Source organism: Micromonospora sp. LOL_021 (assembly GCF_048060215.1).
In the GTDB taxonomy this organism is placed as follows: domain Bacteria; phylum Actinomycetota; class Actinomycetes; order Mycobacteriales; family Micromonosporaceae; genus Micromonospora_E.
Genome location: NZ_JBHMIN010000001.1, coordinates 57,299 through 284,791, shown reverse-complemented (window position 1 = coordinate 284,791; position 227,493 = coordinate 57,299). Strand labels below are relative to the sequence as shown.

Below are 227,493 nucleotides of genomic sequence, written 5' to 3'. Positions count from 1 at the left end.
CGCCGGCCGGGTAGCGGACCGGGTCGGCGACGGCGACGAACTCCTCGCCAAGCGACGGGTCGCCGCAGACGAACCGGGCCCGCAGCAACGCCTGCGCCTCCCACACCTTTGCCCACCGGGCGTAGTACTGGGCGTACGCCGCGAGGCTGCGCACCAGCGGCCCCTGCCGGCCTTCGGGGCGCAGGTCGGCGTCCACCCCGAGCGGCGGGTCGGGAGCCGGCATGCCGAGCAGCCGGCGCAGCTCCTCGGCGACCGCCCGGGCGGCGGCGCTGGCCTCGTCGTCGGCGAGGCCGGGCGGCGGGTCGTAGACGAAGAGCACGTCGGCGTCGGAGGAGTAGCTCATCTCGTACCCGCCGAGGCGGCCCATGCCGATGATCGCGAACCGCAGACCGTCCGGTGGTGGCACGGTCTCGACCGCGACCCGCAGCGCGGCGGCGAGCGTGGCGTCGGCCACCGCGGACAGCCCGGCGCCGACGGCGGCCACGTCCAGCCGGCTCCGGGCCTCCCGCGCCGGGGCCAGCGCGCCGGCCCGGTTGAGTACGTCAGCGCAGGCCAGCCGGAGCAGTTCGCGCCGGCGCAGGGCCCGGACGGCGCGGACCGCCTGGACCGGGTCGGGCGGCTCGCCGCCACCGCTGCCGAGGTGGCGGGCGGCCGCGGCGTCGAAGCCGGCGCGCAGCACCGCCGCGTCGCGTGGGGTGAGCTCGGCGTCGGAGGCCAGCATCCGCAGCGCCTCGGGCTCGCGGGCCAACAGGTCGGCGGCGTACCGGGACAGCCCGAGGGTACGGGCGAGCCGGCCGGCGACCAGACCTTCGTCGCGTAGCAGTCGCAGATACCAGGGGGTGCTGCCGAGCTTGTCGGAGACCTGCCGGTAGCTCAGCAGCCCTCGGTCCGGCTGGGGGGCGTCGGCGAACTCCTGCAGCAGCACCGGCAACAGGGTGCGCTGGATGGCGGCGGTCCGGGAGACGCCGCCGGTGAGGGCCTCCAGGTGCCGCAGCGCCCCGGCCGGGTCGGCGAAGCCCAGCACCTCGAGCCGGCGCCGGGCGGCCTGCGGGGTCATCCGCAGCGACTCGGCCGGCACCCGGGCGACGGATTCGAGCAGCGGCCGGTAGAGCAGCTTGGCGTGCAGCCGGCGTACCTCGGTGGCGTGGCTGACCCAGTCGGCCCGGAACGCCTCGACGACGTCGGTGCCGGGGGTCGAGGCGTAGCCGAGGGCCTGGGCGAGCCAGCGCAGCGCCACCGGGTCGGCCGGCACGGTGTGGGTGCGGCGCAGCCCTTGCAGTTGCAGCCGGTGTTCGACGCCGCGCAGGAACCGGTAGCCGCGCAGCAACGCCTCGCCGTCGGCGCGGCCGACGTACCCGCCGGCGACCAGGGCCCGCAGGGTGGGCAGCGTGCCGGGGGCCCGCAGCGTCTCGTCGACCCGACCGTGCACCAGCTGCAGCAGCTGGACGGCGAACTCGATGTCGCGCAGCCCGCCGGGGCCGCGTTTGATCTCGCGTTCCAGCTCGCGGGGCGGGACGTTCTCGATGATCCGGCGCCGCATGGCGCGCACGTCCTCGACCGCCTCCGGACGCTCGGCGGCGTGCCAGACCAGCGGCGACAGCAGCCGGATCCACTCCTGCGCGAGGTCCCGGTCGCCGGCCGCCGGCCGGGCCTTGAGCAACGCCTGGAACTCCCAGGTCCGGGCCCACCGCTGGTAGTAGGCGAGGTGACTGGTGAGGGTACGGACCAGCGGCCCGCGGTTGCCTTCCGGGCGCAGTGCGGCGTCCACCGGCCAGGCCACCAGCCCGCAGATGTGGATCAACCGGGTGGCGACGGTGGTGGCGACCGTCAGGTCGGCGTCGTCGGCGGCGACGAAGATGACGTCCACGTCGGAGACGTAGTTCAACTCGTTGCCGCCGCACTTGCCCATCGCCACCACGGCCAGCCCTGGCGGACCGCTGCCGTCGGGCAGCTCGGCGACGGCGATGTCGTACGCGGCGCACAGGGTCGCGTCGGCCAGCGCGGACAACGCCGCCATGGTCTGTTCCAGACACCGTCCGCCGGTCAGGTCGGCCGCCGCGATCCGCAGCAGGGCGAGCCGGTACGCCCGGCGCAGCGCGGTGATCGCCGCCGCGCCGACCAGCGGGGTCGACGCGGCGTCGGCGGTGACATCGGCGTCGGTCGGGGCCTGGGCGGCGACGACGTCGAGGGCACCGTCGGCGGTGGGTGCCACCCCGTTCTCGGTGGCGAGCACCGACCACTGGTCCGGGTTGGCGACCAGGTGGTCGCCGAGGCTGGACGAGGCACCGAGGACGGCGATCAGCCGCCGGCGCAGCCCTGGGTCGGCGTGCAGGGCGTCGAGCACCGGCGACCCGCCGGCACCGTTTCCACCGCTACCGCCGTTGCCGGTGTCGCGCCGCTGCGCCTCGACGAGCCGGTGCAGCTGGCGCAGCGCCAGATCGGGGTCGGCGGCCCGGGACAGCGCGGTCAGCAGTTCGGCGGCCGGCGGGTCGACCGGCTGCTGCGCCTGCACCTGCCACAGCCCGAGCCCGTCGGGGCCGAGCAGGTCGGCGGCCCGGACGGTGTCCGTACCGCTGACGTCGAAGCCGTACCGGGCGAGCCGGCCGGTGGCACTGGTCGGTCTGGTCATCGGGGGCCTAACTGCCGAGCAGCGGAAGGGTCCGGGGGATGTCCGAGTCGGGCAGCTGGCCGAGGGCGAGCGCGGCGAACCGGACGGCGAACGGCTGCCAAACCTCCTCGATGTCGCCGAGCACCTCGACGCAGGCGTCGACGACCACGTCGGCGGGCAGACGCAGCTCGGTCAGGATCGTGGACCCGGCCGCCCAGGTGCTGACCATGTCCCGGTCGCACTCGATGTGGAACTGCAGCCCCCAGGCCCGGTCACCGAGGCGGAACGCCTGGTGGGGGTAGTGCGTGGAGGCGGCGAGCAGCACCGCGCCGTGCGGCAGCTCGGTGATCTCGTCGACGTGCCACTGCAGCACGTCTGGCGCGAGGGGTACATACCGGAACAGCGGGTCGGTAGCGGCGGCGTCCCGCTTGCCGACCAGCGCTGGCCCGATCTCCGGGCCGGCGGCGCTGCGTTCCACGGTGCCGGCGTGCGCGGTGGCGAGCAGGTGGGCGCCGAGCCCGATGCCGAGGGTCGGGATCCGCTGGCGGACGGCCTTGCGCAGCAGCCCTTCGACGGAGGGGAGCCAGCCGGCGGCCGGGTCCGGACCGACCGCGGACGGACGGCCACCGAGGACGATCACCGCCGGTCGGCCGGCGAGATCGGCCGGGACCGGGTCGTCGGCGTACGGGCGGCACACGTCGATCGGCAGGCCGGCCTCGGCGAGCCACTCCCCCAGCCGTCGCAGGTCGTCGGTCGGGTCGTTCTCGATCACCAGAGCGCTGCCCACGTGTCGAGGCTATCCAATCGGCCGCGGCGGTGACCGTAGGTGGTGCCTGCGTGCTCACAGTTGCGTACTCGTAAAATCTGCTCGCTCGGACCGGTAACCAAATCTGCTCGTACGGACCGGTAACCTCGCGTAGTCTCGCGCCGGTGACCGACCCGCGACCGGCCGACCTCCCACGCGGCGAGCCGCGTTCCTCAGCCGCGGAGCCGGTCCGACCTGGTGCTCTGCCGCTGCATCCGCCCGCGCTGCGACCCGGTGACGAGGTCCGGGTCGTGGCCCCGGGTGGGCCGGTGGCCGCGGAGCCGGTCGAGCGGGGGATGGCCGTGCTCGCCGGGTGGGGCCTGCACCCCCGGCTGGCGCGGCACGCGCTGGGCCGGCACGGTTACCTGGCCGGCACCGACTGGCAGCGGGCCGCCGATCTCGCCGAGGCGTTCGCCGATCCGGCGGTACGCGGCATCGTCTGCGCCCGGGGCGGCTACGGCACCCAGCGGGTGGTGGACCTGCTGGACATGGCGGCGGTACGCCGGGATCCGAAGGTGGTGTGCGGCTACTCGGACATCACCGCGCTGCACCTGGCGCTGTGGCGGGGTGCCCGGTTGGCGACGGTGCACGGGCCGGTGGCGGCCTGGGACGACGAGCGGACCCCGGCGGTGTCCGCCGGGTCGCTGCGCCGGGCGCTGATGGAGCCGGTGCCGACGGTGGTCACCCGGTCGCCGGACGAGGCCGGCGCGGCGGTGCTGGTGCCGGGTCGGGCCGACGGCATCCTGCTCGGCGGCAACCTGACCGTGCTCGCGGCGTCGGTGGGCACCGCCGACCTGCCGGACCTGACCGGGGCGATCCTGCTGATCGAGGAGATCGGCGAGCCGCCGTACCGGGTGGACCGGCTGCTCACCCAGCTGCGCCGGGCCGGTGCGCTGGATGGCCTGGCCGGGGTCGCGGTCGGCCAGTTCACCGACTGCGCCGACCGGCACGGGGTGGACGTCGCGCAGGTGCTCGCCGAGCGGCTGGGCGACCTCGGCGTGCCGGTGCTCGGTGGGCTGCCGCTCGGGCACGGGCAGACCCCACGCGCCGTCGGCCTGGGCGTGCCGGCCGCGTTGGACCCGGCGGCCGGCACCCTGACGGTGCGGCCGGCGGTGCGCTGACCCGACGCCCGGTCTCTCAGCCCGCTGACAGCTTCGGCATGGGTTGCGTTGAGGGCAGCCGGGCACCGTCGGTCAGGTCACCGCACCACACCGAGACGACATCCGGAGGTCGACTTGTCCAGATGGATCACGAGGAAGCGGGCGCTCGCGGGCCTGGCTGCGGCGGGCGTGCTCAGCGTCGGGATCGCGGCGCCGACCATCGCCTTCGCGCAGGAGAGCGCCGAGCCGGGCGCCAGTGCCAGCGCCGATGGATCGACCGGCGAGGAGCGTCGGGCGGCGAAGATGACCGAGCTGGCCGAGGCGCTGGCCGAGGAACTCGGCGTCTCCGCCGACGACGCCACCGCCGCCCTGGAAAAAATTCGTGAGGAGAGGGCCGGCGACCGGCCCGAACGCGGAGAACGGCCGGAGGGGACGGCCGACCGGCAGGCGGCGCTGCAGGAGCGGCTCGACGCGGCGGTCGCCGACGGAACGCTCACCCAGGCCGAGGCCGACGCGGTGCTCAAGGCGTACGAGGAAGGGGTGCTCGCCGGCTCCGGACGCGGCGGTGGTCCGGGCCGTAGCGGCCCGATGGGCCGTACGGACGAGGAGCCGGAGGCCGCCCAGTCGCCGGACGGCACCTGACCCGACCCCGCCGCCGAAAGGTCCTGGCGCCGGAACGCCCCTCGCAGGGTTGCTCCGGCGCCAGGACCGTCTTCGCGCCGGCCGGCGGCGGGCGGCCGATCTCGGGCGACACCGGCCCGTCGAGCAGGCTCAGGCGATGCAGGCGCAGACAATCAGGGCAGCGCCGAAGTGCGACGCGGCGCTGACCCGGGCTGCGGGGTGCGGCTCGTCGGAGCAGATCACCGCGCCGAGCCGGCCGGGGGTCAGCCAGTCGAGCACGGTGAAGGCCAACGCCATGATGCCGAGCCCGATCAGTCCGAACAGGACCGTCGAGGCGAGCCCTTTGGTGAACGACGGGTAGCTCGTCAGGATCGCGGTGAAGACGATGCCGGCGACGCCGAGCTGGTTGGCGGCGAGCAGCAGCGCCGCGTTGCCGTTGCGCTGCACCCAGATCAGCTCGCGCAACTTCCCAGGGGTGAGCCAGTCGACCACCACGAAGCCGGCCGCCATCAGAGCGACGCCGACCGCTCCGAAGACGATGCTCTGCCAAGCTCCGGTGAGCAGATCCTCCAGCACGCACGTTCCTCCCGATCGGGTCGCCGCGGGGGCGGCGAGTGTCGGGAGGGACGATAGCGTGGCGGCGCCAGCCCGCTCAGAGCGCGCCGAGGTAGCGGCGACGCTCGTACGGGGTGACCTCGCGGCGGTACTGCTCCCACTCGGAGCGCTTGTTGCGCAGGAAGAAGTCGAACACGTGCTCGCCGAGCACCTCGGCGATCAGCTCCGAGCTGGCCATCACCTCGATGGCCTCGGAGAGGTTCTCCGGCAGCGACTCGTACCCCATCGCCTTGCGCTCGGCGGCGGACAGCGCCGACACGTCGTCCTCGGAGCCGGGGGGCAGTTCATAGCCCTCCTCGATGCCCTTGAGACCGGCGCCGAGCAGCACCGCGAAGGCCAGGTACGGGTTGGTCGCCGAGTCCAGCGAACGGACCTCGACCCGGGCCGAGTTCGGCTTGCCGTACGCGGGGACCCGCACCAGCGCGGACCGGTTCAGGTGCCCCCAGCACACGTACGCCGGGGACTCGGTGATCCGGTCCGGCAGCGCCTGCGGGAACAGCCGCTTGTAGGAGTTGACCCACTGGTTGGTGACCGCGGTGTACTCGCGGGCGTGCACCAGCAGCCCGGCGATGAACGCCTTGGCGACCTTGGAGATCTTCATCGGGTCGCCGGCGTCGTGGAAGGCGTTGCGCTCGCCCTCGAACAGCGACAGGTGGGTGTGCATCCCGCTGCCCGGCTGGTCGGTGAAGGGCTTGGGCATGAAGGTCGCCGCGACGCCGTGCGACAGGGCGACCTCCTTCACCACGTGCCGGAAGGTCATGATGTTGTCGGCGGTGGTCAGCGCGTCGGCGTAGCGCAGGTCGATCTCCTGCTGACCGGGGGCCACCTCGTGGTGGCTGAACTCGACCGAGATGCCGATTCGCTCCAAAGCGAGCACGGCCTGGCGGCGGAAGTCACGGGCCACCGCGTGCGTGGTGTGGTCGAAATAGCCGCCGGAGTCGACCGGCACCGGGGTGGACCCGTCGGTCGGGCTGTTCTCCAGCAGGAAGAACTCGATCTCGGGATGGGTGTAGAAGGTGAAGCCCTTGTCGGCGGCCCTGGACAGTGCCCGGCGCAGCACGTGCCGGGGATCGGCCCAGGACGGCGTGCCGTCGGGCAGCAGGATGTCGCAGAACATCCGGGCGCTCTCGCCGCTGACGCCGCCCTCGAACGGGAACACCTGGAATGTGGTGGGATCCGGCATGGCGACCATGTCGGACTCGAAGACCCGGGCGAACCCTTCGATGGCGGAGCCATCGAAGCCAATGCCTTCTTCGAATGCTGCCTCAAGCTCAGCCGGCGCGACCGAGACGCTCTTGAGCGTGCCGAGCACGTCGGTGAACCACAACCGAACGAAACGGATGTCGCGCTCTTCCAGAGTACGGAGCACGAACTCCTGCTGACGGTCCACGTCTACCCCTCGTGACACTGGTCTGCCCGGACCGGTTCCATTCTCCGCGCTGCTGCCCTCCAGCGCAGGACCAGGTGCTGTCGGCTCCCACCTGAGCTGCCCAGTCTTTACCGACCTCGTTACACCGACGTTACGGGACCGCTCCGGTCGCGCACCTGGCGGGGTTAGCCGACAAACCACACCAATACGGTTCTTTATCACTAACCATTGCGAAGGGGATATTAGACCACGATCACCGGGGCACACCGGAGCATGTCCGCACAGTCACCTGACCGGTCCGCTTCGCGGGGCGTCGGCGACCGGCGGGTTGGTCGGGGTCGCGCTGGGGGAAGATAGCGACATGCCGACGCTGCGCATCGCCCTCGCCCAGGTCAACCCCACCGTTGGCGATCTACCGGGCAACGCCCGGCTGGCCCGCGACGTCACCCGTACGGCGGTGGCGGCCGGCGGGCAACTGGTCGTGTTCCCGGAGATGGTGCTCACCGGCTACCCGGTGGAGGACCTGGTGTTCCGGGAGTCGTTCGTCGCCGCCGCCCGGTCCGGGGTCCAACGACTCGCCGCCGACCTGGCCGCCGACGGGTTCGGCGAGGTACCTGTGCTGGTCGGCTACCTCGACGCCGACGGACCGGCGGCGATCAGCGCCGAAGCCGACCCGGGCCGGGGTCCGCGCAACGCCCTCGCCGTGCTGCACGACGGCACCATCGCGGCCACCTACTTCAAACACCACCTGCCCAACTACGGCGTCTTCGACGAGGACCGCTACTTCGTGCCGGGCACCGCGTTGACCGTCGTCCGCGTCGGCGGGGTCGACGTGGCGCTGACCATCTGCGAGGACCTGTGGCAGGCCGGCGGGCCGTTCACCGCCGCCCGCCGCGCCGGTGTCGGCCTGGTCGTCACGGTCAACGGGTCGCCGTACGAGCTGGACAAGGACGACGCCCGGCTGCCACTGGTGCGGCGGCGGGCCGCCGAGGCCGGCGCCACCGTGGCGTACGTCAACCTGGTCGGCGGCCAGGACGAACTGGTCTTCGACGGCGACTCGATGATCGTCGCCGCGGACGGCACGCTGCTGGCCCGCGCGCCGCAGTTCGTCGAACATCTGCTGCTGCACGACCTGACGCTGCCGGCCGCGGACGCCCCGGCGCAGGACCGCGCCGCGACCCCGGAGGCCGCCGACGCGACGGCCACCCCGGAGACCCCGGACGGCCCGGACCGGATGACCATCGACCGGGTGGTGGTCGGTGACCGGAAAATTGACCCGACGGGCGGGCCGGTCGACGGCGGGGTCGCCGAGCCGCTGCCGGCCGAGGCGGAGATCTGGTCGGCGCTGGTGCTCGGGCTGCGCGACTACGTCCGCAAGAACGGCTTTTCCTCGGTGGTGCTGGGACTGTCCGGCGGGATCGACTCGGCGGTGGTGGCCGCGATCGCGGTGGACGCGCTCGGCCCGGACCGGGTCGTCGGCGTCTCGCTGCCTAGTCAGTTCTCCTCCGAACACTCCCGGGCCGACGCCGCCGAACTGGCCAAACGGACCGGCCTGGACTACCGGATCGAGCCGATCCAGCCGATGGTGGACCCGTTCCTGGCCAACATCTCGCTCTCCGGGCTGGCCGTGGAGAACCTGCAGGCCCGGGTGCGCGGGGTGATCCTGATGGCGCTGTCCAACCAGGAGGGCCACCTGGTGCTGACCACCGGCAACAAGAGCGAACTGGCGGTCGGCTACTCCACCCTGTACGGCGACTCGGTCGGCGGCTTCAACCCGATCAAGGACGTCTGGAAGACGATGGTGTGGACGCTGGCCCGGTGGCGCAACGACGACGCCGTCCGGCGCGGCGACGAGCCGCCGATCCCGGAGAACTCGATCGCCAAACCGCCCAGCGCGGAGCTGCGTCCCGGTCAGCTCGACACCGACTCGCTGCCCGACTACGCGCTCCTCGACGGGGTGCTCACCGGCTACATCGACGGCGATGCCGGCCGCGACGACTTGGTCGCCGCCGGGCACGACCCGGCGCTGGTCGACCGGGTGCTGCGAATGGTGGACCTCGCCGAGTACAAGCGGCGACAGTCGGCGCCCGGCACCAAGATATCGATCAAGGCGTTCGGTCGTGATCGACGGCTACCGATCACCAACCGGTGGCGGGAGCCCGGCGACGGATGACACCCGCCGGGCGACCGGGTGAGGTGTGAATTCCTGCACTGAAGCCTCTCCGGGCCGGTGCCACCGGTGGCACCATCGGGACGTACCCCGGGGACCGCGACCGCGGCCACGAGGGTGAGAGGAGACGACGATGTCCCGATCCACGCCGGGCGCCGGGCCCAGCCAGGCAGCCACGTCCACCGGGCCGGCCGACCCCGCCACGCCGGCCGAGGCCGTCGCACTGTACGGCGGACCGGTCAGCCGCCGGGTCCGCACCCGTGACCTGATCGCCGCCAAGGAACGCGGCGAACGGTGGGCCATGCTCACCTCGTACGACCAGTACACCGCCGCGATCTTCGACCGGGCCGGCATACCGGTGCTGCTGGTCGGCGACTCCGCGGCGAACAACGTGTTCGGCCACGAGACCACCGTGCCGGTCACCGTCGACGAACTGCTGCCGCTGGTCCGGGCCGTGGTCCGGGCCACCCGGGGCGCGCTGGTCGTCGGCGATCTGCCGTTCGGCTCCTACGAGGAGGGGCCGACGCAGGCGCTGCGCACCGCCGTACGGTTCATGAAGGAAGGCGGCTGCGGCGCGGTCAAACTCGAGGGCGGCCGGCGGGTCGCCGACCAGATCGCCGCGCTGACCGGGGCCGGCATCCCGGTGATGGCGCACGTCGGCTTCACTCCGCAGCGGGAGCACACCATCGGCGGCTACCGGGTGCAGGGCCGTGGCGACGCCGCCGACGAGGTGATCGCCGACGCCCACGCGGTCGCCGAGGCCGGCGCGTTCGCCGTGGTGCTGGAGATGGTGCCGGGGGTGGTCGCCAAGCGGATCACGCACGACCTGCCGGTGCCGACGGTCGGCATCGGCGCCGGCCCGGAGACCGACGCGCAGGTGCTGGTCTGGCAGGACATGTCCGGCATGCGGTCCGGCCCGACCCCGCGGTTCGTGAAGACCTACGCCGACCTCGCCGGGGTGCTCGCCGACGCGACCCGCCGGTACGCCGACGACGTCCGTGCCGGCCGGTTCCCGACCGCCGAGCACACGTTCTGATCGACCGCCGTCACCGTCCGGTCCCGGCGGATCACGAGATCCGCCGGGACCGGGCGGAGCTCACAGATCGGTGACTCGCACCCCGGAATGCGCCTTGTACCGGCGGTTGATGGCGATCAGGTTGGCGGTGAACGCTTCGATCTGGTGCGCGTTGCGCAGCCGGCCGGCGTAGATTCCCCGCATGTCCGGGATCCGGGCGGCGAGCGCGGCGACGACCGCCGCCGCCTCCCGGTCCTCGGCGCAGATCAGGACGTCCAGGTCGATCCGCTCGATCTTCGGGTCGGCCAGCAACGGCGCGCTCAGGTGGTTGAAGGCGGCGCAGACCCGCGAGTCGGGCAGCAGCGCTGCGGCCTGCTGCGCGGCGCTGCCCTGCGCCACCGGCAACGGGTACGGGCCCTGCTTGTCGAAGCCGAGCGGGTTCACGCAGTCGACCACGATCTTGCCGGCGAGCGGGTCGCGCAGTGCGGTGACGGTCGCCTCATGACCGTCCCACGGCACCGCGATGATCACCAGGTCGGACCCGCCGGCCACCTCGTCGTTGCCGTCACCGCTGATCGCCCCGGCCGCGACCCCGGGCAACGCGGCGATCTCCTTGGCCGCGGCGGCGGCCCGGGTACCGTCGCGGGACCCGATGCGAACCGGCTGGCCGGCGCGGGCGAGCCGGTACGCCAGGCCCCGTCCCTGGTCGCCGGTGCCGCCGATGATGCCGACCGTCAGGCCGGAGACGTCGGGCAGTGTGCTGGCGTCATATCCCATCCGCTCATCCTCACCCACCGCACGGCCGCACGGGACCGCACCGTGACGTCGACCACCACCCGGTTCCGCACCGGCCACCACCTGCTCCGAGCTGCGGTCAGCCGCCGTCCGCGGCGGGGACCGGCCCGGGCTCGCCGGCCGGGTACCGGAAGATCACCCGCCGGCTGGCCGGGTCGGCGGTGACCAGCCGGACCCGGACCCGTTCGCCGACCGGTGGAGCGCCGGTGCAGCGGGCGATCACCGCCGGCTCGTCGAGGGCGACGGTGCCGCGCGGCGCCCGCTTCGCGGTGCCCGGGTCGGCGTCCAGCACCGCGACGTCGAACTCCGCACCGACCCGGTTCGCCAGCAGCACCGCCTCGGTCAAGTCGATCGCGGCGCGGGCCGCCGCGCTGGCGGTCCGGTCGGTGCCGGCCATCACCTCCGGCAGCCGGGGCAGCGCCTCGGCGACCGACGGGGGTACCTCCCGACCAGCGGTCACCGCCAGGCAGACCTCCGTGGCGTACCGGTCGGCCAGCCGCCGCAACGGCGCGGTGACGTGGGCGTACGGGGCACCGACCCCGCCGTGGCCGGATTCTGCCGGCGGCTGGCCGGCGAACGCGGTGTACCGGGCACCGCGCAGCAGCTCGGCGGCGTGGTCCAGGAACGCGGCGCCGCGCGGCTGTGCCGCGTCTACTCCGGCGGTGACCTCACCGACGGCCGCGCCCGGCGGCCACCAGACACCCAGGGCACCGGCCGCCGCCCGCAGCCGGGCCACCGCCGCCGGTTGCGGTGCCGGCATGGTACGCAGCAGACCGACGCCGGCCCGCAGCATGATGTCGGCGGCAGCCATTCCGGTGAGCAGCGAGATCTGGGCGTTGTGCTCCTCGATCGGCAGCGGTGGACGCAGCACCAGTCGCCAGCCGTGGCCGGCCGGTTCGACGTCCTGGTCGGGCAGCGGGAGCGCGACCGCGCCCCGCGCCGCCGCCCGCGCGCTCAGCAGCCCGCCGATGCGCGGCAGCCGGGCGATCGGCTCGGCGAGTTCGGCGAGCCGACCGGCGGTCAGTGCGGCGTGCACGGTCGGGTAGTCGAGCTGCGCCCGGCTGCGGACCCGGGCGCGTTCCAGCCGGGTGTCGACCAGTGCGCCGTCGGCGGCCAGGTCGAGTGTCCACACGACGGCCGGTCGCACGGCGTCGGGCAGCAGACTGGCAGCGTTCTCGCTGAGGCTGGGTGGGTGCAGCGGGATGGTTCCGTCGGGCAGGTAGATGGTCTGTCCACGGCGCCAGGTCTCGGCCTGCAGCGGGCCGCCGTCGGTGACGAACCGGGCGACGTCAGCGATCGCGTACCGGATCCGGAAGCCGCCGCCCGGCCGGTCGGTCAGGCACATCGCCTGGTCCAGGTCGCGTGACCCGGGCGGGTCGAGGGTGACGAACGGGATGTCGGTGAGGTCGGCCTCCGGCGGCGGTACGCGCGACGCCGCCTCGTCCGCCTCGCGTTGCGCCGCGGGCGGGAACGCGGTGGGCAGCTCCAGCTCGCGGCGCAACGCGCCGAAGTCGATCCGGGGCGCGGTCAGGCGGGGCAACGGCACGGACCATTCCTACCAGCCGGCCGCCACGTGACGCGTCGGTGGTACGGCGGCGGCCGGCCGGACACGGTGCGCGGATGCGGTGGCCGGTGTGCGCCCCCGGGTCAGCGGCCGGCCTTGCGGGCGGTCTGGGTCCCGGCCTTCTTGGTGGTCTTCTTCGCGGTCTTCCGGGTGGCCGCTGCCTTCTTGGCGGTACCCCGCTGGGCGGGGGTGGCGTTCTTCGGCGAGGTGGCTCGCTGCACCCGGCCCGCGGTGCGTTTCGTCGCGGCGGCGACCTTCTTCCCGGCCCGGCCGGTGGTGCCCTTGGCCGGCGTGGACCTGGTCGCGGTCGTCGTCGCCGTGGTTTTCGCGGCCGTGCTCTTGCCTGCGGTCGCGGTCTTCCTCGCCGGGCTGGTCTTGCGCGCGGTGGCCGTCGTCTTCTTGGCTGGACTGGTCTTGCGCGCGGTGGCTGTCGTCTTCTTGGCTGGAGTGGTCTTGCGCGCGGTGGCCGTCGTCCTGCGCGCCGCCGGGCTGGTCTTCTTTGCCGCTGCCTTCTTCGCCGTCGGGCTGGTCTTGCGTGCCGTCGGGCTGGTCTTCTTCGTAGCGGGCTTCTTTGCCGCCGTCGCGGACGCCTTCCGTGCGGACGTCTTCTTCGCTGCCGGGCTTGTCTTCTTCGCCGCCGTCTTCGTGGTGGCGGTGCTCGACGCCCGCCGGGTGGCGGGACGGGTCGCGGCTTTGGTGCCAGCAACCATGGCTTTCTCCTCCTTGCGGACTTTCAGTGGATTTGTCCCCTATGGAGACAGTGGAGTCTCCGGAATCCGACCCAGGTAGGCCGGACCGGCCTAGCCCTGCTCCCCGGTCCAGCGGGCGTCCTCGGTCTCCCACTCCTCGTTACGTTCCGACACCCGCTGCAGCGCCTGCTCAGCTTCGGCCTTCGAGGCGTAGGGACCGAGCCGGTACTTGGCGGCACACAGGTCCGCCCCGGACTCCACGCGCTGATGACGGAGGCACCAGAAGTACTCGCCATCAGGTCCGCTGTCGCTCATGAAAACACTGTGCACGGAAAAACGGCAAAGCGCCACCGTTTCGCCCAAAATGTCGCCGCTTTTCCATAATAGACGTGCGCCATTGCGGCCGGCTCCCATGCCGGCAATTGACGGCTCGATACGAAAAGCCGGCAACGCCCCGCGCCGAGTCGAGTCCATCCTGGGCGGAGCGGACCGGGTGCCGTCGCGGAAACCGAGCCAGGTCAACCGGTCGCGAACGCGGTCTCGATCAGCCGCCGCAGCCCGTGGCCGTCATCGACGGTCACGTCCGGCACCCCGTCGGGCTGGCCACGTTCCCGACCGGTGCGGGCCGAGACCATCAGCACCGCCGCACCAGCACCGGCCCGCCGGGCGCACGGGACGTCCCGGGCCGGGCTGTCCCCGACGAACCAGCAGTCCGCCACCGGTACGCCGAGTGCCCGCGCGGCGAGCCAGGCGACCTCAGGGTTGGGCTTACGCACCCCGGCCTCGTCGCTGTAGATCTGCACGGCGAACCGGTCGCCGAGATCCACCGAGTCGAGATAGTCGCGGTGCGCGGCACCGCACAACGTGTTGCTGACGATCGCCAGCGGCAGACCGACGTCGGCGGCGACGTCCAACGCGGTACGGATACCGGGGCGTACCGCCCAGTCCGCACGCCGGGTCCACGCGTAGCTCAACGCGGTCGCCTCGCGCAGTACCGCGTCGCGGGCCGGGGCCGGCCAGCCGGGTGCGATGAACTCCCGCCAGACCTGTTCGTGGCCGTACTCCCGGGGGCGGTCCTGCTCGCCGATCCGGTCCCGCCAGGCGGCGTACTCGCGTTGCCCGTCGATCAGCGACCGGGTGATCCGCTCGGCGGACAACGCGTCGCCGACGAGCGCGCAAAGCCGGTCGACCAGGTGGGTCGGCTGCGGTGACATGGACGGGGCGTCGACGATGACTCCGCCGAAATCGAGCAGCAGGGCGCGAGGGGTGGGCAGCATCCGACCATCATCCCCGGCGGGCGGGCTCGCCGGCGACTCCGGACCCGCCATGTTTACGCAAACATGGCGAGCGCTGCTAGTGTCAGCACGGCTTCCGGCGTACCCCCGGGCACCGGGCATCGCCAACACCGGGAGAGGAAGGTGTCGACGCCCGATGAGCTCGACTGCACCCGACCCGCCGGGGCGTCGCCGACGCCGGGTGTCGATGGCCGACGTGGCCCGGCTGGCCGGGGTCTCCACCCAGACCGTCTCCCGGGTGTCCACCGGGCACCCGGGAGTCGTCCCCAGCACCCGCGAACAGGTCGTCGCCGCGATGCAGCAGCTCGGTTACCGACCCAACAGCGCCGCCCGGGCACTCAAGTACGGCGAGTTCCGCACCATCGGCGTGATCACCTTCACCCTGTCCACCACCGGCAACAGCCACACCGTGGAGGCGATCGCCACCCACGCCGCAGCCGAGGGTTACGTGATCACGCTGATCCCGGTCGCCGCTCCCACCCAGGACCGGGTGCTCGGTGCCTTCACCCGGCTCGGCGAACTCGCGGTCGACGCGGTCATCGTGATCATGGAGGTGCACCTGCTCGACACCAGCACCGTGCTGCTGCCTCCCGACGTGCACCTCGTCGTGGTCGACTCGGATGCCGGTGACCGCTACCGGGTGGTCGACACCAACCAGGCCGACGGGGCCCGGCAGGCCGTCCGGCACCTGCTCGACCTCGGCCACCGTACGGTGTGGCACGTCGCCGGACCGCCGGAGTCGTACGCCGCAGAGCGGCGGGCGACCGCCTGGCGTACCACCTTGTCGCAGGCCGGCCGCCAGGTGCCGGCGCTGCGCCGCGGCGACTGGTCGGCCGGGGCTGGCTACCGGGCCGGCCTCGAACTGGCCGACGAACCGGACTGCACCGCGATCTTCGTCGCCAACGACCAGATGGCGCTCGGGGTGCTGCGGGCCATGCACGAACGCGGCCGGGTGGTGCCGGCGGACGTCAGCGTGGTGGGCTTCGACGACATCGCCGAGGCCGGCTCGTTCATCCCGCCGCTGACCACCGTCCACCAGGACTTCGCCGAGGTCGGCCGGCGCTGCGTGGAGGCGGTGCTGCACCAGGTCCGCACCAGCACCGCGCAGACCGGCACCACCCTGGTGCCGACCCGCCTGGTGGTCCGGGCCAGTACCGCCGCCCCGCCGACGGCACGCTGACCCAGCGGCGCCGACGGCACGCTGACCGGATCCCACGACCGGTCAGTGCGCCGTCGGCACCGCCCGTACCGAGACCCCCCGGGGCGGCAGCGTCTCGGCCGGCCCGACCAGCGGTACGCCCGCAACGTCGGCCAATGACACCGGCTCGTCGGTCCGGTTGATCAGGAACCAGTGCTCGCCCCGGACGGCCAACTCGACCCGGCCGCGCAGCCGCTGCGGCAGGTCGCTGCGCACCCCGGCGGCCGTCGCGAACCGCGCCAGCACACCGGCCAGATCGGACACCCCGAGCCGGGTGGAGACGTAGCCGGCGGAACCGGCACCGACCGTACGGCGGGTGACCGCCGGCCGACCGGCGTACTCGCCGGTGCGGTACGCCGCCAGCACCTCGACCTGCGGATCGGTCACCGTGACACGGTCGGTCCACAGCTGCCCGGTCGCGCCGGTGTCCAGCAGCACCTGTGCGCCGTCGGGCAGCGGGCCGAACTCCTCGATGCGCAGGCCGAGCAGATCCCGCAGCGCCCCCGGGTACCCGCCCAGCCAGATGTGGTCGTGCTCGTCAACGACGCCGGAGAAGTAGGTGGTCACCAGGTGACCACCGGCGGCGACGTAACCGTGCAGCCGGTCGGCGAGCGCCGCCGGCACCAGATGCAGGATCGGGGCGACCACCAGGCGATACCCGGCGAAATTGGCGGCGATCGGCAGCACGTCGGCCCGGATGCCGAGCGCGAGGAACGCCGAGTACCAGTCGAGCGCCTCCTGCTTGTAGCGCAGCCGCGACGTCGGATGGGAGTCCTGCTCGCAGGCCCACCACGACTCCCAGTCGAACAGGATCGCCGCCGGTGCCGGGGTGCGCCCGGTGCCGGCGACACCGGCCAGGTCGGACAGCGTCCGGCCGAGCTCGGCGACCGAGCGGAACAGGTCGCTGTCGGCCCCGGCGTGCGGCAGCATCGCCGAGTGGTACTTCTCCGCCCCGGCCGCCGACTGGCGCCACTGGAAGAAGCAGACCGCGTCGGCGCCGTGCGCCACATGGGTCAACGAGTCCCGGGCCAGTTCCCCGGCGCGTTTGGGCAGGTTGACCGGCTGCCAGTTGACGGCGCTGGTGGAGTGCTCCATCAGGAACCAGGGCCGTCCGCCGGCCAGGTTGCCGGTCAGGTTCGCCGAGAAGGACAGTTCGTCGAGGGCCTGCGGTCCCGGGTGCACGTAGTGGTCGTTGGCGACGAAGTCGACCTCACCCGCCCAGTCGGCGTAGTTCATCCCGGACGACTCCCCCATCACCATGAAGTTGGTGGTGACCGGCACGCCCGGGGTGACCGCCCGCAGCACATCGCGTTCGGCGCGCAGGTGCTCCCGCAACGCGTCGGAGGAGAACCGTTTGAAGTCCAGCTGCTGGGTCGGGTTCGGGTAGGAGGCGGCCTGCCGGGGCGGCAGGATCTGGGCGAAGTCGGTGTACCGCTGCGACCAGAACGCCGTACCCCAGGCGTGGTTGAGCGTGTCGATGTCGCCGTAGCGGTCCCGCAGCCAGGTCCGGAACGCGGCTGCGGCGTCATCGGAGAAGTCGTACACGTTGTGGCAGCCGAGTTCGTTGGAGACGTGCCAGGCGGCCAGCGCCGGGTGGTCACGGTAGCGCTCGGCGATCGTCCGGACCAGGCGCAGCGCGTACGCCCGGAAGATCGGCGAGGTGGGCCGCCAGTGCTGCCGGGCACCGGGCCAGACGGTGGCGCCGTGCCGGTCGACCGGCAGGATCTGCGGGTGGGCGGCGGTCAGCCACGGCGGCGGCGAAGCGGTCGCGGTGGCCAGGTCGACGGCGATGCCGTTGGCGTGCAGCAGGTCCATCACGTCGTCGAGCCAGGCGAAGTCGAACTCGTCCGGGCCGGGCTGCAGCCGTGCCCAGGAGAAGATGGCCAGCGAGACGATGTTCACCCCGGCGACGCGCATGGCCGCCACGTCGTCGTCCCAGACCGACCGGGGCCACTGTTCGGGGTTGTAGTCGGCACCGTAGCCGATCCGGGGGCCGCCGTTGCCCGGCCAGCGCAGCCAGCGGTAGTCGCCACCGAATGCCACGTCCGTCTCCTCGCTTCTGGGGGTGGGTGCGCGGGCCCGGCACCGGTCATCGCGGCGGTGCCGGGCCCGCGCCGGGTCAGCTGACGGTGAAGCCCTGGTCGGTGCCGTAGCTGACGCAGGTGTCCCGCCAGGCGGTCAGCGCCTCGGTCAGCGGGCTGTCCGACACGTACGCCTGCCCGACGGTGTCGTTGAACACGCTGTTGGCGTACACCTGGAACGGTAGGTAGGACCAGCCGTCGACGACGTTGCCGGCCGACTCGGCGAAGATCTCGTTGGCCCGCTGCCCGCCGAAGTAGCCGAACTCGGCGCCGAGGAACTCCGGTGACTGCAGCTGTGCGGTGGTAGCCGGGAAGGCACCGCCGTCGACCCGGATCTGCACCCCGTCGCCGGCGTTGGCGTACTCGATGAAGCCGTACGCCAGGGCCTTGTTCGCCGCGGCCGACGGGACCGCCAGCGAGCTGCCGCCGTTCTCGGCGCTGGCGGTGCCGCCGGCGTCCCACTGCGGCAGCGGGGCGACCCGCCACTTGCCGGCGCCGTCGGCGACGCCGGAGATCAGGTTGGCCGGCATCCAGGCTCCGGTGGCGAGGCTGGCGATGGTGCCGTCGGCCAGCCCCTGGTACCACTGGTCGCTCCACGAGCTGACCGGGGCGAGCAGGTCCTCGCTGATCAGCTGCTGCCAGGTGTCGGCGAACCGGGCCGAGCCGTCGTCGGTGAAATCGATGCTCACCTCGGTGCCGTCGACCTGGAACGGCTGACCGCCGGACTGCCAGATCAGGCTGGTGGTGAAGCCGGCGTCACCGACGTCGTTGGTGATGTACACCTGCGGGTCGGCCCGGTGCAGTTCGCGGGCGGCGTCGACGTACTCGTCCCAGGTGGCCGGCACGTCGATGCCGTGCTCGTCGAAGACCTCCTGGTTGTAGAACAGCGCCATCGGGCCGGAGTCCATCGGCAGGCCGTGGACGCCGCCGCCGGTGTTCACCGACGACCAGGGTCCGGGGGTGAAGGTGTCGGCCAGGTCGCCGGCGCCGTAGCCGGTGAGGTCGGTGACCGACCCGGCGAGGGCGAACTGTGGCAGCGCGTAATACTCGATCTGCGCGACGTCGGGCAGCCCGTCACCGGCGGCGATCGCGTTCTGCAGGGCGGTGTACTGGTCGTCTCCGGTGCCGGCGTTGACCAGTTCCACCGTCACGTTGGGGTAGGCGGCCTGAAATCCGGTGACGACCTCGGCGAGGGTCGGCTCCCAGGCCCAGACGGTCAACTCGCCGCCGGCCTCCAGGGCGGCCTGCACGTCGGCGGCGGAGATCTGCTCGTCACCGGCGGCGTCGGTCGGGTCGTCTCCGGAGCCACAGCCGGCCAGCGCCAGGGCGGTCGCCGCGGCGACCGCGACCGCCCGCGAAGTGGTGCCGTTCATCAGGGTGTCCCTTCGGTGATGGGTGGTCACTCCTTGACGCCGCCGGCGGCCAGCCCCGACTGCCAGTAGCGCTGCAGGAGCAGGAAGGCCGCCAGCAGCGGCAGGATGGTCAGCAGCGAACCGGTGATGACCAGGTGGAACACCGGCTGGCCGCCGGCGGTGGCGGCCTGGGCGTTCCAGGCGTCCAGGCCGAGGGTCAGCGGGTACCAGTCCGGGTCCTTCAGCATGATCAGCGGCAGAAAGTAGTTGTTCCAGGTGGCGACCATGCTGAACAGCAGCACCGTGACGATGCCGGGAGCCAGCAGCGGCAGGCAGATCTGGAACAGGGTGCGCAGCTCGCTCGCCCCGTCGCACCGCGCCGCCTCCAGCAGTTCGTCGGGGATCGCCTCGGCTGCGTAGACCCACATCAGGTAGAGCCCGAACGGCGTGATCAGCGACGGGATGATCACCGCCCACGGGGTGTTGGTCAGCCCGAGACGGCTGAACATCAGGAAGGTCGGCACGGCCAGTGCGGTGCCGGGTACGGCGACCGCGCCGATGACGATCGCGAAGACCGCCCGGCGGCCGACGAAGTCGAACTTGGCCAGGCCGTACCCGCCGAGGGTGGCGAGCAGGGTGGCGCCGCCGGCACCGGCGAGCACGTACAACAGCGTGTTGCCCAGCCAGCGCAGGAAGATCCCGTCGTCGTAGCGCAGCGTCTCGACGACGTTGTCCCACAGCGCGAAGTCGCCGGCGAACCACAGCCCGAACGACGAGAACAGGCCCGGTTGCGACTTGGTGGCGTTGACCAGCAGCCAGATCAGCGGGACGAGGCTGTAGACGAGGACGATCCCGGTCAGCGCGGTCAGGGTCAGGCTGCGGCCGGGTCGGCGTACCCGGGTGGGGCCGGGTCGGCGTACCCGGGTGAGGGCCGGCGTCAACGTCCCTCCCGGATGCCGCGCAGCTGGACGAGGTACGCGATCGCCATGGTCACCAGGCCCATCACGATGGCGACGGTGGCCGAGTAGTTGTACTGCTGCCCGGAGAACGACAGCGAGTACGCGTACAGGTTGGGGGTGAAGTAGGTGGTGATGGCGTTGGGTGCCAGGTGCTGCAGGATGCTCGGTTCGTTGAACAGCTGGAAGCTGCCGATGATGGAGAAGATGGTGGCGATGACCAGCGCCCCCCGGATGGCCGGCAGTTTGATGGCGCGGATGACCCGCAGCTGACCGGCACCGTCGACCTCGGCCGCCTCGTACAGCGACGTCGGCACCACACGCAGCGCCGAATAGAAGATGATCATGTTGTAGCCGACGAACTCCCAGGTGACGATGTTGCCGATGGACAGCAGCACCAGGTCGGGGTGCAGCGGGTCGGGCAGCGTCACGCCGAGCGCGTCGTTGATGTTGCCGACCAGCCCGAACCGGGTGCCGTACATGAAGCCCCACATCAGGGTGGCGACGACGGCCGGGACCGCGTACGGCAGGAAGATCGCGACCCGGAAGAAGCTCCTGCCGTACAGCCGGCCGCTGTCGATGGCCAGCGCCACCAGCAGCGCGAGGAACAGCATGATCGGCACCTGGACGGCGAGGAAGACGGCCACCCGGCCGAGCGCCGACCAGAACTGCGGGTCGGTCAGCGCCCGCTGGTAGTTGTCCAGCCCGACGAAGGAGTTGCCGCCGATCAGTTGCCGCCGGTAGAGGCTGAGGTGGATCGCGTAGCCGATCGGCGCGATGAAGACGAGCGCGAAGACCAGCATGAACGGCGCGACGAACTGCCAGCCGGCCAGCGAGCGCCGGCGCGGCAGCCGGCGGGGTCGCGCCTGCGGAGTGGTCATCACGCCCAACCTTCGGTAGCTGAAGAGCCGAGGAGTCAATGTTTGCGCGAACATCGCCTGCGACCAGGGAATGTTTGCGCAAACATCGGGTCCCGATGTTTGCACTGGCCCAGCCCCGCGTCAACCCCGGCCGGTCAACCCGTTCAGCTGGGCGCGGACCGGTTCGGCGTCGGGATGCCGCAGACTGTCCAGGATGCGCACCGCCGCGCCCCAGCACGCCTCGGCAGCCGCCAGATCCCCGGTGTCGGACCCGACCTCACCCAGGCTGCTCAGCACCAGCGCCTCCAGGTGCCGGTCACCGAGCCGACGGAACAGCTCCAGCGCCTCCTGGTAGCAGACGGCGGCCTCGTCCGGATCACCGAGATGCTGGTACGCGTACCCCAGGCTGTGCCAGGTGCTCGCCTGCCCGGGTCCGTCCCCGAGCTCGCGCAGCAGCTGCACCGCCCGACCGCACCAGTTGAGCGTCTCGGCGTACTCGCCGAGCTGGGCGTGCTGCCAGCCGACCACGTTGAGCGCCTTGCCCTCCCCCCGCCGGTCACCGGCCGCCGCGTAGAACTCGTACGCCGTCCGCCCGTGTGCCAACGCGTCGCGGTGGCGGCCCTGGCGCTCCCGCAGCAACGACAGGTTCAGGTGGGTGAGCCCCTGCCGGGCCAGGTCGCCTCGGCCCCGCTCCAGCTCCAAGGCGGCACCGAGGTGCCCCTCAGCCTCGACGTACCGGCTGGTCCGGGTGTACGCGCGGGCAAGGTGGCGATGCGCCACCGCCTCCGCGGCGACATCGCCGACCCGCCGGGCCAACTGCAAGGCGGACCGCTGCATGACGGTCAACGCCGACCAGTGCCCACGCCGGTCCAGATAGGTGTACGTCACCTGGGTCAGATGCAGCGCCTCGGCTCCCAGCCCGGCGGCGACGGCCGCGTCGAACACCGCCTCCAGCACGGTGTGCTCGGCGGCGAACCAGGTCAGCGCCGCCTGGCTGTCCGTCGGAAGTTCGGCGACGACACCCGGGCAGGCCGGACCGGGCACCGTCGGCGCCGGGCTCGGCTGCAGGGTCTGGTCGGCCTGGTACGCGCTGCGGACGTAGTGGTCGACCAGCCGGCGCAGGGCGGCGTCGAGCGCCGACCCGGACTCCAGCTCCCGGGCCTGTTCCGCAGCGTAGACCCGCAGCAGGTCGTGCAGTCCGTAACGCCCACCGGGGTGCGCGCTCAACAGATTCGCCCGGACCAGCTCGGCGAGCAGCGGCCGTACCCGCGCCACCGGCAGACCGGCGAGACTCGCGGCCGCCGGGGCCGACACGGTCGGACCGGGGTGAATGCCGAGCAGCCGGAACAGCTGCGCCGCCGACGGGCTCAGCGCCTGGTAGGACCAGGAGAAGACGGCGCGTACCCTGAGCTGCGGGTCATCCGGTGCCAGCGCGTCGAGGCGATGCCGGGCGACCTGCAGCTCGGTGGCGAGCGCCGCCAACGGCATCTGCGGTGCGATGACGGCACGCGCCGCGACCACCGCCAACGCCAACGGCAGGCCGGCGCACCGGGCGACGATCTCGTCCACGGCCCCCGGTTCGGCGGCGCACCGCCGCTGACCGACCCGCCGCCGCAGCAGTTCCGCCGCATCCGACGGGTGCAGCAGATCGAGGGTCAGCGGCTGGGCGCCGTGCGCGGCGACCAGGCCGGTGAGTTGGTTGCGGCTGGTCACCACGACCAGGCACTGCGGCGAGCTGGGCAGCAGCATCCGTACGTGACCGCTGTCGCGAGCGTTGTCCAGCACGATCAGCAGCCGACGACCGGACAACGTGGTGCGGTACAGCGCGGCCTGCGCGTCCAGGTCGGTCGGCACCTGGACCGGCGGTACGCCGAGCGCGTCGAGCAGCAACCGCAGCGCGGTGGCCGGCTCGGTCACCGAACCGTCCGGGTCGAAACCGCGCAGATTCAGGTAGAGCTGTCCGTCGGGGAACCGGTCGGCGACCTGGTGCGCCCACTGCACGACGAGGGTCGTCTTGCCGACCCCGGCGGTGCCGCTGACCGCCACGATCCGGACCGTACCGGCCGGGGTGGTCTGCGGTGCCGGGTCGGTGGCCGGCGCGAGCCGGGCGAGCTGCGTCAACTCGCTACGGCGACCGCTGAAGTGCCCGAGCGCCGGTGGCAACTGCCGGGGCACCGCCCGGACGACCGGGTCGACGGGCCCGACCGCCGGATCCGTCGGCACGGTGACGCGACGCTGCTCGTCGACCCGGTCCCGGGCGCTGGCCAGCACACCCCGCTCGACCGGACTGGCACCGAGCAACCCGACCAGCACGTCGAACCGGTCCGTCGGCGGCAGCGTCTTCCCGGTGAGGTACTCCGCCACCGCCGTGTGCGACCAGCCGGCGCGGGTGGCCAGCACCCGGTAGGACAGCACCCGCTGACCCTCGCGGCGGGCGTGCCGCCGCCGCAGCGCCCGCAACAACGCGGCGAGGTCGTCCACTGTCCGCGCCCCGGCGGCGTCGCGCACCAGCCGGTCGGGCGGCCGCGTGTCCACTCCGTGCACCATCGCGACTCTCACGACCTTCACCGGTCAGATGTCACCGTGGCGACCCGCCGTGCGGCGAACCGCTCCACAGCGGATGTTAGTCGATGTACGCCGATGTACGGAGATGAACGTGATCACTGTCCCGACTCCGGTCGACACCGCACCCTGGACACGTACCGATGCACACCAGACAGAGAGGATGCCGACCGATGTACTGGTCCACGCGGGTGCGCGGGTAGCGAAGACTCACTACGGTCAGGCGGCGGGTGACCGGACGGGGCCCCGGTCACCCGCGTGTTCGTTCCCGGCGTACCGCCCACCGCCGGGCCCGCCGGCCGGCAGGCTGGCCTGGTGAACGATGAGCCGACCGCCGGACGCCGGTCGTTGCGCTGGCGGACCTGGACGCTGCGCTGGCGGACCTGGGCGCTGCGCTGGCGGACCTGGGCGCCGCTGGCGGCGCTGACCGCCGTGGTGCTGGCCGGCGGCGTGCTGCGGCTCGCCGGTGCCGGCCCGGTCGCCGATGGGGTGTGGGCGGCCGCCACGGTCACGGCGCTGCTGCCGGCGCTGCGCTGGATGGGTCAGTCGCTGCGTCGTCGGCGGATCGGCGTCGACGTCATCGCCGTACTCGCCCTGGTCGGCGCGCTGCTGGCCGGCGAGTACCTGGCCGGCGCGGTGGTGGCGCTGATGCTGGCCAGCGGGCACACCCTGGAGACGTACGCGCAGCGACGGGCCGGCCGGGACCTGCAGGCACTCGTCGCGCACGCACCGCGTACCGCCCGGCGGCGGGCCGCCGACGGCACCGTCGCCACCGTCGACGTGGGTGAGGTCGTCGCCGGGGACCGGCTGGTCGTCGGCCCCGGCGACGTGGTGCCGGTCGACGGCGTCGTCGAGGAGCCGGCCACCCTCGACGAGTCGGTGGTGACCGGTGAGTCACGGCCGGTGGAGCGGGCCGCCGGGGAGCGCGTCGCCAGCGGGGTGGTCAACGCCGGGGCGGCGGTGGGGCTGCGTGCCGTCGAGACCGCGCAGGGCAGCACGTACGCCGGGATCGTCCGACTGGCCGCCGAGGCCGGTGCCGGCAAGGCACCGACGGTACGCCTGGCCGACCGGTACGCCGCCGCGTTCGTCCCGTTCACCCTGGGGCTCGCCGGAGCCGGCTGGATCGTCTCCGGCGAGTTCGTCCGCGCGGTCGCCGTACTGGTCGTCGCCACCCCCTGCCCATTGCTGCTGGCCACCCCGGTCGCCATCGTCGCCGGGCTGTCCCGCGCCGCCCGCCGCGGCGTGCTGGTCCGCGACGGCGGTGCGCTGGAGCAGCTCGGCCACGCCCGTACCCTGCTGGTCGACAGAACCGGGACGTTGACCACCGGTAGGCCGGAGACCGCCGACGTGGTCACCGGCGACGGAGCCGACCCGGCCGAACTGCTGCGGCTGGCCGCCTCGGTGGAGCAGCTCTCCCCGCACGTACTGGCTGGCGCGGTGGTCCGGGCCGCCGGCGACCGGGGCCTGCGGTTGACCGCCCCAGCCGAGGTCACCGAGGATCCCGGCCGAGGCGTCCGTGGCCGGGTCGACGGCCGTACGGTGCGGGTCGGCCAGCCGGACGGGCCGCTGCCGGACTGGGCGGTCCAGGTCCGGGACCGGGCCGAAGCTGACGGGCTGTCGGCGGTGTGGGTCGGCGTGGACGGCGTACCCGCCGGGGCGATCCTGCTGCGCGACCCGGTGCGGCCCGACGCCGCCGGCACGGTGCGGCGGCTGCGGCAGGCCGGGTTCACCCGGCTGGTCATGCTGACCGGCGACCGGCGGGAGGTGGCCGAGCGGGTCGCCGCGCAGGTCGGCGTGGACGACATCGTGGCGCGCTGCCCACCGCAGGAGAAGACCGCCCGGGTACGCGACGAGTCCGCCCGCGCGGTGACGGTGATGGTCGGCGACGGGGTGAACGACGCCCCGGCGCTGGCCGCAGCAGACGTGGGCGTGGCGGTCGGCGGCACCGGAACCAGCGCCGCGGCCGGGGTCGCCGACGCGGTACTCACCGGCGACCGGCTGGACCGGCTCGCCGACGCGGTCGACATCGCTCACCGGTCCCGGCGGATCGCGGTGCAGAGCGCCTCGGTCGGCATGGGCCTGGCGGTGGTGGCGATGGCGGTCGCCGCGTTCGGCCTGCTGCCGCCGGTGGCCGGCGCGTTCACCCAGGAGGGCATCGACGTCGCGGTGATCCTCAACGCGCTGCGCGCCCTGCATCCCGGCCGCCGCCGACCCGCCACGTCGTCACCCGGCACGCCGTGACCCAGGTCGGGCAGTGACCCTGGTTCAGGCCGCCAAAAGGTCCGACAACGCCGCCATGTGCGGCACCTGGCCACGGTGCTGCCGAGCCTGCAGCACCAGGTTGGCCACGACGAGCGACGGGTCGACCTGCGACACACTGATTCCGAGGTGCCGGCTGACCCAGGGGGCGACCTCGCTCCACCGGTAGAACAGCGCGCCGTCGCGGGCCGGATTGACCGGCGGCGGGAAACCGCCGGGGCCACGATCACCCGTGACGTACCGGCGGATCGATTCCCGGCTCTGCCCGACCCGCTGCGCGATGTCCGCCAGCGTCACCAGATCCTGGTCGATCAGCCGCAGCGCGGTGAGGCCGACCGACTCGACGGCCCGGACCGCTGTCGCGATCGCGTCCGCGATGGTGGCTGCTTCCCGGTCGAACTCCGCGACGGGGAGTCCGCCATCGACACCAAAGGCCGCGTCGTCACATCCAGCGGCGAACAGGGCATCGATCTCGTCGTCGGTCGGACTTCGATCGAGCACGAGGGTGAAGGTACGCATGGTCATCGTCGTACTCCACATCCGGGCCGACCGGCCCCGCCATACCGGCCCGCCTACGCGCTGCAGCCTATCTGAAGGCGGTGTACTTTTGCACCAGCGTCGGCGATCGATGGCGGGGCGGCGGTAGCCTCAGGGCGCGTGGACCAAGGCGAGATCATCGGGTTGCTGGGCAGGGTGTACGCCGCCGCGAACAGCCACGTCGACGACGCCGGGCAACACGTGCATCGCGTACCGTTGACGATCGCCGCCGTCGACGCCTTCGTCGCCGGGCTGGGTAGCGCGTCGCGCAGCTGGCGGGCGGTGCTGCCGGCGTGGGCGCTCGGCACCACCATGCCGGCGCATCCGGGTCCGACCGGCGACCGATGCTGCGACGTCTGCTTCCTGACCGCCGAGACGACCCTCGACACCACGCTCGCCTGGTGGCAGCGGTCCAGGTCCGGGTCACCGCTGCCCGGCGACGTCTGCGGCTACCTGCTGGCGCTGGAGTCGGCGACCCCGCCGCTGCCGGCACCGCAGCCGTACGACGGGTGGGTGCTGCACGAGATCCTCGACGCGATCCGGTCGCTGCCGCCGACCACTCGGGCCGGCGGGGCGGTGCAGGCGCTCCGGGCCGCCGGGCTGCTACCCGGAGCCGACAAGTGGACATACCGGTCGCTGTTGGCGGACCTCGCCTTCGTCGGCGTCCTGCAGACGGCGGACCATCCGGGGATGCTGACCGCGTTCACCACGGCCAGCGAGCGGGACCGGCGCCCGAGCACCCGGGTCGAAGTGGACGCGCCGCTGTCGTTCTGGCGGGCCGCCGACGGGGTGACCGAGTCGCTGGTGCGGCGACTGTTCGGGCACCTCCCCCGGCCAGCCGACCGGCCGCCGGCGCCGACCTCGGTGTCGGCGAAGCCGGTGTCAGCGCGGCGTGGCGCCCGGTCGGCGCCGCTGCCGGTGGCGCTGCGCGGCGAGGCCCGCGCCGGCGACCTGTACGCCGTACGCTGCCGCGAGGACGCCTGGGTGCTGGCCTACTGCCATCGGGTAGACGACCGGGGCGGGCGCCGCTACGGCCTGGTCGAGTTCCTCGACGGAGAGTTCACCGCCCAGCCGACCGCCGCCGAAGTGGACGGGACCGTCGACCGGCGGCTACGCGGCCGTGGGTCGGACCGCTGGCAGATGTGGGCGTCGCGGTTGGACGCCACCACCGGGGTACGCCGGATCGCCCGCGACATCGCTACGCCGGTCGACGGCCGGCCCGTGCCGGATCGGGTGTCCACCGGCGGAGCGAAGGATCTGGCACATCTGGCATCGTGGTGCTACCCGGCCATGCGAGCAGGAATGAGCCCTCCATGCGTGTTGCCCGTGCCGCCGCCGCAGCCTGTCTGATCCCCGCCGCGCTGACCCTCGCCGCCTGCGCCGACGCCGCAACCGAGGAGGAGCCGACCGCCGACGCGGCGCCGACCGTCGAAGCGGACCCGTCCGGTGCCGGATCCGACGCGCCGGATGACGGCGGTACGGCCGCCTGCGCCAGTACCGACCTGGCTGTCGACGTGATCTTCCAGCAGGCCGGGGTGGCGATGCTGGAACTGACCAACGACTCAGCGGCACCGTGTCAGCTCGACGGTTGGGTGACACTGGCCTTCGAGCGCGCCGACCGCAGCCCGGTCGACGTAGCGCAGCGACAGGTGGAGCAGCCGGGGCCGCCGGTCGCCACCGACCTGGACCCGGGTGAGTCCGCGTTCGCCGGCGTCAAGTGGGCCACCTGCGACCCGGCGTCGACCGACTGCGCGGTGGCGACCACGGTCCGGGTCGGCGCGCCCGGGGACAGCACGACGGTGGTCGCCCGGACCGTCGGTCTGGACGGCGAAGAGGCAGTCGGCGAACTGCCGGTCGCCGACGTGCAGATCGGCTCGATCCAACCGTCCGCCCAGGGCGTCGTGGCCTGGTAGACCGAGTTCAGGTCCCCGCTACCCGCCGACGCCTGCGCGAATCGAGTCGCGGGAGGCGGTCACCGTACGAGGAGATGGGCGCGGGCAGCGCGGAGTTCCGCCGGCTGTGGCAGCGCAACGACGTGCGGGGCAAGACCCATGAGGCGAAGTCGTTCCGGCACAGAGTGGTCGGTGAGTTGACGTTGACGTACCACGCGTTCGATGTGCGTGGAGCCCGTGGTCGGCAGCTGATTGTGTACCGCGCGGAGCCGAGCAGCCGCAGCGCGGAGGCGCTGCGGCTGCTCGGCAGCCTGGCCGTGAGCGACTGGCTGTCCTGACGAAAAATTTCTGTGCCAAATTTTCGACGGCAAGACCTCGTACTGACAAATGTCTGCTTTGGACTTGGGTCGGTCGACGATTGATGCCCAGCCGGGGCGGTGGGTAATGTGACCGTTCACATCGATGTTTGTCGTTTCGATGACACCCCACACGGTCAAGGAGACATCCGATGTCCAGATCAGGCATCCCCCATCCACCGCCTGCCGACGGCCGGGTACCCACCGGCAGGCGGCTGGCCCGCCGACGTCCGTTCACACTGCTCGCCGCGGCAGCAGCGGCCGCACTCGGGCTGGCCGCAGGCATCGTCGCGACCAGCCCGGCGGCGGTGGCCGCCGACAACCCGTACCAGCGGGGTCCGGACCCGACCGCCGCGAGCGTCGCCGCGCCCAACGGACCGTTCGCCACTGCGCAGGTCAGCGTCCCGCCCGGATTCGGCTTCAACGGCGGCATGATCTACTACCCGACCGACACCAGCCAGGGCACCTTCGGCGCGATCGCCATCTCCCCCGGCTACACCGCGCTGTTCTCCGTCGAACTCGCCTGGATGGGGCCACGGCTCGCCTCGCAGGGCTTCGTCGTGATCGGCATCGAGACCAACGACCGCAACGACTTCGACACCGCCCGGGGCACCCAGCTGCTGGCCGCGCTGGACTACCTCACCGGGCAAAGCTCGGTGCGCAGCCGGGTCGACCCGAACCGGCTCGCCGTCGCGGGTCACTCGATGGGCGGCGGCGGCGCGTTCAGCGCGGCGCTGCGGCGGCCGGCGCTGAAGGCCGCGGTCGGCTTCACGCCATTCTCACCGTCGCAGAACCTGACCAACATGCAGGTTCCGGCGTTGCTCTACTCGGGGCAGAACGACACGGTCACCACCCCGTCGTCGGTCAGCAACCTCTACAACGGGCTGCCGTCGACGACCGAAGGTGCGTACATCGAGGCCGCCGGGCTGGACCACAGCTTCCCGACCCGGCCGAACACGCTGCTGATGCGCACGATGATCCCCTGGGTCAAGATCTTCCTCGACAACGACCTGCGGTACACCCAGTTCCTCTGCCCACTGATGGACTCCTCCGGGGTGCTGCAGTACCGCAACACCTGCCCGCTCGTCCCGCCGGGCCTGCCGTCCCCGTCCCCCACCACCGCTCCGCCGACGACCGCACCACCCACCACCGCGCCACCGACGACGGCGCCACCGACCACCGCTCCCCCGACGACTGCACCGCCCACGACGGCCCCGCCGACGGGTGCCTGCACCGCCACCTACCAGACCATCGGGTCGTGGCCGGGTGGTTTCCAGGGTGAGGTGACCGTCCGGGCCGGCAACTCGGCGATCAACGGCTGGACCGTCGGGTGGAGCCTCGGCAGCGGCCAGAGCATCACCCAGATCTGGAACGGCACCCTGAGCACCAGCGGCTCCAGCGTCTCGGTACGCAACGTGTCGTACAACGGGTCACTGCCGGCCGCCGGCACCGCGACCTTCGGCTTCCTCGGCTCCGGATCGCCGTCGACGCCGTCGTCGTTGACCTGCACCAGTCCCTGATCCCACTGAACGGTCCGGGGCGACTGAACGGTCCGGGGCGACGACAACAACTGGGCGTCGTCGCCCCGGACCGGCGCTCACCGCTTCCGCCGGTAAAGTAGGCGCAGCCCGTCCCGCTGCACGAAGATCTCCCGTCGGTCGACGGCTCTGCCGTCGCGGTCGAGCACGTAGCCGGTGAGCCACAACCAATCGGCGTAGGTTCAGCGTTTGTCGACGGCGATGACCCGGAACCGGAAACCCGTTCACCGGCGAACTGGACGCTGGCGGCGGCCCCGATCGCCAGCACGTCACCCGGCTCAGGTGCCGGGGTCGATGTCGAGTTCACCGACGTACGGCAGCCGGGCCTGATCGCTCTGCCATTCCCGCAGCGCCTGCTTGAGCAGCGACAACTCGTCGACGAGTTGGGCGATGCTCTGATCGCGGCGGCGTAGCTCGGCAGCGACCTGGGCGACGTACGCCGCGACGTGCCGTGGGTCGAGGCCCCGCCAGCGGGTACGGAAGCGCACCCGGGCCACCTGCTCGGCGGTCAGCGGGACCGGCGCGGCGTCCCCCTCGTACGTCTCGCCGTTGACGCTGACCATCGGCGGCCGGTGCCGGCCGGATGACCTCGCGGATGCTCTGGTCACAGTGCTTCTCCCTCCGGTGGCGGCGGTCCGGGCCAGGTCGACCGCCCGCACCAGGGACACCATCTGACTTTCACCTTGAAGGCGAACAGTCCAGCTAGGAATCCCAGCAGGACCGCGCCGACCAACGCACCGACTTCCACGAGGACCTACCCCTCTTCGGTCGGGGCACCGGCCGGCCGCCTTGCCGCGACGCCGGCCGGCGCCCAGGTGGGTGGGGATGTGCGAGGCGACGAGGCGGTACGCGGCTTCGGGTCTGCCGGCCCGGCTCTCGCAGCCAGAGACAGATTGACATCTCTGTCGTACGGCTACAAGACTTCAGTGTAAGTTTTCTCCAGATGGCCGACTGGATGGAGTCAGGTCTTGAAAGTTGCGGGAATGAAGGGAAGACTGCCTATCGGCAGGTCCGAAGAGGATCCGGAGGAGGTCTACATGTCACGAGCAAGCGGACCCACGATCGCCCGATGGCAGCTCGGCAGGCAGCTCAAGGCCGCCCGCGAGGCGGCCGGCATCACCCAGATCGCCATCGCCGAGGTGCTCGCCTGCAGCGAGTCGAAGATCTACAAGATCGAGGCTGGTGACGTCGGCGTCGGCCGTGGCGACCTGATCGTCATGCTCGACCGCTACGGCGTCACCGACGAAGATCGCCGCACCACCATCTTCGACCTGCAGAAGCAGGGCAAGCAGCGCGGCTGGTGGTCCAAGTACGGCACCATCCCGATGAACTACAGCATGTACGTCGGCCTCGAAGGCGCCGCCCGCGAGGTGCGCAACTTCGAGCTGGCTATCGTCCCCGGCCTGCTCCAGACCGAGGAGTACGCCCGAGCCGTCGTCGAAGCTGCCTGGCCGGACAACCCTGGCGAGGTGGTGCGGCGCGTCGAGCTACGGATGGCCCGACAGGACCGCCTCGCCGAGGACCCGCCGCTGAAGTTCTGGGCCATCGTGGACGAGGCTGCGCTGCACCGACGTACGGGTGGCGACGCGGTGATGCGCCGCCAGCTCGACCACCTGACCGAGGTGAGCACCCGGCCGAACGTCATGCTGCAGGTGCTGCCGTTCAGCGAGGGACACCATCCCGGTACCACCGGATCGTTCTCGATCCTGGACTTCGACGAGGACGTGCACAGCCCTGTCGCGTACGTGATCAGCCCAGCTGGAGACGTGTATCTGGAACGTCCCGAGGACATGAATCGGGTTACGCTTACCTACACCCACCTGCAGACGGCGGCGCTCAGCCCAGGCAAGTCCCGGGACCTGATCGCCGCGATCGCCAAGGACTTGGCGTAGACCAGAAGGAGGGGCGCGATGGATTTCACCCGCGCCGTGTGGATCAAGAGCAGCCGCAGCGACTCGAACAGCCAGTGCGTCGAGGTCGCCCGCAACCTGCCGGGAGTCGTCGCCACCCGCGACAGCAAGGACCCGACCGGCCCGGCGCTGACCTTCGCCCCCTCCGCCTGGACCACCTTCACCACCGCGCTCAAGTCGTCCCAGCTCTCCGCGTAACCGCTCCTCCCCCACCCAAGGAGGCACCGCGAATGCGAGACACCGACCTGACCGACGCCACCTGGCGTACCAGCAGCTACTCCGGCGGCAACGGCAACTGCGTCGAAGTCACCGACAACCTGTCCGGCGTCGTCGCTGTACGCGACAGCAAGGACCGCACCGGCCCCGCGCTTGCGTTCCCACCGGCGGCGTGGGCGGCCTTCACCGCGTCAATCGGGGCAAAGACAAGCCAGAGGTAGCGGGTCCGTGACCGCGACACGAGTGCGGCGCGGTCACGCCCACTGCTTCGGCAGCATGGGGCCTCCATCGCTCCCGGGTGCATCTCATGAACGCTGAACTCGCCGCCGTCATCGGCCGCGCCCGGTTCCTGCTGCTCGACTTCGACGGACCCGTCTGCAAGGTCTTCGCCAACCATCCCGCGCCCCAGGTCGCCGCCACCCTGCGCCGACTGCTCGTCGACCAGGGCATCACCATCCCGCCCGACCTGCTCGACGAACCCGACCCGCTCGCCGTGCTGCGCTGGAGCGCCACCCTTGACCGGCCGGCCATCGTGCGCCGAGTCGACGACGCCCTGCGCTCTGCCGAGTTGGACGCCGTCGCCGTGGCCGAACCCACCCCGTACGCCCGGGAAGTCATCGTGACCGCCCACCGCGCCCAGCACGGCATCGCGATCGTCTCCAACAACAGCGCCGACGCCATCAACCGGTACCTGATCGCGCAACAGCTGGACGCCTACATCAAGCCCGTCATCGGCCGACCTCACGCCGGCCCAGCCGGAATGAAACCGAACCCGGCACCGGTGCTCGCCGCCATCTGCGAACTGCACGCCCACCCTGAGGACTGCGTGCTCATTGGCGACTCACCTACCGACATCGAGGCCGCCCAGGCGGTCGGCGTACCCACCATCGGCTACGCCAACAAAACCCGCAAATACCACAGACTCAGCGAATCAGACGCCATTATCGGCAGCATGGCCGAAGTCGTCACCGCCCTCACCGGTCGCCGGGTGCGAGGCGGTAGACCCGCGAGTCACGGAGACTAAAGCCGAGTCGTTCGTAGAGCCGGTTTGCGGCAGCACGAGACGGGCGGGACGTCAGGTCAACGGTCCGAGCGCCAGCCTCCCGAGCCAGCCTGACGGCCTCCTGGGTCAGCGCCGCCCCGACCCCGAGGCCGCGCGCCGACTCGTCGACCACCACATCCTCGATCCACGCCCGCCTACCGGTCGGGATCGGGAACATCACCAGGGTCAACGCGCCGACAATCTCGCCCTCGCGGCGAGCGATCAGCAAAGTGCTTGCGTCCGACGCCACCAGCTCGTTCAACGCCGTCAGATCGAGTGGCTTGGCGGAACGGGACAGCTGCGGGAGGAGCCGGCCGAACGCTTTCACGACCTCGTCGGTGGCGACTCGTACGGCCTCGATCTCGACGCTCATGCTCGCGACTCTATCGACCGGACACGCCACGCGAGGCGGTCCAGCGAGTTCGACAAGTCAGCCAGGGTCACCACACTCTGATGAGTACCGTCGGGTCCGGCAGCGGACTTGCCGGCCTACGTCGTCGTTGCCGACCGCGTCCGCATCGGGTAATTGCCTCGCCGCGTCGGCGGGACTTCCGGTGTAATCCCTGCCATGCGCATCGCCTCGGAAACCGTCGCTGACGGCATCCGCGAGCAGCTCTTCAGCGTCGGGGACATCCCCGGGGTGCTCTGGACGCCTGCCGAGGGCTCCGGTCCCCGTCCGTTGGTCTTGATCGGGCACGGCGGCGGCCAGCACAAGAAGGGATGGGAGGTTGTCTCCAGAGCCTTTCCCTACGTCATCTCCGGTGGCTTCGCGGTCGCCGCGATCGACGCGCCGGGTACCGGTGCCAGACCGGAGCACCCGGAGATCCGGCGGCTTGTCGCGCTCATCGAGGAACGGGAGGCCGCAGGCGAGCCCTTCGGCCCGGCGTGGCCCGCCCTGAACGAAACCGTGGCGGCGCAGCTCATACCCGACTGGCAGACCACCCTAGACGCGCTGCAGAACCTGGACTCCGTCGGCGACAGCCAGCCCGTCGGGTACTACGGTCTGTCCCAAGCCGGTGAGATGGGTATCCGCCTGGTCGCGGCCGAGCCTCGGATCACGGCAGCGGTCCTCGGCCTCGTTGGAAGCGAGTGGCTCACCGGCATCGCAGCGCGGATCACGATCCCGGTCGAGTTCCTGCTGCAGTGGGACGACGAAGGCAATCCACGGGACTCCGTCCTGAAGCTGTTCGACGCACTTGGCTCCGCAGAAAAGACGCTACACGCCAACCCCGGCAGCCACTTTCGAGTCCCGTCGTTCGAAATCGAGAGCTCGATCCGGTTCTTCGCCCGGCACCTGGATAGCCCTGGCACCGCAAGCAGTTCCTGACACCACCGAGCGATCACCGATCTGGCTCCGCGCGAGCCCTACGGTCTCCCCACCTGATTGCCACCCTCAAGGTATGCAGTCCCGTTGTCCGTCGCCGCTTCCACCGCGGCGGCGGCCCGCCGAGCCAGCAGCGGCGACAACCGCTGCTGCGCCTGCGGCAGTCGACTACCAGCAGCCGTCCGGGAGTAACCGCCAGGCCGAGTTCTTCGGCCAGCTCACGGACCGCCGCGTCGTACGGCGACTCGTCGGCCTCCACCACGCCACCTGGCAGCTCCCAGTAGTCCTTGTACGTCGGCTCGACGAGCAGGATCCGTCCGTCACGGTCCCGCAGCAGCACGGCCGAGCCCATCCGCTTGCGCGGCAACGTCGCGGTGTAATCGTCAGGCAGAGAGCTCACCACCGGAGGTTAACCGGCTGAATGTCCGGCTCGCGGCACCTTCCGCCGGTCAGGGCCCGTGGCGTCGGGCCGTCTGGACCGATCAGGAATCGAGAAGCACCGGCCGTCGCAGCACGGCTAGCGTGACCCTCGGTCACACCCGACAACGACAAGGAGCGACACGATGGGCAAGGCAGGCACGGACGGTTTCTCCGAGGGCGAGCGCGCCGCCATGAAAGAACGCGCTGCAGAGCTCAAGAGGGAGACGACCCGCAGTCGTGGTGGCAAGGCAGCCGCCGAGGAGCTCGACGTGCTGTCGAAGATTGCCCAGATGGAACCGTCGGACCGCCTACTGGCCGAACGCATACACGCCATCGTCACCACCAACGCCCCCGACCTGTCCCCAAAGCTCTGGTACGGCCAGCCGGCGTACGCGAGGAAGGGCAAGGTCGTGTGCTTCTTCCGTAGCGGACACGCGGACAAGGAGCCGTACTCCACCTTCGGCTTCACCGCTACGGCCAACCTCGCCGACGACAGCGGCCTGTGGCCGACGTCCTTCGCCGTCGCCCAGCTCAGCGAGCAGGCCGCAGAGACCATCGCCGCCCTCGTCAAGAAGGCCGTGAGCTGACCTGCGGGTACGGCTTCGACCGACAGGTGAGCGCCGATAGCGGGGTGAGGTTACGGTACGCTCGCTGCGCCGTGCATGACTGCTGCCCGAGGAGGTGAGACCGATCAACGCTGTGACAGGTCGGGACTCCCTCCCCCGCATGGTCTAGGGAGCGCCCGCACAGGCACTCCCGAAAGGCGCGTGCGCATGCACACCATCCAGGAAGAACACTTCGTTGTCGACGGCGTACCCGCTGTGCTCTGGACGGCAGCCAGCAGCGGCGCCGACCGCCCGCCGCTGATCGTCATCGGCCACGGCGGCGGCCAGCACAAGACCGCTCCCGGCGTCCTGCACCGGGCCCACCGTTTCGTGTCCAGCGGGTACGCGGCCGTCTGCGTGGACGTGCCGAACCACGGCGAGCGCCCGACCGACGAGCGCTACCAGGACATCGCCACCGAGATCCAGTCCGCTGTCAGCTCCGGAGGTGACCTGGCCGCGCCGCTCGCCGACTTCCACGCCCTGGTCGCCGAGCAGACCGTCCCGGAGTGGCAGGCCGTCCTCGACCATCTCGACGCCGGGCCGGTCGGCTACTGGGGGATCTCGCTGGGCTGCGGGCTCGGCGTACCGTTCGTCGCCGCCGAGCCGCGAGTGCGCGCGGCGGTCCTCGGCCTCGGCGGAGCAGCCGCCGCATCCACGCTGGACGCTGCGGCCAGCATCACCGTGCCGGTCGAGTTTCTGATCCAGTGGGAGGACGAACGGGTGCCCCGGGAGCAGAGCCTGGCCCTGTTCGACGCGTTCGGCTCGGCGGAGAAGACGCTGCACGCCAACCCGGGCCGGCACGCCGACCGGCTCCCGGAACACGAACTGGACAGCACAGTACGGTTCTTCACCCGGCACCTCCTGCCGCACTGACCAGCACTGATCGAAGCTGGCATCCGTCCGGATCGGCTCGGGCTCAGCAGACCCGGTTGCCGTCCTCGAGATAGCGGGTCCCGCCGTCGTCGGCTGCCTCGACGGCGGCGGTGGCCCGCCGGGCCAGCAGCGGTGACAACCGCTGCTGCGCCTGGGCCAGGGTCGACCACCCCCAGCTGCGTAACTCCTGCGGCGGCAGCCGGATCGCGTCGGTCCGCGCGGTGTCCAGGACCCCGCCGTCGTAGACAAACATGACCCCCTCGGTGCGACCGGTACGCGGCGGCACCCAGTCCACGACCAGCAACCGGCCCGGAGCAACGGTCAGGCCGAGTTCTTCCGTCAGCTCGCGGACCGCCGCTTCGTACGGCGACTCGTCGGCCTCCACCACCCCACCCGGCAGCTCCCAGTAATCCTTGTACGTAGGCTCGACGATCAGGATCCGTCCGACGTGGTCCCGGAAGAGCACCCCCGAACCCATCCGCTTGCGCGGCAACGTCGCGGTGTAGTCGTCCGCCGATGGAGTCACCAGGGCAGGCAGCCGCTCACGGCGGTTTCCAGTCATCCGCCGTCGCCTTCGGCTCGTTTCGGCACCGGCTGCGCGATCTCCGCCACCGCCGAGACGAGGTGTGCTGGCAACCAGGGGTACGGGTCCGACAGCGGCCGTCTGCTTTCGCGGCTGCGATGCCGCGTGTCGATCAGTTCCTCACCTGCGACGTAGTAGCGGCCCCGCCGTTCCCCGATCGCCCGAAGCAGCCCTGCCTCGACCAGTTGCGCGAAATCGCGGGACGCGGTGCGTTCCTCGATCCCGGCCAGTTTCACGTAGCCACCCCGGCGGAGCCGGTATCCGAGTACGGCCTCGTACAACAGGTCGGTGACCCGGTCGGGCAGTCGGTGCTCGACAGTGAGTTGGTCCAGTTCCTTCCAGACCGCCGATGCCTCATCGAGCCGTCGGGCAACGGTCTGTCCCTGCATATGATGGGCTCGCAGGTTGAAGGAGACCCAGAGCCGAGCGTCGTTCTCCGGGCTCCACGCCCCCCGACCCGTTGCGAGGAGGACGCGGTAGTAGTCGTCGGTGTTGCTGCCGAGCCACTCCTCGATGCTGGAAAACGCAGGCTCGACGATGGCCTCCCGCGACAGCACCAGCGTTTGCAGGGCACGCGCCATGCGACCGTTGCCCTCCCGGAACGGATGGATCATCACCAGGTTGAGGTGCGCCATGGCACCCCGGACCATCGGATCGACATCCGGCTCGTTCCGGAGCCGGTCGGCAAGCTCGCCCATCAGTCCTGGCACCAGGCCCGCGTCCGGCCCTTGGTACACCCGGCGCTCGGAACGCTCGTCGTAGACAAAGATTTGGCCGGTCCGATATTGTCCCGGGCTTTTTCCGAGATCGTGGGCGAGCATCATGTAGTGCATGCCGCGCAGGCCGGAGGCGTCGAACACGAAGTGCGGGTCGGACGCCATCTGCAGGACGTAGCCGAGCGCGTGCCGGTAGCCGCGGATCTCGGCGAAGGTGCGCTCGTCGGCGCTCAACGGCGTCTCGTCGTCGAGCGCGGCGGCGGCGTCGTCCTCCTCGACCACGTAGCCTTCGATGCTGTTGGAGCCCTGAATGGCACGGGCGAGCATGGTCCGACGCAGCCCGCCCTGCCACCGTCGAGGGGCACGGAGCGCAGCGGCCAACTCTCGGCGCATCTCGTGGATCTCGGCGAGCACGGCCGCGTCGTCGGCGCCCAACTCAAGCGTTTCGTAGATCAACCCATGTCCCAATGTCTTTAAGTTAAGGACATTCTACCACGGCGAACCCGCTGTCCCTATGTAAGAGACATCGGGACATTGCCGCTGGCATTGGCGACGGGACGATGCCCAGTCAGAGAGTCTGACCATGCGACACCGTCAAAGGGCGGACAGGCTGTGTGGTTGCCTGGCCAGACCTTTGTCACCTACCAGAGGCGTCCCGACGCTACCGCCGCTCGCCTGACCGACGCCGGTCGGCGTCTCGGATGGCGTGCCGGACAGCAAGGCGGATGACCCAGTAGAGGACCACGAACCCGACCGCGTAGACGACGAGGGCACCAACGGGGACGGCGAGGGAGCCGATCTGCAGGATGTCGGACACGGCACCGACGATAGGACCTTGGCGCGAACGTCGAGGCCTGCCCTGTTGACGCAGCCGCAGGTACGCTCGTGGCTCTGAACTGGGGTGGGACGGACGAGTCGACCTGTACGCCGGATTCTGTCCCGTACGCGCCGGTTGCCCGGTCGCGCAGCGGGGGCGGCCATCCATCTAGGCCTACCGTCGCCGGCAGGCTCCAGCGGCCTACCCGCAGACTCGGGCGGGCAGCCCTCGAACGCCTGCGCAGGTCGGCGTCTCGCGACACCGGCCCTCTTGGCCTTGCTCCGGGTGGGGTTTACCGAGCCATCCCGGTCACCCGGGATGCTGGTGGGCTCTTACCCCACCGTTTCACCCTTACCGGGCGTTTCACCGCCCGGCGGTCTGTTTTCTGTGGCACTGTCCCGCGGGTCGCCCCGGGTTGCCGTTAGCAACCACCCTGCCCTGTGGAGTCCGGACGTTCCTCGGCAACAGGGGACGTATCCCCCGCTGACGCGGCCGCCCGGTCGACTCGTCCGTCCGAGGATCAATCGTACGCAGCCCACGATCATTCCCGCCCGCAGGCCCGGCAGGCCACCACGACCAGCCCAGAACAGTGATCTAGAAGGATTATGGTCGATATACCGGCCAAATCCTTCTAGATCCACCGCATGACCTACGCCCGCAGCCAGGCAACAGCCAGGCGGCTCAGATCAGCAACTCCACCGGTGGCTGGCCGCGCTCGCCCGGCGGCAGGTGGCCGATGTCGTCGAAGCTCACCAGGGTCGGCGGAGCGTCGCTGCGCCACTGCACGATCGTCAAGCCGCAGTTGAACTGGTTCAGCCCGAGCCACCGCCAGTACGGCGCGTCCAGCGCATGCCGGACCGCCCAGCCGATCACGAAGTTGTGCGTCACCACCAGTTCGTGCCGGTCGACATCACCGACCTGCCCCCAGTGCTCCACGGCCGCCCGCAGTCGTGCCGCGCCCGAATCGCGCTCTGACTCCGGGACCGCGTCGAGGAAGTCGACGTACCGTTGTGGCACCGCCTGGTCGGCGCGCCCGGGAGCCGGCACCGGCGTCACGTCGGCGGCGAACCGACACTCGTGCACCGCGATCCCGGGCAGGAAAGCCGCGATCTCCTCGGCGGTCTGCGCGGCCCGCGCCGCCGGACCGTGGTGGACGGCGTCGAACGGCACAGCACGCAGACGCTGACCGAGCCGGCGCGCTTGGCGCCGGCCGAGCTCCGACAGGCCTGGGTCGGACCCGGTCTCGTCGCTGTCCTGCTCGCCGTGCCGGACCAGGTACAGCAGCGTCCGCGCCATCCGATCATCATCCCGGCCCCGTCGCCGTCAGTGGGCCCGGGCCGCAGGAGTTCGCGCACGAGTTGAAGGTCAGCGACCTTACAACGGACAGATAAGGTATCTGGCCTTCAACTCGAGCGCGGATCCGGCGGAGTGGCGGTCAGCGCGGGCAGGAGAAAGCAGGCTCGGCGGTCAGCGCGGGCAGGACGAGCAGACCCGGCGGTCAGCGCGCCGAGAGCGGGTCAGCGCAGGGCGCGGGCAAGCAGCAGGACGCCGATACCGACACCGAAAGCGACTATGCCGAAGCGCAGTACGGTCGGCGGCAGCTTGCGCACCACCCGCGCGCCGACGTAGCCGCCGACGATGGTGGCCGGGGCGACCGTCACCGCCGCGACCCAGTCGACCGGGCCGAAGATGGCGAACACGGCGACGGTGGTCACCCCGACCGCCGCCGACAGCAGGTTCTTCAGCGCGACGACGCCGTTGAGCGCCTCGTCGAGCACCAGGGCCAGGCCGGCGACCAGCATCACCCCGAGCGCGGCACCAAAATATCCGCCGTACGCGGCGCAGAAGAAGGTCATCGCCTGCAGTGACATCTGTTCGCGCCCGGCTGGCAGGTCGCGGGGTTCACCGACGAGGCGCCGCAGCTGGTTCTGGAAGCCGAGCACCGCCGCCGCGCTGATCACCAGGAACGGCACGATCAGCTCGAAGGCCCGGGGCGGGGTGATCAGCAGCAGGACGCAGCCGAGGACCGCCCCGGCGACGGCGGTCGGGACGAGGCGCCACAGTCCGCGGCGGCGCGGCAGGTCGTCGCGGCTGCCGACGGTGCTGGCCACGTAGCCGGGGCAGACCGCGATCGCGTTGGTGACGTTCGCCGACACCGGCGGCAGCCCGACGGCGATCAGCGCCGGGAAGGTGATCAGCGAGCCGCCGCCGGCCGCCGCGTTGACGGTGCCGGCCGCCAGCCCGGCCCCGACCAGCAACGCGAACGCGGGAAGATCCATCCTGCGAGGCTAACGGCGCACCGGCCGCCCGGGTCAGGCGGTGGCGATGCCGGCGAGGTCAGGGGGTGGCGATGCCGGCGAGGTGGGCGGTGTCGTTGACGGTACGCACCGCTACGCCGCCGTCCGGCCAGGTGTCGATCACCGAGATGCCGGTCGGGTCGAGGTAGAGCCGGTGCAGCAGCGCGTCCCCGGCACCGAGCGCGTCGCGCAGCATGATCTTCAGCGGGGAGACGTGCGAGACCACCACGACGGTCTTTCCCCGGTACGTGGTGAGCAGTTCCCGCACCACCCGGCGGACCCGGCCGGCGACCTGGGCGAACGACTCCCCGCCGGGCGGGGACAGCTCGGTGGAGGCGAGCCAGGCGGTCAACTCGGCCGGCCAGCGTTCCCGCACCTCGGCGAAGGTGCGGCCCTCCCATTCGCCGAAGTCGCACTCGATCAGGTCGGCCTCGGCGCGTACCGGCGGGTCGCCGACCTCGGCAGCGATCGCCCGCGCCGTGTCGACGCAGCGCGACAGCGGCGAGCAGACGATGACGTCGACCTTCGCCCGGATCACCGCGATCCGCGCAGCGGCGGCGGTGGCCTGCGCCGTGCCCTGCTCGGACAGCGGCACGTCGCCGCGCCCGGAGTAGCGGCTCTGCTTGTTCAGCCCGGTCTCGCCGTGCCGGACCAGGATGAGCCGGGTGGCGGTGGCGGTGGTCGGCGGCTCCCACGACGCGGCTGGGGCGTCGCCGACCCCGGCGACGGCGAACATCGACGGCTGGACCTCGGCGACCGGCACGGCAGGCGCACCAGGCACGGCAGGCACACCAGGAGTAGCCGAAGCGGCCGGTGCTGTCGTTGCCTTGGTGGCCTTGGCCGGTTTGCCGGCGGCCTGGTCCATCGCCTGGTTGGCCAGGGTGTCGGCGCGCTTGTTCTGCTCCCGGGGGATCCAGCTGAACCTGACCGAGTCGAACTCGCGGACCAGTGTGGCGGCCTGCGCGGCGAGCGGCCGCAGCCCCGGGTTCTTGATCTGCCACCGGCCGCACATCTGCTCGACGACCAGCTTCGAGTCCATCCGAACGTCGACTGCGGTGGCGCCGATCTCGGCGGCGACCCGCAGCCCGGCGATCAGCCCTTGGTATTCGGCGACGTTGTTGGTGGCGACGCCGAGCGCCTCGCCCCGCTCGGCGAGCACCGCGCCGGTGTCGGCGTCCAGCACCACCGCCCCGTACCCGGCGGGCCCGGGGTTGCCCCGGGCGCCCCCGTCTGCTTCGACGACGACCTTCATGGCGGCGCTCACAGGCCCGACTCGGCGGTCCGCACCATGATTCGGCGGCAGTCCTCGCAGCGGAGGACCTCGGCCGGGTCGGCCGCCTTGATCCGGCCCCGTTCGGTGGCGGACAGTTCGAGGCGGCAGCCGCCGCAGCGGCCGGCGCGCAGCAGCGCGGCGGCCAGCCCGCCGGAGTTCTCCCGGATCTTGTCGTAGAGGGCGACCAGGTCGGCCGGCAGGTCGCCAGCCAGCGGGGCGCGGGCGGAGGTCTTGAACTGTTCCTCGCTGGCGATCTCGGCGAGGGTGCGTTCCCGGGTCTGCTCGACCTCGGCACGCCGTTGCCGGGTGCTGTCGATCCGGCCAGTGACCTGGTCGAGCGCGGCCTGGGCGGTCTCCCGCTGTTCCATCAGCTCCAGCTCGGCGTCCTCCAGCTCGGTCTGCCGGCGGGTCAGTGACGCGAGTTCGTGCTGCAGCGCCTCCAACTCCCGGGCCGGGCCGGAGCCGGCGGTGAGCCGGGCCTGGTCCTTGTCCTTGCGGGCGCGGACCTGGTCGACGTCGCGTTCCAGCCGGGCGATGTCGCGGTCCAGGTCGTCGACGGCGACCTGGGCGCGGACCCGCTCGTCTTCCAACGCCGACAGTTCCCGCGCCAGGGCGTCCAGCTCAGCGTGCTCGGGCAGCGTCCGTCGCCGGTGGGCGAGTTGGGCGAGCGCGGTGTCGATCGCCTGCAGGTCGAGCAGGCGGCGCTGGGCTTGCGGGTCTGCCTTCACGGATGGGGCTCCTCATGGGTGGATGCGGCGCGCGCGGAACGGGTGGGGGTGGCGGGTGCGGAACGGGTGGGGGTGGCGCTGGTCGCCACGCGGGGGCGGCCGGCGGACGGCGTGTGCAGCGTCCACGGGTCGGTGTCGAGGTCGGAGACGGTGGCGTCGACCCCGAGTTCGCCGGTGAGGTACGCGGCGAGGTCGTCCAGCCAGGGGCGCTCGGTGGCCCAGTGGGCGGCGTCGAGCAGCGCCGGGCCGCCGCTGGCGAGCTGTTCGCTGACCGGGTGGTGGCGCAGGTCGGCGGTCAGGTAGGCGTCGACGCCGACGGCGGTCGCGGCGGCCAGGTAGGTGTCACCGGCACCGCCGCAGACCGCCACGGTGGTGACGATGCGTCCCGGGTCGCCGGCGGCCCGTACCCCCCAGGCGGTGGCCGGCAGCACCTCTGCGGCGTGCCGGGTGAGTGCGGCGAGGGTAAGCGGCTGGCGCAGCGTGCCGGCCCGGCCGGCACCCTGGCCGGCGACGGTGGCGGCCGGGCTGCCGGGTGCCGCCGGCACCAGTGGCCGCAGGTCGGTCAGGCCGAGCCGGTCGGCGAGCGCGTCGGAGACGCCGGGTCGGGCCACGTCGGCGTTGGTGTGCGCGGCGTACAGCGCGATGCCGGCCCGGATCAGGTCGTGGACGATCCGCCCCTGGTACGTGGTGGGGGCGACCGAGGAGACGCCGCGCAGCAGCAGCGGGTGGTGGGCGATGATCATGTCGGCGCCGGCGTCGACCGCCTCGGCGACGGTTTCCGGTACGCAGTCGACGACGCACCACACGTGCCGTACCGGGGCGTCCGGTTCGCCGAGGACCAGGCCGACGCGGTCCCACTGCTCGGCCCAGGCCAGCGGGTAGCGCCGCTCGACGGCGGCGGTCACGTCGGCGACCCGTACCGGTGATGCTGCAGTTGTGTCCACGGCGGCCCAGCTTACCCATCCACCCGCCGCACTCCGGACGTTCAGGCGCGGCGGCGTCCGTTCGGCCGTGGGGCGTCGCGCCCGACGGGCCCTGGGGCGTCCCGGTCAGCCGTGGGTGGTGCCGGCGGACAACTGCTCGTCGAGGGCCTCGAGGGTGAGTTGCCAGGGGATCCGGTCGATGATCTGGTCCCCCTCACCGGGCGGCCGCAACGGCAGCACGTCGTCACCGAGCAGCACCCGCACCCCCCAGCCACGCAGCCGGACGACGCTCTCCTGGAACGCCGGGTGCCCGGCGAGCGCGGTGTTGGTGAACGGCAGTGTGACGATCGGCAGGCCCTTGCCCTGTGCTTCGACGACCAGTCCGAGGGCGAGGGTGTCGGTGATCCCGGCGGCCCACTTGTTGATCGTGTTGGCGGTGGCGGGGGCGACGATCATCGCGTCGGCGGGGGGTAGCACGTCCGGGTCGCCGGGGTTCTTGTAGTCGACCCGCACCGGGTGGCCGGTCTGTGCGGCCAGCGCCGGCAGGTCGACGAACTTGCGTCCGTCCGGGGTGACCACCACGCAGACCGACCAGCCGCGTTGTCGGGCCAGCGTGACCAGCCTCCCGACGTGACGGGAGGCTGGGCTGCCGCAGGCGATCACGTAGAGAATCCGGGCACCGGCCGGGGTCACACCGTCACCTCTCCGTTGATGGGTACGTGGCTGTTGCGGGGGTGTCGGATCACACGCCGACCCCCATGTGTTCGGCGAGTTCGGCGACCGGCGCCGACGGCGTACCCCGGGTACGGCGCAGCACGTCGGACATGACGGCGTGGGCGACCGGTCGGCAGCGGATCTCCGCCGGAGCGAGCCGGTCGCCTTCCAGCAGCATCTCGGTGGCCTTTTCCAGCTCGCCGAACTGGGCGTAGCCGCGGGCGATGTCGAGCAGGTGGTGCGCCCGCCGTTCCGGCAGCAGGGCGCTGAAGCCCGGATCCTCCATGATCACCCGGTGGGTCTCGACCGCCGCCCGGCCCTCGCCGAGCTCCACGGCGGCCGCCGCCCGGTGCAGTTGCACATTGGTCGGGCCGAAGCAGGTCCAGTAGTGGTTACGGTTCTCGCCGAGCGCCCGGGCCGCGTCGGCGGCACCGTTGACCAGGTCCCGGACAGTGGCGCTGTCGCCGAGCCGGGCCGCGGCCATCGCGCCCTGCAGTAGCAGCAGGCCGTAGACGGACAGCTGCTCCGGGGTGCTGCTGCGGCTGTCCGCCGGGGCGAGTCGGTTGGCGATGTTCACGTTCACCTCAAGGGCCGCACGGGACCGGCCGAGGGCCAGTAGCGCGTTGCCGACCCGGCAGGTCGCCACCCCGGTCAGCAGCCGGTCGCCGGCCCGGTGCGACACCGCGATCGACCGGTCGGCGGCCAGCCAGGCGAGATCGTGCTCACCGAGCTTGCGCAGCGTGGCCGAGGCGATCTGGTAGAGCTGGCCGAGCAGACTTGCCGCCTGCTGCGCGTCGTCGTCGTCACCGGTGTAGTGGGCGTCGGCGGCCTGGGCGTCACGCAGCAGCCGGGGCAGTGCCCGGGCCAGCACCCCGTACTTGGCGTGCTGGAAGGTCAGCCAGGCGTGGTTGGTGGCCTTGTGCATCTCGGCGAGCTGCGGCGGGCTGTTCGTGGGTCGGAAGAACGTGCTGATCGAGTCGTAGCGTTCCAGTGCGGCCCGGATCTCCTCCACCTCCACCTGGTCAATGCAGGTGACGCTCTCCGGCCGCCGCTCCGGGTCCTTGCCGAGCAGCAGCTGCGCGTCGAGCTGCAGCACGTCGGCGATCTCGTGGATCACCGAGAACTTGTCCAGCCGGCGCACCCCCCGTTCGACCTTGTCCACCCAGCTCTTGGATTTGCCGAGCCGGTCGGCGAACACCTGCTGGGACATTTTGCGCCGGCCGCGCCAGTACGCGACCCGCCGACCGATGGGTAACTCCTCCACGCTCATGTTCCCCCTCGCGGTGCCGGGCACCACATAGCCGGTAAACGTGCTGGTCGATGCGGCATCCCCCCGGACACCGGGACCACTGACCGTGCTCATCGCACAGGCAGTGCGTTAGGTCCATCACAGATGGTCGTAGTTTTCGATGCAACTTGCAAAGGGTTGGCAGCCGAAAAGTTCCGGCGTGTCGCCGGGGCGCACCCGCCCCGGCGACGCCGGTTCCGGCTGCCCTGATCCGACCGACCGGACCCGGCGAGTGGTCCGGCCGGCACCCAGATGTCTTGGAGGAATCTCGATCATGCGGTGGACGGTCCAACCGCCTTTCGTCCGCCTGCGGCTACGCCGCGGCGCGCTGCGCTACGCCCGACACGGCTGGCCGGTGACGCCAGGGGCGTACCTGCACCAGGGGCGCTTCCGGTGCGACCGCCCCGGCTGTCCCACCACGGGCTGCCACCCGGCGTTGCAGCACTGGGAACGGGACGCCAGCGACCAGCGCGACCAGGTCGGCTCGTGGTGGCGCCAGCAGCCGCACACCGTCCTGCTCGCCACCGGACAGGCGTTCGACGTACTCGACGTACCAGCCCGGCTCGGCCTGCGGACGCTGTGCACGCTGCGGCTGCGCGGCGGGGCTGCGGCGCCCGGCCGGGGCCAGCTACGCGGGCCGGTCGCGGTCACCCCCACCGGACGGTGGATGTTCCTGGTACGCCCGGGTGACGCGCTGCGCCCGGAGCTGGCCGAATCGCTGGACGTCATCCGGCACGGGCCGGGTTCCTGGATTCCCGCCCCACCGACCGTGCTGCCGCAGGGGCCGGTCCGCTGGGCGGTCGATCCGGACGAGGTCGGCTGGCGGCTACCTGACTCGTACGCCGTACAGCGGATCATCGTCGACGCCCGGGAAACCGCCGCCGCGCCACCACGGCTGCCGCAGCCCCGCAGCGCGCCGGTCGGGCCGCTGCCGGGCGCCGTACCGCTCACCGTCCCGCTCGCTCCGGCGGCCGCGGTTTTCGTCCCCCGGCAGACGTCCACCCTGCGCCGGGCGTTGTGACCTTCCCAGCGGTCACCTGTGGGTGACTCCACCGGCCCGGGTGCTCACCCGGGTAGGCGGATCTTCCCGGCTGCCGCCGGCCCGGGACCGTCAGGTTCCGGGCCGGCGGCCGTCCTGTTTGCCGGTTGAGGCGCAAGCTGCGGAACCGGGCTGCGTGAGCGGCGGACGATTGGGTAATGCCCCGATGACCGTTCGGTACGCATCGTTCGGTACGGATTTGCGTTACCACGCCTCGCCACCACGGCACGGCCGTCGGGACGTTCGGAGGGAAGGCACGCCATGCTCAGCAGGGAGGATCAACGCCGGTTCGACCAGATCGCCCGCCATCTGCGGACGACCGATCCGGACTTCGTCGCCCGCCTGGGCGATCAGGCCGCCAACCGGCGGAACCGGGCGGCGATCATCGCCAGTGTGCTGCTCTGGGCGGTGGTGCCGCTGCTCGCCCTGTTCGGCGGCTGGATCGCCGCGTCGATCTGCACGGTGGCACTCACCGCCGCCGGTCTCCTCGCGCTGCGGGCCCGCCGCTGGTAGCCGAGTCAGTCGTCGGCCGGCGCGGGTTCGGCGAACCGTAGGTAGGCCCGGCCCAGCACGGTCGCCAGGCCTGGGCCGCCGATCGCCGGTGACGGCGCGCCGAGCTGGCGCAGCAGCAGGTCGGCGCGGGCCGGCAGGACCGGCTCGCGGTCCGGCAGCGGCACCGGAGCACGCCAGAATCCGGCGTCCGACGCGGCGACGGGTTCGGACCGGCCGGCCAGCGCGGGGCCGGCACCGACCGGGGACGTCACCGGCGGCGAACCGGAGTCGGCGGACGGTGGGGCAGCGTCGACGGACAGCGCCCCGCCGCCACCACGGGCGGACGCCCCGTCGTCACCGCCACGGGCGAGCCGCAGCTGACGCAGCAGAGTGGCCCGGTCCCGACCCCGCCAGTGCAGGATCTGGAACGGGTCGGTGTCGAACTCCTCGGCGAGCAGATAGCAGGTGGCGGCCAGATGCTTGCACGGCACCGCCGCGTCGGGACAGCTGCAACTCATCGCCAGCTCGTCAACCCCGGCCGGGAACAGGGGTGCCCCGGCGGCGGCGAACACCTGCTCCAGCTCCGGCGGCAGGTCGCCGGCGAGCAGCCGGGCGCTGTACAGCGCCTGGCCGGCCAGGGTGCCTTCGATCCGCCGCCACACCGCGTCGCCGTAGCGCCGCAGCCCGATCCGCGCCTGGTACGGCCGGGGCCGGGAACCCTGTACCTGGGCGGTCACCACGCCAGGCGCCACGGTCAGGGCGAGCACCTGCCCGGCCCGGGCGTAGGAGCGGCCCCGGGTCAGCCGGGTGCCCAACGCGAACGACTCCAGCACGTCGACGAAGCGGCGCGACCACCAGGAATGTCCGATCGCGCCCCGGGCACTGCGGGCGCGCAGACCACCGTCGACCCGCCGGGGCCGCCCGTAGTCTTCGAACCGGTTCATTCGACCACCGTCCCGGCCTCCAACGTGAACAGCTCCCGCAGCTGCGCGGTCGACAACTCGGTCAGCCACTGCTCACCGCTACCGACGACGGTCGCGGCGAGGCCACGCTTGTCCGCCACCATCGCCGCGATCTTCTCCTCCAACGTGCCGGCGCAGACGAACTTGCGGACCTGCACCGCCCGCCGCTGGCCGATCCGGAACGCCCGGTCGGTGGCCTGGTCCTCCACCGCCGGGTTCCACCACCGGTCCACATGCACCACATGGTTGGCGGCGGTCAAGGTCAGCCCGGTGCCGCCGGCCTTCAACGACAGGACGAACAGCGGCGGCCCGGGCCGCCCGTCGCCGTCGCCGTGGCCGGCCTGGAACCGGGCCACCAGGTCGTCGCGCTCGGCCTTGGCCAGACCGCCGTGCAGGAACAGCACCTCCCGACCGGTGTACGCCGACAGGTACCCGCGCAGCATCGCGCCGAACTCGGCGTACTGGGTGAACAGCAGCGCCTTCTCCCCCGCCGCCAACACCTCGTCGAGGATTCCGGTGAGCCGGGCCAGCTTGCCGGAGCGCCCGGCCAGGTGCGAACCGTCGCGCAGGAACTGCGCCGGATGGTTGCAGATCTGCTTGAGCTTGGTCATGGTGGCCAGCACCAGGCCGCGCCGCTCGACGCCGTCGCTGGACTCGATCCGACCCATCATGTCGTCGACCACGGCCTGGTAGAGCGACGCCTGTTCGGCGGTGAGGTGGCACAGCACCTCCATCTCCAGCTTCGCCGGCAGGTCGGAGATGATCGCGGTGTCGGTCTTGAGCCGGCGCAGCACGAACGGGCCGGTGATCCGGCGCAGCCGCCCGGCGGCCTCGGCGTCGCCGTGGCGTTCGACCGGTTCGGCGTACCGGCGGCGGAAACTGGCCGCGCCGCCGAGCAGGCCCGGATTCGCGAACTCCATGATCGACCACAGGTCGGCGAGACGGTTCTCCACCGGCGTACCGGTGATCGCGATCCGGTGCCGGGCGGGCAGTGACCGGACCGCGGTGGCCTGCCGGGTCGCCGCGTTCTTGATCGCCTGCGCCTCGTCGACCATGATCCGGTGCCAGCCGACCCCGGCTAGGTCGGCGGTGTCCCGGGCGGCCACCGCGTAGGTGGTGACCACCAGCCGGGCGCCGGCCACCGCAGCGGCGAATTCCGCGCCCCGTGGCCGGTCGGCGCCGTGGTGCACGTGCACCGCCAAATCGGGCACGAACCGGGCCGCTTCCCGCTGCCAGTTGCCGACCAGTGACATCGGACAGACCAGGAGGGTCGGTCCGGCGTCGGGTGCGTCGGCGGCGAGCAACGCCAGCAGCTGTACGGTCTTGCCGAGCCCCATGTCGTCGGCGAGCACCCCGCCGAGCCCCAGCGAGTCCAGGAACCGCAGCCAGGCCAGACCCCGCCGCTGGTACGGACGCAGCCGCCCCTGGAAGCCGGCCGGTTCGGCCACCGGGGCGAGCCGGCGCTCCACCTCACCGCTGAGCAGGTCACCGAGCGCCCCGGTGGCGTCGATGCCGAGCACCGGCAGCGGCAACGCGTCGTCGTCGGCGTCGAGGGCGACCCGCAGCAGGTCGGTAACGGTGAGCTCACCGCCGGAGCGCAGCAGCTTCAGTCCGGCGGCGAGCCGGGTCGGGTCGACCTCGACCCATTCGCCGCGCAGCCGCACCAGCGGGGTCTTGGTTCGGGCGAGGTCCCGCAGCTCCTGCTCGGTCAGCGGCTGGTCGCCGAGGGCGACCTCCCAGCGGTAGTCGACCAGGGCGGACGTGCCGAAGTCGCGGTTGCCGGCGACGGTGCCCGGGGCGGTACGGCTACTCGCCCGCAGCCGGGCACCGAGTCGGGCGGTGGGCCGCCGCCACCACGACGGCAGCAGGACACCGAACCCGGCGGCGTGCAGGGCCGGCGCGCCGTCGCGCAGGAACCGGTGGGCGGCGACGACGTCCAGGTCCACCCCGTCGGGGGTGGCGGTGCGCAGCGCGTCGTCGATCGCCGGCCACAGCCGGCTGGCCCGGCCGAGCTCGGCCAGCAGCGTCTCCTGCGGGTCGGCGGTGTGCCGGGTGAGCGGCTGGAGCTGCCGGCCGCCGCGCCAGATCGCAGCGGCGTCGACCAGCAGGCTCGGCTCGGCGGTGGCCTGCACCGCGAACTCCAACCGCCATCCGACGGTGCCATCACCGTCAGTGGCGTCACCGTCGGTGCCGTCATCGTCGGTGGCGGGATCGGGGTCGCGTTCGGGTTCGCGCAGCCGGAACAGGGCCCGCACCGGGCCGCCGGCCGCGTCCCGCTGCCAGTGCTCCAGCTCGGCGGCGAGCGTGTGAAGCGCAGCGACCGGGGCGGTGAAGTCCCGCCGGGGGCCGGTCAACGCGGTCAGCCAGGCGTCGCGGGCGGCCAACGGCCCGGACCGGGCCCGGCCCTCGGCCAGCCGTACGCCCTGCAGCGCGGCGCGGGCGGCGGCGTCGGTCAGCGCGTCCAGCGCCTCGGCGACAGGCCGGTGTCCGGTGCCGGGCGCCCCGGCGGCCAGCGCCGCCGCCGGGGTGGCCAACGCCAGCGACCGGGCCCACCGCTGGTCGGCACCGGTCAGCAGCGGCAGCCAGCAGGCGGTGGCCGACCCGGGTGCCGGGCCGGGCCGGACGGCGGGCAGCACCCGGCCCCGGGCGACCAGTTCGGCGGCGAACCCGGCGAGCAGCGCCAGGTGGCGCACCCCGGCGCCGATCACCAGCCCACCCGGCATTCCGTCGCCGGGTGCGGCGTCGGCTGCCGGATCGACGTCGTGCAGGGTGCAGAGCACCGGCAACGCCTCGTCCGCGTCGAACTCCAGGGTGGACACCAGCCAGTCGGCGTGGCCGCCGTCGCGGGCCAGCCCGGTGGTCGGCGCGTCGGACTGGGTACGGACCAGCTCCGGTGACTCGACCGGAGCGCCGGCGACGGTCGGCAGCCGGACCGCCGTACTGCCGGTGACCGCCTTGACCGCCACCGGCCCGAGCAGAGGGCTCAGCGCGGCGACCAGGGTCTCGTGTCCGGCGGCGAACGGGTGCGGTCGGCGGCGCGGCGGCCGCCCCGGCCGCCGGGGCGGCGCCGACGGCAACGTCGAGTCCTCGGCCCAGACGGCGAGCCGACCGGCGGGGCCGAGCAGCCCCTGCACCACCAGCACAGCCACTCCTTCGCCGTCGGCACCTGCGCCGATGGTACGGGTGATCCGACTGGTACCGCCGGAGGCGGTCAGCCGTGCCAGGAGCGCCACAGCGCGGCGTACGCGCCGTCGGCGGCGATCAACTCGTCGTGGCTGCCCTGCTCGGTGATCCGGCCCTGGTCCAGCACCGCCACCCGGTCGGCGTCGTGGGCCGAGTTCAACCGGTGCGCGATGGCGATGACGGTCCGCCCGGCCAGCACCGCCGCCAACGCCTGCTCGGTCCGGCGGGCGGTGGTCGGATCCAGGGCGGCGGTCGCCTCGTCCAGGATCAGGATGTCCGGGTCGGCGAGCACCAGCCGGGCGAGCGCCACCTGCTGGGCGTGCGCGGCCGACAGGTCGAGCGCGCCGTCACCGAGCGCCGTGTCCAGGCCGTCGGGCAGCTCGGCGTACCAGTCGGCACCGACGGTGACCAACGCGGACCGCAACGCCTCGTCGGACGCCTCGGGGGCGGCGAACCGCAGGTTGTCGCGCAGCGTGCCGATGAAGACGTGGTGCTCCTGGGTGACCAGGGCGATCCGGCGGCGCCGCTGCGCCGGGTCGAGGTCGGTCACCGGGCAGCCACCGAGACGCGCCACGCCGTCGCGGGGCACCTCGATGCCGGCGATCAGTCGGGCCAGAGTGGACTTGCCGGCCCCGGACGGGCCGACGATCGCCAGCCGCTGCCCGGCGGCCACCACCAGGTCGATACCGCACAGCACGTCGACGCCGCCGCCGTAGCCGAAGGTCAGACCGGTCACCCGCATTTCGCGGCCGGCCGGAGTGGCACCCCGGCCGCGCGGCTCCGGCGGCACCTGCCCGACGCCGAGCACCCGGGCGTACGACGCCAGCCCTCGCTGGGCCTGTTCGATCCACTGCAGGATGGTGTCCAACGGATCGACGGCCTGCTGCAGGTAGAGCGCGGCGGCGACCACCGCGCCGAGGGTGACGGTCTCCCGGTGCAGCAGCAGCCCGCCGACCAGCAACGCGGCACCGATCGGCAGCGCGACACTGGCTTCGGCCACCGGGAAGTACACCGAACGCAGGGCGAGGGTGGCCCGCCGGGCGGCCCACAGGTCGGCGATGCGGGTTCGGGCGGCGCGGATCCGCTCGTCGCCCAGCCGCAGCGCCTCCACCGTGCGGGCACCGTCGGCGGTGGTGGTCAACGTGTCGGTCAACGCGGCCATCGCCGCGCCCTCGGTCAGGTAGGCCGGCCGGGCCCGGCGTAGATACCACCGGGTCACCGCCACGACCGACGGCAGGCCGATCAGGCCGGCCAGACCCAGCAGCGGATGCAGCCAGAACACCGCGCCGAACAGCAGGACCAGCTGCGCGGTGGCGATCACCACCACCGGCACCACATCGCGGACCATCGTGCCGACCGTGGCGACGTCGCTGGAGCTGCGGGTGGCGAGGTCGCCGGTGCCGGCCCGTTCGACCACCGACACCGGTAGCCCGAGGACGCGGTGCACGAAGTCCTCGCGGAGCCGGGCGACCGCCCGTTCACCGAAGCGCAGCCCGACGTACCGGGCGAAGCGGGTGAGCAGCCCCTGCAGCAGGACGAAGCCGACCAGGGCCGCCGCCAACCGATCGACGGCGGCCACCGACGCGCCGACGGTGACCACGTCGACGATCCGGCCGAGCAGCCATGGCCCGGCCAGGCCGGCCAGGGCCGCGCCGACGTGCAGCACCAGGATGCCGGCGACCACCCAGCGTTGCTGGCCGAGCAGTTCACCGGTGGCCCGCCGGACGGTGCGCGGATCGGCCACCGGCAGCCGGCCGGACGGCGATCCATTTGCAGCTGACGGCCCAGTTGTGGCCGGCGCGCCCGCCGGCCCGGTCGCGCTCACGGCTGACCCGGCACGGGCGTCGACCCGCCGCCGGGGCCCGCGTTCTGCCCCACGGTCGGTCCGGCCGCGTCGGCCAACTCACCGCCCCGGGCGACCAGTGCCCGGTAGCCCGGATCGCCGGCCAGCAGCTCCGCGTGGCCGCCGATCCCGACGACCCGGCCGCCGCGCAGGTACGCCACCGTGTCGGTGGCCGCGAGCAGCAGCGGGGACGTGGTCACCAGCACCGTGGTCCGGCCGGCCCGCGCGGTGCGCAGCCGGTCGGCGACCCGTGCCTCGGTGTGCGCGTCGACCGCCGAGGTCGGCTCGATCAGGATCAGCACCTCCGGTTCCACCAGCAGCGCCCGGGCCAGCCGGACCCGCTGGCGCTGGCCGCCGGAGAGGGTACGGGCGCGACTGCCGATCGGGGTCGCCAGGCCGTCCGGCAGCGACGTCACCACGTCGTCGGCGGACGCGACCCGGACCGCCGCCCGGACCCGTCGGTCGCCGGCCGCGCCCGGCTCGTCCACCCGCGCACCCTGCAGGATCTGCCGCAGCGTGCCGGCGAACAGGTACGCATCGTGGTCGGCGACCAGGATCCGGGCCCGTACCTCGTCGAGCGCGACCGCGCCCAGCGGCACCGCGCCCCAGGTCACCCCGGACCGGCGGAACCGGCCCAGCCGGTCGGCCAGGGCCTGCCCGTCGCCCGGGTCGTCGGCCGCCACCCCGATCATCCGTCCGGCCGGCACGGTCAACCCACTGTCGGGGTCGTGCAGGTCGGCCGGCCGCGGCGGGGCGGCGGCGGTGTGCCGCGCCGCCAGGTCGGTCACCGGATCGGGGGTGAGCCGCAGCAGGGCCACGATCCGGCGGGCCGCGACCCGGCCCCGGATGAACTGGTAGCTGCCCTCCTGCAGGAACCAGACCGGGACGGTCAGCGCGGCGACGTACCCGTAGACGGCGACCAGCTCACCGACGGTGATCTCGTCGGCGACCGCCATCCGGGCGGAGAGCCACACCACGGCGGCGAGGAACAGCCCGGGGACGGTGACGGTGAGCGCCTCGATCCAGCTGTTCACCGCCGCGACCCGGTAGCCGTGCCCACGCAGCCGCTGCGAGTGGGCGACGTAGCGGTCGGCGAACAGGGACCGACCGCCGACCCCGGCCAGCACCCGCAGCCCGGCGACGATGTCACCGGCCCGGGCGGTGAGTTGGCCCTGTTCCCGCCGGTAAATCTGCTCGGCCCGGTCCAACCGGCGCAGCAGCGGGCCGAGCAGCGCCGCGACCACCGGCACGCCGATCAGGATGACCGCCGCGAGCACCGGCGAGACCGTCCAGAGCAGGACCGCGACCACCAGGTACGCCAGTACCGCACCGACGCCCGGCCCGGTCAGGGTGAGCACGTGCGAGGTGTGGGTGATGTCGGTGCCGCCGACGGTGGCCACCTCGCCGGTGGCGAGCCGGCTCGGCAGGACCGCGCCGATGCGCGCCAACTGCCGCGACAGCACCCCGGCGGACCGGGCGGTGGCGTCCTCGCGGATGTAGGTCATCGTGCGGTGCCGAAACACCCCGACCACGGAGATCAGCACCCCGGCGGCCAGGACGGCACCGACCCACCACGCCAGTACGACCCACCGGCCGGGGCGCAGTCCGTCGTCGATCGCCCGGGCCACCAGGTACGGCCGGCCGGCCAGGCCGACCATCCACGCCGTACTCAGCCCGGCGCCGCGCAGCACCCGCCACGGTTGGCGGCGCACCAGCCACCACAGGTAGCGCACCGGCCCCCGGATGTCAGGAATGCCCGGATCTGGGTGCGGGATCAGCGGCGGCACCCGCCCAGGCTAAAACGTCTCAACTCACGCCGCCGACGCATTTTCCCCCATCGGCCGGCGGCGTGCCGTCCGTCACAGGTAACAGTGCGGTGATCCGACGTCGATAGGTGGTGGTCGTGGGCATCCGGGTAAAGCTGTTGAGCACCCAATCGGCCCGGGAGTTCGACCGGGCCCTGCGGACCGGTGATCCACGACGGTTCCGGACCGCCGCCGGGCTGGCCGGCTCCGCGCTGGCGCTGGTCAGGGCACAGGATCCGCAGACCGGACCGTTGCACCTGCTCCGCGGGGCAGCCCTGCTGTACGGATTCGAGTACACCGGTGACCTGGCCGACCTCGACGAGGCGGTCCGGTGCGGGCAGGCGGCACTGCGGGTCGTGGAGCCCGATGGCGTCGCCCTGCACGCGCTGGCCCGGCTGCACCTGGCGACCGCGCTGCGCCGCCGGTACGAGATCACCGGCGACGACGACGACCTGACCGGGGCGCACCACCATGCCCGGACCGCGGTGGACAACGCCGAAGGCCCCATGGCGAGTCTGCTCGACCAGCTCGGGGTGATCCTGCGTCTGCGGTACGAACGCACCGGGTCGACCGCCGACCTGGACGAAGCCGTCGAACGCGGTGCGGCGGCGTTGCGTACCGCACCGGCCGGCGACCCGGGCCGGTGGAGCTACCTGACCAACCTGGCCGCGTCGCGGTGGGCCCGGTTCCGCGGCAGCGACGCGACCGCCGACCTCGACGAAGCGATCCGCTGCGGCCGGCAGGCCGGACGGTTGGTGCCCGCCGGCCACCGGGAGCGGCCAGCGGTGCTGGTCAACCTCGGTATCGCGCTGCGCGCCAGAGCCGAACGCGCCGGTTCGGACGACGATCTCGACGCCGCGGTACGAATCCTCGACGAGGCATCCGCCGTGTTGCCGGCCGCCAGCCCGCAGCGGGGACGGCTGCTGGCCAACCGGGCGTCCGCCTGGCAGAGCCGCTTCGCCCGGCACGGTCGCGACACCGACCTGGACGCCGCGATCGCCGCGACCGAGGCGGCCCTGTCGGCCGCTGGACCCGACACCCCGGACAGCGTCGGCATGCTGATCAACCTCGCGGGGTTCCGGGCGGCCCGGTTCGCCCGCAGCGGTGCGCTCGACGACCTCGGCACGGCGGTCCGCCTCGCCGAGCGGGCGCACGGCCAGCTGGACGAGGCACACCCGACACGGCCCAGTCTCGACGCGGCCCTCGGCTCCCTGCTGCTCGCCCGCCACGAGCGGCTGGGCGCCCGGGCCGACGTCGACCGCTCGATCTCGCTGCAGCGGGCCGCCGTCGATCGCGCCCCCGGCACGGACCGGGAGCGGGCCGGCTGGCTCAACAACCTCAGCACCGCGTACCGCCGACGGGCCGAGCGGTTCGGCGAGCCACAGGATCTCACCGCCGCCGTCACCTGCGCGGCGGAGGCGGTACGCGGGTTCGCGGTGGACGATCCGCGTCGGCTCGCCGCGCTCACCACCCTCGGCACCGCCCACCTGGCGCGCTACGAGCAGGGCGGCGACCAGGCAGACCTCCGGGCGAGCGTCACGGCGGTGTCCGAGGCACTCGCCCGTACCACGGTGGAGGGCCCGAGCCACGCGCTGCGGTTGGCGGTGCTGGGCAGCGCGCTGGCCGCGCGGTACGCCGTACATCGCCGTCCACCGGACCGGGACCGGGCCGTCGACCTGTGGCGGACGGCCGCGGGACTACCCAGCTCGACGCTGTCCGACCGGATCGACGCCGCCTGGCGGTGGGGTCAGTCAGCGGCGGCCGAGGGCGATTGGGCGGTGGCGGCCGACGGATACCGGGCGGCGGTAGGTCTGCTGCCGCTGCTGGCCTGGCGCGGCGGCAGCGACGACGACCGCCGGCACCAGCTGTCCCGATGGTCCGATCTCACCGGCGAAGCGGCGGCCTGCCTGCTGCATTCGGCTCTTCCGGCCCCCGACGAGGCAGTGGCCGACGAGGCGGCGACCGACGGGGCAGCCCTCGACGAAACGGTGGCCATTCTGGAACAGGGCCGGGCGGTGCTCTGGTCGCAGCAGTTGGAGCTGCGGGTCGATCTGGGCCGTCGGTACCCGCAACTGCCGGCTGAGCTGGCCCGACGGCTGGTACGGGCCCGCACCGTCCTCGACGGGCCGGCCTGAGCCGTTCGCCGGCCCACCGGGTGTGTCGTCGCTCACCGGGCACCGCTGAGCTGGGCCGCACCGTGATCGGGCAACTGGCACCGGTCGGGCAGAATCGGCGGCGGTCCGACGATTCGATCATGGGGGTGGGTCGACCATGGCATGGTCCTGGCTGGTGTGGCCGGTCGGGGCTGCCGTGCTGGTGGCCGCCGGATACGTCACGGCGACACTGCCCCGACGTCGGGCGCACCAGCACGCCCGGCGCGTCTCCTGGTCGACGGCGAGGTCCGCGATCGACGCCGCCACGGTCAGCCGCGACGCCGCGCCCCGGAGGGTCGCCGAGGCGGAGCAGCTGCTCACCCGGGCGCAGACCCTCGCCGCCGACCGGGGTGGGCCGGCGGCGGCCCGCGCCGCGACCGAGTACGCCCGGCGCGCCGACGAGCTGTGGCGTACCGCCGCCGGACCGGAGCGTCCGGCGTGAGACGCGCCGTCGGCATCGAGGTGGTGCGCTGGGGAGCTCTGACGGCGGCCGTCGCCGTCCTGGTGGTCTTTCTGCTGGCGCAGCGGCAGGACATCGACGTCAGCTACGGACAGTCGCCGGCCCGCGCGACGATCGCCGAGGGCAGCGCTGGCGAGTTGAGCGACGCCAGCGTGCCGTCGGTCGACGAGATGACCGCGCTGGTCGCGGCCGACCCGGTGGTCCGCCTTCCGGGGGCGGTCGCCGACTGGGACGACGACCGGGTGGCCGCCGTCATCGGCGACGCCGACGTACGAATCCTGGTCGCCCCGCCCGGCCTGGACGAAGCGGAACGCGACCGGGTCCGCGAGGTCGACAACGCCACCGTACGGATCATCGGCACCCAGGTCAGCGGCGGCTTCTACCAGGCGTACTCCACCGATCTGGACAGCTGGCGCGGGCAGTTCGCCACCGGCGACGTCACCGGCCTGCTGACGGTCCTGATCGCCGCGCTCACCGACCAGCCCGAGCCGCCGGACGAGGAAGGGTTCGCCTGGCGGGACCCGACCCCGGCGGAGCTCGACGTGGTCGTCGGCGACCTGCGTACCGCCGGACGGCACGTCGCCGACGGCGCGACCCTGGCCGACGCGCCGCGACCGGGCGCGGCGGACGCCTTCCCCGACGGCACGGTGCGCTACGTCGCCCTACCCCGGCAGCCGTTCGGCGAGCCGGTGCCGAACTACGGCCCGGCGCTGGCCGAGGTCTTCCCCGGCGACCCGGTCGTGGTGCAGATCGGCAACTGGGTCGAGTACCACGGACCGGCCGCCAACGAGTTCGCCGAGGTGGCCGCGGCCAGCTTCTACGGCCAGTTCAGCGACCGGCTGAGCCGCTACGACTACCCGCAGACCAACGTGCTCGACGCGTACCTGAGCCGGGTCACCGACGTGCGGTACGCCGGACTGTTCGACCGGCCGTTGCCGTACCAGCCGGTGGATCCGCTCCGGGTGGCGTTGCCGGCGCTGCCGTGGCTGTTCGCCGGCTGCGTGATGCTGTTCCTCGTGCTGTCGGTGCGGTCGGTGCTGCGCGCCGGCAACCCGGCCGGGCAGCGGCGCAGCGTGCGTGGCCACAGCACCGTCCCGGCCCGGCTGGCCGGGTTGACCGCGCTGGCCGTGGAGATCTCCGCGGTGCCCGGCGGTGCCAGCGACGCACCGCTGACCAGAGGCATCGGCAGGCTGGGGGCGGCCCGCGCCGCGCTCGACGACGACCTGCCCGACCGGCACGTGCACACCCTGCTCGACGAGGCGGAGGACGAGTTGGACGGCGCCGCCCGGCTGCTGGGCTTCGACGGTTACCGCCCGGACGTCTACCTGCGGAGCAGGCTCGGATGAGCCGGCTGACGCGGTTCATCGGTACGCCGTTCGGCCTGGCCACGCTGGCCTGCCTGGCGCTGGCCGGCTGGGCGTTGTGGTCCGGTGGTGTCCTGGACGGCCCGATCGCCCGCGACGTCCGCGCCTCCTCGGTGTACGCCGCCCCCGGGGTGGAGCTCGACGAGCCGGCGGCCGAGCAGGCGATCGGCAACCGGCGACTGGTCGTGCTCTTCCTGGAGCCTGGCGCCGATCTACGTGACGGCTGCCGGGCGACGGAACGGGCGGCGGACGGGACGCTGGTGCTGGCGTTGAGCCGGGAGGTCGACGACGAGGGCTACGACACGTACGGCTGCGCCTGGCTGCCCGGCCGCGACGACGCGAACTTCGGCCGGGCGGCGGTCGCCGAGACGACCATCGGCCGGGGTGCCGACCAGTTCCCCGACGAGCCGGTCGAGGCGGTCAAGGTAATCGTGGTCAACTACGACCTGCTGGTACGGGCCGACATCGTTCCCGACGGTGCCCGCACCATCAGCCCGTCGCTGCCGCGCTACCTGGTCGCGGCCGCCGCGGTCGCGGCGGTCGGCGTCGGCGCGGCGAGCATCTGGCTGGCCGCCCGGCGGGCCGGGCGGCTCGCCGACCGGCGGCGGGCCCGCCGGCAGCAGTTGGCGGACAGCCGCAGCCGGTTGTCGGCCGCCGCAGCCGTGCTCGGCCAGCAGATCATCGACCTGGACCGCCGGTACGCGCAGGTGCAACGAGGTGCGGTCGGCGACAAACGAGACGCGGCCGACGGCACCGGCGAGCGAGGTGACTTCGTCCGGCGGTACCGTCGACTCACCATGGACTACACCGACCTGCTTGCCGACATCGTCGCCGCCGACCGGGCCGGCCGGCCGGACGTAGACCGGCTCACCGAGCGGCTGGAGCAGTTGATCGGGCGTGGTCGCGAGCTGGCCGGCTCGCCCGCCGTACCGGGGAACTGAGCACATGCGCGGCGCGCGGCCGGCGGCCGGCGGTGGTCGGTGGGTGGAGATCTCCCCGGAGCGTCTGCGGGGCTGGCTGGACGGCTTCTACGGCCGGCACGACGGCGCGACCGAGGACGGGCTGACCCTGACCGGGGCCAGCAACGGCGACACGGCGACGCTGCATCCGCCGCCCGGCGTCGACGGGGTCAGCGACGTCGACGGTCTGCTCACCGCGCTGATCCGGCCGCCACGCATCGGTCTGCTGCTGGCCCGTAAGGGCGCGGTGGCGGTCGGTGTCGTCGACGGCACCGCCGTCATCGTGTCCAAGGTGGAGCGGCACTACGTGCAGGGACGCACCGCCGCCGGCGGGCAGTCACAGCAGCGGTACGCCCGGCGGCGCGACAACCAGGCGACGGCGGCGGCCGGCCGGGCCGCCGACGTCGTGGTCCGGGTGCTGCTGCCGTACGGTCCCGCCGGTGCCGAGAAGCCGATCGGCGCACTGGTCTGCGGCGGCGACCGGTTGATGGTCGACGCGGTCCTCGCCGACCGGCGGCTGGCACCGTTGCTGCCGCTGCGCCACCCGCACCTGCTGGACTGCCCCGAGCCACGGCTCGCCGTACTGCAGGACGCCGCGGTCGCCGCCCGCCGCGTCCGCATCCACCTGGTGCCGTAAGCCGGACGCCGTCGACTCAGGAACGAACGAACGTCGCGGTGCCGGTGTTGCTCGGCGAACCCGCATCCACCCCGTGCATGTCCGCCCAGTCCGGCTCCTGCAGGATCAGCGTCCACTGCGGCACCGGGCTGGCCGAAGCCGGTGGGTCGGCCGAGGGCTGCCGGGGTCGGGTCCTGTCCGGTCTGCGACGGCCCGCCGTCAGGGTCGTCGTCCCGCTCTTCCATGACCAGGTACCGGAGGCAGACTCACAGCCGGAACGTGGATCGACGTCGCCGCCGCCCGCTCGTCGCCCACAGTGGCCGTTGCGCCGAACGTACCTCGCCGACCGCCACGTCGGGCTGCAACCTGGGACATTTACCAGGGTCTACATCCATTGGTCCCGTCCGGTAACACTTCTCCACCAGGATCGGGTGACGACCCGACTACAGAAGGCGTGCCCGACGATGACTGTGACGAGCCGACCGATCACCGACCCGCCGGTCGGGGAACGCGCCGACCAGACCGGCCGGACCGACTGGCGCGGGTTCATCCGGCTGGCCCGGCTGCGTTTCCTGCTCTACAACCTGCTCCCGGTGGGGCTCGCGGTGGCGGTCTCGGTGCACCAGGGCTATCCGCTGCACCTCGGGTGGTATGTCCTGGCGCAACTGTTCGCCTGGACTGTCCACCTGATGACGCACTACTGCAACGAGTACTTCGATCTGGCGGCCGACCGGGCCAACGTCTACTTCACCCCGTGGACCGGCGGCAGCCGGGCCCTCGTCGACGGCCTGGTGCCGCCGGTGGTGGCGCTGGGCACCGCGTTCGTCCTGGCCGCCGTGGCACAGTTGATGATTGTCGCGATGCCGGACTGGCCGACCCGGTTGGCCGCCACCGCCGCCGTCGTGCTGGCCTGGTTCTACACCGCGCCGCCCGGGCGGTTCAATTACCGCGGCCTGGGCGAGGTTACCGTCGCGGCGATCCTCAACGGGCTGTGGCCGATGGTCGCGGTGCTGCTGCAGACCGGCACCGTGCCGGTCCTGCTGCTGGCCGTCCTCGCCCCGACCGCGCTGTTGCAGACCGTCCGGATGATGGTGATGAATCTCGGCGACCGTCGCTCCGACGAGCAGGTCGGCAAGCGCACTGTCCCGGTCATCATCGGCTACGACCGGGCGGTACGCGCCATCGTCACCGCCCAACCGGTCGCGTACGCCGCGCTGACCGGATTCGCCCTCGCCGGCTGGGTGCCCTGGCTGGTCTGGGCACCGATGACGGCGACCGCGGCGATCTCCGTCTGGCTGGTGCTGCGGCTGCGCCGGGGCGAGATGCGCGACCTCGACCAGCGGCGGATGACCCCGGTGGTCTTCTGGGCGTCCAACCACGTCTCGCTGATCGTCGGCGCGGCGATGCTCGGCGTCCTGCTCGACGCGGCCCGCACCGGCGCCGACAGCGGCGCGCTCACCCTGCTCGGCGCCGTGCTCGCCGGATACGTGGGCCTGTTCGCCCACCGGCTGTGGCTCGCCGGGCGGACCCGCCCGACCGGCGCACCGGTCGACCGCCGCTGATCAGAGCGGTTCGGGTATCCGTTGGTCCGGCACCGCCGTCGGCGCCGGACCGGCGTCGTCGGCCGCCGGCCCGGCGGCGGTCCCGGCACCCAGCAGGTCGTTGAGCACCTGGATGGCGCCGGTGATCCGCAGTAGCGTCTGCTGGATGTCGGCCCGCCTGGCCTCCACCTCGGCCAGCATCTGCTGGCCGGCCCGCAACTCGGCCTCCAGCTCGGTTACCCGCTGTTCCAGTTGCTCCCGCATACGTTCGTCCGTCCCTTCGATGGCCGCTTGTCACTCCTCGGAGATCTCGAACTGCCAGAACGTCCTTGTATGCGAAGCCGGCGGCAGTCCCGGGATCCAGGTCAGCGCGTGGAAGTAGGGGCCACCGTCGAAGTTCCTACCACTGTCCCAGATGTAGCTGTCAGAGAGCGTTCTGCGACGGATTCTTCACCGCCTACAACCATGAGCATCGGCATTCCGGGATCGGCTGGCACACCCCGGCGTCGGTGCACCACGGCACCGCCGAGCAGATCCGCGAGCACCGCCAACGCGCCCTCGACGCCGCCCACCCGGACCGGTTCACCCGCCGGCCACGCGCACCGAAACTGCCCGACCAGGCCTGGATCAACCAGCCAACCCAGCAGGACCAAACCGTCTCAATTTGACTTGACAACTACCGGCGCGCTGGAACGGGAACGCGACGGCGGTGCCGTCCGCAAGCCTGGCCAGCGCTGGACGGTTGAGAAGTGGCTGACCCGAAACGCCACGGTGGCGGGTTGGAGGAGGTCGACGTCAAGTCGCGTGCCGGACGGCGTGCGGTCGGCATTCCCCGGCCGTTGTTGGATGGCTCAAACAGCACAAGGCGATGCAGGAGAAGGAACGTGAGGTGGCCGCGCAGCTCTGGCAGGAAGGCGGCTGGGTGTTCGCCCAGCCGAACGGCAGGCCGATCGAACCGCGAGCGGATCACGAATCGTGGCGTACCGACCCGTGCGGTGATGGAGGTGATGGGCTGGTCTCAGATGGCGATGACGACCCGCTATCAGCACCTGGCACCGGGCGTCGTGTCCGGCATCGCCGACCAGGTGGCCGGGCTGCTCTGGGAGCCGAATGAGACGACAGACGACTAACTGAGACTGAAACTGAGACGACGCAGGGCACCGGGCATCCGGTGCCCTGTTCGCGTGCTGGTCAGAGTGTGGGCGCGGCAGGTTTCGAACCTGCGACCCCTCGCTTGTAAGCTCTGCGCGCCCCGTCCGGCAGGGTCCGCATACGTCTCTGACCTCGGGCACGGGTCCGTCACCTGCCTTCCATGGCTCCCCATGTCCGGCCTGGTTGCTGTCACCGCTGCTGTCGACAGCCAACCAGGCCGGAGGCATGAGGGCCCTCACCCGTACGGTCAGCTTGGGAACTCGCTCGGGCACCCACATTGATCAAGGTCAGCGCCTCCCGCTCCTTGTCGCCGCATCCGCGACGCTCCGCTGTTGTCCGTGGCTTCCCGGCGTGGCGGGCACGTGGCGGGCACGCGAGGCGACCGGATGATCGGCACGAACAGCAGCAAAGTACCCGAGGGCAAGCCAGTGCGGTCTTGGACTGGCGCGGCAGCCAGAGGCTCGGGCACTACGGCGGACACGTTGCCTCCGCTACAGGCCGCTGCTTTGGGCTACCCGTTCCCTGGGACCACCGATCGATCTACCGACAGCATATGCACCAGCAGTCAGACCCGAACCCGCACCAAACATCGCCAGCCCGGGCCAAATCTGGCCGCTATCCGCGTAATGCCAGGCGAGGACAACAAGCAGCACGGTATTGAGGGTTCCGAGGCCGATCGTTATGAGTTGGGCGGCCCACCTTCGAATATCCATGCGTTGCTCATGATCAACCCGCTTCTCTTCCAAGCGCATTTGATGTTCAGCGCGCTGGCGAGCAAGGTTCATGACCTCCGCAGAAATCTCAGGGCTGGAAGCCTCCCACTGCGCGGCTTTCTCCCACGGATCGAGCGACTCCCACTCGGCGGCACGCTTCTGAGCTACCATTCAGCGCGCTCCGACAGGAAGTTGCGGAAGAGGCACGTTGTTCGATTTCTGGGATTCCGGAGGCGGACCCATCAGGTTGAGCACATAGTCAACATCCGAGGTGGCGGAATTTATCCCAGCACCGATATCGAATGAGAGGGAGACCGCCCTGGATTTCGGACGCCTAAATCCTTGCCGAAATCGGGCCCATCGGCTTCCTTCTTTAAGGCCAGCCACCATCTCCAGCCTTGAATCATCGCCACCCTGAGCAACTTCGGGCGCAGCTGAACGCAGTTCCCACTCGAGGTAGCTACGCCTTATGGCGGCCCTTTCTCGCGCAATCAAGCGGTCTCGCACTGGGGATAGCCGTCGGAGGTTTTGTGACTTATCTCTACGTCGACGATATTCGAATTCCACTAGGAACTGGTCAAGCCTGAGCTGCTCCAGTGATTCATCCAGGGCTTCACGCTCGATCCATTCACGTCGCGGCACCCAACGGGCGCGCTCAAATAGCAACTTCAACTCGTCGCTCGGTTCGTATATTGGCTCGTTAAAGAAGATCCTCCTATCAACGCGTGACAAGGTTATTAAGCCAACTTTTTCAAGAGTGTTCATCATTCTTCTGACCGTGCGGCGGCGATACCCGTTTGGGACTTTTAAGCCGCTCACTCCAAGGCTTCCAGAAACACCAATTTGGTGTAGGACGACGACTGCAAGTTGAGTTATCGGGAAATCGGTAGACCTGGCACCATTCACCATTTCTGCCAGGTAAATGTTATCCGCGATGGCACGCATTGCCGTCTTGGCCGCATGAACATAGTCAGCGTCAATGTCGGCGCTTTGGGACACCGAGTCTCGGGAAGGCATACAGCAAGCGTTGCGGCTAGCGATAGTCCTGTCAAGAGCAGTTCACCTACGGGCCTTCCATCAGATAACCGACAGATCGCCGTCAGGCAGCCGACTGATCGTGACCGTCTTGCCATCCCGTCTGTCGCCGACCCAAACACCCTAGCCACGGTTTGCTCGGCTTGCCGGGGTTTGCGGTGGACAGGATGATATCTTCCACTAGTACCACCCACGACCTGGGAGCGTTGGCCAACCTGCTGGCGTAGCCGGACTCGACGCGGACCCGTCACGTGCTGCCAGCAACGCAGCTCCGGCGAGGCGCAGACCAGCGCCGACACTACGTTCGGCTACCCCACACAGCCAGTCGTGGACACGGGTAGAACCACCAACACCCTAGAAGACAAGTGTCTATATTGCGACAAGCCTCTGCCTACCCAGATTCCGATGCCAACCATAGCATGGCAGACATGCAGGCCGGGGAAGAAAAAAAGTCGCTCAATCAAGGTCGAGTGAGCAATGAAAACGACTGGGACGAGGTAGCCAGAAACCAATCTAAGCCATGGAACTTAGATTACGTGCGCAGCCTTATTTTAGATGCAGACGAGAAGCTGCACCTGCAAGAGATGTGGCGCAAAGCCGGACTAACCTGCGTCACCCTAGGAAACCTCACCCTCATCACCCTTGCCGCAGTCGCAACAACAAATTTACTCGATCAATTGTCGCGCTACGCCACGTTAGTCTACTTGTCGGCTTGCATCTTTCTTCTAGCATCCCCCACGCTTATCTATTGGCAATACAAGCGGACCCGAGCCACTCGCATCAGAATAAAGAAACTTCACATTGTGCGGCGCAGGATACAGGCAGATAACACCGACGATGCCGACCGCAAAAACGCCCTGCCAGCACAGAAACGGTACAGAGATGACGTCCCCGACCTAATCTCGAAATTTAGAGAGGATGCAGGTCGAACACGGAAAGTTCATAATCGATTCCAGAGCATCATCATCGTAGGATCGGTCACCACTTCCGCGATCGCCACGGCATCAGTGTCCTTTGTTCAGGCGAGATGGTTTACCGTAGCAGCCAGCGCCGCAGTAGGCTTGGCTGCAGGCTTCACTGGGTACTTCAAGTATCATGAGCGCAGCTTCAACTCACAGCAGACGGCGGACGCCATCGAGCGGGAGTACGAAGCCGTTGAACTTCGAGTGGGAAAGTATGCTGGCACAAAAGACGAGGCGGAAGCTTATGCCATTTTTGCGGAAACGGTCGAGCGACTGCGAGATGAGCAAAACAAGCGCCAGCAGCAGCTTGACCAACCGGTGGAAGTAACAAGAGATGAATGAGAAGCCCTCGCGCCCGCGCTGGTTACGGACCGGTCAGAGCCGGTAGGCTCAGGATGCACGTTACGTACATGGGCGCATCCAAGTTTCGTATATCTTGGCTTTCAGCGGATGAGTCCGAGAGTTGCCGCTAGGAGTTCTATTCCGGTGGACTGTGGTGCGCGTCGGGTAATTTCGGCGACCAGCGCTCGGGCGGCTGGCGCATACTTAATCTCGGGTGGCGCGGTTCGATGTGCCTCTGTCAGGGTGCGGCCGGCTGCTTGCATGTTGCCGATCTCCACATACATGCGCGTGATGTCGAGAAAGTGGGCAGCTCGGTGTTCGGCTGGCAGGTGTAGCCACTTTCGATCCCGTGTCATTTTCTCGTGTTGGGCGATCGCCTGCCGGGTCTCGCCGAGGCTTGCTCGTGTCACGATCTGAGTAAGTTCGACGGCGGTGTGATTGAATCCATGCTGCTGATTTGTCTCACGGCCTTCGGCATGTCGGGCGAGGTCGGCAGCTTGCCGTAGTAGCTCGCGGACGGTGGCCGGGTCGTTGTTGCTGGCAGCGGCTAGCGCCGCTTGTAGCAGCAGGGCTCCGCGCACCGATGTCCGCTCGGCTAATTCGATGTCGTCGGGTGGCTGGGCGATGTGGTGTGCGGCGGCGAGTGCTGTCGCGAGCGCTAGCCTGTTCTGGTTCAGGGCGCGGAGTGCTTGGGCGAGGCTCAGCGCTGCGGTTGCGGCGAGTGTGTGGTCGTTTCCGGCTGCGATGATTGCTCGGTCTGCGGCGATCCACGCGAGGTGTGCTTCGTCGAGCTTCACCAGCACCGAGGATGCGAGTCTGTATGCCTGGACCAGCAGGTCAGCTCTGGCCTCTGGGTGCAGTGCGTGAAACTGCTGACTGGCGCTCAGGAGGTTTGGAAGAATGCGAAGCAGTTGCGGGTAGTCTCCGTGTCCGTACGTCATCCAGGCGTGTTCTATCTGCCGTTGCATCTCGCCTGATCTCGGTTGGTGCGGATCTTCTGAATGAGCGTTGAAGGTGGCGTGACAGGCTAGGGTCGCTTTCAGCTTCTCCAGGCCATCGATCGCGCTGGCGTCGACCGATGAGGGCCCCTGCTCGTCAAGCAGTTCCGCTGGGTCGATGTGGAGTACTTCGGCGATGTGCTGGATGACGGAGACCTTGTCGAGTTTCCGTATGCCGCGTTCGACTTTGTCGACCCAGCTTTTTGATTTTCCGATGCGGTCAGCGAAGACTTGCTGTGTCATTCTGCGTCGCATGCGCCATTGGGCCACCCGACGGCCGACCGGTATCGGCGTCGCCGCCTGCCCTTGCTTGGTCGTTGTCACGGCAGTGGTTGGCGATCCGTGTTACCGCTTCGCTGTTCGGCCTGCTCGTTCCGGTTGGCCGGTCGCGGGTTGACCCATGGGATTTCACTGGCAGGGTGTTCCCGTTCCTGCGCCGGGTGCACCACGTCGATTGCCAGGTGTGGACGCTGGAACCATTTCCCGAGCACGATTCCTCCGTAGAGATTGAGCGGTTGTTGTCGCCCTTGCTGGGAGCCGTGACGTACTTCGGTGAACCGTCGAATGTTGGTCCGGTTGACCGGGCTGGCTCGGAAATGTTCGAGTACCGCTCGTCTTACGGGTGGGTCCAGCGTACGAATCGTTGGTTGAGGTCTTCCGGGTCGGTGACCGCGTCGGGGTTGAGTTTGGTGATGTCTCGGGTGGCGAGGTGGAGCATGACGCCCATGAAGGTGGGGAGTCCGGTGGGATTGTCGCGGAATTGGTTGATGAGGTCGATTCGGGCTTGTCCGCAGGGCCAGGGGTGGGCGCAGGTGCGGCAGAGCCAGAGTGGGCGTAGTGGTGTGTGGGTTTTGGGGGGTTGGCGGTGGTGGACGGGTGATTGGTTCGGTGGTGTCGTCACGAGTTCAAGGGTGTCGGTGTGACTAGCCCCTTGTCAATATGCCAGTAGCGGTTTGCCAAGTGGCGGTGTGACTAGTTGGCGTTTGAATAGTGTGCGGGCATGGGTCGCCACCTGTACGGGCCGCAGGAGCTGCAAGAGCGGCTCCGGGTGTCCCGTCAGCGGGTACAGCAGCTCATCCGACGTCCGGATTTCCCGGAGCCGTATGACCGTCTGGCTATGGGTTCTGTGTGGCGCATCGCGGACGTGGAAGCGTGGATCAAGAAGTTCCGGCCGCATCTGGATGAGCCGGACGAGGATTAGCCCGTTCTGGTGTCCGTGAGTGCGCCGGTGGCGTGGTGGATGGTGTGGGCTGCCTCCTGCGGGTCGGTGGTGGCGGTGTCGATGGTCAGGTCCGCGTCGACGGGTGGTGTCTGGTCCCATGCCGTGAGGCGGTCGGCGGTGTCGCCGGTGGCGCGTTCGGCGATGCGGTGTGCGGCGATGTCGCGGGGGCACCACAGGTAGACGACCAGCCACCGTGCCGTTGGGGTGGCGTCGGTGACGGCGTGGACGCCGTCGGGTTGGCCCATGTGCAGGACGGGGATGCCGGTGGTGAGCGCCTGGTCCAGGCCGTGGCGGTCGATGACGTAGGTGGCCCCGTACCGCTGGTTGCGCCAGATGATGCCGCCGGCCACTTCTAGGGCGTCAAGGTGGTCGGGGGTGGTCATGCGGTAGCCGCTGGTCCGTCCCCTGCCTGTTTTGAGTCTGGCGAACAGCCGGTAGGTGGGGTCGATGGCGGTAAGCCGTTCGGTGACGGTGTCCTTGCCGGCCGCTGGTGGGCCGTAGAGGATGACGCCCCGGTTCATGCGGTTGCCGCCGGCGCGGCCAGGATGGCGGACAGTAGCTCTTTGGCCTGCTTCTGCAGGGGGACGCTGGACGCGCAGTTGTCGATGACGGTGTGGGGTGCGGTCGGGCGCATGTCGAAGTTGACGGTGTCGAGGTAGGCGGGCCAGTTGGCGAGTTTGGCGGCGTCGCGGGCCGCGCCCCGGTGGCGGATGTAGGTGTGCATGGTGTCGGCGTCGCAGTACACCCACACGAACAGGGTTTGGGCGTTCATGGCGGTGTGGCTGGCCTGGATGCGGTCGACCCACGCGGTGTCGGTGAACTCGCGGATGAACGGGGCGGTGACGATGGCGCTGTTGCCGCAGGCGACGTTCTCGTGGGCGACCGCGATGAGGGATTCGTACTCGCGTGGCCGGACCTTGGTGAAGTAGTCGTCTGACTCGCGGTCGTGGGGTGACAGGCCGAGGAGTTCCAACGCGGCTTCGACGACGGGGCGGGTGATGGTGTCCTTGTCGAGCATGGGCCAGCCGGTTTCCCTGGCGAGGATGCGCCCGAGTTCGGTCTTTCCGCTGCCGGCGTAGCCGCCGATCATCACGACCCGTGGGGTGCGCAGGCGGATGTCACCGCCGCGTGTCTGGTTGGGGGCGTTGACGATCCGCTTCGATCGGGACTTGCTGACGATGAGTCCTTCGTCGCCGAGGATCTTCATCGCTTCGGAGATCGTGAAGACGCTGACGTCCCAGCGTTCGGCGAGTTCGCGGGTGGACGGCAGGGTGTCGCCGTCGCGGAGGACGCCCGCTTCGATCTCGTTGCGCAGGTTCCGGGCCACCTGTTGGTGCAGGGAGTCTGGTCGGCTGAGTCGGGGCTGAGGGGATGTCATGGGGTCCTCTCGCATCGGGCGTCTGTCCGCGTCTGTCCAGGAAAGCCTACCAGTTGCCTAACAGATGGTATGCCCATCTCCGCAGGTCAGAGGCCAATTTTGATCTTCATCCTGCCCTAACAGTTGACCTGGCTCCATAACAGTTGTTAGCTTCATGTCGCTGGTCACGCCGACCGGCCAGGCCGAACAGGTCTGTCGAGGTCACCGCTGTGTCTTGTGGAGGAACGCGACATGCAGGCACCCCCTGTCCCGGACCCGACCGAGGTCGGTCCCACCGCCGCCGATCTGGTGGCAATCGAACGTGAGTGGCCGTTGATTGAGGCCGAGTTGGCGTTGCTGGACGCGGAGATCACCGCCCTGTACGCCGATGGCGGTCCGTCGCTGCTTGACCGCCGTCGGGTGCGGCGCGCTGAGCAGCGGGTGATGCGGGAAGCCGCCGCCCTGGGCGACGTCCAGGCCGTGACCGCGCTGCGGGTGCGGAAGGCGGTGGCCTGATGACGACGCCCGCGAGCATGTACCCCCGCCCGGTGGCGGAGCTGTTGCCCGCCGCCCGTGCGATCGCCGTCCGCCTCGGTGAGGTTCCGTCGCGGAACCTGCTGATGCGGGAACTGCGGGTGGGTTCGCCGAAGGCGACCGCCCTCCGGGAAGCCCTCCACCACGAACAGCAGGATCAGGACGCGACGCGGGTCGAGTCCGCCGGTGGGCACCGGGGGTTGCACCTGGTCCGCGACACCACCACCGACCAGCCTGCCGAGGTCGACGTACCGGCCCCGGTCGACCCGTCGACGGAGTCGTCGCCGGTGTCGGCGGACCCGGTGCCGGTCGCCCCGTCCGACGAGTCGTCGGCCGGGTCCGGGGCGGACCTGCCGTCGCCGGTCGCCGAGGACACCGCGCAGCCGTTGTCGCCGGTGGCGGTGGACGGACACCCGGACACGAAGATCACGACCAGCGTGCCCCGGCCGGTCCGGTCGCCGGTGCGGTCGTGGGTGCTGTTGTTGCTGGCCGCTCCCGCGTTCGTGGCGATCTGGTCGGGCTGGGTGGGGTTGGGTGAGCTGACCGGGTTCGGTGTGGTGCACCCGCTACCGGGCATCTGGGATTCCCTTGCGGTGAACACGGCGATCACGTTGCCGATCGGCGTTGAGGCGTATGCCGCGTACGCGTTGCGGGCGTGGCTCGCCCCGGACGGGGTTCCGCCACCGGCACGGCGGTTTGCGGCCTGGTCGGCGATCGGGTCGCTGGTGTTGGGTGCGGCCGGTCAGGTGGCGTATCACCTGATGGAGTCTGCCGGGATCACCGCCGCCCCGTGGTGGATCACGACCGTCGTTTCGTGTCTGCCGGTGGCTGTGCTCGGTATGGGCGCCGCTCTGGCTCACCTGCTGCACACCGATCGCCAGCAGCGGGAGCCGTGACTTTGCCCGGCGGCGCGGCCCATGGCCTAGGAACCGCGCCGCGCCGCCGGCCCCTCGACCCTCAGCATCCGCTTCGGGAAGGACTCTCATCGTGGCATCCACGTCGTCATCGGACGAGTTGCCGTCCACGGAAATCGTGTCGCGTATCCAGCACACCCCGGCCGGTGCGGCGGCGTGGGTGGAGCGTGACGGGCGCGGCCGGCTGTTCGTCCGCTGCCAGGGCTGCACCCTCTACCGGCAGGTCGACGGCATGGCTCCCGCCCTGGCCGCGCTGGTCACCCACCTACCGACCTGCCCCGCCGACGCCACCGACGTCGATCCGGTCTGACCGGCCCTCGACCGGGCGCGGCAACGGCCGAACCGGCCGCGCCCGGTCCCTTCCCCGACTTTCCCCCCTTGGTTCTGGACTTTCTGTTGGAGGCAACCCCCATGCCCACCCCTGACGACAGCTACGACTGGCAGGCAGCGGAAACCGACCTCACCAACGACACCAACGGCAGCAGCGCCGATGTGGTCGACCTGACCGCCCGCCGCCGCAAGACGGCCGATCCCGTGAAGTCGTTCGCGGTCGACATCGACGACGAGAGCGACGACCGCGACGACGACGCCCCGGTCCCAGTCAACCCACCCCCTACCCCCGCTGGTGGCCGGTCCCGGCTGGCCGGTGTGGTCGGTGCGGAGCGTCGGCCGATCATCCCCGCCTGGCTCCGCTCCCGGACCGAACTGGCCAACGCCGTCCGCTGGACGGCAGGCCACTACACGCACGTCAGCCTCTATCACCTGTCCCGGTCGCCGAAGTACTGCGCACGCCTGGCGTGGCGGGCCCCGTTCGGCGTGGCCCGGCTGCTCGGCCACACCGTCCGGTGGGTCACCGATGCCGAGGGCATCCCCGTGCGGCTGGCAGTGGTCCGGCAGGAAAACGCCGAACTGTACTTGAAGCTGTCGCGGCAGCGTGACGTACGGGTCCGGTGGCGCGGCCTGGTCCTGACCGCGCTGTTGCTGCTCGGCATCCCGACCGTGCTCACGTTGATGGCGCTGGCCGGGTCGTGGCAGCGGTGGGCGATCCTCGCCGGTGTCGTGGCCCTGTTCGGTGTGGCCGGTACGCCGAAGGACAAGCCGCTGCTGGACGTCGCCGCTGTCAGTCCGCGTGTACGGAAGCTGTCCGCCGACGTCGTCACCCGCGCGTTCCTGGCGGCCGGGTTGTGCAAGCCGGACGACCTGATCACCTTCCCCGCCCCGATCATGCGCGACGGACCCGGCTGGCGGGCCGTGATCGACCTGCCGTACTGGACGAACGCTGACAAGGCCATCAAGAAGCGTGACCAGCTGGCCGCCGGTCTCGACCTGGATGAGGTGCAGGTGTGGCCGGAGCGGGTACGCGGCACCGCCGGGTCGGCCCGCCGATTGGCGTTGTGGGTGGCCGATGAGGACCCGTACGCCAAGGGTTCCGGCGCGTGGCCGCTCATCGGCAAGGGGAGCGTGGACATCTTCGCGCCGTTTCCGTTCGGGCAGGACCAGCGCGGACGTCCGGTGCCGCTGCTGCTCATGTTCACCTCCCTGCTGGTCGGTGCCATCCCGAGGATGGGCAAGACGTTCGCCGCACGCCTGCCCGTCCTGGCCGCTGCTCTGGATCCGATCGTTGAGCTGCACATCTACGACGGCAAGGGCGGGCAGGACTGGCGACCGTTCGAACGGATCGCCCACCGCACCGGCTACGGCGTCCGCGACGAGACGGTTCAAGCGCTGGTCGACGACCTACGCGGCCTGGTCTCCGACATGAACCGCCGCTACGACACCATCGCCACCCTGCCCGCCGACCTGTGCCCCGAATCCAAGGTCACCCGACAGATCGCCGAGAAGCGGTCGTTGAAGCTGTGGCCGGTCCTGGTCGCGGTCGACGAGTTTCAGCGCTACTCCGCCCACCCCGTCCACGGCGACGAGATCGTGTCGCTGCTGACCGAGCTGTGCAAGGTCGGCCCATCGGTCGGCATCATGATCCTGCTCGCCACGCAGAAGCCCGACGGTAAGGCGGTGCCGACGGACCTGCGCGACAACATCGGCACCCGCTTCGCTCTGAAAACCATGACGTGGCAGTCCTCGGAAGCCGTGTTGGGTGCCGGGTCGTACACCGCCGGCTATGACTCGTCGCGGTTCCAACGCGGACACAAGGGCGTCGGCATCCTGCTCGGCGCGGACGACTCCGGCTCCGTCGACGAGGCCGTGACCGTACGAACGAACCTCGCCGAGATGGCCGACGTCGAGAAGGTCATCAGCCGTGCCCGGGAGCTGCGGGAGCGGGCCGGCACCCTGTCCGGCCACGCCATCGGCGACGCACCCGAGGCGGTGAAGCACGCCGGGGACACCCTGTTGGACGACATCCTCACCGTCGTACCGACCGCTGAGGCGAAGGTGTGGTCAGAGACCGTCGTCGCCCGACTCGCCGAACTGCGCCCCGACGTCTACGGCCGATGGGAACCGGCCCAACTCGCGACGGCACTCAAGCCGCACGGCATCACCGTCGGCCGGCAGGTGTGGGGCACCGACCCAGCCACCGGCAAGGGAGCCAACCGCAAAGGCATCCACCGCGACGACATCACCACCGCCGTAACCAAGCGTGACCAACGCCGCAAGGCCGGATAGCCGCTCGCGGGCCGCTAGGTCTATCGGCGCCACCCGCTAGACCTAGCGGCACCGCTAGCCCCCGAAACAAACCCCTGCCAGGACGCTAGCCGCCTAGCGCCCCTACCCCCGCACGCCCGAAACCGCCCGTGGAGGCACCCCGTGGACCCGTACGCCACCCTCGCTAGCCTGCTCTGCCCCCTCGCCACCCTGGTCACGTTCGGTTACCTGATCACCTGCGCTATCTGGCCGTTCGGACCCTGCCGACGCTGCCACGGCACCGGCAAACGCCGCGCCCCGTACGGCAAGGCGTTCCGGCTCTGCCACCGGTGCGACGGCACCGGACGCCGTATCCGCATCGGCCGGCACGTGTGGAACGAGATCCGCCGCGAATACCGCAACGGCAACCACCGATGAACCGCCGCCGGCACCCGCACGGCGCGCACACCGACTGGTGCGCACGCGACCACCGCTGCGGACACGACGGACACCGCTCCCCGTCGATGATCGTCGACCTGCGCGGCCACGCCCGCGCCGTCCTCACCCGCATCCGCACCGGCGACGGACACGACCAGGCCGAAATCCGTATCCGGGTCGCCCTGGCCGACGCCGACCCCGCCGCCCGCCGACAGCTGGCGGTCCTCCTCGCCGACCTGGACGACCTGATCACCCGCGCTGGCCGCGCCAGGCATCCCCGGCCGCGCCACCACCGGCCCGCCGCCTAACCCCCATCCACCCACACGAGAGAAGGAGGAACGCCGTATGAGTCGACAGTCCACCCACGACCACAACGCGGAACGGGCCGTCATCGGCGCGGCGCTGGTCGCCCCGCCGGTCACGGCCGACCTGATCGCTCTGCTCACCGCCGAGGACTTCCACCGGCCCGCGCACGGGATCATCTGGCAGGCGTTGACCGCCGTGCACGCCACCGGCCAGGCCACCGACCCGATCACCCTCACGGCGTATCTCGCCGAGTCTGGCGAGTTGGGCAAGGTCGGCGGTGCCCCGTACCTGCACACGTTGATCCGCGATGTCCCGGCAGCGGCGAACGCGGGGCACTACGCGCGGATCGTGGCCGACCATGCTGCCCGTCGCCGGGTCGTCGACCTGGGCGAGCGGCTGACCAGCCTCGCCGCATCCGGCGCGGACGTCGCCGACGTGGTGGCGACCGGTCGTGTGCTGCTCGACCAGGCCGACACCAGCGGTTGGGCACCGCTGATTCCGCTCGGCGATCGCCGCCACCTGCCCGCGTTCCCCGCCGAGATGTTGCCCGCCTGGGTCGCCGAGATGGTCTACGGGGTTGCCGAGTTCACACAGACTCCGGTCGACCTGCCCGGCTGCATCGCCCTGGCCGCGCTGTCGACGGCTGCCGGTGGCCGGGCCGAGGTGGAGGTACGGGGATCGTGGCGGGAGCCGGTCAACCTGTTCACGGTCGTGGTGTTGCCGCCGGGTTCGCGGAAGTCGGCGGTGTTCGCGGCGATGACCGGGCCGTTGTTGGCCGCTGAGAAGGTGTTGGTGGAGCGGACCCGGCCCGCGATCGTGGAAGCCGAACTCGCGGCACGGGTGGCGGGGAAGACGGCAGAGCGGACGGCGATCGCCGCTGCGAACGCGGATGCGTCCGGCCGTGACACCCTGCTTGCTGAGGCGACCGCCGCCGCGATGAACGCCGACACCATCACCGTCCCGGCGCTACCACAGTTGGTCGCCGACGACGTCACCAGTGAGGAAGCCGCATCCCTGCTAGCGGAGCAGGGCGGACGCCTGGCCGTGCTGTCGCCGGAAGGTGGCATCTTCGCCACCATCGCCGGCCGCTACTCCGGAACCCCCAACCTGGAAGTGTTCCTCAAGGGCCACGCCGGGGACATGCTGCGCGTCAACCGTCGTAGTCGCGCCCCGGAACACGTCGAGCATCCCGCGCTAACACTTGGCCTGGCCGTGCAACCCGACGTCCTACGCGACATCGCCGACATGCCCGGATTCCGCGGCAAGGGACTCTTGGCGCGCATCCTGTTCTCGCTGCCGGAGAACACCGTCGGACGACGCCGGATCGGAGCCGACCCGGTACCCGAACCGGTCGCCGCCACCTACGCGGCCAACCTCGCCACGCTCGTGATGTCCCTCGCCGAGTGGACCGACCCGGCCGTGTTGCCGCTCACCCCCGACGCCAACGACCGCGTGTTGGACATCGAACGGGCCGTAGAGCCGCGTTTGGCTCCCGGTGGCGCGTGGTCACACCTGATCGACTGGGGCAGCAAGTACACCGGCGCGGTCGTCCGCATCGCCGGACTGATCCACCTCGCCGAACACCTGCGCGACGGCTGGGGAAAACCCGTCCAGGCCGACACCATCGACCGGGCCGCCCTGCTCGGCGACTACTACGCCGCGCACGCCCTGGCCGCGTTCGACGACATGGGAGCCGACCGGACCAGCCGACACGCCCGCCACGTCCTCACCTGGATCGAACGCACCACCACGACCGCCTTCACGAAGCGGGAGCTGTTCCGCGCGGTCCGCAGCAGCCAACTGCCCACCGTCGCCGACCTCGACCCCGCCCTGTCCCTGCTCGAAACGCACGGCTACATCCGCCAGCTTGAGCAACCCCGCACGCGGGCCGGTGGCCGACCCCCATCGCCCTCGTACCTCGTTCACCCCGACCTACACCAGCAACCCGCCGCCACCATCCACGCCCTACCCGATGCCGTCCGTCGGACCGCCTGATGCCCCGGACAGAACTGACACAACTGACACAACCCCCCACTGACCGAGGTTCTGTCAGTTCTGTCAGTTCTGTCCAGGACAAAACACCCCCGCCGGACCGGCCAGCAGCCCTGCCGCGCCGCACCGGGCCGAACCCCTCGACACCCACCACCGGGGAGAAGCGTGAACCGCGCAGATCGCATGTGCCCCGCCGTCGAAGAAGCCGCTCACCGTCCCGGCCCCGCCTCGCCGCCGGGTGAGCGCCGTCCAGTCAGCCGCAGGGAGAGGAACACGTTGGAAGCCACCCCCGCTACCCGTCCCCGTGTCCTGCGCGTCGAAGAGGCCGCGCATGAACTCGGCATCGGCCGATCGCTGGTCTACGACCTGATCCGGTCCGGCCGGCTGCGATCGCTCAAAGTCGGCAGCCGCCGGCTGATCCCAACCGCCGCCATCGACGAAGTAATCGACCTACTGTCCCAGGAGGCAGCCTGATGGCCACCGGCAACCGAAGCGCTCGATCCAACGGCCCTCGCCGCAACCCCAACGGTGAAGGCTCGATCTACCAGCGGGCCAGCGACGGCCGGTGGGTCGGTCAGGCGTACGTCCTCACCACCGACGGCACCCGCAAGCGCAAAGCCGTCTACGGCGCGACCTGGCAGGAAACCCACGACAAGCTGATAGCGCTCAAGGCTCAGTCTCGCCAGGGCATCCCGATCCCGGACCGGGCGTGGAAGCTCGCCGATTACCTGCCGTACTGGCTCGCCGGCTACGTCGCGGACCTCAAGCCGACCACCGCCCGAGGCTACGAAAGCGCCATCCGGCTCCACCTCATCCCCGCGCTCGGCACCAAGCGTCTCGACGGGCTCCAGGTGCAACACGTGCGCACGTTCCTCGACGAGTTCCGGCGCAAGTGCCTGTGCTGCACAGCCGGAACCGACAAGAACCGGCCGGCGGATCGGCAGTGCTGCTCTGCCGGTCACTGCTGCGCGCACTACCCGAGCGCGCGTCAGATTCAGTTCGTGCACGCCGTGCTGCGCAACGCGCTCCAGCACGCGATGCGGGAAGAACTCGTCTCCCGCAACGTCGCCAAGCTGGTCCGCGTGCCGTCGCCGCGATACAAGGTCGGCAAGGGACTGTCGGTGGAACAGGCCCGGACGTTGATCGCCGCCGCAGAAGGACACCGGTTGTACGCGCTGTACGTCGTCGCCGCCACGATGGGACTCCGACGCGGGGAACTGCTCGGACTCCGCTGGTCGGATCTCGACCTCGACAACGGCACGGTCAGCATCGCGCAGACCGTCCAGCGGGCCGGCGGCAAACTGCATCTGCAGGACACCAAGACGGAGGATTCGGAAAGCGTGCTGCCGCTGCCGGACTGGACCTGGATGGTGCTACTCGACCACCAACAGGATCAGCAACGGGAGCGGGATCGGCTCGCCGAGGTCTGGGAGGATCACGACCTGGTCTTCCCGTCCGAGCGGGGAACCCCGATGGAGCCGCGCAACCTGAACCGGCACTTTGCTGCGCTGCGGGACAAGGCAGGGCTATCCGATGTCCGGCTGCACGACTTCCGACACACGGTCGTTTCGCTGCTGATGGAGTTGGGCGTACCGCCACACGTCGTCCAGGCCATCGCCCGGCACGCGGACGTGAAGATCACGTTGAAGATCTACGCGCATGCGAACCTCGACGTGATGCGCCAGGCGCTCGGCAAGCTCGACGGGCGGCTGTCGTGAACGCGGTTGCTGTCACCGCTGCTGTCAGCCGGCCAGCTGGCTGACCCTCGACGATGCTCCGTCGCTGGTCGGGATGGGTGGGCGCGGCAGGTTTCGAACCTGCGACCCCTCGCTTGTAAGGCGAGTGCTCTCCCACTGAGCTACGCGCCCGGGCATCACAAGAATCGCCGGCCCGGCGGCGGCCAGTTTACCCTGCCGATTCCGGCCCGGCGCGACGGAGTTCCCGGCGGTCGACGGCCGTACCGCCGGCAGGCGGGACCGTCCCGGCCTGCAGGGCCCGCCGGACGGTAGCGGGTCCCGCAGGTCGGACGCTGGTCAGTCGGCCAGCTCGGCCAGCGCCTTGCGCCACACGGCCTGGTCACGGGCCTGGCCCGGCCCGTTCATCTCGGCGAAGCGGACCACGCCGGTCTTGTCGATCACGAACGTGCCCCGGTTGGCGATCCCGGCGGCGTCGTTGAACACCCCGTACGCCTGGGCGACGGCGCCGTGCGGCCAGAAGTCGGCGAGCAGCGGGAACTGGAAACCTTCCTGCTCCGCCCAGATCTTGTGGGTGTAGACGGAGTCCACGCTCACGGTGAGCGTCTGCACCTCGTCGTTGACGTAGGCGTCGATGTTGTCCCGGACCTCCTGCAGCTCGCCCTGGCAGGTGCCGGTGAACGCGAGCGGGTAGAAGATCAGCAGGATCGCCTGCCGACCCCGGAAGTCGGCCAGCCGCACCTCCTGGTTGTTCTGGTTCTTGAGGGTGAACTCCGGTGCCGGCGTGCCGACCTCGACGGGCATGTACGCTCCTTCACTCACTTCTTGGCCTTGGCCCCACGGCGCAGGACCAGCCGGGCGGCGCTCCAGTCCTTGCCTGCGTTGACCATGGAAGTCTGTTGCAGTCCGGCGCTGGGCGCGGACTCGCTGATGTCACTCGGCTCGACGTGACCGTCACGCCCGGCCTTGGGCGTCAGCAGCCACACCACCCCGTTGTCGGCCAGCGGGCCGAGCGAGTCGACGAGCAACTCGAACAGGTCTCCGTCACCGTCGCGGTACCACAGCAGCACCGCGTCGACGACCTCGTCGGTGTCCTCGTCGACCAACTCGCCACAGCGGTCGGTCAGGGCGTCGCGGAGATCCTGGTCGACGTCGTCGTCGTAACCCATCTCCATGACCACCATGCCCGGCTCGATGCCGAACCGGTCCGCCAGGCTCCGTACGCCGTCGGCGGCCTGACCAGCGGTCGCGCTCACTGTTACTTGCCTCCTCGTCTTGAGCTGCCGGTATCCGTCGGACACCGATAGCGGGTAGTTCACACAGTTGTGCCGCCCGGCGCAAGTGGCGCACCGAGTTCACCGGAATTTACCGTGCCAGCAGCGCTCGGGCACCCTGGGTGATGGCATCTTCGCCGACCAGCACCTGGTTGGCGACCGGGCCGAGGGGGACGTATGTGTCCAATGCCGCGATCCGGGCAGCGGCTCCGACGTACCCGGCTTCGACCAGCGCTGCCAGCACCCCCTCACCGACCCCGCCGGAGCGGCGGGTCTCGTCGACCACCAGCACCCGACCGGTGGCCGTCGCCTCGCGGATGATGTCGGCCACCGGCAGCGGTGCGAGCCAGCGCAGGTCGACGACCCGGCAGCCGGCCCCTTCGGCGGCCAGCCGGGCTGCGACCCGCAACGACATCCGTACGCCGTTGCCGAAGGTGATCACCGTCAGGTCCTCGCCGCTGCCGATGGAGTAGCTGCGGGCCCGGCCGACCGGGATGTGCCGGGCACCCCACTCCCCTGGCGGGGTGTACGGCGCCAGCCACAGTCCGTCGTCTGGAACGTGCAGGTCACGAGTGTCGTAGAGGGCGACGGGCTCGAGGAAGACGCACACACTGCCGTCGACCGCCGCGCTGGCCAGACAGGAGCGCAGCAGCCCGGCGGCGTCGTCGGCCCGGGCCGGCACGGCCAGCACCAGGCCGGGTACGTCGCGTAGCACCGCCAGCGAATTGTCGTTGTGGAGATGCCCACTGAGGCTCTCCTGGTAGGCGAGACCGGGCACGCGCAGCACCATCGGGTTGCGGTAGCCGCCCCGGGATAGGAACTGCAGCGCGGCGGCCTCGCCGCGCAGCTGGTCCTCGGCGCTGTGCAGGTGGCTCAGGTACTGGATCTCCGGCACTGGCAGCTGGCCGGCCAGTCCGGCGCCGAGTCCGAGTCCGAGGACTGTGGTGCCGTCGCCGGTGGTGTCGAAGACGCGGTGGACGCCGAACCGGTCCTGCAGCCCGGCGGTGACGCCGTGCACGCCGCCCTTGGCGGCGACGTCGGCACCGAACACGGTCATCGCCGGGTACGCCAGCAGACCGTCGGCGAGCGCGGCGGTGATCGTCTGGGCCAGGGTCATCGGCCCGCGTTCCTCGGGCAGCCGGGTGCCGAGGGTGGTGGCGCGGGTGGTGGCAGCCGCTCCGGCCGCGCGGGCGCCGGTGTCGGCGACCACCCGGGCGACCCGGATCGGCCGGCGCGGGGCGATGGTGGCCACGACCTGTCCGGCGGTGTCGAGCTTGGCCTCCCCGATGACCTCCTCGGCGACCTTGCGCACCTGCCAGCCGACTTCGTCGTACCGGGAAATGATCTCGTCGGGGCTGGCCAGGCCGGCGGCGACCAGCAGCCGCGCGGTGCCGACCAGTGGGTCGCGGGCGACGTCGCGGTCGATCTCCTCGGCCGACCGGTACGCCGATTCGACGTCGGCGCCGCTGTGCCCCATCAGCCGGACGGTGGACAGGTGCAGCACCGCCGGCCGGCGGTGCTCGCGGACCCAGGCGGCGGCTTCGGCGGCGACGTCGTAGGTGGCCGCCAGGTCGCACCCGTCGGCGGCGAAGTACCGCAGCCCCGGTCGGCAGCGCAGTGTCTCGGCGACCCAGCCGTCCGGCGACCGTACGCTGCCGCCCAGGCCGTTGTCCTCGCAGACGAACAGCACCGGCGTGGACAGCCCGGCGTGGTCGGCCCAGCCGGCGGTGTTGAACGCCGCCGTAGCAGCGGCATGGTTGACTGCCGCGTCGCCGAAGCTGCAGACCACGATGGCGTCGTCCGGCCAGGGCAGCCGGGGTTCCAGGTACGGCCGGCCGACTGCGGCGGACCGGGCCAGCCCTGGTTGACGTTGCCGGACGGTCGGCAGCATCCGGCGCATCCGGTCGATGCCGAGTGCCGTCCCGACCGCCCGGGGCAGGTGCCCGCCGACGCTGCCGGAGGCGGGCACGATGTTGATCGCTGTGTTGCCGAACACCTTGCCCCGGCCACCGGTGGTCGGGTCGGACGCGGAGGCGACGGCGCCGCGCAGCACGTCCCGGGCGGCGTCGGTGACCGGGTCGGTGCCGGCTTCGCCAGCGTCGGTGCCGGCGCCGGTGTCGCCCGTGCCGGAGCGGTCGGCCGCGCCGGAGCGAAGGCCCGGTTCGACGCCGGGCTCGTGGCCGGCGGCGAGGCCGGCCTGGGCGAGCCGGGCGCAGTAGAAGCCACCGGACCGGTAGTGCAGGAGCGCCGGGTCGGTCACCCGGACGGCGGCGGCCAGCGCCGCGTTGCCCTCGTGACCGGACGAGCCGAGCGTGTAGAAACCTTCTCCGAAGCTGCGCAGCCAGCGTTTGGCCAGGTCGAGATGGCGGCTGGTGAGTTGGGCGTCGAACAGCGCCAGCGCGGACTGCCCGGTGAGCAGGGTTCCGTCGCGTACCGGTTGTTCGGGTGCCCGTCGGTCCGGCGCGGGGTCCATCGCGGCGACCGCGGTGCGGAACCGTTCGTCGAGGTCCTGCGGGGTGGTCACGTCGGACAGCATTACCGACGCCCGCCAGGCGCGGCCACCGGGCGGCGAGCGGGCCGCCACTGGGCCGGGTCGGGGCAGACTGCAGCGCCGCTGGTGGCCGGGGAGGTCATGGTCGCGATGCTACGCGGCAGCCCGGCAAACGGCAGCGCAGCCGCGCCGCCAGGCGCTGCTTGGACGGCAGCGCAGCCACGCCGCCAGGCGCGGGTCACTTGCGGGCGGCGGATAGCATAAGGTTCAGTACGTTCTGAACGTTCGTAACAGCCGTTGATCGTCACAGCCGTTGATCGCCAAACGCTTAGAGGCGCAGCGTCGACAACCCAAGTCAAGGAGGCGAGGACCGATGGCTGACCCGGCCATCCGTACCGAGCAGTTGATCAAGACGTACGGCCGCAACCGCGGCCTCACCGGCCTCGACCTTCAGGTCGAGACCGCCGAGGTGTACGGGTTCCTCGGCCCCAACGGGGCCGGCAAGTCCACCACCATCCGGCTGCTGCTGGACCTGATCCGCCCGACCAGCGGCACCGTCCGGGTGCTGGGGCTCGACCCGCGCGCCGACGGCATCCCGCTCCGCCGACGGATCGGCTACCTGGCCGGCGACTTCATCGTGGACGGCCGGCAGACCGGCCACGAACTCCTCACCTACCTGGGTAACCTGCGCGGCGGCGTGCCGAAGGCGCGGATCGCCGAGCTGGCCGACCGGCTCGACCTCGACCTCGGTCGGCGAATCAAAGGGCTGTCCAAGGGCAACCGGCAGAAGGTCGGCGTAGTGCAGGCCTTCATGCACTCCCCCGAGCTGCTCATCCTCGACGAACCGACCAGCGGCCTGGACCCCTTCCTGCAGCAGGAGTTCGTCGCGATGGTCCGCGAGGCGAAGGCCGCCGGGCAGACCGTCTTCATGTCCTCGCACGTGATGAGCGAGGTGCAGCAGACCGCCGACCGGGTCGGCATCATCCGCGACGGCCGGCTGGTCACCGTCGAACGGGTCGAGGACCTACGGGAACGGGCGGTACGCCGGATCGAGATCGTCTTCGACGGCCCGGTGCCGGCCGACGAGTTCGCGACGGTTCCCGGGCTCAGCGACGTCGTGGTGCGCGACAACCGGCTCAGTTGCCGGCTCGACGGGCGGGCCGATCCGCTGATCAAGGCGGCGAGCCGGTACACCGTCGTCAGCTTCCTGGCCGAGGAGCCCGACCTGGAGGACCTCTTCTTCACCTACTACGAGCGGACGGAGACCGACGGTGTTGCTGCGTAACCCGTTCACCAAGGCGCTGCGCGACAACCGCCGGTCCATGCTGGGCTGGGCGGTGTCGATCGCAGCCGTCGGCACCATGTACGCGGCGTTCTGGCCGACCATGCAGACACCGGAGATGGCGGATGCGCTGGCGGCGTATCCGGAAGGGATGCTGGAGGCGCTCAACTTCGAAGACGTCACCAGTCCCGCCGGCTATCTCGGCAGCGCCGTCTACGGACTGCTCATCCCCCTGCTCGTGGCGGTGTTCGGGATCGGCGCCGGGGCCCGGACGATCGCCGGTGACGAGGAGGCCGGTTCGCTGGACCTGCTGCTCGCCCACCCGGTCGGCCGGGCCCGGGCCGCGCTGCAGCGGTTCGCCGCGCTGGTGGTCGGGCTGGTGGTCACCGGGGCGCTGCTCTGGCTGGCCCTGGTGGCGATCCGTGGTCCGGCCGAGTTCACCGCAGTCGGGGTCGGTGCGCTGGCCGCGATGACCCTGCATCTGGTGCTGTTCGGCACCGCGTTCGCCGCCCTGGCGTACGGGGTGGGGGCCGCCACCGGCAGCCGGGCGACGGCGCTCGGCGTCGGCGCGGCGGTCGCCGTACTCGGCTACCTCGCCAACGCCGTCCTGCCCCAGGTCGACGCGTTGGCGTGGGCCCGCGACGTCTCCCCGTTCCACTGGTACCTCGACGGCGATCCGTTGGTGAACGGGGTGCAGGTCGGCGGCGTACTGCTGCTTGCCGGCTTCGCCGCGGTCTGCGTCGCCGCCGGCACCTGGCGCTTCACCCGTCGCGACATCGCCGTGTGAGGAATCCGGCCGGCCCGGCTGCCACACTGGCAGGCATGGACTCCGACGTGATCTCCATCCGGACCGGCTCCCGGCCCGTGGTGCGCGACATCACCGCCGAGGCGGGGCGGTTCGTGGCCGGACGCGGCGACGGGCTGCTGCACGTGTTCGTACCGCACGCCACCGCCGGCATCGCGATCATCGAGACCGGTGCCGGCTCCGACGACGATCTGCTCACCGCCCTGGACCAACTGCTGCCCACCGACGACCGCTGGCAGCACCGGCACGGCTCCCCCGGGCACGGCCGGGACCATGTGCTGCCGGCGTTCGTCGCCCCGTACGCCACCCTGCCCGTGCTCGACGGCCGGCTCGCCCTCGGCACCTGGCAGTCGGTCTGCCTGGTCGACCCGAACGGGGACAACGCCGACCGCAAGGTCCGGTTCTCCTTCCTCGCCGGTTGACGGCGGCCGACTCGCTGGTCGAGACGGCCGGCCGGGGAGGTCGGAACCGCAGCCGGAGCCGGCCGGAAGTTACCCTCTGGTACCTGTGTCCCAGATCGCCTCTATGGCGACCGCGCGTGACGCAACCGGCCTCCAGGGGGCAGGATGGTCAGTAGAGACCTATCCCACACACAACTGAGGGAACGCCTGTGGCCACGGAACGCAAGCGCCCGGTGATCAGCGACGGCCTGCCGAGCCAGCTTCCGGACATCGACCCTGAAGAAACCAGCGAATGGGTCGAGTCACTCGACGGAGTGATCGACGAACGCGGCGCCAAACGCGCCCGCTACGTCATGCTGCGCCTGCTCGAACGGGCTCGGGAGCGTCAGGTCGGGGTGCCGCCACTGACCACCACCGACTACATCAACACGATTCCGCCGGAACGCGAACCCTGGTTCCCCGGCGACGAGATGATCGAGCGGCGGATCCGCGCGTACATCCGGTGGAACGCCGCGGTGCTGGTGCACCGCGCGCAGCGGCCGGAGATCGGCGTCGGTGGCCACATCTCCACCTACGCCAGCGCGGCCTCCCTCTACGAAGTGGGAATGAACCACTTCTTCCGTGGCAAGCAGCACCCCGGCGGCGGTGACCACATCTTCTTCCAGGGGCACGCCTCCCCCGGCATGTACGCCCGCGCCTTCGTCGAGGGCCGGCTGTCGGAGCAGCGCCTCGACGGCTTCCGGCAGGAGTTGTCGCACGCCGGGCTCGGCGGCGGGCTGCCGTCGTACCCGCACCCGCGACTGATGCCGGACTTCTGGGAGTTCCCCACTGTCTCGATGGGCCTCGGCGCGATCAACGCGATCTACCAGGCCCGGTTCAACCGGTACCTGCAGCACCGGGGCATCAAGGACACCTCCGACCAGCATGTGTGGGCGTTCCTCGGCGACGGTGAGATGGACGAGCCGGAGTCGCTCGGCGCGATCGGGGTGGCCGCCCGCGAGGAGCTGGACAACCTCACCTTCGTGATCAACTGCAACCTGCAGCGGCTGGACGGCCCAGTGCGCGGCAACGGCAAGGTCATGCAGGAGCTGGAGGCGTTCTTCCGGGGCGCCGGCTGGAACGTGATCAAGGTCGTCTGGGGTCGGGAGTGGGATCCGCTGCTCGCCGCGGACACCGACGGCGCGCTGGTCAACCTGATGAACACCACGCCGGACGGCGACTACCAGACCTACAAGGCCGAGTCCGGCGCGTACGTGCGGGAGCACTTCTTCGGTCGCGACCCGCGTACCCGCAAGATGGTCGAAGGGCTGTCCGACGACGAGATCTGGAACCTCAAGCGCGGCGGGCACGACTACCGCAAGCTGTACGCGGCGTACAAGGCGGCCACCGAGCACACCGGCCAGCCGACGGTGATCCTGGCCAAGACGATCAAGGGCTGGACGCTCGGGGAGCACTTCGAGGGCCGCAACGCCACCCACCAGATGAAGAAGCTGACCCTGGACGACCTGAAGACCTTCCGGGACCGGCTCTACCTGGACGTGCCGGACGAGCAGTTGGAAGCCAACCCCTACCTCCCGCCGTACCTGCGCCCGGCCGACGACTCCCCGGAGATGACCTACCTGCAGGAGCGCCGCAAGGCCCTCGGCGGGTACGTGCCGACCCGGCGGACCACCGCCCGCCCGCTGGCGGTGCCGGGCAGTGAGCGGTTCGGTGACGTCAAGCGCGGCTCCGGCAAGCAGAAGGTCGCCACCACGATGGCCTTCGTCCGGCTGCTCAAGGACATCATGAAGGACCGCGAGTTCGGCAAGCGGTGGGTGCCGATCATCCCGGACGAGGCGCGGACGTTCGGCATGGACTCGCTGTTCCCGACGCAGAAGATCTACTCACCGCACGGGCAGAAGTACACCGCGGTGGACCGGGAGCTGTTCCTGTCGTACAAGGAGTCGACCGCCGGGCAGATTCTGCACGAGGGGATCAACGAGGCCGGCTCGGTGGCCTCGTTCACCGCCGCCGGCACGTCGTACGCCACCCACGACGAGCCGATGATCCCGCTGTACATCTTCTACTCGATGTTCGGCTTCCAGCGCACCGGCGACGCGTTCTGGGCGGCGGCCGACCAGATGGCCCGCGGCTTCGTCCTCGGGGCCACCGCCGGGCGGACCACGCTCAACGGCGAGGGCCTGCAGCACGAGGACGGCCATTCGCAGCTGCTCGCCGCGAGCAACCCGGCGGTGGTCGCCTACGACCCGGCGTTCGCGTTCGAGATCGCGCACATCGTGGAGAACGGCCTGCACCGGATGTACGGCGAGTCGCCGGAGAACATCTTCTACTACCTGACGGTGTACAACGAGCCAATCGTGCAGCCGGCCCAGCCGGACGGGCTCGACGTGGAGGGCCTGCTCAAGGGGCTCTACCGGTACGCGGCGGCACCGCAGGTGAGTCGGGCCGACGGCGGCGAAGCCCCCCGGGCGACGATCCTCGCCTCCGGCACCGGGATGCAGTGGGCGCTCAAGGCGCAGCAGTTGCTCGCCGAGGACTGGGGGGTGGCCGCCGACGTGTGGTCGGTGACCTCCTGGACCGAGCTGCGTCGGGACGCGGTGGCCTGCGAGGAGCACAACCTGCTCAACCTGGGCGGTGAGGTGCGGGTGCCGTACGTGCGCACGGCGCTGGCCGACGCGCCGCAGTCGGTGGTCGCGGTCAGCGACTGGATGCGGGCGGTGCCGGACCTGATCGCCCGGTGGATTCCGGGCGACTACACCTCGCTGGGCACCGACGGGTTCGGGCTGTCGGACACCCGGCACGCGTTGCGGCGGCACTTCCATGTCGACGCCGAGTCGGTGGCCGTGGCGACGTTGCGGCAGTTGGCGTTGCGCGGCGAGGTGCCGGCCGAGGTGCCGGCTGGCGCCGCCAAGAAGTACGCGATCGACGACGTCAACGCCGCTCCGGTCGGGGAGACCGGCGGCGACTCCTGATCCGTCGCGTCCGTGGCGGCACCGTCGGCGTCGGACTCCGCCGTAGCTGGGGTCGACGGTGGTCAGCAGACGTTGGTCCGGGTGGCTGCGGTCAGCAGACGTTGGTTCGGTCGTCGGCGTTGGCGGCGTGCCGGGCGGCGGCCAGGTCGGACAGGCGACCCAGGGAGGTCTCCAGATCGGCGCCGACCCGGTGCTTGCCGAGTCGCAGCAGGGTCGCGCTGACCTGGCCGGCCGGCCACCGCACGACAGTCAACCGCACGGCTGTGCCGTCCCCCTCCGGGGTGAGTTCGACCTGCACCTCGGTACGGGCCTCGGCCCGCAGGCCGGGGCCGGCGGCCCGCTCCTGCCAGGCGATCAGCTTGGGCGGCTGGAACTCGATGACCTCGGCGTCCGCAGCAGCGCCGTCCGCCGTGTGCACCCGCATCCGGCGGATGTCGCCGCCGATCACCTCGGCCTGGCGGACACCGGCGAGCCAGTCGGGCAGCAACGCGGCCTGCCCGACCACCTCCCAGACGGTGTCGATCGGGGCCTCCGCCCGTCCGCTGCGTTCGATGAGAATCATCTGCCCGCCTGTCTCTGCCTGCTCGTCCTGACAGGCGCAGCCTAAATCACATTCTCCACAAAAGGTGCAGACTTCGCTGTTCACCCCGGGTGCCACCGGACCTGGCCGTCGGGCGGGGATCGGCCGCCCGTAGGCTGGGACCGTGACGGTACGCGTACGCTTCGCCCCATCCCCCACCGGTATGTTCCACGTCGGCGGTGCCCGGTCAGCACTGCAGAACTGGATCTACGCCAAGCAGCACGGGGGCGTGTTCGTACTGCGGGTGGAGGACACCGACGCGGCCCGCAACCGCCCCGAGTGGATCGAGGGGATCCTCGGCGCGCTCGACTGGATCGGCATCCGTCGTGGTTCCTACGAGGGGCCGTACTTCCAGTCGGCCAACGCCGGCGAGCACCGCGCGGCGGCCGACCGGCTGCACCAGTCCGGGCGTGCCTACTACTGCGACTGCGCCCGCGCCGACGTGCAGGCCCGCACCGGCAGCGAGTACCGCGGGTACGACGGGTTCTGCCGCGACCGGGGTCTCGACGCCGGTGCCGGACGGGCCCTGCGGTTCCGCACTCCGGACACCGGCAGCACCACGGTCGTCGACCTGATCCGCGGCGAGCCGACGTTCGAGAACCAGTTGATCGAGGACTTCGTCATCGCCCGGGGCGACGGCTCGCCGGTCTTCCTGCTGGCCAACGTGGTCGACGACATCTCCCAGGGGATCACCCACGTGATCCGCGCCGAGGAGCACCTGCCGAACACCCCCAAGCAGCAGCTGCTCTGGGCAGCGCTCGGGGTCAAGCCACCGGTCTGGGCGCATGTACCGGTGGTCGTCAACGAGAAACGTCAGAAGCTGTCCAAGCGCCGCGACAAGGTGGCACTGGAGGCGTACCGCGACGAGGGCTACCTCGCCGACGCGATGCGCAACTATCTGATGCTGCTCGGCTGGGCGCCGAGCAACGACCGGGAGATCGTGCCCTGGTCGGTGATCGAGGAGGAGTTCCGGCTGGAGGCGGTGAACCCGTCACCGGCGTTCTTCGACGAGCGCAAACTACGCGCTTTCAACGGCGAGTACATCCGGGCGCTGCCGGTCGAGGACTTCATCGCCGCCTGCGAGCCCTGGCTGACTGGGACGCCGTCGACGCCGGCGCCGACCGGCAGCGGTATCGCGCCGCCGCCGTGGCGGGCGGCCGACTACGACCCGACGACGTTCGCGGCGGTCGCTCCGCTCGCCCAGACCAGGATCGCCGTGCTCAGCGAGATCGTCGCCAACGTCGACTTCCTCTTCCTCGACGTCCCGGTGATCGACGACGCCGCGTGGGCAAAGGCGATGAAGGACGGCTCAGCCGACTTGCTGGACGCGACGATCGCCGCGTTCGCGGCGCTGCCGGACTGGTCCGCCGAGCCATTGAAGGCGGCGCTGGAGCAGGTGGGCGCCGAGCGTGGCCTCAAGCTCGGTAAGGCCCAGGCACCGGTACGGGTCGCGGTGACCGGCCGGTCCGTCGGGCTGCCGCTGTTCGAGTCGCTGGAGGTCCTCGGGCCGGAGCGCACGTTGCGACGGCTGCGCGACGCCCGCGCCCGGCTCGGCTGACGCCGCGACGCTCCGCCGGATCGCCTGGACGCCGCGACGCTCCGGTCAGGTGGTGGTACGGCGGCGGACGAAGAACGCTCCGGCCGCCACCGCGACCAGCAGGACGACGACACCGACCAGCCACGGCCACCAGGGCGCCGACTCGGTGGAGCTGGTCGCCTGCGGCGTCGGTGCCGGGGGCGCCTCCGGTGTCGGTTCTGCCGTGGTGGGGCTGGGTGCTGCGGTCGGTGACGGATCAGCGGTCGGCTCGACACCGGCCGTCAAAGTGAAGGCGAGTGTGCCCTTGACCCAGTGCCCATCAGTGGACAACACATTGTAGTCCACTGTGTACTCTCCAGCGGGTCCGGGACGGAAGGGCACGCTCACCGCTTTGCCGTCCACTACGGGCGACCCGGTGGACGCCGCAGCGCCGTCCGGACCGGTCACGCTCAGTTCGGTCTGCTCCTGGCTGAGATTGGCCAGAAAGGTGAGTCGGACCGTCTCGGGGGCCTGCGCGAGCTCCGCGCCGTCAGCCGGATCGCTTCCGGTCAGCACGTTGTGCGCCTGGGCCGGCGATGCTCCGAACAGCACCGCGAGCAGCCCGACGACCACCGCGAGCAACATCCCTGGTACGCGTACCACCCTGTCCCCCACCTGTTGCGATCGCCGGATACGATCGGTCGCCAGACAACGTACCGGGCCGCCATCGGCCGACCTCCCTGGTTGGTCGGTCACCGGTCGTCGATGGTTCCCGAAAAATCCGTCCAGCGGGTGCAACCGTCCAGGGTCATGCGGAGTCTCTCACAGTGAGGGTCCGCAGCCCCGCCCGCCGCTGATTACGTCGGGCAGCCATCGGGTAGTGAGCACATCGACTAGGGACCTGACCTCCGCGGGGCGAGGGAGTTGACCATGGGACAGCGGGCAGCCAGCCGTCTCCTAGCGGCCGGTGCGCTGCTCCTGGCATTCGGCACGTCCATCTTGTCGGCGAACCGGGTGTACGCGGCACCACCTGCACCAACGACCGTCACCATTGAAGGTGACGACCTGCCGGAGCCGCTCGCCGTGCACGCCGATGCCGACGCCGAGTTGTTCGCGGCCGTGCTGAGCCAGGTCAGCTGGCTCACCGGACCGGGTCAGACCAGTTCTCCGGAGCCGGGCGACCTCGGCCCGAAGTACCTGGTCGTCGTCATGGTGGCGGACGAGCCACATCGCACCTACGAGCTGTATCCACTGGCCGAGGGTGGCCCGCGCGCGTTCCGACCGGCGGAGCAGCCCGGTGACGGCAAGACCACGGCCGGCTGGTTCTTCGGCCGGCTGACGATGTCCGAGACGCTGCGGGCGGCCGGCGCACCGCTGCCGGCCCGCCCGGACAGTATCAGCGGTGGCATCGGCGGCGGTGAACGGGTGATCCCGGAGGACGCGCTCAACCCGGGTGAGGACATCGACAAGATGCTCACCGACCTGCGACAGGTCATGATGCTCAACGCCGCCGTGGTGGTCGGCATCACTCTGGGTATCGCGGGGATCGCCCTGCTGGTGCGCCGCAGGACCAGGTGACCGGCCGGGCCGTGTCAGCACCAGCGGTGCGGCGGGCGTTCCCGACGTACCACCCGGGAGCTCGGCCGGACCCCGAGGTGACGGTGCGCGCCCGCCCATCCCCGTTGCCCCGCGCAGCAGGTCGACGGCGGCCGCAGGTCGGCCGGGCCGCCCCGGCCGGTTCCCTGCCCGGTCAACGTCCGACCAGGTGACGGTTGGTCCCGCTCCCCCGGATGGTCCCGCTCGACGCCGCCGCTGTGGCCAGCCCCCAGGTACGCCATCACGAACTCCTCACCTCGCACGAGCCGTCCCGAGACGACACCTTGCCAGGTACCGGGCCGGCCGCCGCCGGCCCCCCCGCCCGTGGTGACCAGAGGCGGGCGGCCAGCGCCACCACCGTCACCGCCACCAGGACGCCGCCGATCACGTCGACCGGCCAGTGGGCGAGCAGCACCAGCCGGGTCGCCGCGATGAAGATTGCGCCGACTCCGGCGAGCACCGCCACCAGCAACCGCCCGGTACGCCGTACCCCGGGCCAGACCAGCAGGACGACCGCGATCGCCGCAGCGGCGGCGTTGGTGGTGTGCCCGCTGGGGAAGCCGTTGGCGGCGATGGCCACGAAGCCGTCCACCGGGCGGGGCCGGTGCAGCAGCCACTGCCCCAGTTGCCAGCTGACCGGGGCCGCGACGGTCACCGTCGCGCAGAACCAGGCCCGGGGCCGGTCCCGGCGCAGGGCGAACAGGATGGTCGCGGCGACTCCGACGGCCAGGAACGGCAGCGTCGCCGCCAGATCGGTGACGGTCCGCAGGACCGCCACCAGCGTCGGCCGGTCGGCCGCGTACGCCCGCAGCCCGTCGGTCACCGGAGCGTCCAGTCGGGCGACCAACGCGGGGTCCACCACCAGACCGGTGGTCAGCGCCGCGAGGGTGAGCAGGGCCAGCAGCGGTACGACCAGCGGCGGACGGGCGATCATCAGCACATGTTGGCACGGTCGGCGCGGTCGTGCCCGCTGGGCGTGACACGCTGACGGGGTGGCGACCAAGCGCAACGATGCCGGGCTCACCGCGACCCTGCGTCGTATCGAGCGGTCGGCCGGGGCGCTGGCGACCGCGAGTGTGGCCCGGATGGACGAGACCCTGCCCTGGTTCCGTGAGCTGCCCGCCGACCAGCGCTCCTGGGTGATGGTGATCGCCCAGGCCGGCGTGCGCTCCCTGGTGGAGTGGCTGCGCGACGGCGGTGGCGCGAGCGGCAGCCCGCAGGAGGTCTCCGACGAGGTCTTCGCTGCGGCACCGCGGGCGCTGGCCCGGTCGATCAGCCTGCAGCACACGGTCGCCCTGATCAAGGTCACCATCGACGTGGTCGAGGCGCAGGTGCCGCACCTGGCCGCGACCGGCGAGGAGTCGCTGCTGCGCGAGGCGGTGCTGCGGTTCTCCCGGGAGATCGCCTTCGCCGCCGCCCGGGTGTACGCGCGGGCGGCGGAGTCGCGCGGCGCGTGGGACGCCCGGCTGCAGGCGCTGCTGGTCGACGCGCTGCTGCGCGGCGACTCGTCGGACGTACTAGCCAGCCGGGCGGCCGCGCTGGGCTGGACCGATGCCTCGCCGGTGTCGGTGGTGGTCGGGCGGTCACCGGGCGGCGAGGTCACCGCGGTCCTGCAGATCGTCTACCGGGCCGCCCGACGGATCGGGGTGGAGACGATCGGCGGGGTGCACAACGACCGGCTGGTGGTGGTGCTGGGCGGGGCAGCCGATCCGGCGGCGGCGACCGGCAAGCTGCTGGACGCGTTCGGCGCCGGCCCGGTGGTGGTCGGACCGATGGTGGCCAGCCTGGACGAGGCGACCGAGTCGGCCCGGGCGGCGCTGGCCGGATACCGGGCGGCACCGGCCTGGCCGGCGGCGCCCCGCCCGGTCGCGGCGACCGATCTGCTGCCGGAGCGGGCCCTCGCCGGTGATCCCGAGGCCCGCCGTCGGCTGCGCCGCGACGTGTACGGAACCCTGGTCCGTGCCGGCGGGGAGCTGCTGGAGACCTTGGACGCGTTCTTCGCCGCCGGGGCCGTGCTGGAGGCGACCGCGCGGGCACTGTTCGTCCATCCAAACACGGTGCGTTACCGACTGCGACGCATCGGTGAGGTTACCGGACTGTCGCCGTTCGCCGCCCGCGACGCGTACGCGCTGCAGATGGCTCTGGCGATCGGCCGGTTGGATCCCCCGCCGCTGCTGCGGACCTCGCCTGGCTGAACGCACTTCCGGGCAACATTTGCGGGCAAAAGACGTGCACATCCGACGATTTTTGTAGGAACCCTCCAACCACGGTAGTGCGGATTGGTATCTCAGCACACCCAAGTGACCCGTGGGTATCAGGAAGAGTCATAGCCGTGCTCGCCGTACTCTCCCCCGGCCAGGGGTCCCAGAAGCCCGGCTTCCTCACCCCGTGGCTCGACCTGCCCGGTGCCGAGGCCCGCCTGCGGTGGTGGTCCGCGCTCGCCGGGGTCGACCTGGTGCGTCTCGGCACCACCGCCGACGCCGACGAGATCAAGGACACCGCTCGCACCCAGCCGCTGCTGGTCGCCGCAGCCCTGCTCGCCGCCGAGCACCTGCCTGGCGGACCACCGGCCGGGCACCGCCGGGGCGGGCTCTACGACGTCGCCGTCGTCGCCGGTCACAGCGTCGGCGAACTCGCCGCCGCGGCGCTGGCCGGGGTTCTACCCGCCGAGTCGGCCATCACGCTGGCCGCGGTCCGGGGCCGGGAGATGGCCGCCGCGTGCGCGCTGGAACCCTCCGGGATGGCCGCCGTGCTCGGCGGCGACCGAGACGAGGTGCTGGCCGCGATCGACCGTCACGGGCTGCACCCGGCGAACCACAACGGAGCCGGTCAGATCGTGGTGGCCGGAGCCACCGGCCAACTGGAGAAGTTCGTCGCCGAGCCGCCGGCCCCGGCCCGGGTGGCGACGCTGCAGGTAGCCGGGGCGTTCCACACCCCGTACATGGCCCCGGCCGAGCAGGCGCTCGCGAGCGTCGCCGCCGGGATCATCCCGGCCGACCCCACCCGAATCCTGCTGTCCAACTTGGATGGAGCTGCCGTCGACCACGGCCGGGAGCTGCTGCAACGCCTCGTCCGGCAGGTGACCGCACCGGTGCGCTGGGACCTGTGCATGCACACCCTGGCAAACCTCGGTGTCACCGGAGTACTGGAACTGCCGCCGGCCGGCACCCTCGCCGGTCTGGTCAAGCGGGAGTTCAAGGACCGTGGTGTGCCGGAGATCGTCACCGTGAAGACCCCGGACGACCTGCCTGCGGCGCGGGCCCTGATCGCCCGGCACGGGATCGCCCCCAGCCACGAGCCCACCAGGCAGTTCCGGGTCGTCGTATCGGCCAGCGCCGGCACCTTCGAACCGGCTGCCGGGCTCGCCGAGGGCGACCCGCTGACCGCCGGTCAGATCATCGGACACGTCACCACCCGGCAGGGTCCGGTCGAGGTCGCCGCGCACGACGCCGGTGTGCTCACCGAATGGCTCGCCCACCACGACGACCCGGTCGCACCGGGCCAGCCGCTGGCCCGGATCAGCGGTTCCGCACTGTGAGCGCGCACCCCGACGGCGCGCCGGGAAAGGCAGCAACGATGACCGGATCGCAGATCGTGGCACTCGGGCACTACCAGCCGTCCCGGGTGGTCACCAACGACGAACTCGCCCAGCTGGTGGAGACCAACGACGCCTGGATCCGGGACCGTGTCGGTGTCGTCACCCGCCGGATCGCCGACTCGGAGACCGTCGCCGACATGGCCTCGGCGGCGGCCGAGAAGGCACTGGCCAACGCCGGCCTGACCGCAGCCGACATCGACCTGGTGGTGGTGGCGACCTGCACCGCCATCGACCGCAGCCCGAACGTCGCCTGCCGGGTCGCGGCCCGGCTCGGCATCGCCGCCCCCGGTGCGTACGACATCAACACCGCCTGCTCCGGCTTCAGCTACGCGCTCGGCACCGTCGACCACGCCGTACGGGCCGGTGCCGCGCGCAACGCCCTCGTCATCGGCGCGGAGAAGCTCTCCGACTTCACCAACTGGACCGACCGCTCCACGTGCATCATCTTCGGCGACGGCGCCGGCGCCGCGGTGGTCACCGCCACCGGCGGCAACGAGCCGGCCGGGATCGGACCGGTGGTCTGGGGCTCGGTCCCGGACAAGAGCGACGCGGTACGTATCGAGGGCTGGCGGCCGTACGTCGAGCAGGAGGGCCAGTCGGTGTTCCGGTGGGCGACCACCGCGCTCGCCCCGTTGGCCCTGCAGGCCTGCGAGCGCGCCGGGGTCGACCCGACGGACATCGCCGCCTTCGTCCCCCACCAGGCGAACGCCCGGATCATCGACGGCATCGCCAAGCGGCTCGGGATGCCCGACGCGATCGTCGCAAAGGACATCGTCGAGTCCGGCAACACCTCTGCGGCCAGCGTGCCGTTGGCGCTGTCGAAGCTGGTCGAGCGGCGGGAGATCCCGGCCGGCGCCCCGGTGCTGCTGTTCGGCTTCGGCGGCGGACTCACCTACGCCGGGCAGGTCGTCCGCTGCCCGTAAGCTCCTACCGCCCGCTCCGAGGTGGAGCGGGGCCGCCCGCCGACCCGGCAGGCATCATTGTTCCAACCGAGAGGAAAGTAGAAACCCATGACCCGTGACGAGATCACCGCCGGCCTCGCCGAGATCCTCGAAGAGGTCGCCGGGGTCAACCCGGACGACGTGGCCGGCGACAAGTCGTTCACCGATGACCTGGACGTCGACTCGCTCTCCATGGTCGAGGTCGTGGTGGCCGCCGAGGAGAAGTTCGGCGTGAAGATCCCGGACAACGAGGTGCAGAACCTCAAGACCGTCGGCGACGCGGTCGCCTACATCGAGACGCAGGCATGACGATGGTCGACGTCGTCGTCACCGGGCTCGGCGCGACGACCCCGCTCGGCGGGGACGTCGCGGCGACCTGGGATGCCATGCTCAACGGCAAGTCCGGAGTCGACAAGCTCACCCACGACTGGGCCGCGCAGCTGCCGGTCCGGATCGCCGCCGAGTTGGCGTCCGAACCCGCCGAACGGTTGGACCGGGTCAAGCTGCGCCGGCTGGACCGATCCGAGGCGATCGCGCTGATCGCCGCAGGTGAGGCGTGGACGGACGCTGGGCTGGGCGACGCCGGCGTCGACCGGGAACGGCTCGGCGTCAGCATCGGTTCCGGCATCGGCGGCGCACTCACCCTGCTCGCCCAGGACGACATCCTGGAAGCCTCCGGGCCGCGACGGGTGTCGCCGCACACCGTACCGATGTTGATGCCCAACGGCCCGGCCGCCTGGGTCGGGTTGGAGTTCGGCGCGCAGGCCGGCGTCCACTCGGTCGCCAGCGCCTGCGCGACCGGCGCGGAGGCGATCGCGCTCGGCCTGGACATGATCCGAGCCGGCCGGGCCGACGTGGTGATGGCCGGCGGCACCGAGGCCGTGGTGCACGGCCTGCCGATCGCCGGTTTCGCCGCCATGCGGGCCATGTCCACCTGCAACGACGACCCGGAACGGGCGTCGCGACCGTGGGACAAGGCCCGTGACGGGTTCGTCCTCGGCGAGGGGGCCGGCGTCGTGGTGCTGGAACGGGCCGAGCACGCGGCGGCCCGGGGTGCCCGGGTGTACGCCCGGCTCGCCGGGGCCGGGCTCACCTCCGACGGGTACGACATGGTGCAGCCGCATCCCGAAGGGCTCGGCGCGGCCCGGGCGATCCGGTTCGCCCTCGCCGACGCCGGGGTGTCCGGCGGTGACATCGCGCACGTCAACGCGCACGCCACCTCGACCCCGGCCGGCGACCTCGCCGAGCTGGTGGCGCTGCGCGAGGCGATCGGCGACCACCCGGTGCTGACCGCGACCAAGTCGATGTCCGGCCACCTGCTGGGCGCGGCCGGCGCGCTGGAGTCGATCGCCACCATCCTGGCGATCCGCGACAGCGTCGTCCCGCCGACGATCAACCTGGACAACCCGGACGACCAGCTCGACCTCGACGTGGCAGCGCACAAGGCCAGGCCGATGGAGGTACCCGCCGCGTTGAACAACTCGTTCGGCTTCGGCGGACACAACGTCGCGCTCATATTCACCCGGGTCTGAGAGCCGACCGGGTCACCACGACGGCGGACGGGCTCCGGCCCGGGCGGGCCGGAGCCCGTCCGCCGTCTCATCGAGGCGCGTGGTCAGCCGGTGCAGCTGGTGGCGGGCAGGCCGGCCACCGGCACCGGCAACCGGCCGGGTGCCGGTGCGGCACCCCGCAGCACGTCGGCCAGCGCGGACATCGACGCCGGGCTCGACGAGTAGGTGGCCAGCAGCGTCGCGGACCGGGCCTCGGCGAGCAGGTACGGGGTGTCCATGGCAACGGTCACCGCCGCGTCGACGTTCAGGTCGGACGGGCCGTCGCCGTAGCCGACCAGGTGCACGACTGTACCGCCCTGGCCGACCACCTCGACCCCGGCGTCGCGCAACTCCTCGATTAACAGCGTCCGGGTGCGCTCCCGGCCACCCGAGGCGGTGACGGTCACCGGCCCGTCGACCCCGGCGCAGTCTCCCCGCACCTGGGTGACGGCGGCGGCGGCCAACCGCCGGGCGGCGGCGTAGTGGTCTTCGGCGCCGAGCACCGTCATCGGCGGGGTGGTCTCCTCGGCGAGACGCTGTTTGAGGGTCAGCACCCGGGTGACCGCCTGCACGAGTCGCGCCCGGGGCAGTGACCCGTCGCGCAGCGCGGCGAGCAGACCCTCGTACGCGGCCGTCACGTCCGCCGGCATGAGGATCAGGTCGTTACCGGCGTTGATCGCCGCGACAGCCGCGTCGCCGGGCGACAGCGCGCGGGCCGGCGCCATGTTCATCCCGTCGGTGACCACCACCCCGTCGAAGCCGAGTTCGCCGCGGAGCAGATCGGTGAGGACCTTGCGGGAGAACGTCGCCGCCACCCCCGGGTCGACCGCGGCGACGTCCAGGTGTCCGGACATCACCAGGCCGGCGCCGGCGTCGATGCCGGCCACGAACGGCGGCAGGTCGGCGGTAGTGAGGGCGTCCCGGTCCTGGTCGAGGACGGGCAGGTCGCCGTGGGAGTCGACAGCCGTGTGGCCATGCCCCGGGAAGTGCTTGAGGGTGGCCGCGACGCCGGCCGTCTGCAGGCCACGGACGGCGGCGGCGACCTGTCCGGCCGCCGCGTCCGGGTCGGCGCCGTACGACCGGGAGCCGATCACCGTGCTGTTCACCCCGAGGACGTCGGCGACCGGCGCGAAGTCGACGTTGACGCCGAGCGCCGCGAGTTCGGTCCCGGCCGCCCGCCAGGCTGCCTCGGTCAGCTCCGGCTGCCCGGCCGCACCGGCCGCCATCGCGCTGGGCAGCAACGTCACCCCCTGGTTGATCCGGGTGACGATGCCGAACTCCTGGTCGGTGCCGATCAGCAGCGGCAGCTTGCCGACGCCGTCCGGCAGCTCGGCGGCGGGCAACCGCCCGGCGGCGTCCTGCAGCCCGGTGGTCAGCTCCCGCACCTGATTGGTGCTGTCGACGTTGGTGGTGGGTTGGTTGCTGCCGGTCGGATCGTCGGCCGAGAAGCCGACCAGGATCAGGCCGCCGATCCGGTAACGGTCGATCATCTCGGCCGGGGTGTCGACTCCGGCGAGCTGCTGGTTACCTGCCGCCGAACCCGGCGAGACCTGGGTCGCGGACGCCCCGTACGCATACGGCATCAGCACCTGACCGACCAGGTCCTCGTCACTGAGCGTCGTGGCCAGCCGGGCGGCCGGCGATGCCGTAGGGCTGGCTGTCGGTCCACCGGAAGGGCCTTCTGGACTGCTGGGAGTGCTGGTTTCAGGCCGGTCGCCGGGTCCGGCGCAGCCACTCGTGACACCGAGGACGGCCAGCAGAACGGAAGCGATGGTTACGCGGGGTGAGGGGAGCACACCGGCCATCCCATCAGGCTACGGTCGCGGCGGCAACCCGTGCCCGGCTGGCGGCAGGTTCCGTGCCCGGCTCACCCGGCCGGATCAGCCCACCCGGGTGAGCAGGGTCACCGGCGCTCCTTCACCGGCGTGCCGGTACGGCTCGAGTTCGGTGTCCCAGGCGGTGCCCATCGCCTTGTCGAGGGCGTGCGCGATCGCTTCGGGGGCCGGCGACGCCGCGATGATCGCCCGGATCCGGTCCTCACCCAGCTGGATGTCCCCGGCCGCCCCGATGGTGGCCCGAAACAGGCCGCGACCGGGTACGTGCATGAACCGCTCCCCGTCGGCACCGGGGCTGGGTTCCTCGGTGACCTCGAAACGGGTCATCGGCCACTGCCGTAGGGCAGCGGCCAGCTCGGCCCCGGTCCCCGCCCGGCCGGTCCAGCTGCACTCGGCACGCCGCCCGTTCGGATCGAGCGGCTGAGCGGTCCAGTGCAGGTTTACCGGCGCGACGAGGACGCGCGATATCGCCCATTCGACGTGAGGGCACACGGCGAGCGGGGTCGAGTGGACGTATACGACGCCACGCGTTGGCACGGTGACCTCCCGGAGAGCGAGGTGCGTCTTCCCCTACGACCTCGACCACCGGGCGGTGTGACCAATGATGACTGTTGTGACGGGTGGTGCGCCAGTGAATCGGCAAACTGGTCACGGAAATTGTCGCCGCCCGGCTCCCCGGGTCCGCCCCGCCGCGGGGAATGTCAGGCACGGGTGCCTCGTTGTCCCTGCTGGTCGGCCGGAAACTACGGCCGGGCGCGAGGTGGCCCAGCCGATCTGCGGCCGGCCATCCGGTAGGATGAGGGCGGCGTATGCCCGACACCCAGCGAACCGTTTGTGTGATCAGCCGTACCGCCAGCCCTGCCCGTACCGCCAGCCCTGTTCGTACCGCCAGCCCTGTTCGTACCGCCAGCCCTGTTCGTACCACCAGTCCTGTCCGTACCGTCAGTCCTGCAAGGGAGTCCCCCCGTGGCGAGCAACACCTCCAAGACCGCGCGCGCGTCAGTCCGCGCCGGCCAGGCCGGTCAGGGTGGTGCCCTGAGCGTCCTCGGCGAGTTCAAGTACTTGATCCCGCTCAACGGCGGCAAGCACGCCTATGTTCGCAACCTCACCAACGGGAAGACCGCTCACCTGCGTACCGACTCGGACGCGTTCGTGGAGGAGATCCGGTCGCTGGCCGGTGCCGGCCACGCCGCGAAGATCCGGTTGGAGATCAACGCGCTGGCGGCCGCCCACCCGGGTCACGGCTGGGAGCTGACCGAGAAGCGGCTCGTCGAGGCCGGGGTCTTCGAGGCCTGAGCATGATCTGACGGGTCGACGACGACCCGGACCTTGGACGGCCCCGCCGGGCGGCACGCCCGGCGGGGTCGTTTCCGTCGCTGGTGGTGGCGTGGCGGTGTCGCGGTCGCTGACAGTGGCTGCTGCTGCTCAGTTGAGCAGTTCCACCTGGCCGTTTCCGAGGTCGTAGACCCCGCCAGTGACGTCGATCCGCCCGTCCGCGAGCGCCGCGGCGAGCAACTCCACCTGCCGCAGCCGTTGCACGGTCCGCCGCACATGGGCCCGCACCGCGAGGGGCTGCACGTCCGGGTGCCCCACACCGACCTCGGTCACCGCCGGAGCGATCTGCTCCACCAGGTACCCGATGCTGCCGGCCGGGCGACTGCCGGTGCGTTGCGCGCTGATGGTCGACGCCACCGCTCCGCACCGCTCGTGTCCGAGCACGATGACCAACGGCACACCCAACGCACCGACGGCGAACTCGATCGACCCGACGATCGCCTGGTCCAGCACCTGGGCGCCGGACCGCCCGACGCAGATCGAACCGAAATTCTGGTCGAAGATCGCCTCCAGCGGCACCCGCGAGTCGATGCAGCCGAGCACGAACGCGATCGGATGCTGCTCGCCGAGCGCAGCGCTGGCCGCAGCCGCCGACACGTCGTGACCGTGCCGTGGTCGTCCGGTGACGAAACGCCGGTTGCCGGCCAGCAGCTCGGCCAGCGCCTCGGCCGGGCCGGGGTGATCGGGTGGTGGCGGGCCGGACGGACGCGGTGCCCGGGAATCCGGCATCGGGAACGACGGTGACGACATGAATGCAGCGTGGCGTGCTACTGGCCGGTCGGGAAGGCAGTTGCGAGTCTTCTCACCGTGCTGGTTCCAGATCCTGCCTACCGGGGTACGTCCGTACCGGGACCGCCAGCGACATGGGCGGAGGTGACGGCGGTGGGCAGGCCTCAGGAGTTCAGCGTCCGGCTGCCGGACGGAGTGGTGCTGCGCGGGCGGTCCAGTGGCCCACGCGATGCGGAACTGACCCTCGTCCTGTTGCACGGCTGGACGCTCGACCAGCACACCTGGCACCGTCAGGTCGGGGAGCTGACCGGGACGTCCGGACAGCGGGTCCGGGTGGTTACCTACGACGCCCGCGGTCACGGCCGGTCCACGGCCGCCGGGCTGGCCACGATGACTCTCGGGCAGCTGGGCGACGACCTCGCCGCGGTGCTGCGCCGGGTGGACGCCGCCGGCCCGGTGGTCCTGGCCGGGCATTCGATGGGTGGCATGGCGATCATGGAGTACGCGCACCGGCACCCGGTGGATTTCGCCGCCCGGGTCGCCGGACTGGCGTTCGTGGCCACCACGGCGGAGGGACACACCCACACCGCGTACGGGCTGGCACCCCCGGTCGCCCGGCTGGTCCGGCTCTGCGAGGTGGCCGGGGCCGGTGTGCTGGCCAGATGCGGCGCCCGGCGACCCCATCCGGGTCTGCTGCAGCCGCTGCGGCCGACCCTTCGGTGGCTGCTGTTCGGGGACACCTGCGATCCGCGGGACCTCGAACTGGCGACCACCGCCGTCGGTCGGACGACGCTACGGGCGATCGGCGGCTACCGCGCTTCGATCGGCGCTCAACGCCGGCTCCGCACGCTGGCGGCGCTCGACGAGGTTCCGGCGGCGGTACTGGTGGGAGATCGTGACCGGCTGACGCCGCCGATCTGCGCCGAATCGATCGTCGACGCGTTGCCCGGAACCGACCTGACCGTCTGCCCCGGGGCCGGACACATGCTGATGCTGGAACGACCGGACCGGGTGACGGCCGCCCTCGTCGAGGTGCTCGGCAGGGCGGCCGGGCGCGGCAACCGGATCCGCCTGGCCGGGGTCGCCCGGTGACCGGGAGCCGGCGCCGGGCTGGCGCGCGGACGGTAACGTCGTAAGGCTGCCGGGTCCGATCACGTGACGGGGTCACCACGCTCCGCCGTCGCCGCCCGGCGCCGTGACCGTCCGCCGGCGGACCGGCCGCCCTACCCCGGCCGACCCGCCCTCGCCCAGGAGCCGCAGCGTTGACCGACGCCACCACGTTGGACCAGGAGATCGCCGCCGAGCAGCGGCACGTCGACCGGGTGTACGCCCGGTTGGCACAGCTACGCCGGGACGCGGTACGCGCCGAGCGAGACGGCTACCGCCTCGCCCGGGTGGGCAACGTCGGTGCCCTGGTGGAGCGCGACGCGATGGTCTTCCACGCGGCCCGGCGGCGGCATCTGCTCGACGCCGAGCACGAAGGGCTGGTGTTCGGCCGGCTCGATCTGCGCGACGGCGCGGTGCTGCACGTGGGTCGGCTCGGGGTGCGCGGCGAGCGGGCCGAGCCGCTGCTGATCGACTGGCGTGCCCCGGCCGCCGCCGCGTTCTACCAGGCGACGCCGGCCCGACCACAGGGCGTGGTGCGGCGGCGCACCATCCAGTCCCGGGGCGAGCGGGTCACCGGCGTCTCCGACGACCTGCTCGACCCAGCGGCCGCGCCGGCCGGGATGCGGGTGGTCGGCGACGGCGCGCTGCTGGCCACCCTGGCCCGCGCCAAGGGACGTGGGATGCGCGACATCGTGGCCACCATCCAGCAGGAGCAGGACCAGGCCATCCGGTCGCCCGCCACCGGGGTGACGATCGTCTCGGGCGGCCCCGGCACCGGCAAGACCGCGGTCGCGCTGCACCGGGCGGCGTACCTGCTCTATTCGGACCGGAGCCGGTTCGCTGGCGGCGGCATCCTGGTCGTCGGCCCGACCGGGGTCTTCGTCGAGTACATCGCCGCGGTGCTGCCCGCCCTGGGTGAGGAGAGCGCCACCCTGAGGTCGCTGGGGTCGCTGCTGCCTGGGGTGTCGGCGACCCGGACGGATCCGGCGGCGGTCGCCGTGGTGAAGGGGTCGCTGCGGATGCGGCGGGTACTGGAACAGGCGGTACGTGACGCGGTACCGGACGGGCCGACCGAGCTACGGCTGCTCTACCGGGGGCAGTTGCTGCGGCTGCGCGGCCCGGAGCTGGACGGCATCCGGGCCCGTGCGCTGCCCCGGGGGGCGCGGCGCAACGAGGTCCGGCGGGCCGGTATCGACGGGTTGTTCGAGGCGTTGTGGGCGCAGGCCCGGCAGTTGGTGGCCCCGGCCCGGCTGCCCGGACAGGCCGAGTTCGAGGACGAGTTGTCGGACCGGGACGATTTCCGGGACTTCCTGCGGGCCTGGTGGCCCCGGTTGCTGCCGCGACACGTGCTGGGCTGGCTGGCCCGGCCGGACCGGCTGCGTCGGTACGCGCGGGGCGTGCTCGGCCCGGCCGAGATCACGGCGCTGGCCGACGCGTTCGGTGACCTGGCGGGCCACGGGCCGACGATCGCGGACGTGGCGCTGCTGGACGAGTTGGACGAACTGCTCGGCCGGCCGCCGCAGCCCCGCCGTCGGCACCGGGATCCGTTCCAGGTGACCGGCGGGGTCCGTGAGGTGACGACCTTCGCCGACCGGGACCGGGCGGCCCGGGCCGCCGCCCGGGATCGGCCGGCCGACTACCGGGAGTACGCCCACGTGGTGGTCGACGAGGCGCAGGACGTGTCGCCGATGCAGTGGCGGATGATCGGGCGCCGGGGCCGGCTCGCCTCCTGGACGGTGGTCGGGGATCCGGCGCAGACCGCGTGGACCGGGGATCCGGCCGAGCTCGCCCAGGCCCGGGACCGGGCGTTGGGCCGGCGGCCGCGGCGGGAGTTCGGGCTGACCACGAACTACCGCAACCCGGCGGAGATCTTCGAACTGGCCGCCGGGGTGATCCGCGAGGTCGCTCCGGATGCCCCGTTGCCGACGGCGGTCCGATCGACCGGGGTGGCACCGCGCCGGGACCGGGTATCTGCGACGGTGCTGCCGGCTGCCGTCCGTAACGCGACCGCCGAGATGCTGGCAGCCGTGGAGGGGACGGTCGGCGTCATCGCCGCGGTGGCCCGGCGGGACGAGGTCGCCGGCTGGCTCGCCGAGCTGGCGACCTCGCGGCTGCAGGTGGTGTCGAGCCTGCAGGCGAAGGGCATGGAGTACGACGCGGTGGTGCTGGTGGCCGGCGAGGATATCCGTGCCGAGTCCGAGGCCGGGGTGCGCACGCTCTACGTCGCGCTCTCCCGGGCGACACAGCGGCTGGTCACCATCGACCTCGACCCGGATTCGATTGCACATATTGCCATGTGAGCATTAGTCTGCTGACGAAACGCCGGGCGACGGAGGGTGGCAGGCGTGGGAGCCGGACACGATCACGGTGCCGGGAGCACCGGCCAGCGACACTACGGGCGTCTCTGGGCGGCCTTCGCCCTGCTGGCGGTCTTCATGGTCGTCGAGGCGGTCACCGCGCTGGCGACCAGCTCCCTGGCGCTGCTGTCCGACGCCGGGCACATGTTCACCGACGTACTCGGCATCGGCATGGCGCTCGCGGCGATCGCCGCGACCCGACGACCGACCGGGGAGCCGCAGCGCACCTTCGGCCTCTACCGCCTCGAGGTACTCGCCGCGCTGGCGAACGCCGTACTACTCGCCGGGGTCGCGCTCTACGTCCTGGTGGAAGCGGCCCGCCGGTTCGCCGATCCGGAGCCGGTCACGGTCGGCCCGATGCTGGTGGTGGCGGTCGCCGGGCTGCTCGCCAACATCGTCGCCTTCGCCCTGCTGCGCCAGGGGGCCCGGGAGAGCCTCAACGTACGCGGCGCCTACCTGGAGGTGCTCGGCGACCTGCTCGGCTCAGTGGGGGTGCTGGTGGCCGCCACGGTGATCGCCACCACCGGCTGGTGGTACGCCGACCCACTGGTCGCCGTCGGTGTCGGGGTGTTCATCCTGCCGCGTACCTGGCGACTTGCCCGGGCCGCGCTGCGCATCCTGGTGCAGGCGGCGCCGGAGCACGTGGAGGTCGACCGGGTCCGCAGCCGACTGGCCACTGTGCCGGGCGTCTGCGACGTGCACGACCTGCACGTCTGGACGCTCACCCCGGGCATGGAGGTGGCCTCGGCGCACCTGGCCGTGACCTCGTCGGTCGACGTCGGCACGGTGCTGCGGGACGCCCGGACGGCCCTGCACGACGAGTTCGGTATCGAGCACGCGACGCTGCAGATCGAGCCACTGGCCCCCGCCGACTCCTGTGGACCGACCGACTGGTGATTAGCAGATGCTTAAGTTTCGTGACCTTACCGCGACGTTGACAGCTACGATATACATATATTTCTGATTTTTCTGGACATAACACGGCTATCGATACCGGGACGGCAACCCGGGGAACCGGTAGTGTCGGCCCCGGTCTCCGCTCGGGCGGCGCCCCTCCGGCGCCCGCGGCGGCCGTCGCCTAATCGCCGTACGGCGAGCCGGGGAACCACGTACCTGGGGTGCATCCGCGTTACGCGGTAGGGATCTTCCGTCCCGAACCCGTCAGCTAACCCGGTCGGCGGCTGACGGAAGGAACGCACAGTGTCACGCACAGTCCACAGGAAAACCCGATTCGCGTTATTGGCTGCGTTGACCGCCGCCCTGATGGCCGTCACCGGCACCCCGATCGGCTCGCCGGCCGGAGCCGCCCTGCCCACGAACCGACCCGACCGGGTCGAAGACGAGGGCGGCACCGACAGCCTGCGCAAGCAGCTCGATGCGGCCTCGAAAGGCTGGATCGACGCCAAGGCGGCGCTCAACCATTCGAAGGGCCGGCAGAAGAAGCTGTCCGAGCAGCTCACCACGGTCGGTGCTGAGCTGGAGCAACGAAACAGGAGCGTCGGGCACATCGTCGACCGCGCGTACCGCAACGGCCGGCTCGGCCCGGTCTCCGCTCTGCTCAACAGCACCTCACCGGAGGGGTTCATCGACCGGGCGGCGGCGCTGAGCGCGGTGACCGCCAACGAGGAGAAGCAGCTCCGCGAGCTGTACCGCACCCGTGACCAGGTGACCAGGTCCAAGGCTGCGATCGAGCATGAGATCCGGGAGCAGCAGAAGCAGGTCACCATCATGGACCAGCGCCGAAACCAGGCGGAGCGGGCCCTGGCCGTCGCGGTCGCCGCCGAGGAGGAGGCTGAGGAGCGGGCGAGGCAGCAGGCGGCGGAGGAGGCCGAGCGGGCCGCCGCCAGCGGATCCTCCGGCTCAGGATCCTCCGGTTCGTCCGGCTCCGGCTCAGCCAGCGCGTCGGCGACCCCGGCCCCGCGCAACGCCAACGGCTCCTGGCCGGCCGAGTCGTGCAGCGTCGACGACCCCACCACCTCCGGCTGCATCACGCCTCGTACGCTGCATGCCCTGAACCAGGCGAAGGCTGCCGGCTTCACCCGTTACGTGTCCTGCTTCCGCAACGGCAGTTCCGGCGAGCACCCCAAGGGCCGGGCGTGTGACTTCGCCGCCCAGCCCAACGGCTTCGGTGGAGTCGCGACCGGTGGCGACAAGAGCTACGGCGACAACCTCGCGAACTACTACATCAACAACGCCGACCGACTCGGCGTGCTCTACGTGATCTGGTACAAGCGGATCTGGCTGCCCAGCAGCGGCTGGAAGACGTACAGCGGCGCAGGTGGCGACCCGTCCAGCGACCACACGAACCACGTGCACCTGTCGGTGTACTGACGTCGCACGTGCGGGGGCGGACGGCCACCGACGTGGCCGTCCGCCCCCGCACGACTACGAACCGACGGCCCCTCCGGCTCGTCGGTAATCCCCCGAGTCGCCGCAGCGCATTCCCGGAACACGATTCCTGTCGGCGCCGATAAACGGCGCGAGGGAGCCTCGGGCAGCACGGAAAGACCGATCGGCATATCGACCGACGGCCACCGGCAACCACGCGAGAGCGCTCTACCACCACGCAGTCACACCCGGCTCACGCAGGCCACATTGCGGCTCGCGAGAGCGAGAGAGCGCTCTCACAGCTAGATATATAGCAGCGGCAGCGCAGCTGTCAACCGACCACCCCGACGCCGTGCCGGATTCACGAAAGTTCATGTCGGGATATTGACAGAAGCCCGCATGTCTGATGACCTCCTGGCAATAACTCATTAATGGGCGTGAAATTTTTCGCGATCGTGGACCGCGCCCTACCCAACCCGGAGGCACCATGAACCTGTCGATCCGTGGCGCGCGAACAGGTCGTACGCCGCGCCGGATCCTGGCAGCCACCACCGTGACGGCGCTGGCCGCCGCCGGACTGATCTTCGGCGTACTGCGCACCGCCGACGCCGCCACCGTCGGCGCCGGCAGCTACACCACCACCCGCCCGGCCGGTGCCGCCGCCCCGACCGCCTGCGGCAACATCTCCGCCAACCCCCGGCAGTACGTGACCGGCAACGCGCCGACCGGTGCCGTACCCACCAACGACTGGTGGTCGTCGCTACTGTTCAAGCGCTACAACTGCGCGTACTCCGACCCGCTGCACGCCCACCCGATGTCGTTCCAGCCGACCTCCGGCGGTCTCGGGGTCTCCTACACCACCGAGGCGGCGATCTCCGGCACGTCGACCGGCGTCGGCGAGTACCACTACCCGTACACCCGGGAGTTCACCCTCGGCGTCGCCGGACTCAACGCCCCGGACGTCAAGGTCGACGGCTGGACCGACTGGACCGTCAGCCCGTACTGGTCCGACGGTGCCCGCACGCTGCGCGCCACCGTCGGCCACGGCCTGCCGTTCGTGTACGCCCAGGTCACCGGCGGTAACGCACAGCTGTCGTTCCCCGGCACCCCGACGGTCTGGCACCACAGCGGCACCCGCGTCGGATTCTCGATGCGCGGCCACGACTACGTCGCCTACGCTCCCAGCGGCGCGACCTGGACCGTCAACGGGACCACGATCAGCTCCACCCTCGCCGGCCGCGGCTACTTCTCGGTGGCGCTGCTGCCCACCGGAGCCGGCATCAGCGCCGCGCGACGTACCGCCCTGATGGACAGCTACAGCCAGTACGCCCACGCCCACGTCACCGGCACCCGGGTCAGCTGGAGCTACGACCAGGCCAGCAGCACGGTCGACGCCACCTACAGCTTCACCACCACGGCCCGGGAGGGCTCCGCCACCGGCACGGTCGTCTCCCTCTACCCGCACCAGTGGAAGCACCTCGATGGCGGCAGCCCGATCGCCGAGACCTACGTGTCGGCCCGCGGCCCGATGCGCAACCTGGTCGGCGCGACGTCGTTCCGGACCGCGATGCGCTTCCACGGCGTACTGCCGGAGGTGCCCGCGGTGGCCACCAGCGCCGGTGCCGACCTCGCCACACTCACCGCCCACCTGGACCAGGCCGCGTCCGGCGATCCGCTCGCCGGCTTCGACAACGACACCTACTGGACCGGCAAGGCGCTCGGCCGGGCCGCCCGGCTGGCCGAGATCGCCGACCAGCTCGGCCGGACCGCTCAACGCGACCACCTGCTCGCCGCGATCCGCAACCGGCTGACCGACTGGTTCACCGCCAGCCCGGGCAAGGCCGAACGGGTGTTCTTCTACGACCAGGCGTGGGGCACCCTGGTTGGCTACCCCGCCTCGTACGGCTCCGACACCGATCTCAACGACCACCACTTCCACTACGGCTACTACATCGCCGCAGCCGCGACGCTGGCCAAGTTCGACCCCACCTGGGCATCGGCCAACCAGTACGGCGGCATGGTCAACCTGCTGATCCGCGACGCGAACAGCTGGGACCGCAACGACCCGATGTTCCCGTTCCTGCGTGACTTCGACGTCTACGCCGGCCATGACTGGGCCGCCGGGCACGGAGCGTTCTTCGCCGGCAACAACCAGGAGTCGTCCTCGGAGGGGATGAACTTCGCCAACGCCCTGATCCAGTGGGGCCTGGCCACCGGCAACACCGCGATCCGCGACGCCGGACTGTACATCTACACCACCCAGTCGGCGGCCATCCAGGAGTACTGGCTCGACTCCTCCGACACCAACTTCCCGGCCACCTTCGGACACCGGTCGGTCGGCATGGTCTGGGGTGACGGCGGGGCGTACGCCACCTGGTTCAGCGCCGAACCGGAGATGATCCAGGGCATCAACATGCTGCCGATCACCGGTGGCTCGCTCTACCTCGGCTACCGGCCAAACTACATCGCCACCAACTGGAACGCGCTGGTCACCAACAACGGCGGCCCGCCGACGGTCTGGCAGGACGTCCTCTGGTCGTTCCAGGCGCTCGGCGACGCCAACGCCGCCCTGACCAACCTGCGGGCGAACCCCAACTACCCGGTCGAGGAGGGCGAGAGCCGGGCGCACACGTTCCACTGGGTGCGCAACCTGGCAGCGTTGGGCCGGGTCGACACCGGCGTCACCGCGAACACTCCGTTGTACGCGGTGTTCAACCGCAACGGCGCCCGCACCTACGTGGCGAGCAACATCACCGGGTCACCGGTCACGGTCACCTTCTCCGACGGCACCCGGATGACCGTGCCGGCCGGCCGGACCGCTACCACCGGGGCGCATACCTGGAGCGGCGGCAACGCCGCCGGCGCCCCGACCACCCCGAACCCGTCGCCGAGCCTGTCCCCCACGCCGCCGGCCTCGCCCACGCCGGGCCCGACCACCCCGCCGGTCACCTCGGACCTGTTCCACCTGCGGTCCGCCGGGGTGCTGAGCAACACCGCCGGGGCGAACGCGACGACGGTCACGGTGCCGTCGGCCGGCGGTGCGAACTACGACGGTACGCCGCACAACCCGGTCACCTTCCGGGCCTGCGGGTTGACCGGTGCGTACCGGTCGGCGGCCACCGCGTTCGACCTTCAGGTGGACGCGGGTACCTCGGTCGGTGCGGGCATCCAGGCCCGGGTGTCGTACGACTTCACCGGCTCGGGCACCTACAGCCGTACGGAGACCTACCACTACTTCGCCACCGACCCGGTGCCCGGCACCGAGTCCTACCGGCAGAGCGCCGGACTGCGGTCCGCCTCGGGTGAATTCCGGGCGATGAGCAACGGGTGCGTGCGGCTGGAGCTGTGGAACGCGATCGGTAACGCACCGACCACGGTTCGGGTCGACGCGGCGAGCGCCGACGCCGGTCGGTCGACCCTGCGGGTGCCGTTCCGGATCGGCTGATCCGACCGCTTCAGGATCGACTGTCGGAGGAGGAGGAACCCTTTCCCGACGCGCAGCGCCGGGAAAGGGTCCTCACCGTCGACGATGCCGGACGTGCCGGGGCGACGGATTCACTTCCCGGATATCCACCACATCTTGCACAATACCCCAGAATGACCAACAACTAACAGATCTGGGGCAAAACGCCGTCAGTCGCCCTGTCGATACCGCAGTCGCTGGCGCTGTTGCTGAGGCGCTCGCGGTCGCGGTCGCCGAGCAGATTCCAGAGCGCGAACGCCGCCTCGACGCTGGTCGGCCGGTTCTCCGGACGCTTACTCATGCAGGCCCGGCAGAGATCGGCTACGGGACGTGGCAATCCGGCGACCGTCAGCACCGGAGTGGGCGCCAGGGCCCCGGTCCGCACGCCGGTCACCGGCGACCCCGGGCGGACCCCCGGGTACGGCAACCGCCCGGTCAGCATGTGGTAGAGCAAGACGCCGAGGGAGTAGACGTCGTCGCCCGGTCGGCCGGAGCCGGCCACCGTTCCCGACGGCTGGCCGGCCGTCGGCGGACCCGCCAACCGGGCCAACCCGAAATCAATGATCATGGCACCGGACCGGGTCAACATCACGTTGCCGGCGGTGAGATCCCGGTGCACCACGCCTCGCCGGTGGGCCACCGCCAGCACGTCTGCGGCGGTGGCCGCCGTGCGCACGGCGGTAGGCCAGGGCAACGGACCGCCGGTCAGCCGGTCCGCCAGCGACTCGCCGCAGATCAGCTCCATGACGACGTACGACGACGTGCCGCCCCCGGGTAGCGGCAGTTCACCGACGTCGTAGACGCGGGGCACGCTCGGATGCCGTAACCGCTGGGTGATCGACGCCTCCCGGCGGATGTCGTCCCTGGCCCGCCGGTCGCCAGCGGCGGCTGGCGCCAACAACTTGATCGCGAAGGGTCGGGCCGAGTCGACGTCGATCGCCTGGTAGACGACCGACACCCCACCACGACCGATCGGACGAAGAAGGACATAGCGCCGGAGAATGGTGGTACCCACCAGCAACCATGTCACGATGGACCATCTTCCGGCAGGACAGCGCTACCGACAAGATCTACCGCCGGGTGTTAACACGGCCCTAATCAGCCGTTCGAGGTGCGGCCGGCCGCCACCGACCAGCCGCGAGGTTCAGGAGAGCGGCACCTCGCGCTCGACGCCGTCGCCGACGTACGGCTCGGGAGCGCCGAACAGGCCGAGCAGCCCGGTGACCCACAACTGACGGTGCACGAACCGGCTCGGCTCGGTCACCACCAGCTTGATGCCGCTCACCTCGGCTGCCTGGAAACCGGCAACCATCGCGCTGATGCCCACCGAATCGATGAACGTCACCAGCCGCATGTTCAGCTGAATTCGGGTCGGACGGCCGTTGGTCAGCACCGCCTGCACCGCTTCGCGCACCTCGTGCGCGGTATCCACGTCGATCTCACCCTGTGGTGAAATCTCGACCACTGCGCCAGGCAGCGTCGATGTGACAACCGACAGGCTCACGCGAGCACCTCCACTCGCCCATTCGGGCGTCTCGTCAGTACGCGGGCCGCGACCGAGAGTATTCCGGTGCGGGCGTCACCGCCAGCTTTCGCCGGGCCGGATCCGCATCCGACGGGCACAATAATCGCTAACAATCAGACATCCCGCATCATAGCCCCCTGCGCGCTGAGCTACGGCACGGACACCCGGGGCACGATTCGTTGAGGCGCGGGCGCCAGAGGTGCTGACCACGAACCTACCGGTGCCCACCGGCCTCCGGCTCTGCGCCGGCTGTCGTCCCAACAGTAGCGGCCCGGTACGACAGAAGACAGCCGCAACGGCACGACGACGAGGGGGTTTGCAGCCGACCAGGGCTGGGCACGTGGAGGCAACCGCAGCGCGCCACAGCCTGCCGGGCGCTTCCGGCAGCCGTGGCGCTGGAGGAGGTAGCAGCATGTTCGCGACCAACCTGATGGAGCGCCGCCACAAGCCGCAACGCGTCACCGACCAGGCCTGGGCCCAACTGGTCTCGGCAGTCGACTCCGCCGGTGACGCCGCTCGTCTGGCCCGCCGCCACACCTCGAACCTCGCCACTGACACCGGAGCGCGGATGGGCCCGGCCAGCGCAGAGGCGCGGCACCGGGCGCGGGCGGCCGTCGACGCGCTCGCTGGCCGTCGTCGGGCAATGCCGTGGGCGTGGCTCGCCGGTGCGGCGGCTGCCGGAGTGGCCCTCGGCTGGCTGGCCGGGGCGATGACCCGGTCGGTGCTCCGGCCCGGCGAGCCGTCCGACGAGGCCCGGATCGAGTTCGTCGACGTGGACGAGCCGACCGGCAGTACCCCGCGACGGTGATCCGGCACCGACCGCAGCACGACCGCCGGGGCGGCGTCGACCGACATCGACGCCGCCCCTGGTCAAGAACCCGCCACCCGGCTCAGTCCGCTGCGCAGCTCACGCCCGCCGGCACTCGGTTACCCGCTGTCCAGTCGGCCAGAAAACCCAGTGTGGTGCTGCCCCCGGGACCGAGGTCACCGTTCCACGAGACGTTGCGGACCGTGACATCGTCACCGGCCTGCGTATGCTGCCCGCCCCAGAGCTGGGTGATCCGCTGACCGTCGGGGAAAGTCCAGGTCACCGTCCAGCCGGTGATCCCGGCGCTGCCGGTGTTGGTCACCCGGACCTCACCCTGGAAGCCGCCCTGCCAGGAGCCGGTTACCTGGTAGACCGCCGTGCATCCGCCCGGCGGCGGGGTGGTCGGCCCGGGCGTGGGGCTGCCACTCGGACTCACCGACGGACTCGGCCCCGTGGTGGGACTCACCGACGGGCTCGGACTCACCGACGGGCTCGGACTTACCGACGGGCTGCCGGACGGGGTCGGGCCGACGGTGGGTGACGGCGGGGCACCGAGCCGGTCCGCCATCAGGATGCCGCGGCCGTTGGTGCCGAGGTACACCCGGCCGTACACCCGGGGATCGCCGGTGATCGCGTCGCCCATGTTGCCGTACTGATGCTGGTCGTCGTTGATCCGCACCCAGCTGGCACCGGCGTCGTCGGAGCGGAACACCCCGGTGACCCCGTCGATCGTGCCGACCAGGAAGACGGCGTGGTAGCCGGCTCCGGGTGCGGCCTTGCCGAACCCGACGTTGCGACCGGCGGTGACGCCGGGCACCTGGCTGAACGTGGCACCGGAGTCGGTGGAACGGAACAGGCCGGAGTCGCCGGCCAGCCAGATGTGACCTTCGTGGCCGGCGACCGTGGCGAACCGACCTGGCTCGGCCGGCAGACCGGTGGCCGCCGAGACGACGAAGCTGCGGCCCCTGTCGGTGCTCACGTAGAACTGCCCGTCGGCGTAGGCGTAGAACGTGTCGCCGTCGACCCGGTCGGCCTCCACCCGCGCCCCGGCCGGCACCCCGGTGGACGGGCTGAACCCGCCGCCGAAGGTGCTCGCGTGGTGCACGCCGACCCCGCCCGGGCTCCACACCACCGCGCCACCGTCGGCCGCGACGGCGACCGTACCGCCGGAGGTGACGCCGGCGGGCTCGCTGCCGGCGTACCAGTTGGCCCCGGAGCTGTACGAGTAGGCGATGTGGCTGACTCCGGAGTCGCCGTTGCCGACCCGGACCATCTGCTGCGGATTCAGCTCGGCGTAGTCGATGCTGGTGTTGCCGGAGAGGTTGGGCTGGTCGTGCATCATCGCCGGCGCCGTGTCCGGGTCGGTGTGCCGGAACCCACCGATGTCGCCGAGCCCGGAGATCAGGAACGCGTCGCCGGTCGGCGGGCTGACCAGGTCGAGCACCGCGGTCTCCTCCAGGCCCTCGACCATGGTACGGATGGCGACCGTGCCGCCGTCGTCCAGTGCGGTGAGGTTGGTGGAGCCGTAGATGGTGGCACCGGTGCCGTACATGAACCGGTCCGGATCGTGCGGGTCGATCGCCAGCGCCTCGGTCATCCAGCCGAGCTTCGGGGTGACCTCCGGCAGCGGCGGGTTGGCCCCCCAGGACAGCCACGGCGAGTCGCTGATGTCCATGGTGTAGTGGTTGGTCCGGTTCGGATATGTCATCTCCCAGAACGACGTCCAGGTCGCGCCACCGTCGGTGCTGCGGTAAATGAACGTGTCCGGCCACCACGAGCTGTACCCGGTCACCATCACCGTGCCCGGGTTGCTTCGGTCCACGCTCAGCCCGGAGTAGCCGTACCAGTTGTTCGTGGTGTCGTCCGACGGCGTCGGGCTGATCCGGGTCCACTCGCCGGTCGCGGTGGCGTACTTCCAGACGTCGCCGTGGTCGCCAGCGTACGGCCCGCCGTTGTCGCTGGTGGCGATGTAGAGGGTGCCGGTGGCGTGGTCGATCTCGCCCCGGTGGGCGATGAAGCCGGTCGGCTGGCCGGCGAGCTGCTGCCAGGTCACCCCGGCGTCGGTGCTGCGGTAAACGGTGTTCTGCAGGTCAGCCACCCCGACATAGATGTGCGGGGTACGACTGCCGGCGCTGCCCGTGGCCTCGTCGAAGGTCACCCAGACCACTCCGGGCTGGTGGTCGAGGTACCCGTTCGGGTCGGCGGGATCCTCGGCCCAGTTGCCGGGGTTCGGGAAGCTGGTCACCTCGGCCCAGCTCTGGCCGTAGTCAGTGCTGCGCCACAGGCCGTTGCCGTTCTCGGCGCCGAAGTAGACGACCCGGTTGTCGTTCGGGTCGACCGCCAGCCGCTCCCCCATGCCCCGGCCAGGCATGTTGCCGCCGACCTTGAACGGCAACTCGGTCGCCTGCCAGGTGTCGCCCTTGTCGGTGGAGCGCAGGATCGCGCCGTTGTTCGGATCCCAGTCGTTGGTGTACATGCCGACCGCCGCGTACAGCCGGTTGGTCTGCACCGGGTCAGTGGCCAGGCTGAGGACACCGTTCCAGCCCCAGCGGTCCCAGCCCACCCAGTCCAGTAGTGGGATCCACGCCTGGTCGGCCTGGTTCCAGCGGTAGGCACCGCCGATGTCGGTCCGGGCGTAGACGAGATCGCGTTCGGTCTCGTTGAAGACGATGCCCGGCACGAAGCCGCCGCCATCGATCCGGACGTTGCGCCAGGAGTACGGATCAGCGGCGACGGCGCGGGCCGGCGCGGCGGCTCCACCGACCATCACCTGAATGGCGACGGCCGTGACGCCGGCGAGCACCGCCGCTGCGAGCGTGCCGGCAAGGGTTCTGCGCATGTAACGGGCTTCCTCTCTGCACAGGCAGACGAATCCTGCGTCGGGTTTGCCGGGGGTGGCCCAGGCCCCCACCTTCCGGCTTGCCGACTCCCGCGACCGGCCGATGTTCAGACGTTCACACACTCCAGGACGGGGTGTCAATAGTTTGGCTACCAAACAAATGAATTCACACCATCGGCCCGTCCGGCGGTGCGCGGCGGCGGTACGAGCGCACCGGACGGAGGCGTCGACAGTAGGCTGGTCGGGTGGGGCAACGGGACCAGCAGGACTGGGCGCGGCAGCGCCAGCGGGCAATCGCAGCCCACGCGGCCGACCAGCAGCGTCGTCGGGCCAGCGAGGCCCAGCAGGCCGCGGACCTGCTCGCGGATTTCGTCGCGACCGCCCGGCGTCACGGAATCGCCGCGCAGCATTTGTCCGCCCGGCCACACCACGGCCGGGGCCGGTACCGGACCGGGCTGCACGGCTGGTATCTGAAGTCGGACCGCACCCTGGCCGTCGGTACGGACGGCAACCTCTACCTGTTGACCGTTCCAGCCAGCCTGCGGTCGAGGTTGGCCGGCGCACGCGTATCCCCCACGGAGCCACGGCTGGTGATCGGTGCCGGCGGTCGCGACGGCGAGTCCATCCCGCTCGCCACCCTGCTCGACCGGCGGCTCGCCGCAGGCCCCGGGCAGTCCGGCTGACCGGAGTCGCGCCCTGTCCTCGATTGGACACGACCAGGCACTAGTTACTCTCCGCTGTCAAACATAAGCTTCAAGTCACATGCCGTTCTGCTCGGGCCCGGCGGACGGCTCCAGTTCCATCCCTTTTCGGCATTTCGCGTCCACGCCGCGCAATGCCAATCTGCGAGGAGTCCCACCATGTCCGAGTCATTCAATGCGGAACGCGACGCCGGCATCACCGAACAGCCGCCGGTGTCCAAGATTGAACGGGAGCAGGCCAGCATTGCGCTGGTCCCCGCAACCACGTCCGGAATGCCGCCGACCGCCCAGAGCTTCTTCGCGGTCGTCAACGCGAACGGCACCCTGGCCCGCGGCTTCGGCGCGGTCTCCGCGACCCGTCTCGCCACCGGCACGTACCAGGTGGTCTTCAGCCACAACCTGACCGGGTCGGCCTACGTCGGCAGCATTGGCCTGTCCGGCAGCGTCGGCGCGTCGGCGCCGGGTGAGATCACCGTCGTGGGTCGGGCCGGCATCCCCAACGGGGTGTTCATCCAGACCTTCACCAGCGCCGGAGTACTGGCCGACCGCGGCTTCCACCTGGCGATCCTCTCCTGACCGGCCGATTCTGTCGATCAGCCCAGAACCGTCGTACGACCGGAACGGCTGCGGGCCCGGACTCGTTCGAGTCCGGGCCCGCCAGCCGCTGTAGAGATCGTTGCGCTAGAGCACTGGTCAGTTCACGGTGATCCGGACCGAGTCGAAGGCCGGGGTCTGGTTGGCCCGCTCCGACATCGGCAGCCGGTGCGAACCGTCACCGGCCCAGACCGAGCACTGTGCGGTACCGGACTGCGGCATGCCCGAGACCTGGATGGTGACCTGGTCCGGCTCGCGACCGCCACCGCCGTCCTCGGTTGCCACGAAGAACTCCGGCGCCGGAGCCGGGTCGGGCGCGACCTCGGTCGACTCCAGCATCCGACACGCGGTGTGGAAGTGACCGCGGGTCAGGCCCTGCTCGTTGAGCAACGAGCTCTCGACGTAGTAGCCGCCCTGAGCCGCCGGCAGGAAGCGGTCCCGGACCAGGTTACGGGTGCTGACCCGGATGGTGAACGGCTCCTCCACGCCGACCTCGTCCGGGAACTCGGTGATCAGCAGCGACGGGTTGTTGGCGGCCGCGCCGACCTCACCGAACTGGGTGTCGACGCAGCGGTTGCCGACCTGGAAGCCGTCATGGTCGTCCAGGTTGCTGTCGTCACAGCTGTTGGCCAGGATCTCCAGCCCGTTTCCGCCGTCGTTGCCACCGCCGTCGTTGCCGTTGTCCCCGCCGTCGTTCCCGCCGCCGTCGTTGTTGCCGGGGCGGTTGACGAGCTCGCAGGTGGCCAGCTCGTCGAGCCCACGTGGACGCGGCGCGACCCGGCCGATGGCGATCGCGATCCGGTCCAGGGTGGCGACCCGCTTACTGGCCAGCGGGCCGAGGATGGCGTTGTTGATGAAGTTCGGCCCGCCCTGACCAACACTGTTGGCGAGCCGGTTGTTGGCCTCTTCGATCTGCTTCTCCAGCAGGCCGAGGTTGCGCTCCACCTCGGTACGCGCCGCAGCGGGGACCTCCGGCAGTTTGTCCGCTACGGACGGGCACTCGATGGTCGGAGCCGCGACGAGGGCCGTGCCGCTTTCGCACTCCTCGAGCGTGGTCTGTCCGTCACCCCAGTGGTGCCGCACCTCGCGACCGTTCTCCCTGGTCACGGTGGTGGTCACGCCGCCTTCAGCCGTGGAACCAGGGCTCGGCGCGACACACTCCGTGGCGGTACGCAGCTGGTCGTTGGCGGAGGAGACCTGGGTGACCGCGACGATGCCCGCGAACACCGTGACCGTGCCCAGGACAGCGATGATGCGTTTGTTGCGGCCACTGACAGTGCGCTGGTTTCGGCCACGCGGGGTCGAACTGCGCCGTTGTGCCGACCTGTACATGGGGGGTTACCTACTCCTTCTCGTCGAGGGCGGCGCGGTTGACAGGCGTCGTCCGGTGGGGCAGCCGTGTTCTGCTAGCTGGTCAAACGGGTGCCTTCAAACGCCCACTTCCATTGCCGGAACGAGTTCGCACCACGTTTACGAGAAGCCACGCTAAAAGTGGGTTCTCCGGGCTGTCAAGCAGCCCGATCCCGTATCCGGGGAGTCTCACGGTTAGTGGAAAATTGGCGGGCGTCCCTCAACCCGCCGACATCATACTTTCGGTCAATGGGCCGGGTTCAACATCGGCTCAGAAATCTTGTTTCGGCAGCTCAGAGCCGCATGACGGGCACCGGCCGTATTCACCTCGTTCGACCGGCAAGGCGGTTCACGTACCGCAAGCGACCGCCCGGGAACTCAGTGGAATCGCGCCGGGTCGAGCCGATACCGCAGTGAGATAATCCACCCGCAGGACGATCGCAGGGGTGCGCCGCACCGGCGGACCGGTGCGGCGCACGGAAGGGGTAGGGGATCAGGCTGGTGCGGGTCAGGCAGGCAGGCCGCCCACCTGAGTGTTGATCCAGGAGCGGATCGACGGCAGGTCGCCGTAGATCGACGGGCCGGTGGCGCAGGTAGAGTTGTTGTTACCGGCTCGGCTGGTGGCACCGATCAGGTACCACCGCCCGGAGACCTTTCGGACCTGCGGACCACCTGAGTCTCCGTAGCAGGCACCGGCGTTTCCGTTGGTGTTGTTGGTACAGATCTCATACCTGGCGTTGATGCCGAGACACCGGCTGTCCGCCACGATCGAAGTGTCCAACTCGTGGGCGACGGTCGGGGCCGAGCCGCACCCCCGGGGAGCGCAGGTCTGGCCCCAGCCGATGATTCGGGTGGCGGTGCCGACCGCACCCGAGGTGGTCGGGATCGGGGCCGGGGCGTAGCTCACCGAGCTGACCAACTGCATCAGCTTGACGTCGATCCTCGGGTGGTTGACCGCGCGGATCACCCGGACCACCGTGCCGCCGCTGGTCCGGTTGACGCTGCCCACCCGTACCGAGGTCGGGGTCGGGCAGTGCCGGGCGGTGACCACCCAGTTCGACTTGATCAGCGAACCGGTGCAGCCGGAGGTGTAGACCATGAACGGGTAGTTCTCGGTGGCCGGACGGCCGTTCACCACCAGGGTGCCGATCTCGTCCGCATTGCTGGACGGCGGCGCGGCCTGTGCCGCGGTGGCCGGCATCGCGAGGCTGGCGGCGGCGAACCCAGTGGCCAGCAGCATCCGGGACAGGAGCGGGAGTGCCTTCATCGTGCGGTGTCCTCATCGTCAGGGGGTACGCGCCGACCCGATGGGCGGCGCGGCGATAGCACAGGTTGTTCGGCCTGTCGGACAGGCGCTGCTGGGTACCCGATGCGAACACTATCGACGAACGACGATACTTCAATGCTTCTGGGGATACCGGTCCGGCCCTATTACCGGGTGATGGGATGCCGGACGCCACCTGTCACAGGATGAGGTCGCCTGGGATAGGCCCCCCGGCGCACCGGCGGCCCGTGCGACCGTGCGGATGCCTACCGGTGCTGCCGCGCGGAGGTGACCATGCCGGAGGACCGACGTCCCACACCCACACCAGAGGAGAACCCCCTACCCAACGCCGTGAGCTGCGGATCGCCCTGGCCATGCGCGGCGGTGTCAGCCTGGCCGTCTGGATCGGTGGGGCGGTCGCGGAGCTGGACGTGCTGCGCCCGACCACACCCGGCCCGGAGGGCACCGCGACCCTGCGGCGGGGAAAGTCCCCGGAACGCCCCGCCCAGCAGCAGCGGGCCGAGATCTACGCCAACATGCTCCGGCTCGCCCGCTACGACGAGGTCAAGATCGACGTACTCGCCGGTGCCAGTGCCGGCGGTCTCAACGCCGTCGTCTACGGCGTGGCTCAGTGCGTCGGCTCGACCGTCGACGCGGTCCGCAACCTCTGGCTCGACGACGCCGACCTGTGGCAGATGATGCGCAGCCCCGCCCGGTCGGTCGGGTGCCGTCGCTGCTGGCCGGCGACAAGTATCTCTACCACCGCATCTGCCGGGCGTTCTACCGGCTGCGTGACCGGGGTCACGCCGCACTCGCCGCCGACGACATGACCGTCGACCTGTCCGCCACCCTGCTGGCCCAGGAGCAGAACCAGGAACGCGGCCTGGCCGAAGGGCAGGCCCAGTTCCACTTCACCCGCCGCGACGCTCCGCTCGACACCGGGACCACCGACTTTCCCGGACCAGCCGACCGGCCGGACGCCACCGACCATCCGTGCGACGATCCACCACACCCGGTCAAGTACCGGCTGGACAGACGCCCTCGCCCGCCCGCGCCACCTCGTCGTTCCCCCGGGGCGTTCGAGCCCGCGTCGATCCACGCCGTCGCCGGTCACCACAACAAGTTGGAGTACGGCGCCCGCACGGACCGGACCTCGGTGCCGGAGATGTCGATGGTCTTCTCCGGACTGCGGCCGAGGGGGACCAGCCTGCACATCGGGTCCGAACCGTACTACGTGGTCGACGGAGGGATCTTCGACAACATCCCGATCCAGCGGGCGCTGCTGGCGATCTGCCGGACCGCGGCCGTCTCCCCCACCGACCGACGGTTGGTCTACCTGGATCCCGATCCGTCGCCGTCCGCTCGTAGCTCCCCGACTCAGCCGGACAGCAAGGGTGCCCTGCACTGGCTCCGGGTGCTGCTGCGGGCGATCGCCTTGAAACAACGCACCGAGACCGAGGAGGGCGAGCTCGGGCACGTGCGCAGCACCAACGACATCGGCCTCGCCGCCCAGATCCGGCAGCACCTGATCACCCAGCAGATCACGCTCACCAGAGCACGTCGCCGGCCACTGGGCAGCTGGCGACCGCCGGCCTGTGAATGCCGAACTTGCCGCCGGGCAATGATCAGCGACCGAGTCGTCAAACGTGACGGCGACCCGCCACCACCGCTGCCGGGTCACTATCGTGACTATCGGCACTCCGTCGACGCCCAGAAGATCGCCGAGATTCTCACGAAGCCGGCGGAATACTCCATCGGCCGACCGGCACTGTCCGGGCCGTATCAGGTTCTCGGCGAGTACGAGGCGCTGAACATCCAGGCACAGCTCGACGACATCTACCACCAGGGAACGGGAAACGACGAGGAGGAGTTCCAGGACATCGAAGCGGCCAACAGCGCCACCACCATGCTGATCTCCTGGGTCCGCGCGCTCGAGGAGAAGAATCGCAACTCCGATTACCGCGACGACCGCGCAGCGGGCAGCGAGGCCGCCGAACGTCTACGGGAGGTCAAGCACAAGCTCTACCGGCTGCTCGAGCTGGCCGACCACATCCGCGACCTGGCCGGCGCCGAACTACCTCGGGACTTCCAGGGAGCGGGCGGCGCGCTGGAGAACCCGGACCTGCTGGCCGCCACCCGACGGGCCCGCGCCCCGCAGCATGGGCTGCCAGGTCTCCCCGACAAACTCCGCCGAGCGATAGCCGACGGGCAATGCAACGATCAACGATTCAACCGCATGCTGTTCGAACAGTACCCGGCGAAGTACATGGCCAGGGAAGTCGACATGTCAAGCCCCGGGACGACCGCGCTGCACGAAATCTGGACGCTGGCCGAGGACCTGAAAAGGGAGTTGCTGGAGATTGGCCAACCGATCGCCAGGCGGAAACTGCGCAGCGACGACGACCTGTGTCCGAAGGACCGACGAGCCTGGTGCGACTCGGCATTCAAGGACGTCCACGAGTCGTCACTGCGCAAATTGAGCATCAAGAATCTGCACACCATCTTCGCAGTGGCCGGCGGCGTGCCGGGAGTGCGACCCGTCGTCACGTCCCCGTCCGGCGTGCCGTCTTCGTCTGCGCCACGCGGCTGGTGACCCCCGCGCCGAGGTCACCGTGCACGGCGTTCCCGAAGCGCACTTCCCGGCGATCGGGATCGGACTGCTCGCCGTCGCGCTGAGCGCGGTCCTGCTCTGGGGCTGGACGAAACCGTGGCCGGCCCTCGCCGCGATCATCGGCACCGGCATAGTGGTCGAAACCACCGCGCACCTGCTGTGTCCCGGCCGGATCACCAGCGGTCAGTTGACCGTGCTGCTCATCTTCTGGGCGTCCTGCATGGCGGTGGTCACCGTCTTCCTACCTGTTACCGAGCAGTCCCCCGACCGGGTCTGACGCCGCCCGGTCACCGTCCGCCCGGCGCTCACCGGTCAGGGTCCGCCGAACGAACTCCAGCAGCAGTGCCCATTTGAACGCCTGCTGCGCGTTGTCCGCGGCTGCGGAATGCCCACCCTCGACGTTCTCGTGGTAGGTGACGTCGTGGCCGTACTCGCGCAGCCGGGCGACCATCTTGCGGGCATGACCGGGATGGACCCGGTCGTCGCGGGTCGAGGTGAGAAAGAGCGACGGCGGGTACGCCGTACCCCGTCGGATGTTCTGGTACGGCGAGTACTCCCGCAGAAACGCCCAGTCCGCCGGATCGTCGGGGTCACCGTACTCGGCCATCCAGGAGGCTCCAGCCAGCAGCTTGTGATACCGGTGCATGTCCAGCAGCGGCACCTGCCCGACGACCGCGCCGAACAGCTCCGGGCAGCGGGTCAACATCACGCCCATCAGCAGCCCGCCGTTGCTGCCGCCGTAGGCGCCGAGCCGGTCCGGGCTGGACAGTCCACGGGCGACCAGGTCGGTGGCGACGGCGGCGAAGTCCTCGTACGCGCGGAGCCGGTTCTCCCGCAGCGCGGCGGTGTGCCAGCGCGGTCCGTACTCACCGCCGCCCCGGATGTTGGCGACCACGAAGCTGCCGCCCCGGGCCAGCCAGCCGGCACCGACGACGCCGCTGTAGGTCGGGGTCCAGGCGATCTCGAAACCCCCGTACCCGGTCATCAGGGTGAGCCCGGCCGCCGGTCCGGGCGGGCTGGTCTCGCCCGGTGTGACCAGGAAGTACGGCACCTCGGTGCCGTCGGCGGAGACGGCGAAGAACTGCCGGACGGTCATCTGTTCGGCGTCGAAGAAGGCCGGACCGGTCTTGACCGGCCGCGTCGGGCCGTCGACGGTGCCGTGCAGCAGCGTCGGTGGCCGGATGAACCCGGCGGTGTGCAGCAGGAACTCGTCACCCCGGTCCGGCTCGGTGTCGGCCACGTCGGTGTGGTCGAATCCGCCGGCTTCGGGCAGCGTGCGCCGCCGCCAGCCGTCGTCGCCGGGGGTCAGTACGGTGATCTCGCTACGGACGTCGGTCAGGGTGACCAGCAGCAGATGGTTGCGGGTCCAGGCGTGGTAGCTGTAGGCGGAGCGCTCGGTCGGCTCGAAGATCGTGGTCAGCTCCCGTTTGCCGGCCAGAAACTCGTCGACCGGGGTGACCAGCACCGCGCCGGCCGGGTAGGTGACGTCACCGGCCAGCCAGTCGCTGCGCAGCTCGATCAGCAGCCACTGCCGGTGCAGGTCGATCTCGGCGTCCGAGGGCACGTCGACCAGGCCCCAACCGCCGTCGGGCCGCAGCAGGTAGGTCCGGTTACGAAAGAACTCGGTACGCCGTACCGCCAGATCGCGCTCGTAGCCGGCGGTCGGGTCGTGCACCACGGAGACGGTGACGTCGTCGACCTCGCCGGCGAACGCCAGCGGGGCGTCGGCCAGTGCGGTGCCGCGCTGCCAGCGCCGGATGGTCCGCGGATAGCCGGAGTTGGTGACGGTGCCGGGCCCGAAGTCGGTGCCCACGTAGATGTGGTCGCGGTCGATCCAGCAGACGGTGCTCTTCGCCTCCGCGACGATGAAACCATCGGGTACGAAGTCGCGGGTGGTCAGGTCGAACTCGCGGACCACCGCGGCGTCCGATCCGCCCTGGGACAGCACCACCAGGCACCGGTCGTACCCGGGCCGCAGCACGTGGGCACCCTTCCAGACCCAGCTCTCCCCTTCGACCCGGGCGAGTTCGTCGAGGTCGAGCAGGATCTCCCAGCTCGGCTGCGGCCGACGGAACTCGTCGAGGGTGGCCCGCCGCCACATTCCCCGGGGATGTCCGGCGTCCTGCCAGAAGTTGTAGAGGTGGTCACCGCGCCAGGTCGGGTCGGGGATCTTGTCGGCGGAGTCGAGCACCTGCTTGATCTGGTCCCGCAGCTGGGTGAACCCCGGCTCGGCGGTCCAGCCGGCGGTGGTCTCCGCGTTGCGGTCGCGGACCCAGTCCAGGGCAGCGTCACCGAGCACCTCCTCCAACCAGAGGTACGGATCGCCGCCGTGCGACACCCGGCCGTCCATCACCATCCGTCTGTCCTCCCCCGCCCCCGGCCCGCTCTGCGGGGGTACGCACCAGGATAGGCAAACTCGTCGTACCGCACCGCCCAGCAGAGGGTGCCGTCCCAAGGCCGGCCGCGAACGTCGCCGCCGGAAGCTGGACACTGGACGCTACCGTGACGGTCGGACAAGATTGACGCACGTCCAACGTGCAGACGTGCGACCGGTGATCCGTCCGGGCCGGGTGGCGCGGACGGATGGGGCGGGAGTGGACCGGCGACGATCGGGGCTGACAGATGAGCAGCATGCAGGAGGCGCAGCGGGCACACGCCCAGCAGGTGCACGCCCAGCACCGGGCCCAGGCCTTCGCGTACCGTCAGCATCAGCAGATGGTCTGGGAGGCGGAGAACGCCCGGCAGGCCGCCGAGCAGGCCGCCGCCGAGGACGAACGCCAACGCAAGCGTCTCTACACCGAGGCCCGTGCGGCGAAGGTCGCGGCGGCCAACGCGAACCTGCGGTCGCGGGTGGCCGAGCTGGAGGAGCTGCTCGCCGACACCCTGGCCGTCGACGATCACATCGACCTCGAACGGCTCAAGCGCAGCAGCACCCCACCACCGTTCGACCCCGGTGACCTCGCCGTACCGCTGGCCGCACCGCAGTGGTCCGATTTCGCCCCGCCGGAGCCGGCCGGTCTGGGCCGGATGTTCGGCGGCGAGGTCCGCCACCAGCAGCAGGTCGCCGAGGCGCGACAGGTGTTCGAGCAGGCCACCGCGAAACACGAGGCGGCGGAGGCGCAGCGGCGCCGCCGGCTGGCCGCAGCCGAGGAGAAGTACCGTCAGCAGTGCGAGAAGCTGGCCGCCAAGATCACCGCGCACAACGCGGCGATCGACCGGTTCTCCGCCGTCTTCGCCGCCGCCGACCCGAAGGCCGTCGTCGAGTACTTCGGGCTGGTGCTCGGAAATTCCGTCTACCCGGACGACTTTCCGCAGCGTTACCGGCTGGCCTACCTGCCCGAGTCCCGTCAGTTGGTGGTCGAGTACCACCTGCCGGCGGTGGAGGTCGTCCCCCGGATCCGGGAATACCGTTACCAGCCGGCCGACGACGAGGTGACGGCGGTCGGCCGGTCGGCGACCGAAATCGCCGATCGGTACGCCGACCTCATCACCCAGATCACCCTGCGTACGGTGCACGAGTTGTACGAGGCGGACCGCACCAGGCTGCTGGAGACCGTCTGTCTCAACGGCATCGTCGAACGGATCGATCCGGCCACCGGCCGACCGGCCCGGCCCTGCCTGGTCAGTCTGCGTACCACCCGGGACGAGTTCGTGGCGATCAACCTGGCCAACGTCGACCCGGCTGCCTGCCTGCGCCGGCTCGGCGCACGGATCTCCGCCCATCCGGTGGATCTGGCACCGGTGGCCGCCGTGGTCGAGTTCGACCAGGTCGACAAGCGGTTCGCCGACGAGATCGACGTCCTCGCCGACCTGGACCAGCGACCGGACCTGCTGACCATGCCGGCCGACCAGTTCGAGCAGCTGATCGCCGACCTGTTCACCAAGCTCGGGCTGCAGATGCGCCAGGTGCGCACGACAGCCGACGGCACGGTGGAGTGTATGGCGCACGATCCCCGCCCGTTGTTCGGCGGCACGGTCGTCGTGCTGGCTCGGCGCGGCGGCGGCACCGTGGACGTGTCGGCGGTCCGCGACCTGTTCGGCGTCGTCCAGGCGGAGAACGCCTCGAACGGCATCCTGGTGACCACCGCCGCGTACACTTCGGCGGCCTTCGACTTCGCTTCCGGCAAGCCGTTGGAGCTGATCGACGGCTCGGCGCTGCTGCACATGCTCGCCGAGGACGGTGGGGTCAAGGCCCGCATCGACCGCCGGGCCTGAGCCGGCGACCGTCAGGGGGTCAGCGGGGAAAGTACCGGTCCAGGAAGTCGTTGTGGAACACCCCGGCCGGGTCGTAGCGGACCAGCAGGTCGGCGAAGTCGTCCCACCGCGAATACCTGCCGGCGAGTTCGTCCCGGCCGATGCCGAACAGCTTGCCCCAGTGCGGTCGGGGGGCGTACGGCGCCAGCGTCTGCTCGACCGCGGCGATCACCGGCGTCACCGCCGTCGCATCCGCGACCCAGGTGAAGTGGATCGCGACGCTGTCCCGCGCGTGGTTCATGCTCAGCCACAGTTCGTCGGCGGCGACGGTACGGACCTCGCAGACCTGCAGCACGGGCGCGACCCGGTCGCGGATCCGGGCCACCGCGTCGAGGGCGTCGACCACGTCGCCGACCGCTACCAGGTATTCCGACTGTAGTTCGGCACCGCTGCTCGGGGTGAAGTCGAGCCGGAAGTGCGGCAACCTGGTGTGCCACGGACCGGCCACCCCCAGCTGGCTGGTGCAGTTCTCCACCGGCATCCCGGGCACCGGGTGGCGGGGGCCGTCGGCGGCGGCGAGCCCCAACCTGTCGGCGTCGACCGGCGGATGGTCGTGGTCGGTGCGCCGTTTCACCCACACCTGGTCGATACCGGTCCCGGTCCAGTCGGTGAACATGCTGACGCTGTAGCCGCTGGCCTGGAGCTGCTCCCATCCGGCGGTGAGCCCGTCGCGGGACAGCCCGTGGTAAACGTACTGGGCCACGTCGAAGGTCGGCTCGATCGCCAGGGTGACGCTGGTGACCACGCCCAGCCCGCCGAGACCGACCACCGCGCCAGCGAAATCGGGATGGGACTGGTCCAGCCGGACCAGGTCTCCGTTGGCGGTCACCAGCTCCACCGCACGTACGGCGGTCGCGAGGTTGCCGTTGCCCCGCCCGGAGCCGTGGGTGGCGGTCGCGCAGGCACCGGCGACCGAGATGTGCGGCAGCGAGGCCAGGTTGTGCAGCGCGTAGCCGTGGGCGTGCAGGTACTCGGCAAGCTCGCCGTAGCGGACGCCGCCGCCGGCGGTGACCGTCGACGTCTCGGAGTCGACCGTCACCTCGGCAGGCAGGCCGGCGAGCGAGACGAGATCTCCGTCAGTGTCGGCGACCCGGTTGAACGAGTGCCCGGTGCCGAGCGCCCGCAGCCGGGTCGATCTGCCCACGACCTGTCGCAGTTCGTCGACGGTGGTCGGGCGGTGGATGTGACGCGCGGCAAAGGTGACGTTACGCGCCCAGTTGGTGACCGATACGGTCATCAGCCGTTCTCCTCTCGCCGACCCGCCTCACCGTACCCTGGTCCAGCGGAGCTACGGTCGCGCCGGAGGAGGTCCCATGCGGGTGGCGGTGTTCAGTACCAAGCCGTACGACAAGCGGTTCCTAGCCGCCGCGAACGCCGAGACCGGTCACGACCTGGTGTTCCTGGAGCCGAGGTTGTCGGCGGAGACCGCACCGTTGGCCGATGGCTGCGACGCGGTCTGCGCGTTCGTCAACGACGACCTCAGCGCCCCGGTGCTGGAGACGCTGGCCGGCGGCGGGGTCCGGCTGGTCGCGCTGCGCTCGGCCGGGTTCAACCATGTCGATCTGGCCACCGCGCGCCGGCTCGGGCTGACCGTCACCCGGGTGCCGGGCTATTCGCCGTACGCGGTCGCGGAGCACTGTGCCGGGCTGATCCTGGCACTCAACCGCAAGATCCACCGGGCCTACAACCGGGTCCGGGAGCACAACTTCGCCCTCAACGGGCTGCTCGGCTTCGACCTGCACGGCCGGACCGTCGGCGTCGTCGGCACCGGCAAGATCGGCGTCCGGTTCATTCGAATCATGGCCGGGTTCGGCTGCCGGGTACTCGCCGCCGACCCGTACCCGTCGGACGAGGCCGTCGCCGCTGGCGCCAGTTACGTCGCGCTGCCGACGCTGCTCGCCGAGTCGGACATCGTCACCCTGCACTGTCCACTCACCCCCGACACCCATCACCTGATCGACGAGGAACGGATCGCGCAGATGCGCGACGGCGTGATGCTGATCAACACCAGCCGGGGCGCGCTGGTCGACACCGCCGCCGTGATCCGTGGCCTGAAGAGCGGCAAGATCGGCCATCTGGGCCTTGACGTGTACGAGGAGGAGGCCGATCTGTTCTTCGAGGACCTGTCCGACCAGATGCTGCGTGACGACCTGTTCTCCCGGCTGGTCACCTTCCCCAACGTGCTGATCACCGGCCATCAGGCGTTCTTCACCGAGGAGGCGCTGCACAACATCGCCACCACCACCATCGGCAGCCTGACCGCGTACGAGCGGAAGGGCACACCGGCAGACATCCAGCCCGACGCTCTGGTCCGCTGAGCCCGGAGCAGCGGCCCGTACTGCAGTGATCACCATGCGCGGTTGCGCCACCGCCCGGGCCAGTTGATAGCTTGCCTCGTTGTCCGTCCGATGTGCGCCCTCAGGTGCAGGGCCCGAGCGATCCGCCGTCGGCATGCACGGGGGGGGTGACTTTCGGGTGTCCGATGACGTTACGGGGCAGGCAGCTCGGGGGCACACTCGCGGCAGCGGTTACGTCGGCGACCGGGCGCACGCCTTGCGGACGTTGTTCCCGGCCGCTGCCGCCAACCGGACGGTACGGCCGCCGATGACCGGGCAAGGGCAGTCGGCACGGCTGGTCACAGCGTCGGCGGTACCAGCGCCGGAGCCGACGGCGGCAGGGACGCGATTCGGCGGGCGGCGCCGGCGTCTGCCGGCGCTGTCGCGTCGAACTACCGGGCCCGGCAGCGCCGGAACACCCAGTCGCGCAGCAGGAGAAAGCGCAGCACGGTGGCGGCGAGGTTCGCCAGCACCAGCACCGTCAGTTCGACGGCCCGGCCGGCGGCGGGGGCGACGCTGTCGAGCGCGGCCAGCGACCCGCTGGTCAGCGCCAGGCCGACGACGAACACCGCCAGCCCTTGCAGGTGGTGCCGCGCGATCCGGCCACGCCCGCTGACACCGAAGGTGAACCTGCGGTTCGCGGCCGTGTTGCCGACCGCGGTGACCAGCAGGGCCAGCAGGTTCGCGGACTGTGCGCTCAGGCCGGACCGCAGCGCCGCGAAGATCACGACGTACGCCAGGGTGCTCGCCACTCCGACTCCGGCGAACCGGATCAGCTGCCCGGTGAGCCGGTTGGCCAGCAGTAACGCGACCGCCGCGCCCGCGCCGACCACGGCTACCGCGACCCGCAGCCAGGACTGCCAGTCGGCGCTGCGGCTGAGCAATGTCCACGACCAGGCGGCGGTGGCCGCCACCGTCACGGCGAGCAGGACCCGTGCCGGGAGGTGACGCCGACGGTGCCACAACGTCACCGCGCCCATGCCGACCAGCGCACCGACCGCCGGGGCGAGCGCCACCGTGTAGTACGCGTGGTAGATGCCGACCATCAGGCTGAACACCAGGCCGGTGGTGAGCAGCCATCCGCCACAAAGAAGGAATCCGCGCGCACCCGGTCGGTGCGGGCGGCCCGTCCGCGCAGGGCGAGCCCGGCGATCAGCAGCATCAGCGCCGCCGGCAGCAGCCAGGCGATCTGGCCGCCGTTGTCGGCGTCGAACAGCCGGGCCAGACCGGTCTGGCCCCAGCCGCCGCCCGGCCCGCCGCCGACGGATCCGACCTGCTCGCCGGTGAGCCGGCCGATGCCGTTGTAGCCAAGGGTCAGCTCGAGGACGTTGTCCGACTGTGAGCCGCCGATGTACGGGCGGTACTGGGCTGGGACGAGTTCGACGATGGCGATCCATCAGCCGGCCGACCCGACGATGGCGACGCCGCCGACCAGCAGCTGCCAGATCCGCCGACGCACCGGGGTCGGCGCCGCGATCAGGTACACCAGGGCGAAGGCCGGGACGACGAGCAGCGCCTGCAGCATCTTGGTGAGGAAGGCGAACCCGATCGCGGTGCCGGCCAGCAGCAGCCACCGGGTGGCGGCCGTCTCCACCGCCCGGACGGTGGCGTAGGCGGCGGCGACCAACCACGAGCTGAGCCCGAACATGCGTACCGACAGGGCCATCAGCCACAGCGACGCCGGCGGCTTGTCGACGGTGATCGCTTTTGCGGCGTCGGAGGATCCGAAAAAGAACGCCGTCCAGCTCTGCGAACCGGCCTGAGCGCCGCCGAATAGTAGGCGTTGGCCCAGCCGGAGGCGTCCAGCCCGGCCAGGTAGAGCACGGCGGTGGCCAGCAGCAGTACGCCCAGGGCCGGCCAGGCCCGGCGCCGGTCGCTACCCAGTCCGGTCGGGCCGGAGCAGACAGTGTCAAAGTCATGGCTGCAGGTTCGGCCAGCCAGCTCGCCGGAGCGTGTACGGCGGCTGTGCGCCGGCTGTGAAGCCGCGGAGGCGGACTCCGGTTCCGGTCACCCGCTGACCACCCGGTCGTCGCCTGCGACGGGCGGACGGTTCCCCGTTCCCGCCGGTTCACACCGGTTATCTTCCCGCGTCCGCGGAGACTCTGCACCTTGACGGATGCTCAGCCCGACCCGACCCGGCCCGGCAGCGCAGCCGGCCGACCAGGCGGCAGGAGCAGGAGCGCACCGAGAGTCAGGAGTGACGCCATGGGGTACCTCACCACGCAGGACGGCACCCAGCTCTACTACAAGGACTGGGGTTCGGGCCCCGCCGTCGTGTTCTCGCACGGCTGGCCGCTGAACGCCGACGCATGGGACGGCCAGCTGCTCTTCCTCGCCCAGCAGGGTTTCCGGGTCATCGCGCACGACCGGCGTGGGCACGGTCGGTCCAGCCAGTCGCCCGAGGGCAACGACATGAACGGCTACGCCGACGACCTCGCTGCGGTGATCGAGGCGCTCGGCCTGACCGACGCGACGCTGATCGGGCACTCCACCGGTGGCGGTGAGGTCGCCCGGTACATCGGCCGGTACGGCACCGGTCGAGTGGCGAAGGTGGTGCTCATCTCTGCCGTACCGCCGATCATGGCGCAGACACCGGACAACCCGGACGGGCTGCCACTGGCCGTGTTCGACGAGATGCGGGCCGGCCTGGCCCACGACCGGGCGCAGTTCTACCAGGACCTGGCGATCAAGTTCTACGGTGTGAACCGGCCAGGTGCCGAGGTTTCCGACGGGATCCTGCACCAGTTCTGGTCGTGGAGCATGCAGGCCGGGCTGTGGAACGCGTACCAGAGTGTGGCTGCGTTCTCGGAGACCGACTTCCGCGACGACCTCGCCGCCTTCGACGTCCCCACACTGGTGATGCAGGGCGACGACGACCAGATCGTGCCGATCAAGAACGCTTCGATGAAGACCGCCCAACTGGTGTCCGGCGCTCAGGAGGTCTACTACCCGGGCGCCCCGCACGGCATCACCGCGACCCACCAGGACCAGGTCAACCAGGATCTGCTCACGTTCCTGAAGAGCTGAGCCGGTGCCGGCCGCGTTCGTCGGCCTGCGGGTGACTTCGTTGCAGTAGCCGAGCGGTCCCGTTCCCGCAGGACCGCTCGGTCCCCCGAATTCGTCTCACACCGCCCGCCGCAGCGGACCGGGCCGAACGCGACGAGTTCGTGACGCGGATGTGTGGCCCAAGATTTCGCGGACGGTGGGTGGCAGATTCACCAGAAGAACCGACCTGACATCGGTGCGGACGGCGGACTGGCCGGACTCCCCGCCGCCCAATTCGCCGGCCACCTGGCACGCTCTACGTGCGGAGCTTGTCGCGTTGGGTCTGCCGGCCGGCGGTATCGTCCTGGTGCACAACTCGTTGCGGGCGATGGGATACCTGTGCGGTGGGCCGATTGCCGTGGTGCAGGCGCTGCACGACGTCCTGACGCCCGACGGAACGCTGGTGGTGCCGAGCCAGACGCCGCAGAACCGGGACCCGGCGCGGTGGGTACGGCAGGTGCCGGCGGACTGGTGGCCGACGATCCGCGAGCACCTGCCGGCCTTCGATCCGGCGGTTCATGACTGCCGGGCCATGGGCATAGTCGCCGAGACCGTACGGACGTGGCCAGGTACGTTCCGTAGTCAGCGTCCCTAGACGTCGTTCGCGGCGGTCGGTTCCCGGGCGGCGGAGCTGATGGCCTGGGACGTGGAAGGCCGGGTCCGACCCGACGGCCGATGCAACGATTATCACCCATGGGCGCCAGTCAGCTACCCAGCGCTTGACCATCGCATTTCACGGTGAAGTAGGAAAATTCGCCTTGGTGCCACTGGCCCGTCACCGCGCACACCGACCGGATAAGATTCCTTCGCCGGGGCGGTAGCTCAGCCGGTCAGAGCAGGGGACTCATAATCCCTCGGTCGCGGGTTCGAGCCCCGCCCGCCCCACCACGTGCAGCGTCCGCGAACCAGATCCAATTCTCAGGGGTTGCCGGATGTCGTCGTGGTGTCATCCGCGTCCACGGGGAGCTGCGCGCCCGGCGACAGCACCACGGCGACGAACAGGACGACCGCCGGGAACCGGAGAGAGGCACGGAGGCGCTCGGGCCGCCGATCCTTGTTCTCGGGGCTATCGGTGACTCGTCGGGGCGGCTGGATCTGGCACCGGTGTGACGGCCACCGAGAGTTGAGCAGGGCTAGCTTGTCTGCGTCGGCGCTGCCGGGTTGAGGGCGATAGACGACCAGAACCATGCCGTCCGTGCCACTCTCAATGAAGCGCGGGGCGTCGCTGTTGGTGCCGACCGCCCCGCGGAACGACGCGACGAGGGCGGTGGCGGCTGCCTCCCAATCCAAGGAGCGGCCTTCGGTGCAGACCGGCACCTCCGGGAACGAGAACGCGGTGATCCTCCCGGCGAGGGAGGGCACTCTGCGAGTGCTGCGCGCCGCCCGGGACGCCGGCGTCCGGCGAGTCGCGCTGACCTCCGCGTTCCACGCGATCGACTGGGGTCACCCGCACCGCGACCAGGCGTTCACCGAGAATGACCGGATCCTGCTGGACGGGCCGGCGTCGATGCGTACGCCAAAAGCAAGACCCTCGCCGAGCGTGACGCGTGGGATTTCGCGGCCGCCGAGGAATCCGGCATGGAACTGGTGACCCTGTGTCCGGTCGCCGTGGTCGGCCCGGTGATGGGCACGGCGTCAACCACATCGTGCAGCGCAGCTGGACGGACGCATGCCGGGTTACCCGAACCTGTACATCCGTTCGTCGACGTGCGCGACGTCGCAGCCGCCCACGTGCCGGCCATGGCCACGCCCGCTGCCGCCGGCCAGCGGTTTCTGCTCTCCGGCGGCCCGGCGATCGCGGTGCAGCAGGTCGGTGCCCTACTGAAGGCCAACCTCGGCGACGCGGCCAGGCGGGTGTCCACCCGAACCAACCCCAATCCCGTCGTGCGGGTGGCGGCCCTGTTCAGCAAGGAGTTCCGGCCCATCGTCGCGGACCTCGGCTACGCCAGGAAGCTTCCAACGACAAGGCCCGCCGCGTGCTGGGGTTCCAGCCGCGCCAGACCGACGAGGCGATTCTCGCCGCCGCCACTACGATGCTCGACACGGGCCTGGTCAAGAAGTGATGGGGTGCCGAGGTGATCCGCCTGCGGGTCACCGCCAGCTTTCCCGTCTCCGCTGCAGACCGTCGAGGATCAGGTCGAGTCCGACATCGAACTCGGCCGCATAAGAGTAGCCGGGTGCCAGCGCCCGGTGGACGATCATCTCGGCGAGATGCGGCAACTCGTCGCGGGGCAGTTGCTCCAGGATCGCGCCCGCCACCTCCGTGACCTCGGCGGACGAGGTGAACGGCAGGCTGAGTTCCTGCAGGGTGAACCCGTAGACGTAGCTGTCCAGCATGGAGAGCGCGTGCGCCGCGCCGGCGACGGAGAATCCACCTGAACGCAGGCAGCCCAGCACCGCGTCGTGGTGGCGCAGGGTAGCCGGGCCGGGGTTGGTCCGGGAGTCCATCAGACCGATCGCCCACGGGTGTCGGATCAGCGCCGCCCGCATCGACGCCGCCCGGTCCCGCATCGCGGCACGCCAGTCGGCTCCGTCCGCCGGTAGATCGATCTCATCGAAAATGAAATCGACCATTCCGTCGAGGATCAGGTCCTTGTTGCGGAAGTGGTGGTAGAGCGACATCGCCTCGACGCCGAGCCGCTGCGCGAGCCGGCGCATGCTCGGCACCCCCGAACCGGCCTCGTCGGCCAGCGCGACCGCTTCGCGCAACACCAACTCCTTGGTGAGCGCGGCACGCCGGTTCGGGGGCAAATCGGCTGGCTCCGTGACCACATGATCCTCCTGCTGTCACCTCTCGGACTACTTGACAACCTTACACCGCAAGGCTGTACCTTACAGCGTAAGCCGAACGCGGATTCGGGGAATCGATAGACGGGAGCGGGACCATGGGACCAGTCGGCACCGACGGAGTCGGCCAGCCAGGTGCCGGCCGGCGGATCTGCATCGTGGGGGCGTCCGGGAAACTCGGGCGGTACATGGTGCAGCATGCGCTGGAGCGCGGATACGAGGTCGTCGCCGTGTGCCGGGAAAAGAGCGTGCCCAAGCTGGCCGAGTTCGACGGGCGGATTACCGTGGTCCCCGGTCCAACCAACTCCCGTACGGTCATCGCCCAAGCGGTGCGCGGTTGCGACGCCGTGCTCACGGTGCTGGTGCCGTGGGGTGTGCAGAACTACGCCTCGGGGACCGCACAGGCGGTGCTCGATTACGCCGAGTCAGGTGCCCGGCTGATCTTCTCCTGCGGTTGGCACATCACCCGCGACGGTCGGGACGTCTACCCCCGAGGGTTCAAGCTTTACACGGCGGTCTTCGGCTTGCTGGCGAAGCTGCTGCGGGTGGTGGACGTCAACGACCAGGTGCAGGCCTGCCGACGGGTCTTCGCCAGCAGCACCGACTGGACCGTCGTGCGCGGCAGCGACCTTGAAGAAGGCGACAGCCAGGGCCTGCCGGTGTGGAGCCGACACGTGGGTGATCCGGTGCTGGCCAGCAACCTGACCCGACGAGTCGACTACGCCCGATTCATGGTGGAGGCAGTGGACGACGACACCCTCATCCGGGAGGCCCCGGCTATCGTCGGTCGGCTGACCCCGTCCGCCCTCGCCCACGCCGGTCGACCGCAGTGACCGGCGCGGCCCAGCCTGCACCGACCACCGCGAACGACGCCCAGTGGCGCAATGGTGATCCGTCGTCGCGCGACCACCGCATCGCCCGCCGCAGCGCCTCCCCCACCGGCACCCCGGAACGGAGAATCCCGTGCAACGCGACCATCAGGTCGGCGGTAGCGGCGGCGTCGACCGGCCACAGTGACACCACTACCGCCCGCGCACCGGCGTACAGGAAGGCCCGGGCCGACCCGAGGCTGCCTTCGTAGCTGCTGCGCCCCCAGCCGGTCCGGCACGCGCTGAGCAGCACCACCTGGCAACTGGTCAGATCCAGCCCGGTGATGTCGTCGGCGCGCAGGTACCCGTCGTCGTCGCCGCTCGGGCTCAGGCAGAGCGCGCCGGGCGTGACGCCGGTGTCGGCACCGTACACCCCGTGGGTAGCGAAGTGGACGACCTCGCATCCGGCCAGCGACGACAGCCGTGGCACCGGTAACCCCGGCGCGATCGGCGTGTCCGGCGGGCTCGGGTTACCGACCGCCAGGATCCGGCGGGCCGGTGCCGCAGGTGTCGGCGAGCTCGACCATGGCGGCAGCCGTCAGCGCCGCCGGCATCCGGACCCCGTCCAGCGGATCCGCCAGGGCCGGCAGGTTCTCCGGAGCCGGAAGCTCGAGACTCGCCGGACCGCCGCTGACTGGCCCGCGGGACCGCAGTCGGCGCAGCAGACTGCGCCCACGCGCCCGCTCGACCGCTTCGAGAGCGCCGGCGACGTCGCCGGCGGCGAGCCGGCACGTCTGCAGCGCACGGTACGCCTGTGCCTGGCTCTCCAGCAGGTCGACATGCTGCCGGTCGTCCACGACGTCACGCCGCACGGCTTCCAGATCGGCGACTGCGTCGAGCAGAAGAGTCTCCGCGTCCGCCAGGTCGCCCGCGATCATGGTCAGCCGGGCGAGGTTGAACCGGGCGGTTCCCCGGGCGTCGAGATCCCCCGGGTCGACCAACCGCACCGACCGCCGGGCCCCGGCCCGGGCCGGGCCAGCCGGCCCGCTCGACCGTCCAGGGCGGCCAGACTGATGGCGGCCAGCGCGGCTAGATGCGGGGTACCGCGGTTGAGCAACTCCTGGTAGACCTGCCGGCCCGCCGCCACGGCCCGCTCATCCTCGCCGATCTCGACCAGCGCCAAGGCCCAGGCCATCTTGGCCTGAAGATACTGTTCGCGTCGCCCGTGGCGCTCGCATAGCTCCATCGCCTGCTCGGCCAGAACCGCTGTCACCGCAGGCTCACCGACCGCCCGGTGGACCAAGGCCGAGGTGATCAGCATGCCGAGACGGACCTGGTCGGCCAGCCGGAGGTCCTCGATCCGGGCGACGAGTTTGTCCGCCTCGGCCAGATCCCGTAACGCGGCCGGGTACTGGGCGAGCCCGCCGAGCGCGACGGCGCGATCGGTCAACGCACTGGCGGTAAAGGCGGGCACGTCCGTCTCTCGGCTGCAGGCCACCGCCCGGCCCACCGCGCCCAGCGTCTCGACCGGTCGCCCCTGGCGCAGCAGAGCCTGAGCGAGCACGCCGTAGGCGAAACTCGCATGTTCCGCAGCCCTGAACGACTCCGCCGCTGCGACCGCCCCCGGACCGCCGCTTCGGCGTCGGCAAACCGGTCCAGCCAGTTCAGGGCATCCGAGCACAGCCACTGAGCCTGCATCCCGTCAACGCGGGCCAGCGGTGTCGACCACCGCGGCCAGGGCGGCAGCAGCGTGAGTGCGCGCAGGCTCGCGTCGAGCTGCGCCGACCGGTCCTCCAGCGCCGCCGCCTGCCGGGCGACCTGGCTCCACAGTGAGCCGGCGAGGATCGGGGCGACCTGCTCCCATACCTGTGCCGCGGACCGGAAGGCGGCGTAGGCCTCAGCCGGTCGCCCGGCCGCGTCCAACGCCTCGGCCCGCCGTCGGACGGCCATCGCCCGCAGCATGTCCCACAGGCCGGGCGTGGGTGACCGGTCACGGTGCCGCATACCGCTGTCTGACGGACCACGAACCGGGGCCATCCGGCGTGCGGCCACCGCTACGCCCGCCAACGGTCACGCGGTCCGTCAGGTAGCGGCATCACGAGTCCACCCAGTGGAAGGAGTACGGCGTTGAGCGACGTCAGCACGCGGATAGCCGCAGTGCTCGCGGCCCGACAGATGGCAGCCGACGGTGCGACTCGTTCTGCGGCTCGGTGACGCGTCGGTCGAATGTCAGCTCCGCCCGGACGGCCGGTATCCCACGGTCGCCGGTGCGGACCGGCCGCCGCGCATCCACCAGGCGACCGCCGATCAGGTGTTCGCGACGGAGCTGACCCGGCTCACGGCCGACGCGCAGTCACGGATCTCCGAGCTCACCGCCGAGCTCACCGTCGGCGCCATCGCGGAACTGATCCGGCAAGGAGGCGACACCGGGCGGCAGGCGGTCCTGCGTCTGCGGCTCGCCGAACAGGAGTTGCGGTTGGGCCGGTTCGGCGCCGCAGTCGACGCGATCGACGACGCCGCGTCCGACGCCATCGACATCGCGGGGCAGGGCGCTCAGCTTGCCGAGTTCCGGCGGCAGCGCGACCGGCTCGTCGAGACCCTGGACCGGGTGGCCGGGCAACTGGCGGAACCCGTCGCCGAGTCCCTCCACGAAGCGGCCGAACTGCTGCGTCGACGCGGTTGCGTCGGTACGCCGGCAGTGCCGGCGTACCGACTCGCCGGCCGGTGTCCAGGGCCGGACGGGGCTGCGACGGCGGTCTCAGGATCCCTGTCCTACCTGGTCAGCGGCGTGGCAATCGGGCTAGCGTCCGGATTGCCCGGCGGGGACGCCCGCGGGTATCCATCGTCACCGACGGTCGTTGCGACCACCCATCGGTCCGGCGACGCGAGCCCGGACGGCGCCCCGGTGATCGCGCGGTGACTCCCGTACGCGAGTGGGAGGACAGATGCATTCATCGTTTCCTGAATCCGAAGACCCGGCGCCGGCAGCCCGGCATTCCGCACATCCACTCAGCCGGCATTCCGCACATCCGCCCACCCGGCGCTCCGTGCACCGGTCCGCGCGGCCGGACCGCGGTCGGCGTCGGGTTCGGGGGGTGCTCGCCGCGGCGACGGCCGCACTGCTGGCGGTCGCCGGGCTCACGTTGATCCCGGACGCGAGCGCCGCCGAGAACCCGTTCGAGCGGGGTCCGGCACCGAGCGCGTCCAGCGTCGCCGCCGCCCGGGGCCCGTTCGCGACGTCCCAGGTGACGGTGTCGTCGCGCGATGCCAGCGGATTCGGCGGCGGCACGATCTATTTCCCGACCAGCGGCGGCGAAGGCACCTTCGGTGGGGTGGCGGTCGCCCCCGGCTTCACCGCGTCCCGGTCGAGCATGGCCTGGTTGGGGCCCCGGCTGGCATCACAGGGATTCGTTGTATTCAATATCGACACCGTTACCCGCTCCGACCAGCCGGCGAGCCGCGGCCGGCAACTTCTCGCCGCGCTGGACTTCCTGGTGGAGCGCAGCCCGGTCCGGGACCGGGTGGACCCGGACCGGCTCGCGGTGATGGGTCACTCGATGGGCGGTGGCGGCGCGCTCGAGGCGGCCGAGACGCGCCCGACATTGCGGGCAGCGATTCCGCTCACCCCGTGGAATTTCAGCAAGAACTGGTCGCAGGTGCAGGTCCCGACGATGGTGATCGGCGCCGAGCGAGACACGATCGCCTCGGTACGATTTCATTCCGAACCATTCTTCGACAGCCTTCCATCCGATCTGGACAAGGCATATCTGGAGCTCAACAACGCCAGCCATTTCGCACCGAACATTCCGAACACCACCATCTCGTCGTTCAGCGTGGCCTGGCTGAAGCGCTTCGTCGACGACGACACCCGCTACGAGCAATTTCTCTGCCCGCCGCCCCGACCTGGTAAAGAGATCTCCGAATATCAGGACTCCTGCGCCCGCGCGTCCTGATCATGCGGTGAGCCCGGCCGACGTTTCCGCCGACCGGGCTCACCGCGCCCCGCTAAACAGGGCCCGCAGCGCCTGTTCGGTCAGGTCGAGGTCCGGCTGCCGGCCGGCGAGCAACTCTGCGTAGATGGCGGACTCGACGATCCGGATGTAGAGGTACGCCAGCGCCTCCGGTGCGGCGTGGTCGGCCAGATCAGGGCCGAGCACGTCGACGAAGATGTCCGCCTGGGCACGGATGAACCGCCGGTGCACCCGGCCCGGCTCGGCGAACAGCACCCGGGCCGCCGTCTCGGGTTCGTCAGCGAGGAACTGCCGGAACGGCGCGGACCGACGCACCGTGGCGGCGTAGCGCATGGTCACCTCGATCACGCCGTCCACCCCGCTGCGGCGACGTGCGCCACGCGCTTCGGCCAGTTGACGACTGCCGAGCCACCACAGAACCTCACCGAGCAGCCGGTCCCGGCTGCCGGTGACCCGGTAGAGCGTCGCCCGGCTGACCGCCAACGCGTCGGCGAGCCCGCCCATGTCGATGGTGCCGTGGCTGAGAAAGTACCGGCCGCCACCGCGTACCACCGTCTCCTCGCTCACCACCCGACGGGGTACCGGGTTCCGGGCGACCGGTATCTGCGCGGTCTTGCCGTTGCCATGTCGCATGCTGCTGGCCGGGCGGACCCGGTAGGCCATTGACCCCATACTTTGGGCACGTTCCGTGATCGCCAACGGTTCAAGGCATCGCCATGATCGACCCGGCCAGCGGATACTTCGCCGACAGTTGGTGACTCCCCGCGATCTACCCGGCTCGGCGGACGGGTAGAACCGCACCGGTCAGGATGGCGGCCCGGTGGATCAAGCAACCGGGAAGAAGCAGCCGACCGATCGGCAATGTAAAGATCCATGCACTTCATGCAAATCGGGAGGCAGGCTTGCCATGAGCAACGATACGGTAGTTCTCCTATTTCCCATCGCCGTGGCGATCATCATGCTCGGACTCGGACTCACCCTGACAATGGAGGACTTCCGCCGAGTCCTGCGATACCCGCGGGCCATGGTGGTCTGCCTGGTCAGCCAGATGCTGGTGCTGCCGGCGCTCTGCCTCGGTCTGGTCTTCGTGCTCGGACTACGCCCCGAACTGGCGGTCGGCATGATGCTGCTCGCCGCCTCACCGGGCGGCAGTACGGCGAGCTTGTACAGTCACCTCTTCAAAGGTGACCTGGCGCTGAACATCTCGCTCACCGCGGTCAACTCGGTGCTGGCGCTGTTCACCCTGCCGGTGATCGTCAACCTGTCCGTGGCCGGGTTCATGGGGTCGGACAGCTCGATCGGGCTCCAGTTCGACAAGGTGATTCAGGTGTTCGCCCTCGTGCTGATCCCGATCTCCATCGGCATGGCGGTCCGGCGGCGGTTCACCAGCCTCGCGATCCGGTTGGAGCGCGCGGTCAAGGTGCTGTCCGTCCTCGTGCTGCTGATGATGATCGCCAGCGTGATCGCCGGTCTCGGCGAAGAGGTGTTCGACGTCCTTGGCGAGATCATCCTCGCCGTCGTGCTGTTCAACCTGCTCAGCATGACGATCGGCTACTTCGGCCCCCGGCTGTTCCGGGTCGGCGAACGCGAGTCGATCGCCTCCGCCTTCGAGATCGGCCTGCACAACGCCAGCCTGTCGATCACCATCGCGATGACCCCGACGCTGCTCGGCAACACGGAGATGGCGATGCCCTCGGTCACGTACGGCTTCGTCATGTTCTTCACCGCCGCTGTCTTCGGCTTCATCGTCGCCCGGCGGGTCCCGGCGGCAGGTGCGACCGCCGAGCGGGCGGTGCCGTCCAGCCGGGTCTGACCCCCGCTGACCGGGATGTGACCGCAGGGGCCCGAAGGTCGGCGCCGGCACCGTAGCGACAGCCCGGTGCCGGCGCCGACCTCTGGTTAGAACCGACGACGACGCAGCACCGCGCCCGCGACCAGCCAGCCGCTGGCAAGTGCACCCTGGATGGACGGGCTGTCGCGATGGTCGCCAGCGACGAAGATGCCGCTGCCGACCTGAGCCGGCGCGCGCAGCGTGCCACCGGCGGCACAGCCGCCGGCAACGCGTCGACGACCGGCACCGTCCGCAGGTGACACCAACCGGTGGTCGAGGTCTGGTACAGCCGCTCCAGTTCGGCCCGGACGACCTCCTCCGGTGGCGTCTCCCGGCCGACGACGGAGGTGGCGATCAGGTGCTGACCGGGCGGTGCGTAGTCCGGTGCCGCCTGGCTGACCACGACGGTGTTCGCGACCGGCCCACGGCGGTGCCCGTCGAGCAGCAGGATCGGCTCGGCCACCGGCGGCCGCTCAGCGGCGTGATAGTAGGTGGTCAGCTGGCGCATCCGTACCGGCCCGACCGACGGGATCAGCCGGGCGGCCGCTGGTGGATCGGTCGCCACGATGATCCACCGGCAACGCAGATCGGTGTGCCGGGTGCGCACCAGGCCAGGCTCGATCGCCGTCACGTCGGTCGCCAGACGGAGCCGGTCGGGTGGCAACGGAGCGGCGACGGCACGGGGCAGGTTGGCCGTTCCGGCGGCCGGCCACCCGATCCGGCCCCGAGCGAAGGATCGCAGAATCATCGCGACGACGTGACTCGACGTTTCCAGGTCGGGGTCGGCGAGCACTCCGGACAGCAATGGTCGCAGCAGTTCGTCGATGATCCGGGCGGAGAGCCCGGCTCGCCGCAACTCGTCCACAGCGCTGGTCTCCGCCCGGCTGAGCAGCCGGTCGGGACTGGTCAGGGCGTACCTCGTCAGCAGCCGACCGAGTCGGAGTCGGTCGGGCAGGGTACCGACGCCAGCACGCAGCGTCGCCGGCGCGGCGAACGGCATCCGCAACGGATGCGCCAGCCGTACCGTGTCGTCGGCCCGCCGGACCAGCACAACCGGAGTGAAGAAGCGCAGGTCGAGACGGTCCAGGTCGACCACATCAGCCAGCCGCGGATAGGCGGTGTTGAGCACCTGGAAGCCACGGTCGAGCCGGAAGCCGTCAACGACGTCGGTAGCGACCCGGCCGCCGATCCGATCGGCCCGGTCGATGAGCAGGTGATCGACGCCGGCTGCGGATAGTCGGCGGGCTGCCGCAAGCCCTGAGAGCCTGGAACCGACGATGACGACCTCCGCCGTGACGGCCATCCGTGGAAGCTCCCCCGTTTGGACTCGAACCAAAAACCTGCCGGTTAACAGCCGGCTGCTCTGCCAATTGAGCTACGGGGGACCGCTGCGTAGCCGGCAGCGGATCTCTCCGGCCGCCTGGCGACGGGACAAGAGTACAGGACGCCACCGCCGGATGGGCGACCGGGTCCACCGTCCCGGACCGGCCGGGTGCACAGCGTGGCCCGCCCGGTCAAGCTCCGATCAGGAGACTACTGAAACGGACAAAAGACCGAGTTGTCTGCGCTGACGCGTAAGAAGGGAGCAGGATGGGTAGACAGCACCAGACAGATGACGAAGGCACGACCGGGTCGCTCATCGGCCAGCCGGCACCGGACCGGACCGACGGCCGACGGGCACACCGGGTCAGGTTACGAAAGGAGCCGCCATGCGCGGAAAACTTTGGTTCATCGGCGGGGTGGCCGTGGGTTTCGTCCTGGGCGCCCGCGCCGGCCGGGAGAAGTACGACGAGCTGGTACTCAACGCACGCAAGGTGATGGACCACCCGACGGTGCAGGAGGCCGCCGGGGTGGCGCAAGCTCAGGCCAACCGGATCTACGCGGAAGGCCGGGAGCGGCTCAGCCACACCCGACTGGGCGAACGTCTCAACGGCCACGACCACCTGACCGCCTCCGACGACAGTCTCGCCAACGCCGGACTGGGCACCGGCGCCTCGGCGGGATCCACCGGTGCGGCGGCATCCGGGACCAAGCCGGGCAAGGGCACCGGGTCCAGCGCCAGCTGACGCCGGCACTCACCGTCGAGATCACGGCGTACGCGTGGGCCGGTCACCCCCGTTGACGGGGGCGACCGGCCCACGGTCGTCCCGGTGCGGTCGCCGCCGTCGGTCCTACGGCGGCCAGGTCAGTCCCGGCTGCTGGAGAACGCCGCGTCGAACGCCGCCGTCGGGGCGTCGAACGCCTGCTGACGGACGAACCGCAACGCCTCGGGGGCGCCGACCAGCCGGTCCATTCCGGCGTCCTCCCACTCGACCGAGATCGGTCCGTCGTAGCCGATCGCGTTGAGTGCCCGGAAACAGTCCTCCCACGGCACGTCGCCGTGCCCGGTGGAGACGAAATCCCAGCCCCGCCGCAGATCTGCCCAGGGCAGGTGGGAGGCGAGCCGGCCGCGCCGACCGTCGCCGGTACGGACCTTCGCGTCCTTGCAGTCGACGTGATAGATCCGGTCGGCGAATTCGAGGATGAAGTTGACCGGGTCCAGTTCCTGCCAGACGAAGTGCGACGGATCCCAGTTGAGGCCGAACGCCGGCCGGTTGCCGATCGCCTCCAGGGTGCGCCGGGTCGTCCAGTAGTCGTAGGCGATCTCGCTCGGGTGCACCTCGTGGGCGAACCTGACCCCGACCTCGTCGAACACGTCGAGGATCGGGTTGAACCGGTCGGCGAAGTCCTGGTAGCCGCGTTCGATCATCTCCGGTGGCACCGGCGGGAACATGGCCAGGGTGTGCCAGATCGACGAGCCGGTGAAGCCGATGACGGTGGAGACGCCGAGCTTCGCGGCGGCCCGGGCGGTGTTTTTGATCTCCTCGGCGGCCCGCTGCCGGACGCCCTCGGGTTCCCCGTCACCCCAGATCCGGGCGGGCAGGATCCCCTGGTGCCGCTCGTCGATCGGGTGGTCGCAGACCGCCTGGCCGACCAGGTGGTTGGAGATCGCGTACACCTTAAGGTTGTACTTGGCCAAGGTCTGCAGCTTGCGCTCGACGTAGTCGTCCTCGGCCAGCGCCCGGTCGACCTCGAAGTGGTCGCCCCAGCAGGCGATCTCCAGGCCGTCGTAGCCCCACTCCGAGGTCAGCCGACACACTTCCTCGAACGGCAGGTCGGCCCACTGGCCGGTGAAGAGCGTGATGGGTCGCGCCATGGTCCTTCTCCCGTTGTCGTCACTGGGATTCCATCCCGCGCCGCAGGTGCGGCGCCTGGTTGGACCGGTGCGAGGTGACGGCCCGATAAGCTACCGGCGTGGAACTGCCCGGCCGTGGTACACCGACCGGTGGTGCGGGCAGCGGACACCGGCCGGCTGGTCACGACAGCATCCGGCACGGTCACCGTGTCGGCGCGGCGCTTCCCGACCGGGCGGGTTGCGCCTCCCGCCCGGACACCGGCCCGGGTACGGGCCTGCCCGCACCACTCTAGGCCGGTTGCCGGCCACCGCGATAGAGGCAGCCGCGATAGAGGCAGCGGGGGTACGACGCCGGCGGGGTACGAGCCCGGCGAGGTCAGTAACCCCATTCAGCGAGCGGCTTCTCCAGCACCCGGTCCACCGCGGCCAACTGCTCCGGGCTCAGTTCCCGGTGGTACGCCGCCCCGCGACCGCTGTGGAACTCGTACCGGCGGAAGCCACGGTCGAACGCGGGCGACCAGTCGAGGCCGAGAAAGTCCAGCATCCGGGCTACTTCGTCGCGCGGGGCGACCAGCAGGTCCTCGTACCGTACGTCCAGCCACTGGCCGGCCGGGTGGCTGGCGCGGGCCTCGGCGAACGCGGCCATCAGCATCTTCCAGCCGAGCGCGGCCAGCACCGGAAATGACCGGTCGGCTTCCTCCCACTCGGCCCGCAGGTCGGCCGGCAGCGGGCCGAGGAACCAGTTGTCCGGCCCACGCCAGCCGTCCCACCAGCCCATCTGCAGCCACGAGTTGGCCACCGCCCGTCCGTCGCGGACCACGTTGACCACCCGCAGATCCGGGTACGCGGCGTGCAGCCAACCGGTGCGGGGCCAGCCGGTGACGTGTTGCAGCAGCACCTGGCAGCCCTGCCGCTCGACCCGGCGGTCGAAGAAGGCGCGCAGCCGCTGGCCCACGTACGGCGTGAGGTCGTCGGCGCGCAGGTCCCGGCACGGCCTGGAGTAGCCGGCCATCACCTGCCGGTCGATCAGCCGGTACGCCTCGGACGGCGCCACCCGCAGCCGGCCGCGTTCCAGCAGGCGACGGCTGTGCCCGAGCGAGGTCATGCCGGCCGGCCGGGGCGTCGAGCGGCGGTAGAGCCGGCCATTGCGGCGACCGGCCAGGTTGAGCCGGGGCAGCTTGTCGTCCAGGCCGGACACGAAACCGACGGCCGGGTGCCGGGCCAGGATCTCCTGGACGAGGGTCGATCCGCACCGTCCGGTGCCCACGACGACGGACAGCATCGGGTCAGCCTTCCTTGCTCGGTGTCGTGGCGGTGACCGGCCCGCCCTGGGCCCTGGCCGGGGGCACGGCCGGGGCCGGGGGTGCTGTGGGTCGCCGTACCGGGTAGCCGAAGCGGCGCAGCAGCGGCAGCGTCACCGCAGTGACCACCGCGAACGACCGGCCGGGCAGCGCCCGGACCCATTCGGCGTCGTCGCTGACCGGGACCGCTCCGGTACGGTGCCGTGCCGGATTGCCCGCCACCGAATGGGTGGGGGCCAGAGTGACCCGGCCTTCGGCGTCCACCGGCAGCCCGGCCGGATCCAGCCCGGCGAACAGCGCGATCCGGCGCAGCTCACCGGCTGGGTCGACGACCACGTCCTCGTAGCGGACCCGCAGGTAGCGGTCGGGTCCGGCGGCTTCGAAGAATCGCGCGGTGGCGGCGTTCCACACCCGCCACAGCAGAGCCGCCTTCCACACCGGTGGGCGGCTCATCAGCTTGCGGTCCGCCGCGCCGTCCAGTCCGCGTCGGCGGCGCCAGGAGAAGGCGGTGCCGCGCGGGTCCCGGACCAGGTGCAGCACCCGCAGGTCGATGCCGGGCAGGTCACGCAGCAACGCACCGTACGGTGGCAGCTTCGACGAGTCGACCACCACCACCGGCCCGTCGCCGCTGCGGCTCACCTGGCGGGCGACCGCCGGATAGACCGCCGCGATCGCGGCGTCGTCGGCGTGGTGCGGCACGGCCCGCCGTCCGGCACCGGCTCGGCGCAGCATGGCTGGCAGGTCCCGCATCCGCAGCCTGGTCCGCAGTCGTCGGGCGATGCCGGCGGCATCCGGGCCGGCAGCCGAGGCCGGACCGGCAGCGGCCGCCAGCTCGGCGGTGACCGCCTGCCAGACCGGGCAGGCGTCGAACGGCGCGCCGCAGCCGCAGGGACGGTTGTCGAGCATCCCGCGCTGCCAGAGGTAGCGCAGCTCGCCGGCGGCGAAACAGCCGTCCAGCTGTCCCAGGACGGTGGTGATCAGGGTGCTGCCGCTGCGACCGCTGCCGGCCAGGTAGAGCACCCGGACCGGAGGGCTCGACGGGCCGGGCGTACCGGCGGCGGAGGGCGTGCCGGCGGCGGAGGGTGCGCCGGTCATCGTCGGGTTCCGGCCGGGGCGGTCAACGCCGCAGCCAAATAGGCGTCGCGGAGCCGGTTCAGGTGCAGTTCGGGCGTGAAGTCACGGTCGATTTTGTCCCGGGCGGCCCGGCCCATCGCGTACGCCCGGTCGGGGTCGGCGACCAACCTGCCCAACGCGTCGCCGAGCGCCACCGGGTCGTCGGCCGGGACGGTCTCCCCGTCGACGCCGGGACTGATCAGCTCCGGCAACCCGCCGAGGTCGGTGCTAACCACCGGCACGCCGCAGGCGAACGCCTCGAGCACCGCCATCGGCTGATTCTCGTGCCAACGAGACGGCACCGCGACCGCCGCCGAAGACCTGATCAGCTCATGCAGCCGAGACTTGTCCAGCCGGCCGTGGAACCGCACCCGACCGGGTGCCACCCGGTCGGCGAGGGCACGGACCGCGGGCAGGGCGGGGCCGTCGCCGGCCACGTGGACGGGCACCTGCCGGGGCAGCCGGGCGACCGCCTCGACCAGCGTGTCCACTCCCTTCTCGGCGGAGATCCGGCCGGCGAAGACCACTCCCCCGCCCGGCGAGTCCTTGACCGCCACGGCAGCCGTGTCCACGAAGTGGTTGATCACCTGTAGCCGGTCCGGGTAGACGCCGGCCCGGCGCATCACGTCGGCGAGGAACCGGCTGGGACTGACGAACACCCCCACCGGACCGTAGGCCCGTGACTGCCTGTGTATCCATGACTCCACAGCGAGTAGCGTACTGGCGGATGCCGATCCGTCCTTGCACCTGCGCCGCGCGGCGTGTAGCGGGCCTCCATCGACGCACTTCGTACAGACTTTGCCCTGGTCCAGCAGCTGGTAGCTGGGGCAGGCGAGCTTGTAGTCGTGCATGGTGAGCACGCACGGCACCCCGGCGTCGCGGGCGGCGGCAAGCACCGAGGGGGAGAGCTGGTGGTAGATGTTGTGCAGGTGGATCACGTCCGGCCCGAAATCGTCGATCACCCGGGCCAGGCCGCGGCGGCTCGCCGGCGACCAGATCATCCGGCCGGCGGCGGCCAGCCGGGGGCGCAGCCCGCGCGGCGCCGGTTCCAGCTCGACGTGCGGCGGGAAGTGCCGGGCGTACGGCAACGGCCGGTCGTTGTCCGGGTGGGTCATCCCGAAGTACGCCACCTCGTCGCCAGCGGCGCGCTGCAGATCGGCGAGGTCGATCAGATACCCCTCGGCGCCACCCCGACGGTACAGAAACTTGTTCACATGGAGGACACGCATCAGTCCGGCCCGCTCGCTCGATACCGGGGTGTGGCCACCCGGTTATGGTGGCGCAGGGCTCCCGCCCTGGCTGCTGCCTCACGCTATGCACCCACGCCGGGTTAGTCCAGTACCGAATCGCCAACTAGCTGATCGGATGATCTTGTGTGGCTGACCAGCCTGCGTTCTGGCGTTTCGCCCCGATCCGTGGGTAGCCTGACCGCGGCCCGACCTCGCCCCAGCCTGGCCATCGCGGCTGGTGACGTGCCCGAGGAGGACCGGTGAACGACGACGAGCCTTCCACCCTGGCCTGGACCGCGCGGCGAATCGCCCGGCACGCCCGTTGGATCCGCACTGAAGGGCTCCGCCGCCTCGTCGAGGAGGACCGGCTCAACCCGGTCGACCGGGCCACCACCGCCTGGACCAAGCTGCGCTGGCGACACCGGCACGGCGTATCCCGTGGTCAGGCCACTCCGGTCTACCTGGTCGGCCTGCAACGGTCCGGCACCAACATGCTGGTCCGCGGGCTGGAGAACGCCGGCGAGTTCGAAGTCCGCAACGAAAGCGACCGGCGGGTCTTCCATCGTTTTCAACTCCGCGACGACGCGGTGCTGACCGCCGTGGTGAACCGGAGCCGGCACGCGTACGTCCTGGTCAAACCGCTGTGCGAGAGCCACCGAGTGGACGAGTTGCTCGCCCTGCCCGGGATGGCACCGGGTCGGGCGGTCTGGGCGTGGCGCGACGTCGACGACCGGGCCCGCTCCGAAGTGGCCAAGTTCGGCGACGCCAACCTGCGGGCACTCGCCGCCATCGCCGACGGCACCATCGGCCGCCGCTGGCAGGGACAGCGCCTCGACGCGGACACCTACGAGCTGATCCACGGCTTCGACTACCGGCGGATGGACCGGCACACCGCCGCCGCCCTGTTCTGGTACGTCCGGAACACCCTCTACTTCCGCCTCGGCCTGGACCGCCGCGACGACGTGCTGCTCAGCTCGTACGACGCGTTGATCGCCGACCCGGCCGGGCAGGTCCGCCGGCTCTGCGACTTCCTCGGGATCGCCTACCGCCCCGAACTGTCCGCGCACATCGCCCCTCGCACACCCCACCGCCAGCCGCTGCCGATCGACCCGGCGGTCCGTACGCTCTGCGACGAACTCACCGCCCGACTGACTGCCAGCTGCCGCCCGCAGTCCCCCACCATCCCACCTCAGCAAGCCGACACCGACCGGCGTACCCCGGTGAGCGTGGAAAGGACCGACCATGGCTGAAGCCCCCGCGCAGGCCGCCGCCGAAGTGGCGCAGTCGCCGACGGCGCCCATCTTCCTGGTGGGCTGCCAACGCTCCGGCACCACCTTCCTGCGGCTGGTGCTCGACTCGCACTCCCGGATCTCCTGCGGTCCGGAGACCCGGTTCCTGCCGGACCTGCGACGCATCGTCGGCTCCGACTGGGAGCGGCTGGCCCGTTTCGGCTTCACCCGGGAGGACTGGCTGCGCCGCATCGCCGACTTCTTCGGCGGCGTGCACGCCGACTACGCCGCCGGTCGGGGCAAGGCCCGGTGGGCCGACAAGACCCCGCTGTACGCGATCTCGCTCGACTTCGTCACCGAGGTCTTCCCGGACGCGCAGATCGTGCACGTGATCCGGGACGGCCGCGACGTGGTGGTCTCACACCGCAAGCGGTTCGGATACTGGTCGGCGGTGAAGTGCGTCGTCAAGTGGCCGCGCTACATTCGTACCGCCCGCGCGGTGGGTGCCACCCTGCCGGCTGACCGCTACCACGAGCTGCGCTACGAGGACGCGGTACGTGAGCCGGAGAAGTCGATGCGCGCGCTGTTCGAGTTCCTCGGCGAACCGTGGGAGGAAGGCGTGCTCGACTACGTCGACAAACCGCATGACGTGGCCGGAAAGTACACCAGTGAGGCGGACCGACGCCGCGCCTCCGCCGGCACCGACTCGGCCATCTACCGGTCCCGCGTCGGCAGCTACCGCCGGGAGCTGGATCCGTTCCTGCGGCTGCTCGTCGCGGTCTTCTCCGGGCGGATGCTGCGCGAGCTGGGTTACCGATGAACGCTGTCACCCGGCCGAACACCGTGGCCCGGCGCTGGGTGGCGGCGGCGCTCGGCGGGCTGTTGCTCCTCGCCGGCTGCACCAGCGGCGACACCGACACCACCCCGCCACCGGTGCCACCGACCGGCGCGCCGCTGCCGAGCCTGCCGCCGTACCCCGAGGACACCCACCCGTTCGGCGCGCACTGGGACTGGAACCGGTACGACGAGTTCCTCCCGTACCTGCGCAAACTGTCCGGGTCCGCCACCTACCATGAGATCAGCTGGTGCAGCATCGAGCCGACCCAGGGGCAACAGGACTGGTCGGCCCTGGACCAGATCGCCCAACGCAGCCGGGAACTCGGCATCGTGCTGAACATCAAGATCCGGACCGAGATGTGCTGGACCACCGGTGGCACCCCGGAACATGTCCGCGGCCAGGCCAACAAGACCGAGTCGACGATGCCGCTGGACATGGCCGCCTATCGGCAGTTCGTCGGTGACGTGGTGCGCCGCTACACGCCCTACGGCGTCCGTCAGTACGCGATCGAGAACGAGGTCAACGCCCCGCAGTACTGGCGCGGCACCCCCGAGGAGTACGTCGAGCTGGTCACCGTCGCCGCTGAGGCGGTGCATGCCGCGAACCCGGAGGCGGTGGTCGTCGACTCCGGCATCAGCAGTGTCGCGTACGGCTTCGGAGTGGTCGACCGGCTGGTCCAAGCCGGCCGCGACGACGAGGCGATCGCCGCCTACAACGCGTACTTTCAGCGGCGGATCGGCACCCGGGGCCGCAAGATCCCCGAGGTGGACACGATCGAGACGCTCCGGACCGCGCTCGACAACGAGACCAACGTACGCAACGTCGCCTTCCTGGCCGCCACCGAGCAACTGATTGACGACGGCGTGGTGCAGCTGCGTCAGGTGCACTACTACGAACACTTCGACGGCGTACCGGCGCTGCTGGACTACCTGGCGGCACAGACCCCGGCCGACGTGCCGATCGAAGCGTGGGAGGTCGGGCAGTTCTGGCGCGACGGTGACGGTGACGACGTCAGCCGGGCCGAGGAGGTCGTCAAGGTCTCCACCATGCTGCTGGCCGGCGGTATCCGGCAGGTGATGTGGCTGCCGCTGGGCTACAACCCGAACAACCGGGCCGGCAGCGAGGTTCGCTACGGCCTGCTCGACCCCGATGGTACGGAACGTGAGGCCGGCCGGATGTTCGAGAGCCTGGCGGTGGCGGCCCGTGGTGCGACCGTCACTCCGGTCCGCCGGGACGGGCTGATCGGCGTCGCGTTCCAGCAGGGCGGGGAGAGCACCCTGGTCGTCTGGTCCGGTGAGGTCGACGACGCGGTACGGGTGTCCGCGGTGCCGAGCCTGCACGCCGGGCCGGCCGGTGCCGCACCGACCAAGACAGCGGCCGAGGTGACCGTCACCGACCGGCCGGTGCTGTTGCGCGCCACCGGCACCCCGGAGTCGATCCTCGCCGACGTCGACTGATCAGCCGTACCCCCGGCGGCGGTGGAGGATGGTCAGGATCTCGCGGCGGACCTGCTGTGGTTCGTGCACCAGTCGTCGGTGTGCGAACCGCACCACCTGGATGCCGACGGTGGCCAGCAGCGCGTCCCGTCGCAGATCGACCTCACGCTGGGCAGGGCTGCCGTGCGAGGCGGCTCCATCGAGCTCGAAGTCGATCCGTTCCCGCTCGGCGTACACATCCAGGTAGATGGTGCGGCCGCCGAGCCGGACCGGATATTGCCGCTGGAAGTCGGGCCTCCCGGCACCGACGAATACGTGCTCGTGGCCCCAGATCTCCAGCTGGCTGCGGCAGCCGGCGGCGAGCTTCGCCAGCAACGTCCGCAATGCGGCCCGGTCGGTGAGTCGCGGCAGCTCATTGAGAGTTGCGCTGATCCGGACCGCGTTAGTCCGTCTGTCGTTGACAGCCCGGATCAGCGGAGCCGGCCGGTCGGCGGCCGGCAGCAGCGGCCAGGACTCGACAAGACTCCGTTCCAGCCGCGTCACCGGCGCCTCGTCGCGTACCACCACCTGCGGCGGACCGACGGTGAACGCCGGTCGATGGTGCACGGTCAGGCCGGCCTGGCTGCGAATTCCCACGCCGATCGGCACCGTCAGGTGCAGTACCTCGGCAGTGGGTTGCTGGCGCAGCCCCCAGAGATCGAGTGCGGTGGTGTGGCTGAACGCGACCCGACCGTCGGCGTGGGCCAGCACCGCACGTCGTCGTGGCTGCGGGCCGAGCAGCTGGATCGGCGACATGCCGCTCCGGGCCTCGCCGATCAATCCGGCCGCCACGTAGACGCCCGGCAGAACGCGCCGCAGTCGACCCGCGCGTACCGCGTCGTCCAGCACCCAGCGCGGCACCCTCTGAAGGGCCTGGCGACGGGTCACCACACCGCCGCTGCGCCGGCACAGTTCCTCGATCACCTCGTTCATGCTCGGCTACGCTGCCGCGACCTCAGCCACCAGACGACCCAGGTAGGGCCGCACTGTGGACAACTACTCGACTGTGGATCGGGTGGCGGGTTCCTCGGCGACGCGCTACCGGACCATGATCACTTGATGCTCTGCTGGGCGCCCGTCGGCGTGTCGGCCGAATCTCCGTCATCTGATCATGAGGGCAGCCACTGATCATGAGGCGGCGGGCTGCTGCTCCGGATCGGGCCGGCGGTCGTAGGCGGCCAGAGTCGCCTTGTTCGTGCTGGCATCCTGGAATACCAGCTCCCACGGGCCGGTGTTGACGTCCATCTCCTTACCGAACCCGATCCACTTTCCGGTCAGCCGACGCCCGGTAGGCTCGGCCAGCAGTTGGATCGCGCCATGGTACCGGGCGCCGCGGTAGTAGCCCTGCGGCGCGGTCTGCTCGATCCAGGTCCCGGTGACCACATTGCCGTCGACGGTCAGGTCCATGGTGAGCGGCGCGTCGGAGGAACCAGGCAGACTGCGCACGGTGAGCCGGTCACCGTGTTGCAGCAGCACGACATAGTGCCGACCGGTGAACGTGGCACCACGACCGGAGCTGTGGTACTCGTACCGGGACAGCCACACTCCGGAGTAGTTGCCGGTCGGCGCGGTCAATGGGGCAGGGCCACCGCGCGGCACCGGGGTGGATGCCTGCCCGGTCGCCGACATCTGAGCACCCCGAGCTTCGTCACCGCCCTCGCCACCCCGGCCGCCGGCTCCATCCTCGCCGGCGTCGGCGCTGCGGGCATGCGGGACCGCCACAGTGAAGCCGAGCGAGCTGATCGGCAGGCCGGTGACCGATTCCAGGGCACGCGCGTACGCCGGACGGGGCGAGGTGATCGCCCCAGCCTCCCAGCGTTGCACGAGGCGCTTGTTCGCATCGTTGGGCATTCCGGCGCGATCCCCTGCCTGCCGCAGCGCGCGGGCGAAGTCGTCCTGACTCATCAGCAGGCCCATCCGCACAGCCCGCAACGTCGCGTTCGGAGTGGTCGTCATGCGAGTGATCGTAGCCCTTGTGTCGCCGGAATGTCGCCCTGCAGGTCGCCGGAACGTCGTCATGGAAGCCGTCGCGCGGGCGACAATTCGGCGACATCCTTGTTTTCGTGGCAGCCGGCGCGACCGCCGGCGCGAGCAGGCAGGAGACATGCGATGGCAGAGGTTCAGATCCTGGTGATCGGGCCACGGCAGCTACCCGCCAGCGGGACGGTCGAGGTGTGGGCCGACGCAGGCAGCGGCGCAACTGGACAGCGAATCAAGGTACCGGTGACCGACCTGCAGACAGCCGAACTGGACAGTGGATCAGGCAGTTCGGCTGTCTACGTACTCCGCCCCTGTGGCTGATGCGACAGGGCACGAGGGCTCGCCAGCGAGTGAGCGGGTCAGCCGGGCGGCTGGAGGAGGAAAACCGGGTGGCGGTCCGCTTCGGCGAGGAACGCGGACGGACCGTCGCCGGGGGTGGCGTCGAAGGCCTGCCGGACGAACGGGATGAACCCGAACGCGCGGCGGTAGCGATGCAGGACGTCCAGTTTGGTCTCGCCGTCGACCTCGACGAGGCCGACGGTGCGGAACCGGTGTCCGCGACCGAGTTCGGCGCGGCCGTTGGCGCGGATGTTGCGCACCCACTGCGTGACACCGAACGGTGAGACGAGCCAGGCGAGGTCGGCGTGCCGCAGCGTGACGACCGGCACGGTACGCGGCAGGCCGCTGCGCCGGCCCCGGGTACGCAGCAGGGTCAGCGGCCCCATCGGCACGCCCCAGCTGAGCAACCGGTACGGGATCCGGCTGACCCGCTCCACTCCGGCGGGCAGGGCAGCGGTGTTCACGACGGGGCCACCGTGGCAGCGGCTTCCCGCTCGGCGAGGCGGTGGGCGGCCTGGCCGAGCATCCCGCCGTTGAGGCGGATGGACCGGGTGCGGGGCAGCAGCCGGGTCATGATCCGCATCGACCGGCCAGGGATGTGGGTGGGCCGACCGCGCAGGAACGCGGCCACGCTCTCGCGTACGGCGGCCTGGACCGGCTGGGGCCGGATCGGCATCGCGGCACGGTCGATGCCGTAGGCGTCGATGATCGGGGTGTCGACGTTGCCCGGCAGTAGCACGGTGACGTCGACACCGCCGGCGGCGAGCTCGTAGTGCAGGGCCTCACCGAGGTTGAGCACGTAGGCCTTGGCCGCGCTCTCGTGGGCCATGTTCGGCAGCCCGTGCACCGCGCCCAGTGCCGACACGAGGATGATGCCGCCCCGGCCACGGGCGACGAACCGCCGCCCGAAGGCGTGGGCCAGATCCAGGTGCGTGGTGGCGTTGATCGTGAACCGGCGGTGCAGGTCGGCGAGGTCCTGGTCGAGCAGCGGGCCGGGGCGACCGGTGCCGGCGTTGGAGACCAGCAGACCCACATCGAGATCCGCGGTCGCGTCAACGAGCTCGGCGGCGGCCTCGGTCCTGCCGAAGTCGACGGTGACCACCCGGCAGCTGATGCCGTGAGCACAGGTCAGCGCGGTGGCGAGGGTTTCGAGCCGGTCGGTGGATCGGGCCGCCAGGACAAGGTGCAGACCGGCTGCGGCGAGGTGCTCGGCGAACGCCTCACCGATGCCGGACGAGGCACCGGTGATCACCGCCCACGGACCGTAGGATCTGATTTCAACCATGATTTAGACTGTAATCTGGATTCTGGTCCAGAGCAAGCCGGATAGGCTGTATCGACGTGAAGACCCCTCCGGCTGACCTCGCGCGACGCCTGCTCGACGTCAGCGAGCAGGTGCTCCACGGCGACCCCGCGCCCCGCCTGGAAGACATTGCCGGCATGGTCGGGGCGTCGCGGGCGACGTTGTACTACTACTTCGCCGGCCGCGACGATCTGCTCGCGTTCCTGCTGACCGCGCACGCCCAGGACGGAGCCCAGGCTGTGCAGGCGTCGATAGACCCCACTGACCCGCCCGAGCAACGGCTACGGGCGATGGTGGCGGCTCTCGCCGGCTACCTGTCGCAGCACCCCGGGATCTGCGCCGGGCTGCTGAGCGCACTCGGTGCCACCGGCCGGATGACCGACGTCATGGCCGCCAACGACAGATGGATCGCCGGACCACTCCGGGAACTCCTCACCGAGGCCGGCACCGTCGGTGCGGTCACCGTCGACGACACCGCCGACGCCGCCAACGCCGTCCTCGGCGCGTTGCTGCTCGCCGTTCTCGGCCGGTCCGTCGCCGGGGCTGACCCCACCGACGCCCGGTTCCGCGAGCAACTCACCGACCAGGTACTGCACGGCGTACTCACCCGTGCACCAGCCGACGGATCCTGAACCTGGCCTTGCCGCCGGATTATGATCACTTGATGCTCTGCTGGGGGCCGGTCGGCGTGTCGGCCGAATTTTCATCATGTGATCATGAGGAGGTGGGCTCCCACGGGCCGGTGTTGACCTCCATCTCCTTACCGAACCCGATCCACTTTCCGGTCAGCCGACGCCCGGTAGGCTCGGCCAGCAGTTGGATCGCGCCATGGTACCGGGCGCCGCGGTAGTAGCCCTGCGGCGCGGTCTGCTCGATCCAGGTCCCGGTGACCACATTGCCGTCGACGGTCAGGTCCATGGTGAGCGGCGCGTCGGAGGAACCAGGCAGACTGCGCACGGTAAGCCGGTCACCGTGCTGCAGCAGCACGACATAGTGCCGACCGGTGAACGCGGCACCACGACCCGAGCTGTGGTACTCGTACCGGGACAGCCGAACCCCGGAGTAGTTGCCGGTCGGCGCGGTACGCGTGGGCAGAGCCACCGCGCGGCACCGGCGAGATCGTGCTCGAAGTCCACATCTCGCCCTGCGCTGCACAAGCATATGAAGTAGCGGTATGCATCCGCTGTACTCTCCGGCATGTGAAACTTTCAGGAGATACTTGGCGGTGAACCATGACAGAAACTGGTGAAACAGCCGAAACCGTCGCTGCTCACCTCCGTGAGGAGATCCGGACCGGCGAACTCGCCGAGGGCGACAAGGTACCCACCACCAGCGCCGTGATGAACAGGTTCGGCGTCGGCAGAGGAGCAGCGCAGCAGGCGCTGAACGTGCTGCGGGCGGAAGGACTTGTCACCTCGCGACGCGGTGCCCCCGGCATCGTCAAGGGCTGGTTCGCCCGGCTCGAACGGGTCATGCCAGATCGCCTGGGCCACTCGAAACAGCCGGGACGGACCATCCAGCAGCATGACGCAGGCGATCGTCCGATACGCACCGACGTCGAGGTCGATGAGCTTCCGGCACCCGACTTCGTAGCCGTAGCCTTCGGCATCGACGAGGGCGATCCGGTGGTGCGCCGCAAGCGAGTGCACTGGGTGGAAGGTCGACGCGTCCAGATATCGGCGTCCTACTTCCCCGTCGAGCTCGCACGAGGCACGGCGATCGTCTACAAGAACTCCGGACCCGGCGGGGTGTACGGCCGGCTTGAAGATCAAGGGTGGAAGCCGACAAGGTTCGAAGAGCGGGTCGTCGCCCGGCCACCGCATCCGGACGAGATCGATGGCCTGGATATCGCACGCAACAAGGCGACGGTGTTGCAGATCACCCGGTACGCGAGGTCCGGTGACAGATGTGTCGAGGTCAACCGGATGGTGCTGGACGCAGGCGTCTACGAGCTGGTGAATCACTTCGATCTGAAAGCGGACACAATCTAACATCCGCAACACTCGACCTGCATATGCATGTCCGGTATCTTAAGTCTCGTCCGACAGGAGTCCCCTCAGTCAGTGACGTCGTTACTGAAATTCCTGGTATGGGGCCGAGACGCAGGGAGACACGCGATGGCAGGAGTTCAGATCTTGGTGGTCGGTCCACGGCAGCTACCCACCACCGGGACGGTCGAGGTGTGGGCCGACGCCGGCAGCGGCGGGTCCGGGCAACGGATCAACGTACCGGTCACCGATCTGCAGGTGGCCGAGATGGACAACGGCGCTGGTACGTACGCGATCTATCTTCTCCGCTCCCGTCACTGAGCTGACGGACGCGGGACGTGTCCTGTCAACTCCGGGGCGACCAGGTGTGCGGCCAGCCGAGCAGGTCGGCGAGGTCGGCGTTGTGCGGGGCGAAATAGCCGCCGAGCTGGGCGCGCAGCGCGTCGGTCAGCTCCCCCGGCCCCCGGTCGGTCCGCCGGGTGTGCTGGGCGAACCCCGCCGGCGTGAACGGATCCAGGTCGAGGAAGCGCAGCACCCGGTCGTAGACACCGGCCGGGTCGACGTACATGTCCTCGCTGCGCAGCACCAGCAGCCGGTCCGCCGGCAGGACGGCGTACCAGCGTTGCAACTGCTCGGCGTAACGGCCCCGGGCCAGGTACGAGTGGTTGCGCAGCGCCGTGTGCGCGGCCGGGCTGTCCGGTCCGTCGCGCAGCGCGTCGGCCAGCCGCCGTTCCTCGGCGGCGACGGCGTCGGCGAACGACAACGGTTCGGCGCCGTACGAGCGGGTGTGCAGGTAGTGCGAGTAGGCCCGTTCGACCGGGTCGCGCAGCAGGGCGATGCAGCGGGCCTGCGGCAGGTCGGCGGCGACCCGTTCCGGCACCCTCGGATGGAACAGGTAGTACGGGCTGGCTTCGAAGCTGCGCACACCGGCCGGGCGGGCCGGGAAGTGTGCCCGGTACCAGCGTTCGCCGCGCCCGTGGTGGATGCTGAAGTACTGCAGTTCCTTGCCGGTGGCCGGGCGCACCTGCGGATGCGCGGCGAGGTAGTGGTGCAGCGACGTGGTGCCACAGCGTTGCCCGCCGATGATCAGGAAGTCCGGCAGGGTGCCGAGCTGGCCGGGCACCATCGTGCGCGCCCAGGCCCGGGCACCGCGTACCGTGCGGCGCAGCCGGTCGGTGGTCCCCCGGTTTCCGGTCATCGTGCCGCCTCCTCCAGGTTCGCCGCCGGGGCATCGGGCCGGTCCTGGCCGGCCACGCCACCGCCACCGCCGGCCACGCCACCGCCACCGCCACGCCGGCCACCCCGGCGCAAGGTACGCAGCACCATGACGTCCTCCTGGCTCAGGCCCAGCGCCAGCACGACGCCCACGTAGACGGTCACCGCCACCGGCAGCCCGACCAGCAACTGCTCCGGCCAGCCGGGCAGCAGCAGCCGGACGATCAGCCCGGCGGCCAGCGCGGCCAGCCCGGCACCGAGGCCTTTGACCATGCCGAGGGTCACCGGCACCGCGTGGATCAGGGCCCGTACCTGCAGCACCCGGGCGACGTTGACCACCGCCAGCGAGATCGCCCAGGAGATCGCCGCCCCGATGATCCCGTACGCCGGGATCAGCCACAGGTTCAGCAGGATGTTCAGCAGCAGCGCGGCGATGTTGTCGTACATGTTGACCGCCACCCGGCCGGACATGTTCAACACCGTGCCGCACGGCCCGGTGGCCGCGTTGACCAACTGCCCGACCGCGAGGACCAGGGTGACCGCAGCGCCGGCGGCGAACCCGCCGCCGAAGACCGTCAGCAGACTCTCCGGGAAGACCAGCAGCGCCACGAACGCCGGCAGCGACAGCCGCACCACCCAGCCGGTGGCGGCGCCGTAGATTCGCCGTACCTCGTCGGCCCGCCCCTGGTGGTGCAGGTACGCCAGGTACGGCCCGAACGCGGCGTTGATCGGGGCCAGCACGAAGATCGCCACGGTGACCAGCCGGGTGGCGACGTTGTAGACGCCGATCTCGTCGTTGGCGAAGAAGCCGAGCATCAGGGTGTCGACCCAGATCAGGCCGGTCGACGACAGCGACGACACCCAACTGACCGTGGAGAAGCTGAACAGTTGCCGGGGCCGGTAGACGACCGGACCCGGCGCGACCCGGCGCATCAACCGGGCCAGCGCGCCGAGGGCCAGCAGCGCGGCCGACCAGCCGGCGATGACCAGCGCCCAGTAGCTGCCGGTGACACCGGCCCCGAGGATCAGGGCCAGCGCGGTCAGTACGAGCCGGGTACCCGGCTCATAGATCTGCCCGATCAGGGTGAACGGCCGCTGGGTGCGCCAGCCCCGGGTGGCGGCGAGCGCCGCCTCGCAGACGGTCAGCGCCGGCAGGGTCAACGCCACCAGGCGCAGCCCGGTGACCAGGCCGGGGTCGTGCAGCGCGGCGGCCAACGCGGGGGCGGCCACGGCCAGCGCGACCGCGATCGCGGTCGCCGAGCCGGCGGAGATGGCCAGGCCGAGCCGGATGGTGCCACGGATCGCGGCCGGGTCGTCGTCGGCGAGGTGTACGGCGACGAACCGGGTCAGCCCGGCCCGGAACCCGGACAGCGACAGCAGGCTGAGCAGGGCCAGTACGGCGTAGCACTGGGCGTACTGACCGACTTCGCTGATCCCGAGAAAGCGGGCCAGCAGCAGCATGACCAGGAAGACCGCGCCCTGGTTGAGGATCGCCCCGACCAGGTTGAGCCCACCGCCCCGGGCCATGCCGCGGATGTGCTGGTCGCCGGAGTCACGGCTCGACGGTGTGCCGACGGCGGGGGTCGGGACCGGCTCGGCCGTCACGTCACCGCCCCGGGTGCGGTTCGAGCGAGCCGCCCGCACCGTAGACCCGACCAGCGGTACGGGACACCTGCCCGACCGGGGTGGCCCGGCCGACCCGGGCAGCCGGGATCTCCCGGGTCTCGTCGCCGCCGGTCGGACCGGGCCCCGGGGGCGGGGTGAGGTCGCCGCTGGGCGACGCCGGTGGTTCACCGGCCCGGTTGCGGGCGAGCATCTCCAGCATGGCGACGAGGACCACGGCGAGCAGCAGCCCGGCGCCGGCGACCGGCACGGTGGTGTTGACCAGGCTCCTGGTGCGGGAGATGGCCCGGACCGCGCCGACGCTGGTCACCTCGGTCGGATCGGCGGCTTGGGCCTGCGCCCGGGCGGCCTGCAGGCCCTGCCGGGCCGAGGAGAGCGCGCTGGTCGCGGCGTCCCGCTGGGCGAGCAACGCTTCGTAGTCGGGCAGCTTCGGACCGATGGTGTCGAGTCGGCGCTGCCCGGCCTCGATCGCCTCGGTGGCGGCGTCAACGCCCCGGCCGTTGCCGACCGCCTGCATCTGCAGTCGCTGCTGGCGCAGGCTGGCCAGCTCGTTCAGCGTCGCCTGGTAGATCTTGTCCGGCTGGGTGACCTCGTTCTCGTCTTCCCAGGCGGTGATCGCGGCGGTCGCCTCGTCGACGTCGGTGCTGGCTGCGGTGACCTGCTCGGTGGCGATCGCGACCTGGGAGGAGAAGAGGAAGGCGAGGGCCCGTTCGGCGGTGGCGGCGAGCACCGGGCGGACCATCGACCGGTCCGCCGACGCGAAGGTGATCTCCATCTGGCTGCTCGCCCCGACCTGGCTGACCACCAGCCCGGACCGCAGCCGGTTGGCGGCGACGCCGGTCTCGGCGGTCACCTCGTCCACCACCCGGGGCGAGGTGGCGGCGGCGCTGAACGCGGCGGCGAACTGGTTGGCCGCCTGGTTGCCGGTGTACTGCTGGGCGGCCGCCCCGCCGACCAGCGCCGGTGCCGCCACGTACGCGGTCGCGGTGTACTGCTGCGGGGCGATCAGCACCAGGGTCGCGGCCGCACCGGCGGCCAGCACCGGCACACCGACCAGCAGCCACAGCCGCCGGCGCGCGATGCGCAGGTAGTCGACGATCTCCACGCTGTGGGCTCCTACTCGTACCGAAATTGTGGTGCCGGGGTGGTCACCGACCCGGTGCCGGCCCGGCGTTGGGTGATGGCGTCCGCGAGTCGGCCGTGGGTGGTCGCGCTGGTCGTCCGACCGTGCGCGATGGCGCTGGCCGCGGCGGCGAACGCGACGAAGTACCACAGCGTCACCACGTTGGAGATGACGTTGGAGCCGAGGCTGACCGCGATGAACACCACCGCACAGCCGGCGAAGCCGACCGCGACGCCGCGTTCCAGGCTGTCCGGCGGGGCGCGGCGTAACGCCGTACGGGCGGTGTACAGCAGCAGCACCAGCATGGCCAGGTAGGCCAGCAGCCCGGCCAGGCCCGTCTCCACGTACGCCCGCAGCAGGTCGTTGTGCGGCTTCTTCGCCTCTGAGGTCTCGTGCTGGGTCATGTTCGGCCCGATCCCGGTGACCGGGTTGCGGTTGGCCAGGGTGACGATCTCCGCCCAGTAGTCGACCCGCCACTGCAGGGTGTTGCCGGTCGGCCCACCGCCAGTGGGCCGGTCCTCGGCGAGCTGGGCGAACCTGTCCCCGACCGAGGGCAGCAGGCTGACCCCGGCGACCGCGACGACCAGCAGGGTGGCGAGCATCCGCCCGCTGCGGTGCAGCACCGCGACGACGATCAGCCCGAGCGCCGCACCGAGGATCGCCGAGCGGGTGTTGGTCAGCATCAGGAAAACCAGGGAGAGCCCGAGCAGTACGGCGAGGACCAGCTGGGCGCGCCGGGCCAGGAACCGGTAGATCGCGAACCCGAAGACGATCATGAACATCAGGTACCGGCCGAAGGTGGTCGACTGGCTGAACGGGCCGCTGACCCTGATGAACTGGCCTTTGACCTCGGACGGCACCTGCCCGAAGGCGCTGACCAGCACGGTGTAGAGCAGCGCCAGGGCCAGCGAGCCGTAGCAGGCGATCAGGATCCGCCGGACCGCTGCCCGGTCGGGCATCAGCTGCTCGAGTACCACGAACATGACCACCACGGTCAGGATCCGCATCGCCTCGAGCAGGCTCGGCGTCGGCCGGTTCGCGCCGAGCGCGCTGACCAGCGCGGTCGCGCCGACCAGCAGCATCGCCCAGCCCAGCGGGGTGCCGCGCAACCGGCCGTTGCGGCGCAGCTGGGCGGCGAGCCAGAGCCCGGCGGCGAGCAGGAAGAGCACCGCGACCATGGTCGACGGGTCGCTCAGCCGGGACGCCTGGTCGGTGTCCGCCCGGCCGGCGGTCGGTCCGCTCAGCTTGACCACGTCCAGCAACGGACGCACGGCGAGCATCAGGATCACGTACCCGGAGAACCGGGTGATGGCCAGCACCCCGACGGCGGCTCCGGCGACGAGGGCGATCGGCAGCACCACGCCGCGCCGGTCACCGGCGGCGAGCGCCAGGCCTGCGGCGACGGCGACGGCTGCGGCGGCGACCGCGGCGAGCACACTGAGCAACCGGCCCGCTGGCCGGTGCTCCCGCTGTTGTCTGGTCACCGCACGCCGATCCGCTGTCCCGCTTCGCCAGTTGTCCCGCTTCGCCCGGTTGTCGGGTCGAGCCGCGCCGCATATTCGGACCGCCGCCGACCCCGGGTCGGGGGCGGACGGAGGTCGATCTGCCGTGCCGGCGGGCCGGCCCGGCCCACCGCCGTTCGCCGGTGGGCCGGCCTAATCTAGCTGGATCCTCGACGAGGCAGTATGGGCCGACACGCCGGGGCCGGCCATCAGCCGTCCGGTTCGCTGCGGGGCCGGCGTCGGGGTCGGATCAGCTGCGGCTTGCGGGCCGGCAGCAGATTCAGGTACAGCGCTTCCAGTTCGGCGGTGGCCGCGTCCCAGGTGTACTCGGCGCCGACCCGGTCACGCAGGGCCTTGGCGCCGATGCGCTCCGCGTCCGGGTCGGCGGCCACCTGGCGCAGCGCGCGGACCAGATCGTCGGCGTCACCATCACGGAAGATCCGGTGACCGGGGCCGTCGGTGGCGAGCACCTCGACGTGCGGGGTGATGTCACTGGCCACCACCGGCAGTCCGTAGGAGGCCGCTTCCAGCAGGGTCAGCGGCAGCCCTTCCAGCCGGGACGGCTGGACGAAACCGGCGGCGTTCGAGTAGAGCTCGGCCAGCAGATCGCCGTACGCGAAACCGGTGAAGACGACCCGGGGGTCGTCGACGGCGTCGGCGCGTACCCGGGCCACGAAATCGTCGCTGAACGACGATCCGCCGACGATGGCCAACCGCAGGTCGGTGTCGACCTGACGGAAGGCGCGGACCAGCAGATCCGCCGATTTCTCCGGCACGAGACGGCCGACCATCAGCAGGTACCGGCCGGGGGTGAGGCCGAAGCGGGGGCCGATCTGTCGGGCCGGGACCTGGCGTGGGATGCCGACCCCGTTCGGGATGTAGTTGGCCGAACTGCCGAACCTGGTCTGGTAGTGGTTGGCCAGGCCGCGGGAGACGGCGACCCGGGCGTCGGGCACGTACCCGCTGAGCCAGTGGGCGGTGCCGAGCACCGTCTGGGCGAGCCGGCTCCACTTGGCCCGCTGCTGGTCCAGGCCGTGCACGGTGAGCACCACCTTGCTGCGGGCCAGGTAGCGGGGCAGCGGCGCGACCAGGCCGGGGCCGAGACCGTGGTAGTGGACGATGTCCGGCCGGTCACGCATGGCGGCCAGGGTCGAGGTGGTGGAATGCACGATGGCGTCGAGGTGTTTGCTGGCCACGGTCCGCACCTGGCGCAGCCGTACGCCGCGGTACCGGTCCATCGGCACCGACCCGTAGCTGGGCCGGCAGTACACGGTGACGTCGTGTCCCCGAGCGGCCAGCCGGCTGGCCAGTTCCTCGACGTGGCGTTCGATCCCGCCGTACGTCGCGGGCATCCCCTTCTGGCCGATCATGGCTATCCGCAGCCGCCGGTGCTCCGTTCCCGGTTCGACACCATGCTGGTCGACCGGGTGTGAACCACCGGTCACCTGATGGGGTACGGCCACGATGCCTCCTTGGGTCCTGCGGGTCAGCTCTGCCGCTCGGCCACCGATTCAGCCAGGGCGGTCAGTTCCGTGCGCGTCTCGGGGGTCAACGACGCATCGACGAGAATGGTCACCGCTTCCTGGGTACGAATCCGGATCATCTGCTCGATCGCCTCGAGAGCTCCCGTGTCGATGATGATGCTGCGCAGTTCGTCGGCCCCGGTCGGGTCCAGCTCCGGATTGCCGAACAGCTCTCGCAACCGGGCGGCCTGGCTGCGGTCCGCCAGGTTGCGGGCCTGCGCCATCATCACCGTCGACTTGCCCTCTCGCAGATCGTCGAGCACCGACTTGCCGGTGACCGCCGGGTCGCCGAACACCCCGAGCACGTCGTCGCGGAGCTGGAACGCGTCACCCAGTGGATCACCGAAGGCAGCGTACGCGTCCAGCAGTTCGGGCCCGGCCCCGGCAAGGGCCGCACCGATCTGCAATGGTCGGGTAACTGTGTATCTAGCGGCTTTCATCCGGATTACCGTCAACGCACTGGCCACGGAACCGTCGCCGACGCCGGACACCAGGTCCAGGTACTGCCCGGCGATCACCTCGGTGCGCATCCCGGCGAAGACCGCGTAGCCGCGCCGGATCTGCTCGGCGTCGAGCCCGCACTCGTGGAACATCTGGTCCGCCCAGGCGGCGCAGAGGTCCCCGCAGAGCAGGGCGGCGTTGCGCCCGTACCGGCCGGAGTCGCCCCGCCAGGACGAACGGGTGTGCAGGTCGGCGAAGATCCGGTGCACCGACGGCTCGCCCCGGCGACGGTCGCTTCCGTCCATGATGTCGTCGTGGATCAGCGCGAACGCGTGGAAGATCTCCAGCGCGGCGGCGGCCGCGACGATCTCCCGGCAGTCCGCTCCCCCGGCACCGCGCCACCCCCAGTAGCAGAAGACCGGGCGCAGCCGCTTGCCGCCGACCAGAACGAAGCGGCGCAGCGTGTCGTACACCCCGCGCGGTGCCCCGTCCGGCCAGTGCGGATCCTGCCGGTCAAGGAACGCCGTCAGTTCAGCGTCGCACCGTTCGCGCAGCGACCAGCCCACCCCACCGGCACCGGCACCGGCACCGGCCGGAGCGTCCGGACCCGGGCGGTCGCCGGGGCGGGGCGGCGCCACGGTCACCGGGACACCTCGGGCGATGGCGAGTGCGACGATGCGGGTGCCGGTGCATCGGCGTCGAGCCCGGCCAGTTCCAGCAGCAGCGACTTGACCTCGGTGGCGGCGAACCGGTCCCGGGCCGGCGCCGGGTCCGAGCAGAGCAGCACCGGACCGTCGGCGGGGTCGTCCGGCAGCCGGCCGTGCGATCCGCGTACCGCCCGGGCACCGGCGTCCAGCCCGACCACGTTCATCGTGTACCGCAGGCCGATCTTCTTGCGGGCCAGGGCGATCGCCGCGCGCGCCTTGGCGGCGCCCGGATTGGCCGGGTCGAACAGCAGCTCCGCCGGGTCGTAGCCGGGCTTGCGGTGAATCTCCACCAACCGGGCGAAGTCCGGCGCGGCCGTGTCGTCGCGCCAGTAGTAGTAGGTGAACCAGGCCTGCGGCTGCGCCACCAGCACCAGCTCACCGGAGCGCGGATGGTCCAGGCCGGCGGCTGCCTTCCCGTCGGCATCGAGGACCTGCGCCACCCCGGGCAGGCCGGCACAGAGCTTGGCCACCGTCGCGACGTCGGCCGGATCCCGTACGTACACGTGGGCGACCTGATGGTCGGCGACGGCGAACGCCCGCGACGTCCACGGGTCCAGATACTCCATCCCGGCCTGGGTGTACACCCGCAGCAGCCCTTCGGCGCGCAGCAGCCGGTTGACGTGCACCGGCTGCGACACGTCGGTGATGCCGTACTCGGACAGCGCCACGACGGTCGCGCCGCGCGCCGCCGCCGCGTCCAGCTGCGGGGCGAGCACCGCGTCGAGTTCGGCCGCCGCCCGTTGCGCGTGCGGGCCGGCGCCACCGTAGCGCTGCAGGTCGTAGTCGAGGTGCGGCAGGTACGCGAGGGTGAGATCCGGCGACTGGTCGGCCATGATCTGCCGGGTTGCCTTCGCGATCCACTCCGACGACACCAGCCCGGCGCCCGGCCCCCAGTAGTTGAACAGCGGGAACGTGCCGAGCCGACCGGTCAGCTCGTCGTGCAGCTGTGGCGGATCGGTGTAGCAGTCCGGATCCTTGCGCCCGTCGGCGTGGTAGATCGGCCGGGGGGTGACCGTCCAGTTGACGTCCGCGCCCATGGCGTACCACCAGCAGATGTTCGCCACCGTGTAGTCGGGGCGGACCCGGCGGGCGGCCTGCCACAGTTTCTCCCCGCCGACCAGGGCGTTGTGCTGCCGCCAGAGGAACACCTCGCCGAGGTCGCGGAAGTACCAGCCGTTACCGACGATGCCGTGGCCGGACGGCGGCTCGCCGGTCAGGAAGGTGGACTGCACCGAGCAGGTGACCGCCGGCAGCACGGTGCCGAGCTCGGCCTGGAAGCCGGTGTCGGCGACCGCCGCCAGCCGGGGCATGTGGCGCAGCAGCCGGGGGGTCAGGCCGACCACGTCGAGCACCAGCAACGGATTCATGCGGCGGCCTCCGATCCGGCGGTGGTACGGGTGGCGGTGGTACGGGTGCGGGCGCTCATGCCGAGCCCGACCAGTTCGTCGCGGGCCTGGGCCAGCTCGGCGGCGATCCCGGCGGCGAGCTGGTCGGGCCCGGTGGGACGTTGTCCGGCCGGCAGCACCCCCCAGGTGTAGGTCTCCACGTCGAAGTGGTCGCAGCCGTCACCGTCGAGGATCGCGGCGAGACCCGCCCGCAGCTGCGGCATCGTCGAGGCCAGCGGCGCGACCGGCGCGGCGTGCAGCGGCACGTGGTAGTGCACCCGCCACGGGCCGGGCAGCCCGGCGTCGAGCGCGGCGTCGAGATCGTCGGTCGCCCCGGCAACCCCGGACCGGGTCTGGTGCAGGAACCGAGGTTCGACGTACCCGGCGATCGCGGACCGGTCCCGCACCGGGTCGGTGACCTCCAACGCGGCCGACACCTGGACCTTGACCACCGGTAGCCCGGCGGACCGCAGCCGACCGACCGCGGCGACCGGCTCCTCCCAGGCACAGGCGAGGTGGGCCAGGTCGACGCAGACGCCGAGCCGGTCGGTGTCGACGTCAGCCAGCTGTTCGACGGCCTGCGTGGTGGTCTCCACGACGCAGCCCGGTTCAGGTTCGAAGCCGACCCGGATCGTCCGGCCGGTGTCCCGTTCGACGTCAACCAGGCCGGCGGCCAGCCGGTCCAGCATTCGGGCGCAGCCGTCGGCCCGGTCAGCATCCCACGGCTCACGCCAGGCCAGCGGCAGCGTGGAGATGGAGCCGCGCTCGGCGTCGTCGGGCAGCAGGTCGGCGAGGATCCGGGCCAGCGCCAGGGTGTAGTCGAGCCGGCGCGGGTCGGCCCAGTCCGGGTGGTACACGGCGTGTTTGACCACCGGTGCCTGGAACGCCTGGTACGGGAACCCGTTGAGGGTGACCACTTCCAGGCCACGGTCGGTGAGCGCGGTGCGCAGCCGGCGACGGGTGGCCGGGTCGGCGGCGAGCGCGGCGGCGGCCGGCGCGGCCAGCCACAGACCCAGGCCGAGCGGGTCGGCGGCGAGCCGGTCGCGCACCGGCACCGCGTACGTGTCGAGCTGGCCGAGCACTCCGTCGAGGTCCTCGGCCGGGTGCACGTTGGTGCAGTAGCTGAGGTGGACGGTGCGCCGCCGCCGGTCGTGCAGGCGCATCAGCCACCGCCCCGCAGGATCGAGCTGCCTTCGAAGGTCGGCTCGGGGGCGGCGACGTCGCTCAGGTCGAGCCGGCCGGACTGGCCGTAGAACTCCACCGGGTTACGCCACAGCACCCGGTCGACGTCGTCGGCGCTGAATCCGGCGGCCAGCATCGCCTCGCCGGTGGTCCGGGTCAGCAACGGATCGGACCGGCCCCAGTCGGCGGCCGAGTTGACCAGGATCCGCTCCGGGCCGTACTGCTTGAGAATCTCCACCATCCGCGGCGGCGACATCTTGGTCTCCGGGTAGATGGAGAAGCCCATCCAGCAACCGGACTCCTTGACCAGCCCGACCGTCACCTCGTTGAGGTGGTCGACCACCACCCGACCGGCGTCGATGCCGGACTCGGCGACCACCGCCAAGGTCCGTTCGGTGCCCCGGGCCTTGTCCCGGTGCGGGGTGTGCACCAGGGCCGGCAACTCGTGCGCGCGGGCCAGCGCCAGCTGGGCGGCGAACGCCTCGTCCTCGGCCGGGGTCATCGAGTCGTAGCCGATCTCGCCGACCGCCACCACCCCGTCCTTGACCAGGTAGCGCGGCAGTACATCGAGCACACCGGTGCAGCGGGGGTCGTTGGCCTCCTTCGGGTTCAGCGCGATCGTGGCGTGGTGCCGGATGCCGAACTGGCTGGCCCGGAACGGCTCCCAGCCGAGCAGTGAGTCGAAGTAGTCGACGAACGAGCCGACGTTGGTGCGCGGCTGGCCGAGCCAGAACGCCGGTTCGACCAGCGCCCGGACCCCGGCGTCGGCCATCGCCTGGTAGTCGTCGGTGGTCCGTGAGGTCATGTGGATGTGCGGGTCGAAGATGCGCATTCACCCCTCCTGTCGGGTGGTGGTGTCCGCTGCGGCGCAGCGCAGCCGCTGTAGCAGGGCGAGCGCGTCGTCCGGCAGGGTCCGGCCGGCGGCGACCCGCTCGTCGTGCAGCCCAGCGAGCATGATCAGCAGATCGGCGTCGGCGCGGGCGTCGAGGTCGTGCACGGCGGCCAGCGGCACGCCGGTGAAGACGCACTTGAGCACCGCCTGACGCCACGCCGGCTGGTCGAGGTGGCGGGCGTAGCTGCCGAGCGCGGCGGCCAGCAACCGGGTGTCGTTGGTCCGGATCGCGTCGTCGAGCAGCGGCACCGCCCGGTCACCGACCGGCAGCACCGGCAGCGCCTTGAGCACCGCCCGACGCTCCGCGGCGTCGCCGTGGTGGTAGCAGTCGGCGACCGCGGCGGCCAGCTCCGCTTCAGTCGTGACGGTGGCCAGGTCGACGAGGAGCAGCACCCGGGCGGCCTCGTCGGCCGACCATCCCGGTACGGCAGCCAGCTCGGCCCGGCCGCAGCGGCGGCCCGCGCTGGCGAACAGCATCGGCAGGCTGGCCGGGTCGGTGACGATCCGGCTCCGCGCCTGCGCGAGCCAGTCCGGATCGGGTACGCCGGACAGCGCGGCGGCGAGTCGGCCGACGACATCGGCGGGGTCGTGGTCGGGCTGGGCGGGTCGGTTCACGGTTGGCCTCCTTCAGCGGCGGTGCTGGCCGACCCCGTGCCGGCTGATTCCGTGCGGGCCTGGAGTTCGGCGGACCGAAGGAACTCAATGGACCGGGCGGCGACCGCCGGGGCGGCATGCGAATGCCGGGGCAGCTCGACGGCGACCAGGCCCCGGTAGCCGGCGGCGCCGAGGGCGGCCAGCACCGGCGGGAAGTCGATCTCCCCGGTGCCGAACTCGAGGTGCTCGTGCACGCCCCGGCGCATGTCGTCGATCTGGACGTTGACCAGGTGCTCGGCCACGTCAGCGACGCACTGCGGCACCGGCACCGGTTCCAGACACCGGCAGTGCCCGATGTCGAGGGTGATGCCGAACCGGACCGGGCGGCCCAGCGCGTCGCGCAGCCGCCGCCAGCCGGCGATGTCGGCCACCAGCATCCCGGGCTCAGGTTCGAAGCCGAGGGTGACGTCGGCGGCGTCGGCCGCCTCGACGACCGTCGCGCAGCCGGCGACCAGCCGGTCCCAGGCGATGGCGTCGTCGACGCCGGCCGGGCGTACCCCGGACCAGAAGGAGACCGCCTCCGCGCCCAGGTCGGCGCCGATCGCCACCGCCCGGCGCAGGAAGTCGATCCGGCGGGAGGCGGTGTCGTGCAACAGGGTCGGGGCGTGTTTGTGCCAGGGGTCGAGCAGGTACCGCGCACCGGTCTCGACCACGACCGCGAGGTCGAGGTCCCGCAACTGGTCGGCGACCCGGGCCACTTTGCGGGGCAGCCCGGCGGCGTACGGGTCGAGGTGGTCGTGGTCGAGGGTCAGCGCGACCCCCTGGTAGCCGAGGTCGGCGAGCAGCGCAAGCGCGTCACCGAGCCGATGGTTGGCGAAGCCGTTGGTGCCGTACCCGAACCGCAGCCCGGCTGCCGGGCCCGGGCCGGGCCCGCTGGTTGCCGCTTCTCGGTCGCCGGCCGGGTCGGTGCTCATGTCGGGGACACCTTGCGGGCCAGCCGCCGGCCGAGTGGCGCGGCGACGGAGACGGCGAGCCCGACGGCGGTGGCCAGGGCGGTTCCGGTGGCCGAGGCCCGGGCCGTGAGCGCGCCCTGCAGGGCGGGCAGACCGACGATGCCGGCGCCGACCGCCGCGCGTACCTGCTCGGGTCGGGGGTCGCGGGCCACCGCGGCCTGCGCGGCGCCGTATCGGGCGGCGTACCAGCCGGCGAGTCCGGCGGTGACCCCGGCCCGCCACCAGCGGGCAGAGGTGGCCCGGCCGGTCGGCGTGGCACTGACCGGCGTGGCCCGGCCGGTCGGCGGCGCCGCGTGGGCCGACACCGCCCGGCCCGCCGCCGGCGCGACGCTGGCCAGTGCGACGGCGGCGGTCCCGGCCAGGGTGGCCGCCGGCAGCCGGGGATCGGCACCGCTGACCTCACTGCGGGACAGCTCGGTCACGGTGTACGTGTGCGCGGCGACGGCCAGCGCGGCGGGCAGCGCGGCCCGGGTCCGGCCGGTGCCGGCCGAGCCGAGCAGGACATCGAGCCCTCGGCAGGCGGCCATCACCGCCGGACCGGCCGGGGTGTTCTTGGCCCACAGGTCGTACGCCCAGATGGCGGCGGTCAGCGGCACGCCGACGGCGAGCGCCCGGCGGCCGCCGGTGACGGCGGTGAGCGCCAGACCGGCGGTGGTGAGCCCGGCGGCGACGGCGAGCGCGGCACCGGGTGTGACCCGCCCGGACGGGATGGGCCGTTGCGGTCGCTCGACCGCGTCGAGGTCCCGGTCGGCCCAGTCGTTGGCGGCCATCCCGGCCCAGTAGAGGCAGACCGATGCGCCGGCCAAGCCGGCGGTACGCGGGCCGAGCCCGCCGGCGGCGGCTGCCCCGGCCACCACGTCGCCCGGTACGGACAGCGCTGCCGGGGCCCGGACCAGCTCGGCCAGGTCCGACCACCGTGGCGGCGTCACGCGACACCGCCCGGCTCGCCGGTCTGACCGTGCAGGTACGCGGCGAACTCGACCAGGGTGCGCCACTGGTCGCCGAGGGCGTGCGGGCCCGACCCGATCGGGTCCTTGAAGAAGAAGGCCAGCTCCGGCAGGGGTCCGACCCGACCGGCGCGGGCGGCGGCGGCGGTCAGCCGGGCCAGGTCCAGCACCAACGGGGCGGCCAGCGCCGAGTCGCACCCGTGCCAGGTGAACTCCATCCGCATCCCGGTGCCGAGGAAGCCGGAGAAGGTGATCAGATCCCAGGCGGTCTTGAAGTCGCCGATGTCGTCGACATACTCGATCCGGGTGTGTCCCTGCGGCTGGTAGCCGAGGATCTCGCCGAGCACCCGCTGCTTGCTGGCCGCCTTGGCCGCGTTGGCCGCCGGCTCGGCCAGGTTGGCCCCGTCGCCGCCACCCAGCAGGTTGCTGCCGGACCAGCTGCGGACCTGCAGGTTACGCAGCGCGAACATGGGGGCCAGCACCGCTTTCACCAGGGTCTCGCCGGTCTTGCCGTCGTGCCCGGCGTACGGTGCCCCCCGCTGTCGGGCAAGCTCGTCGAGGGCCGGCAACCGGGCCCCCACCGACGGGGTGAAGTCGACGTAGCCGCAGCCGGCACCGAGCGCGGCGTACGCCACCAAAGCGCTCGGTGGCAGCACCGGCGCGCCGCTGGGCGCCTCGGTGAGCGCGGTGGCGAGGGCGGCGAGGTCGTGGTGCGCCGGGTGCGGCGGCGGCGCCGGTTCGGTGGTCGAGACGTTGACCACCACCACCTGGTCGAGGTCGTGCCGGCGGCGGAAGGCGACCAGGTCCGCGGCGATCGCCGCCGCCGTCTCGGCCTGGGTGGCCCCGGCCGGCAGCGGACGCAGCTGTGGTTCCAGGCCGGTCAGCTCGGTGTGCAGGGCGGCGACGAGTCGCCCCGGGACCACGCCTGCGCTGGCCAACGCGTCGGCCTTCTTCATCAACGGCGTCGCGGCGATGTCGTGTCCGCCGAAGACGAGATCGGCGAAGCCGGGCAGGGCCGGGCCGCGCAGTGCCGCCAGTTCGGTGACGCAGCCGGTGGTGTCGGCCAGGCCTGCGCGCACGGCCAACGCGCCGACGATGCTGGTGACCGCGACCGAGCCACGGGCCCCGATCAGCCAGACTCCGGTACGCATTCCTGCCTCCAAACGCCCGCCGCTGGCGGTGCTCGTACTGCTGCCGGTTGTCTGCCTTGCCGGTCTGGCAAGGCCCCGTCCGTCCGGGCGCGCCAGGGTGGCACCACCGGCGACGGCGCCGAGGTCGGCGTCAACGACGCCGTCGCCGGGCCCGGTCGACCGGACGGACGGGGCTGTGGCAGGCAGGGACGTTCGGCGTTCGGCCCTGCCTCCCCCGCTTCGGTTGTCCCCGGCCGGGTTGCCCCAGCCGCGGTCCTGCTGGTCGGTCCCCGGCCGGGGACGGGTGGTGCGCCCGTCCCCGGCGGTTACCGGGTCGTCGCCCGTGGGCCGGTGGCCGGCCGGCCACCGGCCCACGGACCGGTCAGCTCGCCGGGTTGAACTGCACCCAGTTGAGGTAGACCAGGTTGCTGTCGGGACCACCGTCCACCGTCCGGAACACCAGGTAGAGCTGGTGCGTCCCGGCCGGGTGGTCGATTGCGACGTCGTGACTGGTCCAGTCACGCGAGCCGGAGGTGGCGTTCAGCGTGGTGCTGGCCACCAACGGTCCGTCCGGCGCGTCGACCCGCACCTCGACGACCGCCCGTGGGTCGCCCACGGTCGACGAGGAGCCTCGGCTGTGCCGCAGGGTCAGCGACTCGATCCCGTCAAGGTTGATCGGATCGAAGGCGATGTAGTCGTCGCCGTCGATGCTGGACACGTGCAGGCCGCCGCCGGTGTCGGTGGTGTTGGAGGTCGCGACGCCCTGCTTGATCTGGGCGTACTCGGCCTGCTGCTGGTAGACCTGGATGGTGGCCTGGCCGACCGTGGTCAGCGCCGGCTGGCCGCCGCCGCCCAGGTCGGTGTAGCGGGCGCTGATGCCGCCGAACAGGTAGCTACCAGCGTGGTCGGCACCGTCGGCCGGGGTCGGCAGGGTACCGGTGCAGCCGGTGGTGCTGGTCTGCGGGTGACCGTGCTCGTCGTGGCCGAGCACGAAGGTGACCTCCACCCGGTCACAGTCGATGGTGCCGTCCTCGGGGTCGGTGACGGTCACCGCGTACGGCACCGTGTCGCCCCAGTTGAAGAAGGAACCGGACACGGGTGCGGTGACCTCCACCGTCGGAGCGGTGTTGCCGACCGTGATGGTGCGGCTGAGCGTCGCCTGCTTGCCCGTCGAGTCGCTCACCGTCAGCTGGGCGTAGTAGACGCCGTTGCTGGTGTAGGTGTACGACGGGTTGGCCTCGGTGGAGTCGGTGGTGCCGTCCCCGTCGAAGTCCCAGGCGATGCTGATCGTCTCGCCCACCTCGGGGCTGAACGAACCCTCGCTGGAGAACTGCACGGTCAGCGGAGCCTGCCCGGACGTCGGGCTGGCGTCGAGCTCGGCGACCGGACCGCGGGTGCCCTTGACGTACCGGATCTGGTACAGCGAGGCATCCGGGTTGGCCCGGAAGAAGCCGTCACCGTAGTCCAGCACGTACAGGGTGCCGTCCGGGCCAATCTCCATGTCCATCGGGTTGTCGAAGGTGAAGCCGGGTAGGAACGCCTCGACACCGAAGAACTTGCCGCTGCCGTTGGTCCGCATGTTGAACATCCGGTCCCGGCTGAACTCACCGAAGAACACCGTGTCGTGGTAGTACGCCGGCAGCTTGTACTCCGACTCCAGCGATTCGTCGTACTTGTAGATCGGGCCACCCATCGGACCGACACCGCCGGTGCCGATCACCGGCCACTGGAAGTCGCAGCTGCCGACCGGGTCGACCAGGTAGCTGTCCCGGCAGGTGGTGGTGGCGTTGAACGTGTACCAGAACTGCGGCTGCTCCACCGGCGGCAACAGGCTGCGACCGGTGTTGCGCGGCGAGTCGTTGATCGGCGCGGCGCAGTTGAACGGCTCGCCCGAGGTCCCCGTCTCGAAGTCGTAGTCGATGTACGGCAGAGTCGGCGAGTAGCAGTACGGCCAGCCGTAGTTACCTGCGGTCTTGGTCGCGAACCACCGGCCGGTGCCCTCCGGGCCCCGCTGCGGGTCCGGGTTGCGCGAGTCCGGCGAGTAGTCACCGATGTAGACAAAGCCACGGTCGTCGACGTCGAACCGGAAGGGGTTGCGCAGGCCCATCAGGAAGATCTCCGGACGGGTCTTGTCATCGACGTCCTGCGACTCCCGGAACAGGTTGCCGGCCGGGATGCTGTAGCTACCGTCGTCCTTGACGCGGATCCGCAGCACCTTGCCCCGCAGATCGTTGGTGTTGGCCGAGGAGCGCGCGGCATCGTAGGCCGGACCCCGGGTTGCCGACCGGTTGATCGGGGTGTAGCCGTCCGAGCCACTGGCGTTGGTGTCGTCGCCGGTGACGAGGTAGAGCAGGCCCCGGCCGTCGAACTTGACCTCGCCGGCCACGTGGCAGCAGGCGCCCCGGTCGGTGTCGACCTTGAGGATTTCCTGCTCGGTCGACATGTCCAGGTGCGGGGTCGGCTCCTCGACGAACTTGACCCGGGAGAGCAGGTTGTAGCCCTTGAACGGCTCCCAGACGCTCGGGTCGTCGCTGTTGGCCGGTGCGTCGCCCTCGTTGACGCCCGGGGTGGCCGGGTCGTCCACCGGAGTGTCCAGCGGCGGCGCGTAGTAGAGATAAACCCACTTGTTCTCGGCGAAGTTGGGGTCGAGGGTCACCGACTGCAGGCCGTCTTCGTCGTGCTGGTAGACGTCCAGGTTGTTGATGACCGGGCTGGCCCCGGTCGCCGGGTCGTACAGACGGATCTCACCGGCGCGGGTGTTGTGCAGCACCCGGCCGTCGGGCAGCACCGCGAGGGTCATCGGCTCACCGGGCTGGTCGTTGAGAACGACGCGCTCGTAGTTGGACTCGACGGTCGCGCCGCAGTCGCCCTCGGCGATGCCCGCAGCCCATTCGATGCCACCGAGCAGGTGCTTGCGGACCGCCCCGATGGTAAAGGTGTCCGCCGAGGCGCCGAGACCCGTGTACCAGGACCGGCCGCCCTGGTAGTCCTGGCACCAGGAGATCGGGTGGTCGGCGCCCATGCTGCTGCCGTCCAGCGACGTCGGGTCGACGCTGGCCAGCACGTGCTGCACACCCCGGACGTTGCCGGTGTAGTTGAGGTACTCGTCCTCGATGATTACTTCGCGGGGCATCGTCGCCGTGGACGGGTGGTAGCGGTCAGCGACGTCGATGACGCCAGCACCGTTGGCGGTGGTGCCGGTCGAGGTGGTACCGACCAGACCACGGTAGAAGGCCCAGTCCGGCTCGGCGTCCACCGCGAGGTGCACGCCGAGGTACCCGCCACCGGCCTTGATGTAGTCCTCGAACGCTTCCTGCTGCGCGTCGTCGAGCACGTCACCGGTGTTGTTGATGAACACCACTGCCGCGTAGTTGGCGAGGTTCGCACTGGTGAAGCTCGTCCCGTTGCGGGACACGTCGATAGTGAAGCCGTTGTTCTTGCCGAGCGTACGGATGGCGTTGACACCCTTGGCGGTCGACGGCTGGGCCGCCTCCTCGCTGTGGGTGTAGACCAGCACCTGGTAGTCGTCGTGGTGCTCGTGGCCGTCGTGGGCGACCGCTGGCGCGGTGGTGATCATGGGTGCGGCGAGTGCCGCACCCGCGGCGACGGCAAGCCATCGCCGGGCGGATCTACTCATCAGTCGTTCCTCCGGGGGTTCGGGAGGCTCATGCCTCACCGTGGGCACTGATTCCGTTGTGGACGGACAGTTACGGTTGGTGCCTCACCCCTGGCGCGGTGCCACGTCCGCCAGAGCCTCTTCTGGTACGCCCTGCTGGCCGTCCGGCGTGACCGGGGAATCCCGATCCGGTCACGCCGGACGAGCCGTCCTCGTACCCGCGGATCACCCGGCGCGGGGCGCAACCGCGCCGGGCGACCCTCGCCCACGGGACGAGGAGTCTCGGTTTCCAGACCTCTCGACGAAGGTCGAGCCGATCAGGCCGGCGCCGTGGTCTTCGCCGAGTCCACGGTGACCCATTCGCCGAGCCCGGCCGACTCCTCCACTGCGGCCAGCGCCTGCTGGACCTGGAGTGCGTCGTCAAAGGACGGTGTCGGATCGTCTCCGGCCGCCAGCGCCGCGACCAAGTCACGGGCCTGGTGGGTGAAGGAGTGCTCGTACCCGATGCCGTGGCCGGGCGGCCACCAGGCGGACAGGTACGGGTGCTCCGGTTCGGTCACGATGATGCGGGTGAAGCCCTGCTCGGCCACAGGCCGGGTGGCGTCGAAGAACTCCAGTTCGTTCATCCGCTCGAAGTCGAACGCGACCGACCCGAGCGAGCCGTTGATCTCGATCCGCAACCCGTTCTTGCGTCCGGTGGCGAAGCGGGTCGCCTCGTAGCTGGCCACCGCCCCACCGTCGAGCCGGGCCATGAACAGCGCGGCGTCGTCGACGGTGACCTCGCCGGTGTCCGGCTCGGCACCGTCGGCGGACCCGCTGCCGGCCGCAGCGGTCAGCCCGCTGGAGCCGGCCGGCAGCGGACGCCGCTTGATGAACGTCTCGGTCAACCCGCTCACCCGGGCGATCCGTTGTCCGGTGACGAACTGGGTGGCGTCGATGATGTGCGCACCGATGTCACCCAGTGCCCCGGAACCCGCCTTGTCCTTGCGCAACCGCCAGACCAGCGGAAAGTCCGGATCGAGGATCCAGTCCTGCAGGTACACCGCCCGCACGTGCCGGATCGTTCCGATCCGGCCGTCGGCGACGAGTTGACGCATCAACGTCACCGCCGGCACCCGCCGGTAGTTGAATCCGCACATCGACCGGACGCCACTGGCCCGGGCGGCCCGGGCCGCGTCGGCCATCTGCCGTGCCTCGGACACCGTGTTGGCCAGTGGCTTCTCACACAGCACGTGCTTGCCGGCGGCGAGTGCCGCGATGGCGATCTCGGCGTGGCTGTCACCCGGCGTACAGATGTCGACCACGTCGATGTCGTCCCGGGCGATCAGCGCTCGCCAGTCGGTGGTGTACGACTCCCAGCCGAGTTGGTCGGCGGCCTCGGCCACCTTGGACTCGTCCCGGCCGCACACCGCGGTCATCCGGACCCGCGCCGGCAGATCGTAGACCCGGTTCACGGTACGCCAGGCCTGCGAGTGCGCGGCGCCCATGAACGCGTAGCCGACCATGCCGACCCGCAGTTCGTTGTGTTCAGCGGACAAGGTAAGCCTCCCCGTAAAGGTCAGAACCCGAGCGGCAGGTACTCGCTCGCGTTCTCCTTGGTGATGGTCTCCGAGGCCAGGATGATCTCCTTGGGCACCTGCAGCTCGACCAGGTCGGACATGCCCCGGCCCTGGGCGATCAGGCGGGCGAGCGAGATCGCCGAGGAGGCCATCGACGGGCTGTAGGTGACGGTCGCCTTCAGCACGCTGTCGTCGGCCTGGATCGCCTCCATCGCCGCCCGCGAACCGGCACCGCCGACCATGATGAACTCCGACCGGTTGGCCTGGCTGATCGCGGCCAGTACCCCGATGCCCTGGTCGTCGTCGTGGTTCCAGATGGCGTCGATCTCCGGCAGGGCCTGCAGCAGGTTGGCCGCCTCGCGCTGGCCGGAGTCGGCGGTGAACTCGGCCGCCCGCCGGTTGGCGATGGTGAAGCCGTGCACCTCAAGGGCGTCCTTGAAACCGGCGGACCGCTCCTGGGTCAGCTCCAACGCGTCGATCCCGGCGATCTCGGCGATCACCGGGTTGGCGATGCCCTTCTCCTGCATCTGGGCGGCGATGAAGTTGCCCGCCGACACGCCCATGCCGTAGTTGTCGCCCTTGATCTGGGTACGGTAGGCGAGCGCCTGGGTGAACGCCCGGTCCAGGTTGACCACCGGGATGCCGGCCTCCATGGCCTGCAGGCCGCTGGCGGTCAGCTCGGCTCCGTCGTGCGGCAGCATCACGATGACGTCCGGGCTCTGCGAGATCAGGGTGTCCAGCGCGGCCCGCTGAGCGGCGGCGTCGGCGCCCGCCTCGACGGTGAGGAACTCCACGTCCGAGTACGCCTCGGCCTGGGCCCGGGCGTTGTTGGTGATCGCCGCGAGCCAGCCGTGGTCGGCCGCCGGGGCGGAGAAGCCGATGGTGACCGTCTCACCGGGCTCGGAGTTGGGGTTGCCCTGGTTGGCGGCCTGCGTCTGGGTGTTGGTCGGGGCGGCCTCGTTGCTGGTGCACGCGCTCAGCAGTACACCGGCACCGACGGCGGCACCACCGGCGAGCAGCCGACGGCGGGACATGTCACCGGCGGCGCCGCGCGCGCCGAACAGTGTCCGACGGGAGAAAGCGGTCATGACGACCTCCTGGATCGCAATGGCGAGGGGTTATCGGGGTGTGCGGGGCCTGGCGACCGTCGGAGCGACGGCCACCGGGCGGTGGACGGGTGTGTCAGGTGGAGCCTCAGGTGGTTCTTCGGGTGAAGAGCTGACTGAGGGAGTTGAACCGGAACTGCTGGATGAGAACGGCCACCACGATGATCCCGCCCTTGATCATGTTCTGGGATTCGGTGGAGAGTCCGTTGATGGCGAACAGGTTGGTGATGGTGGAGAAGACCAGCACCCCGAACAGGGCGCCGATGATGGTGCCGCGACCGCCGGTGAGCAGCGTGCCGCCGATGATCGCCGCGGCGATCGCGTCGAGCTCGTACAGGTTGGCCATAGCGGCCTGGGCCGAGTTGGCCTGCGCGGTCAGCATGATCGCGCCGATGCCGCAGCACAGCCCGGACAGTCCGTAGATGAGCAGCGTGTGCCACCGGACGTTGATCCCGGCGAGTCGGGCCGCTTCGGCGTTGCCGCCGATGGCGACGGTGCGTCGGCCGAAGGTGGTGCGGTTGAGCAGCACCCAGCCGGCGGCGACCACCGCGGCGAGGATGACGACCAGCAACGGGATTCCGAGGATCCGCTGGGTGGCCATCCCGTTGATCACCGACGAAGTGGAGACCTGGGTCTGTTTGCCGGAGATGAGCGCGGCCAGCCCCCGCGCGGCCACCATCATCGCCAGGGTGGCGATGAACGGCACCAGCCGGCCGTACGAGATCAGCACTCCGTTGACCAGCCCGACGCACATCCCGACCACGACGGCGGTGAAGATCATGCCGCCGGGGCCGAAACTCTGGGTCGCTACCGTGGTGGCCCATACCCCGGCCAGCGCCATGATCGCACCGACCGACAGGTCGATGCCGCCGGCGATGATCACAAATGTCATGCCGACGGTGACCACGCCGATCGCGGAGGCCTGCTGCAAAATGGTGAAGACGTTGTTGCGGACCCAGGTGGGGTCGCTGTATAGGTCGGGCCGGGTGGCGGCACCGATGATGACCAGAATGACAAGGACGCCGACCAGCCACAGGTTGCGTCGGGCGTACTCGCTGGCGTCGGAACGCCACCAGCTCTGCCGGGGTGGTTCGTCCGCGCCGTGCGCCGGCGGCGCTGCCGGCTTCTCCTTACCGGGTACGGTCGCCGTGGCCTCTTCCGCGGTCACAGTCCTACTCCTTCGTTTACCGGCTGGCCGCTGGCCAACCGGTCGGGTCGCCCGGTCACGCCGTGGCGCTTTCCTTCGCCGACCCCGACATGACGAGGTCGAGCACGGTCTCCTCATCGATCTCACCGGCCGGGGCCTGGTGGACGACGCGTCCTTCCCGCATCACCAGCACCCGGTCGGCAAGCCCCAGCACCTCGGGCACCTCGCTGGAGACCAGCAGGACGCCCACGCCCTGCGCGGCTAGGTCGTGGATCACCTGGTACAGCTCGGCCCGGGCGCCGACGTCGACACCCCGGGTCGGCTCGTCGAGCAGCAGCAGCCGGGTGTCACCGAGCAGCCACCGGCCGACCACCACTTTCTGCTGGTTGCCGCCGGAGAGCTGGCGCACCGGACGGTGCACGCCCCGGGGACGCAGCTCCAGCGAGCCGGCCACCCGTTCGGCGGCGCTGACCTCCCGGCCGGCGTCGGTGAACCCGGCCCGGGCGAGGCGACCGAAGGTGGCCAGCGTGATGTTCCGGAAGATCGGTTCGCCCAGCAGCAGCGCCTGGCTCTTGCGCTCCTCCGGCGCCATGCCCATGCCGGCCCGCACCGCGGCGCCGACGCTGCCGGCCCGTACCGGTCTGCCGGCCATCGTGACCCGGCCGGTGTCGGCGGTCCGGGCTCCGAAGATCGTCTCCAGCAGTTCCGAACGACCGGCACCGACCAGGCCGGCGATGCCGACGATCTCCCCCCGCGCGACAGTCAGTGAGACGTCGCTGAACTCCCCCGCGCGGCTGAGTCGGGACACCTCCAGCAGCTGGTCCCCGTGCGGGTTGGGCTCCCGCTGCGGGAACACGTACTCGATCGACCGGCCGGTCATCCGGCTGACCAGCTCCTTGGTCGGGGTGGTCTGCGCCGGCAGGTTCTGCGCAGTGGTCCGGCCGTCCTTGAGCACGGTGACCCGGTCACCGATCTCGCGGATCTCCTCCAACCGGTGCGAGATGTAGATGACCGCGATGCCCTGAGCGGTCAGTTCGCGGATGATCCGGAACAGGTTCTCGACCTCGTCGTGGGCGAGCACCGCGCTCGGCTCGTCCATGATGATCAGCTTGGCCTGGTGGGACAGTGCCCGGGCCATGCTGACCACCTGCTTGCCGGCCGCCGGAAGCGACCGGACCAGCCCGCGGGGTCGGATCTCGGCGTGGCCGAGTCGGCCCAGGATGTCGCGGGTGCGTCGAGCCATCGCCGACCGACGGACGAAGCCCGCGGTCCGCGGCTCGTGGCCGAGGAAGGCATTCTCCGCCACGGAGAGGTCGTCGACCAGGTCGAGTTCCTGGTAGATGGTGGCGATGCCGGCCCGCATCGCGGCCTGCGGATTGGCGAACCGGACCGGTCGGCCCTGCCATTCGACCCGCCCCGAGTCGGGGCGGTGCACGCCGGCCAGCACCTTGATCAGGGTCGACTTGCCGGCCCCGTTCTGGCCGAGCAGGCAGTGCACCTCCCCGGCACGTACCTCGAGCTGCACCCCGTCCAACGCGCGTACCCCGGGGAAGGTCTTCACGACGTCGGTCAGCCGCAGCACCACGTCGCCGCCGGCCGCCCCGGGCGGGGTGGCACCGGGCTCGTCGACCGGCGCGGCGCCGGTGGCCTCGGGGGCGCTCACGACGCCTGCTCGAAGGCGACGTCGCTGGCCAGCACGGAGGCGCCGGTCACGCCGGCCCGCGAACCCAGCTCGGACAGCACGACCGGCAGGTTGCCGGTGGCCAGCGGCAGCGACCGCCGGTAGACCACGCTGCGGATCTCGGCCAGCAGGATGTGCCCGAGGTGGGCCAGACCACCGCCGATCACAATCATCGACGGGTTGGCGAAGCTGACCAGACCGGCGAGGACACCGCCGAGCCGTCGGCCACCGTCGCGGATCAGCCGGATGCAGGTGACGTCACCTTCCATGGCGCACTCGGCGACGTCGCGCGCGGTGAGCTCGGCCCGCTGGGTGAGCCGCTCGGCCAGCGCCGGAGAGGTGCCGGCCCGGGCGGCGGCGGCCGCCTCCTTGGCCAGCGCCGCACCGCTGAACAGCGCCTCCAGACATCCGGCGTTGCCGCAGGAGCACATCGGACCGTGCGAGTCGACCTGGATGTGGCCGATGTCGCCGGCGCAGCCGTCGATCCCCCGGTATACCTGGCCCGCGAGGTAGATGCCGCAGCCGACGCCGGTGCCGAGCTTGACGAACAGGAAGTCGTCGACCGAGTGGGCGACGCCGCCGTGCCGTTCCCCGATGGCCATGATGTTCACGTCGTTGTCCACCACCGCCGGGCAGCCGTGCTCCCGGGCGAGCAGCTCACGGACCGGGAACCGGTCCCAGCCCGGCATGATCGGCGGGGAGACCGGCACTCCGTCGCGGTAGCTGACCGGACCGGGCACCCCGATACCGATACCGTCGAGGCGCTCGTGCACCCCTTCGACCCGGGCCTTGGCGAGCAGCTCGTTGATCCGGTGCAGGATGACCTTCGGCCCCTGCCGGATGTCGGCGGGCTCGGTGTACGCGGCCACCGGCTCCAGCCGGCCGTTGGTGATTTCCACGTCGACCGAGCTGGCGCCCAGGTCGATCGCGGCGAACCGCAGATCCGGGTTGAGCTCCACCAGGGTCGAGCGGCGACCGCCCCGTGAGGCGGCCATCCCTGCTTCGGTCACGAAGCCGGAGGCGACCAGCCGCTCCAACTCGGACAGCAGGCGAGGGCGGGGAATCTCCAGCTGGTCGGCGAGCTCGGCCCGGGAGACCGGTCCGTTGTCCCGCAGCAGTCGCAGCAGCTGGAGGTGCAGAGGATCCGCCGTACGCATGGGGTCCACCTCCGACAGTGAGTTAACACCGAGGCGACCTCGGCGTGTCGTGACCGAAACACTAAGAGTCTTCTCAGTCTCGTGTCCAGAGTTTCGGTCTGCTGAAGCAAAACTTTTTCTGATCGTGACAGAAGTTGGTGAGGCATGCTCGAACAGGGGTTGACCTGGCCCGATGAATCTGGTTCAGAGCACGAGGGATCGACGGACCGCCCCTTCACGACGAGGGCGGAACCGGGCAGGCGGAACCGGGGTGCCGACCGCCGCCGTGGCGGCGGTCGGCACCCCGGACGGGCTCGCGCGGTTGGATCAGTGGCCGCCGCGCCGGGTGGCCGGCGACCGGTGGATCACTCGCTCTGGCTGTAGACGGTCAGCTCCGACATGTGCTGGTAGCTGCGCTCGGCGAACTCCAGCGACTGGCCGGGGTTCGCCGAACCACCGGGAGCGGTGTCCTGCTCCCAGTTGGCGTGGTGGAAGTCGTAGTGCCCGATGGTCTGGAAGAACTGCTGGAAGTTGATGTCGCCGTCGCCCATCGGCGTCATCTCGTAGCCGTTGCTCAGCTCGGGGTTCTTGTTGCCGTCCTTGGCGTGGAACAGCGGGAACCGCCGGGGCCGACGGGCCACGGTCAGCAGCGGGTCGAACACCCGGGTCCGCTCCCGGCCGGCCGAGTTGACGAAGGTGTGGTGCTTGTGCCGGGCGACGTAGCCCCAGTAGATGTCCATCTCGAAGTAGACGTACTTCGCGTCGGTCTTGGCCATGAAGTACTCGAGCTTGCGGACACCGGACGACCGGGTCGGCCGTCCCTGCTCGTCCAGCGGACCGGAGTCGAGCAGGAAATTGTACGCCGCGTCGTGGTTGTGGGTGTAGAGCCGCATCTTGCGCTCTTTGGCCTGCCGGCCGAGCTCGTTCCACAGGTCCGCGGCCTCGTCCCAGTCCGACTGGTAGTCGCTGCGGGTCGGGTCGCTGCCGGTGCCGATGTTCTTCATGCCGAGTTCCTCGGCGATGTCGAGCTCCTGCTGGAACGTCTCCGCATTGATCCTGGCGTGGGTGCCGTTGGCGACCAGGCCGTTGTCGTCCAGGATCTTGCGGATCTCGGTCGGCGTGATTTGCCGTCCGAGGATCTCCTCGCTCTGGGTGTAACCAGCGAACTCGATCTCCTTGTAACCGAGTTCCGCCAGGCGGGCCAGGACCCGCTCGAAGCCGTACGGCACGCCGCTGTCGTCCGGGGCGGCCCGGATGCGGTCCCGGACCGAGTAGAGGATGATGCCCCGGTTCTGCTCGGGGATCAGCGGGTCCACGGACCAGCCGCCGCCGGCCCGGGCCGGACGGCTGGTCTGCAGCACCGGCAGCCCGGCCGCACCGAGCACGGCAGCGGCACCGGCCGATGCGGCGAGGATGTTGCGGCGGGTGAGCGCCGGATTGGGTGGCGAGAGTTGCCCGTTGCGGCGTAGCACCTCGTCCATTCTGTCCACCTTTCTGCAGCGGCTCGCAGAGCCGCCGATGACGAGTGAGGAGGGTCGGGGTGTACGGAGTCGCACGCCGCCGAAACGCACGACCCCGGGGCGGGGGTTCGGATGAGTGGGGTTCGGGTCGGTGCCGCGGTGGCGGCACCGACCCGAACCGCGGCTGCCTCCGCCACGCCCCTGGCGGGAGACAGCTCGGGCCCTGGTGGCCCTGATCGCGACCGGCGTTTACGACGCTGTGTCGCTGGTGTTACGTCTGGGGCAGACATTAACCCCAGAGACCAGGGGAAAGAAAGACCCCGACGAACCAAACTTTCAGGTGAACAACCGATGGCTTTGTCTTCTACCAGCCAGAAGTCTCCACCGCAAGCCGCCATACATCGATGACTGTCGCAGAAGGGTGCTCGTACGACGTCAGTTGCAGAGCAGCCGGCCGACCCGACGCCCGGCGACGGTCAGCCCGAGCGCCGTCACTCCGACCAGATAGCCGACGTCGACCAACTGCATCCACCCGACGGTGTCCACAGCTATCGCCCGGATCAGATGGACCGACCGGTACAGCGGGGTCAACTCGACCAGCCAGCGCAGCACCGACGGGTACGCCTGCGCCGGCACGAACGTCCCGGAGAACAGGAAGACCGCGAACTGGGCCGAGCCCATCAGGTCGAAGTCCTGCCAGCTACGCATGTAAGTGGACAGCGCCATGCCGAGCCCGCCGAAGGCGAACCCGACCAGGACCGCAGCCGGGAACGCCAGCAGTGCCCGGGGGACCGTCGTCAGCCCCATCACGACCATCACCAGCAGGAAGGTCGCCGAGTAGATACTGCCCCGCGCCATCGCCCAACCGAGCTCACCGAAGGCCAACTCGGTCGGGCGGACCGGGGTGGCCAGGATCCCGTCGTAGAGCTTGACGAACTTCATCTTGGCGAAGAAGTTGAACGTCGTCTCCGACAACGCACCGGTCATCGCCGAGGCGGCGAGCATCGCCGGCGCGACGAACGCGGCGTACCCGATGACGACCCCGCTGTCCGGCAGGGTGATGTCCCCGATCAGCCGGCCCACGCCGACACCGATCGAGAACAGGTAGAGCAACGGCTCGACCACCCCGGAGATCATCACCACCCAGTACGCGGACTTCAGGGCGGCCGCGTTGCGCTCCATCACCGACCCGGCCCGCCGCACGGCCGCGCCGACCCCGAGCACCTGCGGCAGGACGAGGGTCACCACCGTTGCCTCCTGTAGTGGATCAGACGCTCTCTAGTGGATCAGACGCTTGCGGAACCGGGTGACGGCCAGCCACCACCCGGCCGCCACCCAGAGTCCCAGGTAGCCGAGATGCCCGGTAGCGGACCAGGCCGGGATGCCCAGCGAGGCCGCCCGGCACAGGTCGACCCCGTGCCAGAGCGGCGACAGGTACGCCAGCCAGCGCACTGTCACCGGCAGCGACTCCACCGGAAAGAACACTCCGGCGAACAGGGTCATCGGGATGACCGCGAACCGGAACACGATGACCATGTAGCTGTCGCTGCGGATGGTGGCTGCGAAGGCGGCCACCGGCAGGGCGACGGCCGCTGCCAGCAGCACGGCGACCGGCAGGGTCAGCACCGCCCAACCCGAATGCAGCGCGCCGAAGGCGGCGGCCACCGCGAGGAAGGCGACGGCGCTGGCCAGCACCCGCAGCAGGACGAAGGCAAGCAGCCCGCCGACGATGTCGGCGATCCGCAACGGGGCGGCTATCTGTGAGTAGTAGGTCCGTTGCCAGGTGAACCCGCCCAGCACCGGCCAGGAGGACTCCCCGATGGCCACCTGCAACGCGGTGGAAGCGATCAGACCGGGGACGATCCAGTCGAGATAGCTGAACCCGCCGACCCCCTGGTCGACGTAGGCTCCCACCCCCACGCCGAAGCTGAGCACCGTCAACAGCGGCAGCAGGAACGACGAGAAGACCGACGACCGCCAGGTCCGCCGGTAGGCGGTCAGGTTGGCTTCCAGGACGCTCAACGCCGGCCGGAGGCCGCGCGGCCCGGTCAGCTGCGCGGTTGTCGTGGCCGTCGGCGTCGCGCCAGTGTCTGTCCCGGACATCCCGTCGCCCTCCCTCGCACCCGGTCCCCGGCCGACGTTGTACCGCCGGGTACGACACCCCGTGGAAACGACGCCCCGGGATGACGGTCCGGGATTCGCCGGCCCGGCGTACTCTACGGCGACGGCGGGACGTCCTCATCGGGATTTCCGTCTCCTGGGTCCGCCGCCCGGGCTACGGTGCAGAGCACCTCGGCCAGCGGGCGTCGCGGCGTGGCCTGGGCCGGCTGGCCGTAGCCGACCCGGACGACCATCTGTGCCACGGTCCCCCGCCGCTGGTTGGCCAGCAGTTGCCGAATCCCGGGTATCTCCAGCGGCTGACTGATCGGGGTGGTCGCCAGGTTCTCGACGGTGGCCAGCAACAGCACCCGTTGCAGCGCCTGCCCGGCGGCCAGCCACTGCCGCTCGGTGTCGCCCGTGGTGGACAGCACGAGAATGGTGGGGTAGGGCTCGAAGCGTTCGGTGGACCTGGTCAGACGCGGAGCCACCAGGCCGAAGTCACGGATCGGCAGGGATTCCAGGGCGTCCCACGGACCGATCGCCGAGCGGGGAATCCCCTCCCGCCGCCCGTGCCCGGGCATTGTCCATCGGGCCAGTTCCGGGCGGTAGGCGCCGTCGGCCCGCTGCCGTTGTTCGGCGCTGCGGGCGAGGGTGAGAATCGCACCTCGGGCGACGGCACCGGCGACGGCGAACTCTGCTTCCTCTCGACGTGCGGCGACGACCAAATCCTCGATCACGTCGGCCGGAACGACCGCCGGAGCGAACGGCCAGCGGTTGGTGTGTCGCCGGGGGATGGCATCGGCCAGCGCCGCGAGCTGCGGGTGCGGTGCGGCGGTACGACCGGGGACGACCCGGGCAACCAGGTCCGGTTCGGCCGGATCGGGAAACGGATGGACCTCGGGCAGCCAGCCCTGCTGCCGCAGGGCCAGCCGCAGATTGAACCCTCGCCGGGCCCGGTCCGGCCACCGGGCCGGATCCGGAACCGCCACCCGCCCCGGGTGGCGACCCAACTGTCAGTGCGACCCCGCCGTCAGTGCGGGCGGTTGCCCTCGACCGCCGGCGGTATCCGGGCTACCGGCATCGTCCGGGTGCCGCTGGCCGCCGCAGCGTGCGCCGCCCAGTCGACCCGGCGCACCTCGTACTCGACCTCGCCATGCTCGACGCCCTCGATCGGATCGTCCCACTGCAGGTGGAAGCAGCGGGCCAGGCGCAACCCGGCCGCCTCCATCACCCGCCGCGAGGCGACGTTGACCGCCATCGTCTCGGCGAAGACCCGATCGACGGTCGGGTGGTCGAACGCCATCCGCAGCAGCGCCCGGGCACCCTCCGAGGCGTACCCCCGGCCCCAGGAGGCGCGCCGCAGCCGGTACCCGAGCTCCACCTCGGTGATCGCCAGCCGGCCGCCCCGGCCGTTGACCACCCCGCTGGCGGTACCGGCGCCGGCCGGACCGGTGACAGCCGGACCGGCAGCGGCCGGCTTCAGCGCGAACCAGCCGATGAAGGCACCGCTGGAGCGTTCGATGGCGGCCCACTTGCCGAAGCCCGGGAAGCGCAGATAATCACGCAGGATCGCGGGCAGGACCTCGCGGCGTACGGTTTCGGCCGGGGTCGGTCTGCCCCCGGTGAGGTACCGCATCACCTCGGGGTCACTGTCCAGCTCGACGAGCAGTGGCAGGTCGTCGATGGTGAAGCGGCGTAGTGACAGCCGGTCGGTCTGCGCGATCATGCCCGGCCGATTCTAGTCGATCAGGGTCCGGCCGGTGAGATGCAGGAAGACGTCCTCCAGACCGCTGCGCCGGATCAACGCGCTGGTCGGCGCCAGCCCACGGCGGTGCACCTCGTTGAGCGCCCCGTCGCCGTCGCCGGTATAGAGCAGGATCCGGTCCGGCAGCACCTCGGTGCGTTCGGCGACTCCGCCCAGTTTGCCGGCGAAGCTGTCCTGGTCGTCGGTCGGAAACCGGAGTTCGACCACCTCACGGGTGCAATAGCGGGTGATCAGGTCCCGCGGCGAGCCCTCGGCGACGATCCGACCGCCGTCCATCACCACGAGTCGGTCGCAGAGCTGCTCGGCCTCGTCCATGTAGTGCGTGGTCAGCACCAGCGTGACGCCCCGTTGCTTGAGCCGGAACAGCCGCTCCCACACCAGGTGCCGGGCCTGCGGGTCCAGCCCGGTGGTCGGCTCGTCGAGCAGCACGATGTCCGGCTCGTTGACCAGGGCACGGGCGATGGTGAGTCGGCGTTTCATGCCGCCTGACAGCGGCTCCACCTTGCTGCCCGCCCGATCGCGCAACTGTACGAAGTCGAGCAGCTCGTCGGCGCGTCGCCGGGCGACCGGTCGCGGGATCTGAAAGTAGCGAGCGTAGCTGACCAGGTTCTCCCGTACCGTCAGGTCCTGGTCGAGGTTGTCCAGCTGCGGGCAGACGCCGAGCCGGGCCCGGATCGCCGGGCCGTCCTGCTGCGGATCCATCCCGAGGATTCGCAAAATGCCGCCGCTGGGCGGGGAGACGCAGCCCACCATCCGCATGGTGGAGCTCTTGCCGGCGCCGTTCGGTCCCAGGAAGCCGAACGCCTCACCGGGCGCGACATCGACGTCGATGCCGGCGACCGCGGTGAACGCCCCGAACCGCTTGACCAGACCGCGTGCGTGGATAAGTGGTCCGCTACCCCGTTCAGTCACGGCCACGACGCTACCGCGCGGCCCCGACAGGGACGCCAGCGAGTTTCGCGAGCAAGGCGCCTTTCGTCAGATTGAGGACAAAGTATGGTACGAACGTCTTGAAGTTTAGACTTCAATGTACTAAGTTTGCCATCCTGACTCGCTACTCCCGGGTCGGCGGGCGAGTTCGTCACCTCGCCCGGTCCCTGCCCACGCCGGTTCGCTTCGCCCGCGTGTCCACCGGCACTCCACGTCGGACGACGCCACGTGCCGGACTTAGGTAAAGGACATGACCAACGTGCTGGGAGTGTGGCCGGAGAACACGCACCAGGCGCAGATCCTGCGCCTGCTCCGCGACGGCCCGTGCTCGCGCGCCGAGCTCGGCGACGCGGTCGGCCTCTCCAGGTCGAAGGTGGCCACGGAGCTCGACCGGATGATCGACCGGGGTCTGGTGGAGACCGCCGGTCCGGCCGCGTCCCGCGGCGGTCGTCCGTCGTCGATCGTGCGGATCCCCGCCGCCACCCGCTTCCTCAGCATCGACATCGGCGCGAGCACCTTGGACGTGGCGCTCACCGACGGCGAACTGCAGGTCGTGGCCAGGATGACCGAAGGCACCGAACTACGCCAGGGCCCGACGACGGTAATCGCGCAGGCGCTCGAACTGGTCACCAAACTCGCCGCCGACTCGGGAACCACCCGGTTCACCGGCGCCGGCGTCGGGGTGCCCGGTCCGGTCAGTTTCCACGAAGGCGTGCCGGTATCGCCACCGTTCATGCCGGGTTGGCACCGCTTCCCGGTCCGGGAGATGTTCAGCACCGAACTCGGCTGCCCGGTGCTGGTCGACAACGACGTCAACATCATGGCGCTCGGTGAGAAACACGCCGGCATCGCCCGTTCGTTCGACGACTTCCTGTTCGTCAAGATCGGTGCCGGGATCGGCGCCGGAATAGTGGTCGGTGGGGACGTCTACCGGGGGGCCAACGGTTGCGCCGGCGACATCGGCCACACCGCCGTCGACGAGAACGGGCCGCAGTGCCTCTGCGGCAACGTCGGCTGTCTGGAGGCGTACTTCGGCGGTGCGGCGCTGACCCGCGACGCGGTCGCCGCCGCCCGAGCCGGGCGTTCCGACCAGCTCGCCGAGCAACTCGCCCGGATCGGCACGCTCACCGCGCTGGACGTCACCCGGGCGGCCGCCGCCGGCGACCCGGTCGCGGTCGGCATGGTGCGCGACGGTGGACGACGCGTCGGCCAGGTGCTGGCCCGGCTGGTGAGCTTCTTCAACCCGGGAATGGTGGTGATCGGCGGCGGGCTCGCCGGGATGGGTCACGCGCTGCTGGCCGAGATCCGAGGCGTCGTCTACCGCAGCTCACTGCCGCTGGCCACCGGCGACATGCCGATCGTCCTGTCCGAGCTGGGCGACCAGGCCGGTCTGACCGGCGCCACCAGGATGATCAGCGACCACGTCTTCACCGCCAGCTGAGCCGACGTACCGGCCCGGACGCATCCGCTACCGGACCACTCCACCGCGACAGGTGGTCACGGCTGCTGCTCGACCGACGCCCTGGCCGCGGCCACCAATTCGGCGGTACGGTCGGACAGCCAGGCCGCGTCGGTGTCGATGCCGGCGTCGTAGCGCACCGTCCAGCTCAGGCCGTCGATGCCCGACACCCGCCGGCCCACCACCCGAGCCCCGCCACCGTCCAGCTGATGGTGCATGCTGTAGCCGACCGACCGGGTCACCCTGGTCCGGATCTGGTCCGGGACGTCTCCCGGGTCCGACAGGTCGAACGAGATCGCCGGTCCGTCGGCGACCACGGTGTAGCCGTCGTGCTCCGACACCGTCTCGGCCGGCGTGACGACCAGCGTCTCGCCCGACCAGACCGCCTTGTGCACCTGGTGCCAGCCGAGCCGGGTGTCCCGGCCCGGCAACCACAGGCCCCGGTTGGTGACGACCAGCGCGCCGGTCGCGGTCCCGCTCCAGGCCAGCAACCGCTCGTCACGGTCCAGCGGCGGCCGCTGGTCGGCCGGTAGCCGTGCGCCACGCCGGAAAAGACTCCACACCGTCACAACCCTCCCACGGCTTGTTCACGCAGCGCACGCGCATGCTGTTCCAGGGAGAACAGCTCTCCGGCCAGGGTCAGATACTCGTCCTGGTTGGTGACCGGATTGATCCGCTGCACCTTCGACTTCAGCTCCCGGATCCGGGTGGTGACCGCCCCCCACTGCAGACGGGCCAGGGTCACCGAGACGTAGTACGGGTCCGCGTCCCGGTCGACGTGCAGCGGTTCCACCGCCAGCTCGGCGACCAACGCCCGGGCCGCGAGGTCGGCGCAGTTGTCCCGGACCCGCTCGATCCACACCGCTCCGGTGGCGGCGGCCGCGGCCCCGCCGGCCTGCGCCATCGCGTCCCGTAGCACGGCGTGTACCGGATGCTGGTAGACCTCCGCGCCGAGATTGTCGAACATCGGACCGGCGAGCACCGGCACCTGGAGCCCGAGCTTCAATGCCTCCCGCTCGACCAGCGCCTGAGGCTCGTCCGGCTGGTTGCGGGGCTTCGGCGCCGCCGGCTCGGGCATCGCGGCCCGGCCGCCGGCGGTCCGCTGCGGCCCGGCCGCCGCCGCGAGCACCGCCCGCTGCACCGGTTCGACCTCCATGCCGAGGTCGCCAGCGAGCTTGCGCACGTACTCCGGGCGTTTGTCCCGGTCCTTGAGCTTCGCCACCAGCGGCGCGGCCCGCCGCATCGCCTCCACCCGGCCATCGACGGTGTCCAGGTCGAACCGGCTGAGTACCTGCCGCAGCGCGAAGTCGACCAGCGGTTCCCGGCGCGCGACCAGGTCGCGCACGGCGAGGTCGCCCTTTGCCAGCCGCAGATCGCACGGATCCATGTTGTCCGGGCTGACCGCGATGAAGGTACGCCCGACGAAACGCTGGTCCTCCTCGAACGCGCGCAGCGCCGCCTTCTGCCCGGCGGCGTCCCCGTCGAAGGTGAAGATGATCTCCCCGGCGACCGCCTCGGTGTCCATCAGCAGCCGGCGCAGTACGCCGATGTGGTCCGCCCCGAAGGCGGTGCCGCAGGTGGCGACGGCGGTCGGCACCCCGGCCAGGTGGCAGGCCATCACGTCGGTGTAGCCCTCGACGATCACTGCCCTGCCCTGCCGGGCGATCTCCCGCTTCGCCTGATCGATCCCGTACAGCACGTGGGACTTCTTGTAGATCGGGGTTTCCGGGGTGTTCAGGTACTTGGGTCCGTCGTCGTCGTCGAAGAGCTTGCGCGCGCCGAAGCCGATGACGTCGCCGCTGAGCTCCCGGATCGGCCACAGCAGGCGGCGCCGGAAGCGGTCGATCAACGAGCCGGACCGGGCCTGGCGGGCCAGCCCTGCGGTGATCAGCTCCTGGGCGGTGTAGCCCCGCTGGCGCAGGTGCCGGGTCAGCTCGTCCCACGCGTCCGGGGCGAAGCCGCACGCGTACCGCTCGGCGGTAGCCCGGTCGAATCCCCGGCGGGCGAGGAACTCGCGGGCCGGCCGGGCCGCCGGATCGGTCAGCCGGTCGACGTAGAACTCGACCGCGGCGGCGTGTGCCGCGGTCAGCCGTTGCCGTTGACCAGTCTGCTGGCGTACTGGCGCGGGACCGGCCTCGATGTAGCGCAGCTGGATCCCGGCGCGGGCGGCGAGCCGCTCCACCGACTCGACGAACGTGAGGTGCTCGGCCTCCATCAGGAAGGTGATCGCGTCCCCGCCCTTGCCACAACCGTGACAGAAGTACACGTTCCGGCTGGGTGCCACGGTGAACGACGGCGTCTTCTCGTCGTGGAAGGGGCAGAGCCCTTTGAGGTTGCCGCCACCGGCCGACTTCAGCGTGACGCTCTCCGAGATGATGTCGGCGATCGACGTACGCTCCCGCACCAGCGAGATGTCCTCGTCCCGGATCCGACCTGCCATGCTCTGCCGCCCTCCTTCGAGGTACATCCTGCCCTGCCGCCACCATCACCGACGGTGCGGGTGCCGGGAGCCTGGTCCCGGCACCCCACCGGCTGCGGCGGACCTCCCGAACCCCGCCCTGACCAGGCAGGCTTCTGTCAATACGCACTTTCCACGCCTCGCCGAAGAACAGACCTTGTCCTTCCCTGTAACCAGGGCAATACTGTCTGTGTCGTACCTAGTGAACCGTTCGCTGGCTTGTTTCTCTTTCTTCACGATTCACTGTGTCTTGTCTACATTGCCGGATCCCCAGCCCGAAGGAGGAGGCACCCCCATGCCCCAGCTGCTGCCCGAGACCAGCGCCACCGACCACCTGGACGTGATCGCCCTCGACGAAGCGCCCCGACTGTGTGCCCTCTACCGCAGCCGGGACGCCGAGCTGGCGCCGGAGGACGAACTCCCGCACATCGCCGGCTGGGTGCTGGCCTGGCCGGACGGTTCGGCCCTGACCCTGCTCACCGAGGGCGATCAGCCACGGATCATCTCCGGGTCGCTGTCGAACGTCGAGACCTGGTGGTCGGCGCTGCTCGCCGCAGACCTGGTCGCGGTCCGCCCGCCGGCCGAGGGCTGAGTGAGCCACCGGCCGTGAACCGGATCAGACGCGGGTCGGACCCGGCCGCCCCGCCGGCCGGGTCAGCCGCCGGTGCCAGGAGATCGCCGCCAGATCGGTGAGTGACGCAACCTGATCGATGATCACCCGGGCCCGGGCCCGGTCATCCGGCGCGTCCGACCACAATGGGAGAAAGACCGGGTCCAGACCGGCCGGGGCGTGCGCGGTCAACGCCTCGACGAGTTCGGCGAGGACCTCCCGCTGCCGCAGGTAGCCGGCGGCGGCACCGGGCCGACGCATCACGTAGCGCAGCGCCAGCCCTTTCAACAACGCGCACCGGGCGCGCACCACCCGGGGCACCACCAGATCGGCCGCGTACCGCCGCACCGGCAGCCCGCCGGAGCGCTCCCGGGTGGCCGACACCGCGGCGGCGACGAACGCCCCGGTGAGCATGCTGGTCGTGCCCTTCAGCGCCGCCTGGGCCGGGTGGCTGCCGTCGTAGCCGACCAGCAGCCGCAACTGCGGTCGGGCCAGCAACTCGGCCAGGATGCCGGCCAGGTCGTCAGCGGACTCGGTGGAGTACACCGCGGCGACGTCCGTTGCCAGCGCGGCCTGTTCGTCGGGATCCGCGATCAGCCGACCGAGGTCGATGTAGCCGCCATGGATACCGTCCTCCAGGTCGTGCACCGAGTACGCGACATCGTCGGCCCAGTCCATCACCTGTGCTTCCAGGCAGCGCCGCCGGCCGTCGGGCGCGCCGTCGCGCAGCCAGGCGAACACCGGCTGGTCGTCGGCGTACACCCCGAACTTGCGCTCGCCGGGCCCGCGTGGCCAGGGGTACTTGCAGGTCGCGTCGAGCGAGGCCCGGGTGAGGTTGAGCCCGACGGAGTCGCCGGACGGACCGATCACCTTGGCTTCCAGCCGGGTGAGCACCCGCAGCGTCTGCGCGTTGCCTTCGAAGCCGCCGTAGCCGGCGGCGACCTCGTCCAGCGCCCGCTCACCGTTGTGTCCGAAGGGCGGGTGTCCGAGGTCGTGAGCCAGGCCCGCGACATCCACCACGTCCGGGTCACAGCCGAGCCGGGCACCCATCTCGCGGGCGATCTGCGCGACCTCCAACGAATGGGTCAACCGGGTCCGGGGTACGCCGTCCGCGCCGCTCGGGTCCGCCAGATGCACCTGGGTCTTGGCCGCCAGCCGCCGGAACCCGGCCGAGTGCAGCACCCGGGCCCGGTCCCGCTCGTACGGGCTGCGCCCGTAGCCGGTGTCCTTGGCCGGCTCCGGCATCAAGCGGTGCGCGTCGGCGGCGTGACCAACCGCCGGGCCGTCCGGAGAGGCACTCACCTTCAGCAGCCTAACCGCCCTGGCAGGGCGGCGAACCGGCAGCCAGACCAGGCCGGCAGAGCGGTCAACCGCCGGGCTGCTGGCCCGGCAGGGCGGCGAACCGGACTCCTCGGACGGCGGGTGCCGTCACCCGATCGGGTCACGATTGCGGGATGGTTTCCGGTTGTGTCGTGATGTTGACGTGGGCCCTGCGGGACCGCACCGACCAGCCCACAATCGGGGCGTGGCTGACCAGGGGTGGACCCGTACCAGCCGGCTCGTACACATCTGCGATGTCGCCGAACCGATGCGGTACGCCGTCGAGGAGCACTGCGCCGGCCAGCTCATGGGAGAGCTGGCCGGCGCCAGCGCCTGCTGTCTGACCACTTCGACCGGCCCGACCCGGTCGACGCGACCACCGCGCCGCCATCATCGGGTCGACATCCTGCTCGGCCGGCACCTGGTCACGGCCGGGGACGACCCGCCGCACGGCTACGCCCGGTCGGCCCGACTGGCCACGCTGGCGCTGGCCCTGCCGGCGGCGGACGGCATCCTGGTCACCGCCCGCTGGCAGACCCACGGCCGGCCCGAGTCCTGCTGGCTGGGCTTCGGCGACGGACCGGACGGCCGGACGTTCCTGCTGCTGCTGCAGGCCGCGGTCGAGCGGGCCACTCAGCCACGTCCGCTGAGTACGCAGAACTCGTTGCCCTCCGGATCCGCCAGCACCATCCAGGTGACGTCACCCTGGTCGATGTCGACCCGGCGGGCACCCATGTCGACCAGCCGCTCGACCTCCGCTGCCTGATCCGTCGGACGCAGGTCGATGTGCAGCCGGTTCTTCAACTGCTTGCTCTCCGGTACCGGGACGAAGATCAGCCCGGGCAGTTGGTCCGGCGAGCGCCGGATCTCCACCTCGTCCGGCGCCTCGTGCACGATCTGGTAGCCGAGCGCCTGCGCCCACCACCTGGCCAGCCGGGCCGGGTCGTGGGCGTCGACCACCAGGGTCTCCCACTGACTTGCCACCGGCCACCTCCTGAGGTCGTACGGAACCCGGTTCCAGGCCTACCGTACGGCGGCCACCACCGCCCCGGCAGGGTGACGGGCCAAACACCCGAAGTCAGTTTGATGATCGTTCGCAATAGCCGATCAGTTATCAGTTGCTGTCCGATTGCCGATGGTTACGGGTCCACAAAGAAACATCGCCTGCGGTAACGTGCCAGGAGCACATCGTCACTGCCGCCTCGACCGGACGATTGGACAACCAGCTGGTGTCGATCATCGACCGACCGAGGCCCGCCGGCACCCCGCCCGGCCCGGTGGCGGAACCCTGCGTCCCACCGTCGCGCGGCGCGCAACGTCGCCGACGCCGCGCCGACCGCGGTCGCCCGCCCCACCCGGCCACCACCCGCCCGTACGCCTGCGGCGGGTCGGTCGGGACGAGGTCGGCGACCAGCCAACCGGACGATCGAGTGAAGGAGACCGCCGGTGGACACTGACACCGCTATCGTTACCGAGCTGAACGGGCTACGCCGCCGGGTGCCCGACGTGACCGGCTCCGTACTGACCGGGGTGGACGGCCTGCTGATCACCCACGACCTCGCCAACGCCGAAGCGGAGAGCATCGCCGCACTGGCCGCCGCCAGCGTCGGCCTGGGGCGGCGGTTCGCGATGACCGCCGGCCACGGTGACCTGCGGGAGACCGTCATCCACGGCAACCGTGGCCAGGTCGCCCTCTACCCGGTGGGCGACCGGGCGCTGCTCGCCGTACTCGCCGGACCGGGCACCGATCCGGGCCTGCTGCACGCGCATGGCCGCCGGGCCGCCCGGGTGCTCGACGAGCTGCTGCGGAGCAGACCGGCCGGCAACGTCGCGGCACCGGTGCCGGGCCTGCTGGACAACCATGCGCCGCTGGCGGTCCGCACCCCGATGGCGACCCTGCCGTACAACCCGGCGCTACCGCGCCGCCGGTTCTGACCGACGCCGACGACGGCGGTACCGACCAAGGCCACGCCGGACGGCGTCGGCCGAGGCGGCGGCCGGGCACCCTCCCGCCCCCCAGGGTGCCCGGCCGCTCTTCGCCAGCGGTCGGTCAGCGACTGTCCGAGCCGGTCGACTCGACCGTCGCCCGGCCGGCCTCCAGCCGGGCCACCGGCACCCGGAACGGTGAACAGGACACATAGTCCAGGCCCGCCTCGTGGAAGAAGTGCACCGAGTCGGGGTCGCCGCCGTGCTCGCCGCAGACCCCGATCTTCAGACCGGGCCGGGCGACGCGGCCCTCCTCGACGGCGATCCGCACCAGCCGGCCCACCCCGTCCCGGTCGATCGACTCGAACGGCGAGATACCGAAGATGCCCAGCTCCAGGTAGCGCCAGAAGAACGCGCCCTCCACGTCGTCACGGGAGAATCCCCAGCCCATCTGGGTCAGGTCGTTGGTGCCGAAGGAGAAGAACTGCGCCGATCCGGCGAGCTGGCCGGCGGTCAACGCGGCCCGGGGCACCTCGATCATGGTGCCGATCAGAATCTCGACCGACCGGTCGCCGAGCACCTCGGCGATGATCCGGTCGGCTTCCGCGCGTACCGTCTCCAGCTCCTGGACCGCACCGACCAGCGGAACCATGATCTCCGGGCGGGGATCGCGCCCGGCGGCGGCCAACTCGACGGCAGCCTCGGTGATCGCCCGCACCTGCATCGCGAACAACCCCGGGATGACCAGGCCGAGCCGCACGCCACGCAGGCCGAGCATCGGATTCTGCTCGTGCATCCGGCGCACCGCGGCGAGCAGCGCCGTGTCGCGGCCGGCGTCCTGACCCCGGGCCTGCGCCAGGGCGACCGAGACGGCCAGCTCCTCCAGCGACGGCAGGAACTCGTGCAGCGGCGGGTCGATCAGCCGTACGGTGACCGGCAGGCCGTCCATCTCCTGGAAGATCTCCCGGAAGTCGGCCCGCTGCAGGGGCAGCAGTTCGGCCAGCGCGGCCGCACGCTCCGCCTCGTCACGGGCCAGGATCAGCCGCTCCACCAGCTCCCGGCGGTCGCCGAGGAACATGTGCTCGGTGCGGCACAGCCCGATCCCCTCGGCGCCGAACCGCCGGGCCCGCGCGGCGTCCGCGCCGGTGTCGGCGTTCGTGCGCACCGCCAGCCGCCGCCGGTCGTCGGCGTGGGACAGGATCCGGTGTACGGCGAGCACCAGCGGGTCGGTGGTGCTCGCCGGATCGACGGCGCCTTCGAAGTACTGCACCACCTCGGACGGGCGCACCGGCACCGCACCGAGGTACAGGCAGCCGCTGGTGCCGTCGATCGACACCACGTCACCTTCGGAGACGGTGAGCTCGCCGACCATGAACCGCCCGGCCCCGGCGTCGATGTCGAGAGCGTCGGCCCCGCACAGGCAGGTCTTGCCCATCCCCCGGGCCACCACGGCGGCGTGGCTGGTCTTGCCGCCCCGGCTGGTCAGGATGCCCTGCGCGGCGATCATGCCGGGCAGGTCATCGGGGTTGGTCTCCCGCCGGACCAGGATCACCTGCTCACCCTGCCGAGCCAGCTCGACCGCCCGCGCCGAGTCGAAGACCACCCTGCCGACCGCGGCACCCGGCGAGGCACCCACCCCGGTGGCGATCGTCGGCGGCGCGCCGGACAGGTCGAAACAGGGGAACATCAGCTGCGCCAACTGCGCCCCGCTGACCCGGTGCAGCGCCTCGTCCAGATCGATGATCCCCTCGTCGACCAACTGGCTGGCGATGACGAACGCGGCGGCGGCGGTCCGCTTGCCGACCCGGGTCTGCAGCATCCACAGCTTGCCGCGTTCGATGGTGAACTCGATGTCACACAGGTCCCGGTAGTGGTTCTCCAGCCGGGCCATGATGGTCAACAGCTCGTCGTACGAGCGGGGGTCGAGCCGGGCCAGCTCCTGCAGCGGCAGCGTGTTGCGGATCCCGGCGACCACGTCCTCGCCCTGCGCGTTGGCCAGGTAGTCGCCGTAGACCCCCTGGTCACCGCTGGCCGGGTCGCGGGTGAAGGCGACGCCGGTGCCGGAGTCCGGCCCCAGGTTGCCGAAGACCATCGTCACCACGTTGACCGCGGTGCCGAGCTCGGCGGGAATCCGCTCCTGACGCCGGTAGATCACCGCCCGTTCGGCGTTCCACGAGTCGAAGACCGCCCGGATCGCCAGGTCGAGCTGCTCGCGGGGGTCCTGCGGGAAGTCCCGGCCGGTGTGCGCGAAGAAGATCTTCTGGTACGCCCGGACAAGTCCGCGCAGCGCGGCGGCGTCCAGCGCGAGATCGTCGTCGGAGCCGGCGGCCCGCTTGGCCGCCTCCAGCGCCTGGTCGAACTCCTCCCCCGGGACCCCGCAGACCGTCCGGCCGAACATCTGGACCAGCCGACGGTAGGAGTCCCAGGCGAACCGTTCGTCACCGCCGGCCTGGGCGGCGAGCCCCGCCACGCACTCGTCGTTGAGGCCCACGTTGAGCACCGTCTCCATCATTCCCGGCATGGAGAACCTGGCACCGGAGCGGACCGAGACCAGCAGCGGGTCGGCCGGGTCACCGAGCCGTTTTCCGCGCTGGCGCTCCAGCCGGGCCAGGGCGGCGGCGATCTGGTCGGGCAGAGCCGGCGGTACCGCGCCGGTCGCCAGGTAGGCCCGGCACGCCTCGGTGGTGATGGTGAAGCCGGGTGGGACCGGCAGGCCGAGGTTGGTCATCTCGGCCAGGTTCGCCCCCTTGCCGCCGAGCAGATCCCGCTGGTCACGGTTTCCCTCGGTGAAGTCGTAGACGTACCTGTGGTGATCGGTTGTCTGCCGGGACGGGTCGCCCGGTCCGCCGGATTCCGCCATTGTTGGCCTCCCATGTGCCGTTCGGCGCTGAACGATGGTTCACCAATGGCCATTGGTTGGCGCAGGTTAAGCGACGAGGGAGACCAGCCGACAGTAGTGGGTGACCAGCCGCACAGGAAACGACACGGGTGGCGATCGGATGGGCGTTCTGGGAGCGCTTCCGTGCGCAGTTCTGCGCATTCGCCGATGTACTGGATCACTCCGGGCGAGCGGTGTGAAGTACGGGATCCGCCAGCGGATTCAGCCGCCGGAATCGGCGATCTCCGCCCCCGCCGGGACGGAATCGTCGTCCCGGCTGGCCAGCCATCCGTACGGCAGGAAGACCTTGCCCGGCGAGTTCGTCCGGCCCCGCGGCTGGCCCAACGTGTGCCGGGGAAACGGCTCTGCCGGGTCGAGCTTGGCCAGCAGCGCGTCGAGCTCCGCCAGGCTGGACACCATGGCGAGGGCCCGGCGCAGCTCACCGCCGACCGGGAAGCCCTTCAGATACCAGGCCACGTGCTTACGGAAGTCGGTGCACCCGTCCCGCTCGGCGTCGGCCCGCCCGTCCCGTCCGGTGCCGAACCAGTCGACCAGCAGTTCGGCGTGCCGGCGCATGGTGGCGGCGACCGCGCCCAGGGTCGGCAACGTCCGCCCGGACCCGCCCTCGAACGCCGCCGACAGGTCGGCGAACAGCCACGGCCGGCCCAGGCAGCCCCGGCCGACGACGACCCCGTCGGCGGCGGTGTGCGCCACCATCCGCACCGCGTCGTCGGCCTCCCAGATGTCGCCGTTGCCGAGCACCGGCACGCTCAGCGTCTGCTTGAGCCGGCCGATCGCGTCCCAGTCGGCGGTGCCCGAGTACCGCTGGGCGGCGGTACGGGCGTGCAGCGCCACCGCCGCGACCCCCGCCTCCTGGGCGGCCAGCCCGGCGTCCAGGTACGTCAGGTGATCGTCGTCGATGCCCTTACGCATTTTGACCGTCACCGGCACCCCGGCCGGAGCGGCCGCCCGGACCGCGCCGGCGACGATCCGGCTGAACAGCCGGTGCCGCCACGGCAACGCCGCACCACCGCCCTTGCGGGTGACCTTGGGCACCGGGCAGCCGAAGTTCAGGTCGATGTGATCGGCCAGGTCACGTTCCACCACGATCCGCACGGCGGCTGCGGTGACCTGCGGATCGACCCCGTACAGCTGCAGGCTCCGGGGGCGTTCGGACGGCGTGAACGCGATCATCCGCAGCGTCTTCGGGTTGCGCTCGACCAACGCCTGCGTGGTGATCATCTCGCAGACGTACAGTCCGCCGCCCTGCTCGCGGCACAACCGGCGGAAGGCGACGTTGGTGATCCCGGCCATCGGCGCCAGGACCACCGGTGGCCACACCTGGTGACGGCCGAGCGGCAGCGGCGGCAGGGCCGGCGCGGACCCGCCGGCCGGCCGGGACACGGTGGCAGACACGCCGTCCAGGATTCCACGGGCCCACCCGGCGCCGGCCCCGGGTGGGTGGTCAGCCGATCGGCAACCGCTCCAGCAGGTACCGCTCGACCTGGTCCAGCGACACCCGCTGCTGCGCCATGGTGTCCCGGTCCCGCACGGTCACCGCGTCGTCGGTCAGCGTCTCGAAGTCGACCGTGACGCAGTACGGCGTACCGATCTCGTCCTGCCGCCGGTAGCGGCGACCGATGGCCTGCGAATCGTCGAACTCGACCATCCAGCGGCGGCGCAGCGCGGCACCAAGGTCACGTGCCTTCGGCGAGAGGTCGGCGTTGCGCGACAGCGGCAGCACCGCGACCTTGACCGGGGCGATCCGCGGGTCGAGACGGAGCACGGTCCGCTTGTCGACGCCGCCTTTGGTGTTCGGCGCCTCGTCCTCGTCGTACGCCGCCAGCAGCAGAGCGAAGACCGTCGCGGTGAGGTCCGCCGCCGGCTCGATCGCGTACGGCACCCACCGCTCGCCCCGGTCCTGGTCGAAATAGGAAAGATCGGCACCGGAATGCTTGGCGTGCGCGGTCAGATCGTAGTCGGCACGGTTCGTGATCCCTTCCAGCACCACGAATTCCTGATAAACGCCACCGAGCCGGAATTCGATCTCTACGATCCGCTTGGCGTGCTGCGGCAGGCCGGCGAGGGGCACCTCGGTACGGCGCAACTGCTGTGGCGCGAGACCCAGATCGACGTACCAGTCCCACCGCTGCTGCGCCCAGTACTCCAGACAGTCGTCGTCGGTTCCGGGCTCGACGAAGTACTCCAACTCCATCCGTTCCCGCTCGTGACTGCGCAGCAGGAACTCGCCGGGGCCGACGACGTTGCGGAAGATCCGGCCGACCTGGGCGATGCCGAACGGCGGCTTCTTGCGGGCGGCGATCATCACGTTGGCGAAGTTCACGAAGGTGCCCGGTGCTGCCTCCGGCCGCAGGTAGTACCGGTCCGGTGGCCCCGGACGGTCCGGCGAGACCTCGAGCAGCCCGCTGACCCGCTGCGGGTCGGTGAGGCTGCCCCGGCTGCCGCAGCTCGGGCAGGCGAGCTCGGCGAGAGCGGCGGCCGGCTGTTCCCGGCGTACGGTGAACGCCTCGACGATCCGGTCCAGCGGCTGGGTAAGGTCGCAGGCCCGGCACCGGACCCGGGTCTGGGTGTAGGTGTCGAGCAGGCCGGACGCGGTGAACACCGGCCTGGCCTGGATGACCGCCGCGTCGAGGCCGACGACATCGTCGCGGTGCTGCACCACCGTCCGCCACCACTGTCGGCGGACATGCTCTTTGAGTTCCACGCCGAGTGGCCCGTAGTCCCAGGCGACCGGCTGGCCACCGTAGACCTCACCAGACGGGAACGCGAAACCACGCCGGTGAGCGAGACTGGCCACGGCGTCGATGCGGTCGGCTGGCATGCGCTGCTCCTACACCGGCTGGCGGCCGGCGGGGATGTGCGGACGGGCTGATCTGGCAGATGTTCGGAGGCTACCCCTCGACGCCGCATACCTCTAGCTCACCGGTGCCGGTGTCCTGGTTGAGCGACACCCGCAGGGTGTCCTCGCCGCCCCGGGCGTAGTCGACCTCCACCGGTACGACGATCCGGCTGGTGACCGAGACCTGACCGACCTCGTACGCGGTGATCTCCGGCTCCGTGGCGAGGCGCCGGGCGAACTCGCTGGCCGACTCGCGGCGCTGCGCCTCGGCGCAGAGCATGTCGTACGCCGCGCCGAAGTCCTGCTGGCTCACCGCCTCGAAGTAGTCGCCGACCGCGATCCGGGCCTGTTCGTCGATCGCTTCGGCGCCGGTGACGATCAGTCCGACCAGGGCGACGGTGCCGCCACCGCAGCACAGCAGCAGTGCGAGCGCCGCGACGCCCATCCCGATCCATACCCGCGCGGTACGGCCCTCGGCCGGCGGCGCGGCGAACGGCGGCGCGACCCCAGGGCCGGCGGGCACCGGGGTCGCCGGGCCGGCGGCCGCCGTGGCGTCAGGCTGTCCGGTGGCAGCGGGCTGCGGCGGCGGCTGACGGTCCGGCGGCGCCCACGGTGAAGGTGCCTGCCACGGGGACGCCTCGTCGGGCACGGCGGACGGCGGGCGCGGTTGCGCCGGTCCGGGATCGGTCATGGGGCAAAGGGTAGTGCCCGTCGGCTCACCGTCCCGGCTCCGCCGCCCGGTCACTGCTGTGGGCTGCGGGTTCTTCGCCGGGCCCGGCAGTGACCAGTTCCTCGTACGCGGACGGCTCGTCGAGCGATTCGGCGAGCAGCGGCGTCGCGTCCACCTTCACCTCGAAGGAGCCGAGCGCCCGCCGGTAGGTGCCCACCGACTCCCATTCGGTGACCAGGCACCAGCGCTGCGGGTCCTCCAGCGCCCGGGTCAGTGCGCCGCGCCGGTACCCCGGGCGGCCGGCCAGAGCCCGTAGCGCGGCCCGGGCGCGATCGACGAAGCCGGGCGTGTCCGCCTCCGGCACGGCGAACCGGTTGACCACCAGCACGGCCATCCCCTCCTGACTAGAGTCGGTCGGATGCAGCCTACGCAGCCGTCGCCGCCGGTCCGCCCCGGGCGGATCAGCCCGACCGGGGCGTTTCTCGCCGCCCTGGCGCTCGTCCTGGTCGGGTTCTTCGCGCCGGGCGTCGTCGGCGCGGCGGCGCTGCTGGTGCTGGCCGCCGGGCTGGTCTGGTTGCTACGTCGCAGCTGGCCGGCGGTGCCGGCGGCCGGACGCATGTTCCGCCTGGTGGCGCTCACCCTGCTGGTGGCGGTCGCTCTCGCCAAGATCTTCTAGCGCTCGTCGCGGGCGGTACCGAATCATGCAACCATGCGTTTTTGACAATCATTATCGTCGCCACGGACAGTTGCCTGATGCACAGCCACCTCTTCCGCCGTACCGTCGCCACCACCGCAGGTGCCCTGCTGGCCCTGGGCGGCACCGCCGCCTGCGCCCAGGACGGCGGCGACGGGTCCGCCGACGACGCAACGGTCGGCGTGGTAGCCGCCTTCTACCCCTTGCAGTTCCTGGCCGAACGGATCGGCGGCGACGCCGTCACGGTGAACGGGCTCGCGCCCCCCGGAGCGGAGCCGCACGACCTGGAGCTCAGCCCTCGGCAGGTCGGCGAGGTCAGCGACGCCGACCTGGTCGTCTACCTGAGTGGCTTCCAGCCCGCCGTCGACGCCGCGGTGGAGCAGGAGGCCGGTGACCACGCCTTCGACGTGGTGGAGGTCGAGCCGCTGCTGGACGCCACCGACGGTGGGCACAGCCACGACCACGACGGCGCCGACGAGCACCCCGAAGAGGACGGGCACGGCTCCGAGGAGGAACCCGGCCACGAAGACGAGGCCGACCACGCCGAGGAGACCGGCGCGAAGGACCCGCACCTGTGGCTGGACCCCACCCGGTTCGCCACCGTGGGTGACGCGCTGGCCGAGCGTCTCGCCGCCGTCGACCCGGACCACGCCGCCGACTACACCGAGCGTGCCGCCGCGCTGCGCACCGAGTTGGCGGCCCTGGACACCGAGTACACCGGGCGGCTGGCCGACTGCGAGCGCCGGGAGATCATCACCAGTCACGCCGCCTTCGGCTACCTGGCCGTCCGCTACCAGCTCGACCAGATCGCGATCACCGGGTTGAGCCCGGAGGACGAGCCGACCCCGCAGCGCCTCGCCGAGGTGATCGAGGAGGCCCGGGAGCACCAGGCGACGACGATCTTCTTCGAGACCCTGGTCAGCCCGAGCGTCGCCGAGACCATCGCCGACGAGACCGGCGCCGAGACCGCGGTGCTCGATCCGATCGAGGGACTGCAGCCGGACGCCGACGGGGACTATTTTTCGGTGATGCACAACAATTTGAACAATCTGACCGCCGCCCTGGGATGTTCGTGACCACCAGCGTCGTCCAGGTATCGCGCGGGGCGGTCGGCTACGACAACCGCACCGTACTGCGCTCCGTCGACCTCACCGTGACCAGCGGTGAGGTCGTCGCGCTGCTGGGCGCCAACGGCTCCGGCAAGTCGACCCTGATCCGCGCCGCGCTCGGGCTGGTGCCGCTGCGCGGCGGCTCGGTGCACCTGTTCGGCGTGCCGGCGACGCGGTTCCGGCAATGGCACCGGATCGGCTACGTCCCGCAACGGCTCGGTGCCGGCAGCGGCGTACCGGCCACCGTCGGCGAGGTGGTCGCCTCCGGTCGGCTGGCCCGTCGCGGCGTACTGCGGCCACCCGGTGCCGCCGACCGGGCCGCCGTCGCCGCGGCGCTGACCGCCGTCGGCCTCGCCGACCGGGCCCGGGACCCGGTGGCCACGCTCTCCGGCGGCCAGCAGCAACGGACGCTGATCGCCCGCGCGCTGGCCGGCGAACCGGAACTGCTGGTGCTCGACGAACCCACCGCCGGGGTCGACGCGGCCAGCCAGGAAGCGTTCGCCCGGGCACTCGGCGCGTTCGTGGCCGGCAACGGTACGGTGCTCCTCGTCGCCCACGAGCTCGGTCCGCTGCAACCGCTGATCGACCGGGCCGTGGTGCTGCACCACGGCGAGGTGGTGCACGACGGCCCGGTGCCTGCGCCGGCCGGCCACCACGCGGACCCCGGACACGACCACGTCCACCCGCACGCCGCGGTGGAGCCGCCCCAGATGTGGAACACATGAGCATCTTCCAGTACGAGTTCATGATCCGGGCCCTGATCGGGGCCCTGGTCATCGGTCTGGCCGCCCCGGCCCTCGGCATCTACCTGGTACAGCGCCGGATGTCGCTGATCGGCGACGGCGTCGGCCACGTGGCGCTGACCGGCGTCGGCGTCGGTCTGCTGCTGGACCGCTCCCCGGTGCTCACCGCTGTGATCGCCGCCGCAGTCGGCGCGGTCGCCATCGAACTGCTGCGCGAACGCGGGCGTACCTCCGGCGACATGGCGCTGGCCCTGCTCTTCTACGGCGGCATCGCCGGCGGGGTGATGCTGGTCGGGCTGGCCGGCGACCGCAGCAACGCCAACCTGATGGCGTACCTCTTCGGCTCGCTCACCACCGCCTCCGTCGAGGACCTGTGGGTGATCGTGGTGCTGGCCGCAGTCGTGCTGACCGCGATGCTGCTGCTGCGGCCGGCGCTGTTCGCCATCTGTCACGACGAGGAGTACGCCCGGGTCTCCGGCCTGCCGGTGCGCACCCTCAACCTGCTGATCGCGGTGACCACCGCGGTGACCGTCACCATCGCCATGCGGGCGGTCGGCCTGCTGCTGGTCAGCGCGCTGATGGTGGTCCCGGTGGCGACCGCCCAGCAGATCACCCGGGGCTTCCGCAGCACCATGGCGATGGCGATGATCATCGGTACGGCCTCCGCCGGCTGCGGGGTGTGGCTGGCCGGCACCGCCGACACCGCGATGGGCGCGACCATCGTGATCCTGGCGATCGCCGCCTTCGCGGCCACCGCCGTCGGTGCCGGAACGTGGCGGCTGCTGCGCCGCCGGGCCGGCACGCTGGCCGTGCACCGCCGGCAGCCCCGCGAGGTCGAACCGCCCGAGGTGGTCCTGGACCGTCCCGCCGAGATGGTCCCGGATCGTCCCATCTGACCTGGTACAGACCCGGCGACGAGCACCGCTGAGCCGCCTGCCTGCCGATCCGGCTCCGGTATTGGTTACCGTTGCGGGGTGACGATGGCCAACGGCTACGACGGGTACGAGAGCGCCAGCGAGTTGCTGCGCGCGCTCTCGGCCCCGCTGCGGGTGGCGATCGTGACCGAGCTCGCCCAGGGCGAGCGGTGTGTCCACGAACTCGTGCAGAAGCTCGGCGCGCCGCAGCCGCTGGTGTCCCAGCATCTGCGGGTGCTGCGAGGCGCGGGGGTGGTGCACGGCTCCCGACGTGGCCGGGAGATCGCATACGCGCTGGTCGACGAACACGTCGCGCACATCGTCGCGGACGCTGTCAGTCATGCCCGGGAGGTCCGGTGAGCAGCCGCCGGCTCCGGCCCGGTCAGAACCGTCCCGGAGGCCCTGAATGAGGACTGGAGACACCACGCCCGGCACCGCAGAGCCCTCGACGGTGCGCAACACCCGGCAACGCAGCGCGGTCAGCGCCATCCTCGACGAGCTAGCCGGCTTCCACAGCGCCCAGGAGCTGCACGCCATGCTGCGCCAGCGGGGCGACCGGGTCGGTCTGACCACGGTCTACCGGACGTTGCAAGGGCTGGCCGACTCCGGCGAGGTCGACGTGATGCGCCCGCCCGGCGGCGAGCACCTGTACCGGCGGTGCAGCCAGGGTCACCACCACCATCTGGTCTGCCGCTCGTGCGGCAGCGCGGTCGAGGTGGCCGGGCCGGCGGTGGAGAGCTGGGCCGAGCGGATCGCGGCGCAGCACGGCTACGTCGGGGTCAGCCACACGATGGAGATCTTCGGGACCTGCCCGAAATGCGCCGCCCGGCGTACCTCGACGACGTGACCGCGCACGCCCGATTCGGGTCCTCGTACGGCACGCTGTGCGCATGCAGATCTACGCCGACCGCTTTCCGCGCGCCGCCCGGCAACTCGCCACCGACCTGATCGTCGTCGTCTGGGTCTATTTGTGGATCCGTGCCGCCAGCTGGCTACATGACCGGGTCGGTGAGCTGGCCGGCGCTGGCCGGACGCTGGAGAACGCCGGCACCGGGCTGGCCGACAACCTCGCCGACGTCGGCGGCCGGGTCGGCCGGGTGCCGCTGGTCGGCGACGAGCTGACCGGGCCGTTCGAGCAGGCCGCCGGGGCGGCCCGTTCGGTCGCCGCCGCTGGGCAGGAGCAGCAGGACCTGGTCGGTGAGCTGGCCCTGGTGCTGGCCGGCACGATGCTGGTCTTCCCGCTGGGTCTGGTGCTGTTCGGCTGGCTGCCGTTGCGGGTGCGCTGGATCCGGCGGGCGAGCGCGGCGGCCCGACTGCGCGGCGTACCGGCCGGGTCGGATCTGCTGGCGTTGCGGGCGCTGGCCACCCGACCGCTCGGCACCATCGCCGCGCTGGGCCCGGACGTCGCCGCCGGGTGGCGGCGGGGTGACCCGGCGGTCACCGACGCGTTGGCGGAGCTGGAGCTGCGGGCGTTGGGCCTACGTGGCCGGCACTGACCGGCCGCCGCTACCCGCACCGCCGTCGCTGTCCTCGTCGCTGTCCTCGTCCTCGTCCTCGTCGCCGTCCAGCCAGCCACGGTGCACGAACGGCAGGGCGGCCCAGAAGATCAGGAACCACACCCCGGTGAGGCCGCTGAGCACGAACGCGACCGGTCGGGGCAGGATGAAATCGGTGACCAGCAGCACCGAGCTGACCATGGCGACCAGCATCAGGCTGAGGCCGCCGCTGGCCATCCGGTGGGCGAACCGGACCAGCTCCGGCTTACGGCCACGCCGGAAGAGCACCCGGTGGAACGCCACCGGCGAGATGATCAACGCTGCGGCGGCGGCCGCTGCCAGCAGTGCCACCACGTACACGTCCCGTTGAAACCCGTTCGTGTCGGGGAACCCGCTGCTGAACGGCAGGGTCAGCAGGAACGCGAAGAGGATCTGCACCCCCGTCTGGGCGACCCGCAGCTCCTGCAACAGGTCGGAGAAGTTGCGCTGCCAGCGTTCCTTTTCGGTTTCCCGGTCCACGTCCGATCGTCCTCCTGCCGAACCGCCCACGCTCAAACGGCGGTCAGCAATGTGCCCCGGACACCGCTGCGGGAAACCTCTACTCGTACTGCTGCCGGGGGGCGTCGATCTGCTGCCACGACTCGACCGCCAGATAGGGAATGCTGGCCCCGTTCACCGGGTCGGTGCCGATCCGGTCGCTGTACCGGCCGACCACCTCGATCCAGGTGTCCGCCGGTAGCCCGGCCGGGGCGCTGCCGTCCATCCCGACCTTGATCGGCCGGCCGTCGGCGGCGCAGCAGGAAAGCACGATCCGGGCCAGCATCGGTTCACCGTCCGGGCCGTCGGTGACAAAGCCGGTGAGCCGTACGGTGCGCCCGTCCAGCGACCGACCCTCGTCGAAGATCGCCCGGGAGGCGTAGTCGAGCACGCTGATCTCGGCCGGATCGCCATCCGGCAACGGCGGATAGTCCGACGACGCCTGCTCGCTGCTCAACGCGGTGCCGGCCTGCGCGACGGCGTACGAACCCAGCGCCGGCGGGGCGACCAGCAGCAGACCGAGCACCGGCAGGATCAGCAGCCAACCCACCCTCGGCTCGTGATGGGCGTGGCCGTCGTCGGCGGCGCCGTCGGGTCCGTCGTCGACGGCGTGGCCGTGCCCGGCATGTACGCCGACGGCGGGGGCCGGTGTCGACCGCCGTCGCAGGTCGTGCCAGAGCGTCATGACCGCTGCGGCGATCAGCAGCAGGCCGGCGGCGATCAGGAACGGCTGCAGCGCTTCCTTGACGTACCGCAGGTACATGTCGGTGACGCTGGCCCGGACCACCGCGCCGCCGAGCAGCAGCAGCACCACGCCTTGAGCCTGTTTGTTCACAACAGCACCGTCCCCACCGCGACCGCCACCACGATGGCGATCAGGAATGTCGCCGGAGCGAACCGGTACGCGAATCTGCGCCCGAACGTGCCGGCCTGCATCGAGACAAGTTTCAGGTCGACCATCGGGCCGACGACCAGGAAGACCAGCCGTGACGTGAGCGAGAACTGCGACAACGAGGCCGCGACGAAGGCGTCCGCCTCGGAGCAGATCGACAACAGCACGGCGAGTGCGGCGAGCGCCAGGATGGACAGCACCGGGTTGTCGGCGAGGGTCTGCAACCAGCGCTCCGGCACCAGCACGTTGATACTGGCGGCGGCCATCGCGCCGATCACCAGGAAACCGCCGGCGTGCATGATGTCGTGCCGGACCGCCGCCCAGAACGCCCGCGCTCGGGACAGGTCGTCCAGGTCGGGGCGGTGCGGCAGGCGGATCCAGTCGGTGCGCCCCAGCCGCAGCCACAGCCAACCCATCACGACCGCGACGAGCAGGCTGGCGACACCCCGGCCGACGACCATCTCGGGGTTGTTCGGGAAGGCGACCGCCGTGGCCACCAGCACGATCGGGTTGATCGCCGGGGCGGCGAGCAGGAAGGCCAACGCGGCGGCCGGCGCGACGCCCCGCCGGATCAGCGACCCGGCGATCGGCACCGAACCGCACTCGCAGCCGGGCAACACCACCCCGGCGGCGCTGGCCACCGGCACCGCCAGCGCCGGGTGTTTCGGCAGCGCCTTCGCCCAGAACGACCGGGGCACGAAGACCGCGATCACCGCGGAGAGCACCACCCCGAAGACCAGGAACGGCATCGCCTGGACCATCACCGACACGAAGACCGTGGTCCAGGTCTGCAGCCGGGGGTCGGAGATCAGGTTGGCCAACGGCTCGCGGAAGATCACCAGCCCGATCAGCAGGAAGGCGAGCACCTCCACCGAGCCGACCCGGTCACCGAACAGCCGGCGTCGGGGCGGACGCGGGCCACCGGGCGGCCCGGCGCCGCCGCCGGACCCGGGCAGGTCGTCGTCGGCCGGTGCGGCCCAGTCGATCTCGTCGCCTGGGCGCGTCCGACGCGTCGCGGTGCGATCGGCAGCGGTCACGGCGGGCTGGTCCCCTCGCTGGTGTGAAGGCGGGCAGTTCACGATAACCCGCGCAGGGGTGCCCGCCACCACACCGGGACGCGCCCACTGTCGGCGCGGTGCCACCGGTGCTAGCGTCGGTTGGACAACCTATGTCCCACAGGGGAGCGCACACAGCGCTGAGAGTGCGGGGAGTCCCGCAGACCCTCGAACCTGATCTGGGTAATGCCAGCGCAGGGAGTTGGAGCGAGCTATGACGCAACAGAATGCATTTGTCGACCGCAGCTGGCGGACCGTCGACATCGTGGTCGCCTCGGTGATCGCGGTCGCGTTCGGGGTGGTCTTCTGGCTGTGGGGGTTGATCTGGACCGCCACCGAGGCCGCGTTCACCTTCTTCCCGCCCGCTCAGGCGGTGCTGTACGGGGTGTGGCTGGTGCCGGCCGTGCTCGGCGCACTGGTGATCCGCAAACCGGGGGCCGCACTGTTCTGCGAGCTGGTCGCCGCGATCGTCTCGGCCGCGTTGGGCAGCCAGTGGGGCGCCGTGGTGATCGTGCAGGGGCTGGCCCAGGGGGTCGGTGCCGAACTGGTCTTCCTGGCGGTGGCGTACCGCTCGTTCCGGCTGCCGGTGGCGCTGGCCGCCGGTGCGGCCGCCGGGCTCGGCGCGGCGATCTTCGACCAGATCCGCTACTACGCGCCGTACGACCTGGTCAGCTTCCGGATTCCGATCTTCATCGTCACCGTGGTCAGCGCGATCGTGCTGGCCGGTGCCGGCAGCGTGGCGCTGACCCGGGCGCTGGCGGGCACCGGGGTGCTCGACCGGTTCCCCGCCGGCCGCGACCGCGCCACGGTGTGAGCCCGCCGGGGCCGCACCACCGGATGAGCCGGCCGGAGCTGGCCGGGGCCGTGGCGATCGAGCTGGGGTTGACCAGGTCGTGAGCCGGCTGGAGCTGCGCGGGTTCGGCTGGCGGCACGCCGGCCGTCGGGCCTGGGCGGTCCGCGACGTCGACCTGGGCGTCGACGCTGGCGAACGGGTCCTGCTGCTCGGGCCGTCGGGGGCCGGCAAGAGCACGCTGCTGGCGGCGATCGCCGGGTTGCTGCCGGCCGACTCGGGCGAGCAGGCCGGCACCGTCACCGTCGACGGGCTCGACCCGCGCAAGGCCCGCGAGCGGGTCGGCATCGTCTTCCAGGACCCGCAGAGCCAGCTGGTGATGGCGCGCAGCGGCGACGACGTGGCGTTCGGGCTGGAGAACCGGGGGGTGCCGGCCGAGCAAATCTGGCCACGGGTGGACGCCGCGCTGGCGCGGGTCGGTTTCCGCTACGGCCGGGACCGGCCGACCGCCGAGCTGTCCGGCGGCGAGCAGCAGCGGCTGGCCCTGGCCGGGGCGCTCTCCCTGCGGCCGGGTCTGCTGCTGCTGGACGAACCGACCGCGAACCTGGACCCGGCCGGCGCCGACCTGGTCCGCGACGCCGTCGCCGGGGCGCTCGACGGGGACCGGGACACCACGCTGGTGATCGTCGAGCACCGGGTGGCCCAGGCGCTGCCGCTGGTCGACCGGGTGGTGGTGCTGTCCGCCGGTGGCGGCGTGCGGGCCGACGGCAAGCCGGACGAGATCTTCGACCGGTACGGCGGGCAACTGGCCGCCGACGGTGTCTGGGTGCCCGACCAGCCGCTGCCGCAGCGAGGCGGGCCCGCCGCCCCGGCCGGTGAGCCGCTGCTGATCGCCGACCGGGTCGGGCTGGCGCCCCGGCTCGCCCCGCTCACCGACGAGGTGCCGGTACGCGGCGGCGAGGCGCTGGCTGTACTGGGGCCCAACGGCGCCGGCAAGACCACGCTGGCCCTGCTGCTCGGCGGGCTGGTCGCGGCCACCGACGGAACGGTCCGGGCCACCGCCGCGTTGACCGGCGACGGCCGGGTCGGCCCGGCCCCGCACCGGTGGCGGGCACCGGAGCTGGTCCGCCGGATCGGCAACGTGTTCCAGAACCCGGAGCACCAGTTCGTCGCCACCACGGTGGCCGACGAGCTGGCCCTCGGCCCGCGCCGCTGCGGGCTGGCGGAGCCGGCCGTCGCCACGGTGGTCGACGAGCTGCTGCACCGGCTGCGACTGGACCGGCTGGCGGCGGCCAACCCGTACACCCTCTCCGGTGGTGAGGCGCGGCGGCTGAGTGTGGCGACCGCCCTGGCCACCGCGCCCCGCCTGCTGGTGCTCGACGAGCCGACGTTCGGCCAGGACCGGCGTACCTGGCTCGAACTGGTCGCGCTGCTCGGTGAGCTGCGCGACGCCGGGCACGGGATCGTGACGGTGACCCACGACGTCGACCTCGTCGCCGCCCTCGCCGACCGACGGCTGACCCTGTGAACCGGCCGGCGGTTGACCCGGTGAGCGGCGGCGCGTTGGCCCGCCGCAACCCGGTGGCGAAGCTCGCCGCCGCGCTGGTCTTCTCGGTGCTGCTGCTGGCCACCCTGGACCCGCTGGCGCCGGCCGTCGCGCTCGCCGTCGAGCTGGCCGTGGTCCCACTGTTCGGGCTGGGCTACCGGGCCCTGCTGCGCCGGATGGCGCCGCTGCTGCTGAGCGCCGCCGGTGTGCTGGTCACCCTGACGCTGTTCGCCGCCGAACGGACCGGCTCGGTGCTGCTCGCCGCCGGCCCGGTGCTGGTCACCAGCGGCGTGCTGGTCACCGCGCTCGGTCTGGCGTTGCGCCTGCTGGCCGTGGCGCTGCCCGGGGTGCTGGTCTTCGCCACCACCGACCCGACCGACCTGGCCGACGCCCTGGTGCAGAACGTCAAGGCCCCGCACCGGTTCGCGATCGGGGCGCTCGCCGCGTTCCGGCTGGTGCCGATGCTGGCCGCCGAGTGGCAACTGCTGGCGATGGCCCGCCGGGCCCGGGGCATCGACGCGGGCCGCAACCCGGTGCGTCGGTTTCGGCTGTTCGCCGCGACCGCCTTCGGGCTGCTGGTCCTGGCGATCCGCCGGGGCACCCGGCTGGCCACCGCGATGGACGCCCGGGGATTCGACGCCGGCATCCCCCGGACCAGCGCCCGGCGGCAACGGTTCGGGGCGGCCGACGCCGCTCTGGTCGTCGGTGCCGCGATCGCCGCCAGCGCGTCGCTGGCGGTCAGTTTCGCCGCCGGGGTCTTCCGCCCGGTGATCGGCTGAGCGCCGCCGACAGACCGCGCCGCAGGTCAACAGTGGTGTGACTGATGCATACATGGCTACACCTTCACGGCACGTGCGCCGTGACGACGGCGGTACGTCGCCTGTTGTTTCCCCACCTCCACGAGATTGACCGCGACAAAGTTGATCTGGGAGGCGGAACAGGGATGGGAAACCACCACCACCATCACCACCACGACCACGCGGCGACCGGTGCGGACGTACCGGCACCGCTCGACCTGTCGGTGCCGGACGCCGAACTGTCGCCGACCGAGGCGTCCCGGCGTACCTTCCTGCGTAACGCCGGGCTGCTCGGAGCCGGCGCGGCCGCGTCGTCGGTGCTGGCCGGCGGGCACGCCGCGCACGCCGCACCGGCTGGCGAGCACGCCGGCGGCGGCACCGGCGGCGGCCGGGCCAACGACGGGGAGTTCGTCTGGCTGGCCGGCGACCACCACATCCACACCCAGTACAGCCCGGACGCCATGTACCGGGTGGTCGACCAGGCCAAGCACGCCCGCGCGTACGGTCTGGACTGGATCGTCATCACCGACCACGGCAACGCCACCCACTCCCGCATCGGGGTGGAGAAGGTCAACCCGGACATCGTCGCCACCCGCAAGGAAATCAAGGACCTGCTGATCTACCAGGGCCTGGAGTGGAACATCCCGTCCGCCGAGCACGGCACGGTCTTCGTCCAGCCGGGGCCGAACGAGGTCGCCGTACTCAAGCAGTTCGAGACCGACTACGACGGTTCGGTGAACGGCACCAGCGGCTCCAGCCCGGAGAACGAGGCGCTCGCCATCGCCGGTATCAAGTTCCTCGGTGACGAGGTCCGCCGGCGCCGCATCGGTGGTGCGCTGTTCCTGGCCAACCACCCGTCCCGGCGGGGCGTCGACTCGCCGCACGAGGTGCGGGCCTGGCGTGACGCCGACCCGACCGTGGCGGTCGGCATGGAGGGCGCCCCCGGTCACCAGGCGTCCAGCCTGCCGGCACCGAACGGCCCGGGTCGTGGGCGCGGCTACTACGAGGGCAGCCCGTCGGCGGCGTCGTTCCCCGGCTACCCGCTGGAGAGCTACCGCACCTGGGGCGGGTTCGACTGGATGACCTCCACCGTGGGCGGGCTGTGGGACAGCCTGCTCGCCGAGGGCAAGCCGTGGTGGATCAGCGCCAACTCCGACTCGCACATCAACTACCTGGGTACGTCGATGCGCGGGCCGGACAGCGACTTCAACGCCAACGGCAAGTACAACGACCCGGTGTACGGGCCGCTGATCACCACCGCCGGTGACTTCTGGCCGGGCCAGTACAGCCGGACCCACGTCGGCGCGCAGGCGTTCGGTTACCGCGCGGTGATGGACGCCATCCGGGCCGGCCGGGTCTGGGTGGACCACGGCGGCCTGATCGGTGGCCTGGACATGCGGGTCCGCCGGCTCAACGACCAGCGGCCGGGTGCCGGTGCCACGCTCGGCGGCACGTTGAAGATCAAGAGTGGTACGTCGGTCGTGGTGACCCTGGACATCGACCTGGCGACCGTGCCGAACTGGGCGCAGTTCGTGCCGAAGCTGGCCCGGGTGGACCTGATCGTCGGCGACGTCACCGGACCGGTCACCGACCAGGACACCTTCACCGCACCGACCACCCGGGTCGCCGCCTCGTTCGAGGTGCAGCCGGGCCGCAAGCGGGTGTCGTTCAGCTACCCGCTGGGCCGCGTCGACCGGCCGATGTACGTCCGGGTCCGCGGCACCGACGGCAACCGCAGCGCGCCCGGTCTGATGGGTGCCTCGGTCGACCCGCACGGTCCGGCGATGGACGTGCTCGGCGACGCCGACCCCTGGCTCGACCTGTGGTTCTACGGCAACCCGATCTGGGTCCTGCCATCCTGACCGCCACCGCCACCGCCACCGCCACCGCCACCGCCATGATCATTACTGGAGTGAGCCTCGGACATGCCGACGACGCCGCTGCCGAGCATTGGCTGCACGACGTCGTCGGCGTGGCCGACCTGCCCGACCTCGTCGCCTGCACCCATCTGGTGCGGACGCCGAGGCCACACGTGGCGATCAGCCTGGCCGCCCCCGACGGGCTGCCCGACCTGCCCGCCACCCCGGCCGATCTCTTCCCGGCGGCGGAGCTCGCCGCCGCCGAGCACCGGGCCGGCCGGTCCGGGCGGGCGGTCCGCTACCCCGGGGTCGACCGCCTGGTCGGCACACTCACCGTCGCGGAGCTGCTCGAGTTCAGCGCGATCGAGCAGGTCATCATGCTCGGCGGCGCGCAGCCGGATGAGGACACTCCGCTGGTGACCCGGGACTTCGTCCGGCCGCAGTGGATCAACGGGGTACTGACGTTGATCACCACTGCTGTCGGGCCGGGGCGGATCGGGCCGTTCGAGCTGCCCGACCCGACCCCGTGCTGCGCCGACAAGCACTGACCGTACGCCTTACCTGTTCAGCCTCACCTATCCAGCCTCCGGCGCTGGTCACATCCTGTGGCCAGCGCCGGAGGCGTTCAACGCTCGACGGCCTTCCGCTGCCGGAGCCGCGAGGTGAGGCTGACGCACGTCATTTCGCGTTTTGAGGTGCGTCAGCCTCACCTCGTAGACGGTGGGGTGGTGGTCAGCTCGCCGCACCGAGGGCACCAGCGGCTCTTCAGTCGGAATGAGAACAACCCGGCGAGGAAACCGAGTAACGCCGCGCTCGTCAACGCGCAGATGTCCATGATCCTCTTTGACTTCTCTACGAGTGTGGATGGTCGACGCCGTTGAGTGGCTGCCGGCGTTGCACCACGCCGGAGCGGGTCAGGGCACTCTTGTAGACGCCGATCGCGGCCATCCGCCCGTCCCGCCCGGCCGAGGTGATCGTGGCGAGGATGCCCACCACGGGGGAATCGGCGTCGTCCAAGCCGTACCGGATGTCGGAGACCCGAACCGTCATCGACCGGTCACCGAACACCCAGTCAGCCTTGCCGAGATGCAGGGTGTCACCGACCCGCAGGAGTTCATCGTCGGCCATCAGTCGTCCCGGCCGTCGTGGACGTACCCGTCCGGCCAGAGTCCGGCGTACTGCAACACCGCCCGCACCCGACGCGCCCGACTGTGATCCCACCGGTCCAGCACCGCCAACGCGTTGGCGAACGGCGGGCAGAACGCCGCCACGTCACACACCCGGCACTCGGCCAACCGACTCGGCATGTGCTCAGCCACCGTCTCCCGCGCCCGGTCCAACACGTCCACGCCCGGCCGGTTCCGCATCGCCGCCGCCACCTCGCCCAGCACCACCTGCTCGGCGTCGACAGCCGGCTGCCCGGCGTCCGGCGCGGGCGCCACCGCACGCGCGGCCAGCAGCCGGAACCGTGGGTCCCGCTCGATGTCCGTCTGCCCCGGCGTTCGGCGCGGCAACGGCGGCCGGTTCGGCGTCGGACCTTCATTACCGCTGAGGTACGGCGACGGGCAGTACCTGCTGCTCGGCGGGTTGTTTCCGGCCATGCGCTTTCCTCCGTGGAGACATGTCAGCGAATACATTCGATGGGCGTAAACGCCATTTTTTTGCTGCTCGTGTGACTCACTGCATCCACGGTCGCCTACGTCACACGCACGCCACTACCCGCCGACATCCGGAGATTTCCGCATCACCCATTCCCCGCGTCGCGGGGAAGTTCACAAAATCGGAGCAGTCGCGTATCGTCTATCCAAATCGGTCTGCGAATCTTTCTGATCATGGGCGGGTGACGGCATGGGCGAATCAAGATCGGAAAGTCTTCGACAGCAGCAGGCTCGCCTCGCGGCCGAGTTGCGGTCGGAGGGAAAGACGTGGGTCGAGGTGGCCGAGGTCTTCCGGCAGCGGTTTCGGCTCAACCCCCGGGTCGCGCTCCGCGCCGTCCGGGGCTGGAGTCAGGCGCAGGCAGCCGAGGAGTGGAACCGGCGCTGGCCCGACGAACCCAAGACCCACAAGAGCTTCTCGTACTGGGAGATCTGGCCCGGCAAGGGCGGCTACACGCCCTCGCAGGACAACCTGGTCCGCCTGGCCGAGATCTACGAGTGCGCCGTCGCCGACCTGCTGGCCGACCTGCCCAGCTTCCGCCACCTCGACACCGCAACCCGAGCAACTTTCACCGTCGCACGGGGTACTTCCGTCACCCTCACCGGTGAGACCATGGTGCCGAGAGAAGCGGAGATCCTGCTTCGCGACCTGCTCGGCCGGCGACCCGGCGCAGAGGCGGGTGCCCCGCCACGAGCGGACCTCACCGGCCCGCACCGCCTGCCCGAGGAGGTCGACTTCGGAGAATTGGCGCAGGTCATCGTCATGTGGATGCAACGGATACCGGACCCGCAGACCCGCCGGGCCATGCTCGGCAAACTGACCGCCGCGCTCGCGGTCGCCACCACCGCGCCGCTGACCGAGCTGGCCGACGCGGCCGAGCCGGCCAACGCGGCACCACCGTCCGCCGGACCGGGCACCTTCGACCCGGCAACCCTGGCCCACTGCGAGCAAATGATGCCCCACCTGCGCAAGCAGGGCGACGTCCTCGGCGCGGGTGCCACCCTGCCCAGCGCGCTGGCCTACCGGCGCACCGCCGAGCAGCAGGCCAAGGCCGCCCCCACCGGGCCGCACCGGGACCGGGCGATCGCCGCCTACGCCGAGCTGACCCAGCTGGCCGGCTGGTTGTGCTTCAACATGGGCGACTACGGTTCCGCGCAGCGGCTCTACGACGATGCCCGCTCCGCCGCCCACGAAGCACGCGCCGTGGAGCTGGTCACCTACATCCTGTGCACGATGAGCCACCTGGCGACCTGGCAGGGCAAACCCAGAATCGGCATCGACCACGCCGCCGCCGCTGCCGCCTGGGCCGAGCAGAGCGGCAGCCCGTACGCCCGAGCCTATGCCGCCGATGTCGCGGTACGCGCGCTCACCGCCGACGGCCAGGCCGACCGGTCGCAGGCAAATCTCGACCGCGAGTACGCCGCCCTACAGGAAGCGCAGGCCGACGACGGCCCCCGGCAGTCGTGGTGGTACTTCTACGACGAGTCGTTCTACTGGAGCACCACCGCGCAGCAGGCGTTGGGCTTCCACGACGCCGACCGGGTGCTCGCCGCCACCGACAAGACGTTGAGCCTGATCGACCCGGGCAACCTGCACAACCGCGCGTTCGGGCTGCTGTACCGCGCCGAAGCGTTCGCCCAGCAGCGCAACATCGACCAGGCCTGCCGTACCGCCACCGAGGCGGTCGAGCTGACCTCGGTCAACTCCAGCAAGCGACTCACCCAGCAGGTGCAGAAGCTGCGCCATGGGCTCGACCCGTGGAAACGCACCCGCCCCGTCAAAGAGCTTGACCAGGCGGTACGCAGCTACCGGTCAACGCCGTTCGGCTGACCCCAGCGGGCGCACGAAGACGGCGTACTCCCGGTAGTAGGCACCCGGAGGTCCGGGCTTCGTGCCGACCCGCCGCCACCCCCACCGCTCGTAGAGCGCGTGGGTGGCGGTCGCGACCGGGTTGGCCGACAGCGTCGCCCGCTCCTCGCGCCGACCACCGAGGAACGTGTCGTGCAGGCCACGGCCGATGCCTTTGCCCTGCCACGCCTTGCGTACCTCGATCTCGGCCAGGACCACGGTGCGCTCGCCGCCATGCTCGTCGGTGAAGCCCGGCTCGGGCGCCGGATCGAGCCCGCCGAACCAGTCCCGCTCCTGCCGCAGGCTGTACCCGAAGACGAAACCCACCAGCTCACCGCCGACCCGGGCCGTCACCAGCTCGTAGTTACGGGCACCCAACGCGGCCGTCGCCCGATCACGGAAGGCATCCGACTTGACGCCGGTGTCCTCGCCGGGAACCTGGCCGTAGGCGTCGGCGTAGACCTCGGCCAACTGGTCCAGCATCACGCCGGCAGCGGCGGCGTCGAGACGGGCGTACGAAACCTCAGTCACACCAACCACCGTACGGACGAGCAGACCACCGACCTTCCCCGCGCCACGGGGAAAATGAGCCCCAGCAGTCACTGTTTCCCTTGCCGAAACCGATCGGGGTAAGCGACAATATCCACATCGGCCTGTCGGTTACCACGGGACGGAGGTGAGACGGCCACGCCATATCGCGATCCCTCCATCGAGGACGGACGAGGCATCGATGCATGCAAGATTAGGTGCCAGAGTTGTGGCGAAATGTCGATTGCGACAACCTCCGACACGCCCGGGATCCGGGGGAGGTTGGCGGAAAGATCCCAAACCGCACCCGAGCTGCGAAAACCCGCCTCATAGAGATCATCTAAGTCGCCACCAAGATCATGATCAACAGGAGGTTGCCCTCCAGACCCCCTGTTTGCCCAGGTCAGACTGACCGACATTTCGGACACGGTCCCCGAGCACACGAAAACCGAGCCGGATTGAAACGTCCGGGCAGCGGCACGTCATGGGGTTCATGACGACCACCTGTCCCCGAGCACACGAAAACCGCGCCGGATTGAACTTCGCAAAGCAGCCACCGCAGCAGCAGAGGATCAAGTCACCGAGCACACGAAAAACATCGGAGCAGGTCGGCAGTTGACTGAATTTGGTCTGCAACGGCGCTGCCGCTATCCGGAGCGAAGGCCAGACTTCCCGGGTTAGCCGACGGGGTCGACCGTACTCATGGCCGCGTTCGCAACACGCGCAACGTCCGCGAGTGCGTTAGTGCCGAGATCTCGGATAAGGATCAACCGTCGAGTTGCTTCCTTTTGGAACAGGCCGGATGAGGGGACGGACTCCGCTGACCCCGTCCCCCACCGCGAGCCGCGACCGTCAGCGACGGCCGGTGACGATGTACTGCAGCTTGAGCTCGTGGTCGGGTGCCACGCCGAACCGTTGATCGAGTTCGTAGATCGAGGTCAGCGGTGCGGCCGTGACATCGCGCAGACCGGCTCCTTCCAGCACCGCCACGGTCTGGTCGATCGACTTCGCGGTGGCCAACGGCAGCGCCGACCGCACCGCACTGTCGTAGTGGTCGGCGAAGTTCTCCGAGGCGTTGTCCAGCCCGTCCGGGAACCAGGTGCTGTCAACCACGGCGACGGTGCCGCCCGGGCGCAGCAGGCGTACCCAGTTGGCCACGGCGACCTGCGGCTCCCGCAGCGTCCACATCAGGTAGCGGCTGGTCACCGCGTCGAAGCTGGCCGCCGGGAAATCCGGAGACACGGCGTCGCCGTACTCGATGACCGGGCCGCCGGGCATCGCGGCGGCGTGTCGCCGGGCCCGCTCCAACATTCCCTCGGACAGGTCGATGCCGGTCACTCGGTGGCCGAGGCCGGCCAGCACGATGGCCGCCTGTCCGGTGCCGGTGCCGACGTCGAGCACGTCCAGCGGGGCCGGCGGCAGTGCCGCCGCCCAGACCTGCGACCAGGCCTGCTGGTCGGCGGCGAACCGCTCAGGGCGCTGCACGTACGCGTCGTACCCGGGTGCCCGGCCGGTCCAGTACGCGTTGATCCGATCTTGTACGGCCGTCATGCCGCGGTCCTTTCCTGGGTGACCTCGTGTGGGCGGAACAGCAGGTGGATGGCTCCGTCGAGGTCCAGCCGCCGGATGCCGATCCCGTAGACCGGTTCGAGCACCGCCGGGTCGAGCACCTCGTCCGTGCTGCCGGCGGCCGCCACCTGGCCGTCGCCGAGCAGCACCAGGTCGTCGCAGTAGCGGGCGGCCAGGTTCAGGTCGTGCAGTACGACGATGGAGCAGGTGCCGAGATCCCGTACCAGTTGCAGGACCTCGTGCTGGTAGCGGATGTCCAGGTGGTTGGTCGGCTCGTCGAGCAGCAGATGGGTGGCCTGCTGGGCAAGAGCACGGGCGATCAGCACCCGTTGGCGTTCGCCGCCGGACAGCCCGGCGAACGCGCGGGCACCCAGGTGGGCGGCACCGACCCGGGCCAGGCACCGGGCCACGATCTCGTGGTCGGCCCGGCTGGTCCGCTGGAACGTCGACAGGTGCGGACCCCGGCCCAGCAGCACCAGCTCGGCTACGGTCAGCGCGGTGTCCGCGCCGCCGGCCTCCTGCACCACCACGGCCAGCCGGCGGGCGACCTCCCGCGACGGCAGACCGGCCAGCTCGTCGCCGTCCACCACGACCCGCCCGGCCTCACCGCTCCGACCAGGACCGCTACTGCGCCCGGCACCACCGCTGCGCAGGGCACCGTGGAGCAGCCGGAGCAGGGTGGTCTTGCCGCTGCCGTTCGGGCCGATCAGACCGAGGACCCGACCGGGCCGGGCGGTCACGCTGACCCCGTCGATCACCGGGTTGGCGCCGTAGCGCCACGAGACCTCGGTCGCGGTGATCACGACTCGGCCTGGAAGTGCTGCACGATCCGCTCAAGTCCGTCGATGGACAGCGGGGTCGGCGGCTCGGTGAAGTTGAACAGCTGGGTCAGCACGTCGCCGTTGCGTACGGCGGCCAGGTTCTCCGCCCCGGGCAGCCCGGTCAGGCCCTGTTCGACGGCGGCCGGGTCGCCGTCGCTGTACAGCAGGATCAGCACGTCGGGGTCGCGGCCGAGCAGTTCCTCCACGGTGACTTCGAAGACCCGTTCGGGTACGTCGTCGAAGACGTTGCGGAATCCGGCCACCTCCAGCTGTGGGTGCGCCATGCTGGCGGTGCCGTACGCGTAGGTGACGCCGCCGACGACGGTCGGATACAGCACCGCGGCCGTACGGCCGGTGCCCGCCCCGGCCTGGGCCTGCACCTGCGCCATCCGGTCTTCCAGCGCGGTGACCGCCGCAGCCGCCTCGTCGGCCCGGTCGAACACCTCGCCGTAGGTCCGCATCTGGGCGTAGATGTCGTCGAAGGTCGGCACCGTCGTGCTTCCCGGGCACATCGCCGGCTCCTCCAGCAGCGGGATGTCCACCGCCGACAGCGTGTCCCGGGACAGGTTGTCCACCTCGCCGAGCACCAGGTCCGGCTGTTGGCTGATCACCACTTCCTTGGAGATCTGCAGGTGACCGCTGGTGTCGGTCTTGTCGGTCAGCAGCGGGATCCGGTCCAGCTCGGCGAGGGTCGCCTCGTCGTAGTACTCCGCCGGGTACTGCCCGGCCCGGGCGGTGACCCGGTCCAGCACGCCGAGCGCGTGCAGGTACGGCACGGCCGCGCTCTTGAGCAGCACGACCCGCTCCGGCGCGGCGTCGAAGGTGACGTCGACGCCGCAGTTGGTGACGGTGACCGGGTAGCCGTCGGCCGCGTCCGGGGTGGGGTCGGCACCGGCTTCACCGCACCCGGCGGCGAGCAGGACCGTCGCGGACATTACTGCGAGGGCGTTGGTACGGCTTGTCCTCATGGTGCTCCTCGACTGTTCGGAAAGCTCGGGGGCCCAGTTGGACCCGGTGCTCGGGCAGGCCCGGTGGTCACCCGGACGTGGCGTGCAGGCGGCGGATCAGAACCAGCAGGAAAGGTGCGCCCAGCAGCGCGGTGATGATCCCGATCGGAATCTCCTGGGGAGCAAGCAGGACCCGGGCCAGCACGTCGGCCCAGACCAGCAGGATTGCGCCGAGCAGGGCGGCCACCGGCACCACCCGTACGTGTGGTGCGCCGACCAGCCGCCGGGCCAGGTGGGGCACGACGAGGCCGACGAAGCCGATGCTGCCGGCGGCAGAGACCAGCACCCCGACGCTCAGCGAGACGAGCACCAGCAGACGCAGCCGGAACCGGTCCGGTGACACTCCGAGGGTCTGCGCGGTCTCGTCGCCGATGGCGAGCACGTCCAGCCGCCGGCCGACGATCGTCAGGTACCCGGTCATCCCGACCAGCACGACGGCGGCCACCGCCAGCAGGGCGTCCCAGCGGGCCAGGCCCAGCGACCCGAGCAGCCAGAACATCACCGACCGGGCGCCCTCGGCCGACCCGGAGGCGAAGATCAGGAAACTGGTAGTGGCGTACAGCGCGTAGCCGACGGCGACGCCGGACAGCAGCAACCGGATCGAGGTGACCCGGCCGCCGCTGCGGGCGATCAGGAAGACCAGCAGCGACGCGGCGAGGGCGCCGAGAAAGGCGCTGGTCGACAGGGCGTACTGGCCGAAGCCGGCACCGGCCCCGAACAGGATCGCCGCCGCCGCGCCGCTGGACGCTCCGGAGTTGATGCCCAGCAGGTACGGGTCGGCGAGCACGTTGCGGACCATCGCCTGCAACGCCACTCCACACACCGCCAGCCCGGCGCCGACGAGCATGCCGAGCAGTACCCGGGGCAGCCGGACCTGCCAGACGATGGCCTGCTCCGGAAGGCTCCAGGTCGCCTCACCGGGCAGTCCGACGAGCTGGTGACCGATGATGGCGGCGACGGTCGTCGGGGCGATCCCGATGGCACCGGAGCCGACCGCCACCACGGCGGTGGCCACCAGCCCGACGGTCAGCGCGACCAGCCAGATCCCGGTCCGGCGGCGCTGTGCGGCGACGCCGAGCAGGTCGCTGCGGACTGCCGACAGGGTGGCCGCCGCCATCGCCCCACCCCCACACGCCGATCCCTTGCTCTTGCAAAGCTATGGCAAAAAGCTAGCAGCAAGATCAAGGGATCGGAAGGTGGTGAGTCACTGTTCACCTCGGCGTCGGTCAGCTACGCCGGAACTGGTAGTTGCGACCCTTGCCGGCGCGCTGACCGCGACCGGCGAGCCGGTCCGGGCGGGCGCCCCTGGTCTGCGGGCCGGAGCCCGGCGCGACGGCGCGGGCACGGCGCCGGACGTCGACGGGCGGCGCGACCTCGGGCAGGTCGATCTCGGACAGCCCGACCTCGGGCAGGTTGATCTCGGATAGAGCGGCCTCAGGCAGCGCGAGTTCACTCGGGGCGACGTCGGGCACGGTGAACCCGGGCGTCGTCGTGTCTTGTTCTGGTCGTTGCGCCATGTGAGAAGACCTCCTGGCTACGAACCGCCACGCGAACCTGCGGCGGTGACGGGTGAGATGCGGGAGGCGGGCGCCGCAGTCACCGACGACAGTCCACGATGACGGGACCAGCCAGCCGGAAACGCCGTGACGCCCGCAGTGCCGACCGGCGGCGGGAACCCGCGCGGCACGGATCGACGGCGACCGCCGAGCGGTCGCGACACTGCGAAAGGAGGGGCGTCAGTAGCGCATGTCCATCACGCTAACCGGTGCGCTCCCCCGGCGCACCCGGTTTTCCAGACAGCCCGGCGGCGGCGCCGGGTCGGTACGCAGCTCAGCCCTGCGGGGCGACCGGGTTGGGCAGGGCCCCGCCGAACCGGCGGTCCCGCTGCGCGTACAGCTCGCAGGCGTACCACAAATGACGCCGGTCGAAGTCCGGCCAGAGGGTGTCCAGGAAGACCAGCTCGGCGTAGGCCGACTGCCAGAGCATGAAGTTCGACGTCCGCTGCTCGCCCGACGGCCGCAGAAACAGATCAACCTCGGGCACTTCCGGGTGGTAGAGGTAGCGGGCCAGCATCTTCTCGTTGACCCGGGCCGGGTCGACCTTGCCGGCCGCGACGTCGCGGGCGATCGCCGCCGCCGCGTCGGCGATCTCCGCCTGGCCGCCGTAGTTGACGCAGAACTGCAGGGTGAGCGTACTGTTGTGGCGGGACATCTGCTCGGCGGTCTGCAGCTCGGAGATGACGCTCTTCCACAGCCGGCCGGCCCGGCCCGACCACACCACCCGTACCCCCAGGTCGACCAGCTGGTCGCGGCGGCGGCGGATGACGTCGCGGTTGAAGCCCATCAGGAAACGGACCTCGTCCGGCGAACGGCGCCAGTTCTCCGTCGAGAACGCGTACGCCGACAGGTACGGAATCCCCAGCTCGATCGCGCCTTCGACGGTGTCGAACAGCGAGAACTCGCCCTGCTCGTGCCCCTTGGTGCGGGGCAGGCCGCGGTCCTTGGCCCACCGGCCGTTGCCGTCCATGACGATCGCCACGTGATCGGGCAGCGCCTGCTTCGGCAGCGCCGGTGGCCGGGCACCGGACGGGTGCGGAGTGGGTGCCACCGGCGGGCGCAGGCCCCTGCCCTTGGTCATGATCAGTCTCCTGGGGAACGGTCGACCAGCGGCAGCGAGCGTAACCCGCGTTCCAGATGCCACTGCAGGTGCGCCGCCACCAGCCCACTGCACTCCCGCCGGGTGGCCGGCTCCGACGTGTCCGCCACCTGCCAGTCGCCGGTGGCCAGGGCGGCCATCAGGTCGATGGTGGCCGGGGCCGGATGGGCCGCGCCGGGTGGTCGGCAGTCCGGGCAGACACACCCCCCGGCCGGTACGGAGAACGCCCGATGCCGGCCCCGGGTGCCGCACACCGCGCAGTCGCGCAGCGCCGGCGCCCAGCCGGCGAGGGCCATCCCGCGCAGCAGGTACGCGTCGAGCACCAGGGTGCCGGCGTGTTCCCCGTCGGCGAGGGCCCGCAGCGCGCCGAGGGTGAGCTGGAACAGCCGCAGCGACGGCTCCCGCTCCACCGGGGTGAGCCGCTCGGCGGTTTCGACGATCGCGCTGGCCGCCGTGTAGCGCGGGTAGTCGGCCAGGAACCGTTTGCCGTACAGGTGCAGCCCTTCGACCTGGCTGACCGTGTGCAGTGAGCTGCCGGGCCCGTCCGGGTTTCCGGCGATCTGCAGGTCGACGTGGCCGAACGGCTCCAGCCGGGCGCCGAACCGGGAGGTGGTCCGACGTACCCCCCGGGCCACCGCCCGCAGCCGGCCGTGCCGGCGGGTCAGCAGGGTGATGATCCGGTCGGACTCACCCAGCTTCTGTACGCGCAGCACCACCGCGTCGTCGCGGTAGAGCTGGCGGCGGTATCCGGGCACCCGGTCATTGTCCCGTGCCGACCGGGCGTGCCGGCGGCCGGCCCTGATACGGACTCAGGGTCGCGATCCGGGACAGATCGGTGGGCGTGCCGGATGTGCCCCACCGGTGGCGCTCGTAGCGTCACCGGTATGACTCGCACCCGTACCACGAGCACCGCATTCGCCGCCGCGTCGACCGTCGCGCTGCTGGCCGTCGCCTCGGCTGCGTGCGCACCGCTTGCCTGGCACCAGCTGGACTTCAACGACACCGAGACGGTCCCGATCACCGCGGTACGGATCGTGGAATCCGGCGACGGCGACGTGCTGGTGCGGACCCGGCCCGGTGACACGGTCGAGATCGAACGGGTTGTCCGCTACCAGCGCTCCGAGCCGGGTCGGACCTACCGGATCGACGGTACGGTGCTCGAGCTGGACACGTCGTGCGGCTGGCGGTGCGACGTGTCGTACGACATCGTCGCGCCCCCGGGCGTCTCGGTCGAGGGTGAGAACGGCTCCGGCCAGCTGATGCTGTTCGACGTGTCGGACGTGTCGGTGCTGGTCGGATCGGGCAGTATCACCATCGACCGAGCTACCGGTCGGGTGGACGCGCGGACCGGTTCCGGCGGCATCACCGCGTACCGGCTGTCCGGTCCGGCGGAGTTGCACACCGGTTCCGGCTCCATCGATGGCCGCGGTCTCAGCGGCGATGGCGTGGTCGCGACCACCGGCTCCGGGAAGGTGGAACTCACCCTTGACGACCCGGGTCCGGTGCGCGCCGAGACATCGAGTGGGTCGGTGCACGTCACCG

The 227,493-nt window shown here is 71.0% G+C and carries 213 protein-coding genes, 3 tRNA genes, 1 other RNA gene, 3 pseudogenes and 2 riboswitches (2 of these 222 only partly in view); of the genes and pseudogenes, 97 read left to right on the top strand and 123 right to left on the bottom strand.

All coding sequences use genetic code 11. The features are described from left to right. Together ACFHWT_RS01360 and ACFHWT_RS01355 are read right to left on the bottom strand one after the other, a co-directional pair. Positions 1 to 2,629, bottom strand: partial view of a bifunctional [glutamine synthetase] adenylyltransferase/[glutamine synthetase]-adenylyl-L-tyrosine phosphorylase gene (locus ACFHWT_RS01360; protein ID WP_416592750.1) — the 5' portion only. 464 nt of this gene lie to the left of the window's left edge; 2,629 of the gene's 3,093 nt are visible here — the first part of the coding sequence; the start codon lies at positions 2,627 to 2,629; the stop codon falls past the left edge of the window. Positions 2,630 to 2,636: 7 nt separating this feature from the next. After that, entirely contained in the window at positions 2,637 to 3,395 is a 759-nt protein-coding gene (locus ACFHWT_RS01355; RefSeq protein WP_416592749.1) for a type 1 glutamine amidotransferase, read from the bottom strand. Between the two features lie 221 nt (positions 3,396 to 3,616). Between ACFHWT_RS01355 and ACFHWT_RS01350 the strand changes: the two genes are divergently transcribed. Both ACFHWT_RS01350 and ACFHWT_RS01345 read left to right on the top strand, forming a co-directional pair. After that, a complete protein-coding gene (locus ACFHWT_RS01350; protein ID WP_416592892.1) occupies positions 3,617 to 4,534 on the top strand; it encodes a S66 peptidase family protein in 918 nt (305 codons plus the stop codon). Positions 4,535 to 4,648: 114 nt separating this feature from the next. Continuing rightward, positions 4,649 to 5,155, top strand: a complete 507-nt coding sequence (locus tag ACFHWT_RS01345; RefSeq protein WP_416592748.1) for a hypothetical protein — start codon at positions 4,649 to 4,651, stop codon at positions 5,153 to 5,155. A 129-nt stretch (positions 5,156 to 5,284) separates the two neighbouring features. Here the strand turns inward: ACFHWT_RS01345 and ACFHWT_RS01340 are convergent, their stop codons facing one another. After that, a complete protein-coding gene (locus ACFHWT_RS01340; protein ID WP_416592747.1) occupies positions 5,285 to 5,710 on the bottom strand; it encodes a DUF350 domain-containing protein in 426 nt (141 codons plus the stop codon). A 76-nt stretch (positions 5,711 to 5,786) separates the two neighbouring features. After that, positions 5,787 to 7,139, bottom strand: coding sequence for a type I glutamate--ammonia ligase (glnA, locus tag ACFHWT_RS01335; RefSeq protein ID WP_416592746.1), 1,353 nt, complete (start codon positions 7,137 to 7,139; stop codon positions 5,787 to 5,789). Between the two features lie 340 nt (positions 7,140 to 7,479). On the opposite strand from glnA, the gene ACFHWT_RS01330 reads away from it, so the two are divergent. Together ACFHWT_RS01330 and panB are read left to right on the top strand one after the other, a co-directional pair. Beyond that, positions 7,480 to 9,291, top strand: a complete 1,812-nt coding sequence (locus tag ACFHWT_RS01330) for an NAD+ synthase (RefSeq protein ID WP_416592745.1) — start codon at positions 7,480 to 7,482, stop codon at positions 9,289 to 9,291. 130 nt (positions 9,292 to 9,421) lie between these two features. Next, positions 9,422 to 10,324: a 3-methyl-2-oxobutanoate hydroxymethyltransferase gene (gene panB, locus ACFHWT_RS01325; protein WP_416592744.1), complete on the top strand. Its 903-nt coding sequence runs from the start codon at positions 9,422 to 9,424 to the stop codon at positions 10,322 to 10,324. A gap of 60 nt (positions 10,325 to 10,384) precedes the next feature. On the opposite strand, the gene npdG is transcribed toward panB, so the two are convergent. The 3 genes from npdG to ACFHWT_RS01310 form a co-directional block, all read right to left on the bottom strand. After that, on the bottom strand, positions 10,385 to 11,080 hold the full coding sequence (npdG, locus tag ACFHWT_RS01320) for an NADPH-dependent F420 reductase (RefSeq protein WP_416592743.1): 696 nt from the start codon (positions 11,078 to 11,080) through the stop codon (positions 10,385 to 10,387). A 97-nt stretch (positions 11,081 to 11,177) separates the two neighbouring features. Continuing rightward, positions 11,178 to 12,644, bottom strand: coding sequence for an RNB domain-containing ribonuclease (locus tag ACFHWT_RS01315; RefSeq protein WP_416592742.1), 1,467 nt, complete (start codon positions 12,642 to 12,644; stop codon positions 11,178 to 11,180). Between the two features lie 101 nt (positions 12,645 to 12,745). Beyond that, positions 12,746 to 12,883: a hypothetical protein gene (locus ACFHWT_RS01310; RefSeq protein ID WP_281550792.1), complete on the bottom strand. Its 138-nt coding sequence runs from the start codon at positions 12,881 to 12,883 to the stop codon at positions 12,746 to 12,748. A gap of 10 nt (positions 12,884 to 12,893) precedes the next feature. On the opposite strand from ACFHWT_RS01310, the gene ACFHWT_RS01305 reads away from it, so the two are divergent. Then, the gene (locus ACFHWT_RS01305) at positions 12,894 to 13,451 is read left to right on the top strand and encodes a hypothetical protein (RefSeq protein ID WP_416592741.1); all 558 of its coding nucleotides are present in this window, start codon (positions 12,894 to 12,896) and stop codon (positions 13,449 to 13,451) included. Positions 13,452 to 13,462: 11 nt separating this feature from the next. Here ACFHWT_RS01305 and ACFHWT_RS01300 read toward each other — a convergent pair whose 3' ends face one another. Then, positions 13,463 to 13,666, bottom strand: a complete 204-nt coding sequence (locus ACFHWT_RS01300; protein ID WP_282231613.1) for an SPOR domain-containing protein — start codon at positions 13,664 to 13,666, stop codon at positions 13,463 to 13,465. Between the two features lie 203 nt (positions 13,667 to 13,869). Continuing rightward, the gene (locus tag ACFHWT_RS01295) at positions 13,870 to 14,628 is read right to left on the bottom strand and encodes an HAD family hydrolase (protein WP_416592740.1); all 759 of its coding nucleotides are present in this window, start codon (positions 14,626 to 14,628) and stop codon (positions 13,870 to 13,872) included. Between the two features lie 154 nt (positions 14,629 to 14,782). Between ACFHWT_RS01295 and ACFHWT_RS01290 the strand changes: the two genes are divergently transcribed. Next, the gene (locus ACFHWT_RS01290) at positions 14,783 to 15,826 is read left to right on the top strand and encodes a LacI family DNA-binding transcriptional regulator (RefSeq protein WP_416592739.1); all 1,044 of its coding nucleotides are present in this window, start codon (positions 14,783 to 14,785) and stop codon (positions 15,824 to 15,826) included. A 42-nt stretch (positions 15,827 to 15,868) separates the two neighbouring features. Here the strand turns inward: ACFHWT_RS01290 and ACFHWT_RS01285 are convergent, their stop codons facing one another. From ACFHWT_RS01285 to ACFHWT_RS01265, 5 genes are all read right to left on the bottom strand, one after another. Next, on the bottom strand, positions 15,869 to 17,887 hold the full coding sequence (locus tag ACFHWT_RS01285; RefSeq protein WP_416592738.1) for a beta-galactosidase: 2,019 nt from the start codon (positions 17,885 to 17,887) through the stop codon (positions 15,869 to 15,871). Positions 17,888 to 17,963: 76 nt separating this feature from the next. Then, the gene (locus ACFHWT_RS01280; protein WP_416592737.1) at positions 17,964 to 19,298 is read right to left on the bottom strand and encodes an ABC transporter substrate-binding protein; all 1,335 of its coding nucleotides are present in this window, start codon (positions 19,296 to 19,298) and stop codon (positions 17,964 to 17,966) included. Positions 19,299 to 19,324: 26 nt separating this feature from the next. Continuing rightward, positions 19,325 to 20,218, bottom strand: coding sequence for a carbohydrate ABC transporter permease (locus ACFHWT_RS01275; RefSeq protein ID WP_416592736.1), 894 nt, complete (start codon positions 20,216 to 20,218; stop codon positions 19,325 to 19,327). Next, positions 20,215 to 21,114, bottom strand: a complete 900-nt coding sequence (locus tag ACFHWT_RS01270; protein ID WP_416592735.1) for a carbohydrate ABC transporter permease — start codon at positions 21,112 to 21,114, stop codon at positions 20,215 to 20,217. The genes ACFHWT_RS01275 and ACFHWT_RS01270 overlap by 4 nt, the downstream gene beginning before the upstream one ends. A 120-nt stretch (positions 21,115 to 21,234) precedes the next feature. Further along, a complete protein-coding gene (locus tag ACFHWT_RS01265; RefSeq protein WP_416592734.1) occupies positions 21,235 to 23,661 on the bottom strand; it encodes an ATP-binding protein in 2,427 nt (808 codons plus the stop codon). A gap of 342 nt (positions 23,662 to 24,003) precedes the next feature. Here ACFHWT_RS01265 and ACFHWT_RS01260 point away from each other — a divergent pair, with 342 nt between their 5' ends. Next, entirely contained in the window at positions 24,004 to 25,896 is a 1,893-nt protein-coding gene (locus ACFHWT_RS01260) for a heavy metal translocating P-type ATPase (RefSeq protein WP_416592891.1), read from the top strand. A gap of 24 nt (positions 25,897 to 25,920) precedes the next feature. Here ACFHWT_RS01260 and ACFHWT_RS01255 read toward each other — a convergent pair whose 3' ends face one another. Then, on the bottom strand, positions 25,921 to 26,439 hold the full coding sequence (locus ACFHWT_RS01255) for a hypothetical protein (protein ID WP_416592733.1): 519 nt from the start codon (positions 26,437 to 26,439) through the stop codon (positions 25,921 to 25,923). Between the two features lie 132 nt (positions 26,440 to 26,571). Here ACFHWT_RS01255 and ACFHWT_RS01250 point away from each other — a divergent pair, with 132 nt between their 5' ends. The 4 genes from ACFHWT_RS01250 to ACFHWT_RS01235 all read left to right on the top strand — a co-directional run bounded on the left by ACFHWT_RS01250 (position 26,572) and on the right by ACFHWT_RS01235 (position 30,219). Beyond that, positions 26,572 to 27,801: a hypothetical protein gene (locus tag ACFHWT_RS01250; protein WP_416592732.1), complete on the top strand. Its 1,230-nt coding sequence runs from the start codon at positions 26,572 to 26,574 to the stop codon at positions 27,799 to 27,801. Continuing rightward, on the top strand, positions 27,765 to 28,364 hold the full coding sequence (locus ACFHWT_RS01245) for a DUF4232 domain-containing protein (protein ID WP_416592731.1): 600 nt from the start codon (positions 27,765 to 27,767) through the stop codon (positions 28,362 to 28,364). The genes ACFHWT_RS01250 and ACFHWT_RS01245 overlap by 37 nt, the downstream gene beginning before the upstream one ends. Then, a complete protein-coding gene (locus ACFHWT_RS01240; RefSeq protein WP_416592890.1) occupies positions 28,358 to 28,681 on the top strand; it encodes a hypothetical protein in 324 nt (107 codons plus the stop codon). The genes ACFHWT_RS01245 and ACFHWT_RS01240 overlap by 7 nt, the downstream gene beginning before the upstream one ends. A gap of 170 nt (positions 28,682 to 28,851) precedes the next feature. Then, positions 28,852 to 30,219, top strand: coding sequence for a cellulose binding domain-containing protein (locus ACFHWT_RS01235; RefSeq protein WP_416592730.1), 1,368 nt, complete (start codon positions 28,852 to 28,854; stop codon positions 30,217 to 30,219). Positions 30,220 to 30,515: 296 nt separating this feature from the next. On the opposite strand, the gene ACFHWT_RS01230 is transcribed toward ACFHWT_RS01235, so the two are convergent. Next, positions 30,516 to 30,908, bottom strand: coding sequence for a DivIVA domain-containing protein (locus ACFHWT_RS01230; protein ID WP_416592729.1), 393 nt, complete (start codon positions 30,906 to 30,908; stop codon positions 30,516 to 30,518). Between the two features lie 366 nt (positions 30,909 to 31,274). Here ACFHWT_RS01230 and ACFHWT_RS01225 point away from each other — a divergent pair, with 366 nt between their 5' ends. The 4 genes from ACFHWT_RS01225 (at position 31,275) to ACFHWT_RS01210 (ending at position 33,387) form a co-directional block, all read left to right on the top strand. Then, positions 31,275 to 32,129, top strand: a complete 855-nt coding sequence (locus ACFHWT_RS01225) for a helix-turn-helix domain-containing protein (protein WP_416592728.1) — start codon at positions 31,275 to 31,277, stop codon at positions 32,127 to 32,129. A gap of 18 nt (positions 32,130 to 32,147) precedes the next feature. Beyond that, positions 32,148 to 32,345, top strand: coding sequence for a DUF397 domain-containing protein (locus ACFHWT_RS01220; protein ID WP_416592727.1), 198 nt, complete (start codon positions 32,148 to 32,150; stop codon positions 32,343 to 32,345). Positions 32,346 to 32,377: 32 nt separating this feature from the next. After that, positions 32,378 to 32,584: a DUF397 domain-containing protein gene (locus tag ACFHWT_RS01215; RefSeq protein WP_416592726.1), complete on the top strand. Its 207-nt coding sequence runs from the start codon at positions 32,378 to 32,380 to the stop codon at positions 32,582 to 32,584. A gap of 86 nt (positions 32,585 to 32,670) precedes the next feature. Beyond that, positions 32,671 to 33,387, top strand: coding sequence for an HAD family hydrolase (locus ACFHWT_RS01210; protein WP_416592725.1), 717 nt, complete (start codon positions 32,671 to 32,673; stop codon positions 33,385 to 33,387). Here ACFHWT_RS01210 and ACFHWT_RS01205 read toward each other — a convergent pair. Continuing rightward, entirely contained in the window at positions 33,338 to 33,778 is a 441-nt protein-coding gene (locus ACFHWT_RS01205; protein ID WP_416592724.1) for a GNAT family N-acetyltransferase, read from the bottom strand. The two genes, ACFHWT_RS01210 and ACFHWT_RS01205, sit on opposite strands and share 50 nt — an antisense overlap. Before the next feature lie 195 nt (positions 33,779 to 33,973). Between ACFHWT_RS01205 and ACFHWT_RS01200 the strand changes: the two genes are divergently transcribed. Continuing rightward, entirely contained in the window at positions 33,974 to 34,732 is a 759-nt protein-coding gene (locus tag ACFHWT_RS01200) for an alpha/beta hydrolase (protein WP_416592723.1), read from the top strand. 13 nt (positions 34,733 to 34,745) lie between these two features. Here the strand turns inward: ACFHWT_RS01200 and ACFHWT_RS01195 are convergent, their stop codons facing one another. After that, positions 34,746 to 35,129 (bottom strand): NUDIX domain-containing protein, encoded by a 384-nt coding sequence (locus ACFHWT_RS01195; protein ID WP_416592722.1) that lies wholly within the window; start codon positions 35,127 to 35,129, stop codon positions 34,746 to 34,748. Positions 35,130 to 35,292: 163 nt separating this feature from the next. On the opposite strand from ACFHWT_RS01195, the gene ACFHWT_RS01190 reads away from it, so the two are divergent. Both ACFHWT_RS01190 and ACFHWT_RS01185 read left to right on the top strand, forming a co-directional pair. Continuing rightward, positions 35,293 to 35,736 carry a DUF1801 domain-containing protein gene (locus ACFHWT_RS01190; protein ID WP_416592721.1) on the top strand — a complete coding sequence of 148 codons (444 nt, stop codon included), beginning with the start codon at positions 35,293 to 35,295 and terminating at the stop codon, positions 35,734 to 35,736. Positions 35,737 to 35,922: 186 nt separating this feature from the next. Further along, complete coding sequence (locus ACFHWT_RS01185) at positions 35,923 to 36,627, top strand: dienelactone hydrolase family protein (protein WP_416592720.1); 705 nt, start codon at positions 35,923 to 35,925, stop codon at positions 36,625 to 36,627. A gap of 43 nt (positions 36,628 to 36,670) precedes the next feature. Here the strand turns inward: ACFHWT_RS01185 and ACFHWT_RS01180 are convergent, their stop codons facing one another. The 11 genes from ACFHWT_RS01180 to ACFHWT_RS01130 all read right to left on the bottom strand — a co-directional run bounded on the left by ACFHWT_RS01180 (position 36,671) and on the right by ACFHWT_RS01130 (position 45,942). Then, positions 36,671 to 37,189: an NUDIX domain-containing protein gene (locus tag ACFHWT_RS01180; RefSeq protein WP_416592719.1), complete on the bottom strand. Its 519-nt coding sequence runs from the start codon at positions 37,187 to 37,189 to the stop codon at positions 36,671 to 36,673. Further along, positions 37,186 to 38,253, bottom strand: a complete 1,068-nt coding sequence (locus tag ACFHWT_RS01175) for a Fic family protein (protein WP_416592718.1) — start codon at positions 38,251 to 38,253, stop codon at positions 37,186 to 37,188. Before ACFHWT_RS01175 ends, ACFHWT_RS01180 begins: the two co-directional genes overlap by 4 nt. Positions 38,254 to 38,587: 334 nt before the next feature. Beyond that, positions 38,588 to 38,743, bottom strand: coding sequence for a hypothetical protein (locus tag ACFHWT_RS01170; protein WP_416592717.1), 156 nt, complete (start codon positions 38,741 to 38,743; stop codon positions 38,588 to 38,590). A gap of 90 nt (positions 38,744 to 38,833) precedes the next feature. Next, an RNA gene (rnpB, locus tag ACFHWT_RS01165) (RNase P RNA component class A) lies at positions 38,834 to 39,251 on the bottom strand. 173 nt (positions 39,252 to 39,424) lie between these two features. Then, on the bottom strand, positions 39,425 to 40,039 hold the full coding sequence (locus tag ACFHWT_RS01160) for a histidine phosphatase family protein (protein WP_416592716.1): 615 nt from the start codon (positions 40,037 to 40,039) through the stop codon (positions 39,425 to 39,427). 221 nt (positions 40,040 to 40,260) lie between these two features. Beyond that, a complete protein-coding gene (locus ACFHWT_RS01155) occupies positions 40,261 to 41,022 on the bottom strand; it encodes a sulfite exporter TauE/SafE family protein (protein ID WP_416592715.1) in 762 nt (253 codons plus the stop codon). A gap of 58 nt (positions 41,023 to 41,080) precedes the next feature. Then, positions 41,081 to 42,292: a bifunctional RNase H/acid phosphatase gene (locus ACFHWT_RS01150; RefSeq protein WP_416592889.1), complete on the bottom strand. Its 1,212-nt coding sequence runs from the start codon at positions 42,290 to 42,292 to the stop codon at positions 41,081 to 41,083. 8 nt (positions 42,293 to 42,300) lie between these two features. Beyond that, complete coding sequence (locus ACFHWT_RS01145; RefSeq protein WP_416592714.1) at positions 42,301 to 43,041, bottom strand: zinc ribbon domain-containing protein; 741 nt, start codon at positions 43,039 to 43,041, stop codon at positions 42,301 to 42,303. Beyond that, entirely contained in the window at positions 43,038 to 43,985 is a 948-nt protein-coding gene (locus tag ACFHWT_RS01140; protein ID WP_416592713.1) for a Nif3-like dinuclear metal center hexameric protein, read from the bottom strand. The genes ACFHWT_RS01145 and ACFHWT_RS01140 overlap by 4 nt, the downstream gene beginning before the upstream one ends. 105 nt (positions 43,986 to 44,090) lie before the next feature. Then, positions 44,091 to 44,657, bottom strand: coding sequence for a flavoprotein (locus tag ACFHWT_RS01135; RefSeq protein ID WP_416592712.1), 567 nt, complete (start codon positions 44,655 to 44,657; stop codon positions 44,091 to 44,093). 49 nt (positions 44,658 to 44,706) lie between these two features. Further along, on the bottom strand, positions 44,707 to 45,942 hold the full coding sequence (locus tag ACFHWT_RS01130) for a helix-turn-helix domain-containing protein (protein ID WP_416592888.1): 1,236 nt from the start codon (positions 45,940 to 45,942) through the stop codon (positions 44,707 to 44,709). A gap of 298 nt (positions 45,943 to 46,240) precedes the next feature. On the opposite strand from ACFHWT_RS01130, the gene ACFHWT_RS01125 reads away from it, so the two are divergent. Then, complete coding sequence (locus ACFHWT_RS01125; RefSeq protein WP_416592711.1) at positions 46,241 to 46,987, top strand: bifunctional DNA primase/polymerase; 747 nt, start codon at positions 46,241 to 46,243, stop codon at positions 46,985 to 46,987. A 279-nt stretch (positions 46,988 to 47,266) separates the two neighbouring features. Beyond that, positions 47,267 to 47,518, top strand: a complete 252-nt coding sequence (locus ACFHWT_RS01120) for a DUF3040 domain-containing protein (RefSeq protein ID WP_123602825.1) — start codon at positions 47,267 to 47,269, stop codon at positions 47,516 to 47,518. Between the two features lie 5 nt (positions 47,519 to 47,523). Here the strand turns inward: ACFHWT_RS01120 and ACFHWT_RS01115 are convergent, their stop codons facing one another. From ACFHWT_RS01115 to ACFHWT_RS01100, 4 genes are all read right to left on the bottom strand, one after another. Then, entirely contained in the window at positions 47,524 to 48,441 is a 918-nt protein-coding gene (locus ACFHWT_RS01115; protein WP_416592710.1) for a hypothetical protein, read from the bottom strand. After that, complete coding sequence (locus ACFHWT_RS01110; RefSeq protein WP_416592887.1) at positions 48,438 to 51,536, bottom strand: SNF2-related protein; 3,099 nt, start codon at positions 51,534 to 51,536, stop codon at positions 48,438 to 48,440. The genes ACFHWT_RS01115 and ACFHWT_RS01110 overlap by 4 nt, the downstream gene beginning before the upstream one ends. Positions 51,537 to 51,670: 134 nt before the next feature. Next, a complete protein-coding gene (locus ACFHWT_RS01105; RefSeq protein ID WP_416592709.1) occupies positions 51,671 to 53,386 on the bottom strand; it encodes an ABC transporter ATP-binding protein in 1,716 nt (571 codons plus the stop codon). Positions 53,387 to 53,463: 77 nt separating this feature from the next. Next, a complete protein-coding gene (locus ACFHWT_RS01100) occupies positions 53,464 to 55,176 on the bottom strand; it encodes an ABC transporter transmembrane domain-containing protein (RefSeq protein ID WP_416592886.1) in 1,713 nt (570 codons plus the stop codon). A gap of 212 nt (positions 55,177 to 55,388) precedes the next feature. Here ACFHWT_RS01100 and ACFHWT_RS01095 point away from each other — a divergent pair, with 212 nt between their 5' ends. The 6 genes from ACFHWT_RS01095 to ACFHWT_RS01070 all read left to right on the top strand — a co-directional run bounded on the left by ACFHWT_RS01095 (position 55,389) and on the right by ACFHWT_RS01070 (position 62,404). Further along, positions 55,389 to 57,425: a hypothetical protein gene (locus ACFHWT_RS01095; RefSeq protein WP_416592708.1), complete on the top strand. Its 2,037-nt coding sequence runs from the start codon at positions 55,389 to 55,391 to the stop codon at positions 57,423 to 57,425. A gap of 136 nt (positions 57,426 to 57,561) precedes the next feature. Then, entirely contained in the window at positions 57,562 to 57,885 is a 324-nt protein-coding gene (locus tag ACFHWT_RS01090; RefSeq protein WP_416592707.1) for a DUF6403 family protein, read from the top strand. After that, entirely contained in the window at positions 57,882 to 59,249 is a 1,368-nt protein-coding gene (locus tag ACFHWT_RS01085; RefSeq protein ID WP_416592706.1) for a hypothetical protein, read from the top strand. Before ACFHWT_RS01090 ends, ACFHWT_RS01085 begins: the two co-directional genes overlap by 4 nt. After that, complete coding sequence (locus ACFHWT_RS01080; RefSeq protein ID WP_416592705.1) at positions 59,246 to 60,208, top strand: hypothetical protein; 963 nt, start codon at positions 59,246 to 59,248, stop codon at positions 60,206 to 60,208. Before ACFHWT_RS01085 ends, ACFHWT_RS01080 begins: the two co-directional genes overlap by 4 nt. Before the next feature lie 4 nt (positions 60,209 to 60,212). Then, a complete protein-coding gene (locus tag ACFHWT_RS01075; RefSeq protein WP_416592704.1) occupies positions 60,213 to 60,863 on the top strand; it encodes an acVLRF1 family peptidyl-tRNA hydrolase in 651 nt (216 codons plus the stop codon). A gap of 443 nt (positions 60,864 to 61,306) precedes the next feature. Next, entirely contained in the window at positions 61,307 to 62,404 is a 1,098-nt protein-coding gene (locus tag ACFHWT_RS01070; protein WP_416592703.1) for a prenyltransferase, read from the top strand. On the opposite strand, the gene ACFHWT_RS01065 is transcribed toward ACFHWT_RS01070, so the two are convergent. Beyond that, a complete protein-coding gene (locus tag ACFHWT_RS01065) occupies positions 62,405 to 62,647 on the bottom strand; it encodes a hypothetical protein (RefSeq protein WP_416592702.1) in 243 nt (80 codons plus the stop codon). It lies immediately after the preceding gene. Positions 62,648 to 62,892: 245 nt separating this feature from the next. On the opposite strand from ACFHWT_RS01065, the gene ACFHWT_RS01060 reads away from it, so the two are divergent. Then, a complete protein-coding gene (locus ACFHWT_RS01060) occupies positions 62,893 to 63,051 on the top strand; it encodes a hypothetical protein (RefSeq protein WP_416592701.1) in 159 nt (52 codons plus the stop codon). A 975-nt stretch (positions 63,052 to 64,026) separates the two neighbouring features. Here the strand turns inward: ACFHWT_RS01060 and ACFHWT_RS01055 are convergent. Together ACFHWT_RS01055 and ACFHWT_RS01050 are read right to left on the bottom strand one after the other, a co-directional pair. Beyond that, positions 64,027 to 64,419 carry a hypothetical protein gene (locus ACFHWT_RS01055; RefSeq protein WP_416592700.1) on the bottom strand — a complete coding sequence of 131 codons (393 nt, stop codon included), beginning with the start codon at positions 64,417 to 64,419 and terminating at the stop codon, positions 64,027 to 64,029. Beyond that, entirely contained in the window at positions 64,420 to 65,247 is an 828-nt protein-coding gene (locus ACFHWT_RS01050) for a hypothetical protein (RefSeq protein WP_416592699.1), read from the bottom strand. A 464-nt stretch (positions 65,248 to 65,711) separates the two neighbouring features. Between ACFHWT_RS01050 and ACFHWT_RS01045 the strand changes: the two genes are divergently transcribed. Next, on the top strand, positions 65,712 to 66,587 hold the full coding sequence (locus ACFHWT_RS01045; RefSeq protein ID WP_416592698.1) for a DUF4231 domain-containing protein: 876 nt from the start codon (positions 65,712 to 65,714) through the stop codon (positions 66,585 to 66,587). 101 nt (positions 66,588 to 66,688) lie between these two features. On the opposite strand, the gene ACFHWT_RS01040 is transcribed toward ACFHWT_RS01045, so the two are convergent. Further along, complete coding sequence (locus ACFHWT_RS01040; RefSeq protein ID WP_416592885.1) at positions 66,689 to 67,855, bottom strand: helix-turn-helix domain-containing protein; 1,167 nt, start codon at positions 67,853 to 67,855, stop codon at positions 66,689 to 66,691. Positions 67,856 to 68,585: 730 nt separating this feature from the next. On the opposite strand from ACFHWT_RS01040, the gene ACFHWT_RS01035 reads away from it, so the two are divergent. Continuing rightward, the gene (locus ACFHWT_RS01035) at positions 68,586 to 68,786 is read left to right on the top strand and encodes a helix-turn-helix transcriptional regulator (RefSeq protein WP_278171234.1); all 201 of its coding nucleotides are present in this window, start codon (positions 68,586 to 68,588) and stop codon (positions 68,784 to 68,786) included. Here ACFHWT_RS01035 and ACFHWT_RS01030 read toward each other — a convergent pair. Further along, entirely contained in the window at positions 68,783 to 69,328 is a 546-nt protein-coding gene (locus ACFHWT_RS01030; protein ID WP_416592697.1) for a kinase, read from the bottom strand. The two genes, ACFHWT_RS01035 and ACFHWT_RS01030, sit on opposite strands and share 4 nt — an antisense overlap. Continuing rightward, on the bottom strand, positions 69,325 to 70,185 hold the full coding sequence (locus ACFHWT_RS01025) for a GntR family transcriptional regulator (protein WP_416592696.1): 861 nt from the start codon (positions 70,183 to 70,185) through the stop codon (positions 69,325 to 69,327). The genes ACFHWT_RS01030 and ACFHWT_RS01025 overlap by 4 nt, the downstream gene beginning before the upstream one ends. Before the next feature lie 231 nt (positions 70,186 to 70,416). Here ACFHWT_RS01025 and ACFHWT_RS01020 point away from each other — a divergent pair, with 231 nt between their 5' ends. From ACFHWT_RS01020 to ACFHWT_RS00980, 9 genes are all read left to right on the top strand, one after another. Continuing rightward, entirely contained in the window at positions 70,417 to 70,680 is a 264-nt protein-coding gene (locus ACFHWT_RS01020; RefSeq protein WP_278171230.1) for a DUF6284 family protein, read from the top strand. After that, positions 70,680 to 71,594 (top strand): ABC transporter permease, encoded by a 915-nt coding sequence (locus ACFHWT_RS01015; RefSeq protein ID WP_416592695.1) that lies wholly within the window; start codon positions 70,680 to 70,682, stop codon positions 71,592 to 71,594. Before ACFHWT_RS01020 ends, ACFHWT_RS01015 begins: the two co-directional genes overlap by 1 nt. Positions 71,595 to 71,685: 91 nt before the next feature. Next, positions 71,686 to 71,922, top strand: a complete 237-nt coding sequence (locus ACFHWT_RS01010) for a hypothetical protein (protein ID WP_416592694.1) — start codon at positions 71,686 to 71,688, stop codon at positions 71,920 to 71,922. Positions 71,923 to 72,023: 101 nt separating this feature from the next. Beyond that, entirely contained in the window at positions 72,024 to 74,234 is a 2,211-nt protein-coding gene (locus ACFHWT_RS01005; protein ID WP_416592693.1) for a cell division protein FtsK, read from the top strand. Positions 74,235 to 74,375: 141 nt separating this feature from the next. Beyond that, complete coding sequence (locus ACFHWT_RS01000; protein WP_416592692.1) at positions 74,376 to 74,630, top strand: hypothetical protein; 255 nt, start codon at positions 74,376 to 74,378, stop codon at positions 74,628 to 74,630. Then, the gene (locus tag ACFHWT_RS00995; RefSeq protein WP_416592691.1) at positions 74,627 to 74,938 is read left to right on the top strand and encodes a hypothetical protein; all 312 of its coding nucleotides are present in this window, start codon (positions 74,627 to 74,629) and stop codon (positions 74,936 to 74,938) included. Before ACFHWT_RS01000 ends, ACFHWT_RS00995 begins: the two co-directional genes overlap by 4 nt. Before the next feature lie 37 nt (positions 74,939 to 74,975). Further along, positions 74,976 to 76,931, top strand: coding sequence for a DUF3987 domain-containing protein (locus ACFHWT_RS00990; RefSeq protein ID WP_416592690.1), 1,956 nt, complete (start codon positions 74,976 to 74,978; stop codon positions 76,929 to 76,931). Positions 76,932 to 77,204: 273 nt separating this feature from the next. Further along, a complete protein-coding gene (locus tag ACFHWT_RS00985; protein WP_289213324.1) occupies positions 77,205 to 77,402 on the top strand; it encodes a helix-turn-helix domain-containing protein in 198 nt (65 codons plus the stop codon). Then, positions 77,402 to 78,646 (top strand): tyrosine-type recombinase/integrase, encoded by a 1,245-nt coding sequence (locus ACFHWT_RS00980; RefSeq protein ID WP_416592689.1) that lies wholly within the window; start codon positions 77,402 to 77,404, stop codon positions 78,644 to 78,646. The genes ACFHWT_RS00985 and ACFHWT_RS00980 overlap by 1 nt, the downstream gene beginning before the upstream one ends. A 78-nt stretch (positions 78,647 to 78,724) precedes the next feature. On the opposite strand, the gene ACFHWT_RS00975 is transcribed toward ACFHWT_RS00980, so the two are convergent. The 4 genes from ACFHWT_RS00975 to ACFHWT_RS00960 form a co-directional block, all read right to left on the bottom strand. After that, positions 78,725 to 78,796 (bottom strand) — tRNA-Val (locus tag ACFHWT_RS00975). Between the two features lie 165 nt (positions 78,797 to 78,961). Next, a complete protein-coding gene (locus ACFHWT_RS00970) occupies positions 78,962 to 79,426 on the bottom strand; it encodes a peroxiredoxin (protein WP_416592688.1) in 465 nt (154 codons plus the stop codon). A 14-nt stretch (positions 79,427 to 79,440) separates the two neighbouring features. Further along, on the bottom strand, positions 79,441 to 79,878 hold the full coding sequence (locus tag ACFHWT_RS00965; RefSeq protein WP_123602854.1) for a DUF3052 domain-containing protein: 438 nt from the start codon (positions 79,876 to 79,878) through the stop codon (positions 79,441 to 79,443). A 109-nt stretch (positions 79,879 to 79,987) separates the two neighbouring features. Continuing rightward, positions 79,988 to 82,369, bottom strand: coding sequence for a transketolase C-terminal domain-containing protein (locus ACFHWT_RS00960; protein WP_416592884.1), 2,382 nt, complete (start codon positions 82,367 to 82,369; stop codon positions 79,988 to 79,990). A gap of 391 nt (positions 82,370 to 82,760) precedes the next feature. Here ACFHWT_RS00960 and ACFHWT_RS00955 point away from each other — a divergent pair, with 391 nt between their 5' ends. The 4 genes from ACFHWT_RS00955 to aceE all read left to right on the top strand — a co-directional run bounded on the left by ACFHWT_RS00955 (position 82,761) and on the right by aceE (position 87,847). Then, positions 82,761 to 83,672 (top strand): ATP-binding cassette domain-containing protein, encoded by a 912-nt coding sequence (locus ACFHWT_RS00955; RefSeq protein ID WP_416592687.1) that lies wholly within the window; start codon positions 82,761 to 82,763, stop codon positions 83,670 to 83,672. After that, positions 83,659 to 84,456, top strand: a complete 798-nt coding sequence (locus tag ACFHWT_RS00950) for an ABC transporter permease subunit (protein ID WP_282231662.1) — start codon at positions 83,659 to 83,661, stop codon at positions 84,454 to 84,456. Before ACFHWT_RS00955 ends, ACFHWT_RS00950 begins: the two co-directional genes overlap by 14 nt. Before the next feature lie 35 nt (positions 84,457 to 84,491). Continuing rightward, entirely contained in the window at positions 84,492 to 84,896 is a 405-nt protein-coding gene (locus ACFHWT_RS00945) for a YjbQ family protein (RefSeq protein WP_199757666.1), read from the top strand. 188 nt (positions 84,897 to 85,084) lie between these two features. Continuing rightward, positions 85,085 to 87,847 (top strand): pyruvate dehydrogenase (acetyl-transferring), homodimeric type, encoded by a 2,763-nt coding sequence (gene aceE, locus ACFHWT_RS00940; protein WP_416592686.1) that lies wholly within the window; start codon positions 85,085 to 85,087, stop codon positions 87,845 to 87,847. A 91-nt stretch (positions 87,848 to 87,938) separates the two neighbouring features. On the opposite strand, the gene ACFHWT_RS00935 is transcribed toward aceE, so the two are convergent. Further along, positions 87,939 to 88,409, bottom strand: a complete 471-nt coding sequence (locus ACFHWT_RS00935) for an SRPBCC family protein (RefSeq protein ID WP_416592685.1) — start codon at positions 88,407 to 88,409, stop codon at positions 87,939 to 87,941. Positions 88,410 to 88,551: 142 nt separating this feature from the next. Between ACFHWT_RS00935 and gltX the strand changes: the two genes are divergently transcribed. Next, positions 88,552 to 89,985, top strand: a complete 1,434-nt coding sequence (gltX, locus tag ACFHWT_RS00930; RefSeq protein ID WP_416592684.1) for a glutamate--tRNA ligase — start codon at positions 88,552 to 88,554, stop codon at positions 89,983 to 89,985. A gap of 45 nt (positions 89,986 to 90,030) precedes the next feature. On the opposite strand, the gene ACFHWT_RS00925 is transcribed toward gltX, so the two are convergent. Then, positions 90,031 to 90,606: a copper resistance CopC family protein gene (locus tag ACFHWT_RS00925; RefSeq protein ID WP_416592683.1), complete on the bottom strand. Its 576-nt coding sequence runs from the start codon at positions 90,604 to 90,606 to the stop codon at positions 90,031 to 90,033. A 267-nt stretch (positions 90,607 to 90,873) separates the two neighbouring features. Between ACFHWT_RS00925 and ACFHWT_RS00920 the strand changes: the two genes are divergently transcribed. Then, positions 90,874 to 91,521, top strand: coding sequence for a hypothetical protein (locus ACFHWT_RS00920; protein WP_278170509.1), 648 nt, complete (start codon positions 90,874 to 90,876; stop codon positions 91,519 to 91,521). Positions 91,522 to 91,535: 14 nt separating this feature from the next. Here the strand turns inward: ACFHWT_RS00920 and ACFHWT_RS00915 are convergent, their stop codons facing one another. Both ACFHWT_RS00915 and ACFHWT_RS00910 read right to left on the bottom strand, forming a co-directional pair. Beyond that, the gene (locus ACFHWT_RS00915) at positions 91,536 to 91,781 is read right to left on the bottom strand and encodes a hypothetical protein (RefSeq protein ID WP_416592682.1); all 246 of its coding nucleotides are present in this window, start codon (positions 91,779 to 91,781) and stop codon (positions 91,536 to 91,538) included. Continuing rightward, positions 91,781 to 92,473, bottom strand: a complete 693-nt coding sequence (locus ACFHWT_RS00910; protein ID WP_416592681.1) for a phosphatase PAP2 family protein — start codon at positions 92,471 to 92,473, stop codon at positions 91,781 to 91,783. Before ACFHWT_RS00910 ends, ACFHWT_RS00915 begins: the two co-directional genes overlap by 1 nt. A 58-nt stretch (positions 92,474 to 92,531) precedes the next feature. Between ACFHWT_RS00910 and ACFHWT_RS00905 the strand changes: the two genes are divergently transcribed. The 5 genes from ACFHWT_RS00905 (at position 92,532) to fabF (ending at position 97,610) form a co-directional block, all read left to right on the top strand. Then, the gene (locus ACFHWT_RS00905; RefSeq protein WP_416592680.1) at positions 92,532 to 93,734 is read left to right on the top strand and encodes a PucR family transcriptional regulator; all 1,203 of its coding nucleotides are present in this window, start codon (positions 92,532 to 92,534) and stop codon (positions 93,732 to 93,734) included. A gap of 137 nt (positions 93,735 to 93,871) precedes the next feature. Further along, positions 93,872 to 95,077, top strand: coding sequence for an acyltransferase domain-containing protein (locus ACFHWT_RS00900; protein WP_416592679.1), 1,206 nt, complete (start codon positions 93,872 to 93,874; stop codon positions 95,075 to 95,077). A gap of 38 nt (positions 95,078 to 95,115) precedes the next feature. Continuing rightward, positions 95,116 to 96,060 (top strand): beta-ketoacyl-ACP synthase III, encoded by a 945-nt coding sequence (locus tag ACFHWT_RS00895; protein WP_416592678.1) that lies wholly within the window; start codon positions 95,116 to 95,118, stop codon positions 96,058 to 96,060. Positions 96,061 to 96,147: 87 nt separating this feature from the next. Next, a complete protein-coding gene (locus tag ACFHWT_RS00890; protein ID WP_123602866.1) occupies positions 96,148 to 96,387 on the top strand; it encodes an acyl carrier protein in 240 nt (79 codons plus the stop codon). Continuing rightward, complete coding sequence (gene fabF / locus ACFHWT_RS00885) at positions 96,384 to 97,610, top strand: beta-ketoacyl-ACP synthase II (RefSeq protein ID WP_416592677.1); 1,227 nt, start codon at positions 96,384 to 96,386, stop codon at positions 97,608 to 97,610. Before ACFHWT_RS00890 ends, fabF begins: the two co-directional genes overlap by 4 nt. Positions 97,611 to 97,693: 83 nt before the next feature. On the opposite strand, the gene ACFHWT_RS00880 is transcribed toward fabF, so the two are convergent. Further along, positions 97,694 to 99,433 carry a glycoside hydrolase family 3 protein gene (locus ACFHWT_RS00880; RefSeq protein WP_416592676.1) on the bottom strand — a complete coding sequence of 580 codons (1,740 nt, stop codon included), beginning with the start codon at positions 99,431 to 99,433 and terminating at the stop codon, positions 97,694 to 97,696. 75 nt (positions 99,434 to 99,508) lie between these two features. Then, a complete protein-coding gene (locus tag ACFHWT_RS00875) occupies positions 99,509 to 100,000 on the bottom strand; it encodes a DUF3145 domain-containing protein (RefSeq protein WP_123602869.1) in 492 nt (163 codons plus the stop codon). Positions 100,001 to 100,429: 429 nt separating this feature from the next. Here ACFHWT_RS00875 and ACFHWT_RS00870 point away from each other — a divergent pair, with 429 nt between their 5' ends. Then, complete coding sequence (locus ACFHWT_RS00870) at positions 100,430 to 100,759, top strand: hypothetical protein (protein WP_278170518.1); 330 nt, start codon at positions 100,430 to 100,432, stop codon at positions 100,757 to 100,759. Between the two features lie 129 nt (positions 100,760 to 100,888). Here ACFHWT_RS00870 and ACFHWT_RS00865 read toward each other — a convergent pair whose 3' ends face one another. Continuing rightward, a complete protein-coding gene (locus ACFHWT_RS00865; RefSeq protein WP_416592675.1) occupies positions 100,889 to 101,548 on the bottom strand; it encodes a carbonic anhydrase in 660 nt (219 codons plus the stop codon). A gap of 132 nt (positions 101,549 to 101,680) precedes the next feature. Here ACFHWT_RS00865 and ACFHWT_RS00860 point away from each other — a divergent pair, with 132 nt between their 5' ends. From ACFHWT_RS00860 to ACFHWT_RS00840, 5 genes are all read left to right on the top strand, one after another. Continuing rightward, complete coding sequence (locus tag ACFHWT_RS00860; RefSeq protein ID WP_416592674.1) at positions 101,681 to 102,619, top strand: alpha/beta fold hydrolase; 939 nt, start codon at positions 101,681 to 101,683, stop codon at positions 102,617 to 102,619. A gap of 170 nt (positions 102,620 to 102,789) precedes the next feature. Then, positions 102,790 to 104,934 (top strand): HelD family protein, encoded by a 2,145-nt coding sequence (locus ACFHWT_RS00855; RefSeq protein WP_416592673.1) that lies wholly within the window; start codon positions 102,790 to 102,792, stop codon positions 104,932 to 104,934. A gap of 45 nt (positions 104,935 to 104,979) precedes the next feature. Continuing rightward, a complete protein-coding gene (locus tag ACFHWT_RS00850; RefSeq protein ID WP_416592672.1) occupies positions 104,980 to 105,888 on the top strand; it encodes a cation diffusion facilitator family transporter in 909 nt (302 codons plus the stop codon). A gap of 168 nt (positions 105,889 to 106,056) precedes the next feature. Beyond that, positions 106,057 to 106,187, top strand: a riboswitch (cyclic di-AMP (ydaO/yuaA leader). Between the two features lie 67 nt (positions 106,188 to 106,254). After that, positions 106,255 to 107,322, top strand: a complete 1,068-nt coding sequence (locus ACFHWT_RS00845; RefSeq protein ID WP_416592883.1) for a coiled-coil domain-containing protein — start codon at positions 106,255 to 106,257, stop codon at positions 107,320 to 107,322. A gap of 484 nt (positions 107,323 to 107,806) precedes the next feature. After that, positions 107,807 to 110,764 carry a glycosyl hydrolase gene (locus ACFHWT_RS00840; protein ID WP_416592671.1) on the top strand — a complete coding sequence of 986 codons (2,958 nt, stop codon included), beginning with the start codon at positions 107,807 to 107,809 and terminating at the stop codon, positions 110,762 to 110,764. 163 nt (positions 110,765 to 110,927) lie between these two features. On the opposite strand, the gene ACFHWT_RS00835 is transcribed toward ACFHWT_RS00840, so the two are convergent. Together ACFHWT_RS00835 and ACFHWT_RS00830 are read right to left on the bottom strand one after the other, a co-directional pair. Beyond that, positions 110,928 to 111,797: a serine/threonine-protein kinase gene (locus tag ACFHWT_RS00835; RefSeq protein ID WP_416592882.1), complete on the bottom strand. Its 870-nt coding sequence runs from the start codon at positions 111,795 to 111,797 to the stop codon at positions 110,928 to 110,930. 129 nt (positions 111,798 to 111,926) lie between these two features. Then, positions 111,927 to 112,286 (bottom strand): STAS domain-containing protein, encoded by a 360-nt coding sequence (locus ACFHWT_RS00830; protein WP_123602874.1) that lies wholly within the window; start codon positions 112,284 to 112,286, stop codon positions 111,927 to 111,929. Between the two features lie 433 nt (positions 112,287 to 112,719). On the opposite strand from ACFHWT_RS00830, the gene ACFHWT_RS00825 reads away from it, so the two are divergent. Next, positions 112,720 to 113,115 (top strand): hypothetical protein, encoded by a 396-nt coding sequence (locus tag ACFHWT_RS00825; RefSeq protein ID WP_416592670.1) that lies wholly within the window; start codon positions 112,720 to 112,722, stop codon positions 113,113 to 113,115. A gap of 82 nt (positions 113,116 to 113,197) precedes the next feature. Here the strand turns inward: ACFHWT_RS00825 and ACFHWT_RS00820 are convergent, their stop codons facing one another. After that, positions 113,198 to 115,954: a cellulose binding domain-containing protein gene (locus ACFHWT_RS00820; RefSeq protein ID WP_416592669.1), complete on the bottom strand. Its 2,757-nt coding sequence runs from the start codon at positions 115,952 to 115,954 to the stop codon at positions 113,198 to 113,200. Between the two features lie 245 nt (positions 115,955 to 116,199). Here ACFHWT_RS00820 and ACFHWT_RS00815 point away from each other — a divergent pair, with 245 nt between their 5' ends. Both ACFHWT_RS00815 and ACFHWT_RS00810 read left to right on the top strand, forming a co-directional pair. After that, the gene (locus ACFHWT_RS00815; protein ID WP_416592668.1) at positions 116,200 to 116,637 is read left to right on the top strand and encodes a hypothetical protein; all 438 of its coding nucleotides are present in this window, start codon (positions 116,200 to 116,202) and stop codon (positions 116,635 to 116,637) included. Between the two features lie 177 nt (positions 116,638 to 116,814). Next, the gene (locus tag ACFHWT_RS00810) at positions 116,815 to 117,231 is read left to right on the top strand and encodes a hypothetical protein (protein ID WP_416592667.1); all 417 of its coding nucleotides are present in this window, start codon (positions 116,815 to 116,817) and stop codon (positions 117,229 to 117,231) included. 117 nt (positions 117,232 to 117,348) lie between these two features. Here ACFHWT_RS00810 and ACFHWT_RS00805 read toward each other — a convergent pair whose 3' ends face one another. After that, entirely contained in the window at positions 117,349 to 118,581 is a 1,233-nt protein-coding gene (locus tag ACFHWT_RS00805; RefSeq protein ID WP_416592666.1) for a hypothetical protein, read from the bottom strand. 526 nt (positions 118,582 to 119,107) lie between these two features. Further along, the gene (locus ACFHWT_RS00800; RefSeq protein ID WP_416592881.1) at positions 119,108 to 119,800 is read right to left on the bottom strand and encodes a S1 family peptidase; all 693 of its coding nucleotides are present in this window, start codon (positions 119,798 to 119,800) and stop codon (positions 119,108 to 119,110) included. 437 nt (positions 119,801 to 120,237) lie between these two features. Between ACFHWT_RS00800 and ACFHWT_RS00795 the strand changes: the two genes are divergently transcribed. The 3 genes from ACFHWT_RS00795 to ACFHWT_RS00785 are packed head-to-tail and all read left to right on the top strand — an operon-like array spanning position 120,238 to position 122,751. Next, a complete protein-coding gene (locus ACFHWT_RS00795) occupies positions 120,238 to 120,693 on the top strand; it encodes a hypothetical protein (protein ID WP_416592665.1) in 456 nt (151 codons plus the stop codon). Then, entirely contained in the window at positions 120,588 to 122,456 is a 1,869-nt protein-coding gene (locus ACFHWT_RS00790; RefSeq protein WP_416592664.1) for a hypothetical protein, read from the top strand. Before ACFHWT_RS00795 ends, ACFHWT_RS00790 begins: the two co-directional genes overlap by 106 nt. Before the next feature lie 19 nt (positions 122,457 to 122,475). Beyond that, a complete protein-coding gene (locus tag ACFHWT_RS00785) occupies positions 122,476 to 122,751 on the top strand; it encodes a hypothetical protein (protein WP_416592663.1) in 276 nt (91 codons plus the stop codon). On the opposite strand, the gene ACFHWT_RS00780 is transcribed toward ACFHWT_RS00785, so the two are convergent. After that, a complete protein-coding gene (locus tag ACFHWT_RS00780) occupies positions 122,716 to 124,830 on the bottom strand; it encodes a prolyl oligopeptidase family serine peptidase (RefSeq protein ID WP_416592662.1) in 2,115 nt (704 codons plus the stop codon). The genes ACFHWT_RS00785 and ACFHWT_RS00780 overlap by 36 nt on opposite strands. A 266-nt stretch (positions 124,831 to 125,096) precedes the next feature. Between ACFHWT_RS00780 and ACFHWT_RS00775 the strand changes: the two genes are divergently transcribed. After that, positions 125,097 to 126,689 (top strand): restriction endonuclease, encoded by a 1,593-nt coding sequence (locus ACFHWT_RS00775; RefSeq protein ID WP_416592661.1) that lies wholly within the window; start codon positions 125,097 to 125,099, stop codon positions 126,687 to 126,689. Between the two features lie 19 nt (positions 126,690 to 126,708). On the opposite strand, the gene ACFHWT_RS00770 is transcribed toward ACFHWT_RS00775, so the two are convergent. Beyond that, positions 126,709 to 127,965 (bottom strand): FAD-binding protein, encoded by a 1,257-nt coding sequence (locus tag ACFHWT_RS00770; RefSeq protein ID WP_416592660.1) that lies wholly within the window; start codon positions 127,963 to 127,965, stop codon positions 126,709 to 126,711. Positions 127,966 to 128,041: 76 nt separating this feature from the next. Between ACFHWT_RS00770 and ACFHWT_RS00765 the strand changes: the two genes are divergently transcribed. Then, the gene (locus ACFHWT_RS00765) at positions 128,042 to 129,046 is read left to right on the top strand and encodes a 2-hydroxyacid dehydrogenase (RefSeq protein ID WP_416592659.1); all 1,005 of its coding nucleotides are present in this window, start codon (positions 128,042 to 128,044) and stop codon (positions 129,044 to 129,046) included. Between the two features lie 410 nt (positions 129,047 to 129,456). On the opposite strand, the pseudogene ACFHWT_RS00760 reads toward ACFHWT_RS00765, so the two are convergent. Together ACFHWT_RS00760 and ACFHWT_RS00755 are read right to left on the bottom strand one after the other, a co-directional pair. Next, positions 129,457 to 129,852: pseudogene (locus tag ACFHWT_RS00760) on the bottom strand (GtrA family protein); the annotation flags it as partial. 608 nt (positions 129,853 to 130,460) lie between these two features. Beyond that, positions 130,461 to 130,730 carry a glycosyltransferase family 39 protein gene (locus tag ACFHWT_RS00755; RefSeq protein WP_416592658.1) on the bottom strand — a complete coding sequence of 90 codons (270 nt, stop codon included), beginning with the start codon at positions 130,728 to 130,730 and terminating at the stop codon, positions 130,461 to 130,463. Between the two features lie 539 nt (positions 130,731 to 131,269). On the opposite strand from ACFHWT_RS00755, the gene ACFHWT_RS00750 reads away from it, so the two are divergent. The 3 genes from ACFHWT_RS00750 to ACFHWT_RS00740 all read left to right on the top strand — a co-directional run bounded on the left by ACFHWT_RS00750 (position 131,270) and on the right by ACFHWT_RS00740 (position 132,997). Then, positions 131,270 to 132,091 (top strand): alpha/beta fold hydrolase, encoded by an 822-nt coding sequence (locus ACFHWT_RS00750; protein ID WP_416592657.1) that lies wholly within the window; start codon positions 131,270 to 131,272, stop codon positions 132,089 to 132,091. Positions 132,092 to 132,305: 214 nt separating this feature from the next. After that, positions 132,306 to 132,704 (top strand): AAC(3) family N-acetyltransferase, encoded by a 399-nt coding sequence (locus ACFHWT_RS00745; protein ID WP_416592656.1) that lies wholly within the window; start codon positions 132,306 to 132,308, stop codon positions 132,702 to 132,704. Between the two features lie 216 nt (positions 132,705 to 132,920). Continuing rightward, a tRNA-Ile gene (locus tag ACFHWT_RS00740) sits at positions 132,921 to 132,997 on the top strand. Positions 132,998 to 133,027: 30 nt separating this feature from the next. Here ACFHWT_RS00740 and ACFHWT_RS00735 read toward each other — a convergent pair. Continuing rightward, positions 133,028 to 133,426, bottom strand: coding sequence for a hypothetical protein (locus ACFHWT_RS00735; RefSeq protein ID WP_416592655.1), 399 nt, complete (start codon positions 133,424 to 133,426; stop codon positions 133,028 to 133,030). On the opposite strand from ACFHWT_RS00735, the gene ACFHWT_RS00730 reads away from it, so the two are divergent. Both ACFHWT_RS00730 and ACFHWT_RS00725 read left to right on the top strand, forming a co-directional pair. Further along, positions 133,413 to 133,700, top strand: coding sequence for a hypothetical protein (locus ACFHWT_RS00730; RefSeq protein WP_416592654.1), 288 nt, complete (start codon positions 133,413 to 133,415; stop codon positions 133,698 to 133,700). The two genes, ACFHWT_RS00735 and ACFHWT_RS00730, sit on opposite strands and share 14 nt — an antisense overlap. Then, positions 133,688 to 134,188 (top strand): hypothetical protein, encoded by a 501-nt coding sequence (locus ACFHWT_RS00725; RefSeq protein WP_416592653.1) that lies wholly within the window; start codon positions 133,688 to 133,690, stop codon positions 134,186 to 134,188. The genes ACFHWT_RS00730 and ACFHWT_RS00725 overlap by 13 nt, the downstream gene beginning before the upstream one ends. 12 nt (positions 134,189 to 134,200) lie before the next feature. On the opposite strand, the gene ACFHWT_RS00720 is transcribed toward ACFHWT_RS00725, so the two are convergent. After that, positions 134,201 to 134,881 (bottom strand): TetR/AcrR family transcriptional regulator C-terminal domain-containing protein, encoded by a 681-nt coding sequence (locus ACFHWT_RS00720; protein WP_416592652.1) that lies wholly within the window; start codon positions 134,879 to 134,881, stop codon positions 134,201 to 134,203. Positions 134,882 to 134,994: 113 nt separating this feature from the next. On the opposite strand from ACFHWT_RS00720, the gene ACFHWT_RS00715 reads away from it, so the two are divergent. Continuing rightward, the gene (locus ACFHWT_RS00715; RefSeq protein WP_416592651.1) at positions 134,995 to 135,729 is read left to right on the top strand and encodes an NAD(P)-dependent oxidoreductase; all 735 of its coding nucleotides are present in this window, start codon (positions 134,995 to 134,997) and stop codon (positions 135,727 to 135,729) included. On the opposite strand, the gene ACFHWT_RS00710 is transcribed toward ACFHWT_RS00715, so the two are convergent. The 3 genes from ACFHWT_RS00710 to ACFHWT_RS00700 are packed head-to-tail and all read right to left on the bottom strand — an operon-like array spanning position 135,674 to position 137,269. Next, the gene (locus ACFHWT_RS00710) at positions 135,674 to 136,195 is read right to left on the bottom strand and encodes a CHAT domain-containing protein (RefSeq protein ID WP_416592650.1); all 522 of its coding nucleotides are present in this window, start codon (positions 136,193 to 136,195) and stop codon (positions 135,674 to 135,676) included. The genes ACFHWT_RS00715 and ACFHWT_RS00710 overlap by 56 nt on opposite strands. A 40-nt stretch (positions 136,196 to 136,235) precedes the next feature. Next, a complete protein-coding gene (locus ACFHWT_RS00705) occupies positions 136,236 to 136,643 on the bottom strand; it encodes a hypothetical protein (protein ID WP_416592649.1) in 408 nt (135 codons plus the stop codon). A gap of 2 nt (positions 136,644 to 136,645) precedes the next feature. Next, positions 136,646 to 137,269, bottom strand: a complete 624-nt coding sequence (locus tag ACFHWT_RS00700) for a hypothetical protein (RefSeq protein WP_416592648.1) — start codon at positions 137,267 to 137,269, stop codon at positions 136,646 to 136,648. 624 nt (positions 137,270 to 137,893) lie between these two features. On the opposite strand from ACFHWT_RS00700, the gene ACFHWT_RS00695 reads away from it, so the two are divergent. Further along, positions 137,894 to 138,625: a hypothetical protein gene (locus ACFHWT_RS00695; RefSeq protein WP_416592647.1), complete on the top strand. Its 732-nt coding sequence runs from the start codon at positions 137,894 to 137,896 to the stop codon at positions 138,623 to 138,625. Positions 138,626 to 138,800: 175 nt separating this feature from the next. Next, complete coding sequence (locus ACFHWT_RS00690) at positions 138,801 to 139,658, top strand: alpha/beta hydrolase family protein (RefSeq protein WP_416592646.1); 858 nt, start codon at positions 138,801 to 138,803, stop codon at positions 139,656 to 139,658. A 39-nt stretch (positions 139,659 to 139,697) separates the two neighbouring features. Here the strand turns inward: ACFHWT_RS00690 and ACFHWT_RS00685 are convergent, their stop codons facing one another. Continuing rightward, entirely contained in the window at positions 139,698 to 140,339 is a 642-nt protein-coding gene (locus ACFHWT_RS00685) for a QsdR family transcriptional regulator (RefSeq protein WP_416592645.1), read from the bottom strand. Between the two features lie 244 nt (positions 140,340 to 140,583). Between ACFHWT_RS00685 and ACFHWT_RS00680 the strand changes: the two genes are divergently transcribed. Then, positions 140,584 to 141,489 (top strand): bile acid:sodium symporter family protein, encoded by a 906-nt coding sequence (locus ACFHWT_RS00680; protein WP_416592644.1) that lies wholly within the window; start codon positions 140,584 to 140,586, stop codon positions 141,487 to 141,489. 86 nt (positions 141,490 to 141,575) lie between these two features. Here the strand turns inward: ACFHWT_RS00680 and ACFHWT_RS00675 are convergent. Then, positions 141,576 to 142,810: pseudogene (locus ACFHWT_RS00675) on the bottom strand (FAD-dependent oxidoreductase). Between the two features lie 9 nt (positions 142,811 to 142,819). Beyond that, positions 142,820 to 142,892: transfer RNA gene (locus ACFHWT_RS00670), tRNA-Asn, on the bottom strand. 324 nt (positions 142,893 to 143,216) lie between these two features. On the opposite strand from ACFHWT_RS00670, the gene ACFHWT_RS00665 reads away from it, so the two are divergent. Beyond that, positions 143,217 to 143,573, top strand: coding sequence for a hypothetical protein (locus ACFHWT_RS00665; RefSeq protein ID WP_416592643.1), 357 nt, complete (start codon positions 143,217 to 143,219; stop codon positions 143,571 to 143,573). A 119-nt stretch (positions 143,574 to 143,692) separates the two neighbouring features. On the opposite strand, the gene ACFHWT_RS00660 is transcribed toward ACFHWT_RS00665, so the two are convergent. From ACFHWT_RS00660 to ACFHWT_RS00645, 4 genes are all read right to left on the bottom strand, one after another. Further along, positions 143,693 to 144,703: a sugar phosphate isomerase/epimerase family protein gene (locus tag ACFHWT_RS00660; RefSeq protein WP_416592642.1), complete on the bottom strand. Its 1,011-nt coding sequence runs from the start codon at positions 144,701 to 144,703 to the stop codon at positions 143,693 to 143,695. A 355-nt stretch (positions 144,704 to 145,058) separates the two neighbouring features. Then, entirely contained in the window at positions 145,059 to 145,964 is a 906-nt protein-coding gene (locus ACFHWT_RS00655; protein WP_416592641.1) for a sulfotransferase family protein, read from the bottom strand. A gap of 4 nt (positions 145,965 to 145,968) precedes the next feature. Next, positions 145,969 to 147,078 (bottom strand): sulfotransferase family protein, encoded by a 1,110-nt coding sequence (locus ACFHWT_RS00650; RefSeq protein WP_416592640.1) that lies wholly within the window; start codon positions 147,076 to 147,078, stop codon positions 145,969 to 145,971. Beyond that, entirely contained in the window at positions 147,075 to 148,325 is a 1,251-nt protein-coding gene (locus ACFHWT_RS00645) for a glycosyltransferase (RefSeq protein ID WP_416592639.1), read from the bottom strand. Before ACFHWT_RS00645 ends, ACFHWT_RS00650 begins: the two co-directional genes overlap by 4 nt. 260 nt (positions 148,326 to 148,585) lie before the next feature. On the opposite strand from ACFHWT_RS00645, the gene ACFHWT_RS00640 reads away from it, so the two are divergent. From ACFHWT_RS00640 to ACFHWT_RS00630, 3 genes are read left to right on the top strand one after another with little or no spacing between them, the layout of a single operon-like run. Then, positions 148,586 to 149,575, top strand: coding sequence for a hypothetical protein (locus ACFHWT_RS00640; protein ID WP_416592638.1), 990 nt, complete (start codon positions 148,586 to 148,588; stop codon positions 149,573 to 149,575). Next, positions 149,568 to 150,374: a sulfotransferase family protein gene (locus ACFHWT_RS00635; RefSeq protein WP_123602908.1), complete on the top strand. Its 807-nt coding sequence runs from the start codon at positions 149,568 to 149,570 to the stop codon at positions 150,372 to 150,374. The genes ACFHWT_RS00640 and ACFHWT_RS00635 overlap by 8 nt, the downstream gene beginning before the upstream one ends. Further along, the gene (locus ACFHWT_RS00630) at positions 150,371 to 151,849 is read left to right on the top strand and encodes a hypothetical protein (RefSeq protein ID WP_416592637.1); all 1,479 of its coding nucleotides are present in this window, start codon (positions 150,371 to 150,373) and stop codon (positions 151,847 to 151,849) included. The genes ACFHWT_RS00635 and ACFHWT_RS00630 overlap by 4 nt, the downstream gene beginning before the upstream one ends. Here the strand turns inward: ACFHWT_RS00630 and ACFHWT_RS00625 are convergent, their stop codons facing one another. Next, positions 151,850 to 152,800 carry a DUF559 domain-containing protein gene (locus ACFHWT_RS00625; RefSeq protein ID WP_416592636.1) on the bottom strand — a complete coding sequence of 317 codons (951 nt, stop codon included), beginning with the start codon at positions 152,798 to 152,800 and terminating at the stop codon, positions 151,850 to 151,852. 195 nt (positions 152,801 to 152,995) lie between these two features. Then, positions 152,996 to 153,823, bottom strand: a complete 828-nt coding sequence (locus ACFHWT_RS00620) for an XRE family transcriptional regulator (RefSeq protein WP_416592635.1) — start codon at positions 153,821 to 153,823, stop codon at positions 152,996 to 152,998. 153 nt (positions 153,824 to 153,976) lie between these two features. Between ACFHWT_RS00620 and ACFHWT_RS00615 the strand changes: the two genes are divergently transcribed. Then, complete coding sequence (locus ACFHWT_RS00615; protein ID WP_416592634.1) at positions 153,977 to 154,168, top strand: hypothetical protein; 192 nt, start codon at positions 153,977 to 153,979, stop codon at positions 154,166 to 154,168. Positions 154,169 to 154,206: 38 nt separating this feature from the next. Here the strand turns inward: ACFHWT_RS00615 and ACFHWT_RS00610 are convergent, their stop codons facing one another. Together ACFHWT_RS00610 and ACFHWT_RS00605 are read right to left on the bottom strand one after the other, a co-directional pair. After that, positions 154,207 to 154,650 (bottom strand): nitroreductase family deazaflavin-dependent oxidoreductase, encoded by a 444-nt coding sequence (locus tag ACFHWT_RS00610; protein WP_416592633.1) that lies wholly within the window; start codon positions 154,648 to 154,650, stop codon positions 154,207 to 154,209. Further along, positions 154,647 to 155,471: an SDR family NAD(P)-dependent oxidoreductase gene (locus ACFHWT_RS00605; RefSeq protein ID WP_416592632.1), complete on the bottom strand. Its 825-nt coding sequence runs from the start codon at positions 155,469 to 155,471 to the stop codon at positions 154,647 to 154,649. The genes ACFHWT_RS00610 and ACFHWT_RS00605 overlap by 4 nt, the downstream gene beginning before the upstream one ends. Positions 155,472 to 155,527: 56 nt before the next feature. Here ACFHWT_RS00605 and ACFHWT_RS00600 point away from each other — a divergent pair, with 56 nt between their 5' ends. Continuing rightward, positions 155,528 to 156,121: a TetR/AcrR family transcriptional regulator gene (locus ACFHWT_RS00600; RefSeq protein ID WP_416592631.1), complete on the top strand. Its 594-nt coding sequence runs from the start codon at positions 155,528 to 155,530 to the stop codon at positions 156,119 to 156,121. 97 nt (positions 156,122 to 156,218) lie between these two features. Here ACFHWT_RS00600 and ACFHWT_RS00595 read toward each other — a convergent pair. Then, positions 156,219 to 156,566: pseudogene (locus ACFHWT_RS00595) on the bottom strand (XRE family transcriptional regulator); the annotation flags it as partial. Positions 156,567 to 156,721: 155 nt separating this feature from the next. Here ACFHWT_RS00595 and ACFHWT_RS00590 point away from each other — a divergent pair. Beyond that, positions 156,722 to 157,480, top strand: a complete 759-nt coding sequence (locus ACFHWT_RS00590; RefSeq protein ID WP_416592630.1) for a GntR family transcriptional regulator — start codon at positions 156,722 to 156,724, stop codon at positions 157,478 to 157,480. A gap of 126 nt (positions 157,481 to 157,606) precedes the next feature. Beyond that, positions 157,607 to 157,798 carry a hypothetical protein gene (locus ACFHWT_RS00585; RefSeq protein WP_281550937.1) on the top strand — a complete coding sequence of 64 codons (192 nt, stop codon included), beginning with the start codon at positions 157,607 to 157,609 and terminating at the stop codon, positions 157,796 to 157,798. 25 nt (positions 157,799 to 157,823) lie between these two features. On the opposite strand, the gene ACFHWT_RS00580 is transcribed toward ACFHWT_RS00585, so the two are convergent. The 25 genes from ACFHWT_RS00580 to ACFHWT_RS00460 form a co-directional block, all read right to left on the bottom strand. After that, complete coding sequence (locus ACFHWT_RS00580) at positions 157,824 to 158,675, bottom strand: sulfotransferase family protein (protein ID WP_416592629.1); 852 nt, start codon at positions 158,673 to 158,675, stop codon at positions 157,824 to 157,826. Further along, positions 158,672 to 160,297 (bottom strand): flippase, encoded by a 1,626-nt coding sequence (locus tag ACFHWT_RS00575; protein ID WP_416592628.1) that lies wholly within the window; start codon positions 160,295 to 160,297, stop codon positions 158,672 to 158,674. The genes ACFHWT_RS00580 and ACFHWT_RS00575 overlap by 4 nt, the downstream gene beginning before the upstream one ends. A gap of 1 nt (position 160,298) precedes the next feature. Continuing rightward, complete coding sequence (locus ACFHWT_RS00570) at positions 160,299 to 161,420, bottom strand: Wzz/FepE/Etk N-terminal domain-containing protein (protein ID WP_416592627.1); 1,122 nt, start codon at positions 161,418 to 161,420, stop codon at positions 160,299 to 160,301. Between the two features lie 11 nt (positions 161,421 to 161,431). Beyond that, on the bottom strand, positions 161,432 to 162,922 hold the full coding sequence (locus ACFHWT_RS00565; protein WP_416592626.1) for an O-antigen ligase family protein: 1,491 nt from the start codon (positions 162,920 to 162,922) through the stop codon (positions 161,432 to 161,434). Between the two features lie 227 nt (positions 162,923 to 163,149). Beyond that, positions 163,150 to 164,403 (bottom strand): glycosyltransferase family 4 protein, encoded by a 1,254-nt coding sequence (locus ACFHWT_RS00560; protein ID WP_416592625.1) that lies wholly within the window; start codon positions 164,401 to 164,403, stop codon positions 163,150 to 163,152. 23 nt (positions 164,404 to 164,426) lie between these two features. Next, the gene (locus ACFHWT_RS00555) at positions 164,427 to 165,470 is read right to left on the bottom strand and encodes a polyprenyl synthetase family protein (RefSeq protein ID WP_416592880.1); all 1,044 of its coding nucleotides are present in this window, start codon (positions 165,468 to 165,470) and stop codon (positions 164,427 to 164,429) included. Positions 165,471 to 165,544: 74 nt separating this feature from the next. Further along, entirely contained in the window at positions 165,545 to 166,978 is a 1,434-nt protein-coding gene (locus ACFHWT_RS00550; RefSeq protein WP_416592624.1) for an alkaline phosphatase family protein, read from the bottom strand. Continuing rightward, positions 166,975 to 168,159, bottom strand: coding sequence for a metabolite traffic protein EboE (gene eboE / locus ACFHWT_RS00545; RefSeq protein ID WP_416592623.1), 1,185 nt, complete (start codon positions 168,157 to 168,159; stop codon positions 166,975 to 166,977). Before eboE ends, ACFHWT_RS00550 begins: the two co-directional genes overlap by 4 nt. Beyond that, entirely contained in the window at positions 168,159 to 169,010 is an 852-nt protein-coding gene (locus ACFHWT_RS00540) for a TatD family hydrolase (protein ID WP_416592622.1), read from the bottom strand. The genes eboE and ACFHWT_RS00540 overlap by 1 nt, the downstream gene beginning before the upstream one ends. After that, positions 169,011 to 169,685: an EboA domain-containing protein gene (locus ACFHWT_RS00535; RefSeq protein WP_416592621.1), complete on the bottom strand. Its 675-nt coding sequence runs from the start codon at positions 169,683 to 169,685 to the stop codon at positions 169,011 to 169,013. Then, positions 169,682 to 170,638: a sugar phosphate isomerase/epimerase family protein gene (locus ACFHWT_RS00530; protein ID WP_416592620.1), complete on the bottom strand. Its 957-nt coding sequence runs from the start codon at positions 170,636 to 170,638 to the stop codon at positions 169,682 to 169,684. The genes ACFHWT_RS00535 and ACFHWT_RS00530 overlap by 4 nt, the downstream gene beginning before the upstream one ends. Then, positions 170,635 to 171,606, bottom strand: a complete 972-nt coding sequence (locus tag ACFHWT_RS00525) for an SCO3242 family prenyltransferase (RefSeq protein WP_416592619.1) — start codon at positions 171,604 to 171,606, stop codon at positions 170,635 to 170,637. The genes ACFHWT_RS00530 and ACFHWT_RS00525 overlap by 4 nt, the downstream gene beginning before the upstream one ends. Beyond that, entirely contained in the window at positions 171,603 to 172,775 is a 1,173-nt protein-coding gene (locus ACFHWT_RS00520; protein ID WP_416592618.1) for an inositol-3-phosphate synthase, read from the bottom strand. Before ACFHWT_RS00520 ends, ACFHWT_RS00525 begins: the two co-directional genes overlap by 4 nt. Before the next feature lie 361 nt (positions 172,776 to 173,136). Further along, positions 173,137 to 176,391 carry a ThuA domain-containing protein gene (locus tag ACFHWT_RS00515; RefSeq protein ID WP_416592617.1) on the bottom strand — a complete coding sequence of 1,085 codons (3,255 nt, stop codon included), beginning with the start codon at positions 176,389 to 176,391 and terminating at the stop codon, positions 173,137 to 173,139. 296 nt (positions 176,392 to 176,687) lie between these two features. Continuing rightward, the gene (locus ACFHWT_RS00510; RefSeq protein ID WP_416592879.1) at positions 176,688 to 177,875 is read right to left on the bottom strand and encodes a Gfo/Idh/MocA family protein; all 1,188 of its coding nucleotides are present in this window, start codon (positions 177,873 to 177,875) and stop codon (positions 176,688 to 176,690) included. Positions 177,876 to 177,928: 53 nt separating this feature from the next. Then, positions 177,929 to 179,017: a substrate-binding domain-containing protein gene (locus tag ACFHWT_RS00505; protein WP_416592616.1), complete on the bottom strand. Its 1,089-nt coding sequence runs from the start codon at positions 179,015 to 179,017 to the stop codon at positions 177,929 to 177,931. 106 nt (positions 179,018 to 179,123) lie between these two features. Next, entirely contained in the window at positions 179,124 to 180,203 is a 1,080-nt protein-coding gene (locus ACFHWT_RS00500) for an ABC transporter permease (protein ID WP_416592615.1), read from the bottom strand. 55 nt (positions 180,204 to 180,258) lie between these two features. Beyond that, a complete protein-coding gene (locus ACFHWT_RS00495; protein ID WP_416592878.1) occupies positions 180,259 to 181,767 on the bottom strand; it encodes a sugar ABC transporter ATP-binding protein in 1,509 nt (502 codons plus the stop codon). A gap of 74 nt (positions 181,768 to 181,841) precedes the next feature. Next, positions 181,842 to 183,020 (bottom strand): ROK family protein, encoded by a 1,179-nt coding sequence (locus tag ACFHWT_RS00490; RefSeq protein WP_123602931.1) that lies wholly within the window; start codon positions 183,018 to 183,020, stop codon positions 181,842 to 181,844. A 344-nt stretch (positions 183,021 to 183,364) separates the two neighbouring features. Beyond that, entirely contained in the window at positions 183,365 to 184,480 is a 1,116-nt protein-coding gene (locus tag ACFHWT_RS00485) for a sugar phosphate isomerase/epimerase family protein (RefSeq protein ID WP_416592614.1), read from the bottom strand. 414 nt (positions 184,481 to 184,894) lie between these two features. Then, complete coding sequence (locus tag ACFHWT_RS00480; protein WP_416592613.1) at positions 184,895 to 185,707, bottom strand: ABC transporter permease; 813 nt, start codon at positions 185,705 to 185,707, stop codon at positions 184,895 to 184,897. Positions 185,708 to 185,737: 30 nt separating this feature from the next. Beyond that, positions 185,738 to 186,562, bottom strand: a complete 825-nt coding sequence (locus ACFHWT_RS00475) for an ABC transporter permease (protein ID WP_416592612.1) — start codon at positions 186,560 to 186,562, stop codon at positions 185,738 to 185,740. Between the two features lie 113 nt (positions 186,563 to 186,675). Next, positions 186,676 to 187,548: an Acg family FMN-binding oxidoreductase gene (locus tag ACFHWT_RS00470; protein WP_416592611.1), complete on the bottom strand. Its 873-nt coding sequence runs from the start codon at positions 187,546 to 187,548 to the stop codon at positions 186,676 to 186,678. A gap of 41 nt (positions 187,549 to 187,589) precedes the next feature. Continuing rightward, a complete protein-coding gene (locus ACFHWT_RS00465) occupies positions 187,590 to 188,285 on the bottom strand; it encodes a GNAT family N-acetyltransferase (RefSeq protein ID WP_416592610.1) in 696 nt (231 codons plus the stop codon). A gap of 12 nt (positions 188,286 to 188,297) precedes the next feature. Then, positions 188,298 to 189,236, bottom strand: a complete 939-nt coding sequence (locus ACFHWT_RS00460) for an ABC transporter ATP-binding protein (RefSeq protein ID WP_416592609.1) — start codon at positions 189,234 to 189,236, stop codon at positions 188,298 to 188,300. Between the two features lie 268 nt (positions 189,237 to 189,504). On the opposite strand from ACFHWT_RS00460, the gene ACFHWT_RS00455 reads away from it, so the two are divergent. Further along, complete coding sequence (locus tag ACFHWT_RS00455) at positions 189,505 to 190,695, top strand: ROK family transcriptional regulator (protein ID WP_416592608.1); 1,191 nt, start codon at positions 189,505 to 189,507, stop codon at positions 190,693 to 190,695. A 56-nt stretch (positions 190,696 to 190,751) separates the two neighbouring features. Here ACFHWT_RS00455 and ACFHWT_RS00450 read toward each other — a convergent pair whose 3' ends face one another. Then, positions 190,752 to 191,276, bottom strand: a complete 525-nt coding sequence (locus ACFHWT_RS00450) for a hypothetical protein (RefSeq protein WP_416592607.1) — start codon at positions 191,274 to 191,276, stop codon at positions 190,752 to 190,754. 2 nt (positions 191,277 to 191,278) lie between these two features. Beyond that, positions 191,279 to 193,180, bottom strand: a complete 1,902-nt coding sequence (gene dnaG, locus ACFHWT_RS00445) for a DNA primase (RefSeq protein ID WP_416592606.1) — start codon at positions 193,178 to 193,180, stop codon at positions 191,279 to 191,281. A 286-nt stretch (positions 193,181 to 193,466) separates the two neighbouring features. On the opposite strand from dnaG, the gene ACFHWT_RS00440 reads away from it, so the two are divergent. Continuing rightward, entirely contained in the window at positions 193,467 to 193,763 is a 297-nt protein-coding gene (locus ACFHWT_RS00440; RefSeq protein WP_123602938.1) for a hypothetical protein, read from the top strand. Between the two features lie 24 nt (positions 193,764 to 193,787). Here ACFHWT_RS00440 and ACFHWT_RS00435 read toward each other — a convergent pair whose 3' ends face one another. Both ACFHWT_RS00435 and ACFHWT_RS00430 read right to left on the bottom strand, forming a co-directional pair. Beyond that, positions 193,788 to 195,083, bottom strand: coding sequence for a deoxyguanosinetriphosphate triphosphohydrolase (locus tag ACFHWT_RS00435; protein ID WP_416592605.1), 1,296 nt, complete (start codon positions 195,081 to 195,083; stop codon positions 193,788 to 193,790). A 651-nt stretch (positions 195,084 to 195,734) separates the two neighbouring features. Then, positions 195,735 to 196,085 (bottom strand): VOC family protein, encoded by a 351-nt coding sequence (locus tag ACFHWT_RS00430; RefSeq protein ID WP_416592604.1) that lies wholly within the window; start codon positions 196,083 to 196,085, stop codon positions 195,735 to 195,737. Between the two features lie 462 nt (positions 196,086 to 196,547). Between ACFHWT_RS00430 and ACFHWT_RS00425 the strand changes: the two genes are divergently transcribed. Continuing rightward, positions 196,548 to 197,036: a roadblock/LC7 domain-containing protein gene (locus ACFHWT_RS00425; protein WP_416592603.1), complete on the top strand. Its 489-nt coding sequence runs from the start codon at positions 196,548 to 196,550 to the stop codon at positions 197,034 to 197,036. 115 nt (positions 197,037 to 197,151) lie between these two features. Here ACFHWT_RS00425 and ppdK read toward each other — a convergent pair whose 3' ends face one another. The 5 genes from ppdK to ACFHWT_RS00400 form a co-directional block, all read right to left on the bottom strand. Beyond that, positions 197,152 to 199,887, bottom strand: a complete 2,736-nt coding sequence (gene ppdK, locus ACFHWT_RS00420; protein WP_416592602.1) for a pyruvate, phosphate dikinase — start codon at positions 199,885 to 199,887, stop codon at positions 197,152 to 197,154. Positions 199,888 to 200,127: 240 nt separating this feature from the next. Continuing rightward, entirely contained in the window at positions 200,128 to 201,276 is a 1,149-nt protein-coding gene (gene dusB / locus ACFHWT_RS00415) for a tRNA dihydrouridine synthase DusB (protein ID WP_416592877.1), read from the bottom strand. 94 nt (positions 201,277 to 201,370) lie between these two features. Continuing rightward, on the bottom strand, positions 201,371 to 202,747 hold the full coding sequence (locus ACFHWT_RS00410) for a glycine--tRNA ligase (RefSeq protein WP_416592601.1): 1,377 nt from the start codon (positions 202,745 to 202,747) through the stop codon (positions 201,371 to 201,373). 70 nt (positions 202,748 to 202,817) lie between these two features. Continuing rightward, positions 202,818 to 203,210 carry a hypothetical protein gene (locus tag ACFHWT_RS00405; RefSeq protein WP_416592876.1) on the bottom strand — a complete coding sequence of 131 codons (393 nt, stop codon included), beginning with the start codon at positions 203,208 to 203,210 and terminating at the stop codon, positions 202,818 to 202,820. A 271-nt stretch (positions 203,211 to 203,481) separates the two neighbouring features. Beyond that, the gene (locus tag ACFHWT_RS00400) at positions 203,482 to 203,823 is read right to left on the bottom strand and encodes an antibiotic biosynthesis monooxygenase family protein (protein WP_416592875.1); all 342 of its coding nucleotides are present in this window, start codon (positions 203,821 to 203,823) and stop codon (positions 203,482 to 203,484) included. A 30-nt stretch (positions 203,824 to 203,853) separates the two neighbouring features. Here ACFHWT_RS00400 and ACFHWT_RS00395 point away from each other — a divergent pair, with 30 nt between their 5' ends. The 7 genes from ACFHWT_RS00395 (at position 203,854) to ACFHWT_RS00365 (ending at position 208,391) form a co-directional block, all read left to right on the top strand. After that, complete coding sequence (locus ACFHWT_RS00395; RefSeq protein ID WP_416592600.1) at positions 203,854 to 204,111, top strand: DUF6703 family protein; 258 nt, start codon at positions 203,854 to 203,856, stop codon at positions 204,109 to 204,111. Positions 204,112 to 204,188: 77 nt separating this feature from the next. Continuing rightward, positions 204,189 to 205,205, top strand: coding sequence for a metal ABC transporter substrate-binding protein (locus tag ACFHWT_RS00390; protein WP_416592599.1), 1,017 nt, complete (start codon positions 204,189 to 204,191; stop codon positions 205,203 to 205,205). Further along, positions 205,196 to 205,963 (top strand): metal ABC transporter ATP-binding protein, encoded by a 768-nt coding sequence (locus ACFHWT_RS00385; protein ID WP_416592598.1) that lies wholly within the window; start codon positions 205,196 to 205,198, stop codon positions 205,961 to 205,963. Before ACFHWT_RS00390 ends, ACFHWT_RS00385 begins: the two co-directional genes overlap by 10 nt. Then, entirely contained in the window at positions 205,960 to 206,877 is a 918-nt protein-coding gene (locus tag ACFHWT_RS00380; RefSeq protein ID WP_416592597.1) for a metal ABC transporter permease, read from the top strand. Before ACFHWT_RS00385 ends, ACFHWT_RS00380 begins: the two co-directional genes overlap by 4 nt. Before the next feature lie 84 nt (positions 206,878 to 206,961). Then, positions 206,962 to 207,255 carry an ArsR/SmtB family transcription factor gene (locus ACFHWT_RS00375; protein WP_370461550.1) on the top strand — a complete coding sequence of 98 codons (294 nt, stop codon included), beginning with the start codon at positions 206,962 to 206,964 and terminating at the stop codon, positions 207,253 to 207,255. A 46-nt stretch (positions 207,256 to 207,301) separates the two neighbouring features. Beyond that, entirely contained in the window at positions 207,302 to 207,742 is a 441-nt protein-coding gene (locus ACFHWT_RS00370; protein WP_123602949.1) for a Fur family transcriptional regulator, read from the top strand. 43 nt (positions 207,743 to 207,785) lie between these two features. Beyond that, positions 207,786 to 208,391: a hypothetical protein gene (locus ACFHWT_RS00365; protein WP_416592596.1), complete on the top strand. Its 606-nt coding sequence runs from the start codon at positions 207,786 to 207,788 to the stop codon at positions 208,389 to 208,391. Here ACFHWT_RS00365 and ACFHWT_RS00360 read toward each other — a convergent pair. The 3 genes from ACFHWT_RS00360 to ACFHWT_RS00350 all read right to left on the bottom strand — a co-directional run bounded on the left by ACFHWT_RS00360 (position 208,374) and on the right by ACFHWT_RS00350 (position 210,776). Next, positions 208,374 to 208,910 (bottom strand): DUF6328 family protein, encoded by a 537-nt coding sequence (locus tag ACFHWT_RS00360; RefSeq protein ID WP_416592595.1) that lies wholly within the window; start codon positions 208,908 to 208,910, stop codon positions 208,374 to 208,376. The genes ACFHWT_RS00365 and ACFHWT_RS00360 overlap by 18 nt on opposite strands. Before the next feature lie 79 nt (positions 208,911 to 208,989). Beyond that, a complete protein-coding gene (locus ACFHWT_RS00355) occupies positions 208,990 to 209,763 on the bottom strand; it encodes a TIGR03943 family putative permease subunit (RefSeq protein ID WP_416592594.1) in 774 nt (257 codons plus the stop codon). After that, positions 209,760 to 210,776, bottom strand: coding sequence for a permease (locus ACFHWT_RS00350; RefSeq protein ID WP_416592874.1), 1,017 nt, complete (start codon positions 210,774 to 210,776; stop codon positions 209,760 to 209,762). Before ACFHWT_RS00350 ends, ACFHWT_RS00355 begins: the two co-directional genes overlap by 4 nt. 211 nt (positions 210,777 to 210,987) lie before the next feature. Continuing rightward, positions 210,988 to 211,093: riboswitch (TPP riboswitch) on the top strand. Here ACFHWT_RS00350 and ACFHWT_RS00345 point away from each other — a divergent pair. From ACFHWT_RS00345 to ACFHWT_RS00325, 5 genes are all read left to right on the top strand, one after another. After that, a complete protein-coding gene (locus tag ACFHWT_RS00345; protein WP_416592593.1) occupies positions 211,090 to 211,689 on the top strand; it encodes an ECF transporter S component in 600 nt (199 codons plus the stop codon). (Overlaps the previous riboswitch by 4 nt.) Positions 211,690 to 211,768: 79 nt before the next feature. Continuing rightward, the gene (locus ACFHWT_RS00340; RefSeq protein ID WP_416592592.1) at positions 211,769 to 213,193 is read left to right on the top strand and encodes an ABC transporter ATP-binding protein; all 1,425 of its coding nucleotides are present in this window, start codon (positions 211,769 to 211,771) and stop codon (positions 213,191 to 213,193) included. 20 nt (positions 213,194 to 213,213) lie between these two features. Beyond that, on the top strand, positions 213,214 to 213,990 hold the full coding sequence (locus tag ACFHWT_RS00335; protein WP_416592591.1) for an energy-coupling factor transporter transmembrane component T family protein: 777 nt from the start codon (positions 213,214 to 213,216) through the stop codon (positions 213,988 to 213,990). A gap of 164 nt (positions 213,991 to 214,154) precedes the next feature. Further along, a complete protein-coding gene (locus ACFHWT_RS00330; protein ID WP_416592590.1) occupies positions 214,155 to 215,870 on the top strand; it encodes a PHP domain-containing protein in 1,716 nt (571 codons plus the stop codon). Beyond that, positions 215,831 to 216,415, top strand: a complete 585-nt coding sequence (locus tag ACFHWT_RS00325) for a hypothetical protein (protein WP_416592901.1) — start codon at positions 215,831 to 215,833, stop codon at positions 216,413 to 216,415. Before ACFHWT_RS00330 ends, ACFHWT_RS00325 begins: the two co-directional genes overlap by 40 nt. A gap of 304 nt (positions 216,416 to 216,719) precedes the next feature. Here ACFHWT_RS00325 and ACFHWT_RS00320 read toward each other — a convergent pair whose 3' ends face one another. Together ACFHWT_RS00320 and ACFHWT_RS00315 are read right to left on the bottom strand one after the other, a co-directional pair. Then, positions 216,720 to 216,995, bottom strand: a complete 276-nt coding sequence (locus ACFHWT_RS00320; RefSeq protein ID WP_416592589.1) for a hypothetical protein — start codon at positions 216,993 to 216,995, stop codon at positions 216,720 to 216,722. After that, positions 216,995 to 217,468 (bottom strand): hypothetical protein, encoded by a 474-nt coding sequence (locus ACFHWT_RS00315; protein WP_416592588.1) that lies wholly within the window; start codon positions 217,466 to 217,468, stop codon positions 216,995 to 216,997. Before ACFHWT_RS00315 ends, ACFHWT_RS00320 begins: the two co-directional genes overlap by 1 nt. Before the next feature lie 247 nt (positions 217,469 to 217,715). On the opposite strand from ACFHWT_RS00315, the gene ACFHWT_RS00310 reads away from it, so the two are divergent. Further along, on the top strand, positions 217,716 to 219,353 hold the full coding sequence (locus ACFHWT_RS00310; protein ID WP_416592587.1) for a hypothetical protein: 1,638 nt from the start codon (positions 217,716 to 217,718) through the stop codon (positions 219,351 to 219,353). On the opposite strand, the gene ACFHWT_RS00305 is transcribed toward ACFHWT_RS00310, so the two are convergent. From ACFHWT_RS00305 to recO, 8 genes are all read right to left on the bottom strand, one after another. Continuing rightward, a complete protein-coding gene (locus tag ACFHWT_RS00305; protein WP_416592586.1) occupies positions 219,336 to 219,902 on the bottom strand; it encodes a GNAT family N-acetyltransferase in 567 nt (188 codons plus the stop codon). The genes ACFHWT_RS00310 and ACFHWT_RS00305 overlap by 18 nt on opposite strands. Before the next feature lie 849 nt (positions 219,903 to 220,751). Next, positions 220,752 to 221,450, bottom strand: a complete 699-nt coding sequence (locus ACFHWT_RS00300; protein ID WP_416592585.1) for a class I SAM-dependent methyltransferase — start codon at positions 221,448 to 221,450, stop codon at positions 220,752 to 220,754. Then, on the bottom strand, positions 221,447 to 222,271 hold the full coding sequence (locus ACFHWT_RS00295) for an ABC transporter ATP-binding protein (RefSeq protein WP_416592584.1): 825 nt from the start codon (positions 222,269 to 222,271) through the stop codon (positions 221,447 to 221,449). Before ACFHWT_RS00295 ends, ACFHWT_RS00300 begins: the two co-directional genes overlap by 4 nt. Continuing rightward, positions 222,268 to 223,224 carry an ABC transporter substrate-binding protein gene (locus ACFHWT_RS00290; RefSeq protein ID WP_416592583.1) on the bottom strand — a complete coding sequence of 319 codons (957 nt, stop codon included), beginning with the start codon at positions 223,222 to 223,224 and terminating at the stop codon, positions 222,268 to 222,270. The genes ACFHWT_RS00295 and ACFHWT_RS00290 overlap by 4 nt, the downstream gene beginning before the upstream one ends. 100 nt (positions 223,225 to 223,324) lie before the next feature. Further along, positions 223,325 to 224,413, bottom strand: coding sequence for a FecCD family ABC transporter permease (locus tag ACFHWT_RS00285; protein ID WP_416592582.1), 1,089 nt, complete (start codon positions 224,411 to 224,413; stop codon positions 223,325 to 223,327). A gap of 109 nt (positions 224,414 to 224,522) precedes the next feature. Then, complete coding sequence (locus ACFHWT_RS00280; protein WP_416592581.1) at positions 224,523 to 224,813, bottom strand: hypothetical protein; 291 nt, start codon at positions 224,811 to 224,813, stop codon at positions 224,523 to 224,525. Between the two features lie 313 nt (positions 224,814 to 225,126). After that, a complete protein-coding gene (locus ACFHWT_RS00275) occupies positions 225,127 to 225,933 on the bottom strand; it encodes an isoprenyl transferase (protein WP_278170656.1) in 807 nt (268 codons plus the stop codon). Between the two features lie 2 nt (positions 225,934 to 225,935). Next, complete coding sequence (gene recO / locus ACFHWT_RS00270) at positions 225,936 to 226,706, bottom strand: DNA repair protein RecO (protein ID WP_416592580.1); 771 nt, start codon at positions 226,704 to 226,706, stop codon at positions 225,936 to 225,938. A 129-nt stretch (positions 226,707 to 226,835) separates the two neighbouring features. Here recO and ACFHWT_RS00265 point away from each other — a divergent pair, with 129 nt between their 5' ends. Continuing rightward, positions 226,836 to 227,493, top strand: the 5' portion of a protein-coding gene (locus tag ACFHWT_RS00265) for a DUF4097 family beta strand repeat-containing protein (RefSeq protein ID WP_416592579.1). Its footprint extends 143 nt past the window's final position; only the first 658 of its 801 coding nucleotides appear in the window; the start codon lies at positions 226,836 to 226,838; the stop codon falls past the right edge of the window.

Excerpts from the sequence above, each read along its gene's own strand:
- ACFHWT_RS00725 (WP_416592653.1), top strand. The coding sequence starts at position 133,688 with ATGGAACTGGTGACCCTGTGTCCGGTCGCCGTGGTCGGCCCGGTGATG.
- ACFHWT_RS00620 (WP_416592635.1), bottom strand. The coding sequence starts at position 153,823 with ATGACGACCACTCCGAACGCGACGTTGCGGGCTGTGCGGATGGGCCTG.
- ACFHWT_RS00645 (WP_416592639.1), bottom strand. The coding sequence starts at position 148,325 with ATGCGTGTCCTCCATGTGAACAAGTTTCTGTACCGTCGGGGTGGCGCC.
- ACFHWT_RS00960 (WP_416592884.1), bottom strand. The coding sequence starts at position 82,369 with ATGGACCCCGCGCCGGACCGACGGGCACCCGAACAACCGGTACGCGAC.
- ACFHWT_RS00530 (WP_416592620.1), bottom strand. The coding sequence starts at position 170,638 with ATGAGCACCGACCCGGCCGGCGACCGAGAAGCGGCAACCAGCGGGCCC.
- ppdK (WP_416592602.1), bottom strand. The coding sequence starts at position 199,887 with ATGGCGGAATCCGGCGGACCGGGCGACCCGTCCCGGCAGACAACCGAT.
- ACFHWT_RS01020 (WP_278171230.1), top strand. The coding sequence starts at position 70,417 with ATGCAGGCACCCCCTGTCCCGGACCCGACCGAGGTCGGTCCCACCGCC.
- ACFHWT_RS01245 (WP_416592731.1), top strand. The coding sequence starts at position 27,765 with ATGCGTGTTGCCCGTGCCGCCGCCGCAGCCTGTCTGATCCCCGCCGCG.
- ACFHWT_RS00465 (WP_416592610.1), bottom strand. The coding sequence starts at position 188,285 with ATGATCGCGCAGACCGACCGGCTGTCACTACGCCGCTTCACCATCGAC.
- ACFHWT_RS01175 (WP_416592718.1), bottom strand. The coding sequence starts at position 38,253 with ATGCTCGCCCGTGCCATTCAGGGCTCCAACAGCATCGAAGGCTACGTG.
- ACFHWT_RS01005 (WP_416592693.1), top strand. The coding sequence starts at position 72,024 with ATGCCCACCCCTGACGACAGCTACGACTGGCAGGCAGCGGAAACCGAC.
- ACFHWT_RS01090 (WP_416592707.1), top strand. The coding sequence starts at position 57,562 with ATGGCATGGTCCTGGCTGGTGTGGCCGGTCGGGGCTGCCGTGCTGGTG.
- ACFHWT_RS00515 (WP_416592617.1), bottom strand. The coding sequence starts at position 176,391 with ATGAGTAGATCCGCCCGGCGATGGCTTGCCGTCGCCGCGGGTGCGGCA.
- ACFHWT_RS00510 (WP_416592879.1), bottom strand. The coding sequence starts at position 177,875 with ATGGTCGGCTACGCGTTCATGGGCGCCGCGCACTCGCAGGCCTGGCGT.
- ACFHWT_RS00370 (WP_123602949.1), top strand. The coding sequence starts at position 207,302 with ATGAGGACTGGAGACACCACGCCCGGCACCGCAGAGCCCTCGACGGTG.
- ACFHWT_RS01125 (WP_416592711.1), top strand. The coding sequence starts at position 46,241 with ATGCGGTGGACGGTCCAACCGCCTTTCGTCCGCCTGCGGCTACGCCGC.
- ACFHWT_RS00775 (WP_416592661.1), top strand. The coding sequence starts at position 125,097 with ATGAGCAGCATGCAGGAGGCGCAGCGGGCACACGCCCAGCAGGTGCAC.
- ACFHWT_RS00660 (WP_416592642.1), bottom strand. The coding sequence starts at position 144,703 with ATGGCGCGACCCATCACGCTCTTCACCGGCCAGTGGGCCGACCTGCCG.
- ACFHWT_RS00980 (WP_416592689.1), top strand. The coding sequence starts at position 77,402 with ATGGCCACCGGCAACCGAAGCGCTCGATCCAACGGCCCTCGCCGCAAC.
- ACFHWT_RS00315 (WP_416592588.1), bottom strand. The coding sequence starts at position 217,468 with ATGGCCGGAAACAACCCGCCGAGCAGCAGGTACTGCCCGTCGCCGTAC.
- ACFHWT_RS00750 (WP_416592657.1), top strand. The coding sequence starts at position 131,270 with ATGGGGTACCTCACCACGCAGGACGGCACCCAGCTCTACTACAAGGAC.
- ACFHWT_RS00655 (WP_416592641.1), bottom strand. The coding sequence starts at position 145,964 with ATGCTGTCCGTCGTCGTGGGCACCGGACGGTGCGGATCGACCCTCGTC.
- ACFHWT_RS00765 (WP_416592659.1), top strand. The coding sequence starts at position 128,042 with ATGCGGGTGGCGGTGTTCAGTACCAAGCCGTACGACAAGCGGTTCCTA.
- ACFHWT_RS00330 (WP_416592590.1), top strand. The coding sequence starts at position 214,155 with ATGGGAAACCACCACCACCATCACCACCACGACCACGCGGCGACCGGT.
- ACFHWT_RS00550 (WP_416592624.1), bottom strand. The coding sequence starts at position 166,978 with ATGAATCCGTTGCTGGTGCTCGACGTGGTCGGCCTGACCCCCCGGCTG.
- ACFHWT_RS00890 (WP_123602866.1), top strand. The coding sequence starts at position 96,148 with ATGACCCGTGACGAGATCACCGCCGGCCTCGCCGAGATCCTCGAAGAG.
- ACFHWT_RS00665 (WP_416592643.1), top strand. The coding sequence starts at position 143,217 with ATGCGCGGAAAACTTTGGTTCATCGGCGGGGTGGCCGTGGGTTTCGTC.
- ACFHWT_RS00585 (WP_281550937.1), top strand. The coding sequence starts at position 157,607 with ATGGCAGGAGTTCAGATCTTGGTGGTCGGTCCACGGCAGCTACCCACC.
- ACFHWT_RS01035 (WP_278171234.1), top strand. The coding sequence starts at position 68,586 with ATGGGTCGCCACCTGTACGGGCCGCAGGAGCTGCAAGAGCGGCTCCGG.
- ACFHWT_RS00615 (WP_416592634.1), top strand. The coding sequence starts at position 153,977 with ATGGCAGAGGTTCAGATCCTGGTGATCGGGCCACGGCAGCTACCCGCC.
- ACFHWT_RS00865 (WP_416592675.1), bottom strand. The coding sequence starts at position 101,548 with ATGTCGTCACCGTCGTTCCCGATGCCGGATTCCCGGGCACCGCGTCCG.
- ACFHWT_RS00970 (WP_416592688.1), bottom strand. The coding sequence starts at position 79,426 with ATGCCCGTCGAGGTCGGCACGCCGGCACCGGAGTTCACCCTCAAGAAC.
- ACFHWT_RS01290 (WP_416592739.1), top strand. The coding sequence starts at position 14,783 with ATGAGCTCGACTGCACCCGACCCGCCGGGGCGTCGCCGACGCCGGGTG.
- ACFHWT_RS01115 (WP_416592710.1), bottom strand. The coding sequence starts at position 48,441 with ATGAACCGGTTCGAAGACTACGGGCGGCCCCGGCGGGTCGACGGTGGT.
- ACFHWT_RS01150 (WP_416592889.1), bottom strand. The coding sequence starts at position 42,292 with ATGAAGGTCGTCGTCGAAGCAGACGGGGGCGCCCGGGGCAACCCCGGG.
- eboE (WP_416592623.1), bottom strand. The coding sequence starts at position 168,159 with ATGCGCCTGCACGACCGGCGGCGGCGCACCGTCCACCTCAGCTACTGC.
- ACFHWT_RS00825 (WP_416592670.1), top strand. The coding sequence starts at position 112,720 with ATGTTCGCGACCAACCTGATGGAGCGCCGCCACAAGCCGCAACGCGTC.
- ACFHWT_RS01230 (WP_416592729.1), bottom strand. The coding sequence starts at position 30,908 with ATGGTGTCCCTGGTGCGGGCGGTCGACCTGGCCCGGACCGCCGCCACC.
- ACFHWT_RS00755 (WP_416592658.1), bottom strand. The coding sequence starts at position 130,730 with ATGGCCCTGTCGGTACGCATGTTCGGGCTCAGCTCGTGGTTGGTCGCC.
- ACFHWT_RS01220 (WP_416592727.1), top strand. The coding sequence starts at position 32,148 with ATGGATTTCACCCGCGCCGTGTGGATCAAGAGCAGCCGCAGCGACTCG.
- ACFHWT_RS01190 (WP_416592721.1), top strand. The coding sequence starts at position 35,293 with ATGGGCAAGGCAGGCACGGACGGTTTCTCCGAGGGCGAGCGCGCCGCC.
- ACFHWT_RS01225 (WP_416592728.1), top strand. The coding sequence starts at position 31,275 with ATGTCACGAGCAAGCGGACCCACGATCGCCCGATGGCAGCTCGGCAGG.
- ACFHWT_RS00275 (WP_278170656.1), bottom strand. The coding sequence starts at position 225,933 with ATGACCAAGGGCAGGGGCCTGCGCCCGCCGGTGGCACCCACTCCGCAC.
- ACFHWT_RS01045 (WP_416592698.1), top strand. The coding sequence starts at position 65,712 with ATGCAGGCCGGGGAAGAAAAAAAGTCGCTCAATCAAGGTCGAGTGAGC.
- ACFHWT_RS01255 (WP_416592733.1), bottom strand. The coding sequence starts at position 26,439 with ATGACCATGCGTACCTTCACCCTCGTGCTCGATCGAAGTCCGACCGAC.
- ACFHWT_RS01295 (WP_416592740.1), bottom strand. The coding sequence starts at position 14,628 with ATGCTGCCCACCCCTCGCGCCCTGCTGCTCGATTTCGGCGGAGTCATC.
- ACFHWT_RS00880 (WP_416592676.1), bottom strand. The coding sequence starts at position 99,433 with ATGGCCGGTGTGCTCCCCTCACCCCGCGTAACCATCGCTTCCGTTCTG.
- ACFHWT_RS00680 (WP_416592644.1), top strand. The coding sequence starts at position 140,584 with ATGAGCAACGATACGGTAGTTCTCCTATTTCCCATCGCCGTGGCGATC.
- ACFHWT_RS00650 (WP_416592640.1), bottom strand. The coding sequence starts at position 147,078 with ATGACCGGCGCACCCTCCGCCGCCGGCACGCCCTCCGCCGCCGGTACG.
- ACFHWT_RS01300 (WP_282231613.1), bottom strand. The coding sequence starts at position 13,666 with ATGAGCGACAGCGGACCTGATGGCGAGTACTTCTGGTGCCTCCGTCAT.
- ACFHWT_RS00410 (WP_416592601.1), bottom strand. The coding sequence starts at position 202,747 with ATGCCAGCCGACCGCATCGACGCCGTGGCCAGTCTCGCTCACCGGCGT.
- ACFHWT_RS00945 (WP_199757666.1), top strand. The coding sequence starts at position 84,492 with ATGGACTCCGACGTGATCTCCATCCGGACCGGCTCCCGGCCCGTGGTG.
- ACFHWT_RS01075 (WP_416592704.1), top strand. The coding sequence starts at position 60,213 with ATGCGCGGCGCGCGGCCGGCGGCCGGCGGTGGTCGGTGGGTGGAGATC.
- ACFHWT_RS00280 (WP_416592581.1), bottom strand. The coding sequence starts at position 224,813 with ATGGCGCAACGACCAGAACAAGACACGACGACGCCCGGGTTCACCGTG.
- ACFHWT_RS01055 (WP_416592700.1), bottom strand. The coding sequence starts at position 64,419 with ATGGTAGCTCAGAAGCGTGCCGCCGAGTGGGAGTCGCTCGATCCGTGG.
- ACFHWT_RS00390 (WP_416592599.1), top strand. The coding sequence starts at position 204,189 with ATGCACAGCCACCTCTTCCGCCGTACCGTCGCCACCACCGCAGGTGCC.
- ACFHWT_RS00910 (WP_416592681.1), bottom strand. The coding sequence starts at position 92,473 with ATGATCGCCCGTCCGCCGCTGGTCGTACCGCTGCTGGCCCTGCTCACC.
- ACFHWT_RS01025 (WP_416592696.1), bottom strand. The coding sequence starts at position 70,185 with ATGACATCCCCTCAGCCCCGACTCAGCCGACCAGACTCCCTGCACCAA.
- fabF (WP_416592677.1), top strand. The coding sequence starts at position 96,384 with ATGACGATGGTCGACGTCGTCGTCACCGGGCTCGGCGCGACGACCCCG.
- ACFHWT_RS00625 (WP_416592636.1), bottom strand. The coding sequence starts at position 152,800 with ATGAACGAGGTGATCGAGGAACTGTGCCGGCGCAGCGGCGGTGTGGTG.
- ACFHWT_RS01235 (WP_416592730.1), top strand. The coding sequence starts at position 28,852 with ATGTCCAGATCAGGCATCCCCCATCCACCGCCTGCCGACGGCCGGGTA.
- ACFHWT_RS00505 (WP_416592616.1), bottom strand. The coding sequence starts at position 179,017 with ATGACCGCTTTCTCCCGTCGGACACTGTTCGGCGCGCGCGGCGCCGCC.
- ACFHWT_RS00520 (WP_416592618.1), bottom strand. The coding sequence starts at position 172,775 with ATGCGTACCGGAGTCTGGCTGATCGGGGCCCGTGGCTCGGTCGCGGTC.
- ACFHWT_RS00795 (WP_416592665.1), top strand. The coding sequence starts at position 120,238 with ATGCGCGGCGGTGTCAGCCTGGCCGTCTGGATCGGTGGGGCGGTCGCG.
- ACFHWT_RS00395 (WP_416592600.1), top strand. The coding sequence starts at position 203,854 with ATGCAGCCTACGCAGCCGTCGCCGCCGGTCCGCCCCGGGCGGATCAGC.
- ACFHWT_RS00475 (WP_416592612.1), bottom strand. The coding sequence starts at position 186,562 with ATGTCCGGGACAGACACTGGCGCGACGCCGACGGCCACGACAACCGCG.
- ACFHWT_RS00635 (WP_123602908.1), top strand. The coding sequence starts at position 149,568 with ATGGCTGAAGCCCCCGCGCAGGCCGCCGCCGAAGTGGCGCAGTCGCCG.
- ACFHWT_RS01120 (WP_123602825.1), top strand. The coding sequence starts at position 47,267 with ATGCTCAGCAGGGAGGATCAACGCCGGTTCGACCAGATCGCCCGCCAT.
- ACFHWT_RS01185 (WP_416592720.1), top strand. The coding sequence starts at position 35,923 with ATGCACACCATCCAGGAAGAACACTTCGTTGTCGACGGCGTACCCGCT.
- ACFHWT_RS01030 (WP_416592697.1), bottom strand. The coding sequence starts at position 69,328 with ATGAACCGGGGCGTCATCCTCTACGGCCCACCAGCGGCCGGCAAGGAC.
- ACFHWT_RS00770 (WP_416592660.1), bottom strand. The coding sequence starts at position 127,965 with ATGACCGTATCGGTCACCAACTGGGCGCGTAACGTCACCTTTGCCGCG.
- ACFHWT_RS00300 (WP_416592585.1), bottom strand. The coding sequence starts at position 221,450 with ATGACGGCCGTACAAGATCGGATCAACGCGTACTGGACCGGCCGGGCA.
- ACFHWT_RS00455 (WP_416592608.1), top strand. The coding sequence starts at position 189,505 with ATGACCAACGTGCTGGGAGTGTGGCCGGAGAACACGCACCAGGCGCAG.
- ACFHWT_RS00440 (WP_123602938.1), top strand. The coding sequence starts at position 193,467 with ATGCCCCAGCTGCTGCCCGAGACCAGCGCCACCGACCACCTGGACGTG.
- ACFHWT_RS00405 (WP_416592876.1), bottom strand. The coding sequence starts at position 203,210 with ATGGGCGTCGCGGCGCTCGCACTGCTGCTGTGCTGCGGTGGCGGCACC.
- ACFHWT_RS00290 (WP_416592583.1), bottom strand. The coding sequence starts at position 223,224 with ATGTCCGCGACGGTCCTGCTCGCCGCCGGGTGCGGTGAAGCCGGTGCC.
- ACFHWT_RS01015 (WP_416592695.1), top strand. The coding sequence starts at position 70,680 with ATGACGACGCCCGCGAGCATGTACCCCCGCCCGGTGGCGGAGCTGTTG.
- ACFHWT_RS00935 (WP_416592685.1), bottom strand. The coding sequence starts at position 88,409 with ATGATTCTCATCGAACGCAGCGGACGGGCGGAGGCCCCGATCGACACC.
- ACFHWT_RS00805 (WP_416592666.1), bottom strand. The coding sequence starts at position 118,581 with ATGTACAGGTCGGCACAACGGCGCAGTTCGACCCCGCGTGGCCGAAAC.
- ACFHWT_RS00590 (WP_416592630.1), top strand. The coding sequence starts at position 156,722 with ATGACAGAAACTGGTGAAACAGCCGAAACCGTCGCTGCTCACCTCCGT.
- ACFHWT_RS00685 (WP_416592645.1), bottom strand. The coding sequence starts at position 140,339 with ATGGCCTACCGGGTCCGCCCGGCCAGCAGCATGCGACATGGCAACGGC.
- ACFHWT_RS01070 (WP_416592703.1), top strand. The coding sequence starts at position 61,307 with ATGACTGTGACGAGCCGACCGATCACCGACCCGCCGGTCGGGGAACGC.
- ACFHWT_RS00380 (WP_416592597.1), top strand. The coding sequence starts at position 205,960 with ATGAGCATCTTCCAGTACGAGTTCATGATCCGGGCCCTGATCGGGGCC.
- ACFHWT_RS00580 (WP_416592629.1), bottom strand. The coding sequence starts at position 158,675 with ATGACCGGAAACCGGGGGACCACCGACCGGCTGCGCCGCACGGTACGC.
- ACFHWT_RS01280 (WP_416592737.1), bottom strand. The coding sequence starts at position 19,298 with ATGAACGGCACCACTTCGCGGGCGGTCGCGGTCGCCGCGGCGACCGCC.
- ACFHWT_RS01270 (WP_416592735.1), bottom strand. The coding sequence starts at position 21,114 with ATGACCACTCCGCAGGCGCGACCCCGCCGGCTGCCGCGCCGGCGCTCG.
- npdG (WP_416592743.1), bottom strand. The coding sequence starts at position 11,080 with ATGGGATATGACGCCAGCACACTGCCCGACGTCTCCGGCCTGACGGTC.
- ACFHWT_RS00365 (WP_416592596.1), top strand. The coding sequence starts at position 207,786 with ATGCAGATCTACGCCGACCGCTTTCCGCGCGCCGCCCGGCAACTCGCC.
- ACFHWT_RS00630 (WP_416592637.1), top strand. The coding sequence starts at position 150,371 with ATGAACGCTGTCACCCGGCCGAACACCGTGGCCCGGCGCTGGGTGGCG.
- ACFHWT_RS00285 (WP_416592582.1), bottom strand. The coding sequence starts at position 224,413 with ATGGCGGCGGCCACCCTGTCGGCAGTCCGCAGCGACCTGCTCGGCGTC.
- ACFHWT_RS01180 (WP_416592719.1), bottom strand. The coding sequence starts at position 37,189 with ATGACTGGAAACCGCCGTGAGCGGCTGCCTGCCCTGGTGACTCCATCG.
- ACFHWT_RS00990 (WP_416592690.1), top strand. The coding sequence starts at position 74,976 with ATGAGTCGACAGTCCACCCACGACCACAACGCGGAACGGGCCGTCATC.
- ACFHWT_RS01205 (WP_416592724.1), bottom strand. The coding sequence starts at position 33,778 with ATGAGCGTCGAGATCGAGGCCGTACGAGTCGCCACCGACGAGGTCGTG.
- ACFHWT_RS00845 (WP_416592883.1), top strand. The coding sequence starts at position 106,255 with ATGGCCGTCACCGGCACCCCGATCGGCTCGCCGGCCGGAGCCGCCCTG.
- ACFHWT_RS00385 (WP_416592598.1), top strand. The coding sequence starts at position 205,196 with ATGTTCGTGACCACCAGCGTCGTCCAGGTATCGCGCGGGGCGGTCGGC.
- ACFHWT_RS01065 (WP_416592702.1), bottom strand. The coding sequence starts at position 62,647 with ATGCGGGAGCAACTGGAACAGCGGGTAACCGAGCTGGAGGCCGAGTTG.
- ACFHWT_RS00490 (WP_123602931.1), bottom strand. The coding sequence starts at position 183,020 with ATGCGTACGGCGGATCCTCTGCACCTCCAGCTGCTGCGACTGCTGCGG.
- ACFHWT_RS01155 (WP_416592715.1), bottom strand. The coding sequence starts at position 41,022 with ATGGATCTTCCCGCGTTCGCGTTGCTGGTCGGGGCCGGGCTGGCGGCC.
- ACFHWT_RS00810 (WP_416592667.1), top strand. The coding sequence starts at position 116,815 with ATGTCCGAGTCATTCAATGCGGAACGCGACGCCGGCATCACCGAACAG.
- ACFHWT_RS01210 (WP_416592725.1), top strand. The coding sequence starts at position 32,671 with ATGAACGCTGAACTCGCCGCCGTCATCGGCCGCGCCCGGTTCCTGCTG.
- ACFHWT_RS00485 (WP_416592614.1), bottom strand. The coding sequence starts at position 184,480 with ATGGACGAGGTGCTACGCCGCAACGGGCAACTCTCGCCACCCAATCCG.
- ACFHWT_RS00345 (WP_416592593.1), top strand. The coding sequence starts at position 211,090 with ATGACGCAACAGAATGCATTTGTCGACCGCAGCTGGCGGACCGTCGAC.
- ACFHWT_RS00800 (WP_416592881.1), bottom strand. The coding sequence starts at position 119,800 with ATGCCGGCCACCGCGGCACAGGCCGCGCCGCCGTCCAGCAATGCGGAC.
- ACFHWT_RS00705 (WP_416592649.1), bottom strand. The coding sequence starts at position 136,643 with ATGATCGCGGGCGACCTGGCGGACGCGGAGACTCTTCTGCTCGACGCA.
- ACFHWT_RS00375 (WP_370461550.1), top strand. The coding sequence starts at position 206,962 with ATGGCCAACGGCTACGACGGGTACGAGAGCGCCAGCGAGTTGCTGCGC.
- ACFHWT_RS00920 (WP_278170509.1), top strand. The coding sequence starts at position 90,874 with ATGGGACAGCGGGCAGCCAGCCGTCTCCTAGCGGCCGGTGCGCTGCTC.
- ACFHWT_RS00540 (WP_416592622.1), bottom strand. The coding sequence starts at position 169,010 with ATGCGCATCTTCGACCCGCACATCCACATGACCTCACGGACCACCGAC.
- ACFHWT_RS00310 (WP_416592587.1), top strand. The coding sequence starts at position 217,716 with ATGGGCGAATCAAGATCGGAAAGTCTTCGACAGCAGCAGGCTCGCCTC.
- ACFHWT_RS00605 (WP_416592632.1), bottom strand. The coding sequence starts at position 155,471 with ATGGTTGAAATCAGATCCTACGGTCCGTGGGCGGTGATCACCGGTGCC.
- dnaG (WP_416592606.1), bottom strand. The coding sequence starts at position 193,180 with ATGTACCTCGAAGGAGGGCGGCAGAGCATGGCAGGTCGGATCCGGGAC.
- ACFHWT_RS00915 (WP_416592682.1), bottom strand. The coding sequence starts at position 91,781 with ATGGCGTACCTGGGGGCTGGCCACAGCGGCGGCGTCGAGCGGGACCAT.
- ACFHWT_RS01215 (WP_416592726.1), top strand. The coding sequence starts at position 32,378 with ATGCGAGACACCGACCTGACCGACGCCACCTGGCGTACCAGCAGCTAC.
- ACFHWT_RS00780 (WP_416592662.1), bottom strand. The coding sequence starts at position 124,830 with ATGGTGATGGACGGCCGGGTGTCGCACGGCGGCGATCCGTACCTCTGG.
- ACFHWT_RS01330 (WP_416592745.1), top strand. The coding sequence starts at position 7,480 with ATGCCGACGCTGCGCATCGCCCTCGCCCAGGTCAACCCCACCGTTGGC.
- ACFHWT_RS01200 (WP_416592723.1), top strand. The coding sequence starts at position 33,974 with ATGCGCATCGCCTCGGAAACCGTCGCTGACGGCATCCGCGAGCAGCTC.
- ACFHWT_RS00995 (WP_416592691.1), top strand. The coding sequence starts at position 74,627 with ATGAACCGCCGCCGGCACCCGCACGGCGCGCACACCGACTGGTGCGCA.
- ACFHWT_RS01080 (WP_416592705.1), top strand. The coding sequence starts at position 59,246 with ATGAGCCGGCTGACGCGGTTCATCGGTACGCCGTTCGGCCTGGCCACG.
- ACFHWT_RS00320 (WP_416592589.1), bottom strand. The coding sequence starts at position 216,995 with ATGGCCGACGATGAACTCCTGCGGGTCGGTGACACCCTGCATCTCGGC.
- ACFHWT_RS00840 (WP_416592671.1), top strand. The coding sequence starts at position 107,807 with ATGAACCTGTCGATCCGTGGCGCGCGAACAGGTCGTACGCCGCGCCGG.
- ACFHWT_RS00955 (WP_416592687.1), top strand. The coding sequence starts at position 82,761 with ATGGCTGACCCGGCCATCCGTACCGAGCAGTTGATCAAGACGTACGGC.
- ACFHWT_RS00820 (WP_416592669.1), bottom strand. The coding sequence starts at position 115,954 with ATGCGCAGAACCCTTGCCGGCACGCTCGCAGCGGCGGTGCTCGCCGGC.
- ACFHWT_RS00895 (WP_416592678.1), top strand. The coding sequence starts at position 95,116 with ATGACCGGATCGCAGATCGTGGCACTCGGGCACTACCAGCCGTCCCGG.
- panB (WP_416592744.1), top strand. The coding sequence starts at position 9,422 with ATGTCCCGATCCACGCCGGGCGCCGGGCCCAGCCAGGCAGCCACGTCC.
- ACFHWT_RS00715 (WP_416592651.1), top strand. The coding sequence starts at position 134,995 with ATGGGACCAGTCGGCACCGACGGAGTCGGCCAGCCAGGTGCCGGCCGG.
- ACFHWT_RS01160 (WP_416592716.1), bottom strand. The coding sequence starts at position 40,039 with ATGGCGCGGACGCTGCTGTACCTGGTCCGGCACGGCGAGCAGGACAGC.